At 73.3% G+C, this 229,634-nt stretch carries 206 protein-coding genes (1 of these 206 running past the window's edge); 116 read left to right on the forward strand and 90 right to left on the reverse strand.

All coding sequences use genetic code 11. From position 1 onward, the window contains the following. A partial coding sequence (locus SM418_RS03405) for a non-ribosomal peptide synthetase (RefSeq protein ID WP_371966043.1) occupies positions 1–7,410 on the reverse strand: 7,410 nt, incomplete at its 3' end. A 444-nt stretch (positions 7,411–7,854) separates the two neighbouring features. Continuing rightward, positions 7,855–9,342: an amino acid adenylation domain-containing protein gene (locus tag SM418_RS03410; RefSeq protein ID WP_371939022.1), complete on the reverse strand. Its 1,488-nt coding sequence runs from the start codon at positions 9,340–9,342 to the stop codon at positions 7,855–7,857. 258 nt (positions 9,343–9,600) lie between these two features. On the opposite strand from SM418_RS03410, the gene sbnA reads away from it, so the two are divergent. Both sbnA and sbnB read left to right on the forward strand, forming a co-directional pair. After that, positions 9,601–10,578, forward strand: coding sequence for a 2,3-diaminopropionate biosynthesis protein SbnA (gene sbnA / locus SM418_RS03415; protein ID WP_371939023.1), 978 nt, complete (start codon positions 9,601–9,603; stop codon positions 10,576–10,578). A gap of 28 nt (positions 10,579–10,606) precedes the next feature. Further along, positions 10,607–11,632: a 2,3-diaminopropionate biosynthesis protein SbnB gene (gene sbnB / locus SM418_RS03420; protein ID WP_371939024.1), complete on the forward strand. Its 1,026-nt coding sequence runs from the start codon at positions 10,607–10,609 to the stop codon at positions 11,630–11,632. A 58-nt stretch (positions 11,633–11,690) separates the two neighbouring features. Here the strand turns inward: sbnB and SM418_RS03425 are convergent, their stop codons facing one another. Then, entirely contained in the window at positions 11,691–12,011 is a 321-nt protein-coding gene (locus SM418_RS03425; RefSeq protein WP_371939025.1) for a Uma2 family endonuclease, read from the reverse strand. Between the two features lie 246 nt (positions 12,012–12,257). Between SM418_RS03425 and SM418_RS03430 the strand changes: the two genes are divergently transcribed. Then, positions 12,258–13,367 (forward strand): epoxide hydrolase family protein, encoded by a 1,110-nt coding sequence (locus SM418_RS03430; protein WP_371939026.1) that lies wholly within the window; start codon positions 12,258–12,260, stop codon positions 13,365–13,367. A gap of 71 nt (positions 13,368–13,438) precedes the next feature. Here the strand turns inward: SM418_RS03430 and SM418_RS03435 are convergent, their stop codons facing one another. Continuing rightward, entirely contained in the window at positions 13,439–14,029 is a 591-nt protein-coding gene (locus SM418_RS03435) for a Uma2 family endonuclease (RefSeq protein WP_371939027.1), read from the reverse strand. Between the two features lie 147 nt (positions 14,030–14,176). Here SM418_RS03435 and SM418_RS03440 point away from each other — a divergent pair, with 147 nt between their 5' ends. Both SM418_RS03440 and SM418_RS03445 read left to right on the forward strand, forming a co-directional pair. Continuing rightward, positions 14,177–14,419 carry a hypothetical protein gene (locus SM418_RS03440; RefSeq protein ID WP_371939028.1) on the forward strand — a complete coding sequence of 81 codons (243 nt, stop codon included), beginning with the start codon at positions 14,177–14,179 and terminating at the stop codon, positions 14,417–14,419. A 94-nt stretch (positions 14,420–14,513) separates the two neighbouring features. After that, the gene (locus SM418_RS03445; RefSeq protein ID WP_371939029.1) at positions 14,514–15,611 is read left to right on the forward strand and encodes an acyl-CoA dehydrogenase family protein; all 1,098 of its coding nucleotides are present in this window, start codon (positions 14,514–14,516) and stop codon (positions 15,609–15,611) included. Here SM418_RS03445 and SM418_RS03450 read toward each other — a convergent pair. Further along, positions 15,586–15,996 carry a DUF2000 family protein gene (locus SM418_RS03450; RefSeq protein ID WP_371939030.1) on the reverse strand — a complete coding sequence of 137 codons (411 nt, stop codon included), beginning with the start codon at positions 15,994–15,996 and terminating at the stop codon, positions 15,586–15,588. The two genes, SM418_RS03445 and SM418_RS03450, sit on opposite strands and share 26 nt — an antisense overlap. Positions 15,997–16,060: 64 nt before the next feature. Here SM418_RS03450 and SM418_RS03455 point away from each other — a divergent pair, with 64 nt between their 5' ends. The 3 genes from SM418_RS03455 to SM418_RS03465 all read left to right on the forward strand — a co-directional run bounded on the left by SM418_RS03455 (position 16,061) and on the right by SM418_RS03465 (position 18,774). Then, positions 16,061–16,861 (forward strand): AraC family transcriptional regulator, encoded by an 801-nt coding sequence (locus SM418_RS03455; protein ID WP_371939031.1) that lies wholly within the window; start codon positions 16,061–16,063, stop codon positions 16,859–16,861. Positions 16,862–16,876: 15 nt separating this feature from the next. Then, a complete protein-coding gene (locus SM418_RS03460) occupies positions 16,877–17,875 on the forward strand; it encodes an ADP-ribosylglycohydrolase family protein (RefSeq protein WP_371939032.1) in 999 nt (332 codons plus the stop codon). Positions 17,876–17,976: 101 nt separating this feature from the next. Further along, on the forward strand, positions 17,977–18,774 hold the full coding sequence (locus tag SM418_RS03465) for an alpha/beta fold hydrolase (RefSeq protein ID WP_371939033.1): 798 nt from the start codon (positions 17,977–17,979) through the stop codon (positions 18,772–18,774). A gap of 14 nt (positions 18,775–18,788) precedes the next feature. On the opposite strand, the gene SM418_RS03470 is transcribed toward SM418_RS03465, so the two are convergent. The 3 genes from SM418_RS03470 to SM418_RS03480 are packed head-to-tail and all read right to left on the reverse strand — an operon-like array spanning position 18,789 to position 20,749. After that, entirely contained in the window at positions 18,789–19,208 is a 420-nt protein-coding gene (locus tag SM418_RS03470; RefSeq protein ID WP_371939034.1) for a TIGR03668 family PPOX class F420-dependent oxidoreductase, read from the reverse strand. Between the two features lie 56 nt (positions 19,209–19,264). Beyond that, positions 19,265–20,059, reverse strand: coding sequence for an enoyl-CoA hydratase (locus SM418_RS03475; protein WP_371939649.1), 795 nt, complete (start codon positions 20,057–20,059; stop codon positions 19,265–19,267). A 45-nt stretch (positions 20,060–20,104) separates the two neighbouring features. Continuing rightward, complete coding sequence (locus tag SM418_RS03480; protein ID WP_371939035.1) at positions 20,105–20,749, reverse strand: class II aldolase/adducin family protein; 645 nt, start codon at positions 20,747–20,749, stop codon at positions 20,105–20,107. 71 nt (positions 20,750–20,820) lie between these two features. Here SM418_RS03480 and SM418_RS03485 point away from each other — a divergent pair, with 71 nt between their 5' ends. Next, positions 20,821–21,738 carry a carbohydrate kinase family protein gene (locus SM418_RS03485; RefSeq protein ID WP_371939036.1) on the forward strand — a complete coding sequence of 306 codons (918 nt, stop codon included), beginning with the start codon at positions 20,821–20,823 and terminating at the stop codon, positions 21,736–21,738. Between the two features lie 66 nt (positions 21,739–21,804). On the opposite strand, the gene SM418_RS03490 is transcribed toward SM418_RS03485, so the two are convergent. Further along, positions 21,805–22,449 carry an ACT domain-containing protein gene (locus SM418_RS03490; protein WP_371939037.1) on the reverse strand — a complete coding sequence of 215 codons (645 nt, stop codon included), beginning with the start codon at positions 22,447–22,449 and terminating at the stop codon, positions 21,805–21,807. 239 nt (positions 22,450–22,688) lie between these two features. Between SM418_RS03490 and grpE the strand changes: the two genes are divergently transcribed. The 7 genes from grpE (at position 22,689) to SM418_RS03525 (ending at position 33,801) form a co-directional block, all read left to right on the forward strand. Continuing rightward, positions 22,689–23,357, forward strand: a complete 669-nt coding sequence (gene grpE, locus SM418_RS03495) for a nucleotide exchange factor GrpE (protein WP_371939038.1) — start codon at positions 22,689–22,691, stop codon at positions 23,355–23,357. Between the two features lie 7 nt (positions 23,358–23,364). Continuing rightward, a complete protein-coding gene (locus SM418_RS03500) occupies positions 23,365–24,948 on the forward strand; it encodes an Hsp70 family protein (RefSeq protein ID WP_371939039.1) in 1,584 nt (527 codons plus the stop codon). 24 nt (positions 24,949–24,972) lie between these two features. After that, positions 24,973–27,696 (forward strand): SaeA-related protein, encoded by a 2,724-nt coding sequence (locus SM418_RS03505; protein ID WP_371939040.1) that lies wholly within the window; start codon positions 24,973–24,975, stop codon positions 27,694–27,696. Further along, positions 27,693–28,934 (forward strand): TRAFAC clade GTPase domain-containing protein, encoded by a 1,242-nt coding sequence (locus SM418_RS03510; RefSeq protein WP_371939041.1) that lies wholly within the window; start codon positions 27,693–27,695, stop codon positions 28,932–28,934. Before SM418_RS03505 ends, SM418_RS03510 begins: the two co-directional genes overlap by 4 nt. Then, positions 28,934–30,910 (forward strand): GAP1-N2 domain-containing protein, encoded by a 1,977-nt coding sequence (locus tag SM418_RS03515; protein WP_371939042.1) that lies wholly within the window; start codon positions 28,934–28,936, stop codon positions 30,908–30,910. Before SM418_RS03510 ends, SM418_RS03515 begins: the two co-directional genes overlap by 1 nt. 4 nt (positions 30,911–30,914) lie before the next feature. Then, the gene (locus SM418_RS03520) at positions 30,915–32,651 is read left to right on the forward strand and encodes a TRAFAC clade GTPase domain-containing protein (RefSeq protein ID WP_371939043.1); all 1,737 of its coding nucleotides are present in this window, start codon (positions 30,915–30,917) and stop codon (positions 32,649–32,651) included. A 247-nt stretch (positions 32,652–32,898) separates the two neighbouring features. Beyond that, positions 32,899–33,801, forward strand: a complete 903-nt coding sequence (locus SM418_RS03525; RefSeq protein ID WP_371939044.1) for an LLM class flavin-dependent oxidoreductase — start codon at positions 32,899–32,901, stop codon at positions 33,799–33,801. Here SM418_RS03525 and SM418_RS03530 read toward each other — a convergent pair. Next, a complete protein-coding gene (locus SM418_RS03530; RefSeq protein WP_371939045.1) occupies positions 33,786–34,409 on the reverse strand; it encodes a TetR/AcrR family transcriptional regulator in 624 nt (207 codons plus the stop codon). The two genes, SM418_RS03525 and SM418_RS03530, sit on opposite strands and share 16 nt — an antisense overlap. 113 nt (positions 34,410–34,522) lie before the next feature. Here SM418_RS03530 and SM418_RS03535 point away from each other — a divergent pair, with 113 nt between their 5' ends. From SM418_RS03535 to SM418_RS03550, 4 genes are all read left to right on the forward strand, one after another. Then, positions 34,523–35,503, forward strand: a complete 981-nt coding sequence (locus tag SM418_RS03535; protein WP_371939046.1) for a phosphotriesterase family protein — start codon at positions 34,523–34,525, stop codon at positions 35,501–35,503. Between the two features lie 89 nt (positions 35,504–35,592). Continuing rightward, positions 35,593–36,678 (forward strand): S1C family serine protease, encoded by a 1,086-nt coding sequence (locus tag SM418_RS03540; RefSeq protein WP_371939047.1) that lies wholly within the window; start codon positions 35,593–35,595, stop codon positions 36,676–36,678. Between the two features lie 87 nt (positions 36,679–36,765). Continuing rightward, entirely contained in the window at positions 36,766–39,039 is a 2,274-nt protein-coding gene (locus SM418_RS03545) for an FdhF/YdeP family oxidoreductase (RefSeq protein ID WP_371939048.1), read from the forward strand. A gap of 54 nt (positions 39,040–39,093) precedes the next feature. Continuing rightward, positions 39,094–39,753: a DUF1707 SHOCT-like domain-containing protein gene (locus SM418_RS03550; RefSeq protein ID WP_371939049.1), complete on the forward strand. Its 660-nt coding sequence runs from the start codon at positions 39,094–39,096 to the stop codon at positions 39,751–39,753. Between the two features lie 88 nt (positions 39,754–39,841). On the opposite strand, the gene SM418_RS03555 is transcribed toward SM418_RS03550, so the two are convergent. Beyond that, entirely contained in the window at positions 39,842–41,236 is a 1,395-nt protein-coding gene (locus SM418_RS03555; protein ID WP_371939050.1) for an amidase, read from the reverse strand. A 2-nt stretch (positions 41,237–41,238) separates the two neighbouring features. Beyond that, positions 41,239–42,255: a D-2-hydroxyacid dehydrogenase gene (locus SM418_RS03560; RefSeq protein WP_371939051.1), complete on the reverse strand. Its 1,017-nt coding sequence runs from the start codon at positions 42,253–42,255 to the stop codon at positions 41,239–41,241. Between the two features lie 309 nt (positions 42,256–42,564). Between SM418_RS03560 and SM418_RS03565 the strand changes: the two genes are divergently transcribed. The 5 genes from SM418_RS03565 (at position 42,565) to SM418_RS03585 (ending at position 46,697) form a co-directional block, all read left to right on the forward strand. Next, positions 42,565–43,047 carry a DUF3830 family protein gene (locus SM418_RS03565; RefSeq protein WP_371939650.1) on the forward strand — a complete coding sequence of 161 codons (483 nt, stop codon included), beginning with the start codon at positions 42,565–42,567 and terminating at the stop codon, positions 43,045–43,047. A 16-nt stretch (positions 43,048–43,063) separates the two neighbouring features. After that, a complete protein-coding gene (locus tag SM418_RS03570; protein WP_371939052.1) occupies positions 43,064–43,825 on the forward strand; it encodes a maleate cis-trans isomerase family protein in 762 nt (253 codons plus the stop codon). 56 nt (positions 43,826–43,881) lie between these two features. Beyond that, positions 43,882–44,676, forward strand: a complete 795-nt coding sequence (locus SM418_RS03575) for a maleate cis-trans isomerase family protein (protein ID WP_371939651.1) — start codon at positions 43,882–43,884, stop codon at positions 44,674–44,676. 17 nt (positions 44,677–44,693) lie between these two features. Beyond that, positions 44,694–45,359: a GntR family transcriptional regulator gene (locus SM418_RS03580; protein WP_371939053.1), complete on the forward strand. Its 666-nt coding sequence runs from the start codon at positions 44,694–44,696 to the stop codon at positions 45,357–45,359. An 84-nt stretch (positions 45,360–45,443) separates the two neighbouring features. Beyond that, positions 45,444–46,697 (forward strand): aspartate aminotransferase family protein, encoded by a 1,254-nt coding sequence (locus tag SM418_RS03585; protein WP_371939054.1) that lies wholly within the window; start codon positions 45,444–45,446, stop codon positions 46,695–46,697. A 101-nt stretch (positions 46,698–46,798) separates the two neighbouring features. Here the strand turns inward: SM418_RS03585 and SM418_RS03590 are convergent, their stop codons facing one another. Both SM418_RS03590 and SM418_RS03595 read right to left on the reverse strand, forming a co-directional pair. After that, positions 46,799–47,944, reverse strand: coding sequence for a CaiB/BaiF CoA transferase family protein (locus SM418_RS03590; protein WP_371939055.1), 1,146 nt, complete (start codon positions 47,942–47,944; stop codon positions 46,799–46,801). 75 nt (positions 47,945–48,019) lie between these two features. Continuing rightward, a complete protein-coding gene (locus SM418_RS03595) occupies positions 48,020–49,504 on the reverse strand; it encodes a hypothetical protein (RefSeq protein ID WP_371939056.1) in 1,485 nt (494 codons plus the stop codon). Positions 49,505–49,894: 390 nt separating this feature from the next. On the opposite strand from SM418_RS03595, the gene SM418_RS03600 reads away from it, so the two are divergent. Continuing rightward, entirely contained in the window at positions 49,895–51,454 is a 1,560-nt protein-coding gene (locus tag SM418_RS03600) for a protein kinase domain-containing protein (RefSeq protein WP_371939057.1), read from the forward strand. A 9-nt stretch (positions 51,455–51,463) separates the two neighbouring features. Here SM418_RS03600 and SM418_RS03605 read toward each other — a convergent pair whose 3' ends face one another. The 5 genes from SM418_RS03605 to SM418_RS03625 form a co-directional block, all read right to left on the reverse strand. Further along, a complete protein-coding gene (locus tag SM418_RS03605) occupies positions 51,464–53,548 on the reverse strand; it encodes a fibronectin type III domain-containing protein (RefSeq protein WP_371939058.1) in 2,085 nt (694 codons plus the stop codon). A 73-nt stretch (positions 53,549–53,621) separates the two neighbouring features. Further along, positions 53,622–54,557 carry a pyridoxal-phosphate dependent enzyme gene (locus tag SM418_RS03610; RefSeq protein ID WP_371939059.1) on the reverse strand — a complete coding sequence of 312 codons (936 nt, stop codon included), beginning with the start codon at positions 54,555–54,557 and terminating at the stop codon, positions 53,622–53,624. Positions 54,558–54,620: 63 nt separating this feature from the next. After that, entirely contained in the window at positions 54,621–56,804 is a 2,184-nt protein-coding gene (locus tag SM418_RS03615) for a transglutaminase TgpA family protein (protein WP_371939060.1), read from the reverse strand. Next, positions 56,801–57,931, reverse strand: coding sequence for a DUF58 domain-containing protein (locus tag SM418_RS03620; RefSeq protein WP_371939061.1), 1,131 nt, complete (start codon positions 57,929–57,931; stop codon positions 56,801–56,803). Before SM418_RS03620 ends, SM418_RS03615 begins: the two co-directional genes overlap by 4 nt. 1 nt (position 57,932) lies before the next feature. Next, on the reverse strand, positions 57,933–58,916 hold the full coding sequence (locus SM418_RS03625; RefSeq protein WP_371939062.1) for an AAA family ATPase: 984 nt from the start codon (positions 58,914–58,916) through the stop codon (positions 57,933–57,935). A 130-nt stretch (positions 58,917–59,046) separates the two neighbouring features. Here SM418_RS03625 and SM418_RS03630 point away from each other — a divergent pair, with 130 nt between their 5' ends. The 6 genes from SM418_RS03630 to SM418_RS03655 all read left to right on the forward strand — a co-directional run bounded on the left by SM418_RS03630 (position 59,047) and on the right by SM418_RS03655 (position 67,341). Continuing rightward, positions 59,047–59,832, forward strand: coding sequence for a M50 family metallopeptidase (locus SM418_RS03630; protein WP_371939063.1), 786 nt, complete (start codon positions 59,047–59,049; stop codon positions 59,830–59,832). Between the two features lie 53 nt (positions 59,833–59,885). Next, positions 59,886–61,217 carry an SWIM zinc finger family protein gene (locus tag SM418_RS03635; RefSeq protein ID WP_371939064.1) on the forward strand — a complete coding sequence of 444 codons (1,332 nt, stop codon included), beginning with the start codon at positions 59,886–59,888 and terminating at the stop codon, positions 61,215–61,217. Continuing rightward, complete coding sequence (locus tag SM418_RS03640) at positions 61,214–62,719, forward strand: DUF5691 domain-containing protein (RefSeq protein ID WP_371939065.1); 1,506 nt, start codon at positions 61,214–61,216, stop codon at positions 62,717–62,719. Before SM418_RS03635 ends, SM418_RS03640 begins: the two co-directional genes overlap by 4 nt. Further along, positions 62,716–63,801 (forward strand): ATP-binding protein, encoded by a 1,086-nt coding sequence (locus SM418_RS03645; protein ID WP_371939066.1) that lies wholly within the window; start codon positions 62,716–62,718, stop codon positions 63,799–63,801. Before SM418_RS03640 ends, SM418_RS03645 begins: the two co-directional genes overlap by 4 nt. After that, the gene (locus SM418_RS03650; RefSeq protein WP_371939067.1) at positions 63,798–66,032 is read left to right on the forward strand and encodes a DUF5682 family protein; all 2,235 of its coding nucleotides are present in this window, start codon (positions 63,798–63,800) and stop codon (positions 66,030–66,032) included. Before SM418_RS03645 ends, SM418_RS03650 begins: the two co-directional genes overlap by 4 nt. Before the next feature lie 118 nt (positions 66,033–66,150). Beyond that, positions 66,151–67,341 carry a VWA domain-containing protein gene (locus tag SM418_RS03655; protein WP_371939068.1) on the forward strand — a complete coding sequence of 397 codons (1,191 nt, stop codon included), beginning with the start codon at positions 66,151–66,153 and terminating at the stop codon, positions 67,339–67,341. Here SM418_RS03655 and SM418_RS03660 read toward each other — a convergent pair. Next, positions 67,330–68,991: a serine/threonine-protein kinase gene (locus SM418_RS03660; protein WP_371939069.1), complete on the reverse strand. Its 1,662-nt coding sequence runs from the start codon at positions 68,989–68,991 to the stop codon at positions 67,330–67,332. The genes SM418_RS03655 and SM418_RS03660 overlap by 12 nt on opposite strands. 101 nt (positions 68,992–69,092) lie before the next feature. Here SM418_RS03660 and SM418_RS03665 point away from each other — a divergent pair, with 101 nt between their 5' ends. The 3 genes from SM418_RS03665 to SM418_RS03675 are packed head-to-tail and all read left to right on the forward strand — an operon-like array spanning position 69,093 to position 71,595. After that, positions 69,093–70,157 carry a DUF6777 domain-containing protein gene (locus SM418_RS03665; RefSeq protein WP_371939070.1) on the forward strand — a complete coding sequence of 355 codons (1,065 nt, stop codon included), beginning with the start codon at positions 69,093–69,095 and terminating at the stop codon, positions 70,155–70,157. Between the two features lie 26 nt (positions 70,158–70,183). Continuing rightward, a complete protein-coding gene (locus SM418_RS03670; protein WP_371939071.1) occupies positions 70,184–70,585 on the forward strand; it encodes an ArsR/SmtB family transcription factor in 402 nt (133 codons plus the stop codon). Then, the gene (locus SM418_RS03675; protein WP_371939072.1) at positions 70,582–71,595 is read left to right on the forward strand and encodes a cation diffusion facilitator family transporter; all 1,014 of its coding nucleotides are present in this window, start codon (positions 70,582–70,584) and stop codon (positions 71,593–71,595) included. Before SM418_RS03670 ends, SM418_RS03675 begins: the two co-directional genes overlap by 4 nt. 38 nt (positions 71,596–71,633) lie before the next feature. Here SM418_RS03675 and SM418_RS03680 read toward each other — a convergent pair whose 3' ends face one another. Beyond that, positions 71,634–72,554: an alpha/beta hydrolase gene (locus SM418_RS03680; RefSeq protein WP_371939073.1), complete on the reverse strand. Its 921-nt coding sequence runs from the start codon at positions 72,552–72,554 to the stop codon at positions 71,634–71,636. A 159-nt stretch (positions 72,555–72,713) separates the two neighbouring features. Between SM418_RS03680 and SM418_RS03685 the strand changes: the two genes are divergently transcribed. Beyond that, on the forward strand, positions 72,714–73,715 hold the full coding sequence (locus SM418_RS03685; protein WP_371939074.1) for a diacylglycerol/lipid kinase family protein: 1,002 nt from the start codon (positions 72,714–72,716) through the stop codon (positions 73,713–73,715). A gap of 4 nt (positions 73,716–73,719) precedes the next feature. Here SM418_RS03685 and SM418_RS03690 read toward each other — a convergent pair whose 3' ends face one another. Together SM418_RS03690 and SM418_RS03695 are read right to left on the reverse strand one after the other, a co-directional pair. Next, the gene (locus SM418_RS03690; protein WP_371939075.1) at positions 73,720–74,298 is read right to left on the reverse strand and encodes a PadR family transcriptional regulator; all 579 of its coding nucleotides are present in this window, start codon (positions 74,296–74,298) and stop codon (positions 73,720–73,722) included. Positions 74,299–74,358: 60 nt separating this feature from the next. Further along, positions 74,359–75,219 carry an aldo/keto reductase gene (locus tag SM418_RS03695; protein WP_371939076.1) on the reverse strand — a complete coding sequence of 287 codons (861 nt, stop codon included), beginning with the start codon at positions 75,217–75,219 and terminating at the stop codon, positions 74,359–74,361. 83 nt (positions 75,220–75,302) lie between these two features. On the opposite strand from SM418_RS03695, the gene SM418_RS03700 reads away from it, so the two are divergent. Beyond that, positions 75,303–75,968, forward strand: coding sequence for a helix-turn-helix transcriptional regulator (locus SM418_RS03700; RefSeq protein WP_371939077.1), 666 nt, complete (start codon positions 75,303–75,305; stop codon positions 75,966–75,968). Between the two features lie 42 nt (positions 75,969–76,010). On the opposite strand, the gene SM418_RS03705 is transcribed toward SM418_RS03700, so the two are convergent. Genes SM418_RS03705 through SM418_RS03720 form a run of 4 tightly spaced genes read right to left on the reverse strand, consistent with a single transcriptional unit; the run spans position 76,011 to position 79,505 of the window. After that, the gene (locus SM418_RS03705) at positions 76,011–76,403 is read right to left on the reverse strand and encodes a hypothetical protein (RefSeq protein WP_371939078.1); all 393 of its coding nucleotides are present in this window, start codon (positions 76,401–76,403) and stop codon (positions 76,011–76,013) included. Further along, on the reverse strand, positions 76,403–78,718 hold the full coding sequence (locus SM418_RS03710) for a DUF4132 domain-containing protein (protein WP_371939079.1): 2,316 nt from the start codon (positions 78,716–78,718) through the stop codon (positions 76,403–76,405). The genes SM418_RS03705 and SM418_RS03710 overlap by 1 nt, the downstream gene beginning before the upstream one ends. Further along, entirely contained in the window at positions 78,718–79,233 is a 516-nt protein-coding gene (locus SM418_RS03715) for a DUF7737 domain-containing protein (RefSeq protein WP_371939080.1), read from the reverse strand. The genes SM418_RS03710 and SM418_RS03715 overlap by 1 nt, the downstream gene beginning before the upstream one ends. Next, on the reverse strand, positions 79,212–79,505 hold the full coding sequence (locus tag SM418_RS03720; RefSeq protein ID WP_371939081.1) for a hypothetical protein: 294 nt from the start codon (positions 79,503–79,505) through the stop codon (positions 79,212–79,214). The genes SM418_RS03715 and SM418_RS03720 overlap by 22 nt, the downstream gene beginning before the upstream one ends. Before the next feature lie 163 nt (positions 79,506–79,668). On the opposite strand from SM418_RS03720, the gene SM418_RS03725 reads away from it, so the two are divergent. From SM418_RS03725 to SM418_RS03755, 7 genes are all read left to right on the forward strand, one after another. Beyond that, a complete protein-coding gene (locus SM418_RS03725) occupies positions 79,669–81,120 on the forward strand; it encodes a flavin-containing monooxygenase (protein ID WP_371939082.1) in 1,452 nt (483 codons plus the stop codon). Positions 81,121–81,146: 26 nt separating this feature from the next. Next, positions 81,147–81,914 (forward strand): SDR family NAD(P)-dependent oxidoreductase, encoded by a 768-nt coding sequence (locus SM418_RS03730; protein WP_371939083.1) that lies wholly within the window; start codon positions 81,147–81,149, stop codon positions 81,912–81,914. Between the two features lie 120 nt (positions 81,915–82,034). Then, positions 82,035–82,994 carry a DMT family transporter gene (locus SM418_RS03735; RefSeq protein WP_371939084.1) on the forward strand — a complete coding sequence of 320 codons (960 nt, stop codon included), beginning with the start codon at positions 82,035–82,037 and terminating at the stop codon, positions 82,992–82,994. Next, positions 82,991–83,746 carry a S1 family peptidase gene (locus SM418_RS03740; protein WP_371939085.1) on the forward strand — a complete coding sequence of 252 codons (756 nt, stop codon included), beginning with the start codon at positions 82,991–82,993 and terminating at the stop codon, positions 83,744–83,746. Before SM418_RS03735 ends, SM418_RS03740 begins: the two co-directional genes overlap by 4 nt. A gap of 43 nt (positions 83,747–83,789) precedes the next feature. After that, positions 83,790–84,698 (forward strand): NAD-dependent epimerase/dehydratase family protein, encoded by a 909-nt coding sequence (locus SM418_RS03745; protein ID WP_371939086.1) that lies wholly within the window; start codon positions 83,790–83,792, stop codon positions 84,696–84,698. A gap of 10 nt (positions 84,699–84,708) precedes the next feature. Next, positions 84,709–85,029 (forward strand): GroES family chaperonin, encoded by a 321-nt coding sequence (locus SM418_RS03750; protein ID WP_371939087.1) that lies wholly within the window; start codon positions 84,709–84,711, stop codon positions 85,027–85,029. A gap of 138 nt (positions 85,030–85,167) precedes the next feature. Continuing rightward, positions 85,168–85,533, forward strand: a complete 366-nt coding sequence (locus SM418_RS03755; RefSeq protein ID WP_371939088.1) for a PH domain-containing protein — start codon at positions 85,168–85,170, stop codon at positions 85,531–85,533. A gap of 24 nt (positions 85,534–85,557) precedes the next feature. Here the strand turns inward: SM418_RS03755 and SM418_RS03760 are convergent, their stop codons facing one another. Together SM418_RS03760 and SM418_RS03765 are read right to left on the reverse strand one after the other, a co-directional pair. Further along, a complete protein-coding gene (locus SM418_RS03760; RefSeq protein ID WP_371939089.1) occupies positions 85,558–88,602 on the reverse strand; it encodes an AAA family ATPase in 3,045 nt (1,014 codons plus the stop codon). A 94-nt stretch (positions 88,603–88,696) separates the two neighbouring features. Further along, entirely contained in the window at positions 88,697–89,824 is a 1,128-nt protein-coding gene (locus tag SM418_RS03765) for an exonuclease SbcCD subunit D (RefSeq protein ID WP_371939090.1), read from the reverse strand. A gap of 156 nt (positions 89,825–89,980) precedes the next feature. On the opposite strand from SM418_RS03765, the gene SM418_RS03770 reads away from it, so the two are divergent. Both SM418_RS03770 and SM418_RS03775 read left to right on the forward strand, forming a co-directional pair. Continuing rightward, on the forward strand, positions 89,981–90,631 hold the full coding sequence (locus SM418_RS03770) for a RibD family protein (protein WP_371939652.1): 651 nt from the start codon (positions 89,981–89,983) through the stop codon (positions 90,629–90,631). After that, complete coding sequence (locus SM418_RS03775) at positions 90,624–91,052, forward strand: cytidine/deoxycytidylate deaminase family protein (protein WP_371939091.1); 429 nt, start codon at positions 90,624–90,626, stop codon at positions 91,050–91,052. The genes SM418_RS03770 and SM418_RS03775 overlap by 8 nt, the downstream gene beginning before the upstream one ends. A gap of 52 nt (positions 91,053–91,104) precedes the next feature. Here the strand turns inward: SM418_RS03775 and SM418_RS03780 are convergent, their stop codons facing one another. The 4 genes from SM418_RS03780 to SM418_RS03795 form a co-directional block, all read right to left on the reverse strand. Next, the gene (locus SM418_RS03780; RefSeq protein WP_371939092.1) at positions 91,105–91,422 is read right to left on the reverse strand and encodes a hypothetical protein; all 318 of its coding nucleotides are present in this window, start codon (positions 91,420–91,422) and stop codon (positions 91,105–91,107) included. After that, entirely contained in the window at positions 91,419–91,916 is a 498-nt protein-coding gene (locus tag SM418_RS03785; protein ID WP_371939093.1) for a hypothetical protein, read from the reverse strand. The genes SM418_RS03780 and SM418_RS03785 overlap by 4 nt, the downstream gene beginning before the upstream one ends. Then, positions 91,913–92,146, reverse strand: a complete 234-nt coding sequence (locus SM418_RS03790) for a hypothetical protein (RefSeq protein ID WP_371939094.1) — start codon at positions 92,144–92,146, stop codon at positions 91,913–91,915. The genes SM418_RS03785 and SM418_RS03790 overlap by 4 nt, the downstream gene beginning before the upstream one ends. 131 nt (positions 92,147–92,277) lie before the next feature. Further along, on the reverse strand, positions 92,278–93,480 hold the full coding sequence (locus SM418_RS03795; RefSeq protein ID WP_371939095.1) for a helix-turn-helix domain-containing protein: 1,203 nt from the start codon (positions 93,478–93,480) through the stop codon (positions 92,278–92,280). 88 nt (positions 93,481–93,568) lie between these two features. On the opposite strand from SM418_RS03795, the gene SM418_RS03800 reads away from it, so the two are divergent. The 4 genes from SM418_RS03800 (at position 93,569) to SM418_RS03815 (ending at position 101,166) form a co-directional block, all read left to right on the forward strand. Next, complete coding sequence (locus SM418_RS03800; RefSeq protein WP_371939096.1) at positions 93,569–94,324, forward strand: 2'-5' RNA ligase family protein; 756 nt, start codon at positions 93,569–93,571, stop codon at positions 94,322–94,324. A gap of 130 nt (positions 94,325–94,454) precedes the next feature. Beyond that, entirely contained in the window at positions 94,455–95,897 is a 1,443-nt protein-coding gene (locus SM418_RS03805; RefSeq protein WP_371939097.1) for an aldehyde dehydrogenase, read from the forward strand. A gap of 141 nt (positions 95,898–96,038) precedes the next feature. Then, positions 96,039–99,422 carry a hypothetical protein gene (locus tag SM418_RS03810; RefSeq protein ID WP_371939098.1) on the forward strand — a complete coding sequence of 1,128 codons (3,384 nt, stop codon included), beginning with the start codon at positions 96,039–96,041 and terminating at the stop codon, positions 99,420–99,422. Between the two features lie 70 nt (positions 99,423–99,492). Further along, positions 99,493–101,166 carry a serine/threonine-protein kinase gene (locus SM418_RS03815; protein WP_371939099.1) on the forward strand — a complete coding sequence of 558 codons (1,674 nt, stop codon included), beginning with the start codon at positions 99,493–99,495 and terminating at the stop codon, positions 101,164–101,166. A gap of 74 nt (positions 101,167–101,240) precedes the next feature. Here the strand turns inward: SM418_RS03815 and SM418_RS03820 are convergent, their stop codons facing one another. From SM418_RS03820 to SM418_RS03830, 3 genes are read right to left on the reverse strand one after another with little or no spacing between them, the layout of a single operon-like run. Continuing rightward, positions 101,241–102,596, reverse strand: a complete 1,356-nt coding sequence (locus tag SM418_RS03820; RefSeq protein ID WP_371939100.1) for an MFS transporter — start codon at positions 102,594–102,596, stop codon at positions 101,241–101,243. Further along, on the reverse strand, positions 102,593–103,438 hold the full coding sequence (locus tag SM418_RS03825; RefSeq protein WP_371939101.1) for an SDR family NAD(P)-dependent oxidoreductase: 846 nt from the start codon (positions 103,436–103,438) through the stop codon (positions 102,593–102,595). Before SM418_RS03825 ends, SM418_RS03820 begins: the two co-directional genes overlap by 4 nt. Next, positions 103,435–104,787, reverse strand: a complete 1,353-nt coding sequence (locus SM418_RS03830; RefSeq protein ID WP_371939102.1) for a flavin-containing monooxygenase — start codon at positions 104,785–104,787, stop codon at positions 103,435–103,437. The genes SM418_RS03825 and SM418_RS03830 overlap by 4 nt, the downstream gene beginning before the upstream one ends. A 124-nt stretch (positions 104,788–104,911) precedes the next feature. On the opposite strand from SM418_RS03830, the gene SM418_RS03835 reads away from it, so the two are divergent. Beyond that, positions 104,912–106,033 carry a helix-turn-helix domain-containing protein gene (locus SM418_RS03835; protein ID WP_371939103.1) on the forward strand — a complete coding sequence of 374 codons (1,122 nt, stop codon included), beginning with the start codon at positions 104,912–104,914 and terminating at the stop codon, positions 106,031–106,033. Positions 106,034–106,062: 29 nt separating this feature from the next. On the opposite strand, the gene SM418_RS03840 is transcribed toward SM418_RS03835, so the two are convergent. From SM418_RS03840 to SM418_RS03860, 5 genes are all read right to left on the reverse strand, one after another. After that, positions 106,063–106,860, reverse strand: coding sequence for an ATP-binding cassette domain-containing protein (locus tag SM418_RS03840; RefSeq protein ID WP_371939104.1), 798 nt, complete (start codon positions 106,858–106,860; stop codon positions 106,063–106,065). Next, positions 106,857–107,915 carry an ABC transporter permease gene (locus SM418_RS03845; RefSeq protein ID WP_371939105.1) on the reverse strand — a complete coding sequence of 353 codons (1,059 nt, stop codon included), beginning with the start codon at positions 107,913–107,915 and terminating at the stop codon, positions 106,857–106,859. Before SM418_RS03845 ends, SM418_RS03840 begins: the two co-directional genes overlap by 4 nt. Beyond that, positions 107,912–108,904 carry a sugar ABC transporter substrate-binding protein gene (locus SM418_RS03850; protein WP_371939106.1) on the reverse strand — a complete coding sequence of 331 codons (993 nt, stop codon included), beginning with the start codon at positions 108,902–108,904 and terminating at the stop codon, positions 107,912–107,914. Before SM418_RS03850 ends, SM418_RS03845 begins: the two co-directional genes overlap by 4 nt. A gap of 80 nt (positions 108,905–108,984) precedes the next feature. After that, entirely contained in the window at positions 108,985–109,887 is a 903-nt protein-coding gene (iolB, locus tag SM418_RS03855; protein ID WP_371939107.1) for a 5-deoxy-glucuronate isomerase, read from the reverse strand. Further along, complete coding sequence (locus tag SM418_RS03860) at positions 109,884–110,888, reverse strand: Gfo/Idh/MocA family protein (RefSeq protein WP_371939108.1); 1,005 nt, start codon at positions 110,886–110,888, stop codon at positions 109,884–109,886. The genes iolB and SM418_RS03860 overlap by 4 nt, the downstream gene beginning before the upstream one ends. A 177-nt stretch (positions 110,889–111,065) precedes the next feature. On the opposite strand from SM418_RS03860, the gene SM418_RS03865 reads away from it, so the two are divergent. Then, positions 111,066–112,577 carry a nitroreductase family deazaflavin-dependent oxidoreductase gene (locus SM418_RS03865; protein ID WP_371939109.1) on the forward strand — a complete coding sequence of 504 codons (1,512 nt, stop codon included), beginning with the start codon at positions 111,066–111,068 and terminating at the stop codon, positions 112,575–112,577. Here the strand turns inward: SM418_RS03865 and SM418_RS03870 are convergent. From SM418_RS03870 to SM418_RS03910, 9 genes are all read right to left on the reverse strand, one after another. Then, complete coding sequence (locus tag SM418_RS03870) at positions 112,574–113,092, reverse strand: VanZ family protein (RefSeq protein WP_371939110.1); 519 nt, start codon at positions 113,090–113,092, stop codon at positions 112,574–112,576. The genes SM418_RS03865 and SM418_RS03870 overlap by 4 nt on opposite strands. A 78-nt stretch (positions 113,093–113,170) precedes the next feature. Continuing rightward, complete coding sequence (gene lon / locus SM418_RS03875; RefSeq protein ID WP_371939111.1) at positions 113,171–115,567, reverse strand: endopeptidase La; 2,397 nt, start codon at positions 115,565–115,567, stop codon at positions 113,171–113,173. Positions 115,568–116,095: 528 nt separating this feature from the next. Further along, positions 116,096–116,335, reverse strand: coding sequence for a hypothetical protein (locus SM418_RS03880; protein ID WP_371939112.1), 240 nt, complete (start codon positions 116,333–116,335; stop codon positions 116,096–116,098). Between the two features lie 131 nt (positions 116,336–116,466). After that, a complete protein-coding gene (locus tag SM418_RS03885; RefSeq protein WP_371939113.1) occupies positions 116,467–116,997 on the reverse strand; it encodes a hypothetical protein in 531 nt (176 codons plus the stop codon). Positions 116,998–117,096: 99 nt separating this feature from the next. Next, complete coding sequence (locus tag SM418_RS03890; RefSeq protein WP_371939114.1) at positions 117,097–118,797, reverse strand: sigma-70 region 4 domain-containing protein; 1,701 nt, start codon at positions 118,795–118,797, stop codon at positions 117,097–117,099. A gap of 851 nt (positions 118,798–119,648) precedes the next feature. After that, complete coding sequence (locus SM418_RS03895) at positions 119,649–120,572, reverse strand: bifunctional helix-turn-helix transcriptional regulator/GNAT family N-acetyltransferase (RefSeq protein ID WP_371939115.1); 924 nt, start codon at positions 120,570–120,572, stop codon at positions 119,649–119,651. A gap of 76 nt (positions 120,573–120,648) precedes the next feature. Continuing rightward, positions 120,649–120,978, reverse strand: a complete 330-nt coding sequence (locus tag SM418_RS03900) for a DUF3817 domain-containing protein (protein ID WP_371939116.1) — start codon at positions 120,976–120,978, stop codon at positions 120,649–120,651. A 52-nt stretch (positions 120,979–121,030) separates the two neighbouring features. Next, the gene (locus SM418_RS03905; RefSeq protein ID WP_371939117.1) at positions 121,031–121,378 is read right to left on the reverse strand and encodes a hypothetical protein; all 348 of its coding nucleotides are present in this window, start codon (positions 121,376–121,378) and stop codon (positions 121,031–121,033) included. Between the two features lie 50 nt (positions 121,379–121,428). Beyond that, a complete protein-coding gene (locus SM418_RS03910) occupies positions 121,429–122,676 on the reverse strand; it encodes a citrate/2-methylcitrate synthase (protein ID WP_371939118.1) in 1,248 nt (415 codons plus the stop codon). Positions 122,677–122,744: 68 nt separating this feature from the next. On the opposite strand from SM418_RS03910, the gene SM418_RS03915 reads away from it, so the two are divergent. The 4 genes from SM418_RS03915 (at position 122,745) to SM418_RS03930 (ending at position 126,675) form a co-directional block, all read left to right on the forward strand. Then, positions 122,745–123,986, forward strand: a complete 1,242-nt coding sequence (locus tag SM418_RS03915; RefSeq protein ID WP_371939119.1) for a LeuA family protein — start codon at positions 122,745–122,747, stop codon at positions 123,984–123,986. A gap of 39 nt (positions 123,987–124,025) precedes the next feature. Continuing rightward, positions 124,026–125,444, forward strand: a complete 1,419-nt coding sequence (locus tag SM418_RS03920) for an SWIM zinc finger family protein (RefSeq protein ID WP_371939120.1) — start codon at positions 124,026–124,028, stop codon at positions 125,442–125,444. 74 nt (positions 125,445–125,518) lie between these two features. Then, positions 125,519–126,061, forward strand: a complete 543-nt coding sequence (locus tag SM418_RS03925) for a methylated-DNA--[protein]-cysteine S-methyltransferase (protein ID WP_371939121.1) — start codon at positions 125,519–125,521, stop codon at positions 126,059–126,061. Positions 126,062–126,099: 38 nt separating this feature from the next. Further along, on the forward strand, positions 126,100–126,675 hold the full coding sequence (locus SM418_RS03930; RefSeq protein WP_371939122.1) for a TetR/AcrR family transcriptional regulator: 576 nt from the start codon (positions 126,100–126,102) through the stop codon (positions 126,673–126,675). A 43-nt stretch (positions 126,676–126,718) separates the two neighbouring features. Here the strand turns inward: SM418_RS03930 and SM418_RS03935 are convergent, their stop codons facing one another. From SM418_RS03935 to SM418_RS03960, 6 genes are all read right to left on the reverse strand, one after another. Further along, on the reverse strand, positions 126,719–127,630 hold the full coding sequence (locus SM418_RS03935) for an oxidoreductase (RefSeq protein ID WP_371939123.1): 912 nt from the start codon (positions 127,628–127,630) through the stop codon (positions 126,719–126,721). A 133-nt stretch (positions 127,631–127,763) separates the two neighbouring features. After that, positions 127,764–128,252 carry a glutathione peroxidase gene (locus SM418_RS03940; protein WP_371939124.1) on the reverse strand — a complete coding sequence of 163 codons (489 nt, stop codon included), beginning with the start codon at positions 128,250–128,252 and terminating at the stop codon, positions 127,764–127,766. 126 nt (positions 128,253–128,378) lie between these two features. Then, the gene (locus SM418_RS03945; RefSeq protein WP_371939125.1) at positions 128,379–128,534 is read right to left on the reverse strand and encodes a hypothetical protein; all 156 of its coding nucleotides are present in this window, start codon (positions 128,532–128,534) and stop codon (positions 128,379–128,381) included. A 180-nt stretch (positions 128,535–128,714) separates the two neighbouring features. Continuing rightward, the gene (locus tag SM418_RS03950) at positions 128,715–128,873 is read right to left on the reverse strand and encodes a hypothetical protein (protein ID WP_371939126.1); all 159 of its coding nucleotides are present in this window, start codon (positions 128,871–128,873) and stop codon (positions 128,715–128,717) included. A gap of 85 nt (positions 128,874–128,958) precedes the next feature. Further along, positions 128,959–129,252 carry a hypothetical protein gene (locus SM418_RS03955; RefSeq protein WP_371939127.1) on the reverse strand — a complete coding sequence of 98 codons (294 nt, stop codon included), beginning with the start codon at positions 129,250–129,252 and terminating at the stop codon, positions 128,959–128,961. A 22-nt stretch (positions 129,253–129,274) separates the two neighbouring features. Then, entirely contained in the window at positions 129,275–130,366 is a 1,092-nt protein-coding gene (locus SM418_RS03960; RefSeq protein WP_371939128.1) for an LCP family protein, read from the reverse strand. Positions 130,367–130,601: 235 nt separating this feature from the next. Here SM418_RS03960 and SM418_RS03965 point away from each other — a divergent pair, with 235 nt between their 5' ends. Continuing rightward, on the forward strand, positions 130,602–132,554 hold the full coding sequence (locus SM418_RS03965; RefSeq protein ID WP_371939129.1) for an ABC transporter ATP-binding protein: 1,953 nt from the start codon (positions 130,602–130,604) through the stop codon (positions 132,552–132,554). Here SM418_RS03965 and SM418_RS03970 read toward each other — a convergent pair. Continuing rightward, positions 132,551–136,105 (reverse strand): AAA family ATPase, encoded by a 3,555-nt coding sequence (locus tag SM418_RS03970; protein ID WP_371939130.1) that lies wholly within the window; start codon positions 136,103–136,105, stop codon positions 132,551–132,553. The two genes, SM418_RS03965 and SM418_RS03970, sit on opposite strands and share 4 nt — an antisense overlap. A gap of 189 nt (positions 136,106–136,294) precedes the next feature. Between SM418_RS03970 and SM418_RS03975 the strand changes: the two genes are divergently transcribed. Continuing rightward, positions 136,295–136,630 (forward strand): STAS domain-containing protein, encoded by a 336-nt coding sequence (locus SM418_RS03975; RefSeq protein WP_371939131.1) that lies wholly within the window; start codon positions 136,295–136,297, stop codon positions 136,628–136,630. 13 nt (positions 136,631–136,643) lie between these two features. On the opposite strand, the gene SM418_RS03980 is transcribed toward SM418_RS03975, so the two are convergent. The 5 genes from SM418_RS03980 to SM418_RS04000 form a co-directional block, all read right to left on the reverse strand. Beyond that, positions 136,644–137,444, reverse strand: coding sequence for an SGNH/GDSL hydrolase family protein (locus tag SM418_RS03980; protein ID WP_371939653.1), 801 nt, complete (start codon positions 137,442–137,444; stop codon positions 136,644–136,646). 88 nt (positions 137,445–137,532) lie between these two features. Next, positions 137,533–138,132 (reverse strand): GTP-binding protein, encoded by a 600-nt coding sequence (locus SM418_RS03985; RefSeq protein ID WP_371939655.1) that lies wholly within the window; start codon positions 138,130–138,132, stop codon positions 137,533–137,535. A 40-nt stretch (positions 138,133–138,172) separates the two neighbouring features. Next, positions 138,173–138,637 (reverse strand): DUF742 domain-containing protein, encoded by a 465-nt coding sequence (locus SM418_RS03990; protein WP_371939132.1) that lies wholly within the window; start codon positions 138,635–138,637, stop codon positions 138,173–138,175. A 30-nt stretch (positions 138,638–138,667) separates the two neighbouring features. After that, positions 138,668–139,114, reverse strand: coding sequence for a roadblock/LC7 domain-containing protein (locus SM418_RS03995; RefSeq protein WP_371939133.1), 447 nt, complete (start codon positions 139,112–139,114; stop codon positions 138,668–138,670). Then, a complete protein-coding gene (locus SM418_RS04000) occupies positions 139,111–142,260 on the reverse strand; it encodes a sensor histidine kinase (protein ID WP_371939134.1) in 3,150 nt (1,049 codons plus the stop codon). The genes SM418_RS03995 and SM418_RS04000 overlap by 4 nt, the downstream gene beginning before the upstream one ends. An 842-nt stretch (positions 142,261–143,102) precedes the next feature. On the opposite strand from SM418_RS04000, the gene SM418_RS04005 reads away from it, so the two are divergent. From SM418_RS04005 to SM418_RS04045, 9 genes are read left to right on the forward strand one after another with little or no spacing between them, the layout of a single operon-like run. Continuing rightward, the gene (locus tag SM418_RS04005; RefSeq protein ID WP_371939135.1) at positions 143,103–144,083 is read left to right on the forward strand and encodes an ABC transporter substrate-binding protein; all 981 of its coding nucleotides are present in this window, start codon (positions 143,103–143,105) and stop codon (positions 144,081–144,083) included. Positions 144,084–144,103: 20 nt separating this feature from the next. Next, the gene (locus SM418_RS04010) at positions 144,104–144,913 is read left to right on the forward strand and encodes an ABC transporter permease (protein WP_371939136.1); all 810 of its coding nucleotides are present in this window, start codon (positions 144,104–144,106) and stop codon (positions 144,911–144,913) included. Continuing rightward, the gene (locus tag SM418_RS04015) at positions 144,910–145,758 is read left to right on the forward strand and encodes an ABC transporter permease (protein ID WP_371939138.1); all 849 of its coding nucleotides are present in this window, start codon (positions 144,910–144,912) and stop codon (positions 145,756–145,758) included. The genes SM418_RS04010 and SM418_RS04015 overlap by 4 nt, the downstream gene beginning before the upstream one ends. Further along, the gene (gene mdlC, locus SM418_RS04020; protein ID WP_371939140.1) at positions 145,755–147,356 is read left to right on the forward strand and encodes a benzoylformate decarboxylase; all 1,602 of its coding nucleotides are present in this window, start codon (positions 145,755–145,757) and stop codon (positions 147,354–147,356) included. Before SM418_RS04015 ends, mdlC begins: the two co-directional genes overlap by 4 nt. A gap of 38 nt (positions 147,357–147,394) precedes the next feature. Continuing rightward, positions 147,395–148,378, forward strand: a complete 984-nt coding sequence (locus SM418_RS04025) for an ABC transporter substrate-binding protein (RefSeq protein WP_371939142.1) — start codon at positions 147,395–147,397, stop codon at positions 148,376–148,378. Further along, a complete protein-coding gene (locus SM418_RS04030; RefSeq protein WP_371939143.1) occupies positions 148,375–149,151 on the forward strand; it encodes an ABC transporter permease in 777 nt (258 codons plus the stop codon). Before SM418_RS04025 ends, SM418_RS04030 begins: the two co-directional genes overlap by 4 nt. After that, on the forward strand, positions 149,148–150,008 hold the full coding sequence (locus SM418_RS04035) for an ABC transporter permease (RefSeq protein WP_371939145.1): 861 nt from the start codon (positions 149,148–149,150) through the stop codon (positions 150,006–150,008). The genes SM418_RS04030 and SM418_RS04035 overlap by 4 nt, the downstream gene beginning before the upstream one ends. Positions 150,009–150,063: 55 nt before the next feature. After that, positions 150,064–150,918 carry an ABC transporter ATP-binding protein gene (locus tag SM418_RS04040; protein ID WP_371939147.1) on the forward strand — a complete coding sequence of 285 codons (855 nt, stop codon included), beginning with the start codon at positions 150,064–150,066 and terminating at the stop codon, positions 150,916–150,918. Positions 150,919–150,935: 17 nt separating this feature from the next. After that, positions 150,936–152,198 carry a flavin-dependent oxidoreductase gene (locus SM418_RS04045; protein ID WP_371939148.1) on the forward strand — a complete coding sequence of 421 codons (1,263 nt, stop codon included), beginning with the start codon at positions 150,936–150,938 and terminating at the stop codon, positions 152,196–152,198. Positions 152,199–152,214: 16 nt separating this feature from the next. Here the strand turns inward: SM418_RS04045 and SM418_RS04050 are convergent, their stop codons facing one another. Beyond that, the gene (locus SM418_RS04050; protein WP_371939150.1) at positions 152,215–152,835 is read right to left on the reverse strand and encodes a TetR/AcrR family transcriptional regulator; all 621 of its coding nucleotides are present in this window, start codon (positions 152,833–152,835) and stop codon (positions 152,215–152,217) included. A 117-nt stretch (positions 152,836–152,952) separates the two neighbouring features. Here SM418_RS04050 and SM418_RS04055 point away from each other — a divergent pair, with 117 nt between their 5' ends. Continuing rightward, positions 152,953–154,347 (forward strand): MFS transporter, encoded by a 1,395-nt coding sequence (locus tag SM418_RS04055; protein WP_371939152.1) that lies wholly within the window; start codon positions 152,953–152,955, stop codon positions 154,345–154,347. After that, on the forward strand, positions 154,344–155,030 hold the full coding sequence (locus tag SM418_RS04060) for an SGNH/GDSL hydrolase family protein (RefSeq protein WP_371939154.1): 687 nt from the start codon (positions 154,344–154,346) through the stop codon (positions 155,028–155,030). Before SM418_RS04055 ends, SM418_RS04060 begins: the two co-directional genes overlap by 4 nt. Here SM418_RS04060 and SM418_RS04065 read toward each other — a convergent pair. The 5 genes from SM418_RS04065 to SM418_RS04085 form a co-directional block, all read right to left on the reverse strand. Further along, entirely contained in the window at positions 155,012–156,805 is a 1,794-nt protein-coding gene (locus SM418_RS04065) for a bifunctional 3'-5' exonuclease/DNA polymerase (protein ID WP_371939156.1), read from the reverse strand. The two genes, SM418_RS04060 and SM418_RS04065, sit on opposite strands and share 19 nt — an antisense overlap. A 123-nt stretch (positions 156,806–156,928) precedes the next feature. After that, the gene (locus SM418_RS04070) at positions 156,929–157,432 is read right to left on the reverse strand and encodes a DUF4234 domain-containing protein (protein WP_371939158.1); all 504 of its coding nucleotides are present in this window, start codon (positions 157,430–157,432) and stop codon (positions 156,929–156,931) included. A gap of 157 nt (positions 157,433–157,589) precedes the next feature. After that, complete coding sequence (locus SM418_RS04075; protein WP_371939160.1) at positions 157,590–159,110, reverse strand: metallophosphoesterase family protein; 1,521 nt, start codon at positions 159,108–159,110, stop codon at positions 157,590–157,592. A gap of 294 nt (positions 159,111–159,404) precedes the next feature. Continuing rightward, positions 159,405–160,286 (reverse strand): diacylglycerol/lipid kinase family protein, encoded by an 882-nt coding sequence (locus SM418_RS04080; RefSeq protein WP_371939162.1) that lies wholly within the window; start codon positions 160,284–160,286, stop codon positions 159,405–159,407. Positions 160,287–160,291: 5 nt separating this feature from the next. Then, a complete protein-coding gene (locus SM418_RS04085) occupies positions 160,292–161,911 on the reverse strand; it encodes an FAD-binding oxidoreductase (RefSeq protein WP_371939656.1) in 1,620 nt (539 codons plus the stop codon). A 63-nt stretch (positions 161,912–161,974) separates the two neighbouring features. Between SM418_RS04085 and SM418_RS04090 the strand changes: the two genes are divergently transcribed. The 4 genes from SM418_RS04090 to SM418_RS04105 all read left to right on the forward strand — a co-directional run bounded on the left by SM418_RS04090 (position 161,975) and on the right by SM418_RS04105 (position 165,626). Then, a complete protein-coding gene (locus tag SM418_RS04090; protein ID WP_371939164.1) occupies positions 161,975–162,583 on the forward strand; it encodes a TetR/AcrR family transcriptional regulator in 609 nt (202 codons plus the stop codon). Then, positions 162,580–164,133: a glycerol-3-phosphate dehydrogenase/oxidase gene (locus tag SM418_RS04095; RefSeq protein ID WP_371939166.1), complete on the forward strand. Its 1,554-nt coding sequence runs from the start codon at positions 162,580–162,582 to the stop codon at positions 164,131–164,133. Before SM418_RS04090 ends, SM418_RS04095 begins: the two co-directional genes overlap by 4 nt. A 102-nt stretch (positions 164,134–164,235) precedes the next feature. Continuing rightward, entirely contained in the window at positions 164,236–165,144 is a 909-nt protein-coding gene (locus SM418_RS04100; RefSeq protein ID WP_371939167.1) for a ferredoxin family protein, read from the forward strand. A gap of 185 nt (positions 165,145–165,329) precedes the next feature. Further along, positions 165,330–165,626: a WhiB family transcriptional regulator gene (locus tag SM418_RS04105; RefSeq protein ID WP_021600082.1), complete on the forward strand. Its 297-nt coding sequence runs from the start codon at positions 165,330–165,332 to the stop codon at positions 165,624–165,626. A 260-nt stretch (positions 165,627–165,886) separates the two neighbouring features. On the opposite strand, the gene SM418_RS04110 is transcribed toward SM418_RS04105, so the two are convergent. From SM418_RS04110 to SM418_RS04120, 3 genes are all read right to left on the reverse strand, one after another. Then, the gene (locus SM418_RS04110) at positions 165,887–166,597 is read right to left on the reverse strand and encodes a phosphoribosyltransferase (RefSeq protein WP_371939168.1); all 711 of its coding nucleotides are present in this window, start codon (positions 166,595–166,597) and stop codon (positions 165,887–165,889) included. 81 nt (positions 166,598–166,678) lie between these two features. Continuing rightward, a complete protein-coding gene (locus SM418_RS04115) occupies positions 166,679–167,665 on the reverse strand; it encodes a phosphotriesterase family protein (RefSeq protein WP_371939170.1) in 987 nt (328 codons plus the stop codon). Between the two features lie 39 nt (positions 167,666–167,704). Further along, on the reverse strand, positions 167,705–168,883 hold the full coding sequence (locus SM418_RS04120; RefSeq protein WP_371939171.1) for a YihY/virulence factor BrkB family protein: 1,179 nt from the start codon (positions 168,881–168,883) through the stop codon (positions 167,705–167,707). 283 nt (positions 168,884–169,166) lie between these two features. On the opposite strand from SM418_RS04120, the gene SM418_RS04125 reads away from it, so the two are divergent. From SM418_RS04125 to SM418_RS04140, 4 genes are all read left to right on the forward strand, one after another. Then, a complete protein-coding gene (locus tag SM418_RS04125; protein ID WP_371939172.1) occupies positions 169,167–169,352 on the forward strand; it encodes a hypothetical protein in 186 nt (61 codons plus the stop codon). Between the two features lie 274 nt (positions 169,353–169,626). Then, positions 169,627–171,297 (forward strand): nitrite/sulfite reductase, encoded by a 1,671-nt coding sequence (locus SM418_RS04130; RefSeq protein ID WP_371939174.1) that lies wholly within the window; start codon positions 169,627–169,629, stop codon positions 171,295–171,297. A gap of 208 nt (positions 171,298–171,505) precedes the next feature. After that, positions 171,506–172,216 carry a phosphoadenylyl-sulfate reductase gene (locus SM418_RS04135; RefSeq protein ID WP_371939176.1) on the forward strand — a complete coding sequence of 237 codons (711 nt, stop codon included), beginning with the start codon at positions 171,506–171,508 and terminating at the stop codon, positions 172,214–172,216. 35 nt (positions 172,217–172,251) lie between these two features. Beyond that, positions 172,252–172,986 carry a sirohydrochlorin chelatase gene (locus SM418_RS04140; protein WP_371939658.1) on the forward strand — a complete coding sequence of 245 codons (735 nt, stop codon included), beginning with the start codon at positions 172,252–172,254 and terminating at the stop codon, positions 172,984–172,986. Positions 172,987–172,996: 10 nt separating this feature from the next. Here SM418_RS04140 and SM418_RS04145 read toward each other — a convergent pair whose 3' ends face one another. Next, complete coding sequence (locus SM418_RS04145; RefSeq protein ID WP_371939177.1) at positions 172,997–173,704, reverse strand: DUF1707 domain-containing protein; 708 nt, start codon at positions 173,702–173,704, stop codon at positions 172,997–172,999. A gap of 174 nt (positions 173,705–173,878) precedes the next feature. On the opposite strand from SM418_RS04145, the gene SM418_RS04150 reads away from it, so the two are divergent. Beyond that, positions 173,879–175,504: an acyl-CoA dehydrogenase family protein gene (locus SM418_RS04150; RefSeq protein WP_371939179.1), complete on the forward strand. Its 1,626-nt coding sequence runs from the start codon at positions 173,879–173,881 to the stop codon at positions 175,502–175,504. Between the two features lie 183 nt (positions 175,505–175,687). Here the strand turns inward: SM418_RS04150 and SM418_RS04155 are convergent, their stop codons facing one another. Beyond that, entirely contained in the window at positions 175,688–176,371 is a 684-nt protein-coding gene (locus SM418_RS04155) for a TetR/AcrR family transcriptional regulator (protein WP_371939181.1), read from the reverse strand. Between the two features lie 35 nt (positions 176,372–176,406). Between SM418_RS04155 and SM418_RS04160 the strand changes: the two genes are divergently transcribed. Then, positions 176,407–176,844: a nuclear transport factor 2 family protein gene (locus SM418_RS04160; protein WP_371939182.1), complete on the forward strand. Its 438-nt coding sequence runs from the start codon at positions 176,407–176,409 to the stop codon at positions 176,842–176,844. Between the two features lie 446 nt (positions 176,845–177,290). On the opposite strand, the gene SM418_RS04165 is transcribed toward SM418_RS04160, so the two are convergent. Both SM418_RS04165 and SM418_RS04170 read right to left on the reverse strand, forming a co-directional pair. After that, positions 177,291–178,025 (reverse strand): class I SAM-dependent methyltransferase, encoded by a 735-nt coding sequence (locus SM418_RS04165; protein ID WP_371939183.1) that lies wholly within the window; start codon positions 178,023–178,025, stop codon positions 177,291–177,293. A gap of 195 nt (positions 178,026–178,220) precedes the next feature. Continuing rightward, the gene (locus SM418_RS04170; protein ID WP_371939184.1) at positions 178,221–178,808 is read right to left on the reverse strand and encodes a TetR/AcrR family transcriptional regulator; all 588 of its coding nucleotides are present in this window, start codon (positions 178,806–178,808) and stop codon (positions 178,221–178,223) included. Positions 178,809–178,908: 100 nt separating this feature from the next. On the opposite strand from SM418_RS04170, the gene SM418_RS04175 reads away from it, so the two are divergent. The 7 genes from SM418_RS04175 (at position 178,909) to glgX (ending at position 186,811) form a co-directional block, all read left to right on the forward strand. Then, positions 178,909–180,042 carry a hypothetical protein gene (locus SM418_RS04175; RefSeq protein ID WP_371939185.1) on the forward strand — a complete coding sequence of 378 codons (1,134 nt, stop codon included), beginning with the start codon at positions 178,909–178,911 and terminating at the stop codon, positions 180,040–180,042. 122 nt (positions 180,043–180,164) lie between these two features. Beyond that, the gene (locus SM418_RS04180; RefSeq protein ID WP_371939186.1) at positions 180,165–181,229 is read left to right on the forward strand and encodes a DUF1214 domain-containing protein; all 1,065 of its coding nucleotides are present in this window, start codon (positions 180,165–180,167) and stop codon (positions 181,227–181,229) included. Continuing rightward, positions 181,226–182,443 (forward strand): sulfotransferase family protein, encoded by a 1,218-nt coding sequence (locus SM418_RS04185; protein ID WP_371939188.1) that lies wholly within the window; start codon positions 181,226–181,228, stop codon positions 182,441–182,443. The genes SM418_RS04180 and SM418_RS04185 overlap by 4 nt, the downstream gene beginning before the upstream one ends. Positions 182,444–182,537: 94 nt before the next feature. Further along, on the forward strand, positions 182,538–183,395 hold the full coding sequence (locus tag SM418_RS04190; RefSeq protein WP_371939190.1) for a hypothetical protein: 858 nt from the start codon (positions 182,538–182,540) through the stop codon (positions 183,393–183,395). A gap of 58 nt (positions 183,396–183,453) precedes the next feature. Continuing rightward, complete coding sequence (locus SM418_RS04195; protein WP_371939191.1) at positions 183,454–184,002, forward strand: DUF4262 domain-containing protein; 549 nt, start codon at positions 183,454–183,456, stop codon at positions 184,000–184,002. A gap of 39 nt (positions 184,003–184,041) precedes the next feature. Continuing rightward, complete coding sequence (locus SM418_RS04200; RefSeq protein ID WP_371939192.1) at positions 184,042–184,629, forward strand: GNAT family N-acetyltransferase; 588 nt, start codon at positions 184,042–184,044, stop codon at positions 184,627–184,629. A gap of 88 nt (positions 184,630–184,717) precedes the next feature. Beyond that, positions 184,718–186,811: a glycogen debranching protein GlgX gene (glgX, locus tag SM418_RS04205; RefSeq protein ID WP_371939193.1), complete on the forward strand. Its 2,094-nt coding sequence runs from the start codon at positions 184,718–184,720 to the stop codon at positions 186,809–186,811. On the opposite strand, the gene SM418_RS04210 is transcribed toward glgX, so the two are convergent. Then, positions 186,808–187,209: a hypothetical protein gene (locus tag SM418_RS04210; protein ID WP_371939194.1), complete on the reverse strand. Its 402-nt coding sequence runs from the start codon at positions 187,207–187,209 to the stop codon at positions 186,808–186,810. The two genes, glgX and SM418_RS04210, sit on opposite strands and share 4 nt — an antisense overlap. Before the next feature lie 147 nt (positions 187,210–187,356). Between SM418_RS04210 and SM418_RS04215 the strand changes: the two genes are divergently transcribed. After that, positions 187,357–188,076: a pyrimidine reductase family protein gene (locus SM418_RS04215; protein ID WP_371939196.1), complete on the forward strand. Its 720-nt coding sequence runs from the start codon at positions 187,357–187,359 to the stop codon at positions 188,074–188,076. On the opposite strand, the gene SM418_RS04220 is transcribed toward SM418_RS04215, so the two are convergent. Beyond that, positions 188,058–188,756 carry a dihydrofolate reductase family protein gene (locus tag SM418_RS04220; protein ID WP_371939197.1) on the reverse strand — a complete coding sequence of 233 codons (699 nt, stop codon included), beginning with the start codon at positions 188,754–188,756 and terminating at the stop codon, positions 188,058–188,060. The genes SM418_RS04215 and SM418_RS04220 overlap by 19 nt on opposite strands. A gap of 66 nt (positions 188,757–188,822) precedes the next feature. Here SM418_RS04220 and SM418_RS04225 point away from each other — a divergent pair, with 66 nt between their 5' ends. Beyond that, positions 188,823–189,914 carry an ATP-dependent DNA ligase gene (locus SM418_RS04225; RefSeq protein WP_371939198.1) on the forward strand — a complete coding sequence of 364 codons (1,092 nt, stop codon included), beginning with the start codon at positions 188,823–188,825 and terminating at the stop codon, positions 189,912–189,914. A 93-nt stretch (positions 189,915–190,007) separates the two neighbouring features. Here the strand turns inward: SM418_RS04225 and SM418_RS04230 are convergent, their stop codons facing one another. Further along, complete coding sequence (locus SM418_RS04230) at positions 190,008–191,708, reverse strand: alkaline phosphatase D family protein (protein WP_371939199.1); 1,701 nt, start codon at positions 191,706–191,708, stop codon at positions 190,008–190,010. A gap of 232 nt (positions 191,709–191,940) precedes the next feature. On the opposite strand from SM418_RS04230, the gene SM418_RS04235 reads away from it, so the two are divergent. Further along, positions 191,941–194,322 carry a HelD family protein gene (locus SM418_RS04235; protein ID WP_371939201.1) on the forward strand — a complete coding sequence of 794 codons (2,382 nt, stop codon included), beginning with the start codon at positions 191,941–191,943 and terminating at the stop codon, positions 194,320–194,322. A gap of 63 nt (positions 194,323–194,385) precedes the next feature. Here SM418_RS04235 and SM418_RS04240 read toward each other — a convergent pair whose 3' ends face one another. Further along, complete coding sequence (locus tag SM418_RS04240; RefSeq protein ID WP_163056101.1) at positions 194,386–194,577, reverse strand: DUF4236 domain-containing protein; 192 nt, start codon at positions 194,575–194,577, stop codon at positions 194,386–194,388. Between the two features lie 212 nt (positions 194,578–194,789). On the opposite strand from SM418_RS04240, the gene SM418_RS04245 reads away from it, so the two are divergent. Next, positions 194,790–196,778 carry a Xaa-Pro dipeptidyl-peptidase gene (locus tag SM418_RS04245; protein ID WP_371939203.1) on the forward strand — a complete coding sequence of 663 codons (1,989 nt, stop codon included), beginning with the start codon at positions 194,790–194,792 and terminating at the stop codon, positions 196,776–196,778. A gap of 63 nt (positions 196,779–196,841) precedes the next feature. Here the strand turns inward: SM418_RS04245 and SM418_RS04250 are convergent, their stop codons facing one another. After that, positions 196,842–197,927: a DNA polymerase domain-containing protein gene (locus tag SM418_RS04250; RefSeq protein WP_371939205.1), complete on the reverse strand. Its 1,086-nt coding sequence runs from the start codon at positions 197,925–197,927 to the stop codon at positions 196,842–196,844. A gap of 65 nt (positions 197,928–197,992) precedes the next feature. Here SM418_RS04250 and msrB point away from each other — a divergent pair, with 65 nt between their 5' ends. Further along, positions 197,993–198,394 carry a peptide-methionine (R)-S-oxide reductase MsrB gene (gene msrB / locus SM418_RS04255; protein WP_371939206.1) on the forward strand — a complete coding sequence of 134 codons (402 nt, stop codon included), beginning with the start codon at positions 197,993–197,995 and terminating at the stop codon, positions 198,392–198,394. A gap of 118 nt (positions 198,395–198,512) precedes the next feature. On the opposite strand, the gene hemQ is transcribed toward msrB, so the two are convergent. Together hemQ and hemG are read right to left on the reverse strand one after the other, a co-directional pair. Next, the gene (gene hemQ / locus SM418_RS04260; RefSeq protein ID WP_371939208.1) at positions 198,513–199,211 is read right to left on the reverse strand and encodes a hydrogen peroxide-dependent heme synthase; all 699 of its coding nucleotides are present in this window, start codon (positions 199,209–199,211) and stop codon (positions 198,513–198,515) included. Then, positions 199,168–200,640, reverse strand: coding sequence for a protoporphyrinogen oxidase (gene hemG / locus SM418_RS04265; RefSeq protein ID WP_371939210.1), 1,473 nt, complete (start codon positions 200,638–200,640; stop codon positions 199,168–199,170). The genes hemQ and hemG overlap by 44 nt, the downstream gene beginning before the upstream one ends. Positions 200,641–200,791: 151 nt before the next feature. Between hemG and SM418_RS04270 the strand changes: the two genes are divergently transcribed. After that, a complete protein-coding gene (locus tag SM418_RS04270) occupies positions 200,792–201,895 on the forward strand; it encodes a ligand-binding sensor domain-containing protein (RefSeq protein ID WP_371939211.1) in 1,104 nt (367 codons plus the stop codon). 119 nt (positions 201,896–202,014) lie between these two features. After that, positions 202,015–202,998 carry a DUF4349 domain-containing protein gene (locus tag SM418_RS04275; protein WP_371939212.1) on the forward strand — a complete coding sequence of 328 codons (984 nt, stop codon included), beginning with the start codon at positions 202,015–202,017 and terminating at the stop codon, positions 202,996–202,998. Here SM418_RS04275 and hemE read toward each other — a convergent pair. Then, positions 202,995–204,011, reverse strand: coding sequence for a uroporphyrinogen decarboxylase (gene hemE, locus SM418_RS04280; protein WP_371939659.1), 1,017 nt, complete (start codon positions 204,009–204,011; stop codon positions 202,995–202,997). The two genes, SM418_RS04275 and hemE, sit on opposite strands and share 4 nt — an antisense overlap. Before the next feature lie 268 nt (positions 204,012–204,279). Between hemE and SM418_RS04285 the strand changes: the two genes are divergently transcribed. The 3 genes from SM418_RS04285 to SM418_RS04295 all read left to right on the forward strand — a co-directional run bounded on the left by SM418_RS04285 (position 204,280) and on the right by SM418_RS04295 (position 206,639). Next, entirely contained in the window at positions 204,280–204,495 is a 216-nt protein-coding gene (locus SM418_RS04285; protein ID WP_371939213.1) for a hypothetical protein, read from the forward strand. A 154-nt stretch (positions 204,496–204,649) separates the two neighbouring features. Further along, positions 204,650–205,216: a DUF3000 domain-containing protein gene (locus SM418_RS04290; RefSeq protein ID WP_371939214.1), complete on the forward strand. Its 567-nt coding sequence runs from the start codon at positions 204,650–204,652 to the stop codon at positions 205,214–205,216. A gap of 223 nt (positions 205,217–205,439) precedes the next feature. After that, positions 205,440–206,639, forward strand: a complete 1,200-nt coding sequence (locus tag SM418_RS04295; protein ID WP_371939660.1) for an HRDC domain-containing protein — start codon at positions 205,440–205,442, stop codon at positions 206,637–206,639. Between the two features lie 43 nt (positions 206,640–206,682). Here SM418_RS04295 and SM418_RS04300 read toward each other — a convergent pair whose 3' ends face one another. Continuing rightward, complete coding sequence (locus SM418_RS04300) at positions 206,683–208,338, reverse strand: long-chain-fatty-acid--CoA ligase (protein ID WP_371939215.1); 1,656 nt, start codon at positions 208,336–208,338, stop codon at positions 206,683–206,685. Positions 208,339–208,489: 151 nt separating this feature from the next. Between SM418_RS04300 and SM418_RS04305 the strand changes: the two genes are divergently transcribed. From SM418_RS04305 to SM418_RS04385, 17 genes are all read left to right on the forward strand, one after another. After that, positions 208,490–209,872: an aromatic ring-hydroxylating dioxygenase subunit alpha gene (locus SM418_RS04305; protein WP_371939216.1), complete on the forward strand. Its 1,383-nt coding sequence runs from the start codon at positions 208,490–208,492 to the stop codon at positions 209,870–209,872. Further along, complete coding sequence (locus SM418_RS04310) at positions 209,869–210,456, forward strand: 3-phenylpropionate/cinnamic acid dioxygenase subunit beta (protein WP_371939217.1); 588 nt, start codon at positions 209,869–209,871, stop codon at positions 210,454–210,456. Before SM418_RS04305 ends, SM418_RS04310 begins: the two co-directional genes overlap by 4 nt. Continuing rightward, positions 210,453–210,854, forward strand: a complete 402-nt coding sequence (locus SM418_RS04315) for a hypothetical protein (RefSeq protein ID WP_371939218.1) — start codon at positions 210,453–210,455, stop codon at positions 210,852–210,854. The genes SM418_RS04310 and SM418_RS04315 overlap by 4 nt, the downstream gene beginning before the upstream one ends. Continuing rightward, complete coding sequence (locus SM418_RS04320) at positions 210,851–211,636, forward strand: SDR family oxidoreductase (RefSeq protein ID WP_371939219.1); 786 nt, start codon at positions 210,851–210,853, stop codon at positions 211,634–211,636. The genes SM418_RS04315 and SM418_RS04320 overlap by 4 nt, the downstream gene beginning before the upstream one ends. A 26-nt stretch (positions 211,637–211,662) precedes the next feature. After that, entirely contained in the window at positions 211,663–211,860 is a 198-nt protein-coding gene (locus tag SM418_RS04325) for a ferredoxin (RefSeq protein ID WP_371939220.1), read from the forward strand. Continuing rightward, positions 211,857–213,095, forward strand: a complete 1,239-nt coding sequence (locus SM418_RS04330) for an NAD(P)/FAD-dependent oxidoreductase (RefSeq protein WP_371939221.1) — start codon at positions 211,857–211,859, stop codon at positions 213,093–213,095. The genes SM418_RS04325 and SM418_RS04330 overlap by 4 nt, the downstream gene beginning before the upstream one ends. Next, positions 213,092–213,841 (forward strand): 3,4-dihydroxyphthalate decarboxylase, encoded by a 750-nt coding sequence (gene phtC, locus SM418_RS04335; RefSeq protein WP_371939222.1) that lies wholly within the window; start codon positions 213,092–213,094, stop codon positions 213,839–213,841. The genes SM418_RS04330 and phtC overlap by 4 nt, the downstream gene beginning before the upstream one ends. 37 nt (positions 213,842–213,878) lie before the next feature. Further along, the gene (locus tag SM418_RS04340; RefSeq protein ID WP_371939223.1) at positions 213,879–214,256 is read left to right on the forward strand and encodes a nuclear transport factor 2 family protein; all 378 of its coding nucleotides are present in this window, start codon (positions 213,879–213,881) and stop codon (positions 214,254–214,256) included. A 274-nt stretch (positions 214,257–214,530) separates the two neighbouring features. Continuing rightward, positions 214,531–215,784 carry an ABC transporter substrate-binding protein gene (locus SM418_RS04345; protein ID WP_371939225.1) on the forward strand — a complete coding sequence of 418 codons (1,254 nt, stop codon included), beginning with the start codon at positions 214,531–214,533 and terminating at the stop codon, positions 215,782–215,784. 72 nt (positions 215,785–215,856) lie between these two features. Next, positions 215,857–216,738 (forward strand): branched-chain amino acid ABC transporter permease, encoded by an 882-nt coding sequence (locus tag SM418_RS04350; protein ID WP_371939227.1) that lies wholly within the window; start codon positions 215,857–215,859, stop codon positions 216,736–216,738. A gap of 3 nt (positions 216,739–216,741) precedes the next feature. Beyond that, the gene (locus tag SM418_RS04355) at positions 216,742–217,872 is read left to right on the forward strand and encodes a branched-chain amino acid ABC transporter permease (RefSeq protein ID WP_371939229.1); all 1,131 of its coding nucleotides are present in this window, start codon (positions 216,742–216,744) and stop codon (positions 217,870–217,872) included. Continuing rightward, entirely contained in the window at positions 217,869–218,690 is an 822-nt protein-coding gene (locus SM418_RS04360) for an ABC transporter ATP-binding protein (protein WP_371939231.1), read from the forward strand. Before SM418_RS04355 ends, SM418_RS04360 begins: the two co-directional genes overlap by 4 nt. Next, entirely contained in the window at positions 218,687–219,457 is a 771-nt protein-coding gene (locus SM418_RS04365) for an ABC transporter ATP-binding protein (RefSeq protein ID WP_371939233.1), read from the forward strand. Before SM418_RS04360 ends, SM418_RS04365 begins: the two co-directional genes overlap by 4 nt. Continuing rightward, complete coding sequence (locus SM418_RS04370; RefSeq protein ID WP_371939234.1) at positions 219,454–220,032, forward strand: NADPH-dependent FMN reductase; 579 nt, start codon at positions 219,454–219,456, stop codon at positions 220,030–220,032. The genes SM418_RS04365 and SM418_RS04370 overlap by 4 nt, the downstream gene beginning before the upstream one ends. Continuing rightward, entirely contained in the window at positions 220,029–221,156 is a 1,128-nt protein-coding gene (locus SM418_RS04375; RefSeq protein ID WP_371939235.1) for an alpha/beta hydrolase, read from the forward strand. The genes SM418_RS04370 and SM418_RS04375 overlap by 4 nt, the downstream gene beginning before the upstream one ends. Positions 221,157–221,226: 70 nt before the next feature. Beyond that, positions 221,227–221,889, forward strand: a complete 663-nt coding sequence (locus SM418_RS04380) for an AMP-binding enzyme (RefSeq protein ID WP_371939236.1) — start codon at positions 221,227–221,229, stop codon at positions 221,887–221,889. Then, entirely contained in the window at positions 221,870–222,679 is an 810-nt protein-coding gene (locus SM418_RS04385) for an IclR family transcriptional regulator (protein ID WP_371939237.1), read from the forward strand. The genes SM418_RS04380 and SM418_RS04385 overlap by 20 nt, the downstream gene beginning before the upstream one ends. Before the next feature lie 129 nt (positions 222,680–222,808). Here the strand turns inward: SM418_RS04385 and SM418_RS04390 are convergent, their stop codons facing one another. The 3 genes from SM418_RS04390 to SM418_RS04400 form a co-directional block, all read right to left on the reverse strand. Further along, on the reverse strand, positions 222,809–223,189 hold the full coding sequence (locus tag SM418_RS04390) for a nuclear transport factor 2 family protein (RefSeq protein WP_371939238.1): 381 nt from the start codon (positions 223,187–223,189) through the stop codon (positions 222,809–222,811). Continuing rightward, entirely contained in the window at positions 223,186–223,752 is a 567-nt protein-coding gene (locus SM418_RS04395) for a VOC family protein (RefSeq protein ID WP_371939239.1), read from the reverse strand. Before SM418_RS04395 ends, SM418_RS04390 begins: the two co-directional genes overlap by 4 nt. A gap of 129 nt (positions 223,753–223,881) precedes the next feature. Next, the gene (locus SM418_RS04400) at positions 223,882–224,607 is read right to left on the reverse strand and encodes a GntR family transcriptional regulator (RefSeq protein WP_371939240.1); all 726 of its coding nucleotides are present in this window, start codon (positions 224,605–224,607) and stop codon (positions 223,882–223,884) included. A gap of 108 nt (positions 224,608–224,715) precedes the next feature. Between SM418_RS04400 and SM418_RS04405 the strand changes: the two genes are divergently transcribed. The 3 genes from SM418_RS04405 (at position 224,716) to efeU (ending at position 227,822) form a co-directional block, all read left to right on the forward strand. After that, on the forward strand, positions 224,716–225,894 hold the full coding sequence (locus tag SM418_RS04405) for an enolase C-terminal domain-like protein (protein WP_371939241.1): 1,179 nt from the start codon (positions 224,716–224,718) through the stop codon (positions 225,892–225,894). Then, positions 225,891–226,811, forward strand: a complete 921-nt coding sequence (locus SM418_RS04410) for a ketopantoate reductase family protein (RefSeq protein ID WP_371939242.1) — start codon at positions 225,891–225,893, stop codon at positions 226,809–226,811. Before SM418_RS04405 ends, SM418_RS04410 begins: the two co-directional genes overlap by 4 nt. A gap of 147 nt (positions 226,812–226,958) precedes the next feature. Further along, positions 226,959–227,822, forward strand: a complete 864-nt coding sequence (gene efeU / locus SM418_RS04415; protein WP_371939243.1) for an iron uptake transporter permease EfeU — start codon at positions 226,959–226,961, stop codon at positions 227,820–227,822. A gap of 29 nt (positions 227,823–227,851) precedes the next feature. Here efeU and SM418_RS04420 read toward each other — a convergent pair whose 3' ends face one another. The 3 genes from SM418_RS04420 to SM418_RS04430 form a co-directional block, all read right to left on the reverse strand. Further along, a complete protein-coding gene (locus tag SM418_RS04420; RefSeq protein WP_371939244.1) occupies positions 227,852–228,214 on the reverse strand; it encodes a hypothetical protein in 363 nt (120 codons plus the stop codon). Between the two features lie 79 nt (positions 228,215–228,293). After that, the gene (locus SM418_RS04425; RefSeq protein WP_371939245.1) at positions 228,294–229,487 is read right to left on the reverse strand and encodes an ABC transporter permease; all 1,194 of its coding nucleotides are present in this window, start codon (positions 229,485–229,487) and stop codon (positions 228,294–228,296) included. Then, positions 229,484–229,634, reverse strand: the end of a protein-coding gene (locus tag SM418_RS04430; protein ID WP_371939246.1) for an ABC transporter ATP-binding protein. Its footprint extends 536 nt past the window's final position; the window shows 151 of its 687 coding nt (coding positions 537–687); its start codon lies beyond the right edge, outside the window; it ends in the stop codon at positions 229,484–229,486. Before SM418_RS04430 ends, SM418_RS04425 begins: the two co-directional genes overlap by 4 nt.

The raw sequence follows: 229,634 nt of genomic DNA on the forward strand, positions 1-229,634 counted from the left end.
CTCCCGGAACGACGGATCCCCCGACGTGTCGGTGCGCAGGACGAGCATGTTCACGAACATGCCGACGAGATCGTCCAGCGCCTCGTCCATGCGGCCCGCGATGGGCGACCCGATCGGCACGTCCGTCCCGGCGCCGAGCCGCGTCAGCAGCGCGGCGAAGGCGGCCTGCATGACCATGAACGGGCTGGCGCCGGTCTCCCTGGTGAGCCTCAGCACGTCCGCGCGGACGCCGGCGCCGAGCCGGAAGCGCTCCGTGCCGCCCCGGTAGGACGCCTCCGCCGGGCGCGGCCGGTCGGCCGGAAGCCGCAACTCCTCCGGCAACCCGGCGAGCGCGTCCCGCCAGTACGCGAGCTGCCGCGACACCAGGCTCTCCGGATCGTCCTCGGAGCCCAGCAGTTCCTGCTGCCAGAGTATGTAGTCCCCGTACTGGACGGGCAGCGGCGCCCACTGCGGCTCGCGTCCCTCCGCGCGGGCCGCGTAGGCGGTGACGAAGTCGCGGGCGAGCGGCGCCATCGACCAGCCGTCGCCGCCGACGTGGTGCATGAGCAGCAGCACGACGTGTTCGTCCGGGCACAGCCGGAACAGGTGGGTCCGCAGCGGCGGCTCGGCGGTGATGTCGAACGCGTACCCGGCGGCCATGGCGAGCCGCGCCGGCAGCTCCGCCTCGGCCGTGTCGGCGACCTCCAGCTCGGGGCGGGCGGCGGCGGGGTCCAGGACGAGCCGGCGCGGCACTCCCCCGGCGTCCGGCAAGATCGTGCGAAGCGTCTCGTGCCGTTCCACCAGGTCGCCGACGGCGGAGCGGAGCGCGGCCGCGTCCAGGGGCCCGCGGATGCGCAGCGCGACCGGCATGTTGTAGGTCGCCGAGGGCCCCTCGAACCGGTTCAGGAACCACAGCCGCTGCTGCGCATAGGAGGGCGGGACCACGCCCGGACGCTCGCGAGGCTCCAGCGGCGGGCGGCCGGACGCCGCCCCGTCCAGGTCGGCCGCCCGCGCGGCGAGGCCGGCGATGGTCGGCGCCTCGAACAGGGCCCGGACGGGCAACTCGACCCCGAGGACCCGGCGGATCCGGGTCGCCACCCGCATCGCGACGAGCGAGTCGCCGCCGAGTTCGAAGAAGTCGTCGTCGATGCCGGGCGCCTCGATCCCGAGCAGGTCGCCGACGATGTCGGCCACCGCGGCCTCCCGGGCGTCGCGCGGCGCCCGGTAGACGGCCCCGGGGCCGGCGAGCTCCGGCTTGGGCAGCGCCTTGGTGTCGACCTTCCCGTTGGGCGTGAGCGGCAGCTCGTCCATGACGACCACTACGGCGGGCACCATCGACTCGGGGAGGTTCTCGCGCACGTGGGCGCGCAGCTCCTCGGGGTCCACGGTTTCGCCCGGGGCGGCGACGACGTAGGCGACCAGGCGGCTGCCGCCGGGCGCGGCACCCCGGCGGGGCGCGGCGGGGGCCGCGGCGCCGAGCCCGGCCAGCACGGCCTGCACCTCACCCGCGCCGGACAGCGCGATGTCGCCGACCGGACGCTCCGGCTCGGCGACGAGGGTATCGACGAGACCGTGCAACAACGCGGTCAGCCGCTCCGCGGTGGCGCGGTCGAACACGTCTGGCCGGTACTCCAGCCGCAGCCGGAGCCGTTCGCCCGGCACGGCGAGCAGGGTCAGCGGGTAGTGGGTGGCGTCGATCAGGTCCGCGTCCGCCAGCCGGACCCCGTCGAACGCCGCGTCGAGCAGCGCCGCGTCGAAGGGGTAGTTCTCGAACACCGTCATGGTGTCGAAGAGCGGGCCGGTCCCCGCCGCCCGCTGGACCTCGCCCAGTCCGAGGTGGTGGTGCGCGAACAGCGCCGACTGCTCGTCCTGGAGGCGGCCGAGGCTCTGCATGAGGGTCTCGGCGTCGCGCAGCCGGACCCGGACCGGCAGCGTGTTGATGAACAGCCCGACCATCTGCTCGGCCCCGGCAAGCTCGGGTGGCCGGCCGGAGACGGTGGCGCCGAACACCACGTCGTCGCGGCCGGTGAGGCGCGCCAGCAGCAGCCCCCACAGCCCCTGCACGACGGTGTTGAGGGTCAGGCCGTACCGCCGCGCCTGGGACGCCAGCCCGTCCGACAGGTCGCGACGCAGGTCGAGAACGACGTGCTCGGGGAGCACTGGCGCGCGGTCCGCGGCGGCCGGGGTCAGCAGCGTCGGCCCGGCGATCCCCTCGAGGGAGGCCCGCCACGCCTCCCTGGCGGCATCGCGGTCCTGGGCGTCCAGCCAGGCCAGATGCTTCTTGTACGGCGCGGTGCCCGCCGGCCGCCCACCGGAGTAAAGGGTCAGGAGCTCACCGGCCAGCACCGGGATGGACCAGCCGTCGAGCAGGATGTGGTGGGCGGTGAGCAGGAGGCGGTGGCGGTCGGGGCCGAGCCTGAGCAGCGCGAAGCGCAGCAGCGGCGGACGTTCAAGATCGAAGGGGCGGGCCCGCTCGTCCGTCATGACCCGCCGGACCTCATCGGCGCGGGCGCCGTCGAGGTCGATCTCTCGCCAGGGCGCTTCGGCCTCGCCGTACACGATCTGCACGGGGGTGCCGTCGCCGGTCTGCGCGAAGGCGGCCCGCAGGCCCGGGTGCAGGCCGGTCAGCCCCTGCCCGGCCGCGCGCAGGGCGGCGGCGTCCAGTGGCCCCTCGAAGTCCAGAACGAGCTGGGCGGTGTAGACGTCGGAGCCCGAGTCGAGCAGGGCGTGGAAGAAGAAACCCTGCTGGAGCGGGGAGAGCGGCCAGATGTCCACCAGTCGCGGATGGGCGGCCTCCGTCTCGGCGACCTCCGGCCGGGTCAGCGGGACGAGCGGGAAGTCTGACGGCGTGTGCCCGCCCCCGCCCGCCGCGACGTGCGCGACGATGCCCTGCAGGGCCTCGAACCACGCGGCGGCCAGCTCTGCGACGTCCGCGCCGTCCAGGATGCGGGCCGCCCACGTCCAGGTGGCCGACAGGCGGGGACCGGCGGCCGAGTCCCGGGCGATCGCGTCGATCTCCACGGTGTGGGCGAGCGGCATGGCGGCGTCCCCGCCGCCGTCCAGCGCTCCCGCCTCGGCGGCGATGCTCCAGTCGCCGTCCCCGGCCTCGACCCGCCCGAGGTAGTTGACGACCATCTGCGGCGCCGGCCGCGCGGCCAGCTCCGCCCCGGTCGCGGCGTTCAGGTAGCGCAGCAGGCCGTAGCCGATGCCGTTGTCCGGGAGCGCCCTGAGCCGCTCCTTGACGCTGCGGACGGCATCGCCGGCCGCCGGGCCGCCGGAGCGGACCTCGTTCCATTCCGCGGCGCCCGCGTCGAGCCGGACGGGGAACATGCTGGTGAACCAGCCGACCGTGCGCGACAGGTCGAAATCGGCGCCGTGGCCCCCGCCGGGGGCGGCGGTCAGGTCCTCGCGCCCGTGGCCCTCCAGGTCCACCAGCACGGCGGAGTCCCGGGTGCGGACTCCCCGGCGGCGGCGCCATTCGGTCACGGCGAGGGCGAGCCCGGCGAGCAGGACGTCGTTCACCCGGCCGTGGAACGCCGCGGGCACGCTGGTCAGCAGCGCCGACGTGGTGGCCTCGTCCAGTTCCATGGTCAGGCTCCCGGCCGTGCCGCGGGTGTCCTCGGCGGGATCCAGCCGGCGTTCGCCGAGCAGCGGGTCCTCGGTCCGCAGCATCTCGGTCCACAGGCCGAGTTCGGCGGTCCGCCGGTCGCCGACGGCCTCCTCGGCCAGCCGCCGCGCCCAGCGGCGGAAGGACGTGCCGACCGGGTCCAGCCGGACGGGCGCGCCGGTGGAGCTCGCCGCCCAGGCGGCGACCAGGTCGGGCAGGAGGATCCGCCAGGACACACCGTCGACGACCAGGTGGTGCAGCACGACCAGCAGCCGGCCCTGCGAACGCGGGCCGGCGTCCAGCCATACGAGCTGCGTCATCGTCCCGGAGGCGGGGTCCAGGCGCCCGCGCGCGAGTGCCGCCTGCGCCGTGACGGTCTCGGCCAGGGCGGCTTCGTCCGCTCCGGCGACGTCGACCCGGTGGACGCACGCGGCGGCGTCGACGGTCCCCGGCGCGGCGATGCGCGGGTCGCCGCCGGCGGGCAGGCTCGTCCGGAGGGCGTCGTGATGGTCCAGCACGGCCCGCAGCGCACGGGTCAGATGGTCGACGCCCAGTCCGGGCGGGGTGCGCAGCAGGACGCTCTGGCTGAACCCGTCGGCCGGTCCGCCGAGGTCCCGCAGCCACCGCATGATCGGAGTCGCCGGGAACTCGCCCACGCCCGCGCCGGACTCCTCGGCCGCGCCGTCCGCCGCGACTCCTTCCGCGGGACGGGCGACCTGGGCGAGAGCCTCCACCGTCGGATGCAGGAACACCTCCCGCGGCGATAGCAGCAGACCGGACCGCCGGGCCCGCGACACCAGCCGCATGGCGATGATCGAGTCGCCGCCGAGGTCGAAGAAGCCGTCGTCGACCCCGACCCGCGCGACGCCCAGCACCTCGGCGAAAAGGTCCGCCAGCAGCTTCTCCGCGGGGGTGCGCGGCTCGCGGCCCGACGCCCGCGCCGCGAAGTCGGGAGCGGGCAGCGCCGCACGGTCGAGCTTGCCGCTGGGATTCAGCGGCAGCGCCTCCAGCGGCACCACCGCCGCCGGGACCATGTACGCCGGCAGCGTCTGGCCGGCGAAGCGCCGCAGTTCGCCGGGGTCGGCGTCGGCGTCGGCTTCCGGGACCACGTACGCGACCAGCCGCGGGTTCCCCGGCTGGTCCTCCCGATGCACCACCACCGCGTGGCTCACCGCGGGGTGCCGGGCGAGCGCGGTCTCGATCTCGCCCGGCTCGATCCGGAAGCCGCGGATCTTTACCTGGTGGTCCAGGCGGCCCAGGTACTCGATCTGCCCGGCGCCGTTCCAGCGGGCGAGGTCGCCCGTGCGGTACATGCGTTCACCGGGCGCCCCGAACGGGCAGGCGACGAACCGCTCGGCGGTGAGCGCGGGCCGGTCCAGGTAACCGCGGGCCAGGCCCGCGCCCGCCAGGTAGAGCTCCCCGGGCACGCCCACCGGGACGGGCCTGAGGGTCGCGTCCAGCACGTAGGCGCGGGTGTTGGCGATCGGGCCGCCGATCGGCGCGTGGCCGGCGAGGTTGCCGTCGTCGAACCAGGCCGTCGCGTAGACGGTCGCCTCGGTGGGGCCGTAGATGTTGGCGATGCGGGCCTTCGGCACGAGGGCCCGCAGGTCGTGGACGAGCTTCGCGGGCAGCGCCTCCCCGGCGAGGACGATGTCGCCCGCCTCCAGCGCCGGGGCTCCCGCCGCGAGCAGGGCGGACATCGCCGAAGGCACGCCGCTGATCAGCGTCCCGGCCCAGCCGCCGCGCTCGGCGACCTCCAGCAGGTCCCGGACGACCTCGATGTGGCCGCCCATCGTGAGCGGCGTCAGCCACTCGAACACCGACACGTCGAAGTTCAGCGACGTGGAGAACAGCACGCGGGCGAGGCGATCGGGCCCGAAGTCCCTCCTCGCCCACGCGCACAGGTCGACGGCGCTGGCGTGGGAGACGACGACGCCCTTCGGACGTCCCGTCGAACCCGAGGTGTAGATGACGTAGGCGGCGTCGCCGCGGCGGAGCGGGCGGACCCTGTCCGCATCGGTCACGACGGCGCCCGCCACGGCAGCGTCCGCCACGGCGGGGCCGCTCGCGGCACCGCCGGGCGTGCCGTCGAGGGAGGACGCCTCCAACTCGATGCGGGGCGTAGCGCCGGGCAGTTCGGCGTTCGAGGTCGTGACGACGCAGACCGGGGACGCGTCGTCCAGCATGAACGCGATGCGGTCCGCCGGGTAGGCGAGGTCGATCGGCAGGTAGGCCGCGCCCGCCTTCAGCACGGCGAGCGCGGCGACGACCAGTTTCTCGTCGCGCGGGAGGGCCAGGGCGACGAAGTCCCCGCCGCCGACGCCGCGGCCGATCAGGCGGCGGGCGAGCCGGCCGGCGCGCTCGTCCAGTTCCCGGTAGGTGAGGGTCGTCCCGGCGTGCGTGACGGCGGGCGCGTCCGGAGTGCGGGCGGCCTGGGCCTCGAACAGCTCCGGAACGACGGCGGGCTCGACGGTCAGCGCCGTGTCGTTCCACTCCTCCAGCACACGGGACCGTTCGGCGCCGTCCAGCAGTTCCACGTCGCGGAGCGGCGTGGTGGGGTCCGCCGCCCCCAGCCCGCGCATGAACCGGACGTAGCGGTCCAGATGCGCGGAGACCTGGTCCTCGGTGTACAGGTCCGGGTGCGCCTCGAAGTCGACGCGCATTCCGGCGCCGTCGAAGTTGTCGTAGATGTTGATCGACAGGTCGTCGACCGGCCCGGTGGTGATGGGGTGCATCCGCGCCGGGAGGCCCGCGAAGTCCAGCCGGTAGTCGAAGGCCATGATGTTGATGACCGGTCCGTGCAGCCGGTGCCGCTCGCCCACCAGCTTCAGGTCGCGCAGCAGGTCGTCGCGCCGGTAGCGCTGGTGCCGCAGCGCCCGCGCGGTCGCCCGCGTCGCGTCGCGGACCAGCTCCTCCACCGTCGCGTCCGGGCGGACCCGGACCCGCAACGGCAGGATCGTGGACAGCATCGCCGGCGTCTCCAGCGCCAGCCGGGACGTACGGCCGCTGACGGCGAGCCCGAGGATGACATCCTCGGCGCCGGTCATCCGCGCCACGTACGCGGCGGTCGCGGCGATCGCGAGACCCGGCGTCGCCGTGCGCAGGCGACGCGCTCCGGCCACGAGCGCGGCGGTCTCGTCCGGCGAGACGACGCCGACCAGGCTCCGGTAGTCGGCGGTGGGCTCGGCCATCTCGTCCGACAGCGACACCGCCACCGGACGGTCGGCGAACCGCTCGGTCCAGTAGGCGCGGTCCCGCTCGAACTTCGCCGATGCCCGGTACTCCTCCTCCGCCGCGAGGACCGCCCGGTAGTCGCCGAGCTCCCCCGGGACGTACTCGCCCCCGTTCGCCAGCGACGTGTAGATCTCGGCGGCGCGGCGGCTGATCAGCGAGCCGCAGTAGCCGTCCTGGATGATGTGGTGGGCGCGGATGAACCAGCGGTGCAGGTCGGGCGCCAGCCGCAGCAGGGCCGTGGTGAAGAGCCGCTCGCCCTCCAGCGGCAGCGGCTCGGCCATCCGCTCCCTCATCCACTCCCGCGCGGCGGCGTCCGGGTCGGGCTCGCCGGAGAGATCCACCAGCGGGATCGACACGGCGGCGTCCGGGTCCAGGATCTGGTGGGCGACTCCGTCCGCCTCCGCCAGCCGCGCGTTCATCCCGATCGCCTCGTGCGCGCCGATCCGTGCGACTCGGTCGAACAGTTCGTGGTCGAGCGGCCCCTCGATCTCGATGTACTGCGCGATGTGAATCGGCGTTTCCGGCGCCAGCTGCTGCGCGTACCAGACGCTCTGCTGAGCGGCCGAAAGAGGAACGAACTCGATGGACATCAAGCGGCACTTTCCCGGTCGAGGGGGGGTTTCTTTACGCCCGGCATCGGAGCCACGGCCCCGGCGGGCGGAGAATCAACGAGAATGACCACAGAACTGATCGGACTTTCCCCGTCCCCTTTCACCCCGAGCCACCGCCGGGAACGCCATCCCGCGTTATCCCGGAGTCAACGCCCTGTGGTCCCGCCAATACAGAGCGCCGCCACTTTCCGCTCTCGGCCGGAACCGCCTTCGACCCACGTTCTACTCAGGAGTAGCGGGGTCACAGTCAACCAGCCTGTCACATGCCTCGCAATCCCCTCAAAAGTAGAACTTGGCCGGTCCCATTGCTAACAGGAGTGACAAAACGGCCGACCCGCACCCTGGGCCGACCCGGCCGCGACGCTCATCGGATGACAAGGGTTGACAACCGAATCGGCCCACTCCGATCACCCACCGTGATCATCAGCGGGACGGGTACTCGTGCACGACCACCGCGGCGGCGCCCACCCCGGGGTGCCGCTGCAGGACCGCCTCGATCTCGCCCAGCTCCATCCGCACCCCGGCGATCTTGACCTGCCGGTCGACGCGGCCGAGGTACTGCAGGGTGGGCCGGTCCTCGCCGCCCGCGCCGGCCGGCAGCAGCTTCACCGCGTCGCCCGTCCGGTAGAGGCGGCCGCTGGGAGACGACGCGTCGAACGGGTCGCGGTAGAAGGCCTCGCGGGTCCGCTCGTCGTCGCCGAGGTAGCCGCGGCCGACGACCACGCCGCCGACGAACAGCTCGCCGGTCTCGCCGACGTCGCAGGCCGCCCACGTGCCCTCGGCCTCCTCGCGCAGCACGTAGAGGCGCGCGTTGACGATCGGGCCGCCGATCGGCAGGCGGAGAAGTTCCAGGTCACCGGCCGTCACGGTGTGGTGGGTGACGTCGTCGGAGCACTCGGTCGGGCCGTAGGCGTTGAGCAGCCGGGCGTGCGGCATCGCCTCCAGCCAGCGGCGGGACAGCTCGGCGGGCAGTTCCTCGCCGGTCGCGATCATCCAGCGCAGGCCGGTCAGCGAGCCGGGGGTCAGGTCGTCCAGCAGGTGCCTGACCATGGTGGGGACGAGCTCGACGATCGTGATGCCCTGGCCGTCCACCGCGCGGGCGAACGCCTCCGGGTCGTGCCCGACGCCGTCGCCGATCACGTCGACGCGGCCGCCGAGCAGCAGCGGGCACAGCATCTGCCAGATCGAGATGTCGAAGCCGAGCGGGGCGGTGAACGCCACGACGTCCGCGCCGGTCAGCTCGAGGTCGACGATCTTCGCCCAGAGGTGGTTGAGCATCCCCTGGTGCTCGACGACCGCCCCCTTGGGACGCCCCGTCGAACCCGAGGTGAACAGGACGTAGCGCGGCTGGTCGAGGGAGTTCAGGCGGGGCTCCCCCGCCCAGGGCGCGAGAGCGTCCGCGGCCGCCGCGTCGACGACCCGGCAGCCGGCCTCCCGCGCGCCCTCCAGCAGGGCCGGGGCGGTCCGCGGCGCGTCCACCGTGACCAGCACGGACGCGCCCGCCTGGTCGAGGACGTCGCGGACGCGCCCGGCGGGCCAGGTCTCGTCGGCCGGCACGTACAGGGCGCCGATCAGCTCGATCGCGAGGAACGCGGCGATGACCGCGGCGCGGCGCTCGCCGCCGACGCCGACGACCGTGCCCGGCTCGACGCCCTCCGCCTCCAGCAGCGCGGCGAGGCGGCGGGCCTCCGCGGCCAGTTCGGCGTAGGAGAGCGAGCGGCGCTCGTCGGTGACCGCGGGACGGTCGCGCTCGGCGGCGAACCGCTCCACCCGGGTGATGACCGGATCGGCGAGGTCGATCTCCTGCTCGCGGAGCATCCCGTGCCGGGCGACCAGTTCGCGGGCCCGCTCGACCTCCGCCGCGGGCACCTCCAGTGCGGGCAGCCCGGCCAGGGGGAGCAGCCGGTCCACAACGGGTCCGCGAGCAGTCATCATTACACTCCGTGATGTAGAACCACTCCGCTGTAACAGCATTACAAGCAGCGGCCATAGCTTATGTCCGGCGCCGGTCAGAAGCACCTCGCAATGCAACCTACCAATGAGTAAGTAGGGGGTTGCGACGGCAACTTGCTCGCGGGTACGGTGATGCTCCGCATGGCTCTGGCGTGAGGCCCGGCGGCGAACTCGGGGGACGATGAGGGAATTGTTTCTTCATTTGAGGGTGGACGCGTGCCGATAATCACCTCGCCGCAGGATTTCAATGTCGACGACCTTTACGTCGATCTGCGGCATGTCATAAACCGGCCGCTCTACCTCAAATGCGAGGGCTTCAATTTCGCCGGGTCGGTCAAGCTGAAGGCGGCCGCCGCGATGGTGGAGGCGGCCGGGCGCGAGGGCGCGCTCACCCCCGACTCGATCATCGTCGAGTCGTCGTCGGGCAACCTCGGGATCGCGCTCAGCCTCATCGCCGCGAGCCGGGGCCTGAAGTTCGTGTGCGTCACCGACCCGCGGTGCAACCCGGCCTCGATGCGGGTCATGCGGGCGCTCGGCGCCGAGGTCCGCGTCGTGTCCGACAAGGACGCCAACGGCGGCTACCTCGGCGGCCGCATCGACTACGTCCGGAAGCTGTGCGAGTCGGACGAGCGGTACGTGTGGCTGAACCAGTACGCCAACCGCAACAACTGGATGGCCCACTACCGCGGAACCGCTCCGGCGATCGACCGCGAGTTCCCTGACCTGGAGGTTCTCTTCGTCGGCGCCGGGACGACGGGGACGCTGATGGGCTGCGCCCGCTACTTCCGCGAGCACCGGCGCCCCGTCACGATCGTGGCGGTCGACGCGGTCGGCTCGGTCACGTTCGGCGGCATGCCGGAGCGGCGGATGGTGCCGGGGCTCGGTACGAGCAGCATGCCGGCACTGGTGGACGAGTCGTTCATCGACGACGTCGTCCACGTCGCCGAGCCGGACACGATCCGGACCGTCCACGCCCTCGCGTCCCGCGGGTTCCTGTTCGGCGGCTCCACGGGCACCGTCGTGTCCGGCGCGTCCCGCTGGCTGGACGCCAAGTACCCCGGCGAGGACCCCGTCGCGGTGGCCATCGCCCCCGACTTCGGCGAGCGATACCTGGACTCGATCTACGAGGAGAGTTGGTTGCGCGAGCACTTCGGCGACCTGCTCTCCGACCCCGCCGCTATCCTCGACGACTGATCATCGAGAAAACACGGAGTTTCCCACCATGACGCAGGCCCCAGCATTCGCCGTGATCTCCGGCGCCCAGGTCCACGAGGCGGTCGCCGGGCGCGAGGAGCAGGTCACCCGGATGGTCGAGGCGGCCTACCGGCTGCACGGCGAGGGGCTGACCGTCAACCCGGACTCCTACTTCCTGCGCTTCCCCGACCGGCCGTCCGACCGGATCATCGCGCTGCCGGCCTCGGTCAAGGGCGACGTCGGCGTGCACGGCATCAAGTGGATCTCCAGCTTCCCCGGCAACGTCGCGAACGGCATCCCGCGCGCGTCGGCCGTGCTGATCCTGAACGACGCGGACACCGGCTACCCGTTCGCGTGCCTGGAGAGCTCCATCATTTCCGCGGCCCGCACCGCCGCGTCCGCCGCCCTGGCCGCCGCCACCCTCGCCGACGCCCGCGGCTCCCGCCCGCGCCGGGTCGGCTTCATCGGGGTCGGGCTCATCGCGCGCTACATCCACACGTACCTGGCGGGCAACGGATTCACGTTCGACGAGTTGGGCGTTCACGACCTCTCTCGGGAGCACGCCGAGGGGTTCGAGGAGTACCTGGGGCGTTCGGAGAAGGGCGAGATCACGATCCACGAGTCGGCGGAGTCGCTGATCCGCTCGTCCGACCTGGTCGTCTTCGCGACCGTCGCCGGCGAGCCGCACGTGACCGACCCGGCCTGGTTCGCGCACAACCCCCTCGTGCTGCACGTGTCGCTGCGGGACCTCTCCCCCGAGATCATCCTGTCGGCGTACAACGTCGTGGACGACGTCGAGCACTGCATGAAGGCCAACACGTCCCCGCACCTGGCCGAGCAGAAGGTCGGCGACCGCGACTTCGTCGCCGGGACGCTGTACGACGTCCTCACCGGGGCGACCAGGCCACCGGCCGACAAGCCGGTGATCTTCTCTCCGTTCGGCCTCGGCGTCCTGGACCTGGCGGTGGCGAAGTACGTCTACGACCAGGTCTCCTCGTCGGGCGCGCTGCACACCGTCCCCGACTTCTTCCACGAACTGAAGCGCTACGGCTGAGACGCACACGAGACGCCGCTGACCACCGGGACACCGGACCCACCCGGGCTACCACCCGCTAGGCGAACGTAGCGTTGTCCAACTCGAACCCGAACGGCTCCGTGAGCGCCAACCCCTTCCCGAAGGGCACCTGATCGGTGCGCGCGTAGTCCTTACCGTCAGGCTGGCTGAACAGCATCACCCGCACCTCGTCCCGCTCCACCAGAAGGTAGAGCGGGATCCCGGCACGCGCGTACCCGTACCGCTTGGCCTCTCGGCCAGGGCCCGGCCGCGAGGAGGTCACCTCCACCACCATGGCGATGCCGTCCGGCGCCGACCACGAGTCGCCGTTGTCGTAGACGTCGAGGTCCCGAGGAGCGAAAGTGCCGTCCGGGATCACGAAGCAGGGCCATCTCCCACACCTCGGCAGCGTCGTCGGCCAACCCGATCATCGCGGCCCTCGCCGTCGGGTGCGGTCACACCCCCGACCCGTCCGGCCGCACGTGGCTCTGGGCCCGCCTCAAGCCCTGACCGCACACGCAGGCCCCTTGATCGTTGGTTGCGCCAATGATCGTGGTAACGTTGGCGCCGCCAACGTTGGTTGCCCACACATTCGGGCGACGGGTGAATCCGCTGGAGTCAAACCATGATCAAGCCGTTTCGCATCGACATCCCCCAGGCAGACCTCGACGACCTGGCCGACCGGCTCTCCCGCACCCGCTGGCCCAACGAGGTCGCAGGCGCCGGGTGGGACTACGGCTTCCCGCTGGCCCGGCTCAAGGAACTGGCCGAATACTGGCGCACCGGCTACGACTGGCGCGAGCACGAAGCCGAGCTCAACGAGCTACCGCACTTCACCACCGAGATCGACGGGCAGAACATCCACTTCGTCCACGTCCGGTCTCCGAAGCCGGACGCGCTCGCGCTGGTCCTCACCCACGGCTGGCCGCGTTCGTTCCTGGAGTTCCTCGACGTGATCGAGCCGCTGTCGCGCGACTTCCACCTGGTGATCCCGTCCATCCCCGGTTTCGGCTTCTCCGGGCCGACCCACGAGCGCGGCTGGGACATCGTCCGGGTCGCGCGGGCCTGGGCCGAGCTGATGCGCCGTCTCGGGTACGAGCGCTATGGCGCGCAGGGCGGCGACTTCGGCTCGGGCATCTCGACGGCGCTCGGCGCGGTGGCGCCCGAGCAGGTCGTCGGAGTGCACGTCAACTACCTGCCCACCCGGCCGGTCCCGGACGCGGGCGTCGAACTGTCCGAAGCGGACGAGGCCCGGCTGGACAAGGTCAGGGAGCTGATGGCGAACCGTCCGCCTTACCAGGCTCTGCAGGCCACCACCCCGCAGACCATCGGCTACGCACTGACCGACTCACCGGTCGGCCAGCTGGCCTGGATCGCCGAACGCTTCGCCCAGTGGACGGACCCTCGCTCGCAGATCAGTGACGACCGGATGCTCACCGACATCTCGCTGTACTGGCTGACCGCCACCGCGGCCTCCTCGGCGCGGCTGACCCGCGAGACACCACGGGGGACCGAGCCGTGCCCGGTGCCGGTGGGCGTGGCGGTGTTCGCGCACGACATCACGCAGTCGGTGCGGCCGCTGGCCGAGCGGCTGTACGACATCAGGCACTGGTCGGAGTTCGAGCGCGGCGGCCACTTCGCCGCGATGGAGGTGCCGGAGCTGCTCGCCGAGGACGTCCGGCACTTCTTCCTTTCCCTGGCCGAGAACGACCACCAGGCCGCCGGCCGGTCTTAGGTGTCACGCGGTACACCCGGGAACCGGGGCCATGGCCGACTCCGGTTCCCGACGGCCGTCCGCTGACAGGGTCAGGCGAATCCCGAGGTGTCCAGCTCGATCTCGAACGGCTCCGGCAGGGGCAGCGTCTTCCCGAAGACCACCTGGTCCGTGTGCCTGTAGTCGACACCGTCCGTCCCGGTGAACAGCGTCACCGTTTCCTCCTCCCGATCCACCAGCAGGTAGAACGGGATGCCCGAGCGCGCGTACCCGGTCCGTTTGCCGCTTCGGTCCCGTTCCGGCCTGGAGGACGTGACCTCCACGACCATCGCGATCCCCCCGGACTCGGCCCGCATCCATTCGGCAGCACCCCGGAAGAGACGCAGCTCGGCGGGTGCGATGACCATGTCCGGGATCACGCGGCTGTCCTGCTGTCCGGCGCCGCCAGGAATGATCAGCCCCTTCTGGCCGGCCCAATGGAAGCGCCGAGGGGAGTCCCGGACGATCTGCAGGGAGATTTCAGCGATCCAATCCTCATGGTCGCCCAGGGGGGGTGGGGTCACGACGATCTCTCCGTCGATCAGTTCGGCTCGGAAGCCCTCCGGGGTGTCGAGGGCGAGGAAACCTTCCAGGAGAACGTCGTCGTCTTCGTACGACAGGGGCTCATGAACCATCACACTCATGCCCTGCTCCTTCCCTCGCGAACGAGCCTATGAGCAGAGCGCCACCCTTCGCATACAGAACGTAGCAACCGGACCTTGCGCTCCCAGCCTACGGCTCACGCCTCGTGCAGGGCAGATAGAACGGGTCGGAGTGGGCACGGTTCGTATATGGATGAGCGAGATGTCAGGCGTGGGGACGTCCAGGAGCTGTCGGACTTCGAGCTGATCGTGTACGAGACCGTGGCGGAGATCGACAAGGAGCAGGGCGCGGCCGACTTCGAGACCATCGGGGCGCTCGTCGAGGCGCCCGACGAGGATCTGTGGGCCGCGCTCGGCCACCTCGTGTCGATCAACCACCTGCACTCGACCAGCAAGGGGTACGTGCTCGGGCCGCACGACTGGGCTCCCTGACCGTCCCGCTGGATGGGAACGCCGGTGAGAAGGGCGGCCGGCGCGCGGCACGATGGCCCGGTAAGCCTGGGACACGTGTGGGAGGCCGCCGGAAATGAAGCTCGTCGTCACCGAGGAACAGCGGGAGCTGCGGGACGCGCTGCGGCGGTTCTTCGCCGACCGGTCCCCCGCCGCCGAGGTGCGGCGGCTGATGGAGACCGCCGAGGGCTACGACCCCAAGGTCTGGGCGCAGATGGCCGAGCAGCTCGGGCTGCAGGGCCTCGCGATCGGCGAGGAGCACGGCGGCGCCGGGTTCGGGGTGCGGGAGCTGGCCGTGGTGTTCGAGGAGATGGGACGGGCGGTCGTGTGCGCGCCGTTCCTCGCGACGATCACGGCCGCGGCGGCGCTGGAGGCCGGTGAGGGCGGGCACGACCTGCTCGCGGGCATCGCGGACGGGTCCACCATCGCGACGCTGGCCGTAGCCGAGGACGCCGGGTCCTGGGATCCCGACGCGGTCGAGGCAACGTTCGCCGGCGGGGCGCTCCGGGGGACGAAGAGCTTCGTCCTGGACGGGCATGTCGCCGATCTGGTCCTCGTCGCGGCCCGTGGGCAGGACGGGGTCGGGGTCTATGCCGTGGAAGACGTGTCGCCGCTCACCCGGACCCTCATGCCGACTCTCGATCAGACGCGGAAGCTCGCGCGGATCGAGTTCGACGGCGTCCCGGCCAGGAAGGTCGGCGGGCCGGACGCGCTGCGGCGGGCGCTCGACATCGCGGCCGTGGCGCTGGCCGCCGAGCAGCTCGGGGGCGCCCAGCAGACCCTCGACATGACCGTCGAGTACGCGAAGGTGCGGCACCAGTTCGGGCGTCCGATCGGGTCGTTCCAGGCGATCAAGCACCGGTGCGCGGACATGTTCGTGCTGGTGGAGTCGGCGCGCTCGGCGGTGCTGAACGCGGCCGGCGCCGCGGACGAGAGCCCGGGGGAGCTGCCGGCCGCCGCCGCGCTGGCGAAGGCGTACTGCTCGGACGCCTACTTCCACACGGCGGGCGAGGCCATCCAGCTCCACGGCGGCATCGGGTTCACGTGGGAGCACGACGCGCACCTGTACTTCAAGCGCGCCCAGGGGTCGCGGCAGCTTTTCGGCGCGCCCGACCGGCATCTCCAGCGGCTGGCCGCGCTCGCCGGGCTCACGGGTGAAGCCTCAACCCCTTGAGGACCTTGTCCACGCCGTTCTTCGGGCCGTGGACGGCGAACCCGACCAGGGGCATCTCCTCTGCGGTGACCGCGCGGACGGTCTCGCGGTTGGCCTCATCGTGTCCGGTCTTGAACATGTCCTCGATGTAGACGGCGATGTCCATCTCGCGGGCGAGAGCGCGGGCGTGGGCCTTCAGGACGTCTCCGGCGCCGCCCTCGTAGACCAGGACGGGCTGCCGGAACATCGCCAGGTACCGGTTCCCGGACGCGTCCTCGTACGGTTCGCCGATGATGCCGGGCACGCCGCCCGCCACGGCGCCGGCGAGGAACGCGGTCACGTTGAGCCGCTGCCACGCGGCCAGGTCGTCCCGGACCACGATCCCGATCTTGGTGTCGAAGCGCATGCGGACCAGGGTGCCGGGGACGGCGGCGGCCCGTCTTGAACGCTCGTGCGCCAGACTGGGGCACGTGGACTGGAGCCGGTACTGGCGGTCGTCCGACCGTCCCCTGGAGGCGATGCACGCCCACTTCGTGCGGCACGTCTACCACCGGCACAGCCACGAGACGTACTCGTTCGGCGTGACCGAGGACGGCTACCAGGCGTTCCGCTGCCGGGGCGGCGCCCACACGAGCGCGGCCGGGATGGTCATCGCCTTCAACCCCGACGATCCGCACGACGGACACGCCGCCGACGAGCTGGGCTTCACCTACCGGATGGTCCACATCGGGCCGGATCTGGTGTCGGAGGTGCTGGCCGACATGGCGGGCCGGACGGCCGGGCTGCCGCTGTTCGGCTCTCCCGTCGTCGACGATCCCGTCCTGGCGCGGAACCTGCGCGGGCTGCACGCGGCGCTGCTCGGCGGCGCGCCCGCCCTGCGGCGGGACGAGCTGCTGACCGCGACGGTCGGGGCGATGGTCGACCGGGCCGCCACGCGGCGTCCGGGCGCCTCGGAAGCGGGCGGCTTCGTCGAGCGGGCCAGGCGGCGTCTCGCGGAGGCCTACCTGGACGACATCGGCGCCGACGAACTGGCCGAGGCGGCCGGGTGCAGCCGGTTCGCGCTCTACCGGGGGTTCCGGCGGGCGTACGGGATGGGGCCGAGCGACTACCAGCGCCAGCTCCGCCTCCGCGCGGCCCGGCGCCGGCTCGCCCGGGGCGAGGCGATCGGGGACGTCGCGGCCGCCACGGGTTTCGCTGACCAGAGCCATCTGACGCGCTGGTTCGTCCGCTGCTACGGCCTGACGCCGGGCCGCTTCCAGCGTGCCGTTTGAGGAAGAATGCCCGCTATGAAACGGGCTAGCGGGGCGATGTTCGGGCTGGCGTACGGGGATTCCCTGGGCGCGCCGACCGAGTTCCTCTCCATGAAGCAGATCCGGCGGCGTTTCGGCGACCACGGGCCCGCGCGGCCCGACGGCGATCCGGCGCTCGTCACCGACGACACGCAGATGGCGATCGCGGTCGGCCTCGCGATCCTGGACGCCCTGGCGAACCCGCCGTTCACGCCCGACCTGATCACCCCGATGTGGCGGCGGCGGTTCGTCGACTGGCTCGACAGCCCCGACAACGACCGCGCGCCCGGCAACACGTGCCTGCGGGCATGCCGGGGCCTGGCCGCCGGGAAGCCGTGGGTGGAGGCCACCGTGACGGGTTCCAAGGGCTGCGGCGCGAACATGCGGGTGGCGCCGGTCGGGCTGGCCCCCGGCCTGTCGGACGAGACCCGGGCGGGCGCGTCCCAGCTCCAGGCCGCCCTCACCCACGGCCATCCGACCGGGCTGGCGGCCAGCGAGCTGACGGCGTTCGCCGTCCGGCTGCTGGCCGACGGCACGGACCCGTCCGACCTGCCCGGATCGCTCCGCGCCCGCTGCCACGACCAGCGCACCACCTACCACGAGCGCTGGCTCGGCGACCTGTGGCGGCGGCCCGGCGTGGACGCCGCGGAGACGTTCATCGCGCGCGGCTGGGACGAGTGCCTGGCCGTCCTCGACCGCCTGGACGAGGCCGTCGCGCGCGGCGACCGCACGTCCGACCCCTGCGGGGCCACCGGCGCGGGCTGGGTGGCCGAGGAGGCCCTCGCCACGGGGCTGCTCTGCTTCCTGCTCTTCCCGGACGATCCGGTCGGGGCGATCCGCCGCGGCGCTGCCAGCTCCGGCGACTCCGACTCGATCGCCTGCCTGGCCGGGGCCTTCGCCGGCGCCCACCTCGGCATGGACGCCTGGCCGCGGGAGTGGTCCGCCCGCATCGAGTACGCCGGCGACCTGGCGAGGATCGGCGAAGCCTGGGACTGAGTTCCGAGAGCACCGCTTTCCGAGAGCACCGCTCTTGACTCACTCCATCGCTATGGCTAAGTTCATTAGCCATAGAGCTACAAACATTCAAGGAGTGCGCGATGAGCGAGACCCGGTACCTCGGCCTTCCCGACGGGCGGCTCGCCTACGACGACAGCGGCGACGGCCCGCTGATCGTGTGCCTGCCGTCGATGCTCGACCTCCGGTCGCAGTACCGGTTCCTGCGGCCCCTGCTGCTCGAGGCCGGCTACCGGGTCGTCACCGTCGACCAGCGCGGCATGGGCGAGACCAGCGCGCGGTGGCCCGAGTACGGCAGTACGCCCCTCGCCCACGACCTCCTGGCGCTGCTGCGGCACCTGGACGCCGGGCCCGCCCTGGTCTACGGCTGCTCGAACGGCGCGGCGGCCGCCGTCTGGGTCGCGGCCGAGGCGCCCGAACTGATCAAGGGCCTCGTGCTGGCGGCGCCGTTCGTCCGGGACGGCGACGGCGGGTTCGCGCTGAAGCTCACCGCGGCCCTCATGCGGATCCCCGGCCTGGCGGTGCCGCTCTACATGTCGTACTACCCGAAGTGGGAGCCCAAGCCCCCGGCCGACTTCGCCGAGCACAAGGCGAAGCTGAAGGCCAACTTCAAGGAGCCGGGCCGCGGCAAGGTCATCGCCGACTACCTCAGCATGTCGCACGCCGAGGCCGAGGTGCGGCTCGACCGGGTGCAGGCGCCCGTGCTCGTCATCATGGGGACGGGCGACATCGACTGGCCCGACCCGGCCGCCGAGGCCGACTGGGTCGCGCGGAAGCTGAACGGGCAGGTCGTCCTCCTGGACGGGGCCGGGCACCACCCGCACGTCGAGTTCCCCGAGGAGATCGCCGAGGCGGTCACGGCCTTCCAGCGGTCCCTCTGAGACCAGGCCCCTGGCTAGGACGCCGACCAGCCCGTCCAGGCTTGGATCGTGATCGCGATGACCGGGCCCTCGGGCGGGCGGTCGCGGTACTGGACGTAGCGCTCCGCGAGGAGCGCGACTGGTTCGGCCATCTGCGCTGGATCGTCGACGACGTGGGCGTGACCGTCGACGCGGACCCACCAGAGGCGGTCCCAGTCGTCCTCATAGTGGTCGGCCAGCAGCGCGACGCGGGGGTTGGCGCGGATGTTGGCCAGTCGCCGCAGATCCCGCGTGCTCTTCGGCTTGTGATCCACGGCCGTGTAGACACTGCCCCGGTGGACGGCGAACGTCACGGGGACGAGATGCGGCCGCTCGTCCTCCCCCACGGTCGCCAGGCGCACGACCGGGACGGTCGCCAGCAGCCGGCGCGCGTCGTCCGGCGAGAGCTTCGGCACGTTCTCACCCTGCCACGGTTCAGCCCCGGGCAGCGGTCTCGGCCCCGGGCCACGGCTCAGTCCTGGAAGTCCGGGGGGCGGTGCTCCTTGCGGGCCTTGATGGCCTCTTCGAAGTTGTGGGTGGTGAGGCGGACGTAGAGCTGGGCGAGGCCCTCCTGGCCCATGTGCGCGTCGAGGCTCGCGGCGTCCAGGCTGGACCACAGCATCCGCTTGGTCAGCTCGACGCCGGGACGGCTGAACGCCGCGATCCGCTCGGCCAGCTCGTAACCGGCGTCGAGCAGCTTGTCGGCCGGGACGACGCGGGAGAGCAGCCCGATGCGCTCGGCCTCGACGGCGTCCACGTCCCGCCCGGACAGCATCATCTCGAAGGCGCGGGACGCGCCGATCGCGCGCGGCAGCAGGTAGCTGAGGCCGAGCTCGCTCGCCGTCAGGCCGTTGTTGATCCCGGCGGCGCGGAACAGCGCGCTCTCCGCGCCGATCCGGATGTCGGCGGCCAGCGACAGGCAGAGGCCGCCGCCGATCGCCGGGCCGTTGACCGCCGCGATGACCGGCTGGTGGACGCGGCGCATCGCGCGGATCACGTCGTCGAGCAGTTCCATCGAGCGGAGGGCGATGGTGGGGAGCGTCAGCCCGTCGATGCCGGGGAGGTGGCCGGGGTTCTCCAGGTCGGCGCCGGAGCAGAAGCCGCGCCCGGCGCCGGTGATGACGACGGCGCGGGTGTCGTTGTCGCGGCTCACCTCTTCGAGGGCCTCGCGGAACGGGACCATCACGTCGAACGCCATCGCGTTCATGCGCTCGGGCCGGTTCAGCGTGATGAGGGTGATGTGCGGGCGCGGCTTGTCGATCAGCACGAAGGGCAAAGCGGGCCTCCCGGAGTGAACCTAACAAGCGCTAGGTTACATGCGCGGGAACTCCGGGGGCGCGAGGCCGCGCTCGACCACCTTCGCCAGCTCGGCCTCCGTCAGGACGCGCGGCTCGCCGATCGCCTTGGCCCGCACGTAGACGCCGCACAGCCACTCCAGGAGGCGGGCGTTCTCGAACGCCTCGTCCAGGTCGCGCCCGATCGCGACCCCGCCGTGGTTGGCCATCAGCGCGGCGCGCTTCCCGCCCGCCATGGCTTCCCGGACGTTCTCCGCCAGCTCGGGCGTCCCGTAGGTGGCGTACTCGGCGACCTTCACCACGCCGCCCAGCAGCAGGGTGTTGTAGTGGATCGGCGGCAGCTCGGACATGGTCGTCGCCACGACGGCGCCGTACGTCGAGTGCGTGTGCACGATCGCCGCCGCCGGGGTCGCTTCGTAGAGCGCGAGGTGCATGGGCGTCTCGGACGACGGCGCCCGCTCTCCCTCCACGAGCCGGGCGGACATGTTCACCACCGGGCAGTCGGCGGGCTCCATCCGGTCCAGCATCATGCCGCCGGGCGTGACCGCGACGAGGTCCCCCGACCGTACGCTGATGTTGCCCGACGCTCCGGTCACGAGCCCGGCGCCGGCCAGCCGCCGGCCGATGGCGCACAACTCCTGCCGTTCACCCTTCAGCAACATGCGAATACCTCTCACGTTCCACGGTCTCCACCGCGTACGCTACGGCCCTGACGATCATTAAGGGGCCTGTCATGACCGTTGTCACTCTCGGTACGCACATCCTGGACGTGCTCGCCCGCCCCGTGGAGGGCATCCCGGACGGCCAGGACACCGTCGTCGTGGAGGAGATCCGGGTGACCGCCGCGGGCGCCGCCGCCGGGACCGCGGTCGTGCTCGCCAGGCTCGGCAACGACGTCATCTCGGTCGGCGCGATCGGGGACGACGACCTCGGCGACCTGCTCGTCAGGATCATGGTGCGGAACGGCGTGGACGCGACCGGCCTCGTCCGGCGGACCGCCGACCAGACGAGCGCGTCGATCCTGCCGATCCGGCCGGACGGCGGGCGGCCGAGCTTCCACGTCCCCGGCGCGAACCTGACCCTCACCCCGGGCGCGGTCGGGCCGGGCCTGATCGCCGCCGCGAGCGTGCTGCACCTCGGCGGGCCGGACGTCACGTTCGGGCTCAACGACCCGGCGTTCTTCGACATGCTCGCCGCCGCCCGCCGGTCCGGCACCGTCGTGACGATGGATCCGCTGTCCAACCTGCCCGACCTGCTGACCGGCGCCGCCGCCTTCCTCCCGTACGTCGACCACTTCCTGCCGAACGAGGAGCAGGCCGCCGCGATGACCGGGGAGACCGATCCGGAGAAGGCCGCCCGGGCACTGCTGGGACGGGGGCCGAGCACCGTGATCGTCACGCTCGGCGCGGAGGGCAGCCTCGTCGCGACCGCCGGGGACGTCCACCGGCTGCCCGCCCTGCCGGTCGACGTGGTCGACACGACCGGCTGCGGCGACGCGTACTGCGCCGGGTTCATCACCGGGCTCGCGCACGGGCGGGACGTCCTGGAGGCGGCGCGCTGGGGCACCGCGGCGGCGGCGACCGTCGCCCAGGGGCTCGGCTCCGACGCGTGCCTCACCGACCTGGACGCGGTCCTCGCCCTGCTGGACTGAGCCAGATACTCTGCTTGTGGCCTTCCGGCAGGGGCCGCGCAGGAGTCGTCCAGCCGGAAGGCCAGGTCAGAAGGTGGGCTGCCCGGCCGGGACGCCGTAGAGGACGGCGTCCGCGGCGGCGGCGAGCTGCTCCAGGCGGAAGACCTCCGTGCGGTGGAACGGCGGCGCGCCCGTCCGGGCGGCGACGAGGGTGACGGCCCCCATCGCGAGCGGGCAGAGCGCGTACTGCGTGCCGTCCGGCGCGGTGAACGCGCGCGGGCGGAGCGGCTGCAGGTTCGGCAGGTCCGCGCCCGACACGCCGCCGACGCTGGCGTGCACGAGGAACGCGCCCTCCTCCCCCATCGGCTCGGCGAGGCCCGCCCAGTCGGCGCTCAGCAGGGCCGGCACGGCGTCGGCGAGGATCTCCATGCCGCGCTCCGGGACGGCCCCGACCTGCCCGATCACGGCCGCGTCCGGGAACGCACCCTGCGGTTCGGCGGTCGGCCAGATCCCGACGACGTCCACGCCCTGGACCGAACCCAGGCCGTCCATCAGCCGCTCGATGCCCGTGCCGGCGGGCCACGCGACGGTGAAGTCGTCCAGCGCACGCCCGTTCCCGCGTTCCAGCACCGCCATCTGCACGACGTCGGCGCCCGCCGCGCCCAGGGTGCGGGCCACCTGCCCGAGAGATCCGGGACGATCCGGCAGCCGTACGCGTATCCGCAGCAACATCGGCACCTCCAGTGTCCGTGCGAGACCTCCAGCCTCCGCGACGCCCGTTTCCAAGGCGTTACCCACAGGTGTCTTCCTGAGAAAACGATGCCGCAAGTCGGTGCTGGAATGACGGGTACCGGTCAAACTAGAGTCCAGACAAGGTCATCATCGGACCTGACGTACGCACGCCGTCCAGCATTGAGGTACCGCACGTGTCGAGGGACGGGGAACCCCCAGTCAACGAGGACTCAGGAGCCGTGCCGGAGCCGGCCTCCGCCGGCGACGAGGCGAATACCGGGGAGGGCGGCGAGACCGGCGGCGCGGCGTTCCGCGCGGACGTCCGGGACGCCCTCGCCGGGCTGGCCGCGCGGCTCGACCGCGAGCACGAGCGGGCGGCCCACCGCGAGGCCGTCATCGACCGCTTGCACGAGGAGAACCAGCGGCTGCGGCGCGGCGAGCTGCAGGGCATGCTGGAGCCCGTCCGCACCGCGCTGTACCGGCTGCACGACCAGGCGCGCCGCGAGTCCGACCGGCTCGCCGCGCCCGACCTCGCCGAGCCGCCGGGCCCCCGGCAGACCGCGATGCTGCTGGCGGCGCTGGCCGACGACGTCGCCGACGCGCTGGCGCGGCTCGGCGTGGAGCGGTTCACGGTCGAGCCCGGTTCGCCCTACGACGCGTCCCGGCACCGCCCGGTCGCGGTCACGCCCGTCGCGGACCCGCTGCGGGACGGCACCGTCACCGCCGTCCAGTCCGACGGGTTCGAGCAGGGCGGGAGGGTGCTGCGCAAGGCGACGGTCAGCGTCGGGAAGTTCGACGAGAACGCGCGCGCGAACGGATCGGAGCCGGGCGTCAAGGCCGGCTCACGTGGCCACGGCGGGGCGGGACGTGGCGAGACGATGAACTCAGGACTCGGGACCGACAGGTGAGAGGGACATGGCTGTCTACGGGATCGACCTCGGAACCACGTACTCCTGCATTGCCTCCATCGACGATGTAGGGCGGCCCGCGGTCCTGCGGAACCTGGAGGGCACCGACACAACGCCGTCCGTCGTCTTCTTCGAGAGCGGCGAGAACGTCGTCGTGGGCGCCACCGCGAAGGACACCGCGGTCCTGGAGCCCGACAACGTCGTCAGCCTCGTCAAGCGGGACATGGGCCGGGACGTGACGCGCCCCATCCACGGCATCGACTTCACGCCGGAGGAGGTCTCGGCCTTCATCCTGCTGAAGCTGGCGACGGACGCGCGCACCACGACCGGCGAGGACGCCCGGGACGTCGTCATCACCGTCCCGGCGTACTTCGGCGCGGCCGAACGCGACGCGACGCGCAAGGCCGGGCGGATCGCCGGGCTGAACGTCATCGACATCGTGTCCGAGCCGATCGCCGCCGCGATCACCTACGGCGTCCTCAACCCCGAGGCGAACCGCACGATCCTGGTGTACGACCTCGGCGGCGGGACGTTCGACACCACGGTCATCGCGCTGCGCGACGGCCACATCGAGGTCGTGTGCACCGACGGCGACCACGAGCTCGGCGGCGCCGACTGGGACGCGCGGCTCGTGGAGTACCTGGCCGAGCGGTTCCGGGAGGAGCATCCCGACGCGGGCGACCCGCTCGACGACAAGCAGACCGAGCAGCAGCTCCGCCGCGACGCCGAGGACGCCAAGAAGGCGCTCACCACGCGCACGACGCAGACGGTCCGGGTGATGCACGGCGGGCGGGTCGCGGCGGTCGAGGTGACGCGGGAGAAGCTGGAGGAGCTGACCAAGGACCTCCTCGACCGCACCGTGGAGATCACCGGCCGGACGCTGTCGACCGCCGCCGACAAGGGCGTGGACGACTACGACGACCTCGTCCTCGTCGGCGGGTCCACGAAGATGCCGGTGGTCGCGGCGCGGCTGGAGACCGAGCTGGGCCTCGCCCCCCGCCTGCAGGACCCCGACCTCGCGGTGGCGAAGGGCGCGGCGCTGTACGCGTTCGAGGAGACCTACCGGCGGCTCGTCCGGGAGGGCGCCGCCGAACGCGCCGAGGAGATGGCGAACCGGGCCGGCCTGTCCGCCGAGCAGCAGAAGCAGATCGCCGGGCGGCAGATCAAGACGGTCGCCTCGCACGCCTTCGGGATCGTCGTGGTCGACCGGGAGACCGGCGCCGAGAACGTCGCGCACCTCGTGCACGCGAACGACGAGCTGCCCGCCGCCAAGACCGAGGAGTTCTTCACCGTCTACGACGACCAGGCGTCCGCCGACATCCGGGTGATGGAGCAGGCCGGGGTCGTCGAGTCCGCCGACCTGATCGACAATACCGAGATCGCGACCGGGGAGATCCGCGTCCCGCCGGGCAAGAAGGCGGGCTGGCCGATCGGCGTGACGTTCGCGCTCGACGCGTCCGGGCTGCTGAACGTCACCGCCGTGGAGAAGGAGACCGGCGAGCGGCTGGAGCTGAAGGTGGACGTCGGCGGGATGTCGGAGGAGGAGGTCGAGCGCTCCCGCAAGGCCCTCTCCCGGGTCCAGGTGAGCTGAGCGAAGGACTGCCTGGAGGCGCCCGTGGCGTTCGACGACGACTACCGGCGGGAGGTGCTGGAGCCCGCGCGTGCGGCGGGCGACCAGCCTCCCGAGGACCTGCGCGTCCGGTACGCGCTGGCCGGTCCACCGTCCTCCGGCCCCCACCCGCCACCGCTCGACGGACTCACCGGGCCCGCCGTCGCGGCGCGGGTGAAGCAGGTCCGGCAGTGCTGGCGGCGGGCGCGCGGGCAGCTGAAGTACCGCAAGCTGATCGACCGGCTGGAGGCCGAGCACCGCGAGCTGGCCCCGCTGTTCTCCGCCGCCGAGCGCGGCGACCTGCGCCCGCTGGAGCACCGGCTGCGCGGCGGCCGGGAGCGCAGCGAGCGGCGCCGCGGCCAGGCCCGCGCCCGCCTCGCCGACGCGGCCGGGACGCTGCGGATGGCGGCGCCCGCCGAGGTGGAGGGCATCGCCCGCGCCGCCGGCGTGACCCGTGCCGAGCTGGCCGAGCTGGCCGCCGCCGACGGCATCGAGATCCGCGAGCCGGACCCGCTGCCGTCCGCCGCGCCCTACCCCGCCTACCGGAAGGTGCGCGAGTCGCTGGACGTCCTCGGCAAGCGGCACCTCGCCGACTTCCTGTTCGGCTCGCTGCCGACCGGCCCGATCCGCCTGCTGGACGGCTTCGCCGCGCCCGGCGGCGACCTGCGCCTCGACGGCGCCGCCGTGGCGGCGGCCGGCGCCGAGTGGGCGCGCCGCAGCCGCGACACCAGCACCACGCACGCCGCCACGATCCTCGCCGCGCTCCGCTCCGGCACCGACCCCGACGCGCTGCTGCTGTTCGACGTGGTCGACCGGCTCCGCGAGCGGCTCCGGCAGCGGGCGTCCGAACGCGCCCTGCTCCGGCACGCCGTCGAGGACCTCGGCGTCGAGCAGGGCGACGCGCGCCGCCTGGTGTTCGCGGTCGTCCGCGAGACGGGCCCGGGCGGCGGCCTCGCGGGCCGCCTCCGCGCCCTCCTCGACGCGGGCGACGTGTACGCCGCCGCCGAACTCGCCGACGCCGCGCAGATCCCGCACCCGTCCCCGCGCGGGGAACCGCCCGAGGACGAGGTCCTCGCCGCGGAGGCCCGGCACCGTCTCGACACGGCCCTCCGCCTCCGCGAGACCGCCACCGCCGAGCCCGACCCGGACCGCGCCTTCCGCCTCCTCGCCGACGCCCTCCGCCTCGTCCGCGACCTTCCCGGCGCGGAACGGCACCAGCGCCGCCTCCCGCCTCGCCCCGTCCCCTCACTCCGCGCGGACGTCGACCTCGCACCGGCCGTTCGACCGGGTCGCGGCGTTGGAGGCGCGACGGGGCAGGGCGACCACGCCGCGGGCGACGCCGGCGGCGCCGGGGCGGGCCACGCGGCCGACGGGGCGGCGGTGCGGCTGTCGTGGGAGGGCTCGCCCTCCACGGCGGGTGAGATCGGCTATCACGTCGTGCGCCGGATCGGGCGGGCTCCGCGGGACGTGCGGGACGGGGAGACCGTCGGCGGGGAGCTGGACGAGCGGCCGCCGGTGAACGTCCCCCTGTACTACGGCGTGTTCGCGGTCCGGGGGGAGGGCGTGGCGGCGCCCGCCGTGGTGGGGCCCGTCGTGGTGCGGCCCGAGCCCGGGGACGTCGAGCTGATCGCCGGGGACGGGCAGGTCACGGGCCGGTGGCGGTGCCCGGCGGAGGCGGCGCGGGTCGTCGTCCTGCGGGACGGGCGGGCCGTACAGGCGGGACGGGACGGGTTCCGGGAGCGGGTGCCCAACGGCCGGACCCACCACTACCTGATCCGCGCCGTCTATCTCGACGAGTCCGGGCGGGAGCTCGCGACGGACGGGGTGCGGGCGTCCGCCACGCCCAGCGCGCCGCCCGAGCCCGTGTACGAGCTGAGCGCCGAGACCGACGCGTCCGATCCCGGGCTCGTGCGGGTCCGCTTCGACCGGCCCGGGACCGGGGCGGTCGAGCTGGTCCTGTCGGACGGGCCGCCGCCGTGGCCGCGCAGCGCGGTCGTCCCGCTGGAGGAGGTGCGGCGGGAGACGCGGCGGCTGGCGTGCGCCCCGGCCCCGGGCGGACTGGAGGTGCGGCCCGGGTCCAGCGGGTGGCTGCTCGCGGTGACGGTCGCGGAGGGCTCCGCCGCCGTCGGCGCCTACCACCGGCACGTGAACCTGCCGCCGCCGCGCCGGCTGGTCGCCGAGCGGCGCGGCGACTACGTGCACGTCGGGTTCGACTGGCCGGCGGACGTCACCGAGGTCGACCTCGGCTACCGGGTCGCCGGCGTGCCGCGCGCCGAGGTCGTGACCCGCGCGTCCTACGACACGCAGGGCGGGGTGCGGCTGCCGGTGCCCGAGGACGCGCCCGTCGTGCTGTCGGTCGCGGCGGCCGGGACCGTGGGCGGCGCCCGGGTGACCGGGCCGCCGGTGACCGCGGAGGTCGCGGCGCGCGCGATCGTCCGCTACGACGTGCTGCGGTCGGGGCCGCCGTGGCGCCGGTCGCTGACGATCCGGCTCACCTCGTCCCGCCCGCTGCGGGTGGCGCGGCTGTCGCTGGTGCTGCGCTCCGGGCGGGTCATGCCGCACCGTCCGGGCGACGGTGACACGCTCGGCGCGTGGGACCAGGTGCCCGTGCCGGGCGAGCTGTCCCTGGCGGCGCCGGACGCGTCCGGGCCGTACTGGCTCCGCTGTTTCGCCGAGGACGACGGCGTCGAGCTGAGCGACCCTCCCGTCCGCCGACTCCAGGTCACATGATGACGCGACCACTGGCCCGGGTGGGGATCCCCGGGGTGCCGTCCAGGCAGGGCATCACCTGCCCCTACTGCTTCGCGTCGGTGGCGCCGCAGCGGGTGCTGTTCCGGTGCCGTGGGCAGGCGGGGCGGCGGCGGGGCTGCGCTCCGGTGCTCGACAAGGAGCTGGCCGAGTACACGGGGTCCACCGCGGGCGCGTCGCTGCCGCCGGTGTTCGCCGCGTCCGGGCGCAAGGGGCGGGCCGACTGCCCCGGCTGCGGGCTGCCGACCGGGAACCGGGCCTGTCCGGAGTGCCACAATCCGCTGCCGTCCGCGTACTGCGACTCGCCGGGGCGCATCGTCGCCCTCGTGGGGGCCAAGAACGCCGGGAAGAGCACCTACATCGCCGTCCTCCTGCACGAGCTGATGAACCGGGTCGGGACGGAGCTGGACGCGTCGCTCGTGGCGTGCGACGACCGGACGATCGAGCGGTACAAGCGCGACTTCGCGCGGCCGCTGCTGGAGGAGCGGCGGCTGCTGCCGACGACGGCGAGCGCCGCGACCGGACCGCGCGAGCCGCTGGTGTACCTGCTGACGCGAACGCGGCGGGGGCGTTTCTCGCGTCCCCGCAACGACTCGCTGGCGCTGGTGCTGTTCGACACGGCGGGCGAGGACCTGCGGAGCAGGGAGGTCACCGACCTGCATCTGCGCTACCTGGAGGCCGCCGACGCGATCATCTTCCTGGTCGACCCGCTGGAGCTGCCGGGCGCGCGGACGGGCGTGCGCGACGCCGTCCCGGGGCCGCGCGCGGCCGGGGACGACCCGGGCAGCGAGCCGCTGAACGTCATCGCCCGGGTGACCGAGACGCTGCGGCAGCGGCACGGGACCCGGCCGGGCGAGCCGCTGCCGGTGCCGGTCGCGGTCGCGCTCACCAAGATCGACGTGCTGCGGCCGGGGCTGCTGGAGCAGTCGGCGCTGCACCGGTCGCGGTCCGGGCAGGGCGTGCTGGACCTGGACGACAGGGACGCGGTGGACGAGCAGGTCCGGGCGCTGCTGCACGACTGGCAGGCGGGGCAGCTCGACACCTACCTCGGCCAGCAGTACGCGGGCCACGCGCTGTTCGGGCTGTCGGCGCTCGGCGGCGTCCCCGACGAGGGACGCGTCGGCGCGGGCGGCGTCCGCCCGTACCGGGCCGAGGATCCGCTGCTGTGGCTGCTGTACCGGTTCGGGATGCTCGACGGCGTCCGCCCCGGGGGTGGGTAGTGGCCTGGCAGCTGCACTACACGTCGGCGCGGCGGGGGCCCACCGGCCGGGCCGGGTTCCAGTTCGTCGCGGAGACCCCCGGTCTGCCGGACGGGGTCCGGGCGGGCGTGACGCCGTACCTGTCGTACCGCCCGCCGCCGGACGCGCCGCTGTCCCCCGACGACTCCGAGCTCGGCCTGTTCCCGGTGTCGCTGCTGTACGACCGGGTGGGCGGGCGTCCGCTGCTGCTCCGCTGCCGCTACCTCGGCCGCGACTATTCAGGGCGTTACGGCAACTTCTTCGCGCACGCGGTGGTGGCGGAGCCGGACGAGCTGGAGGGGCTGCGGCCCGCTGAGCTGTGGCACGCCGCGCACTGGACGCAGTCGCCGGCGCCGGAGAACGTCCTCGACCCGCTGGACGAGCTGACCCCGGGCGCCGCCCTCGATCCCGAGGCCCTCGCGGCCTGGCTCCCGGTCTCCGGCACCGCCGATCCGTACGCGCTGCTCGCCCGTCTCGTCGACGCCGTCGCGGGCGTCCTGAGCCGCGGCCACGGGCGCATCGTGCTGGTCGCCGACGACGTCGAGGCGATCGCGCGCTGGATCGCGGTCGTGTCGTACTCGCTGCCGGTCGCGGCGGCGGCGCGGCTGTCGTTCGTCACCTACACCGCCGACCCGGACGGCGCGGCGCAGCGCCTGGTCGGCACGACGCCGGCGATCTGGGGCGCCGTGCGGCACCACGCCTCGCACGCGTCCGCGTTCGACCTGCGCGAGGGCGGCGCGGACGGGCCGGCGAGCCGCTTCGCGCGGACCGTCGCGGACTGCTGGCGCGCCGCCGACCTCGGCGGCCTCGACGCCCTCGGCGAGCTTGCGCCGCTGGAGGATCCCGCGCGGGAGGGGGCCGCCGCGCTGCTGGCGCTGTGCCGGCGCGACCCGGCCGTCACGGCCGAGGAGGAGCGGGCGGCGGCGGAGCTGCTGGAGCGGCGCGGCGCCGCGATCCCCGAATGGGTGTGGCGCGACCTCGTGCCCGGCGTCCCGTCCATGGGTCTCGACCTGGCGCTCACCGTGCACGAGCACGCCCCGGCCGGGCTGCGGGACGCGGTGCTGGACGGGCTGGTCGCCGGCCTCGCCGGCGGGCGGGCGGCACTGCTCACGCCGGAGAACTGCGATCTGCTCTACCGGCACGCCGGCCGGCTGCGAGCCGTGCCGTCCGTCGCCGTCCCGGTGCTGACGTCGGTCGCCCGGCGGCACCCGGGGCGCCGGATCGCGGTCACCGGCGAGCTGCTGCGGCTGGACGGCGCCGATCTCGACGCGGCGATCCGCGAGGTGTGGGAGACGCCGCCGTCCGCCGGGGAGTGCACCGACCTCCTGGACGCGCACGGAGCGCATCCCGCGCTGGCCGGGTTGCCGTCCCGCACGTTCACGCGGCTGGCCTTCCCCGGCGGGGAGCGCCTCGGCGACACGACGACGCTGCGGCTCGCCGAGCGGGTCCGCGACGTCATGCCGGACGGGCACGCCGGACGCGACGCCGCCGTCGTCCGGGCGTACTGGGCGGCGATCACCGGCGACCCGGCACGCACGGCGCGCGCCCTGGAGGAGATCGCGGCAGCGGAGGGCGCGACCCGGCAGCTTGCCGACGAGGCGTTCGTCGGCGCGGCGCGGCGGCTGTCCCGGCGCCCGCCGAGGTTCCGGGCGGAGCTGCTGGCGGCCGTGCCCGCTCCCGTCCGCGCCCGGGTCGCCGGACGGTGGACCGCCGAGCTGGCCGGGCGTGCCCGCGCCGGCCGCGCCCCGCTGCTCGGACGCGAGATCGAGCGGCGCAACGACCTGGTCGAGGTCGTGCTGCGGCTGCGCAAGCGCGGCGTGGCCGAGCCGTCCCTGGAGGAGTGGGCGCGGGCGGCGGCCGGGCGCTGGCTCGCCGCCAGGCAGCTCGACGCGCACCTGGCGCGCAGCCCGGAGCTGCGCGCCGTGCTCCGCGACCTGCTCGGGGAAGGCGGGGGCTGAGCGCGTGCATCCCATCATCGTGCTGCTGCTGATCGCCGTGTGGCTGGGCGCCATGTGGCTCGGGTTCATGTACGTGTTCCCGGTGCTGTTCGCCGGGACGCTGGTGGTCGCCGGTGCCGCCGCGCTCGGCGTGTACTACCTGCACGCGTGCCGGACGCTCGCGCCGTCCAGCCTGGAGGGCCCGTCGCCGGTCGCCGCGCCGGACGTCGCCTACCGGCACTACCTGCTCGGCCAGGTGTGGCGCGACTGGTGGACGATCAGCCGCACGGTCGTCCCGCAGGTGTACCGGACGGCGCGGAGCATCGTGGTGAACCTGACCCGGACGCTCCTCGGCGGCCCGTGGGGGTTCTTCGTCTTCCCGGTCTGGCTGGCGCTGTGCGCGGGCATCGTCGCCGCCGCCGTCCCCGCCTCGGTGTTCGTGCTGGCGCTGACCGTCCTGTACGGGCTGGTCGCGGCGGTCGGGCTCGCGGTGTGGCTGGCGTGCGTGCTCGTCCTGGCCGCGGTGGAGCGCGGCTTCATGATGTACGGGCGGATCCTCCAGACATGCCCGCACCCGTTCTGTTACGAGCGGATCGGCCTGCCAGAGTACGAATGCCCCGGATGCGGGGCACGGCACCGGCATCTCGCGCCCGGCGCGGGGGGCGCGTTCCGGAACGTGTGCCGCTGCGGGGCGCGGCTGCCCACGACCGTCCCGCTCGGCCGTTTCCGGCTCGCCGCGTACTGCCCGCACTGCGGCGGACGGCTCCCGGAGCGGATCGGGCGCGTCCGCGTGGAGCCGCTGCCGTTCGTCGGCGGCCCGGCCGCCGGCAAGACCACGTTCATGGTTCTCGGCATACGGGCGCTGCACGCGCAGGCCCGCGCCGTCCACGGACGGCTGTCGTTCGTCGAGCAGCGGCACGCGCAGGCGTACGCGGGCGCGATACGCGAATTCCAGCGCGGCGGACGTCTTGCCAAGACCGGCCCGGAACTCCCTCTGGCGACCATGGTGGACGTCGAGCTTCCAGGGGGTGCGCGCCGCATCCTCTACCTGTTCGACCCCGCCGGTGAGCACTACACGGGCGCGACGGAGGTCGAGTCACTGCGCTATCTCGACCACAGTGAGGCGCTGCTGTTCATCGTGGACCCGTTCGCCCTCCCCCACCTGCGCCGCACCCTCACCGGGGACGAGCGGGAGTTCGTCGACCACGCGGCGGTGTCGTCGGAGGAGGACCCCGCCGACACCTTGCAGCGGGTCCTGAACGATCTGCGGTCGCGTCCCGACCAGGGCCGGCAGAAGCGGGTCGCCGTCGTCGTCACCAAGACCGACCTGCTGGCCCGCACGGAGATCGGCCGCTGCCTGACCGAGGACGGCCTGAGCGAGGACGCCGACCTGCGCGAGTGGCTCGGGCACGTCGGCCTCGGCAACACCGTCCGCACCCTGGACCAGGTGGCCGCGGAGGTGCGGTACTTCGCCTCCGGCCTCGCGACCGATCCGGCGGATGTCGCCGGACTGCTCGGCTGGGTGGTCGGGCTCGGCCCCGCCGGGACGGCCGGCGGCGACGCGCCCCTCGCCGACGCCGCTCAGGAGCCGCCGGGCACCGCGCCGCTGCGGGCCCCCTGGCCGGTCCGGGGACGGGGCTCGGGCCGCGTCCCCATCGGCTACCAGGTCGGACGCTGGGCCGTGCTGTCCGGGGTGTCGGCGCTGACCGTCGCCACCGTCACCGGGGCCGTCCTCGCCGCCGCCGAGCGGTTCCCGTTCTGAGGCCGCTGCGAGGGAACCCACTTCCTGACATGGAAGATAACGGACCGTCATCGTATTGAATCCTCTCGAACGCAGACCCCGCTCGAGAGGCCCGATATGGCGTGCTCGGCGCGCTGACGCCCGGACACCGCCGTCCCGATGGCGCTGTCGATCGCCCTCCTCGCGGTCCTGGCCGTCGCCGTCACCGCGGCCGCCACCCGGCATCCGAAGGTTGCGTCACAGAACTGACGCCGCGTACGGTCGACGAGTGATCATTCGTATCGGCATGGCCCCGGCGGCTGCCGCCCTCGGCCCCGAAGCGCTGACCGCGCTCGCACTCGGCCTGGAACGCGAGGGGTTCGACTCCCTGTGGGTCTCCGAGCGGGTCACCGGACCCGCGCTCGACCCCGTGGTGCTCCTCACCTACGCGGCGGCGCTGACGTCCCGGATCAAGTTCGGCACCGCCGTGATGACGCTCCCCGGGCGCTCCCCCGCCGTCCTCGCCAAGGAGCTGGCCTCGCTGGACGTGCTGTCGGGCGGGCGGCTGCTGCCCGCGTTCGGGCTCGGGCAGCGGCACGCGGGCGAGCAGCAGGCGTTCGGGGTCCGGCGAGAGGAACGGGCCGCGATCTTCGAGGAGGCGCTGCCGCTGCTGCGCCGGTTCTGGGCCGAGGACGAGGTCACCCATGACGGCCCCCGGTTCCGCTACGAGGCGCTGCGCGTCCTGCCGAAACCGGCCGCGCGGGGGTTCGACGTGTGGATGGGCGGGACGTCCGAGCCTGAGCTGCGCCGCACCGGCCGGCTGTCGGACGGCTGGCTGGCCGCCTTCACCACCCCGGCCGAGGGCGAGCGGGGGCGGCTGATCGTCCAGGAGGCGGCGGCGGGCGCGGGGCGCGAGATCGAGGACGAGCACTTCGGCGCCGTCGTGCCCTACCGGCGCGGGCCGCTGTCCGACGACGCGGAGGCCCGGTTCGCCCGTGTGCGGCGGATCAGCGGGCCCGCTCCGCTCAAGGACGTCGTGCCCGACCTCGACGGCCTGGAGGCGCATCTCGGCCGGCTCGTCGAGGCGGGGCTGTCGAAGTTCGTCCTGGCGCCGCTGTCCCCGCCGGGCGACTGGGACGCCGAACTGGCCGACGTGCGCGACGCCGCCCTGCGCCTTCAGACGCGGCGCTGATCCAGGGCGTCCAGGATGAAGCCCGCGACCTCGTCCGCCAGTTGCGCCGCGGTCTTCGGGCCGTCCGGGCGGTACCAGGACGGCATCTGGTTGACCATGCCGAGCGCGACGATGGTCACGGTCTCGGCGGGCGTGGCGGCGCCGAACACGCCCTCCCGCTGGCCCTGCTCGACGAGGCCGCGGAACGTCGTGTGGTAGCGGCGGCGGTCGGCGCGGACGGCGCGCATCCGGGCGTCGTCCAGCCGGTCCTTGTCGCGGGAGAACACCTTCGCCTCGTCGATGTGCTCCGCCGTGCTGCGGATCAGCCCGGTCAGCACCGCGCGGACGGCCTCGCGCGGCGGCAGGCCGCGGGCCAGCACGGCGCCGAGGTCGGCGAGCTGCCGGGCGATCAGCGAGTGGTAGATCTCGTAGAGAAGATCGTCCTTTGAGTCGAAGTAGTGGTAGAGGGCGCCCTTGGTGACCTCGGCCGCCGCGACGATGCCCTGCACGGACGTGCCGTCGAAGCCGTGCTCGGCGAAGAGCCGGAGCGCGGCGTCCAGGATCCGCCGCTCGACCTCGCTGCGCCGGACGGGCGCCGTCGACTCCGGCACCGGTGGCGTGTCCGCCAACCTCGGCACCTCCCTTCGGAGCGGAGCATTGACGCGGGTGCGTCCCGCGTCTTAGCTTGCCAGAAACCGACCAGTCGGTATGCACCGGCGGCGGGGAGCCCCGAGGAGAGCCGATGCCCGTAGTGGAGACCGTCCGCGGCCCCATCGACGTCACCGCCCTCGGACGCACGCTCATGCACGAGCACGTCTTCGTCCTCGGCACCGAGAACGTCGAGAACTACGGCGCGGGCGACTGGTGGGACGAGGAGGAGAAGGTCGCCGACGCCGTCGGCAAGCTCCGCGAGCTGGCCGGCCGCGGCATCACCACGATCGCCGACCCGACCGTGTGGGGGCTCGGCCGCTACATCCCGCGCATCCAGCGGATCGCCGAGCAGGTCCCCGAGCTCAACATCATCGTCGCGACGGGGATCTACACCTACCACGACATCCCGTTCCAGTTCCGCTTCCGGGGGCCCGGCACGATGCTGGACCGGGGCCCGGACCCGATGATCGCCGACTTCGTCCGCGACCTGACCGAGGGCATCGCCGGCACCGGGGTGAAGGCCGCGTTCCTCAAGTGCGCCGTGGACGCGCCGGGCCTCACCCCGGCGGTCGAGCGCATCCTGCGGGCCGTCGCCGGGACGCACCGGGAGACGGGCGCGCCGGTCACCGTGCACACCGACAGCTCGATCCACGCGGGCCGGACGGTCGTGGGCGTGCTCGGCGAGGAGGGCGTGGACCTCGCCAAGGTCGTCATCGGGCACGCGGGCGACAGCAACGACCTCGACTACCTGATGGAACTGGCCGACACCGGGGCGATCCTCGGCATGGACCGGTTCGGCCTCGACCTCCTCAACCCGACCGAGAACCGGGTCGCCACCATCGCGGCGCTGTGCGAGCGCGGGTACGCCGACCGGATCGTCCTCAGCCACGACGCGAGCTGCTTCATCGACTGGTTCGGCCCCGATCCGGCGACGGTCCCGGCGATGCAGCCGAACTGGCACTACCGGCACATCAGCGACGAGGTCCTGCCCGCGCTGCGCGCCGCGGGGGTCTCCGAGGCGCAGCTCGACCAGATGCTGGTCGGCAACCCCAGGCGCCACTTCACCCGCTGACCGGCACCGCGGCGGCACCTCCTCCACATTCCGGACTAATTCCCCTGAATCGGGAATCATGGAGAGAATCAGCGGGAGGAGGCACCGAGGTGAGCGAGTACCGCGTGAGCCGCGGCGTCCGTGCCGCGATACCGATGCTGCTGGTCGCACTGCTGGCCCTCCTCGTCCCGGGCTGCCGCGTGACCGAGACCGGCGGGCCCGAGGGGGCCCCGCCGGTCGTCGAGCCCACCGCGACCAAGCAGGCCAAGCCCAGCGGGCGCCGGCCGGGCGTGGTCAACATCGAGACCGAGCAGGAGCTGAGCGGCACCCGCGCCGCCGGGACGGGCATCGTGCTCACCGCGGGCGGCCTGGTGCTGACCAACAACCACGTGATCAAGGGCGCCACCGCGATCAAGGGGACGAACACCGACAACCGCCGCAGCTACCCGGCGGAGGTCGTCGGCTACGACCAGGCGAGCGACATCGCGGTGATCCGGCTGACCGGCGCGGCCCGGCTGAAGGCGGCCGCGTTCGCCTCCGCGTCCGCGGTGAACGTCGGCGACGTGGTGACCGCCGTCGGCAACGCGGGCGGCAAGGGCGGGGCTCCCGCCGTCGTCACCGGCAAGGTCACCGCGCTGGATCAGTCCGTCACCGCCCGTGACGACAGCAGCGGCACCTCCGAGCGGCTCACCGGGCTGATCGAGACCAACGCGCCGATCAAGCCGGGCGACTCCGGCGGCCCCCTCCTCAACACCGGCGGGAAGGTCATCGGCATCAACACCGCGGCGTCCCTCGGGTTCTCGACGCGGGGGACCAAGCCGAAGAAGGACCACCGCGGCTACGCCGTCCCGTCCGACCGGGCGCTGGAGATCGTCCGCCAGATCCAGCGCGGCGAGGCGTCCTCGACCGTGCACATCGGCCGGACGGCCATGCTCGGCGTCAGGGTCCGCCCCAACGGCCGCTCCCCCGGCGCGCTCGTCGCCGAGGTCGTCCCCGGCTCGCCCGCCGAGACCGCCGGTATCCCGGTCGGCGCCGTCATCGTCGCCCTCGGCGACAAGATCGTGGACTCCCCGTCCACCCTCACGTCCGTGATGCTCTCCCACCACCCCGGCGACGTCGTCCGCATCGAATGGACGAACCGCCAGGGCACTCGCACGGGAACCACTCTCCGTCTGGAGGAAGGCCCGCCACAGTAGAGGCTCGCCCCAGATAGACCCGCCCTCGAAAAAGGCGTCCCGCGTGCGAAAGTGGAGGGAGCCGCCGACCACGAGGATGTGTTCCCTATGCCGCGCAAGGCGCCCACCGGTGACTTCGACGATTCGGGGCTCGAAGTCACGAAGCCGAAGACGTGGGCGGCGGGCGTACCGGGGGTCACCGCCGCGCTGCGCCAGGCGCAGGCGCAGATGGGCGTCCGGCGGACGGCGCTGACGCTGCTGCGCGTCAACCAGAAGGAGGGCTTCGACTGCCCGGGGTGCGCGTGGCCGGAAGGCGACCGCCGGCACGTCGCCGAGTTCTGCGAGAACGGCGCCAAGGCCGTCGCGGAGGAGGCGACGCGGCGGCGCGTCACGCGCGAGTTCTTCGCCCGGCACACGCTCGCCGAGCTCGCCGAGCGGTCCGACCACTGGCTCGGGCAGCAGGGGCGGCTCTCCGAGCCGATGGTGAAGCGCGCCGGGTCCGAGCACTACGAGCCGATCGGGTGGGACGACGCGTTCGGGCTGCTGGCGTCCGAGCTGAACGCCCTCGGCTCGCCGGACGAGGCCGTCTTCTACACCTCGGGCCGGACCAGCAACGAGGCCGCGTTCGCCTACCAGCTGTTCGCGCGAGCGTTCGGCACCAACAACATGCCGGACTGCAGCAACATGTGCCACGAGTCGTCCGGGTCGGCGCTGAGCGAGACGATCGGCATCGGGAAGGGCTCGGTCCTGCTGGAGGACCTCGGCCGGGCAGACCTGATCTTCGTCGTCGGCCAGAACCCGGGCACGAACCATCCGCGGATGCTGTCGGCGCTGGAGGAGGCCAAGCGGCACGGCGCCCGGATCGTCGCGGTGAACCCGCTGCCCGAGGCGGGGCTGATGCGGTTCAAGAACCCGCAGCGCCCGTCCGGAGTGACGGGCCAGGGCACGGTTCTCGCCGACCGGTTCCTGCAGATCCGGCTGAACGGCGACCTCGCGCTGTTCCAGGCGCTCAACCGGATGCTGCTCGAAACCGACGATCCCGGCGCCCTCGACCGCGAGTTCCTCGCCGCGCACGCGCACGGGTTCGACGCCTTCCGCGAGCACGTCCTCGACCTGGACTGGGACGACGTGCTGGAGGCGACCGGGCTGACCCGCGGCGAGATCGCCGCGACGCTCGGCGACGTCCTCGCCGCGAAGCGGATCATCGTCTGCTGGGCGATGGGCCTCACCCAGCACCGCAACTCGGTGCCGACGATCCGGGAGATCGTCAACTTCCTGCTGCTGCGCGGCAACATCGGCCGCCCCGGCGCGGGCGTCTGCCCGGTCCGCGGCCACTCCAACGTGCAGGGCGACCGGACGATGGGCATCTGGGAGAGGCCGAAGCCCGCGTTCCTGGACGCGCTCGCCGCCGAGTTCGGCTTCGAGCCGCCGCGCGAGCACGGGCTGGACACCGTGGAGGCGATCCGCGCCATGCGCGACGGCCGGGCCCGTGTGTTCCTCGGCATGGGCGGCAACTTCGTCCGCGCCACCCCCGACTCGGCGGTCACCGAGGCGGCGCTGCGGCGCTGCCGGCTGACCGCGCAGGTGTCCACGAAGCTGAACCGCTCGCACGCGGTGACCGGCGAGCTGGCGCTGATCCTGCCGGCGCTCGGCCGCACCGAACGCGACGAGCAGGAGTCCGGGGCGCAGTTCGTGTCCGTCGAGGACTCCATGGGCATGGTGCACGCGTCGCGGGGCCGGCTCGCCCCGGCATCGCGCCACCTGCTGTCGGAGGTCTCGATCGTGTGCCGCCTCGCGAGAGCGGCGCTCCCCGGCTCGCGCATCGGCTGGGAGGCGATGGAGCGCGACTACGACGTGATCCGCGACCACGTCTCCCGCGTCGTCCCCGGTTTCACCGACTACAACGCGCGGATCCGGGAGGGCGGCTTCACGCTCCCCCACGCGCCCCGCGACGAGCGCAGGTTCCCGACCGCGACCGGCAAGGCCAACCTGACGGTGAACGAGCTGGAGGTGCTGCGGGTCCCGGAGGGGCGGCTGCTGCTGCAGACCGTCCGCAGCCACGACCAGTACAACACCACCATCTACGGCCTCGACGACCGCTACCGGGGCGTCAAGGCGGGGCGGCGCGTCGTGTTCGTCAACCCGGCCGACCTGTCCGGCCTCGGGATCGCCGACGGCGCCACGGTCGACCTCGTCTCCGAGTGGTCGGACGGCACCGAGCGCCGAGCCGCCGGCTTCCGCGTCATCTCCTACCCGACGGCGCCCGGCTGCACGGCGGCCTACTTCCCGGAGACGAACGTCCTCGTCCCTCTCGACAGCACCGCCGAGGTGAGCAACACGCCCACGTCCAAGTCCGTCGTCGTCCGCCTCGAACCGGCCTGATCTTCTGGCTCGGGCCGGTCGCCGGACCGGGCGGGGGCGGTTTAGGCTGCGTCCATGACGAACCTCCCCGAGCCGTCCGGAACGCCCTCGGCGCCGGAGATGCGGGCCGGTGACGCCGACCGGGAACGGGTCGCGCAGGTGCTGCGCGACGCGGCCGGCGACGGGCGGCTGACGCTGGACGAGCTGGACGAGCGGCTGGACGCGGTCTTCGCGGCGAAGACCTACGGGGAGCTCGCGCCGCTCACCCGCGACCTGCCCGCACCGGGCGCGTCCGCGCCGGCCGCGCCGCTCACCGGGGCGGACTGGCGGCCGGTGAGGGGCGCGCCGTCCTGGCGGATCGGCGTCGGGATCATGAGCGGGTTCAGCCGGACCGGCGTGTGGAACGTGCCGCGCAAGTTCACCGCGTTCGCGTTCTGGGGCGGCGGGAAGATCGACCTGCGCGAGGCCCGGTTCGACGAGGAGACCGTGACGATCCGCGCCTTCGCGATCATGGGCGGGTTCGACATCATCGTGCCGGACGACATCACCGTGCACGTCAAGGGCCTCGGCATCATGGGCGGCTTCGACCAGCGGGCGAGCGGTCCCGGCGCGCCGGGCTCGCCCACCGTCGTGGTGAAGGGGCTCGCGTTCTGGGGCGGCGTCGGGGTGAAGCGGCGCAAGCGCCGCGCCGACAAGCGCCGGCGCGCGGAGCTGGAGCAGACCGAGACCGAGTAGGTCGGGACGGCGCGCGGTCATCACCTTCCCGTAGAGCGGATCGCCTAGAGCGGATCGCCTAGGGCGGATCACCTAGGACGAATCACCGTCACGGCCGCCGCCCGCGCCAGGGACGCGCCCGCTCGTAAGCCGCGCATGCGGTCATGACCAGGGCGTCGGCGTGCCGGGCGCCGACCACCTGGAGGCCGATGGGCAGCCCGTCCGCGGTGAAGCCGCACGGCAGGTTCGCGGCCGGCTGCTGGGTCATGTTGAACGGATAGGTGAACGGGGTCCAGCTCGTCCAGCGCGGGGACGGCGAGCCCTCCGGGACCTCCCGGCCCGCCTCGAACGCGGCGATCGGCATCGTCGGGGTGAGCAGCAGGTCGTACCGCTCGTGGAAGACGCCCATGATGCGGCCGAGCTCCATCCGGCGGGCGGTCGCGGTGAGGTACTCGACGGCCGAGTACAGCGCGCCCTGCTCGCAGATCTCCCGGAGGCCCGGGTCGAGCCGTGCCCGGGCCGCCGGGGACAGATGCTCGATCACCTTGGCGGCGCCCGCGAACCAGAGGACCTCGAACTCCTCGACCGGGTCGCCGCCGAGCCCCGGATCGGCCTGCTCGACCTTCGCGCCGAGCTCGGTGAAGAACTCGGCGGCGGCGGCCACGGACGCCGCGATCTCCGGGTCGACCTCGGCGAACCCGAGGTCGGGGCTGAACGCGACGCGCAGGCCGGTCAGGTCGTCCGGGCCGCCGTCGGCGAACGGAACGTCCGGCGGCGGCAGCGCCGACCAGTCGCGGCCGTCGGGGCCGCACACCGCGTCCAGCAGCAGCGCCGCGTCCGCGACAGTGTTCGTCATGGGGCCGGTGTGCGCGAGCGTCCCGAACGGGCTCGCCGGGTAGTGCGGGATGCGGCCGTACGTCGGCTTGATCGTGAACGTGCCGGTGAAGGCGGCGGGAATGCGCACCGAGCCGCCGCCGTCGGTGCCGAGCGCGAGCGGCGCCATGCCCGCCGCGACGGCCGCCGCCGCGCCGCCGGACGACCCGCCCGGCGTGCGGGAGGTGTCCCACGGGTTGCGGGTGACGCCGGTGAGCGGGTTGTCGGTGACGCCCTTCCACGCGAACTCCGGCGTGGTGGTCTTGCCGGCGAACACCGCGCCCTGCTCGCGGAGCCGCGCGACGGCCGGGGAGTCCTCGTCCCACGGGCCCGCCGGGTCGATCGTCGTGGAGCCGCGCAGCGTGGGCCAGCCGCGGGTGAGGAAGACGTCCTTGATGGAGACGGGCACGCCGTCCAGCGGGCCGAGCGTCGCGCCGCGCCGCCGGCGGTCGGCGGCGGCGCGCGCCATGTCGAGCGTGGTCTCCTCGTCGACGAGGCAGAACGCGTTGAGCTTCGGGTCCTCGCGTGCGATCCGGGCGAGGACGGCCTCGGCCGCCTCGACCGGGGAGAGCGTCCCGGCCTCGTACTCCGCCAGCAGTTCGGTCGCGGTCAGGTCGGCCGCGTCGGCCATGGCTACCCCCTCTGGTCTGAACCGGCTCGGCGATGTGGGCCCACGTACCCGAGCCGCTTGTCCACGATGTTGCGCAGCGGGCGGCCGGACGCGTAGCGGCCGAGGTTGTCGACGAACAGCCGGACGAGCTCGTCGCGCCAGCCCGCCACGTCGCCGGACATGTGCGGGGAGACGACGACGTTCGGCATCTCCCAGAACGGGGAGGACGGCGGCAGCGGCTCGTCCTCGAAGACGTCCAGCGCGGCGCCCGCGATCCGGCCGTCGCGCAGCACCTTGACGAGGTCGGGTTCGGCGACCAGCGCGCCGCGGCCCACGTTGACCAGCCGCGCGGACGGGCGCATCCGGTCCAGCGCCCGCGCGTCGATCATGCCGCGGGTCTGCGGGGTGAGCGGCGCCGCGAGCACCACGTAGTCGGCCTCGGCGAGCGCCTCGTCCAGCCGCTCCATCGGGACGACGGTGCCGAGGTCGGGATCGGCGTCGCGGGCGGTGCGGCCGGCGCCGGTGACGGCCAGCCCGGCGGCGGCGAGGCGGCGGCCGATGGCGCGGCCGATCGGCCCCGTGCCGACGACGAGCGCGCGGGCGCCGGTGATCCGCTCGGTCTCGCGGTGCCGCCAGCGGCGCTCGGCCTGCAGCCGGAACGTGGTGTGCAGGTCCTTGGCGAAGGCGAGCACGAGGCCGAGGACGTACTCGGCGATCGGCTCGTCGAAGACGCCTCGCGAATTGGTGACAACTGTGTCGCCGTCGACGAGGGCGGGGAAGAGCAGCCGGTCGACGCCGGCGCTCGCGACGTGCACCCAGCCGGGCCCGCCCTCGGACGGCCACGCGGCCGCGAGCGCGTCCGACAGGAAGTCCCACATGAAGAGCGCGTCGGAACCCGGAAGGGCCTCTGCCAGCTCCGATTCCCGCACGTACCGGACGCGCGCGAGGCGTTCGGCCTCGGCCATACCGCGCGGCTCGACGTCCCCCACGAGCACCACCACGCGGGGCGGCCCACCGGGCGCGTGCTGACCAGGCTCCATCGGCGTCACTTCCGGGGTGTGCGGAGTTTACAAGAAGGCAACTCAGGGAGGCATTGACACGCTAGGAAGCGTTCGTAGGATTGTCAACAATCAGCGCGGTGTACTGTTTGCCAGCTCACCGCACTGGGACGTGTGCTGCAAGACCGTCGCAACCATTGCCCAAGCACAGGCCAGGACGGATCCCAGAGCGCTCTAACACAACCCCTTCCGGGGGGTGTGTGGGGGTTGCCCCACAAACATGGAGAGTCCTTCGGGTGGCGACGCTCTCGCCCACCCCTGTTCACGGGGAGGTCCAGCATGCCCAAGCTCATGACCATCACCCTGGAGCGTCGCGGCGTGTCATGCGTCGCGGAGCTGCTGGAGAAGGACGCGCCGCGGACCTGCGAGGCGGTATGGCGCGCCCTGCCCCTCGGAGGCGACGCGTACCACGCCAAGTACGCCCGCAACGAGGTGTACACGATGGTCGAACGGTTCTCCGAGGACGAGGTCGGCCTTGAGAACCCCACCGTCACCCCGATCCCCGGCGACGTCGTCTACTTCTCCTTCCAGGGCGGCATGCTCGACCGGAAGTTCAAGGAGGAGAAGAACATCCACGCGCTGCCCGGCGTCATCGACCTCGCCATCTTCTACGGCCGCAACAACCTGCTGCTCAACGGTGACGTCGGGTGGGTGCCCGGCAACGTGTACGCGACGATCGTCGACGGGCTCGACCGGATGGCGGAGGCGTGCAACGACGTCTGGCGATCCGGCGGGGTCGGCGAACGCCTCGTCTACAGCCGCGCCGAGTCCTAGAGCGGTGGCCTCGCAGATGGCATTCGACCCCACGCTGGTCGTCGGCCCCGAGCTGCTCGCCCAGCACGGCATCGGAGTGGTCGCGCCGTTCGACTTCGCCCTCGACCGCGAGCTGTGGCGGTGGACGCCCGATGACGTGTCGTTGTTCATGACCCGGCTCCCCTACGTCCCGGTCCCCGTCACCGTGGAGATGGCGTCCGCGCTGTCGGACCAGTCGATCGTCCGGCAGGCGACCCGGGACGTCCTCGCCCCCGAGCCGCTCGCGGTCGCCTACGCCTGCGCGTCCGGCAGCTTCATCCGCGGCAAGGCGGGCGAGCTGGAACTGCACCAGTCGATGATGTCGGCCGGCGCTCCCGTGTCCACGACGACCTCGGGCGCGCTGGTGGAGTCGCTGCGGCTGCTCAACGTCTCGCGGATCGCGGTCGTCACCCCGTACATAGACGCGGTCACCGACCGGCTCGTGTCCTTCCTCGGCGAGTACGGGATCGAGGTCGTGTCGTCGGTCGGGATGGGACTGCTCAGCCACATCTGGAAGGTCGGCTACGGCGAGATCGTGTCGGCGGTGTCGACGGTGGACGTCCCCGAGGCCGAGGCCGTCTTCATCAGCTGCACGAACGTGCCGACGTACGACATCATCGCGCCGCTGGAGCGGATGATCGCCAAGCCGGTGCTGACCGCCAACCAGGTGACGATGTGCTCGGCGCTGCGCGCGATGGGCCGCAGCGCGGCCGGTCCCGGGCAGTCGCTGGCGCAGCTCGCCCCGTCCACGGCGGCCTGACGGGAATGGGGTCCATGATCAGCGAAGGTAGGGTTGGCGGTGACATGCCGCAGAACGTGGTGAGCGCCGGGTTCCTGTATCCGGGGTACAGCGCCGAGGCCGACTACCCCGCCATCGAACGCGCCCTGCGAGGTTCCGGGCCGGGTGAGGTCAGCCTCCCGGTCGTGCACACCCTGATGCGCGAGGACGCCCACCGCGTGGACGCGCTGCTCGACATCGGGGGCGCCGACGTCCTCGGCGAGGGCGCGCGCGCACTGCGCCGTATGGGCGTCCGGTCCGCCGTCTGGGCCTGCACCAGCGGCAGCTTCGTGTTCGGCTGGGAGGGCGCCGCGGAGCAGGTCGCGGGCGTCCGCGAGGCCGCGGGCGTGCCCGCGTCCAGCACGTCGTTCGCGTTCGTGCACGCGGCGCGGGCGCTCGGCCTGACCAGGGTCGCGGTCGCCGCGACCTACCCGGCCGACGTCGCCGAGCGGTTCGTCGCGTTCCTCGCCCACGCCGGCATCGAGGTGGTGGCGCTGTCCTGCCGGGGCATCGTGACCGCCGCCGAGGTCGGCACCCTCGGGCGCGACGAGGTGCTCGCCTTCGTCGCGGCCAACGACCATCCGGACGCCGAGGCCGTGCTGGTGCCCGACACCGCGCTGCACACCGTGTCCTGGCTGGACGAACTGGAGGCACGGGTCGGCAAGCCGGTCCTGACCGCCAACCAGGTGAGCGTGTGGGAGGGGCTGCGGCTCGCGTCCGGTCCCGGGGGGCTCACGCCGCGCACCGGGCTGGGCCGGCTGTTCGCCGTCCCCGCCGACGTCTCCGCCGGCCCCGCCGGGGCCGGGCAGGGACGACATACCTGGCAGCTATGACGAAAGGGGCCCGCGACATGGGCCGATTGGGTGAGCTGGAACCCGTCCCCCGCAAGTCGACCGTCGAGATCGTGTCGGACGAGCTGCGCTCGGCGATCATGTACGGGTCGCTGGAGCCCGGCGCGCAGCTCGGCGAGGCCGAGCTCGCCGGGCGCCTCGGCATCAGCCGCGGCCCGCTGCGCGAGGCGATGCAGCGGCTCGTCCAGGAGGGGCTCCTGGTCAGCGAGCCGCACCGCGGGCTGTTCGTGATCACGCTGGACGAGGGGGACGTCGAGGACGTCTACCTCGCCCGGCTGGCGATCGAGCGGGAGGCGTGCCGGCTGATCATGGCGCGGAACCGGGGCGAGGCGGTGGCCCGGCTGACCGAGGCCCTCGAAGCGCTCGTGGACGCCGCGCGGCAGCGCGACCGGGTCGCGATGAGCGACGCCGACCAGGCGTTCCACGAGGTGCTGGTCAGCTCGTCCGGGAGCCCCCGGCTGGAGCGGATGGCGCACACCCTGCTGGTGGAGACCCGGATGTGCCTGAACGCCCTGCAGGACACCTACCCCGAGCCGTCCGACCTCGTCGAGGAGCACCGCCGGCTCGTCGACGCGATCGGCGACGGCGAGGAGGAGCGGCTGCTCGTGCTCATCGAGGAGCACATGACCGACTCCATCCACCGGCTCCGCGCCACCCGGCCGTAACGGCCGGCGGAGCGGCGACGCCCCTGGACATCGGTGCCGGGGGCACTTAGATTGCAAATTGTCGACAATCTACAGGAGGGACGCATGGCTACGCTGTCACCCCTGCTCAAGCAGGCCACCCCCGTCCTGGCCGAACGCGGCGAGGGCGTGTACCTCTACGACACCGCCGGCCGCAGGCACCTGGACTTCACCGCCGGGATCGGCGTGACCAACACGGGCCACTGCCACCCGCGCGTGGTCGAGGCGGCGCAGAAGCAGGTCGGCACGCTGATCCACGGGCAGTACACGACGGTCATGCACGAACCCCTGCTGCGGCTCGTCGACGCGCTCGGCGAGGTGCTGCCGGACGGCCTGGACTCGCTGTTCTTCCTCAACAGCGGCAGCGAGGCCGTCGAGGCGTCCATCCGGCTGGCGCGGCACGCCACCGGGCGGCAGAACATCGTCGTCTTCCACGGCTCGTTCCACGGCCGGACGATGGGGGCCGCCGCGCTCACCACGGCCGGCACGAAGTTCCGCGCGGGCATCGGCCCGCTGATGCCGGGCGCCGCCATCGCGCCGTTCCCACAGGCGTACCGGTACGGGTGGGACGAGGAGGAGGCGACACGGTTCGCGCTGCGCGAGCTGGACTACCTGCTCGTCACCGCGAGCCCGGCGTCCGACACGGCCGCGTTCGTCGTCGAGCCGGTGCTCGGCGAGGGCGGCTACATCCCGGCGCCGCCGGGGTTCCTGGAGGGGCTGCGCGAGCGGGCCGACCGGCACGGCATCCTCCTCATCATGGACGAGGTGCAGACCGGGTTCGGGCGGACCGGCCGGTTCTGGGGGCACGAGCACTCGGCCGCGCGTCCCGACGTCCTGATCACGGCGAAGGGCCTGGCCAGCGGGTTCCCGCTGTCGGCGATCGCGGCGCCCACGGCGCTGATGGAGAAGGCCCGCCCGGGATCGCAGGGCGGGACGTACGGCGGCAACGCGGTCGCGTGCGCCGCCGCGCTCGCCACCCTCCAGGTCATCGCCGACGAGGACCTCGTGGGCAACGCGGCCCGGCAGGGGGCGCGGCTGAACGACGGGCTCCGCAAGGTCGCCGCCGACCACCCGGAGATCGGCGACGTGCGGGGGCTCGGCCTGATGCAGGCCAGCGAGTTCACCGCGCCGGACGGCGAGCCCGACGCCGCCGCGGCGGCGCGGGCGCACAAGGCCGCCACCGACCACGGCCTCCTGCTGCTGACCTGCGGCGCGTACGGCAACGTCGTCCGGATGATCCCGCCACTGATCGTCACCGAGGCGCAGATCGACGACGCTCTCGGCCTCTGGGCGCGGGCCGTGGCCGAAGCGGTCGCCTGAGCCCGGAAGGCGGCGCCCGGCGAGCCGCCGGGCGCCGCTGACCGCGGTTCAGCCGCCGTACCGCCTGGCCTGCGGGGACTTGCCGCAGACCGGGCGGGGTCTCATGCCTGGGCGACGGCGCCTTCCTTCAGGAGGGTCTCGGTGTCGTCGAAGCCCAGGTCGTCCAGGACGGCACGGGTCTGGCCGCCGGGGAGGGCCGGCACGCCGTCGGTCTCGGTGACGGTGCGGGAGAAGCGCGGCGCCGGGGCGGGCTGGCGGTGGCCGGCGAGTTCGGGGAAGACGTCGCGGGCGGTGTTGTAGGGGTGCTCGGCGGCCTCGGTCATCGACAGGACGGGAGCCACGCACGCGTCGCTGGGAACGAAGATCTCCGCCCATTCGTCGCGGGTCTTCGTCTTGAAGGCGGCGGCGAACCGCTCGCGGAGGGCCGGCCAGGCGTCGCGGTCGTTCTGGTCGGGGAGGTCCTCGCCGTCGACGCCGAGGCGGCGCAGGAACTCGGCGTAGAACTGGGACTCGATGGCGCCGACGGCCATGTGGCGGCCGTCCGCGGTCTCGTACACGTCGTACCAGGGCGCGCCGGTGTCGAGCATGTTGACGCCGCGGCGGTCCTGCCAGAGGCCCGTCGCGAGGAAGGCGTGGATGAACGTGGACAGGTGCGCGGTGCCGTCCACGATCGCGGCGTCGACGACCTGGCCGCGCCCGCTCGTCCGCGACTCCAGGAGGGCGGCGAGGACGCCGACGATCAGGTACATGCTGCCGCCGGCGAAGTCGCCGAGGAGGTTCATCGGGACCTGCGGCGGGCCGCCCGCGCGGCCGATCGCGTGCAGGGCGCCGGTGATGGCGATGTAGCCGACGTCGTGGCCGGCGGTGTGCGAGAGCGGGCCCTGCTGGCCCCAGCCGGTCATCCGGCCGTACACGAGCTTCGGGTTGCGGGCGAGGCAGTCGTCCGGGCCGATGCCGAGGCGCTCGGTCACGCCGGGCCGGAACCCTTCGAGGAGCACGTCGGACTTCTCGACCAGGCGGAGCACGACCTCGCGGCCGCGCTCGCTCTTCAGGTCGATGGCGATCGACCGCTTGCCGCGGTTGCTGAAGTCGGTGCCGCCGCTGGTCGCGCCCTCCCGGACGGCGGAGGCGCGGTCGACGCGGATCACCTCGGCGCCGAGGTCGGCCAGCAGCATCGCGGCGAACGGCCCCGGCCCGATCCCGGCCAGCTCGATCACCCGTACTCCGGACAGCGGCCCCTTGCCCATCTGCGACTCCCTGAATCTGGTTCGGTCTCCCTAGTGTGCACCATTCAGGTAAGCGCTCGCTGACGCGGGTTCGGTTCAGCGGGCGGTCAGGGCGACCGGCGTCCGCGGGGCGCCGGTGGCGACGAGCAGGCGCCCCCGCGTCGCCGGGCGGCGGACGCCGCCGGCGTGCGGGACGAGGCCGCGCCCGGCTGCGGCCACGTAGTACCAGCGGTCCGAGGGGGCCTGCCACCAGGTTCCGCCGACCGGACGGCGGGCGTCGCAGGCGCCCGTGGGCCGGACGTCCGCGCCGAGGAGCGTCGCCTGGGCGGTGGCTCCGCCCGACGCGTACGCCAGCCGGGTGCACACCCAGTCGGCGGTCTTCCCGCCGTCCGGCAGTCTCCCCGACCAGAAGTTGAACGCGGTCGCGTCCGACACCGGCCGTGCGGGACGGGGCGCCGCGCAGGCCAGCCGGTTCCAGACCGTGCGGCCCTTCCGGCCGAGGCGCGCCGGGCGGTCGGCCGCGCCGGGGCGCCACGCGGGCGAGTGGTAGGCGAGGACGGCGGCGCGCGGGCCGCCGAGGTCGCCGAGCGTCCGGGAGCCGAGGTGGAACAGCGGGCCGCGCCCGCAGCCGGTGCCCGCGCGGACGGGCGCCGTCACCCCGGCGGAGGCGGCCAGCCGGTCCCCGCCGAGGGTCTCGGGCCGGGCGTCCCAGGGGGCGAGGAGGTAGCGTCCGCCGCCGAGGGCGATCGGCGCGGACGGGCCGGCGCCCGCGGGCACGACCTCCAGCCGGCCGGGCGTGTAGCGGGCCAGCCGGTCGCCCTGCCGCATGACCGCGAGGGGCGTGCCGCCGAGGCGACCGGCGTAGAGGAGCTGTGCGGCGCCGGCGGCGCGCCGGTCGCCGGGCGCGCCCGTCCACGCGGCGGCGGCGCTCCGCAGGAACGCCCGGTCGCCGGCGAGGCCGCCGCGCGCGGGCCAGGCGTCGAGGGTGCGGGCGCCGCGCGTCCAGGCGTCCGGCGCGGCGGACCCGAGCCGCAGGGCGTGCGCGGGCTCCGCGCTGGGCTCGCCCCGCTCGGTCACGACGAGGGCGGCGACGAGCCCGGCGGTGAGGATGGCGGCGGTCGCGAGCGGCAGCACCGACCGGTTGCGGACGGGACGCAGCGTCTCGGTGTCGAACCGGCCGGCGCCGCGCGGCGCGGCCACCCGGACGACCTCGGCGGCGCGGATCGCCGGCCAGGGGTCGCGCACCCCGAGCTCGATCAGCTGGTCGCGGATCTCGTACCGGGGCAGCCCCTCGATGTGCCGGAGCACGTACGCGGCGCGGACGTGCGGCCCGAGCCCGGAGAGCGCCGCGGTCAGCGCGGGGTCGGGCAGCCGCGCGGGCAGTGCGCGCAGCCAGGGGCCGAGGCCGATCTGGAGGCGGCGGGAGGGCCGCAGCGCCCGGCGGAGCACCCGGGTGCGGCGCCGGGCGTACCCGGCGGCGGAGCGGTCGCGGGCGCCGCGCGCGGTGCCGTCCACGATCCGGCGGGCGATCGCCAGCCGGTAGACGCGCTTGCCTCCGCCCGGCAGAACGAAATACGCCATCCGGACAAGGTCCCCATAAGCCGATCCGGTCGGCCGCGCTTCCGGCCGCGGATTCGTCATGACATCTTCCGTCACGGCGGGCCACTCCCTCTGGGCCGTTCCTGCGTCGCGAAATCCGAGGTTAGAGCGATGCCGGCGGCGGGCGGCGCGGAGTTGGGACAACGATTAACCGGGCGATTGGAAATGTCATCTCATGTCCGTACGCGGCGCGTGCCGGGGCGGGACGGCCGGGGTGTTCGCGCGAGGCGCCGCGCCGGATTCGTCCCCGTACTAGGCTGTTGACCTCCCGGGAAGCGCCCCGGGCCCCATGACGCCGGACGTTCGCGCCCCGCCGCGGTCTGGACGAGACGAGCGACGGAGAGGGATCCCCCGACCCATGACCCCCCAGCCATGACCGAGGACGTCCCGGGCTACCGGGTGCTGGAGCAGGTCGGCGAGGGCGGCTTCAGCGTCGTCTACCGCGCGCACCAGGAGCGCCTCGACCGGATGGTCGCGCTGAAGGTCCTGTCGGTCGCCGCGGTGGACACCGCGGCGATGCGGCGTTTCCAGCGCGAATGCAAGATCACCGGACGGCTGTCCGGGCACCCGAACATCGTGACCGTGCTGGACACCGGCACCACCGGCGCCGGCCGCCCCTACATCGCGATGGAGTACTTCGAGCACGGCGCGCTCACCGACCGGCTCGCCAAGGAGGGGCCGCTGCCGGTCGCGGACGTGCTGCGCATCGGCGTGAAGATGGCGGGCGCGCTCGCCGCGACCCACGAGACCGACGTGCTGCACCGCGACGTCAAGCCGCAGAACGTGCTGCTGTCGCGGTACGGGGAGCCCGCGCTCGCCGACTTCGGCATCGCCCGCCTGGTCGACTCCTTCGACGCCACGCACACCCAGGCGTTCACCCCGCACCACGCGGCGCCCGAGGTGCTGGAGGGTCGCCCGCCCGGCGTCGGCGCCGACCTCTACTCGCTCGCCTCGACGCTGTACCAGCTGCTCGCGGGGCAGCCGGCGTTCAAGGGCCCGCCCAGCGAGGGCATCGCGCTGCTCATGCTGCGGATCCTGCACGACCCGCCCCCGCCGATCCCCCGGCCGGACGTCCCGCGGCAGGTCGCGGAGGTCATCGGGCGCGCGATGGCGAAGACGCCCGAGCAGCGTTTCGCGACCGCCGTGGAGTTCGCGCAGGCGCTCCAGCGGACCCAGGCCGAACTGGGGCTCCCCGTCACGGACGTTCCGCACAGCGGCGGCGCCCAGCCCGGCCCGGCGCCCGGCCTGCCCGGGCCGCCGCTCGTCCCGGAGTGGGCACCGACGGCGAGCGACCCGCATGCGCGGGACCCCCGCGCGAGCGGATCCCACCCGGCCGGCCCGCACGGCAGGACGGGACCGACGGCGCCGCACACGACCCCGCCCGCCCTCCCGCCCGACGGGCCACAGGACCGGCCGCAGGACGGGCCGCGCCGCGGGCTGATCGTCGCCGCCGGGGTCGCGCTCGTGGGCGGGCTGGCGCTCGGCGTCGGCGCCCTCGCACTGGCGAGCGGCGGTGACGGACAGGAGGGGAAGCGGGCCGCGCCACCGGAACCGTCCCAGACCGTCCCGCAGGCGGGGGCGCAGCAGGAGCCCGTGCCGGCCGCGCAGCTCGCGGCGGCGCGCCCGCGCAACCTCGCCGCCCGGCAGGCGGGCCGGACGGCCGCGCTCGTCTGGACGCTGCCGGCCGCCGCGCGGGGGCTTCCGCTGCTCGTCCAGCGGCGCCCCGCCGGCTCGCAGCCGATCACCACGGTCCCGGCCGGGTCGCGCTCGGCGACAGTGCCGGGCCTGCGGCCGAAGACCGCCTACTGCTTCAAGGTCGGCGCGGTGCTGCGCCTCAACCAGGGCCGCGCGCCGGACGTGGCGTGGTCGGCGCCCGCCTGCGTCCACCCGGCGAAGGCGGGCAAGCCCGAAAAGCCCGGGAAGCCCGGCTGACCGGCCCGGCTAGCCGGCGCACTTCCAGACGGCCGGGCCCGCGAAGCTCCGCCAGTCACCGGGCGTGTCGACCAGGTAGCCGAGGACGTAGCCGGTCTTGCCCTGCCAGGTGATCTTGACGTACATGTCCCCGGCGAGGTTGGAGTCGTTCGGGTGCGTGTAGTACGCGCCCTTCTGCTGGTAATGGACGGTGACCGTCTCGCCGTTGTTGTCGTGCATGGTGGCGACGACGCTGCCGTTCGTGCCGTCGGGCGTCGCCCGGATGTAGGCGTCCGAATTGCCGTTGCGCTCCACCGGATAACCGGCCGTGGGGCCGTTCAGCGTGGCGTCGAGGGTCGCGGCGGCGCCGGTTCCGGCGCCGTTCGCGGCAGTGACGGTGAAGTTGTAGTTCCCGTTCGTGTACACGTCGCCGAGCGTCGCGGACGTGTTCGGGCCCGTCGCGGAGCCGCTGACCGGGCCGGTGTAGGCGAGCCGGTACGTGACGTCCGCCGCGCCCTGCGGAGGCGCCCACGAAACCTTGGCGCCGGACGAGGTCGCCTTCGCCGCGAGGCCCGTCGGCGCCCCCGGCGTCACGCACGGCCGGACGGGGTCGCTGGCGGCCGAGACCTGCTCGCGCGTCCGGCCGCCGGCGTCCCGGTAGCGGACGGCGACGCGGAAGCGGTACTCGCGTCCGCAGTCGCCGCCCCTGACCGTGAACGTGAACGGCCCCGCGCCCTGCGGGATCGCGGACGGGCTCGCGGTCATGCCGGACTGGACGTCCTTCAGCACGTAGCCGATGACGCCGTCGCCCTGCGAGGGCTGGAAGTCGATCCGCATCGTGCCGGCGCCGGGGGCGACGGACACGTTGGACGGTGCGCTCGGCGGCTGTCCCCGGCCCGGCTGCTGCGGCCGCCGGGACGGCGGCGTCCGGGTCGGGGGCGGGGCCTCACTGGCCCCGGGCAGCGGGATGGGGCGGCGGTTCGAGCCGCCCGGAACCCGGTCCTTGTACTTGTCGATGCCCTTCCCGCCACTCTGCCGGTCGATCACCACGGCGCGCGGCCCGGACGGGTCGTTGGCCCAGAGCAACCCGTCGCGGACGAAGACGTCCAGCCGGGACGGGCGTCCGGTCACCGGGACCGGGGTCTCGAACCGGTTGCCCGCGGAGTCGTACACGAGCAGCGCACCGGCCGTCTCGTCCGGGATGTAGACCTTCGCGCCGAGCATCTGCGGCGGCCGGTAGCGGTGCTTCGGCATCGCGAGCCGCGTGCTGGTGAACCGGCCGGTGTCGGTGTCGACGGTGACCAGCGACCCGGCGCCCCGCGCCAGCAGCGGGACGATCTTGCCGTCGGTGGCGGCGGGCGCGAGCACGCCGCCGCGCCCCGCCTGCCGGACGGTCGTCGGCAGGCTCACGGTGAGCTTCGCCCCGGACGACCTGACGACGGTCGCGGTGGCGGCGGTGGAGTTGGTGACCACCGGGTCCCCGGCGGCCATGGTCAGCGCGAGGGCGTCGCCGGACTTCCCGACGCGGACGGGCGGCTGGAGCCGGCCGCCGGAGAAGGCCGCGACCTCCCCGTTCCGCGACACCGGCACCCAGAGCGCGCCGCGCGCGTCGATGCCGGCCTGCCCGAGGATCGGCGGCAGCGTGGCGGACGCGCCGACCGGGGCCAGCCCGACCGGGTCGATCTCCTGGACGACGCCCTTGACCGAGTCGACCGTGTACGCCTTCCCGGCCCCGGCGAGGATCTGGATGCCCCTGCCGAGCGGCCGGCTCGTCCCGACGTCCAGCTGGGACGGGTCGAGGCGGCTGACGACGCCGGTGTCCAGGTCGACGATCAGCACCGTGGCGCCGTCCTGGACGATCTTGATGTTGTGGCCGCGCATCTGCGGGATGACGCCGGTCTTGCCGTCGACCTTGCCGGCCGGCCCGTTGACGTGCACGACCAGGCCCCGGCCGGCCGCGGTCAGCCAGGCGCCGACGTCGGCGAGCCGGTACTTCGCGCTCGCGACGCCCACCCCGTAGACGGCGGCGGCGATGACGAGCACGCCGACGAGCCCGATCGCGACCTGCCCCGTCAGCCGGTCACGCCGGAACAAAGATCCCAGAAACGCCTGCACGCGCGCTCACCCGCCCCGTCTGGACGGAAACCGTACTGGTCCCGCCGCATGCCCGCCCGAGTTTCCCGAAAGATCAGTTTTCGCGAATCGCGTCGATGAACGTCGGGATGGTTATGTTCCGTCCGGAAATGACCACCACGGGGCGGCCGGTGACCTCGACCTGACCGGCGAGGACGGCCGCGACGCCCGCGGCGCCCGCCCCCTCGGCGACGAGGCCGTGCTCGCGGAACAGCCAGCGCAGCGCCGTCCGGATCTGGCCATCGGTCACCGAGGTCAGCGCGGCGGCGCCGCCGATGATCCCGGGGGTCACCGAGCCGGGTTCGAGGTTGCCGGGCAGGCCGTCGGCGAACGTCTCGCCGACCTCCACCTCGACGACGCCCCCGGCCGCCACCGAGGCGGACACGCCGCGCGACACCGCCGACTCGACGCCCACGACCCGCACGTCCCCGCGCTCGCGCGCCCACAGGCAGAGGCCGGCGAGCAGCCCGCCGCCGCCGACCGGCGCGACCACCGTGAGCGGGCCGGCCGCCTGGTCGTCGAGTTCGCGGCCGATGGTGCCCTGGCCCGCGATGACCGCCGGGTCGTTGTAGGGCGAGACGTAATGGCCGGGCATCGTCATCGCGTGCGCCTCGGCCTCGTCGTAGGTCAGGCCGTGCTGGACGAGCCGCACCGGGTACGTGCCGATCCTGTCGACCTTCGCCCGGGACGCCCGCGTCGAGACGACCACGGTCACGTCCGCGCCGGACTTCGCGGCGGCGTACCCCATGCCGAGCCCGTGGTTGCCCGCGCTCGCCGTGACGGCCGGCACGCCGTCCGGCAGCGCGGCGACGGCCGCGAGCGCGCCGCGGACCTTGAACGCGCCGGTCGGCTGGAACGTCTCCAGCTTCAGCAGCGCGCCCGGCGCCAGGCCGGACGGGACGAGCGGCGTGGGTTCCAGTTCGGCGGACACGGCCCGCCAGGCGCGGTCCAGATCGTCAGGCCCGGGGGCGCGGACGGCTCGCGCCGTCACCGCCGTTCCCCGCCCTTCCACCTTCGCATACGGCTACGGTAGCGATCATTCTGCGCGACGCCGTCATCGCGGGCGCGACCGGACGGCCGGGCGGTCCCTGAACGATCTCGGGTGGAGGCGGCGCCGGAGCCGGCGGAGGCGCCCGGCCCTGGCGGTGACGAGACGTCCCAGCTCGTCGGTGTGCCGCCAGGCCCGGTCGGCGGCGCCCGGGTCCGGGTGGGACGCGGCGAAGCGGCTCTGGTTCACCAGGTCGGCGAGGGGTCCCAGATGGCCGTGCGCGCTCTCCCCGATGCTGGACGTCCCGAAGCGCGCGACCTCGTGCGCGGTCAGCGTGCGGGCCGTGGAGAGGCCGACGTCCGCGAGATGGTCGAGGGCCTGGTGCCAGGCGCCGATGATCCGTGCGGCGGGGGTTCCCGCGCGCCGGCGTCGTCTTCGCAGGGCAGGCGCGAGGAGAACGGCGCACAGGTAGCCGATGATGAGCGCGCCCACCGCGATTGAGGCGAACACCCACCACGGTGTGGGCGAGTCATCGACGGGAGCCGCTTTCTGCTGTTCCTGCTGGGTGGTCTTGCCCTGGTCAGGGTCGCGCTGCTGGGAGGCCGCGCTCTTCTGCGCCTGCTCTAGCTTCTGCTCGGTCTCCCCCGCCGCGACGCCCTCGTCCTTCCTGGCGGGACGTCCGCTGTCCGGGATCGGGTTGAAGCGGATCCAGCCGAGCCGGTCGAACTTGATCTCGGGCCAGACCGTCACGTCCCCGGAGCGGACCTGGAGCGTGCCGCCCTCGCGTCGACCTCCCTCGAACCCCACGACGACACGGGACGGGAGCCCGAGCGTCCGGGCGAGCAGGGCGTAGGCGGTGGCGAAGTGCTCGGGCGTCCCGCGCCTGCCCTCGCCGAGGAAGTAGTCGACCTGCCGGTAGCCGTGCCCCGGCGCCGCGGTCACGTCGTACTTCGCGTGGACCTTGAGGTAGTCGGCGAGCATCGTCGCCTTCTGGAGGGGCGTCGCCGCGCCCCGGGTCGCGGCCTGGGCGAACGCGCGGAACTCCGCCAGCTGCACGGGGGGCTTCCTCGCGCCCGGCCCCCAGGGCAGCCGCCGCGCGGCCTCCGCCTCGGCGCCGGTGGCGGCGCCCGCGCCCGCCAGGTCGTCGGCCGTCCACTCGGGCACGACCGATTCGACGCGGTACGTCTGGCCGGGGCGGAGCGGCTGCGCGGCGGCGAGCGCCCCGCTGCCGGGGTCGACGACGACGGGGAGCCCGTCCACCCGGCGGGGACGGTCCGGCGCCGGCACCCACACCCCCGACAGCTCGCGGATCGTGATGCGCTGGACGACCTCGTGCCGCCCGCCCGGCTTCGGCCCCTCCGGCACGCGGCTCCCGCTCGGGACGAACCGGGCCGTGGACGACCAGGTCACGCCGTCGAACCTGTCCAGGACGGCGAGCCGCTCGATCTCGGCCCGCGTCGACCCGACGGTGAACATCACCTGGCCGGGGCTGAGCAGCCAGCCGCCGACGCGGTCGAGCGGGCTGACGCCGTCGCGCCGCTGCGGCGGCGGCGCCCCCACCTGCTCGCGCGGGTCGTAGGGCGCGGCGCTGACCGGCACGAGCGGGCCGGCGGCGAACGCCAGCGCCCCGAGGGCCGCGGCGATGGGCGCCCCGGCCGCGAGCGGCCGCCAGGCGACGCCCGCGTCCGGGCCGTCCGCGCGGACGAGGACGAGCACGGCGACGAGCACGGCGGTCGCGGCGGCGAGCGGCAGGTTCGATCCGGGGCCGTCCACGCCGAGCAGCAGCGCGACCGCCCACGCGCCGAGGGAGGGGAGGGCCGGGGCCGCGCGCAGCGACGTCCGGAGCGCCAGTTCGGCGGACGCGAACGCCGCGAGCCACACGACCACGCTGACCAGGACGAGGAACTTCGGCTCGGCGGGTGCGGGCAGCAGCGTGGTCAGGATCGCCTTCCACGAGCTGAGCACGCCCTCGCGGAGGGTCTGCGGCAGCGTGCCGTCGCCGAGGGCCGGGCGCAGGACGGTGAGCGACACCGTCGCGACCCAGGCGAGCACGGTCAGGACGAGCGAGATCCACAGCGGCCATGGGGCCTTCTTGCGCGGGCCCGACAGCAGGCCGCACAGCAGGGTGGGGACGACCGCCGCGACGGCGGCGACCGGGACGACCGGTCCGAGCCCGAAGACGCGCTGGAACGACAGGCCCGCGACGGCGGCGAGGCAGGCCGTCACGGCGAGCGGGACGTAGCGGGTCACCGGGCGCTCCCGAGCCGCCGCCACGACTCCGCCAGGCCGTCCAGCTCCGCGAGGTCGATCAGCTGGACGCCGGGCGGCACCGTTGCGGGCTCCGCCGGCCGGACGCGCAGCACCACGACCCTGTCGAAGCGGGACCTGACCGACGCGATCCGCCCCATCTCGGCGTCACCGGCCGTGACGACGACGAGGGAGCCGCCCGCGCGCACACCGCGCACGGCGTCCACGGCCGACCGCGCTCCCTCCTCCGTCCCGACCGAGGTGAGCGCGTCGAGCAGGACCTCCAGGTCGCCCGGCCCGCCGCGCGTCCCGGCGAGCGGGCCGCCGCCGGTGAGGACGCGGACGGGGAAGCCCGCCGACGCCGCCCCGGCGGCCACGGACGCCGCCGCGTCCACGGCGAGCTCGAAGTCGTCGGGCTCGGGCCACGCCCCCGCCCGCGCCTCCAGCACGACCGTCGTCGTCGGCAGGCTCGCGTCCACGAGCCGGCGGACCATCAGCGTCCCGGTGCGGGCGGACGACTTCCAGTGGATGTGGCGCAGCTCGTCCCCGACCACGTACTCGCGGAGCGCGTGGAACGTCGCCGTCCCCGCCGGCGACCGGTCGCTCGTCGGCCCCTCCAGGTGGTGGGCGCGCCCGGACGGCAGCACCGGCAGCGGCACCGTCCGCGGGCGGACGAGCAGCACCCGCGACCCGCCGTACTCCCGGACGCGGCGGGCCAGCCGCAGCGGGTCGGCCCGCACGAGCCGCAGCGGCCCGACCGGGATCTCCCCGCGCCGCGCGGTCGGCAGCCGGTAGGTCACCGTGCGCCCGCCGCCCGCGCGCAGGCGCGGGATGCCGACGGCGACGTCGGTGGCCCCGGCCGCGTCCCGCGCGCTCAGGCCCCGGACGGCGCGTCCCCTGTTGGCCACGTGCAGGACGCCGACGGCCGGCTCCCCGCGCTGGACCTTCGCCGGCGCGATCTCGCGGCGGACGTCCAGCCTCGGCCTCGGCAGCGTCCACAGCAGCGCGCCCGCGACCGCCGCGAGCCCGGCGACCGCGAGCGCCGCGGGCTCGGGGTAGCCGAGCCACCAGCCCGCCGCGTACAGCGGAACCGAGACGGCCGCCGTCCCCCACCCGAGCGGCGTCAGCACGTCACACCCCGGCTGCCTGCGGGGTCGGCACGTTCTGGAGCACCTCGCCGACCACGTCGGCGCCGGAGCGCCCGCGCAGCTCGGCGTCCGGCGTCACGATCAGCCGGTGCGCGATGACCGGCTCGGCGAGCGCCTTGACGTCCTCGGGGACGAGGTAGGACCGCCCGGCCGCCGCCGCCCGCACCCGGGCCGCGCGCAGCAGCGCGATCCCCGCCCGCGGGCTCGCGCCGAGCCGCAGGTCGGGATGGTCGCGGGTCGCGGCGACGACGCGCACCAGGTAGTCGTGCAGCGGCGCCGCGACGTGCAGCCGCTGCGCGAAGCCGATCGCGCGGGCGAGGTCCTCGCCGGCCAGCACCGGCGGCAGCCGGTCGAGCGCCGGGCCGGACGGCGCGCCCGCGAGCAGCGCCACCTCGGCCCGGTGGTCGGGGTAGCCCATCGAGATCCGCATCAGGAACCGGTCGAGCTGCGCCTCCGGCAGCGGATACGTGCCGTCCATGTCGACCGGGTTCTGGGTTGCGATGACCATGAACGGGCGCGGCACCGGATGCGGGACGCCCTCCACGGTGACCCGGCGCTCCTCCATGACCTCCAGCAGCGCCGACTGCGTCTTCGGCGAGCCGCGGTTGATCTCGTCGGCGACGGCGAGGTTCGCGAAGATCGGGCCGGGGTGGAACTCGAACGCGTTCGTCCCCTGGTTGAAGATCGAGACGCCGGTGATGTCGCTCGGCAGCAGGTCGGGGGTGAACTGGATCCGCGTCCACTTCGCCTCCACGGACGCCGCCATCGCCCGCGCCAGGGTCGTCTTGCCGACGCCCGGGACGTCCTCGACGAGCAGGTGCCCCTCGGCGAACAGGCAGATCAGCGCCAGCTCGACCTTGTCCCGCTTGCCGTGCACGACCCGCTCGACGTTCCCCGCCAGCGCCGCGAAAAGCTGCGCGAACCGCCCGGCCAGCGCGTCCGCGCCCATCCCCGTGCTCTCGCTCATCCGCCCCGGCCCCCGTCCCCCTGCCGACGCGAAGGCACACTAACGGCAAAACGGCCCGCAGGCAGCAAGATCGCCGAACATCGCCCCGATCCATGACGAACCGAACGCGGACGTTATCCGCGGCGTCCTAATGTTGGGCATCGCGACGACGGACTCCGAGGTGGACGTGGACAACGCAAGCATCGCCGACATGTGGAACCGGCTGACGGGCTCGCAGCCGGACCCGCCGCTGTGGCTGGTGGGCCTCGTCGGCCTCCTCGCGCTCGGCGCGGTGCTCCACGGCCCCACCTGGCGGGTCGCGCGCAACACCGTCACGATCGCGCACGAGGGCGGGCACGCGCTGATCGCGCTGCTCACCGGCCGCAAGCTGGACGGCATCAAGCTGCACTCCGACACCTCCGGCGTGACCGTCTCGCGCGGCAGGCCGCACGGCCCCGGCATGATCTTCACGGCGCTGGCCGGGTACGTCACGCCGCCGCTGCTCGGCCTGCTGTTCGCCGTGCTCCTCGCGGCCGGCCGGATCACGCTGATGCTGTGGTTCTCGCTCGCGCTGCTCGCCGCGATGCTCGTGATGATCCGCAACGCCTACGGCGCCCTCTCGGTGATCGCCACCGGCGCGACCATCTTCGCCGTGTCCTGGCTGGGCAGCTCGACCGTCCAGGCCGGGTTCGCCTACCTGGCCGCCTGGTTCCTGCTGCTCGCCGCCACCCGCCCGGTGATCGAACTGCAGCGGATGCGCGCCCGGCACATGGCGCCGAGTTCGGACGCCGACCAGCTGGCCCACCTCACCGGGGTCCCCGGCCTCGCCTGGGTGAGCCTGTTCGGCGCCACCGCCCTGCTCGCCCTCCTCGCCGGCGGCGCCCTCCTCGTCCCCGACGTCTCCGTCCCCGACCTGCCCGTCCCACCCGGCTTCTGACCGGGTGCGCGGGGGTGCTCGCAATGTCGTAGGCCGCCGATAGTTTCGGTGGTGTGAGGGATCGATGGGCTCGGGAGCAGGTGCTCGGCCTCGCGCCGGACGGGTCGTCCGCGAAGGCCGCCGGCGGGGTCGCCAAGCCCGCCGGATGGGGCGGGACGGGGTGTGACGACGAGGCCGTCTGGGGCGAGTGCCAGGGCAGCGGCAAGTCCGTGTACCGGACGTGCGCCGATCTGACCGGGCCCGCGTTCCGGTGCTCGTGCCCGAGCCGCAAGTTCCCGTGCAAGCATGCGCTGGCGCTGCTGCTCCTGTGGTCGGACGCGGCGGTGGAGGCGGGGCCCCGGCCCGCGTGGGTCGCCGAGTGGGTCGACGACCGGCGCGAACGCGCCGGCCGGGCGGCGGAGCAGCGGGCCTCGGCGGCGGGCGGGGCGACCCCCGCCACGGAGGCTCCGGCGGGCCGGGCGCGCGACCCGAAGACGGTCGAGCGGCGGGAGCGGCGCGTCGACGACGGGCTCGCCGAGCTCGACCAGTGGCTCCGCGACCAGGTCGCGCACGGCCTCGCGCAGGCGGAGAAGGCGCCCTACCGGCTGTGGGACGACGCCGCCCGGCGGCTCGTCGACGCGCAGGCCGGCGCGCTCGCCGGGCAGGTCAGGGCGCTCGCCGCGATCCCGCGCCGCCCCGGCTGGCCGGGCCGGCTGCTGGCGGAGTACGCGCTGCTGCGGCTGCTCGTCCGGGCGCACCGGCGGCGGGACGAACTGCCCGCGGGGCTGCGCGACACCGTCCGCTCGCGGGTCGGGTTCACCGTCCCGCAGGAGGAGGTGCTCTCGGGCGGCGAGCGCGTCCGCGACCTGTGGTGGGTGACCGGGTCGCATGACACCGCTCAGGATCAGCTGACCACGCGGCGGGTGTGGCTGCGCGGGCGCAGGACGGGGCGTCCGGCGCTGGTGCTGTCCTTCGCGGCGCCGGGCACGTCCCTGGACGCCTCGCTCCTGGTGGGTACGGAGGTCGACGCGGAGCTGGCGTTCTATCCGGGGTCGCAGCCGCTGCGGGCGCTGGTCGCCGAGCGGTACGGGGCCGCCGACCAGGCCGTGCCTGACGGGACGCCGGTGCAGGGGCTCCTCGACGAGCACGCCGCCGCGCTCGCGCGGGACCCCTGGCTGGATCGCTGGCCCGCGACGCTGCAGAACGTCCGCCTGGCCCGCGCCGAAGGAGGCGACCTGTACGTGGTCGACGAGGCCGGAGACGCCCTCCCGCTCCGGGCGGGCGATCCGTGGCGGCTGCTCGCGCTGTCGGGCGGCGGGCCGGTCACGCTGTCCGGGGAGTGGGGCCCGCGCGGCCTGCGCCCGCTGGCGGCCTGGCACGAGGACGAGGGGACGGTGGTCCTGTGAGCGCGTGGAACGAGCACGTCACCGCGGCGCTGCTCGGCACCGAGCGGCGGGATCCGCCCGTCCTGCCGGAGGCCCCGGCCGAGACCGGCGACCGGGCGGGCCGGCTGCTCGACCAGGCCGCGCTGCTGGCCGTCCGGCGGCGGGCGGGCCGGGCCCCCTCGGGGGTGGCGCCCGAGCCGGTGGCACTGGCCCCGGTGGAGGACGCCCCGGTGGTGCCGCGTGCGGCGGCGGCGCGGTTGCGGCGGATCCTGAGCGGGGAGCAGATCCGGGTGCTGCCCGAGTGGCTGGACGCGGCGGCGGCGCACGGCTTCCGGGTGCCCGCGCAGACGCTGCCCGACCTGCTGGAACGCGGTCGCGGCGACCGGATGCTGCGGCCGTCGATCGCGCGGGCGTCCGGGCGCCGCGGCGTGTGGCTGGCCCTGCAGAACACCGACTGGGCCTACTTGGTCGGCGCCGGGGACGATCCGGGCGGCGGCCCCGAGGTGTGGGAGACCGGGACGCGCAACCGGCGGGTGGCCTATCTGACGAGGCTGCGCGGCACCGACCCAGGGCGCGCGCGGGAGCTGCTCAGTGAGACGTGGAGCAAGGAGCCCGCGCCCGATCGTGCGGCCTTCGTCGCCACCTTCGAGCACGGGCTCTCGCCAGGCGACGAGGAGTTCCTTGAAGCGGCCCTGGAGGATCGGGGCAAGGACGTCCGGCAGCTCGCGTCCGACCTGCTCGCCCGCATGCCCGGGTCCGCCTACGGGGCGCGGATGGCGGCGCGGGCGCGGGGCTGCCTCACCCCGGCGACCCGCACCGTGCGGGGCCGGCGGCAGACGTGGATCCAGGTCGATCCGCCGCAGGCGCACGACGAGGACATGGCCCGCGACGGCATCCCCTTCCATCCGAGCGGCTCGTTCGCGCCGCGAGGCGGGGGCGGGCCGGTGGGGACGCGGGCCGCGTGGCTGCGCGAGATCCTCGCCCGCACCCCCCTGTCCACCTGGACGGAGTTGTTCGGGCTGCCGCCCATGGAGATCGTGTGCCTGCCCGTCTCCGACTCCGACGGGCGGGACGTCCACATCGGGTGGGCGAAGGCCGCGCTCGGCCAGCGCGACGGCGAGTGGGCGCGGGCGCTGCTCAAGGGCGGCGTCATGGTGGACGAGCCGGAGGCGCTCGCCGACCTGCTGTCCGTGCTGCCCGCCGGCGAGCGGGACTCGGCGGCGGCCGACCTGATCCGCTGGGTGGAGGGGCAGCCCGACCTGCTGCGCGTCCTCGAACGGGTCCCCGGGCCGTGGACGGGTCCGCTCGCGGAGGCGGTGGTCTCGACGCTGGCCGCGTCCGCCGAACCGTCCTCGCGGCGCGACGAGCACCTGGTCAACCAGCTGTGCCGGCTCGCCGACCAGCGGCTCGACCCGGCCGCCGCGGCCCGCCTCGATCTCGGCGACGCCGCCCCGCGCGCCGTCGCCGACCTGGTCGCCACCCTGCTTTTCCGCAACGAGATGCTGAAGGAGCTCACGCCTTGACCGAGACAACGGTGCTGCGCCCGCACGCCGAGCAGGAGTACGCGGGCGAGCTGGCGCGGCTGGCCGAGCACGACGACCGGCCCCGGCCGCCCGGCTGGCGGCTGTCGCCGTGGGCCGTCACCACCTACCTGCTCGGCGGCGAGCTGCCCGGCGGCACGGCGATCAGCCCGAAGTACGTGGGCCCGCGCCGGCTGATGGAGGTCGCGGTGGCGACGCTGGCGACCGACCGGGCACTGCTGCTGCTCGGCGTCCCGGGGACGGCGAAGACGTGGGTGTCGGAGCATCTCGCCGCCGCCGTCAGCGGCGACTCGACGCTGCTCGTGCAGGGGACGGCGGGCACGGCGGAGGAGGCCATCCGCTACGGGTGGAACTACGCGCGGCTGCTCGCCGAGGGGCCGTCGGAGAAGGCGCTGGTGGAGAGCCCGCTCATGCGGGCGATGCGGCGCGGCCAGGTCGCCCGCATCGAGGAGCTGACCCGGATGCCGTCCGACGTCCAGGACACGCTCATCACGGTGCTGTCGGAGAAGACGCTGCCCGTCCCCGAGCTGAACACCGAGGTGCAGGCCCGCAAGGGCTTCACGGTCATCGCCACGGCGAACGACCGCGACCGGGGCGTGAACGAGCTGTCCAGCGCGCTGCGCCGCCGGTTCAACACGGTCGTGCTGCCGCTGCCGGAGAGCGTCGAGGACGAGGTCGGCATCGTGGCCCGCCGCGTCGAGCAGATCGGCGCCGGCCTGGAGCTGCCCGAGTCCCCGGCGGGGCTGGAGGAGATCCGCCGCGTCGTCACGGTGTTCCGCGAGCTGCGCTCCGGCGCCACCGCCGACGGGCGCACCAAGCTGAAGTCCCCCAGCGGGACGCTCAGCACCGCCGAGGCCATCTCGGTGGTCACCAGCGGGCTGGCGCTCGCCGCGCACTTCGGCGACGGGGTGCTGCGCGCCGCCGACGTCGCGGGCGGCATCGTCGGCGCCGTCGTCCAGGACCCGGTGTCCGACCGCGTCGTGTGGCAGGAGTACCTGGAGGCCGTCGTCCGCGACCGCCCGGAGTGGCGGGACTTCTACCGCGCCTGCCGGGAGGTGTCTTGAGCCACGTCGAGGTCTACGGGATCCGCCACCACGGGCCCGGCTCGGCGCGGGCGCTGCGCGGCGCCCTGGAGGAGTTCAAGCCGGACGCGGTCCTGATCGAGGGCCCGCCCGAGGCCGACCCGATCGTGGAGCTCGCCGGCGACCCCGGGATGGTGCCGCCGGTCGCGCTGCTCGCCTACTCCCCCGCCCCCGGCGACGGCGACCGCAGGGCGGCGTTCTGGCCGTTCGCCGAGTTCAGCCCCGAATGGCAGGCGATCCGGTACGGCCTGGCCGCCCGCGTGCCCGTCCGGTTCTGCGACCTCCCGGCGGCGAACCAGCTCGTCCCGGCCCCGGCCGGCGAGGAGCCGCCGGTCGAGGCGATCCGGGCCGACCCGCTGGGCTGGCTCGCGAAGGCCGCCGGCTACGACGACGCCGAACGCTGGTGGGACGACGTGGTCGAGCATCGCGGCGGCGGCCCGTCCCCGTTCCCGGCGATCGCGGAGGCGATGGCGGAGCTGCGCGCGCGGCTCGCGGACGAGCCCGTGCCCGCCGCGCCGCCGGGCGACCCGCTGCGCGAGGAGCAGCGCGAGGCCCACATGCGCCGGACGCTGCGCCGCACGCTCAGGGAGGGCCACGAGCGGGTCGCGGTGGTCTGCGGCGCGTGGCACGTGCCGGCCCTCCGGGCGAAGGTCCCGGCGGCCCACGACGACCGGACGCTGCGCGGGCTGCCGAAGACGAAGGTGGCCATGACCTGGGTCCCCTGGACGCACGGGCGCCTCGCCGGGCACTCCGGCTACGGCGCGGGCGTCCGCTCCCCCGGCTGGTACCACCACCTGTTCGCGGCCCGCGACCGTCCGATCGAGCGCTGGCTGACCGCCGCCGCCCGCGTCCTGCGCGAGGAGGACCTGCACGTCTCGTCCGCGCACGTGATCGAGGCCGTCCGGCTCGCCGAGGCCCTCGCCGCGCTGCGCGGGCGTCCCCTCGCCGGGCTGGACGAGGTGACCGAGGCGACCCGGGCCGTCCTGTGCGAGGGCGCCGACCTGCCCGTCGAACTGATCCAGAAGCGCATGGTCGTCGGCGAGCGGCTCGGCGCCGTCCCCGAACGCACCCCCATGGTGCCGCTGCAGCGCGACCTGCAGGCCGAGCAGAGACGGCTGCGGCTCAAGCCGTCCGCGCTCGGCAAGGAACAGGACCTCGACCTCCGCAAGCCCACCGACCTCGAACGCAGCCGCCTCCTGCACCGCCTCCGCCTCCTGGACGTCGACTGGGGCGTCCCCGCCGACACCGGCCGCTCGAAGGGCACGTTCCGCGAGACCTGGACCCTCGCCTGGCGGCCGGAGTTCGACGTCGAGCTGATCGAGGCCAGCGCGTGGGGCACCACGGTCCGCGGCGCGGCGACCGCCCGCGCCGACGCGCTGGCCACGCACGCCGACGCGCTCGCCGACCTGACGTCCGTGGCCGAACGCTGCCTTCTCGCCGACCTCGGCGACGCGCTCCCGACCGTCATGCGCGCCCTCGCCGACCGCGCCGCCGTCGACACCGACGTCGCACAGCTGATGTCGGCGATGCCGGCGCTCGTCCGCGCGCTCCGCTACGGCGACGTCCGCGGCACCGCGACCGGTCCGCTCCGCACGGTCGTCGACGGCCTCGTCGTCCGGGTCTGCGTCGGCCTCCCGCCCGCGATCACGGGCCTGGACGACGACGCCGCCCGCGAGTTCCTCGCCCACGTCGACGCCGTCCACGGCGCGCTGTCCCTGCTCGCCGACGAGGGCCACCTCGAACGCTGGCGCCGCACGCTGGAGGGCCTGCTCACCCGCCCGGACGCCCTGCACGGCCTCATCGAGGGCCGCCTCACCCGCCTCCTGCTCGACGCGGGCCGGCTCCACGACGTCCCCGACCGCATGGCGCGGGCCGTGTCCGCCGGCGCCGCCCACGACCGCGCCGCCGCGTGGGTCGAGGGCTTCCTGTCCGGCGGCGCGCTCCTGCTCCTGCACGACGAGGCCCTCCTCCGCCTCGTCGACGGCTGGATCGCCGGCCTGCCCGCCGACTCGTTCACCGACGTCCTCCCCCTGCTCCGGCGCACCTTCGGCGCCTACCCCGCCGCCGAACGCCGGGCCATCGGCGACCGGCTCCGCCGCGGAACCGAGCCTCGCGAAGGCTCGTCCCACCGGCCTGAAGAGGAGGTGGACGAAACCCGTGCCGCCCCGGCCGCCGCGACCGCCCTCCAGATTCTCGGCTGGCCGCAGCCATGACGGCACACCTCGCACGAGCGGGCCGGACCACGGCTCCCGCGACGCCTTCGTCTTGTGAACGCCTTTGTCTTGTAACGCCTTTGTCTTGTAAACGCCTTCGTCTTGGACGGGAGTCGGCATGAGCGCTGAGAACGCGGATCGGTTGCGGCGGTGGCGGCTCGTGCTCGGCGGTGAGCGGGCCGACGGCACCGGGGTGTCGCTGGCCGGCGACGACGCCCGCATGGACGGGGCGCTGGAGAAGCTCTACGGCGCCGGCGGCGACGAGGGGCGGCCGCGGCCGGGGCGGCGCAGTGCCGGGCTCGGGGACTCGGCGCCCTCGGTGGCGCGGTGGCTCGGCGACATCCGCGAGTACTTCCCGTCCAGCGTCGTGCAGGTGATGCAGAAGGACGCCATCGAGCGGCTCGACCTCACCCGGCTGCTGCTCGAGCCGGAGATGCTGGACGCCGTCGAGCCCGACGTGCACCTCGTGGGGACGCTGCTCTCGCTGAACAAGGTCATGCCGGACCGGGCCCGGGAGTCGGCGCGGGCGGTGGTGCGCAAGGTCGTCGGCGATCTGGAGCGGCGGCTCGCGCAGAAGACGCGGTCGGCGGTCGGCGGGGCGCTGGACCGGTCGGCGCGGGTGCTGCGGCCGCGGCGGCTCGCCGACGTCGACTGGGAGCGGACGATCCGCGCGAACCTGCGGCACTACCTGCCGGAGCACGGCACGCTCGTGCCGGAGCGGCTGATCGGGTACGGGCGGCGGCAGCAGGCCGTCAAGCGGGACGTCGTCCTCGCCATCGACCAGAGCGGGTCGATGGCGGCGTCGGTGGTGTACGCGAGCGTGTTCGGGGCGGTGCTCGCCTCGATGCGGTCGCTGCGGACGTCGCTGATCGTGTTCGACACCGCCGTGGTCGACCTGACCGATCAGCTGCACGACCCGGTGGAGGTGCTGTTCGGCACGCAGCTCGGCGGCGGCACCGACATCAACCGGGCGATCGCCTACTGCCAGGGCCTCGTGACCCGGCCGAACGACACGATCGTGGTGCTGATCAGCGACCTGTACGAGGGCGGGATCCGGGAGGAGATGCTGCGCCGGGTCGGGACGCTGACGGCGGCGGGCGTGCAGGTCGTGGTGCTGCTCGCCCTCTCGGACGAGGGCGCGCCCGCCTACGACCACGAGAACGCGGCGGCGCTCGCGGGGATGGGCGTCCCCGCGTTCGCGTGCACGCCGGACGCGTTCCCCGAGCTGATGGCCGCGGCGATCGAGCGCCGCGACCTCAGGGAGTGGTCCGAGCGGCGGCGACCGGCGGGGCCCGCGTCAGCGGGGTGACCGGGTCAGGGCCCCGGCCAGGAGGAGCACGACGACGGCGGTCAGGACGGCATGCCCGGCGAGCGCGGACGCCTGGATCTGCACGAGGGCGCCCCAGGCGCCCCACATCGCGACGCGGACGACGCGCGCGGCCATCACCGTCCACGCGGCGGCCCGTGAGCCGCGCCACGCGAGGATCACCGCGACCAGGGTGACGACGGCGACGACGGCGAACGAGGACGCCACCACGGGCAGCAGGCCGCCGCGATGCCCCTCCGACAGCGCCGGGCGGGCGATCAGGATCGCGAGCGCGGCGACGTCCATGGCGGCGAGCAGCCCGGCGAGCAGCAGCCCGGTGATCAGGGCGGGTCCGCGGCGCAACCGCCGCACGGCGGCCGGGCCCCACGTCCCCGCCGGTGTTCCCCCGTCGGAACCGTGCGGCCCGCCGGCCGGCTGCGGGACGGGGCCGGGACCGGCGCCCCAGCCCGGCCCGAGCGTCGTGCGCGCGTGCGGAACCCCGGCAGGCGCGCCCTGGCCCCGGGGAAGGGCCGGCGACATGCCCGGGCCCGCGGACGTGGCGGGGTCTGCCGGCGGGCCGGGCTTGCGCGGCGTGCCGAGGTCGGTCGCCGGGCCGGGGCCGAACGCCGCGCCGGAGTAGGGCGCCGTGCCCGCGTTGAGGGCCGCACCGGAATCGAGCGCCCGGTTGCGTGCCGTGCCGGAGTCGAACGCCGCGCCCGCGTCGAACGCCGTGCCGGAGTTGGCCGGCGTGCCTGGACCGGGCACCGTACCGGGGCCCGGCGCTCCGCCGGGACGGGGCGGCGGGCTGGAGAGGCGTTTCGTCGGGGTCTGCGCGTTGCGGTGGCCCAGGAGCCACAGGAGGACGTCTTCGGAGGTGGGACGGTCGTCCGGGTCCTTGGCGAGGCAGGCGGCGGCGACCTCGGCGAGCTGGTCCGGCAGGACCCGCAGGTCGGGGGTCTCGTGCATGATCTTGTACATGACGGCGGGCAGCGGGCCGCCGGCGAACGGGTCGCGGCCGGTGGCGGCGAACAGCAGGGTGCCCGCCCACGCGAACAGGTCGGCGGCGGGGCCGGCCCGGCCGGCGAACTGCTCGGGCGCCATGTAGGCGGGGGTGCCGACGACCTGGCTGGTCAGGGTCGCGCCGGCGTCGAACGCGCGGGCGATGCCGAAGTCGATCACGCGCGGGCCGTCCGGGCCCATCAGGACGTTCTGCGGCTTGAAGTCGCGGTGCGCGACGTTCGCGCGGTGGATCGCCGACAGCGCCGTCACCGAGCTGATCGCGAGCCGGTCGAGGTCGGCGCCGGTGCGCGGCCCGTCGTCCAGGACGAGGGCGCGCAGCGACGGCCCGGGCACGTATTCGCTGACGATGTAGGGGCGGTCGCCCGCCGTGTCGGCGGCGAGCATCTGCGCGGTGCAGAACCCGGCGACCCGCTGGAGGAGGGCCAGCTCGCGGACGAACCGCTCCCGCGCGTTCGCGTCGCCGAGCAGCTGGGCGTGCAGCAGCTTGACGGCGACGCGCGGCGGCCCGGAGGCGGGGTCGACGGGCCGGCCGAGATAGACCACGCCCTGACCGCCGACGCCGAGCCGGCCGAGCAGCTCCCAGCCGCCGAGCCGGGTCGGATCGGCGGTGTCGAGCGGAACCGGGCCGGCCATTTCGTACCCCCGCGAAAACTCGAGCATTCCACCGCGCACAAATCCGCTTCGCCCGGCATCAAAGAGTATAGGTTCGGTGAGCCCGGAGCGGGAGTAGACGCATGCTTGAGATCCATTCGCCAATTGCCCGGAACCGGGCGGCCGCGGGGGCGGTCGCGGTCCTGGCGCTGACGGCGGGCGCGCTGGCCGGCTGCGGGGACGCCGGCGCGACCATCACCCGGCTGACCGTGGGGTCGCCGGGCCCCGACCCGTACACGCTGGTGGCGGGCACCGACAAGATGGACGTCAAGGAGCGGCCGCGGGCGGGCGGGACGAAGGACGGCGACTCCCCCGGACTGTACGGCGGGACGCGCCGGGCGTCGACCTGCGACCAGCAGAAGCTCATCGCGTTCCTGCAGGCCAACCCGGCCAAGGCGCGGGCGTGGGCGGCCGTCCAGGGCATCCCGGTGAGCGACGTCCCGCGCTATGTGTCGCGGCTGACGCCGGTGCTGCTGCGCACCGACACGCTGGTGACCAACCACGGCTACCACGACGGGAGGGCGACGAGCGCGCCCGCCGTCCTGCAGGCCGGAATGGGCGTTCTCGTCAATGGTTACGGTGTGCCCGTGGTGAAGTGCAATTGTGGTAATCCGCTGACCCGGCCGGAGAAAAAGATCTCTACCGGGAACGCGACCTACACTGGCCGATCCTGGCCGGGATTCGAGAAGCGGAATGTGACCAGGATCCGGCCGCGAGATTCCCGGAAGGGGACGATCGTCACCTTCGTCCTCGTCGATCCGGGGGCGACGATGGGGTTCGAGCGGCCCCGCGCGACCGAGGGCGAGTCCGACGGGCCGCCGACCGCGCTGCCGCCCACGGAGACCGAGGTCCCCACGAGCGACTCGCCGGCGCCGTCCGACTCCGGCCTGGAGTCACCCGGGACCGAGTCGCCCGGCCTGGAGTCACCCGGTACGGGATCGCCCGGCCCGGAGTCGCCGGGCCCGGAAGTGCCCGGCACCGGCCAGGGGTCTCCGGGAGCGGAGTCCCCGGGGCCCGGAACCTCCCCCGGATCATCGGGAGTGACGACCGGCGACCCGGGTACGGGCACCGGCGGGATGGAACCGCCGGAAGGGCAGAGCCCGGTCTCGCTGCCCCCGTCGGAGGACCCGGCCCCGCAGGTCTCCTGACCCGGCGGTGCGATACATTTGCTCATATGAGCAGCCAGTCAGACGTCGTATCCGCCGGCGCGCCCGCCGAGGCGTGCGCCGTCCGGGTGGTCGATCCCGAGAAGGTCGCCCTCGTCTCCGCCGCGCTGCCGGGCGCGGAGACGATCGCTGACCTGGCGCAGGTGTTCGGGCTGCTGTCCGACCCCGGGCGGCTGCGGGTCATCACCGCGCTGCTCGAAGGGGGAGAGATGTGCGTGTGCGACATCGCGGCGTCCTGCGGGCACTCGGAGTCGGCGGTCTCGCACTCGCTGCGCCTGCTGCGCGCCAACCGCGTCGTCCGGTCCCGGCGGGACGGCCGGATGGCCTACTACCGGCTGGACGACTCGCACGTGCGGATGCTGCTCGATCTCGCCCTCACCCACGTCGGCCACGGGGAGGAAGGCACATGACCGGGGACGCCCCGGACCAGCACGGCCACGGGCATGGGCATGGGCATGGGCACGGGATCACGGCGGGGGCCGACCGGCGGCTGCTCGCCGGCGCGCTGGCGCTGATCCTCGCCTTCATGGCCGGGGAGGTCGTCATCGGCCTGGTCTCCGGGTCGCTGGCGCTGATCTCCGACGCCGCCCACATGATGACCGACGCGTTCGCGATCGCGCTGGCGCTGGTCGCCATGCGCATCGCCGCGCGCCCGCCGAAAGGCGGGTACACCTTCGGCCTGCGCCGCGCCGAGATCCTGTCCGCGCAGCTGAACGGGGTGACGCTGCTCCTGCTCGCGGCCTTCTTCGTCTACGAGGGCGTCCGGCGGCTGATCGAACCGCCGACCGTCGAGGGCCAGTTCGTGTTCTGGACGGCCCTCGCCGGCATCGCCGTCAACGTCGCGGCGACCTACCTGATCAGCCGGGCCGACCGGCGCAGCCTGAACGTCGAGGGCGCGTTCCAGCACATCCTGAACGACCTGTTCGCGTTCGTCGCGACGGCGGTCGCGGGCCTCGTCGTCTGGACCACCGGCCTGTCCCGCGCCGACGCGGTCGCCTCGCTGGTGGTGGCCGCGCTGATGCTCAAGGCGGGGTACGGGCTGCTGCGGGACGCGGGCCGGGTGCTCATGGAGGCGGCGCCGGCGGGCATCGACCCGTCCGAGCTCGGCGGCCGGCTGGCCCGGCGCCCCTGCGTGGAGGAGGTCCACGACCTGCACGTATGGGAGGTGAGCTCCGGCTACCCGGCGCTGTCGGCGCACGTTCTCGTCGACACGCAGGGCGACTGCCACGCCGTCCGCCGCGATCTCCAGGAGCTGCTGCGCGAGGCGTACGGGATCACGCACACGACGCTGGAGGTCGACCACGTCGACGAGCCGGCCGGCGGCGCGCACGTCCACTGCGAGGACGCGCACGGCCCCCGCCATGTGGCCGAGGCCGGCGAGCCCCACGACCACGCGGGCAACGCGCCCTGCGATCACTGAGGGCCGAGGTTCGGCCACCCCTCGCCCCTGGCCCCGGATCAGCTGATCTCGGCCAGCAGGACGGGCAGCGTCGCGCGCAGCTCGCGCCGCCAGTAGGGCCAGGTGTGGGTACCCGGATAGAAGTGCGTCGTCACCGGGATGCCGAGTTTCCCGAGCTTGCCGGCGAACTCCCGGGAGACGGTGCAGGCGAGGCTCTCCAGGACGTCCGTCCCGGGAACCGCGTCATGCGGGCCCTGCCTTCCGTCGCCGGCGCTGACGTGCAGCCGGACCCCGGCGAGCCGGCCGGCCAGGTCGTAGGGGTTGTGCTGGCGCCACACGACGCGCTGCTCCTCGGGGTCGCCCCACACGTCCGTCCAGTCGAGTGACGGGGCGCCGATCGCGACGCCCAGTTCGACGAGGTCGGGGACGTCGAGCCCGGACGGGTCGCGGTACAGGGTGTGCACCGGCCCGCTGAACGAGGCCGCCGCGCGGAAGAGGCCGCGGTGCCTGGCCGCGTACGCCAGCGCGCCGAGGCCGCCCATCGCGTTGCCGGCGATGGCGCGGTCCGGTCCGGCGCGGTATCCGCGTTCCAGGATCTGCCGGAGTTCGGCGAGATGGAACGTCTCCCACTTCGGCGCTCCGCCGCCGCCGCGATTCCACCAGTCGGTGTAATTGCCGCACGGGCCGCCGTCCGGCATGACGACGATCACACCGGCGTCCTCGGTCAGCTCCTCGATGTCGGTGTGGTCGCTCCAGGCGGTGTGCCGGTCCCCGTCCCGGCAGGCCCCGGCGCCGTGCAGGAGCCAGAGCACCGGCCAGGTACGGGCGGACTCCCGTGACCACCCGGAGGGCAGTAGGAGGCGGACATGCGCGACCTCCTCCAGGACGGGGGAACGGACGGCGAGGTCGAGCACCCGGCGGCGGGGCCGGCACTCGCCGACCACGGCCGCGCCGCTCCCCGCCACGTCGCGCAGCCGCATGATTTTCGCCCCGGGTCGTTCAGAAGTGCGTCACCTGTCAGGATCCCCGCTCGGCGCCAGGTTTCAACGCCGGGTATTCGGTTTATAAAATGTCGGGCCGGGAGTTCCGGTCCCTGCGCCTCGCGAGGCGCCGTGGACGAGGGAGGGCGACCGGTCGAGATGCGGAGCGTCGAGATGCGGACCAAGGCGGAGCTTGAGTCGGCCATCGCGGACGGCGGGCGCGCGGTGCTGGTGATCAACTCCCGGTCGCGGCGGGGCCGCCGGCTCTACGGCACGGCCCGCCGGCTGCTGCGCGAGTCCGGCCTGCAGTTCCTGCACGTGTTCCCGGTGACCGACCCCACCCGGCTGCGCGAGCTGTTCGCCGACGTCCTCGCCCTGGAGCCCGACCTCGTGGTCGTCGGCGGCGGGGACGGCACGGTCGCCGAGGCGGTCGGGCATCTGGCGCACCGCGACATCGCGCTCGGCGTGCTGCCGCTCGGCACCACCAACAACTTCGCCCGCAGCCTGGAGCTTCCGCTCGACCTGCCCGGCGCGATCCGCACCGTGGCGGTCGGCGCGCCCGGCTCCGGGAAGGTCGCGGACGTGGACGTCGGCTGGTTCGAGTCGACCGGCGACCCGCAGGGCGACGGGCCCGGCGGCGACCGCGAGCACATCTTCGCGAACATGGTCAGCCTCGGGCTGTCGGTCCATGTCGCCGGGAAGGTCCCGCACGCGCTCAAGCGGTTCGTGGGACGTCCCGCGTACGCGCTGACGGCGGCGGGGCTGCTGCCCCGGCACAAGCCGTTCACGGCCCGCGTCACGATCGACGGCGAGACGCACGAGCTGGTGACGCACCAGCTGAACATCGCCAACGGCGCGCACCACAGCGGGCAGCGCATCGCCCGCGACGCCAGCCCCGACGACCGGCTGCTCGCCGTCTACCGGCTCGGCGACGAGCGCCGGCTGCGGCTGGCCTCGGCGACGGCGCGGCACGTCCTCACCGGCCAGTGGCGGTCGCTGGAGGAGGACGCCTTCCTCACCACCGCCCAGGTCGAGATCGAGACCGACCCGCCGATGCGGGTCGACGTGGACGGCGAGATCCGCGGCCGCACCCCGGTGTCGATCAGGCTGCACGGCAACGCGCTGCGGGTGATCGTCCCGCAGACGTTCGTCGACACCTGACGGGTCACCCCGGCGTCCCGTCCGGTGGCGGCGCCTCGCCCGCCATGACGTAGGCGCCGGCCTCCAGCCGCCCGATCAGCCCGCGCGTCCACGTCGTGGCCGACTCTGCGGAGTGCACCCAGTAGCCGAGCAGCTCGCGCAGGTGGTCGGACGGGTCCTGCTCGTCGAGGTGGGGGCTGACGGAGGCGCGCCATCCCGCCAGCCCGTCCAGCCGTTCGCGCAGCAGCGTGATCGCCTCGGCGCGCGGCAGCTCGGTGAGGAACCCGAGCCCCGCCGTGAGCATCTCCGGGTGCCGGATGTCGACGGTGGAGATGGCGAAGCGCAGCAGCCGCAGGAACTCCTCCCGGCCCGCCTCGGTGATCTCGTAGTCGGTGTGCGGCGGCCCGGCCTCGCTCTCCTCGACCTCGTGGGCGCGCAGCAGGCCCTCCTTGGCGAGCTGCTTCAGCGCGTGGTAGATCGAGCCCGGGTTCACGTGGGCCCACTCGTCCGAACCCCACGACATCAGCTCTCGGCGCACCTCGTAACCGTGCGCCCGCCCGAACCGCCGCACCCCGCCGAGCACCAGCAGCCGCGTCGTCGACATCGTCTCCCCCTGATCGTGAAAAACCTGTCCAGGGTAGACGGGTGCGGGCGGGGACGGCGCCTAGCCGCGCAACACGGAGAGATCTTCGCCGGTGAGGGCCAGGCGGGCGGCGGCCGTGTTCTCCTCCAGATGGCCCGGGGAGCCGGTGCCGGGGATCGCCAGCATCACGGGTGAGAGGGCCAGCAGGCCCGCGAGGAGCACCTGCGGGACGGTGGCGCCGTGCCGCGCGGCGATCGCTTTGACGCGGGCGTCGTCGGGGATGCCGAAGCCGCCGAGCGGGAAGTACGGCGCGTAGGCGATGTGGTCGCGTTCGCAGGTCTCCAGGAGTCCGGCGTCCCGGGGCAGGGTGACGTCGAACCGGTTCTGGACGGCGACCACCGGCGCGATCTTCCGCGCCTCGGCGAGCTGCGCCGCGCTGACGTGGCTCAGCCCGAGATGCCGGATGAGGCCCTCGTCGCGGAGGGCGGCGAGGACCTCGAACCGCTCCCCGATCGTCTCGCCGCCCGGCGCCTCCAGCCCGCCTGGGCGCAGGTAGACGAGATCGAGACGGTCGCGTCCGAGCTCGCGCAGGTTCCTTTCCACCTCGGCGCGCAGCCCGGACGCGGGGAGCTGCCCGGACGGGAACGGGTCGTCCGGCCCCCGGTACGGCCCGACCTTCGTGGCGATGACCAGGCCGGGCGGGTAGGGGCTCAGCGCCGCGCGGATCATCTCGTTCGCGGCCGGCCCGTCCTGGTGGTAGTAGAACGCGGCGGTGTCGATGTGGTCCACGCCCAGCTCGACGGCCCTGCGCAGGATCTTCAGCCCGGTGCCGCGGTCGCCCGCCGGGCCGCCCCGGCGGCTGCCGGGCAGCCGCATCGCGCCGAAGCCCATCCTGGTCACGCGCAGGTCGCCGCCGAGATCGAAGGTGTCGTGTGTCGTCATGGCGTCCACAGTGCTGCGCCGCCCGGCCCGGCACGAACCGCTGGCATCTTGCTGCCATCTTTCTCGTGGCAGACTCGCTACCGATGAGCGTGGATCTGGACCGGAACGTCGTGCTGCGCGGTGAGGCGGAGCTGGTCGAGCGCGCCGGGCGGCTGTTCTTCGCGTGCGAGGAGTTCGCCTGCGCCGCGGCCGACATGAACACGTGGGCGCTGCCCGGGCTCCGGGAGCGGATCGTCGCCGAGCGGCGCCGCGTCCGGCCCGCACCGTCCGTCCGCAAGCTGTACACCCCGGCGGCGCTCGCCGACGAGGAGTCCGAGCGGCGGCTCGTGGAGATCGCCGCGGCCGGGGCGCGGGTGCGGATCTGCCCCGCGCCGCTCCCGCACGAGACGATCATCGTGGACCGGCGGGTCGCGATCCTGGCGGGCCCGGCGGAGGGCGGCGTGCGCGAGTACACCGTCGTCCGGTCGCCGGGCGTGGTGCGGGGCCTCGTCTCGCTGTACCGCGCGACCTGGGACACGGCGGTCGAGCTGGCCGACCACCGCCGCGGCCGGCCGCCCGCGCTGAGCGAGGAGAGCCGGCGCATCCTGCGGCTGCTCGGCGGTGGGCTGAAGGACGAGGCGGCGGCGCGGCGGCTCGGCATGTCGCTGCGCACCTACCGGCGCCGCGTCGCGGAGATCCTCACGCTGCTGGAGGCCGACACCCGGTTCCAGGCGGGCATCCGGGCCCGCGAGCACGGCCTGATCGGGTAGCCGCCCCGCCAGCCGCGTCGCCCACCTCTCAGGGCGGTACGGCTAGCCGCCGACGAGCGGGACGAGCTTGATGAACACCAGGTCGGGGCAGGCGGCGAGGTCGATCTCCTCGTCGAGGTCCTCGACCTGGCGGTCACCGGCCAGCACGAAGAACCCGTTGCCGAGGAACGCGCGCTCGGCGATCTCGGCCTGCCGCTCCCAGTCCAGCCGGCGCGGCTCGCGCAGCCGGTAGCAGTTCAGCTCCGCCTCGGCGCCGTCCGGGCGGACCAGGCCGTTGAACCGTTCGGCCGGCCGCGCGTTGTGCCGGGCGACCTCCTCCCGGACCCGGAGCCGGACCAGCTCCCGGACGGTCATCCGCTCCGGCAGCACGGCGATCTGGACCTCGGCGACGGGCCTGCCGGTCGCGGTCTCGTCCCGGAAGGTCACGGCGGGCATCAGGCACCTCGCTTGATCTGGGTGAGGATCGACTCGTCGGTGATCCTGTGATCGGCGGCCAGCAGGAACGCCTTGCTGAGGATGAGGGCGAGCCGCTCGTCCTCGAACGGCAGGAACACCTTGGCGCCGAGGGCGCGGCGTTCGGGGACGATGCACAGGTACGCGTCGTCCGGCTCCATCGCGATGTTGGCCGACCCCAGATGGATCTTGTAGGTGCGCAGCTCCCCCCGGACCACGAGGTGGCGCCCGTCGAGCGAGCAGCAGTCGGCGATCTTCGTGCGGGGCAGGATCCGCTCCAGGGCGTCCCTGCGGGTCCGCGAGGACTCGGTCAGATCGGCGGACCACTCGCGGACCCAGTAGTCGCGGCCCTCGCCGTCCTCCCACATCGGGTCGGCGGCGATGGAGGTGACGCCGACGAAGAGGTCGACGTCGCGCATCGCCTCGCTGAACACCAGCGGCGGGACGCCGGCGAGCGGCGCGGTCCGCCAGGCGCCGTCGACGCGGCGGTCGAAGCAGACCCGGTTCGTGCCGGCGATCTCCTGGCCGTCCGCCCAGTCGGCCAGGACGTGCGAGAACCGGACCCGCCACTCCCCCGCCGCGAGGATCCGCTCGGCCTCGTCCTCGCCGCCGCCGTCCCACGGGCCGAGCAGGGCGCTCGTCCAGCCGCGCGCCCGGAAGAGCGCGAACATCCGCCGGTAGTGGACGAGGTGCGCGGCGAACCGGTTGGAGTACGTCCCGGTCTCCTCCTCGGCCGGGGTGAGCAGGTAGATCTCGCGGAACGCCTGCTTGAACGGCTGCCGGATCCGCCGGTCGATGAGCAGGTCGCGCCAGGCCCGCACCTCGTCCGGCTCCGACCGCATCGGGTGCCACAGCCTGACCGGCGCGTCGTCCGGAACGTCCGGGAGCTCGCCGGTCGCGGGCAGGACGGCCCGCCACTCGCCGGGGGCGACCCCGATCTCCCAGATGAGAGCGCGGACGGTCGGCCCCGCGATCGAGTGGTGGACGAGCGTGTCCCGCCAGCGGCCGAAGGGGTGGGGCGCGTCGACGGTGAAACCGCCCTCCAGGGCGCGCGCGAGCGTGACGATCTGCGCGCCGATGCGCTTGGCGAGGTCGCGGAGCTCCTTGAGTTCGTCCTTGTGGTCGCGGCGGACGGGCGCGGGGACGCCTTTCAGCGCCTTGCCGTCCTTCTCGAAGGACAGCTCGGTCTTGTCGGTGACGGCGACGACGGCCGTGTAACCGCCGACCTCCCTGCGCAGGACGCCGGGGTCGGGAATGCGGAGGGCGACCTCGGTGCGCTCGGCGAGCGCCGCGTCGGCCTTCTTGAGCATCCGGTCGAGCTGCTTGGTCGCGCCCGCGTGCCGGACGTTCCGGCGGACCGCCCGGATCGCGGTGACCAGCTCGGGCGTCGGGAAGTCCAGCGCGGCCCGGACGATCTCGTACAGCAGCGCCTGCGACGGCAGCGTCTTCGCCTCGGTGGGCGCGATCGCGATGCCGGGAAGGAGGCGGTCGAAGAAGGCGGGGAGCCACGGCTCGTCCTGGAGCAGCACGAGCCGCGCGGCGCGGCCGAGGGCCCCGACCTCGTCGGAGGTGAACGCCTTGTCCGCCCGGTACGGGATCTCCCCGTCCTGGATCGCGCGTGCGCGGACGGCCGCGGTCTCCAGGGCCCGCCGGGCGAACCGGGCGTAGGCGGGGACGGCGGCGACGCGCTCCCACGCGTCCGGGCGGGGCGGCGGGCACACATACGTGCGGTCACGGCGCAGCTCGGTCAGCAGCACCCGCTCCTCGGGGGCCAGCCGGAGGACGACGTCGAGCTCGGCCAGCGCGATCTCGCCGGCCGTGCGGCGGCGGAGACGCTTCGCGCTGACGCGCAGGACGTCCTCACCCGCGAGCCCGCCGATCGCGAGGAGCGCGAAGGAGCATTCGTCGCGATCGTGGGCGAGGAGGTACTCGACCAGGGTGCGGGCCTGGCGGGAAAGGTCCGGCCACTGATCCTGGCACCGGACCAGCGTCGCCGCGCCGAGTTCGAGGTCCGCCCATTTGCGCGCCCGCAGCCCGTCGACGAGCGCCGCGAACATCCGCTCGCACGCTTGCGGCGTGAAGCGCGGCTGGCGCTCCCTGATTTCGGTTTCCACCATGAACCGGACGGACGTCGATACGGGAACCTCCTTACGGCCCAGTCCGTAGGCGACCGGCAGGAGGTCGCCGAGCTGCAGGTCGGAGATCCGCCACAGCTCGGGATACCAGGTGCGGGACTCCTCCTCGTCCTCCGGCGCCGGGTCGGTCATGGCGCGCAGCAGCCGCGCGGCGAGATCCATCAGGCGCCTCCCCTGATCTGCCTGAGGGTCGACTCGTCGGTGATCTTGTGATCGGCGGCGAGCAGGAACGCCGTGCCGAGGATCCGGGTGAGCAGCTCGTCCTCGAACGGGAGGAAGAGCCCCCGCTGCCCCGGCCTGCGGGACGGCTCGACGCGCAGCCGGGCGTCGCCGGGCTCCAGCAGCACGCCCGCCGAACCCAGGTGGATCTTGTAGGTGCGCAGCTCGCCCCGGACGACGAGGAACCGCCCGTCGACCGAGCAGCGGCCGGCGATCCTGGTGCCGGACAGGACGCGGCGCAGCGCGTCCCCGCGGATCTCGGCGCTCGCGGACAGCTCGCCGAACGGCTCCTCGCCCGCGACCGAGGGGGCGCGGGGCGCCAGATCGACCTCCCGCGTCCCCTCGCTGAACACGAGCAGCGCGTGCGGGCCGGCGAACTCGCCGAGCGCGTTGACCGCGCCGCCCGCCAGCTTCGCCGACGGCTCGAACTCGCGGGTCACCCCGGCGGCCCGGCGCACGATGACGTCCAGAAGGGGATCACGCCGGGGTCGCCCGCGAGCGCCGCGGCCCACACCCGTCCGCGGGCGCCCTGCTCGGCGCGCAGCGAGGGGTCGGAGAACGGCCGGCCGCCGACGAGGACCGGCTCCTTCGTCGCGTACCAGCGCACCCTGCGCAGCACCTCGTCGCGCGCGGCGGGGTCGGCGAGGAGTTCCAGCGTGCGGTGGCGCCACATGCGCGGCGGCCGTGGCGCGTTGAGCGCGTCCAGATGCGCCCCCAGGTCGTCGGACATGAGGTGATCTTTCCAGAAGCCGCCGGCACTTCCCGGTGTTCCGGGCGATCGGCGGCCGAGCCGCCGCCGGCGGGCCCGAAAGGATTACCCGCGCCTCCCTGGCCAGTGACCTCATGGTCACCTAGGCTCGGGATACCGCGGTAGAACAAGGTTCGGGACGGCCATGACGCACAGCGTGGTGATCATCGGAAGCGGTTTCGGCGGGATCGGGATGGCCATCGGCCTCCGGAAGGCCGGCGTCCACGACGTGGTGATCCTGGAGCGGGCCGAGGGGCTCGGCGGCACCTGGCGGGACAACACCTATCCGGGGGCGGCGTGCGACGTCCCGTCCCCCCTGTACTCGTTCTCGTTCGAGCGCAAGACCGACTGGTCGCGCCGGTTCCCGCCGCAGGCCGAGATCCTCGACTACCTGTGGCACTGCGCCCGCAAGTACCGGGTGCTGGAGAAGGTGCGGTTCGGCACCGAGGTCACCGAGGCGCGGTTCGACGAGGACGCCGCCCTCTGGCGGATCTCCACGAGCGGCGGCGACCTCGAGGCGCGGGTGCTGGTCTCGGCGTGCGGGCAGCTGAACCGGCCCGTCCTGCCCGAGATCGAGGGACGCGACTCGTTCGCCGGGACGAGCTTCCACTCCGCCCGCTGGGACCACGGCGCCGACCTGCGCGGCAAGCGGGTCGCGGTGATCGGGACGGGCGCGAGCGCGGTCCAGTTCGTCCCGGAGATCGCGAAGGAGGCGGCGGAGGTGCGGCTGTTCCAGCGGTCCGCGCCCTACGTGATCGACAAGCCCGACCGGGTGTACCGGGCGTGGCAGCAGGCCGTCATGAAGAACGTGCCTGGGCTGTGGGAGCTGAACCGCGCCTACACGTACGCGGCGTACGAGGCGCGGGCGCTGGGGTTCATCAAGTACCCGAGGCTGATGGCGATGCTGGAGAAGCGGTTCAAGAACGCGCTGCACGACGGCGTCGACGACCCCGTCCTGCGGGACGCGCTCGTCCCCGGCTACCCGATGGGCTGCAAGCGGATCCTGATCTCCAACGACTACTATCCGGCGCTCGCCCGGCCGAACGTCGACCTCGTCACCGACCCGATCGAGCGGATCACCCCGTCCGGGGTGGCGACCGCGGGCCGCGCGTACGACGTGGACGTCATCGTGTACGGGACCGGGTTCCGGACCACCGAATTCCTCTCCCCCATGAAGATCGCCGGACGGGGCGGCCGGGAGCTGAACGAGGCGTGGCGCGACGGCGCGCAGGCGCACCTCGGCATCACCGTCAGCGGCTTCCCGAACCTGTTCCTGCTGTACGGCCCGTACACCAACCTCGGGCACAACTCGATCATCTACATGCTGGAGTCGCAGTCCCGCTACATCCTCGGCTGCGTGGAGGCGCTGCGCGGGGCGGGCCTCGCCTGGATCGACGTCCGGCCGGACGTGCAGGACGCGTTCACCCGCGAGATGCGCGAGCGGATGCGCACGACCGTGTGGGAGGCGGGCTGCCAGAGCTGGTACATGACCGCCGACGGCACGGTCGTCAACAACTGGCCGGGGTTCACGTTGGCCTACCGCCGCGCGACACGGCGCCCCGACCCGCGCCACTTCACCGCCCGGCGCGCCTTCTAGGCCGCGCGCGGCCTAGGCTCGGTACCATGCCGACCGCCTTCATCACCGGCGCGACCGCGGGCATCGGCGCCGCGTTCGCCCGCCGCCTCGCCTCCGACGGGTTCGACCTCGTCCTGCTGGCCCGCGACGCCGAGCGCCTCGAACGCACCGCCGCGGAGCTGCGCGAGAAGTACGCCGTCCGCGCCGAGGCCCTGCCCGCCGACCTGTCCGCCGAGGAGGGGCTGGGGGCGGCCGAGGAACGCGCCCGCCGGGACGTCGACCTGCTGGTCAACAACGCCGGGTTCGGCAACAGGGGCGTGTTCCTGGACGTCCCCGTGTCGGACGAGGTGACCATGCTGAGGGTGCACTGCGAGGCCGTCCTGCGGCTCACGCACGCCGCGGTGCCGGGGATGCTGGAGCGCGGCCGGGGCGCGGTGGTCAACGTTTCCTCGATGGCGGCGTTCGCGACGCGCGGCACCTATGGGGCGTCCAAGGCGTGGGTGGTGAGCTTCAGCCGGGGCATCGCGGCCGACCTGAGGCAGCGCTCGCGCGGCGGCGTCCGGGTGATGGCGCTGTGCCCCGGCTTCGTGCGCACCGAGTTCCACGAGCGCGCCCAGATGGACATGTCGGGCCTGCCGGAGTTCATGTGGCTCGACAAGGACGACGTCGTGGACGCCGCGCTGCGCGACCTGCGCCGCGGCGTGGAGGTCAGCATCCCGGGCGCGCAGTACAAGGCGCTCGCCGGCGCCGCGCGGCTCGTCCCGCGCGGGCTGGTGACGCGCCTGTCGTCGACCACCGGGCGGAGATACGACTGACCCTCCAGTAAGCGATCACTTGCACCAGCGGGTTCGACAGGGCAGTCTGGGAGGACAGGTCGATTCGATGGCGCGCCGAACGACATGCCCTGTCCCCCGTCCACCGAGAGGTTCCTCCCGATGGGTTCCGACCTGGGTTATGCCGCCCTCGCTCTGATCGCGACGACCGTCTACTACATCGCGTTCCTCGTCTTCCGGGTGTCCGCGCGCCGGATGGAGCCGCTGCGCGGCAGCCGCCCGTTCCGCGTCGCCCGGCTCATGCTCACCGACCCGGTGTGGCTCGGCGGCGGGCTGCTGCTGTTCCTCGGCCTCGGCTACGAGGTCGTCGCGTTCTCCGCGATGCCGCTCGCGGTCGCGCAGCCGATCTTCGCGGTGGCGCTGGTGCTCCTGGTCGCGTACGCGGCGCTGTTCCTGGACGAGCGGCTCAGCGTCCGGGAGTGGACGAGCGTCGCGCTGTTCGTCCTCGCGACGATGCTGATCGGGCTCTCCGCGACCGAGGACGGCGACCTGCACGCCGACGCCACGCTGGTCGGCACGCTCGCCCGGCCCTGGATGATGATCGCCGTCACCGCCCCCGCGATGATCGTCGCGGCGCTGGTGTGGCTGGTCGGCGACCGCCGCGCGAGCGGACGGCACGCCCGCAAGCTCGCCGGCGTCGCCTACGGGATCGGCGCCGGGGCGTGCGCCGGGCTGGCCGAGGCCGGCATCCGCGGCATCGCGATCGTGTACCAGGAGACGGGCAGCCTCCAGGCCGTGATGCAGTCGGCCTACCCGTACCTGACGATCGGCCTCGCCGCGGTCGCGCTCGGGCAGCTCCAGGTCGCGCTGCAGCGCTGCCGGGTCGCGATCGTCGCGGTGGTGCTCACCGTCATCGGCCGGACGTACCTGCTCCTCGCCAGCTCCGTCATGTTCGGCGAGGACTGGCCGCGCGACGCGGGACCGTTCCTGCTGCGGGCGGGCGGCTTCGTGCTGGCGCTGATCGCGCTCGTGCTGTTCCCCCGCTACGAGGAGAAGGCGCCGGCACCGGCCGTCCGGAACACCGTGCACCCCGCACTCGATACCCGTACATTGCCGAGGTGACCTCCCTGTCCCCCAGGTCCCTCCTGACGGCGGTGCTCGGCGCCGCCCTCGCGCTCCCGCTGACGGCCGTGCCCGCCTCCGCCGTCCTGGGCGGCGCGCCGGCGTCCACCGCGACGTATCCGTGGCTGGCCGCGGTCGGGTCGCCGGTCTTCTTCGTCCGGCCGTCCGGCCAGTTCTGCGGCGGCGCGCTGATCGAGCCGGACCGGGTCCTCACCGCGGCGCACTGCGTCACGCTGTTCCGCTCGGTGCCGGGCCTCCTCACGGCCACCTTCGGCCGGGACGACCTGACCGGCACGGGCGGCGAGACGGTCGCGGTGAAGTCCGTGCGGATCCACCCGGAGTACCGGGAGACGTCGTTCAAGGACGAGACGGTCGGCCACCACGATCTCGCCGTGCTCACGCTGGCCCGGCCCGTGAATCGCCGCACGGCCGCGCTCGGCACGCCCGGTCCGGCCCGGACGGGATGGATCGCCGGCTGGGGCTTCACGTCGGAGAACGACCTGTTCAACACGCGTCTGCGGGCGGCCCGCGCGCCCCTTCCCGGGAACGCGGCGTGCGAGCGCGCCTACGGTGACTCGTTCGACCCGTCCGACATGGTGTGCGCCGGGTCCGCCGCCGCGGACTCCTGCCAGTTCGACAGCGGCGGCCCGCTGATCGCGCGCGGCCGCGTCGTCGGGCTGGTCTCCTGGGGCTACGGCTGCGGCAGGCCCGGCTACCCCGGTGTCTACGCGAGGCTCGACTCCCTGCCGTGAACCGGCGTTGCCGGACGCCGCCCGCGGCTGGAGGCTGGATTCCATGCGGGTGCTGGTGACGGGGGCGGCGGGATACATCGGGTACGCGGTCGGGCGGCGGCTCGCCGCGGCCGGGCACGACGTCGACGGGCTGGTGCGGCGCGACGGCCGGCTGCCGGACGGCGTCCGCCCGGTCCGCGGCGACCTGCTCGCCCCGGACGGGCTGCCGCGCGGACCGTACGACGGGGTGTGCCACCTCGCCGCGCTCACCCGCGTCCGCGAGTCGTTCGACCGGCCGCTGCGGTACTTCACCGCGAACGTCCAGGGCACGGTGAACCTGCTGGAGGCCGTGGAGACGGAACGTCTGGTGTTCGGGTCCACCGCGGCCGTGTACGGAACGCCGGAGCGGCAGCCGATCCCGGAGAGCGAGGGGACGGCGCCGTCCAGCCCGTACGGGGCGTCGAAACTGGCCGCCGAGCAGGCCGTCCGCTACCACGCCCGCACGGGCGCGGCCGGCGCGGTCGTCCTGCGCACGTTCAACGTCGCCGGCTCGGTGGACGGGCGGGTCGACCCGGACGAGACCCGGCTGATCCCGAAGGCCCTCGCCGTGGCCGCCGGGCGCGCCGCGCACCTGGACGTCAACGGCGACGGGCTGGCCGTCCGCGAGTACCTGCACGTGGACGACCTCGCCGCCGCCTACGTCCTGGCGCTGGAGGCCGCCCGCCCCGGCGAGGACCGCGTCTACAACGTCGGCAGCGGCAGCGGCGCCGCCGTCCACGAGGTCGTCGCCGCCGTGGAGGAGGCGACCGGCCGCCCGGTGCCCGTCCGGCGCCGCCCGGCCCGGCCCGAGGCCCCGGTGCTGCTCTGCGACGCCGCCGCGATCCGCGCCGACCTCGGCTGGCGGCCCGAGCGCTCCGCCCTCCCGGAGATCATCGCCGGCTCGTGGTCCGCCCTGACTTGCGCGGACGGATAAACTCGCCCGCGTGCCCGAGCCCAAGTTCGAAGTCCAGATGCTCCACGACCGCGTCATGATCAAGGTCGAGAAGGACAGCGGCGAGCGCCGCAGCACCGGCGGGATCGTCATCCCCGCGACCGTGGAGGAGGGGAACCGCCTCGTGTGGGGCGAGGTCTGCGGGGTCGGCCACCACGTCCGCATCGTCAAGCCCGGCGACCGCGTGCTGTTCCACCCCGGCGACCAGTACGAGGTCGAGATCCAGGGCGAGAACTACCTGGTCATGCGCGAACGCGACCTGCACGCCATCGCCAGCGAACGCCCCGAGCACGGCACCGGCCTCTACCTCTGACGGTGACGACGGCCGGGCGGTCCCGGCCGGGGGACGCCGCGACGCTCTGGAGACTCGGCCCGGCGGCTGCGACACTTCCGTGCGGAACGGGACGGGCCGGGCGTCCGTCGAACCGGCGTACCCAACACGGGAGGACCCATGGGCGACGAGATCCAGCACGACAGGTCGAGCCAGCTCAAGCAGATCGAGAGCGGGCTGATCCCCGGCGAGCAGATCATCGCCGTCTACGACGCGGTCGGGACGGGCACCGGGTTCGTCGGCCTCACCGACCGGCGGGTGATCATCCAGGACAAGAGCTTCGCCGGCAAGAAGTACGCGATCACCAGCGTCCCCTACGCCAAGATCACCTCGGTGAGCGTGGTCAGCAACAAGTCGTGGGCCGGGTCCTACTTCTCCACCGGGTCCATCGCGATCAACGTCGGCACGCACACCTACGAGATCGAGTTCCGCGGCAGCGACAAGAGCCACCACGTCCACAACGTGATCCTGCAGTACATCTCGTGACGCCCGGCCGGCGAGCCGGCCCGGTCAGACGATGATCTCAGCGGTGGAGCCGGCCCGGTCCTTGGCGACGCGGAGCTGGGCGGGGATGCGGGCGCGCAGCTCCGCGACGTGGCTGACGATGCCGACCGCCCGGCCGCCGTCGCGCAGACCGTCGAGGACGTCCATGACCTCGTCGAGCGTCTCCTCGTCGAGGGTGCCGAAACCCTCGTCGACGAACAGCGTGCCGATCTCGGTGCCGCCGGCCTCGGCGGTGACGACGTCGGCGAGGCCGAGCGCCAGGGACAGCGACGTGATGAACGATTCGCCGCCCGAGAGCGTGACCGGGTCGCGCTCCTGGCCCGTCCAGGCGTCGGCGACGCGCAGGCCGAGGCCGCCGGCGCCCTTCGTGCGGTCGCCGGCCGACTTGGCGGTCGTATGGACGAGGGCGTAGCGGCCCCCGGACATGCGGGACAGTCGCTCGTTCGCGGCGGCGACGACCTGCATGAGGCGGGCCCCCAGAACGTACGCCGACAGCGACACGGCGTGCCGGTTCGCGGCGTGCTTGCCCGAGGTCAGACCGGCGAGCCGCTCGGCGACCTCGTGGCGCTCGGCCGCCGGAAGCCACGCGCGGACGGCCGCGAGGAGTTCCCCGCGCAACTCGGCGAGGCGGTCGCAGCGGTACCGGGCGCGGTCCGCGGCGCCGGCCGCCTCGGTGTGCGCCGCCTCCGCCGCCCGCAGCGCCGTCTCGAGGGCGGGCAGGTCGGGGGGTGGCGCGGCGGCGGCCTCGATGAGCGCCGGGTCCTTGAGCAGGCCGCGGACCTGGGCCTCCTCGTCGTCCAGGTGGCGGATCCTGTCGCGCAGGACGCCCTGGTCCTCGTCGGGCATCGCCGCTTCGAGGACCTCGTCGAGAGTCCCGAAACCCTGCTCCGCCGCCTCCTGCGCGGCCTTCGCGCGGGCGGCGGACAGCTCCTCCTCGGCGCGGCCGGACGCGCGGAGCGCCTCGGCGGCCTCGCCCAGCGCGCCCGCCTCCCCGGTCAGGCGGGCGATGCGCGCCTCCAGGGTCGGGTCGTCGCCGCGCGCCCGGTCCAGGTCGGAGGCCAGGCGGGCCCGCTCGGCGGCCAGCTCCTCCGCCCGGATGCGGCTCTCGGTGAGCCGGCGCGTCACCCTGTCGCGCTCGTCCCGGGCCCGGTCGAGTTCCTGCTCGTGCCGGCGGAGGGCGGCCTCCAGCCGTTCGGCCTCCGCCGCCCGCGCCGCGGCGGCCTTGAACGCCTCCTCGGCCTCGGCGAGTTCCGCCGCGAGGGCGGCGGCGGGCACGTCGCCGGCCGTCTCCAGGAGCTGGTCGCGCTCGGACCGCCGCGACTCCACCTCGCCGGTCTGCCTCTCGCGCCGTTCCTGTGCCCGTTCGTAGGCGGCCTGGGCGCGTTCGATCTCGTCCTCGGACGGGACGGCGGCGAGCGAGGCGACGGGCGCGGGATGCTCCGTGGAACCGCAGACCCGGCAGGGCTCGCCGTCCTCCAGTTCCCCGGCGAGGACGGCGGCCATCCCGTCCAGGCGGGCCTGCCGGAGTTCCTGGGCGCGGTCGCGGGCCTCCTGCGCGGTGTCGACCGCGTCGCGCTGCGCCTGCTCGGCACGGGCGAGCAGGTCTTCGACCTGGTCGCGGCGGTGCGCGGCGGCCAGCCTGCGCCGGACGTCCTCGACGGCGGCCTCGGCTCCCCGGCGTCCCGCGGCCGCGGCCTTGGCCTCGTCCAGTTCGGTGCGGTGGGCGGCCACGATCCCGGGGAGTTCGTCCAGTGCCGCGGCGGTCCGCGCGTCGTGCGGCTCCAGGCGGCGCAGCTCGCCGGCCAGCTCCTCCCGCTGCCGCTCGACGTCGCGGAGCCGCGCGGCCGTGCCGCGCATACCCTCCAGCGCCGCGGCCTCGTCGCGGCGGTCGCGCTCGGCCTTGGCGAGGACGTCCTCGGACGCCTTCGGCGGCAGCAGCGCGGTGACCCTCGCGCGGGTCTCCTCGGCCCAGCGGCGCGCCTGCACCGCCCGGCCGTGCCGTTCGCGCACGTCCTTCACCAGGGGCACGACCCGGTCGGCGCGGGCCGCGGCGTCGAGCCGCGACGCCGTCCGGGACTTCTCCTCCGCCCGTCCGGCCAGGACGTCGCGGCGGGCGACGGCCTCCGCGTGGCTCCGCTGCCGGGCGGCGAGCGCCTTCGCGTCGTCGAGGGCCGCGCGGGCCGCGCGCAGCGCCGCCGTGACGCCCGCGCCCAGTTCCTCGACGGCGGCGCGGACGTCCTGCTGCCCGGCCGCCAGCTCGGTCGCCCACGCGGGCAGCGCCGCGACCTCGGCGAACGGCTCCGCCGCCGGCTCGCCGCGGCGCGGCTGCGGGACGGCCAACCCCTCCCCGGCGCGCGGCGGCATGGACGAACGGGGCGGCGCAGCGCCCGTCGTCTCGGCGATCCGCTCGGCGACCGAGGCCGCGGCGGCGCCGAGCTCGGCGGCCTCCCGGCCGGTCGCGGCGCGCCGGTCGGCCAGCCACTTCTCGACCTGCGTGAACACCTCGGTCGCGAACAGCCGCTCCAGGACCTTGCGGCGCTCGTCCGCGCCGGCGCGCAGGAACCCGGCGAACTCCCCCTGCGGCAGCAGCGCCACCTGGCAGAACTGCACGGCGTTCATCCCGAGCATGCGGGACACGAGGTCGCCCGCCTCGTCCAGCCGCGTGGTGAGGCCGGTCCACCCGCCGTGCTCGAACTCCTCCAGGACGACCTTGGCGTGCTCGGTCGTCGTCCCGGACCCGCGCAGCTTCGGCCGCTCCCACGCGGGCGACCGGGTGATCCGCAGCCGGCGGCCCCGGATCGTCGTCTCCAGCACGACGCGCGGCCCGGCGCCGGGCGGCGCGTGGTCGCTCCTCAGGCCCTTCACGTTGTTGCGGACGCCCGGCACCTGCCCGTACAGGGCGAAGCACACCGCGTCCAGGATGGAGGTCTTGCCCGCGCCCGTCCGGCCGTGGATGAGGAACAGCCCGGCGTCGGACAGGGCATCGAAGTCGATGACCTCCGACCCGGAGAAGGGCCCGAACGCCGCGACCTCAAGCCGATGCAGCCTCACGTGCCCCCCGCTCCCCCGCCGCCCCGCGGATCATGCCCTCGCCCGGACACCGGCCCGGAGGGCGAGCGCCCGGCCCGGCCGTCGGCGCCGCGGGTCACGTCAGGGCCTCCTTCCGGCGGCAGGCCTCGAAGGCGTCGTGGAGGAGGGCGCGTTCGGCTTCGGTGGCGGGGGCGTCGGTCACCTCGGCGACGAAGTCTCCCGCGACGTCGAGGGCGGAGCGCTCGCGGACGCGTTCGGACCAGGTGCGGACGCCGTCCGCCGCGCCGCCCTCGGGGTCGAAGCCGAGGACGAGCGTGTGCGGGAAGCGGCGGCGCAGCCGTTCCATCGCGGCGGACGGGCGGCGCGCGTCGGTCAGCGTGACCTGGAGCCAGCGGTCCTCGAACTCGTCGTAGGCGGCGTCGGTCAGCAGATCGTCGATGCGTCCGCGCACCCGCGCCAGGCGGCGCGGGACGGGCGCCTGCACGAACTCGCCCGCTACGGCTTCGCCGGTGAGGTCGATCAGCCACGAGCCCTTGACGTGCTTCTCCTCCGAGAAGGAGTACGCGAGCGGCGAACCCGAGTACCGGACGCGGTCGGTGATGCGCCAGGCGCCGTGCAGGTGGCCGAGCGCCGCGTAGTCGACGCCCTCGAACACCGACGCCGACACCTGCGACGACCCGCCGACCGAGATGTCGCGTTCGCTCTCGCTCGACTCGCCGCCGGTGACGAACGCGTGCGCCAGCACGACCGAGCGCTCCGCGCGGCCCGCGGCGTCGTCGCGGACGCGGCGCATGGCCTCGGCCAGCGCGGCGGCATGGGTGCGCTCGTCCAGGCTCCAGGGGTGCCGGACGAGTTCGGGCTCCAGGTAGGGGATGCCGTAGATCGCGGCGTCCCCGACGATGACGGGCTCCCCCACGGTCGCGAAGTCGGTGCGGACGTGCACGCCGGCGGCGTCCATCAGCGCCGACCCGAACCCGAGCCTGCGCGCCGAGTCGTGGTTGCCGGCGATGAGCACCACGCGCGCTCGTTCGGCGAGCCGCTCCAGCGCCTCGTTGCACAGCTTCACGGCGTCGACGGCGGGCAGCGCGCGATCGTAGACGTCGCCGGAGATCAGCACGCACTCGACCCGCTCCGCCGTGACGGTCTCGACCAGGTGGTCGACGAACGCGGCCTGCGCGGCCAGCAGGTCCTCGCGGTGGAACGATCTGCCGAGATGCCAGTCGGAGGTGTGCAGGATTCGCATGTCGCAGCAACCATAGGCACCCCCTCCGACACATCCGGCGCAGAAACGCCGAGCCACCCCAAAGGATCTTCGAATACCGCATCGGCGCGGCTCCCGTAGGGTTGCCGCGTGAGTGATCGTCCCAGTGATCGTCCCTATGTGCTGCTGAGTTGCGCGATGTCCGCCGACGGCTACATCGACGACGCGAGCCCGGAGCGGCTGCGGCTGTCCAGCCCGGCTGACTTCGACCGGGTCGACGAGGTGCGCGCCGGCTGCGACGCGATCCTCGTCGGCGCCGGGACCGTGCGGGCCGACGACCCGAAGCTGCTGATCCGCTCCGCCGCCCGCCGCGAGCGGCGCGCCGCCCGCGGGCTGCCCGCCGACCTGACCAAGGTGACGCTGACCTGGGGCGGAGACCTCGACCCCGGCGCCCGGTTCTTCACCACGGGCGAGGCGCCGAAGCTGGTGTACGCCCCGTCCGGCACGGCCGCCGGCCTCGCGCCCCGCCTGGACGGCCTGGCCGACGTGATCGACGCCGGGGACCCGCTCGCGCTGACGACCGTGCTGGGCGATCTCGCGGCCCGGGGCGTCCGGCGGCTGATGGTCGAGGGGGGCGGCGGCGTGCACACGCTGTTCCTGACGTCCGGCCTGGTGGACGAGTTGCAGCTCGTCGTGGCGCCGTTCTTCATCGGCGACCCGTCGGCGCCGCGGTTCGTCCGGTCGGGGGTGTTCCCGCAGTCGCCGGACCGTCCGATGCGCCTGGCGGAGGTCACCCGCATCGGCGACCTCGTCCTCCTGCGCTACCTGATCGGAGCGGCGCGTGGATGACCTCGGCTGGCTGGGGCTGGCCTGCGACCTGGCGAAGCTGTGCCCGCCGTCCGCCACCGCCTTCTCCGTCGGCGCGGTCATCGTCGGCCCGGACGGACGGGAGATCGCGCGCGGCTTCTCCCGCGAGCACGACCCGCACGACCACGCCGAGGAGTCCGCGCTGGCCAAGGCGCACGGGAAGGCGACCGGCGCGACCGTCTACAGCTCGCTGGAGCCGTGCGGGCACCGCGCGTCCCGTCCCCGCCCGTGCGCCGAGCTGATCGTCGCCTCCGGCGCCCGCCGCGTCGTCTTCGCCTGGCGCGAACCGCAGCTGTTCGCCGAGGGCGCCGGCGCGGAGCGCCTCGAGGCGGCGGGCGTGGAACTCCTGGAACTCCCCGAGCTGGCCGGCCGCGCCCGCGAACCCAACGCCCACCTCCTCTAGGGCCAAAGCCGAGAAGTCAAGGGTGATGCCCGGGGTGGATCGAGGGTAGCGGTCACGTGCACCTCCGGCGCGCTTCTTCGGTTGGTACCGCGGCTCCAGACGCGCGCAAGCTGGTCCGGAGCCGCGGGGTCAGGGTGCGGGTGAGCCGCTCGGCCGCGCGGGCGGCGTCGGCGCCTACCTGGGCGCCTGCGTCCGGGCCGTCCACCCACAGGTAGGCGGCGGCGCCGTGGTCCCACCGGATGTGCGCGCCGGGCTCGGCGCGGCGACGCACATGCAGGATCTGCTCGCCGGGTGTGAGGAACACCGCGACATCGGGGGCCTGGCGGCGGATCCGCTCCCGCAGATCGTCGAGGCGTTCGTAGCAGGTCACGGTCCGACCCTCCGGAGCGTCCCGCCGAGGTGCACCACAGCGTCGGTGACGTTGTCGGCCTCGGCGATCGGCTCGCCCCGGTGGTCGAAGAACCACAGCCGCCCGTCGTCCTCCAGCCGCGGCCGGCACGTGACCACGTCGGAGAGGCGGGGCCCGTCGCTGACCGGTGCGATGACGGTCAGCTCACCCGCTGCAAGTTCCGCTCCGAACCCGACGGCCAGGAGCCGAACTCTGAGCGCGTCGAGGCGGGCGCGGGCGGCGGTCTCGACGGCGAGCTGCGCCTCGACCTGCAGAGCGCCGCCGATCAGTTCCGCGAGCCGGTCGGCGGTGTCTGCGTGGATCCAGCCGTACCCGCCCGTGGGCGGCATCCGGAACGGCTTGCGACGGGCCTCCCAAGGCAGGTTCGCTGCGGGCATGTGCTGGATGACCCAGTCCGGGTGGTCGGCGCGCAGCCGCTCGTGCTGCCCGGCGGCGGTGTCGTGGTCGCGGCTCACCGGTCGGCGTCCTCACGCCAGTCGGCGGTGCGGATCCGGCCGCGGAGCGCGGCCGGTGTCGCGGCCCGCACCATGGCGGTGGCGTCGTCGCGGGTCGCGTGCCAGGGGTGGGTGTCGCCGGGCGTGTAGCCGATGGTCCAGGCGGCGTACTCCGACCGCAGTTGCGTAAGGGTCTGCTGCGTCGCCGCGCTCATCTGGGTGGCGGGTGTCGGGCAAGGTAGGTTGGCCATCAGCCGGACCTCGTTTCCGGTCAGGCCCGGGAACTGCGGTGTTCGCGCACCGGCCCGGGCCGCTCTGTGTTGTAGGCCACAGACCGTAAGATCGGACACACCCGCTGTTGTTTCTGAACGGAAACCCGCCGTCAGACCAAGTTCATCCTCCACGCCAGACCGCGCAGATCACGGCCGGTGGCGTGGTCGTACAGATCGGCGACCAGCTCCCGCACCAGCGGGTTGCGGTGCACTCGGGCGGCCGACAGCTTCTCGGCCTGCCGGATCGCGCGGACCGCGCCGGCGTCGTCCCCGAGCATCGCCAACGCTCGGCCGGTCTCGATCGACAGCGCTGCCTTGCGTCCGCGGGAGGGCAGCGCGCGGGCGTCGACGGACCTGGCAGCGGCCAGCGCCGCCTCTGGCTCCTCGGCCTCCACGGCGAGCATCGCCTTCCACACACCTACGTTCGCGGGTCCGAAACTCTGCCACGCCCCAGCGCGCTCGCCGAGCCGGTCAGCGACCTGCGCGGCTTCGGCCACGCGTTCACCGGCGCCCTTGTGGTCGCCCTGGATCTGGCGTGCGAGCGCGGCTGAGAGTTGCAGCATCCCGTACACCTCGTGCGCGAACGGGTCGCCGTCCCGGTGCGCCTCCATGGAGGCGGCGGCGTGCTCGGCCTCCCGGAGCGCACGCGACAGCGCGGCCGACGAACGGGAGTGGGCCTGCGAGAACGCCGCAGCGCCCGCCATCACCGGGTCGTCCAGGTGGCGTGCTGCGCCCTTGGCACGGTCGGCTGCGATCCAAGCCAGGTCGATCTGCCCCAGGTGCCGAAGGACGAACGTCGCCGCCGTACACGCGTCGACCAGGGACCGCAGCGCGGTGACCTGCTCGCCTTCGTCGCCGCTGGCCGCGTGGACATGGAGTTCGGCCAGCACCGACGGCAGGCACGACGCGAGCGCCGCGTAGTCGGCCTCGCGGCGCTTGACCTGGATGTCGCCAGCCACTAGTTCGGCGAGCGCGCCGACGGGGCGGGTGGGGACGTCGAGGGGGTTGTCGAGGGAGGAGTCGAGAAACACCTCGCGCAGGTGCACGATGTCGCCGTGCGCGCGGTCGCGAGGCCGGATCGCGGGGGTGGGTTCGCCTAGGAGGTCGGCGGCGGACACCTCCAGCGCCTCGGCGAGCGCGCGTATGTCGCCGCGTCGTTCGAGGCGGGTCTTGCCGTTCTCGACTTTGGACAGCCATCCCTTGGAGCGGCCGACCAGACCGGCGAGCGCTTCAAGGGGCAGGCCGCGGAAGAGCCGTGCCGCTCGTACGTTCTCACCGATACGCCGCGCGCCGTCGTCAACCGGTCCAGCCATGGCTACCCTCGTCGTAGTTCCGAGACCCACTGCCCACCGTACGCGCGTATGTGGCCGGCGGGCAGGGAACTCCGGCGGGCGCCCCACCTTGGCTCGGCTCCTGCTCGGTGTTTCCGCCGAGCTGTTCGCCCTGATCAACCTCCTTGCCGGGGACGTCGACCGGTACCACCTCGCCGATGCCTATGGGTGCACCGGAGGCCACGTGAGCCCGATGCCCGACCGCATGTCCGACCACTGGTGGTGGCGGCCGGGGGTTCGTCCCGGCCGCCGGCTGCTCGTCTGGCACATCCTGCCCGATGACCAGCCAGAGGTGCGCGATCTCGTCCACCGTCTCCAGGGCAGGCTCACGGGCTTGGACGGCCTGGACATCATCCCGGCTGAGTGGCTGCACATGACCACTCAGATCGTGGGTTTCGACGACGAGATCCCCGCTGATGAAGCCGCCGCGATGGTCGCCCGGGCGGCGGCCCGCCTCGCGGCCATCCCGCCGGTCGAGGTCCAGCTCGGCAAGGTGTGGATGCACAGCGAGGCTGTGATGCTCGGCGTTCGTCCGCCGGATGGGCTGCATCCCATCCGGCAGGCGATCCGGGAAGCCGTCGCCGGGACCGTCAGCGTGCACCAGCTCGCGGACGAGCTGGCCTGGACCCCGCATGTCTCCGTCGCCTACAGCAACGCTGACCGTCCCGCGCAACCCGTCATAGAGGCGCTCGACCCGCGTCCGGAGGCAGTGCCGATGAGGGTCGCGCAAATCCATCTGGTGGCGCAGCAGAGGGTAGGGCGGATCTACCGCTGGGAGCGGCGTGCGGTGGCCAAGTTGGGGAGATCCTCAGCGGTGCGAGCCTAGTCTCCCTCAAGTGCGGGCGCCTGGACACCCGGTGAGACGCGAGTCTCATTCCTCTTGCCAATGCCCAGGGACCTCATGCGATGCTGTGCCAAGCAAGCATTCGGTTAACCGCCAGGGAGGCATCGGCAGCATGCGCGAGCACGATCGGCTGTTCATCGGCGGCGAGTGGACCGCCCCGGCCGGCACCGGCACGATCGACGTCATCTCCCCGCACACCGAGGAGGTCATCGGGCGGGTACCCGACGGCACCGAGGCCGACGTCGACGCGGCGGTCGCGGCGGCGCGGCGCGCGTTCGACGAGGGGCCCTGGCCCCGGATGACGCCCGCCGAGCGCGCCGAGATCGTCGGGCGCCTCTCGGCGATCTACGCCGAACGGCAGCAGGAGATGGCCGACCTCTGCACCGCCCAGATGGGCTCGCCCATCATGTTCTCGGTGTTCGGGCAGGCCGCCATCCCGCAGATGGTCCTGCAGTACTACGTGGACCTCGCCGCCACCTACGCGTGGGAGGAGGACCGGCAGGGCATGCTGGGGCCGGTCACCGTCACCCAGGAGCCGGTCGGCGTCGTCGCGGCGATCGTCCCGTGGAACGTCCCGCAGTTCACGCTGATGCTGAAACTGGCGCCCGCCCTCATCGCGGGCTGCACCGTGGTGGCCAAGCCGTCCCCGGAGACGCCGCTCGACAGCTACCTGCTCGCCGAGTGGATCCGCGAGGCCGGGATCCCCGAGGGCGTCGTCAACGTCGTCCCGGCCGGGCGCGAGGTCGGCGCCTACCTCGTCGCGCACCCGGACGTCGACAAGGTCTCCTTCACCGGCTCCACCGCCGCCGGACGCAAGATCGGCGCCGTCTGCGGGGAGCAGCTCAAGCGCGTCACGCTGGAGCTCGGCGGCAAGTCCGCCGCCATCGTCCTGGACGACGCCGACCTGCCGTCCACCATCGAGGGCTTCAAGCTGGCCTCGCTGATGAACAACGGCGAGGCGTGCGCCGCGCAGACCCGCATCCTCGCCTCCCGCCGCCGCTACGACGAGGTCGCCGACGCCCTCGCCACCATGGTCGGCGGGCTCTCCGTCGGCGACCCCGCCGACTACGCCACGGAGATCGGCCCGCTCGTCGCCAAGCGGCAGCAGGAACGCGTGGAGAACTACATCCGGATCGGCCAGGACGAGGGCGCCAAGCTGATCACCGGCGGCCTCAACCGCCCCCACGACCGCGGCTGGTACGTCGCCCCGACCGTGTTCGGCGACGTCGGCAACGACATGCGCATCGCCCGGGAGGAGATCTTCGGCCCGGTGCTCGTCCTCATCCCCTACGAGGACGAGGACGACGCCGTCAGGATCGCCAACGACAGCGACTACGGCCTCGGCGGCTCTGTCTGGACGTCCGACGTCGGCCACGGCGTCGACGTCGCCCGCCGCATCCGCACCGGAAGCTGCGGCGTCAACATGTACACCCTCGACCCGAACACCCCGTTCGGCGGCTACAAGAACAGCGGCATGGGCCGCGAACTGGGCCCCGAGGGCCTGCGCGCCTACCTGGAGCACAAGTCCATCCCCCACCCCGCTCCCTCCGCCTGACCCACCCCGCCTGACCCACCCCGCCTGACCCACCCCGAGGACGCAGCCCGCCGAGGCCCCGATCAGCCGATCGGGGCCTCGGGTCCGGAAGAACCATAAAAGCGGGTGAATCCGGACGGGTGATCCGGCACGATGCGCGTCATGCGCGCCGATGATCTGCTCGCCGAGATCGAGCCCCTCCCGTACCCCGCCCGCGTCCGCCGCCTGGCGGAGCTGCGGCGGTCCGCGGGCCGGCCGGAACTCGCCGCGCTGCTGGCCGAGCTCGGCGGGCGCGGCCACTACGAGCGGTCGACCGCGCTGTTCGTCGCGTCCGTCGTGCGGGACGAGGCGTCCGTGGCGCACATCCTGGCGGCGACCCGCGACCCGGACGCGTCGCTGGCGCTGCGGGCCACCCGGCTGGCGGTGCGGTACGCCCCCGAACCGGAGCCGCTCGCGGAGACCCTGACGGACGCCCCGTCGGCGATCCGGGCGGCGACCTACCGGGCGATCCGCCGGCACTGCCGCGCCGATCTCGCCGACGCGCTCATCGGGCCGGTCGCGGAGCGGTGGGGCGCCGACGAGGCGGCCGCGCTGCTGCCCGCCTGCACCCCCGGGCACGCGGCCGAGCGCCTCGGCCCGCTCGCGCACGCCGTCCCGAACCGCCACACCCTGGGAGGCGCCCACCCGGAGACGTTCCTGGACCACGCCGAACGGGAACTCGGCGCGCTCGCCCCCGGCGCGCGGACGTCCTGGTGGCACTGGAATGGGCCGGGCGTCGCGGCGGCGTCGCGGCACGCCCCAGGGCGCGTCCTCGGCCTCCTGGAGAACCGCTGGCACGTCGCCGGCCTTCCGCGGGCGATCGAGCCCCGGCTCGGCGCGCTGCTGGACGCCGAGCCGGAGCGGACGCTGCGGCTGCTGCTGTCGGACGGGTGCCGGTCGATGCTGCCGTCGCTGATCCGCCGCCGCTCCATGCGCGACCGGCTCGCCCGCGCCGGCGGGGACGCTCTCGACTCCGCCGCCCGCGCCGTCCGCGAGGACGCGTACACGCTGCGGCTGCTGCTGAAGGCGCTGCCGCCGAGCCGGCGCGGCGCGCTGTTCGACGCGGCGTTCGACGGCGTCGACCTGGCGACCGCCGAGTTCGGGGAGGCGCTGCTGGACGTCCTTCCGCGCGCCGTGCGGGTCCGGGAGGCGCGCCGGATGCTCACCCTGCGCACGATCGCCGAACGACCGCAGCGGGTCCAGGCCCTCTCGTCGTTCCTGCCGTTCGAGGAGGCCCGGCCCGGCCTGGAGGAGCTGATCCGCCGTCCGGACGCCGACGAGCGCGCGGCCGGGTACGCGCTGCTGGTCCAGTGCGCCGGACGCGAGCGCGACCCGGCCGTCCTGACCGCGGTGCTGGAGTCCCTCGGGCGCCTGCGCAACGAGCAGGACCCGGTGCGGGCCGCCGCGCTTCGGGCGCTGGCGTCCGTCCCGGACGCGGTGCTGCGGTTCGAGCACGCGGCGGCCGTCGAGCGGCTCACCGGGGACGCGCTGAACGCCCGCGACTGCTCCGCCGAGACGCGCCTGTCGCTCGTCCAGATCGCCCGCGCGTTCTTCCAGCAGGGCGCGGTCCGCGACGACGCCGAGCTGACGGTCTTCGGGATCGGGCTGATGAAGCGCCTCATCGGCAGCGCCTCTCACGTGCCGCTCGGCCGGCTCGACCGCGTCCTGCGGCGCGGGCAGGAGCACCGGCTCGCCGGGTGGCTCGCCCCGCTGCTCGACGAGGGCGCGCGCCGCGACGACCACATGCTCGCGCTGATGCTCGTCCAGGCGCTCGGGCGACGCGCCCACGGCGTCCCGGTGCTCCAGGACGCGCTGGAGAAGGCCCTGGACGCCCGAGCGGACGGGGTGATCCGCCAGGCGATCGCGTTGTGGCTGGAGCCACCGGGGACGCGCGGCGAGCGGGTCGAGCGCGTGGTCGCGAAGGACCCGTCGACGGTCGCTGTGCCCGCGGTGCTCGCCGCGATCGCCGCCGAGCGCACCGATCTGTTGCACCTCGTCCTGTCCGAGGCCACACCCGCCGGACGGTTCCAGCGGGGCGACGTCACCTACGTCCGGTGGCTGGACCCGAACTGGACGCGGCGCTGGACGGCCGCGCAGCACGCCGCCTACCTGCGCCTCCTCGAACGGGTCGCGGACGACGGACGGCTCCCGGACGCCGACCGGGCCCGCGCGGTCGCCTCGATCGCGGCGGTCCCGGGCCTGGACGCCGCCCGGCTCCGCCCCTACCTGGAATCGGACGACGCGCGCCTGCGCCGCGCCGCGCTGACCGCCGCGCCCTGGACCGCCCGCCCGCAGGACGTCCTGCCCGGCCTGCTCGCGCACGCCGCGTCCGACGACGCGCACGTGGCCGTCCACGCGGCGGGACGCGCGGCGCGGTTCGTGCGGCCGTCGGCGCTGGCGGCGCAGCTCCGCCCGGTCCTCGCCGGCGGCAGGATCACCGCGCGCAAGGAGGCGCTGCGGATCCTCCTGCGGACCCGCGCGCCGGAGGCGATGGACGTCGTCGCCGGGGCCTGGGACGACACGGGCCAGCACCGGGACGTGCGCGCGGCGATCGTGTCGGCCGTCCGCCCGCACATGGCCGACCCGGTGGCGCGGCGGATCCTGGCCGAGGCCGCGGACGGGCCGCGCGACCTCGCCCGCCAGGTGCTCGGCGCCCGGCCGCACGAGATCGACGACGCGTTCCGCGCCCGGTACGCCGACCTGGTCGTGCGGGTGGCGCGCTCCCGCGACCCGGAGGCGGCCGATCCCGCGCTGCCGGCGCTCGGCCGGTGGGCGCAGTGGGCGCCGGAGATCCCGGCGGTGCTGGCGGGCGTCCTCACCGACCTCGGCGAGACGCGCCGGTGGCGCACCGCGCTGTCCACGCTGGTCACCTGCGCCGTGGGCGGCACCGGCGCGGGCGAGCTGGCGGGCGCCGCCGCGGCACTCGCCGCGGGCGACGGAGGCGCCGACGCCGAGGCCGAACGGGATCTGCCGGCGGCGCAGCGGCTGACCGCGCTGGCGGACGCGGTCCGCGCCGCCGCCGCGAACCGCCGCGAAGCCGCCGAACCCGTCCTGCGGGCCGTCACCGAGCGGCTTCCGGCGCAGCTCGCGCGGGAGCTGACGGCCGCGACGCTGCGCTGGGACTCCCCGGACGCGTCCGCCGCCGTGGGCGCGCTGGCCGACGCCTGCGCGGATTCACCCGCCCTGGCCGTCCAGCCGGTGGCCGAGGCCCTCGCGGAGGGCCCGCACGGTGCGGACCAGTACGGCGCGGGCCAGTACGGTGCGGACCGGTACGGCGGCGTCTTCCGGCCTGGCCTCCCGGACGCGGCGGACGTGCTCCCCCACGCCGAACGCCTGGCCCGGCGCGGCGACCGCGCCGGGGGCCTGTTCGCCGCCGCGCTCACCGGAGGGCACGCGCCGCGCGCGGGCTGGCCCGCCCCCTGGCGTTCCGTGCTGCGCGCCCTGCGCGTCCATCCCGACCCGGACGTGGCGTTCACCGCGCGAGGCGTCCTCACCTCGCGGGAATGAGCAAAACCATTCCCGGGACGCCCGCGTCCCATTGGTGGATCATTCGGAGCGAGCCTGTGAGGAGTGGCCGGTGACGCAGTGGCGGGTTTCTGAGTTCGACGAGGTGCGCGAGCTGGGCCGCGGAGCGCAGGGCCGGGTGGCGCTGGCGCGGCACTCCGGGTCCGGCACACCGGTCGCGATCAAGTACCTGCCCGCCGGCGCCGACCCCGGGGCCAAGGACGCCTTCCGCAACGAGGCCCGGATGCTCGGCCGGGTCGACGACCCGCACGTGGCGCGGCTCTACCGGCTCGTGGAGCACGAGCAGGGCACCGCACTGATCATGGAAGCGGTCGAGGGCGTCTCGCTGAAGCGGGTCCTGGCCGAGCACGGCGCCCTCGGCCCGGAGGCGGCGCTCCTGGTGCTGAAAGGGTCGCTGCGGGGGCTGGCCGCCGCGCACGCCGCCGGGGTCGTCCACCGCGACTTCAAGCCCGCCAACGTCGTCGTCCGGCCGGACGGCCTCAGCAAGCTCATCGACTTCGGCATCGCCGTCTGGACGGGCGAGGGCGACCGGTCGGGCACCCCCGTGTACATGGCGCCCGAGCAGTGGCGCGGCGAGCCCGCCACCCCGGCCACCGACGTCTACGCCGCCACCTGCGTCTTCTACGAATGCGTGACCGGTGAGCGGCCCTACCGCGCGGACGACCAGATCGCGCTGATGGGGCTGCACGCCACCGCCCCCGTCCCGGCGGAGAACGTCCCCGAACCGCTGCGCACGCTGGTGCTCCAGGGGATGGCCAAGGACCCCTCCTACCGCCCGCCGAGCGCCGCGCAGTTCGTGAGCGAGCTCGATCGGATCGCCGTCCAGTCCTACGGCGCGGACTGGGAGCGGCGCGGACTGCGCGCCCTGGCCGTCACGGCGGCCGCCTTCGCCGCGCTGTTCCCCCTCGCCGCCGCGGGCCTGGCCCCCGTCGGCGCCGGAGCCGGGGCGGCGGGCGCGGGCACGGCGGGAGCCGCCGCGGCCGCGGGTTCCAGCGGCGCGGCGGCGGGTTCGGGCGGGGTCATCTCCGCCGTCGGCACCAAGGCGGGCGTGGCGATCGCGGCCGCCGCCGTCGCCGGCAGTGCCGCCGCCGGCGTCGGCGTCTACGCCGCGACGCGTCCCGACCACGAGCACGTCGCCGCCGCGGCCACGCCCTCCGGGCAGCGGATGTCGTTCGGCACGTTCTCGGTGACGGTTCCGGAGAGCTGGAAGGTCACCCGGCTGACCGACCTGCCGGGCCGCGCCCAGGGCGACTACTGGGTGGACACCCCAGGCGAGTGCTACCCGTCCGCGCTGCTCCCGGCGGACCAACGGCAGAAGGACCGCAAGGCCTACAACAACAACTGCCCGGGGTTCCTGGTGATCGGCCAGCCGTGGCGCAACGACGGGTCCACCGGCTGGCGGGACTTCACCCTCTCCAGCACCTGGGGTCCCGAGACCGAGGCGTTCCGGACCTGCCCGCACCGAGCCGACCTCAACGGCATCGGCACCGAGGACGACCGGCGCAAGCCCCTGCGCGCGGGAGTCAACCCGGTCGGGCAGCGGCAGGCCCAGTACCGCGAATGGCGCCTGCACTGCGTCCTTCTGAACGGTCCCGAGCAGTTCCAGCCCTCCAGCGTGACCTACGTCCAGCGGTACTGGTACCTGACGGAGCCGAGGCTTCTCATCGTGGACGAGTGGAACACCCCGGACCTCGACACGATTCTCGCGAAGGCGACCTGGGCCTGACGGACGGTCGGCACGGGTCCACCCGGACACGCGGTCTACACGGCGGGTCTACACGGGGCTCTGACAGCGCGAGGTCACCCGGTCGGTGAGTGGGTCCGGTCGAGGGAGAACCGGCTCTGGAACGCCACGGCGACCGCCATCAGCGCGGCGGGGACGACGGTGACGCCGACGAGGATCGCCAGCAGCGCGGAGTCCGACTGGGCGATGTCGTGGCCGTCGGTGGTGGACACGAAACCGCCGAGGGCGAGGGCCGCGGAGTACACGTATGGGCCGATGGCGGTGCCGGTCGCGTCGGTCGCCGTCCACACGCCGGTGTAGGCGCCCGCGCGGGCCGTCCCGCGCGATTCGGCGGCGTCCACGACGTCGGGCAGCAGCGAGAACGCGAAGAGCTGGAGACCGGCGAAGGCGGTGCCGAGAACCGCGATCACCGCGACGGTCGCGGGGACGCCGATCGAGTCGCCGGGCCACAGGGCCAGCGGGCCGACGACGAACGTGCCCTGGCACATCAGCAGCGCACGGTGCTTGCCGGTCCGCCGCGACACCTTCTTCCAGACGGGCCCGGCGATCGCGGCGGGCACGAGGAAGGCGCCCATGAACACCGCCGTCAGGCCGTCGTCGTCCAGCATGTACTCGGTGTAGAAGGGCACCGCGGCGAGGAACAGGTGCGTCGTGGTGCTGGTGAACAGGAAGGACAGCACGAGCGTCCGGAAGTCGCGGTCCGCCCAGGCGATCCGGACGTCGCCGAGGACGGAGTGGCCCTGCCCGTCCGGGATCCGGAAACCGCAGCGGTCGGTCAGCCGCCGGGTGAACACGACGGCGACCGCGCCGGTGGCGACCAGGACGCCGGCGAGCAGGACGGCCATCCGCGCGTAGTCGGCGCGTTCGCCCGACGAGACCAGCGCCGGGGCCGCGACCCCGGCGCCGAGCAGGCCCACGGTCAGCAGCAGCATCCGGTACATGAACACCCGGGTGCGCTCGTGGTAGCCGATCCGCAGGTCGGACGGCGTCGTCAGGTAGGGCACCTGGAAGCACGCGAAGAGCATGTTCCCGGCGATGTAGAAGGCGCCGACCCACAGCGCCGCCGACCATCCCGACACCCCGGACGGCACCGAGAACAGCCCGATCCAGGCGAGCGCCAGCAGCAGCCCCCAGCGCAGCATGCCGCGCCGGTGCCCGTCGCGGCGCGCCTGCCGGTCCGACAGCGTCCCGAACAGGGGATGCGCGATCGCGTCGAGGATCTTCGGCAGCAGCAGCGTGAGCCCGGCGACGCCGGGCGGCACGCCGAGCGTGTGCGTCATGAAGTACAGGAGCAGCAGGCCGGGCACGGTGACCCACACGCCCATGCCGAGCGAGCCCGCGGCGTAACCGGTGAGGTCGCGCGCGCGTGGCCGGGCGCCGGCGCCGAGCCGCGTCGACTCGGCGGTGCTCACGGGCGGCCCGCGTGGCGGCGTACGACGCCGGCGGCCAGCTCGGAGCCCGCGAACACGCCGGAGCGGACGCGTTCGCCGAACGTGCGGGCGACGATCCGGTCGGTCAGCGCGGGCAGGTGCCGGGCGAGGAAGAACTCGACGGCGCCGCGCCGGGTCGTCGTCACGTCCCGGCGGGGGCGGCGGGACAGGGCGGCGCGCAGCACCGCGTCCACCACGCCGTCGAGCGGCTCGTAGCGGCTCACCCCGTCGAGGGAGAGGCCCGCCGCGGCGGTCGAGTCGTGGATCGGGCTCCGCACCGCTGACGGGTACACGCACGTCACGCCGACGTGGGTGCCGATCTCCATGCGCAGCGCGTCCGCGTAGGCCACGAGCGCGCGCTTGGACGCGCCGTAGGCGGCCGCCAGAGGGAGCTGCATGACGGCCATGCGGGACGACAGCATGACGACCCGTCCCCGGGACTCGACCAGGGCGTCCACGCACGCCGACGTCACCCGCCAGGCGCCGAGGAGGTTGATGTCGAGCTGGCGGCGGACCTCCTCGCCGGGCGGCAGCTCGGCCGGGGCGGGGCCGCCGATCCCCGCGTTGTTGATCAGCAGGTCGAGGCCGCCGAGCCGCTCGACCGCCTCCGCGACGGCCGCGGGCACGGCGTCGTCGTCGGTGATGTCGCAGGCGATGACGTCGATCGGGTCGTCCGGCCGGGGCGCCACGTCGAGGCCGACGACGCGGGCGCCGAGACCGGTCAGCCGGGCGCCGATCGCCCGGCCGAACGTGCCGGACGCGCCGGTGACGACGACCCGGAGGCCGCGCGGGTCCCGGCCACCGGCCGGGCGGGATGTGCTCATGCGGGTGTCTCCTCGCGGTGCGTCGGGGTGAACGGCCGGGCGGCGCCCCGGGCGAGCCGGTCCCGGCCCGCCTTCATCTCGCGGGGCAGGTCCGCTACATACTGGTCGAAATCGACGCGCATCATGGGACGCCGGTCGCCCCATCGCGCGGTCGCGGCGCGCAGCGCGCGGGCGACGGCACGCCGCCGTTCCGCCGGGGACGGCAGCCCGTACGCGCCGGAGAAGTAGGCCGCGGCCAGCTTGGCCTGGGCCTCCACGATCGGCAGCGCCGCGCCCGTGGACTGCATCAGCCCCACGAAGGCCAGGCTGGAGTCGTCCATGTGGAACACGCGCTTGAACAGCGGAAGCCGCTCCGGGTCGTCGCCCGTCAAGTCGCGGGACAGGAACGGGATGCTGACGCGGTAGCCGGTCGCCCAGACGATGACGTCGACGGGATCGGCGGTGCCGTCGCCGAAGACGACCGTGTCCCCGTCGAGGCGGTCGATGCCGGGCCGCGCCTCCACCTCGCCGTGGGTCAGGCGGTGCAGGATCGTGTCGCTGATCGTCGGGTGGTTCTGGAACAGGCCGCCCGCCGGAGCCGGGAGGCCGTAGTCCTGCGGGCGGCCGGCGGCGAGCCGCAGCATCGTCTCGGCGAGGCGCTGCCTGACCCGCCACGGCAGCACGGCGAGGGCGCCGCCGGTCGCGTCGGACGGCCGTCCGAACAGGTACTTCGGGACGATGTGGACGCCGCGCCGCGCCGACAGCAGCACCGGGCCGCGCGCGACGTGCGAGGCGTCCACGGCGATGTCCATGGCGGAGTTCCCCATGCCGACGACGAGGACCCGCTTGCCGCGGAACTCCTCGGCGTCCCGGTAGCCGTGGGCGTGCATCTGGGCGCCGGCGAAGTCGCCGGGCGGCGCGGGGTCGGGCCACCGGGGGTCCCAGTTGTGGCCGTTGGCGACCACGACGGCGTCGTACCGGGCGGCGTCGCCGGACTCGGTCCTCACCACCCACGGGCCGTCCGTCCCGTCCCGCTCCACGGACGCGACCGGGCTCTGGAAGCGGATGTGCGGGACGAGACCGAAGCGCTCGGCGTAGTCGGCCAGGTATCCGGCGATCATGTCGGCGGACGGGTAGTCCGGCCAGTGCCGCGGCATCGGGAAGTCGGCGAACTCGGTGCGCCCCTTGCTGGTGTTGAGGTGCAGGGAGGCGTAGGCGGGCGACAGGCCGGCGCCGCGCACCCACAGCCCGCCGGGACGGTCGCCCCGCTCGTACAGCACGAACTCCACGCCCGCGTCGCGCAGGGCCTTGCCGGCGGCGAGGCCGGCCGGCCCGGCGCCGATCACGGCGACACGGCGGGCAGAGGTCATGAGGGCACTCCCGGGAAGACGAATCCTTGTGGTGATCTCCAACCCTAAGCACCGGAATCGGTCGCGAACATGGAGAACAGCACGCGTTTGGCGGCAGGGGTTGTGGTCCAGCACAATCGGAGTCATGAAACAGAGCGACATCGACTGGACGCCGGTGATCGACCTCATCGAGCGGATCTCCCGCGAGGAGGACCTGCTGCCGTCCGTGGTCGCCGGGGTGGCCTCCCTGGTGCGGGACGTCTCCGTCCTGCCGCCCGCCGACATCGCCGGCCACACCCGCGCGCTGCTCGCCGCCGCGACCCGCGCGATCGCCGCCCGGCGCGGGCCGACCGAGGGAGAGCTGGCGTTCGTCGCCGAGCTCGGCGTCACCCGCGCCCGGCAGGGCGTGCCCGTCGAGGCGGTGCTGAGCGCCATCCACGTCGCCGAGCGCGCGATCTGGTCGCGGGCCCGGGAGCTCGCCGCCGCCGAGGGCATCGGGGCCGGGCTGCTGCTGGACGCGCGGGAACTGTACGACGACTGGGCCGAGGCCGTCCGGTCCCGGCTGATCAAGGCGCACCGCGAGGCCAGTGCGGGCGGCGGGCCCGGCCGGCCGGACGAGCGGGACGCGGCGCTCCTGCGGCGCCTCCTGGACGGCGGCTCGGCCGCCGCGCTCGCCGCCGCCGAGGCGGGCCTCCCGGACGGCGGCGCCCTGTGGGTGCTGGCCGCCCGGCCGGCCGCTCGCACCGACCGGGGACACCCGCAACCCGTCCGGCCGCCGGCGCTGTCGGCGCTGCTGGACGGCCTGCTGTTCGCGGTGACCGCCCGCCCGCCGGTGTCGCCCGGCGGCGCGGCGGCGGGGCTCGCCGGGCCGGCCGAGGCGGAGAACCTGGCCGCCGCGCGCCGCCTCGCCGCCTCCGCGCTCACCGCCGCCGAGGCGACCGGGCGGACCGGCGTGGTGCACGTCGCCGACGTGGCGGTCGTCGCGGCGGCCGCCGACCGCACCGACCTCGCCGCGATCCTGCTCGACCGGTACCGGGCGGCACGCGCCGAACTCGGCGCGAACGCCGAGCCGGTCGCCCGCGCGGTCTGCGCGTGGCTGGAGACGGGACGCGACGTCGCGGCGGCCGCCGGGCGCCTGTTCGTGCACCCCAACACGGTGCGGAACAGGGTGCAGCGGTTCACCGAGGTCACCGGCATCGACGCGGCCGACACCTTCGGCGGCGTCAACGCCTGGTGGCTCTGCCGCACCTGGCTCACCCCCGCCTGACCTGGCCAGGTGTCGCTCGGCGCCCTGACCTAGGTGTCGCTCGGCGACGTCGCCGCGTCCAGCTCGTGGGCCAGCTCCTCCAGTTCGCCGCCGCCCGCCATGAGACCGGTCAGCTCCTCGCGGGTGATCTCGCCCTTGGGGTGGTAGCCGATGCTCCGGCCCCGGTTGAGGATCAGGAAGCGGTCCCCCACCGGGTAGGCGTGGTGCGGATTGTGGGTGATGAAGACGACGGCGAGGCCGCGCTCCCGCGCCCGGACGACATAGCGGAGCACCACCCCGGCCTGCTTCACGCCGAGGGCGGCGGTGGGCTCGTCCAGGACGAGGGCCTTGGCTCCGAAATGGACGGCGCGGGCGATCGCCACGCACTGGCGTTCGCCGCCCGACAGCGTCCCGATGGGCTGGTCGACGTCCCGCAGGTCGATGCCCATCGCGGCCATCTCCTCGTGGGTGGTCCTGCGCATGTGGCCGATGTCCATGCGGCCGAAGCCCCTGCGCTTCTCCGAGCCGAGGAAGAAGTTCCGCCAGACCGGCATCAGCGGGACGACCGCGAGGTCCTGGTAGACGGTCGCGATGCCCCGGTCGAGCGCTTCGCGGGGCGAGCCGAAGGCGACCTCCTCGCCCTGGACCTCGTACGTGCCGGTGTCGTGCCGGTGCAGACCCGCGACGATCTTGATGAGCGTGGACTTGCCCGCCCCGTTGTCGCCCAGCACGCAGGTGACCTCGCCGGCCGACGCCTCCAGGTCCACGTCCCGCAGCGCGATGACGTTGCCGTAGCTCTTGCCGACGCCCGTCAGGCGGATCAGCGGCGCCTCCTTCACGTCCGTCATGGCGACCGCTCCACTCTGCGCCGCACGACCAGGTTCACCACGGTCGCGATGAGCAGCATCGCGCCGAGGAAGAACCGGAACCAGTCGGGGTTCCACTCCGCGTACACGATGCCCTTGTTCGTCATGCCGAAGATGAACGCGCCGATGGCCGCGCCGATGGCCGACCCGTAGCCGCCGGTCAGCAGGCAGCCGCCGATGACCGCGCAGATGATGTACAGGAACTCGTTGCCGACGCCCTCGCCCGACTGGATGGTCGCGAACGCGAACACCAGGTGCATCCCGGAGAACCAGGCGCAGAACGCGACGCCCATGAACAGGCCGATCTTGACGCGGTCGACGGGGACGCCGACCGCGCGGGCGCTGCCGGCGGAGCCGCCCGCCGCGAAGATCCAGTTGCCGGCGCGGGTGCGCAGCAGGATCCAGGTCGCGACCGCCACGAACAGCAGCCACCAGAACACGGTGACCTTCACGTTGACGCCGAGGACGTCGACGTCGGAGGCGAAGATCGCGCGGGCGGTGTCGAAGCCGTCCATGTCCCGGACGGAGTCGCTCGCGACGTTGCCGGTGAGCGCCTTCGTCACGCCGAGGTTCAGCCCGGCGAGCATGAAGAACGTGGCGAGCGTGATGATGAAGCTCGGCAGCCTCGTCCGGACGTAGAGGACGCCGTTGACCATGCCGAGCGCCAGCGTCAGCACCAGCGAGACCGCCACGCCCGCCCACACGTTCAGCGTGAACTGGTAGGCGGTCAGCGCGGCGATCAGCGCCGAGGACGTCACCATCACCCCGGCGGACAGGTCGAACTCGCCGCCGATCATCAGCAGCGACACGCCGACCGCCATGATCCCGAACGTGGAGCTCGCGTACAGGACGGTCGAGAACGACCCGGCGCGCAGGAACGCGTCCGCGATGATCGAGAAGAACGCGAACAGCGCGACGGCGCCGAGCAGGGCGCCGAGCTCCGGGCGGCCCAGCACCCGCCGCAGCGGCGACTGCCGGGCCAGGCGCTCGTCGGAGCCGGGACCGGCCACCGGCGGCTGCGCCACCGCGTGGGTCATCGCGTCCCCCGGTTCGCGAACGCCTCCAGCTCACCCGCGTTCCGCCCGGTCACGATCGCCGGTCCGGTCAGCACCGGGCGGCCGCCGCCGAGCACGTTGCCGTTGTTCTTCAGCAGCCACAGCTGGTCGACGGCCCCGTAGCCCTGCAGGTAGGGCTGCTGGTCGACGGCGAACTCGATCGAGCCCTCCTTGAGCGAGGCGATCAGGTCCTTGTTCAGGTCGAACGTGCCGATCTTGGCCTTGGCGCCGGTCTCCTTGACCGAGTCGACGGCGGTCGCGGCGAACGGCGCGCCGAGCGTCAGGATCCCGTCGATGCTCTTGTCCGACTGGAGCTTGGCCGTGATGGACGACTTGACGTCCGGCATGTTCGTGCCCTGGACGAACAGGTTCTCCAGGTCGCCGCCGAACGTCTTCTTCGCCCCGGCGCAGCGGGCCTCGAGGCCGACGTTGCCCTGCTCGTGGATGACGCACAGCGCCTTCTTCGCGCCGATCTCGCCCAGTTCGGCGCCGGCCGCCTCGCCGGCGATGGACTCGTCCTGCCCGAAGTGCGCGATCGCGCCGAGCTTGGCCGAGTCCTCCGCGCCGGAGTTGATCGACACCACCGGGATCTTCGCCGCGGCCGCGCGGGCGAGGACGTCCTTCATCGCGTCCGGCTTGGCGAGCGTGACGATGATCCCGTCGACCTTCTTGTCGATCGCCGCCTGGACGAGCTGGGCCTGCTTGCCGCCGTCCGGGTCCGCCGAGTACAGGAACTCGACGTTGTCCTTGGCGGCGGCGGCCTTGGCGCCCTTCTGCACGATGTCCCAGAACGTGTCGCCGGCGCCCGAGTGGGTCACCATCGCGATCTTGAGCCGGGGGCCGGCGCCCTCGGGGGTCTCCTCGGACTTCTTCCCGCCCGAGCTGCTGCAGGCGCTCAGCGCCAGCAGCCCCGCGGCGGTCAGGACCGCGAGCCTCCGCAGCGGCCCGCGCGCGACGACAACGCCTCTCATCGGCTGCTCCAATTCTCCCCCGAATCGGTCGGTGTGAGGAGTTGATCACAGATCAGGGCGGTTGTGCGCGCCGTTCCCCCTCACAATTGCGCACCGGCCGGCGGGCGGCCGCGCGAGGGGCGTCCGTCCGCCGACGTCAGCGGCAGCCGCGGATCGACCTCCTGGCCCGTCCAGGTGTCGCGGATCCACGCGTGCGCCGGGTCGTCGCAGATCCGCCAGGCCCGCTCCGGCGCGGGCCCGGCCATCACGTTCAGGTAGTAGAGATCATGGCCGGGCAGCGCCATCGACGGGCCGTGCCAGCCGTGCGGGATCAGCACGGCGTCCCCGCTGCGGACCTCCGCGAGCACGTCGATGGGACGTCCCGGCGAACCGTAGACGCGCTGGTAGGCCATGCCGTCCCGGGCGACCTCGAAGTAGTAGATCTCCTCCAGGACCGATTCGCCGGGCCGGTCCTCGTCGTGCTTGTGCGGCGGGAAGGACGACCAGCAGCCGCCCGGCGTGAGCACCTCGCAGGCGATCAGCTTCTCGGCGAACGGGAACCCCTCGGGCGTCCCGAAGTTGTTGACCTGCCGGCTCGCCGGGCCCGCGCCGCGCAGCTCCACCGGCACCTTCCCGGCCGGGCCGTAGCGCGGCTCCAGGCGTGTCTCGCAGCGGGCGCCGGCCAGCGCGAACCGGCCCCGCCCCCGCACGGTGACCCGCGCGTCGCGCGGGACGTAGGCGAAGTCGCTGACCCGGCTGAACACGTCGTCGCGGCCGTCCAGCTCGAACCGGGACCCGTCGCACTCGACGACGCACGACCCGGCCAGCGGCAGCACGATCGTCTCGAAGTCGCCGGTGCCGAAGCCGTGCTCGCCGCCGTCCGGCAGGTCGAGGACGCGCAGCGCCGAGTGCGCCCATCCCGCCGATTCGGGGGTGACGACGAGCCCGTACGGGCCTTCCGCAGTGCTGCCGGCGGGCAGGTGGTACTTCACGCCGAGGCTCATCGCCGTACCTCGTCGGTGCCGACGGCCCGGCCCTCGCGCATGGACAGCTCGCACGCCTCGGCGAGGTAGAACGCCTCCAGTGCCTCCGCAGGCGGGCAGGGGTTGGCGCGGCGGCCCGCGACCACGTCCAGGAAGGCCTGGAGTTCGGCGTCGTAGGCGTCGGAGAAGCGGTCCATGAAGCCGCTGTAGGCGGTCCTCGGTTCCGCGTCCTGCTCGGGCAGCGGGGTCGCGGGCGTCCGGTCGTCCATGCCGGTGACGACGCTGTCCTTGGAGCCGAACAGTTCCAGTCGCGCGTCGTAGCCCGCGGCGTTGTAGCGGGTCGCGGAGACGACGCCGAGCGTGCCGTCGTCCAGGACGAGCAGCGCGGACCCGGTGTCGATGTCGCCGCACTCGCGGAAGAAGTCGTCGCCGCGGTTGGCGCCCGCGGCCATCACCCGGACGACCTCGCGTCCGGTGACGAACCGGATGAGGTCCAGATCGTGGATGACGCAGTCGCGGAAGAGCCCGCCGGACGACGGGACGTACGCGGCGGGCGGCGGCGAAGGGTCGAAGCTGCAGGACCGGACGGTGTGCAGCCAGCCGAGCCGCCCGGACGCGAGGGCCTCGCGGGCCGCCGCGTTCCCGGCGTCGAACCGGCGCTGGAAGCCGACCTGCACCGGGACGTCGGCGGCGGCCGCCGCCCGAACTGTTTGGAACGTTCCATCAAGGTCCGAGGCGAGCGGTTTCTCGCAGAAGACGGGAGTTCGCGCGGTCATCGCCCGCTCCACCAGGGCCGCGTGCGCGTCGGTGGCCGCCGCGACGACCAGCCCGTCCAGGCCGGCGGCGAAGAGTTCCCCGACGGTGTCCAGCGCCCGGACGCCGGACGGGAGGCGGGCGGCGAGATCGCGCGCGCGGGCCGCGTCCGCGTCGGCGATGACCAGGGCGTCCACCTCGGGCAGTGCACTGAGAGCTTCGGCGTGGCGCGCACCGATGCGCCCCGCGCCGGCCAGTCCGATCCTCATCGATCCCTCCCGGTCGGCGGTCAGGTGAGTCACGAGTGTGCTGGACCGTTCCAGGGTCGTCAATGACGAGCCATCCGGCTTCCGGGTATGAAGGTGTCCGAAATTGCCGGGGTTAGGCTGGGCCGGCGACGCCGCCCGGACTGTCGCCCCGCCATGACCAAGCGCTAGTTTTGCTCCATGCGGATCTTCGTCACCGGCGCCTCGGGGTTCGTCGGGTCCCACACCGTCCGCGCCCTCGTGACCGCCGGGCACCGGCCGCGCGCGCTCGTCCGCGACCCGGGCAAGGCCGAAAGGATCCTGCGGACGGTCGGCGTCGCGGTAGAGGACGTGGAACTCGTCCAAGGCGACATGCTGGACGAGGACGCCGTGTCCGAGGCGCTCGCCGGCTGCGACGCCGCCGTCCACACCGCCGCCGCGATCGACGTGACCGGCGGCGACCGCGACCTGGTCGAGGTGAACGTCCAGGGCACCCGGAACGTCGTCGGCGGCGCCGTCGCGCACGGCCTGGCCCCGGTGATCCACGTTTCGACGATCGCGGTGTTCGTGCCGCCGTCCGGCCCCGTCATCACCGCGAACAACGCGCTGGCGAGCCCCCGCACCGACTACGGCAGGTCGAAGCTGGCGGCCGAGCGCTACGTCCGCGACCTCCAGGCCGACGGCGCGCCGGTCACGATCGTCTACCCGGGCGGCGTGTGCGGACCGAACCAGCCCACGCTGGACGCGCTCATGGAAGGTCTCGCCGCCGCGCTCGGCAAGGTGTGGCCCCTGCCCGGCGGCGGCGTTTCGGTCATCGACGTCCGCGACCTCGGCGAGGCGTTGGCACGTTCCGTCGAGGCCCGCCAGGGGCCCAGCCGGTGGGTGCTCGGCGGCCACTACCTGACCTGGCGCCAGTACGCCGACCTGTGCGACCGCGTCACCGGGGTGAAGTGCCGCCGCGTCCCCGTCCCGTCCCGCGTCATGCTGGGGCTGGGGTCGGCGCTGGACGCGGCCAAGCGCGTCCGGCACTTCGACTACCCGCTCACCCGCGACGCCGCCGAGTTCATGGTCACGCTGGTCCCCACCGACGACCGTCCCATCCTGGACGCGCTCGACCTCACCCTGCGCCCCGTCGAGGAGACCGTCGCCGACGGGCTGCGGTGGCTGGCCCGAAGCGGCCACCTGAACCCACGACGGGCCGGACGGCTCGCCACCGAGGAGAAACCGATGCCGACTCTCATCCAGCGCACGTTCGGGCCCGTCTTCCACCGGGTCTCCAGCGCCGAATGGTTCTCCAGGGTGGGCCCCAAGGTCGTCCCGCCGATCGACCGGACGCTGCACAAGGTCAGCGGCGGCCGGCTCATGCTCGGCCAGCTCCTCGTCCCGAGCCTCGTTCTCACCACGACCGGCGCGGTGAGCGGTCTCCCCCGCCCGACCCCCCTCGCGTGCCTGCCCGATCCGGACGGCGGCTGGTACGTCGTCGGCTCCAACTTCGGCCGCGAGAAGCACCCCGCCTGGACGGGCAACCTCATCAAGAACCCCGACGCGGAGGTGAGCTTCCAGGGCCGCGCCGTCCCGGTGACCGCCCACCTCCTGGACGACTCGGAACGCAAGGAAGTCTGGCCCCGCCTGATCGCGGTCTGGCCCGTCTACGACAACTACGTGGAGCGTGCGGAGCGCCAACTGAGAGTCTTCCGCCTGACCCCTCGCTAGCCGCCCCGAAGGGTTTTGGACAGGCGGCGGCCCAGGAACAGGTAGGCGATGACTACGCCTGCCACATTGAGGATCACGTCGTCTATGTCGAAGGCTCGTCCCATCACCAGGAGCCCCTGGACCGTTTCGATGGTCAGGGAGAGCACTCCGGTCAGGAGGGCCAGGCGGACGGGGCCGCGCAGGGACGTCCAGACGAGAGGGAACAGCACGCCCAACGGCGCAAAGAGCGCCAGGTTGCCGCCTATCTGGAAGAAGGTCTCCTTGGCGGGGCGGTCAAGATAGAAGCGCAGTGAGCGGCCCGGTTCGGTGTTGCCGCCCGCTTGGCCGTTATCGCGGACGGGCGTCAGCGTGAGCCTGAACGCGAAATAGAAGAAGACGCCGAGAAGTCCCAGCGCGATCGTCACGACGACGACGCGCAGGGCGACGACGTACCACCGGACCCTTTCGCCCGGCGCTGCGGGCTGCCACATCTCCACCAACACCCGGCGGCTCGTCCCCGGCCAGTCGCCGTCCATGCACGGGTGGGGGTTGCGGCGGGACCGAATCCCCGGCATGCGAACGCCCGCGCCGGATCGGCGCGGGCGTTCGCCTGGTCAGGCCGCCACCGCGGTGGTGGCGGACTCCAGCGCCAGGTCCAGCACCTCGCGGACGTCGCTGACGGTGAAGACCGTCATGTTCTCCAGCACCTCGGCCGGGACGTCCTCAAGGTCGGGCTCGTTGCGCTTCGGCACGATCGCCGTGGTGATGCCGAGCCGGGACGCGGCCAGCAGCTTCTGCTTCAGGCCGCCGATCGGCAGCACCCGCCCGGTCAGCGACACCTCGCCGGTCATCGCCACGTCCGCGCGGACCGGCCGTCCCGACAGCAGCGAGGCCAGCGCCGTCGTCATCGTGATGCCGGCGCTCGGGCCGTCCTTCGGGATCGCTCCGGCGGGCACGTGGACGTGCACGCCGCGGTCCTTCAGGTCACCGACCGGCAGCTCCAGCTCCGCGCCGCGCGAGCGCAGGTAGGACAGCGCGATCCGGGCCGACTCCTTCATGACGTCGCCGAGCTGCCCGGTGAGCGTCACGCCGGTGTCGCCGGTCTCCTTGTCGGCGAGCGACGCCTCGATGTAGAGGACGTCGCCGCCCGCGCCGGTGACCGCCAGGCCCGTCGCCACGCCCGGCACGCCGGTCCGGCGCTCGCTCCGGCCCAGCTCGACCTCGGGGGTGAACCTCGGCCTGCCCAGGTAGTCCTTGAGGTCGCCCGCGCCGATGTGGACGGGCAGGGTCGCCTTCTCCAGCGCCACGTTCGCGGCGACCTTCCGCAGGACGCGCGCGATCGAGCGGTCCAGGGACCGGACGCCGGCCTCGCGGGTGTACTCGGCCGCCAGCAGGCGCAGCGCGTCGTCGCCGATGCCCACCTCCGCGGCCTCCAGCCCGGCCTTGTCGAGCTGGCGCGGCAGCAGGTGGTCCCGGGCGATCGTGACCTTCTCGTGCTCGGTGTAGCCGTCCAGCTCCACCAGCTCCATCCGGTCGAGCAGCGGCCCGGGGATGGCCTCCACCACGTTCGCCGTGGCGAGGAACAGCACGTCGCTCAGGTCGAGCTCCACCTCCAGGTAGTGGTCCCGGAAGGTGTGGTTCTGCTCGGGGTCGAGGACCTCCAGCAGCGCCGCCGTCGGGTCGCCCCGGTAGTCGGCGCCGACCTTGTCGACCTCGTCGAGCAGGACGACCGGGTTCATCGAACCGGCCTCGCGGATGGCCCGGACGATGCGCCCCGGAAGCGCGCCCACGTAGGTACGGCGGTGGCCACGAATCTCGGCCTCGTCCCGGACGCCGCCCAAGGCGACACGGACGAACTTGCGTCCCATGGCCCGCGCGACCGACTCGCCGAGCGAGGTCTTACCCACGCCAGGAGGACCGGTCAGGGCCAGGACGGCGCCGCTCCGGCGTCCGCCGACGACGCCGAGGCCACGGTCCTCACGCCGCTTGCGCACGGCCAGGTACTCGACGATGCGCTCCTTCACGTCGTCCAGTCCGGCGTGGTCGGCGTCCAGGATCTCCCTGGCGCCCGCGATGTCGTAGGCGTCCTCGGTGCGCTCGTTCCACGGGATGTCGAGCACCGTGTCCAGCCAGGTGCGGATCCAGCCGCCCTCCGGCGAGGCGTCGGACGACCGCTCCAGCTTGTCGACCTCCTTGAGCGCCGCCTCGCGCACCTTCTCGGGAAGGTTCGCGGCCTCGATCCGGGCCCGGTAGTCGTCCTCCTCGTCGGCGGGGTCGCCGTTCAGCTCGGCCAGCTCCTTGCGGATGGCCTCCTGCTGCTGCCGCAGCAGGAACTCCCGCTGCGTCTTCTCCATCCCCTCCTGGACGTCCTTGCGGATCGTCTCCGCCACGTCCAGCTCGGCGAGGTGGTCCCGCGTCCACCCGATCAGCAGCTCCAGCCGCTCGACCACGTCGACGGTCTCCAGGACCTCGATCTTCTGCTCGTCCGTCAGGTACGGCGCGTACCCGGCGTTGTCGGCCAGCGTGGACGGGTCGTCGATCTGCTGGACGACGTCCACGACCTGCCAGGCGCCGCGCTTCTGCAGGATCGCGCTGACCAGGCCCTTGTACTCCTTGGCCAGTTCCCGGGCCCGCCCGGACGCCGGCGGCGCCTCGATCGCGGTCCCCTCGACCCACAGCGCCGCGCCGGGCCCGGTCGTCCCGGTCCCGATCCGCACCCGCGACACACCGCGGACGACCGCCCCCGGCTCACCGCCGGGCAGCCGCCCCTCCTGCTCGATCACGCCGAGCGTGCCGACGCCGGCGTACCGCCCGTTCAGCCTGGGCACCAGCAGCACCCGCGGCTTGCCCGCCGACCGGATGCCCGGCCCCGCGGGCTGCGCCGCCGCCCGCGCGGCCTCGATGGCCGCCCGCACCTCACCGTTCTCGGACAGGTCCAGGGGGACCACCATGCCGGGCAGAACGACCCCGTCCTCGAGGGGCAGCACCGGCAGCGTCAGGGTTTCGCTCATGCTCAGCTCCAAGTCCGTTGACGACCCAACCCCAAGATTGAGTCATACACACTCAAGAAAACGGAGCAGGATTTTGTTTCCGCAGCAACGTTCGCTCTCAGCGATCACGCCTGGCCGTCCCCGTTCCCCGTCCTTGCCGTGTGAAGGTCGCCCCTGGGACGAGGTTGGGCTGCCGGTCATCTACGTCACTGTTCCGCCCGCGGCCACCCCGCGGATGCTGGCGGTCGAGTTCGCCCGCTTCCTCGGCCTGGAATCGGCTCGCGCGCCAACCTCATCGACGTCACCAACGCCGTCTGCTCGGTCGCCGCGCACACGCACGTCGACCTGGTGGTGGTCGATGAGATACACAACATCTCGCTGGCAACCTGCACCGTCCAGCGCGACGCCTGGCACGCCTAATCGCCACACTAGAAAGCCCTGCGGCCGCACGACCACCCGCCCGGAACCGGCGCGGACTCGGGACCAGCCACCCGGCCCGGACCGCGTCCGCTGGATTTCACCGATGGAGATCGCTTCTCGAACACCCACTCAGAGATGGCTCGACGGAAGGTAGGCGGTCAGTTCGGCCTCAAGACGCGGATCATGGACGGCGGCCTGCCGGAGTGGGCGTGCGATGTGCAGGGACCGAAACTCACTTTCGTTCTCACAGGCCAGCCCGATACAGAGCGCCGCCTCGGCCGCTTCGGGGACCAGGCCGAGGCCCAGTCCGTAGCAGGTCTCTCCCCTCCCCCGGTAAGGACCGGCGTTCATCTCGTCGATTCTGTCCACGCTCCAGCCGTACTCTTCGTCCCACGTCACCCCCACACTGATGTCGCAGGGGGGGTCTCCATGTGCGAGACTCATTCGCCCGAACCCGGCCTCCAGCGCCTCCGCATGCCTGCGGCGTTCGCGACGCCCGGTCAGCGGGCGTCCCACCAGCGTGGAGCCAGGTCATCGGGTGCATCGGGACTCGCAAAATGGAACGGGACGCCCAGCCGCTCCGCCAGAGCTCTGCCGATCCTGCTCACCTCTTCCGCCTCCGGCCAGGGGGGCACCTCGCCGTTGAACGCACGGATGTCGGTCCCGTGCTGGACTGTGGCGAGATGATGTTCGGTCTTCGGGTCGAGCACGACACCGACCAGCACCACGAACCACCCCTCGGTATCACCATCCCAAAGGGCCTCCACTGCAGCCGGAGGCTGCGGCAGCGCCCGGACCTTCGCGACCAGATCTTCAAGCTCCAAAGGAGCGGTCGGTGATCGATGGAAACGCCGCCCCAGAGCCGCATACCGTTCGGCGACCAGCCGATAACACTCATGCAGAGCGGGCCGTGGCTCCCCGGAGCCATCGAGAATCGCCATGATCGCAAGGATTTTTTGATCGTCCACGACAAGCGCGTCGACCTGATCTCGCACCTCTACCGGCAGCCTGTCCCACAGCGGATTCTCCATGACCCACATTCAAGCGCGATGACGGGAAGATGATCCACAGGGACCACGCGACGTCCCAATCGGGTCACCTGAACGCCGCACGGCGGCGGTCCGCTTCCGTCAGGGAGGGCTGACGACCGTCCGGCCTCCGTCCCGCTCGTACGACACGACCTGGACGACGGGGAGGCGGGCGGTCCGCGGAGGCGTGCCGACGCGCGGGCCCGGCACCACCAGCAAAGGAGGCCCGCCCGGGCGGTCCGCCTTCGTTTCGTGCGAGCCCAGCTCACCGACCGCCTTCAGCCGCGCGACGCCCGGGCCCGCCGCCGCCACCAGATGCCAACGCCGGGGCGACCGCCACCACAGGGCGGCGGCCAGCGCCCCGGCGGTGGCGGTGGTGCCGCTGTTCGTCCCGCCCCGCTCCGACAGCGCCCGCCCATCGTCGGAGATCAGCATCGAGGTCCCAGGAGCGGCCCCCGGCGAGGACGCGTCGACCGTCAGCAGCGTCGCCCGGCCGCCGCCGTCGGGCAGCTCGCCGCTCCACAGGCGGCCCAGCCGCAGGTCACCCGACTCGCTCAGCGTCGTCGCCGCCTCGCAGGCGACCGCGTGCAGCGCCGCCCAGCGGAACCGCTCCCGCCGGTCCGGCGGGTCGCGGAACCTCACCCTCGGCGCCGCGGAGCGCGGGTCGTTCGAGGCGAGCTGCGTGACCGTCTGCGGCGTCCCGCCGACGGCCGGCCTGAACGCCATCTGGAACACCATGTAGTTCTGGCAGCGCCGCGTGAACCACGACCACGGCAGCGGGTCGCTCAGCCCGTCCCGGACCGCCACCGGCGCCCACTCCGGAGACCGCCCGGACGGCACCGCCGCCCGCACGTCCCGCAGCCACGGCGGGACGAGGTAACGCCACGTCATGCCCAGCATGATCAGCTGGCCCTCGGCCGTCCCGAGCCTGCGGACCGACTCCACGCCGCGCGACAGGCGCCGCTCGAAGTACTGCGCCACGCTGGGCATATCCCCCGGGCCGGGCGAGTCGCGCAGCACGACGAGGGACGCGCCGTCCACCGTCCCGGCGTACAGAAGGACGACGCGACCGACCGGCGGCTGCCCGCGGTCGGCCCGCCAGGCGTCGGCGGCCCGGCGCAGCAGCCCGGCGTCGCGCCGCAGCCCGCCCTGCGCGGGCCACTCCTCGACAGTCGGCGTCCCGGTCGCCCGCCACGCGCGCGGGTCGATCACCGCGGGCCCGCCGGGCCCCTCACCCGGCCGGGCCAGGACGGACCCCGCCACCGCCAGGAGCGCCGCCGCCAGCGCGGCCGCCGCGGCGGCGCGCCAGGCGGTCGGGACGGCGGGCGGCGGGCGGAGCCGGACGAGGCCGGGGTCGAACGCCTCGATCTCGGCCCGCTGCGCCGCCTCGTCCAGCCCCGTCCGGTCGTCCACGGCGGCGGTGGCCCGGTCCACGTCCCGGAAGTCCGCCTGGATGTGGACGCCCAGCTCGGCGGCGACCTCGGGGGCGGTGAGGCCGTCGCGGCGCAGCAGGTAGGCGAGCCGATCGTGCGGCGACAGGCGCAGCAGCGCCGCCCGGACCGGCCCCGGCGGGATCCGCGCGGGCTCGAAGAAGAGGCGGTGCAGCCGGTCCCTCCCGGCCGGCGGGTCGGTGAGCAGGATCGCGACGAGCCGCGTCCGCATGGCCGGGTGACCGCCGCGCCGCGCCCGGGCCGCGCCGGCGGCGGCTCGGCGGGCGCGCATGAGCGGGGCGTCGCCGTCGTCCAGCACCAGGTACGCCAGCCGCAGCAGGCCGGCGTGGTGCGCGCGGTCCGCCCTTCGCACCGGGACACCTCCGGCCCGCATTGTGCGCAGCGATCGGTAACGACACGGTTGAGACGACCCACTCCGCCCCAGCGGATGGCCGTCCGGGGCGACGGTTCCGCCGCAGGTGACGCAGGGGGCATGGCGCCAGGATGCCGGAAAGGGGGACGTGGCGGTCGGTCCCGGGACATTCGCGGGCAACGCGCGGGCAAAGTCCCGTTCGTGATCTTGATTCTTTGCGCGGAGCGCGTTTACGTGCGCATGACGTGCGGGTACTTAACGCAACGAGATCGTGACACACGGTTAGCAAAAGATCCTCGGGGCGGCAAAGTCCCAGGTCGGGAGCGAAAGGAGGGGCCGGATGCGACGCTCCGAGCATGAGATCCGGCCCGTCCGCGCCTCCCTCTCCCCGCGCGGCCCGGTCCGTACGGCCGAGGGCGTTCGCGGCGCGCTCCCCCGCCACCCGTCCCCCAACGGGTGCCGGGGCGGGGCCGCGCCGCGACACACCTCGGGTCCTCGGCCGTACCGGACCGGCCCGGCGTCGCGACCGCTCCCCCGCCCCCGCGCCGCCCGCCTCCACGGCACCGGCCTCCCCCGGCGGCCGGGCCGGCGACCCCGTCCCACCGTGCCGCCGGCCCGGTCTCAGGCTTGCGGGCGCCACGCGGCTCCCTTCCCTCACCGCAGGACGGGCCGTCACGCCCCCGTCCTGCGCGATCGGAGAGGAGGTGAGAATCGGTCCTCAGACGAACCGGCATCACGCCGGTAGGCACAGGCGGCCGGAACTCCGTCCGACCCCCGTCCCGGCCGCCGTCGCAGTTAGGGATCGCTGCGAGATCGGGCCCGTGGAGGTGCGACACCCTCTACGGGCCCCTTCACAGCTTCTTGCGCCAGACCTGCCCGTGGATGACGTCTCCGAAGCGCTCCACCGGGGGCTCCTCCTCGTCCAGGACGAAGCCGACCCGCCCGTAGACGCGGTGCGCGGGACGCTGCAGCGCCGTCGTCCACAGCATGATCTCCGCATAGCCGGCCTCGGCCGCGAAGCGGACGCACTCGCTGACCAGGGCCGCGCCGACGCCGAGGCCGCGGGCGTCCGGCTCGACGTGCAGCAGCCGGAGCTGCGCCACGTCCTCCTCGCGCCGCACGCAGAACACGGCGCCCACGCGCACCCCGTCGGACTCGGCGATCCACGCGTTCTCCCGCTCCGGGTCGTGGTCGCGCACGTAGTCGGCCACGACGGAGGCGACCAGGGCCTCGTAGGTGCGATCCCACCCGCATTCCACGTCGTAGAGGGCGCCGTTGCGCTCGACCACCCAGCCGAGGTCGCCCGGACCCAGCGGTCGCAGGACGGGGGCGTCCGGGCGCGGGCGGTCGCCGAGGACGCCGTGGACGGTGCGCATCGCGGCGAGCAGGCGGCGGCGGTCGTCGGCGGACAGGCCGTCCAGCAGCGCGCGTATCTCGGCGGCGGTCCGCTCGTCCAGCATGGCGAACACCTCGCGGCCCCGGGGCGTGAGCTGGACGATCTGACGCCGGGCGTCGCCGGCGGCGCGCTCGCGCAGCACGAGGCCGTCGGTCTCGAAGCGGGCCAGCATCCGGCTGAGGTAGCCGGCGTCGAGGTCGAGCGCGCGGCGCAGGGCGAGGACCTCGGCGTGCTCCCGCTGGGCCAGCTCGAATATCACCCGCGCCTCGGTCAGCGAGTAGGGCGACCGGAGGAGTCCCTCGCCGAGCACCCCGATGACGCCGGTGTAGAAGCGGTTGAACGCGCGGACCGTGCCGACGTCCTCCTCGGTCACCTCCATGGCGCGACCCTCCATATGTTTGACTCAGTCAAACATAACGCCAGAGGGCGCCGCGGGCACCAGCCCCGGAGGCGGATCAGACGCTCGCCTCGGCCTCGGCCTTGCCGGCCGGCAGCGCGCGCGCCTCGCGGACGATCCGGCGCTCGACGAAGAAGGTCATCAGCGGCACGACGCCGCCGAGCACGATCAGCACCATCTTGCCGATCGGCCAGCCCGTGCGCCGCCACAGGTCGAAGGCCAGCGCGACGTAGACCATGTAGAAGAGACCGTGGATGGGCGACACGATGCCCACCATCTCCGGCATGTCGGTCGGCCCGTACTTGAGGACCATTCCGATCGCCAGCAGCACCAGCAGCGTGCCGACGATCAGCGCAAGGATCCGGTACCTGGTGACCGCGCCTTCCACAGGGAACACACCTTTCGTTGAGCGGGGCCGTGCGGTGCCCCGCACGGGAGGTTCAGCGGCCCTGCGAGTTGAGCCGGGCGAGGTAGCGGTTGTAGGCCGCGAGGGCGGGGTCCTCGTCCTCGTGCTGCTTGATGATCTCCCGCTTGACCGCGGCTTCGGCGGGCTCCTCGATCACCTTGGGCGCGGGCGTCGCGCCGGCCCGCTCGTCCCGGATCATCTTGACCCACATCACGATCACGAAGATCGCGAAGATCGGCCACTCGAACGTGTAGGCCCAGCTGCGGTCGTTGCCGGACTGGGCGCGATCGAACTGCCACCAGCCGAACCCGATGAACGCGCCGCACAGCGCGATCGCGAGCGCGTGCAGCCCGAGCCAGCCTGGGGTGAGGAACCGTCGCACGTCACCGAGCCTACCCTCGGTTCCGCGCGGTGCCGCCCCGACCCCGTCCCTCACGAGGGCGGATCGGCGTGCGGCGGTCCGGCATGGGGCGGTCCGACATAGACGGCGCGGGGACGCAGGGGGCCGCGCCGGCCGTACTCCTCCAGCGCGTGCGCGAGCCAGCCGGCGGTGCGCGCGACGGCGAAGACGGCCTCTCCGGCTCCCGGCACCAGACCGGCGACCGCGCCGAGCGCCGCCAGCGCGAAGTCGATGTTGGGCGCGGGCAGGCGGCGGCGCGCGGCCTCCGTCAGGACGGCGTCGGCGGCGGCGAGCCGCTCGTCCCCCGGCGCGGCGGAGCGGATCATGTCCATCAGCAGGGTGAAGCGCGCGTCGCCCGACTTGTAGACGCCGTGCCCGAACCCGGGGACGCGCTCGCCGGCGCGCAGCCGCTCCCCGATCGTCCGCGCCGCCGACGCAGGGTCGGCGACCTCGGCGATCAGCCGCTCCGCACCGTAGGATGCGCCGCCGTGCAGCGGGCCGCTCAGCACCCCGAGCCCGGACGCGACGACCGCGTACGGATCGGCGCGCACGGACGCCGCGACCCGCGCCGCGACCGTGGACGCGGCTAGCTCGTGGTCGGCCAGCAGGATCATGGCGGCCTCGAAGGCGCGCAGCAGGCCGCCGCCGTGCTCGGGTGGGCGGTGGCACAGCCGGCTCCAGAGCCGCTCGGCGATCCGGTCCGCGGCGGGTCGACCGGCGGGCTGCGGCAGCGCCTCGACGAGGCCGGCGACCAGCGCCCGGCCGGTCGCGGTGACGCCCTCCGGGTCGAGGTGGTGGCGCAGCGGATCGGTGACGGCGAGCGCCGTGACGATCAGCTGGAGCCGGTCCAGCGGGAGGAGCCCGGCGGGCAGGCCCGACTGGGCGGCGACGGCCGCGGCGACGCCGTCCTCCCTCGCCCGCCAGGGTTCACCGCCGGCTCCGTCGTCGCCCGTCCACAGCCAGGCGGCGACGTCCTCGAACGTGCGGGACTCCGCCATGGCCAGGACGTCGCGCCCCCGGTAGAAGTGGCGGTCGGCGCCGAGCTCGGTGATCGCCGACTCGATCGCCGGCTCCCCGGGGCCGGGCGGGCGGCGCGGCTTCCCGCGCCGGGCCAGTTCCTCCACCTGCGCGGCGTCGAAGAGGCTGCGGCGCCCGTCCCGCGCGCGCCTGCGGCGCAGGACGCCGCGGCTCACGTACGCGTACAGCGTGGCGGGCTTCACACCGAGCCTCTCGGCGGCGGCCTTCGCGTCGATCCATCCGCCGACCTGCTCGTTCTCCATGACCCTCGTCCCTGATGTTGATTATCGTCAATATTGATACATGTAGATGACAGTGTCAATCTGAGCGCATGCCTCAGATTCATTTCCTGGACGTCACCAACCGCGACGGCGTCCAGACGGCCCGGACCGGGCTGTCCAAGTTCGGCAAGACGATGGTCAACTTCTACCTGGGACGGCTCGGCGCGGCGCAGTCGGAGATCGGCTTCCCCTTCCTGTTCCACGAGGTCCCCTACGTGCGGGCGCAGATCGCGCTGGCGGAGGCGGGCGCGTTCGGCGACCTGCGGCTCTCCGGCTGGTGCCGGGGCGTCGCACAGGACGTGGAGAAGGCCGTGCGAGTGCGGGCCGGGGACACGGGCCTCGCGCACTACAACCTGTCGATCTCGACGTCCGACTACATGATCGCGAACAAGTTCCGGGGCCGGCTGGACCGCGACGCGATCATCCGCGAGATGGCCGCGGCCGTCCGCGCGGCCAAGGCGGGCGGGGCGCGGACCGTCGGGGTCAACGCCGAGGACGGCTCCCGCACCGACGACGGCTTCCTCAAGGAGTTCGCCTCGGCCGCGAAGGAGGCCGGCGCCGACCGCGTCCGGTACTGCGACACCATCGGGGGCGACACGCCCGACCGGATCAGGAAGCGCTTCGCCGAACTGGCGGCCGCCGTAGAGATGCCTGTCGAAACCCACTGCCACAACGACCTCGGCTTGGCCGTGGCCAACTCCATCAGCGGCGCGCTCGGCGACCTGGAGGCCGGCCAGGACGCGTGGATCAACACGTGTGTGAACGGCATCGGCGAGCGGTCGGGCAACGCCGACCTGCTGTCGACGATCCTCGCCTTCCGGCACGGGTTCGGGCTGGAGGAGCGCGGCATCGAGATCGGCGACCCGATCGACCTGTCGTGGGCGCGGCGGTTCGCGCTGTGGGCCAGCTACGCGTTCGGCCAGCCGCTCCCCTACAACCAGGTCGGTGTCGGACGTAACGCGTTCGCGCACGAGTCCGGCATCCATGCGGACGGCGCCCTCAAAGACCACGGCAACTACGAGCTGTACGACGAGGAGACCCTCGGCCCGTTCCCGGACGACTGGCACACCCGTCCCGGACGCGTCGTCCTCACCGGCGAGTACGGCGGCAAGGCGGGCTTCAGGCACGTCATGGACGGACTGGGCATCGACCCCGCCGACGAGGACCTCGCCTTCAAGCTCGTCCAGCTGTGCAACGCCCAGACGGGACGGCCGCTGACCGACGACGAACTCCGCCTGATCGCCGGTTACCCGCGCGAACTGGCCCTGCTGTTCCCAAATCAGATCGACTGATCTCAGGATCTGTCCGAGGCGGGCTCTACGTTGTCGGGCATGGCGAGCAGCACGGTGGCGGCCGGGGCCGCGCAGTCCTACACGTACACGCGACCGTCCGGGCTGGACGCGGGGCTTCTCGGCCTGTCCACGTCCGGCGGGACGACGAGCAGCGGGCCGAAGGCGCATCCGCACTTCTTCAGCGGCGTGCTCACCCAGGCGGCGCCCGCCGCGGCGGGCCTGCTCGCCCTGGCCGACGTCGCGCAGACCCGGTACTTCCAGCCGCGGCCGACGTCCTTCCGCGATCCGGTCGTCACGTGCAACGGCGACCGGATCCGGATGGAGTCGTTCTCCGCCTGCGGCGGCGTGTACGCCAGGCTGGACGTGCTGGAGCCCGCGCTGGACGGCGACGTCCACGAGCGCGGCACGACGAACGTGGACGTCAACGGCCCCCTGCGGGAGGCCCTCGCCCGCGTGGGCGGGTCCGATCCGCTGCATCTGGCGGTCGGCGCCGAGGAACTGGCCGTGACCACGATGGACGGCGCGGTCGTGGAGAAGAAGGTGCCGCTGCCCGACCGGTGGCTCCGGGGCTTCGCCGAGGTCCAGGTCATCACGGCCCGCTTCGATCTGCGCGGTGAAGTGAAGGGTGCCGACGCGGTGCGGTTCCTGCGGTCCTTGCCCAAGCGCGCGAGGGAGGCGCTCTGGGCGGTGCCCGCCGGGCGCACGCTGCGGGTCACGTCCAGTCCGGCGCCCGGCGCGGTGTGCCTCGCCGGACCCGACCGCCTGCGGACGATGCTGCCGCTTCTCCGCTTCGCCCGTGCCATGCGCGTGTACGGGCCGTCCGTCGCCGACGGCAGCGGCCCGGTTTCGAGCGTGTGGGAACTGGAACTGCCCGGCATGCGGTACGTCCTCACCCTGTCTCCCCAGCATTCGCGCGGTTTCTCCGGCGAGGGCGCCGTACTGGAGGACATCTCCACCGACGAGGCCGCGGGAGACGCCGACCTGCTCGGCGCGCTGCTGTCGTTCGAGCCGCGCGTGGAACCCGACCTGCTCGCCGAGCGCTCCGGCCTCGGCCTCGCCCGGACGAAGGCGGCGCTGACCCAGCTCGGGACGTCCGGCCGCGTGGGGTTCGACACCGCCGAGGCCGCGTTCTTCCACCGGGAACTGCCGTACGACCCGGCACGCGTTGCCGCCCTCAACCCGCGGCTGCGCTCGGCGCGCGCCCTCGTCGAGGACGACGCCGTGCGGTTCACGGCCGACGGCAGGGCGATCGTGCTGAGCAACGGCGGCGAACGGGAGGTCCGTTTCGACGGCGACCGTGTCACCTGCACCTGTCCATGGTGGTTCGACCACCGGGGTGAGCGCGGGCCGTGCAAGCACGTCCTCGCCGTCCGCATCGCCCGCCGCGACACCGAACAAAGGGCCGGGCAGACCACCGGGCAGACCGACGAGGCCGGTTCGCGCGCCCCCGCAACCTGAGTGCGCTCCCCGGTGTTGACGAAGATGTCGGTCCCGCATGGGAGGCTGAAACCCCCGGGAAGGAGCGCTGCACGATGACGGAGACACTCGCGTTCGGCACGGTCGACACCGTGCTCGGCCGGCTGCTCGTCGCCGAGACCGAGACGGGCGTGGTCGCGCTGCACTTCCGCGACACCCCCGCCGCCCGCGCCCGCACCGCCAAGGCGACCGGCCTGCCCGTCGTGGACGCGCCCGCCCGCCTCGCCCCGGCCCTGTCGGCGCTGCGCGACTACTTCGCCGGCGACCTGAAGGGCTTCGAGGTCCCGATCGACTGGCGGCTCACGTCCGACGCCCAGCGGCAGGTCCTCACGACGCTGCACGAATCCGTCCCGTACGGGAGGGTCGTCACCTATGGCGAGCTGGGCGACCGCAGCGGTACCGGCGTCCACGCCCAGGTCATCGGCCAGGTCATGGGGAGCAACCCTATCCCGCTGATCGTCCCCTGCCATCGCGTCGTGGCCTCCAACGGCCTGGGCGGCTACAGCGGCGGCTCCGGCGTCGAGATCAAACGCTGGCTCCTCACGCTGGAGGGCTCCCTCCCCGCGACCCTCGACTGGGACATCGCCCGGGCCCCGTGAACTTACCGACGATCAGTCGGAAACCCTAGAATGGGCGGGTGCCGAAGATCAGTGAGGCGACCGTCGCCGAGCACCGGGCCCGGCAGCTGCGGAACCTGCTGGACGGGGCGCGGTCACTCGTGGCCGAGGAGGGCATCGAGGCGCTGTCGCTGGCGGCGCTGGCGCGGCGGGTCGGGCTGTCGCGGCCGAGCCTCTACGAGTACTTCCGGTCGAAGGACGATCTCGTCGCCGCGATCGTCGAGGCGGAGCTGCCCCGGTGGGCGTCCCTCGTCGAGGACGCGCTGGCCGGGGCCTCCGGGCTGGACGGCAAGGTCGCCGCCTATGTCCGGTGCCAGCTGGAGGTCATGACGGACGGCCGGCACGCCGCCGCCGTCGCGCTGGTCGAGCACGCGCTCGCCGAACCCGCGGTCGACCGCATCCGGGCGGGGCACGCTCAGCTGCTCCGCCCGCTCGTGGCCGCGCTGGAGGCGGGCGGCGTCGCCGAGGCCGAGCTGCGGGCGGAGCTGATCCAGGGGCTGGTCGACGTCGCCGCCAGGCTCGCGCAGCGCGGGCCGTCCGATGCCGAGACCGTCATCGAGGCGACGCTGGCCCAGGCGATCCGGGGGCTGGGCTAGAGGCGGTCCGAAGCCAAGCTTGAGGGGCCGGGGCCGGGGCCGGCTAGGCCGGGGCGGGTGCGTAGGTGACGCCCGTGAGGGTTTCGGAGACGTCCCAGAGGCGCTCGCCCAGGCCGGGACGGGCGGCCTGCGGGGGCGTGACCACCTTGCCGGGCGCGCCCCGGTACTGGAGCAGCCGGGGGCCGTAGCAGGCGCCGCCCTCGACGTCGGCCGTCGCGGCGTAGAGGGACGGCAGCGCGCCCGCGGCGGCGGACTGGGCGATCACCGCGTTGCCGATGCCGGTGACCTTCTCCATGAGCGTGTTGCCCTGCATCTTCGGCCCGGCCTGCTGGAGGTTCGTCGCGGCGTAGCCGGGGTGCGCGGCGACGCTGGTCAGCTCGGGGACGCGGCGGTCCAGCTCCTTGGTGAAGATCAGGTTCGCGAGCTTGGCCTGCCCGTAGGCGGTCCACTTGCGGTACCGGCGCTCGCCCTGCAGGTCGTCGAAGTCCAGCCGACCCGCCCAGGCGAAGCCGGAGGTCACCGTCACGACACGGGCCGACGGGGCGGCGCGCAGCGCGGGCAGCAGCAGGCCGGTGAGCGCGAAGTGGCCGAGATGGTTGGTGCCGAACTGCATCTCGAAGCCGTCGGCGGTGGAGCGCCGCGGCAGCGCCATGACGCCCGCGTTGTTGACCAGGATGGCGAGGGGAGCGTCGCCGTGCCGGGCCGCGAAGGTCCGGACGGACGACAGGTCGGCGAGGTCAAGCGAGCCGAGCGCGATGTCGGAGTCGGGCGCGGCCGCCTTCATGCGGTCGAAGGCGGCCTGCCCGCGTTCGGCGCTGCGGCAGGCGAGCACGACGGACGCGCCGTGCCGCGCGAGCTGGAGCGCGGTGTGGTAGCCGATGCCGCTGTTGGCGCCGGTGACGATCGCCCGCCGGCCGCGCAGGCCGGGGATGTCGTTCGCGGTCCATCCGCGCACGGGAACCTCCACGTCATGTCGCGGACCTCAAAAGTTAGACGTGTCCTTGAATAGAGGGCAACGGCTTCGCGATGTGGCGCAATTCACAGCAGGCCGGGCGCGCCCTCCGGGACGCCGGAGGGCGCGTCCGCGCTCAGGAGGGGAGGTTCTGCTCGATGGCGGCTGTCACCTCGGCGGCCTCCGGTTCGGTCTGGGGCGCGAACCGCGCCGCGACCGAGCCGTCCGGGGCGATCAGGAACTTCTCGAAGTTCCACCGGATGTCGCCCGTGTAGCCCTCGGCGTCCGGGGCGCCGACGAGGTCCTGGTACAGCGGATGGCGCTGGTCGCCGTTGACCTCGATCTTCTCGGTCAGCGGGAAGGTGACGCCGTACGTCGTCGAGCAGAACTCGGCGATCTCGTCGGCGGTGCCGGGTTCCTGGCCCATGAACTGGTTGCAGGGAACGCCGAGGACGGTGAAGCCGCGCCCCGCGAACCGCTCCTGCAGCCGCTCCAGGCCGGAGTACTGCGGGGTGAGGCCGCACTTGGAGGCGACGTTGACGACGAGCACGGTGGTGCCCCGGTACTGCGCGAGGTCCGCGGAGCCGCCCCGCAGACCGTCGATCTCTACGTCGAAGACAGACATGAGGCCGATCCTAGGAGATCACTCCCGCGATCGGCCCCGTCCGCTCCGATCAGACCCGCCGGCGCCGGACGGGGGACCCGCGCCGCCGACCCTGTTCACCCGCCCGGGTTCGTCACCCCGGGCGGGTCACTTGCCCAAGGCGTTCACGAAGGAGGCCAGCTGGTTGCCCGCGTTGCCCAGCTGGTCGAACGCGTTGTTGACCACTCCAGCCGCATCCGTCGGTGAGCTCAGCAAGTAGAAGATGACGAAGGCGATCGCCACATAGCGGATGTTCTTCTTCATCGGTACGCCGTCCCTGGTTGTAGCGCGCGACACAATCGACCCGATGCAATTGTGCCCAGCCGCGTCTGCCCGCAAAGCGCGATTTTACTGTGACTTGGGGGCCACCGCTTGGTGGCCCCGCCCGCCGGGAACGCGTAGAAGCCCCGCACCACCGGGGGTACGGGGCCGGGGTGCCGTCCGTCAGTTCGGGATCGCGCTCATGAACTGCGACAACGACTCCGCCGCGTTCCCGAGCCCGCTCAGGGCGTTGTTGACCAGACTCGCCGCCCCCTCGGGCCTGCTGATGACGTACCACGCCAGGAAGGCCATGGCGGCGATCTTCATGTGCTTCTTGTTCACTTCAACCACCCTCTGCGGTCGCTTACTCACCCAGAGTAGTGCCCAGGGGTGGCCGGACGGAGATCAAGAGGGGGTAAAGAGACCGTCAGGTCCCGTTGGCGTGCGCGGCGAGGTACTCGATGTACAGGGGCCTGAGCGCCTCACCCACCTCGCCCTCCCCCGCGTGCGTGAACTCCTCCAGCAGCGACAGCCCGTGGAACAGGTCGAACTCGGCGCGGTCGACCTCACCGGTGGCCGCCGCCGCGGCCGGGATCGCGCGCAGCAGCTTCCACAGGAAGCCGACGTCCCGCCGCTCCCTGGCGAGGTCCATCGCCCGCTCGTGCAGCTCCTTGGAGGTCAGCTCCTCCAGCTTCGTGCCGTTCGGCGTCACATCGGACATGGTCCGACCTTAACCGGACGGGTCACTTGGTGATGACATCCTGCGGGATCGGCTGGTCCTGCTTCAGCGCGCCGAAGAGCTCGGACGCCTTCGCCCTGTCCCACGTGATGTAGGACCCGACGGCGGAGCTTCCGCTGCCCCCGATCGGGACGGTCGTCGTCACGCCGCCGCCACCGCTCACGCCCTTCATCGCCCACATCATGCGGACCAGGTCGTACAGGTGGTCGTTCTCGTCCACCAGGAAGTTGCTGGTGGCGTTCATCGCCAGCGGGATGCTCCGGAACGGGTTGAGCATCGTCCCCGGGCTCGACGCCTTCTTCATCAGTGCGGCGAAGAACTGGCGCTGGTGCTCCACGCGTTCGAGGTCGGCGCGGGCGTAGGCGCGGGTCCGCACGTAGCCGAGCGCCTGGCCGCCGTCCAGGGTCTGGCAGCCGGCCTTGAGGTTGAGCCCCGCCTTGCGGTCCTTGATGTCGTCCTTGACGCAGATGTCCACGCCGCCGACGGCGTCCACCACGCCCACGAAGCCGCCGAAGCCGATCTCGGCGTAGTGGTCGATGTGGACCCCGGTGGCCTTCTCCACGGTCTGCACGAGCAGCTTGGGGCCGCCGAAGGCGAACGCGGCGTTCAGCTTGTTCGACCCGCGGCCCGGGATCGGGACGTAGGAGTCGCGCGGCAGGCTGATGAGGGACGTCCCGCCGGAGCCGTAGTGCAGCAGCATCATCGAGTCGGTGCGGCGTCCGCTCGCGAACCCGGTGGCGAGCCGCTTCTGGTCGGCCTTCGACAGGCCCTCGCGGCTGTCGGACCCGACGACCAGCCAGTTGGTCCCTGGCGTGTCGGCGATGCGGCCCGGATAGTCCACGAGGACCGACTCCCGCTTCAGCCGTGAGTCCAGGTAGAAGTAGCCGCCCACCATGACCAGCAGAAGCACGACCACGATCGCGCCGAGCACCCGCGGCCAGCGGCGCCCGCGTCGGCGCCGGACCGCCGCCCCGCCGCGGGGGCCGCCCTGGTCGAGCCGCCGCCCGGCGAGCTGGTCGCCTGCGTAGGGGTCCGCGTACGGATCGTACGGATCCCGCCCGTAGGCGGCGTGCTGGTGCGCCCGGCCGTCGTTCATGCGTAGACCTTAGACAACCCGGAGGGTGCCGTGCGTCCATCCCGCGCATGATTCTCCATCGGAACAAATCACCGCGCTATGTGACAGATGAAGCGGACACCGTCCCCCTTACGGCGCACACTGCCCCTGGCGGGAGTACGAGAGCAGGACACGCGAAGGGCGGCGCATGGGTGCGGGACGGCGTTTTTCCAGGTCATTCAGGCCACGAGGGACGGACCGGCGCCGCCGTCGCCGCGTGGGGCCGCCGCCCGATCCGGGCCTGCCGGAAGTGATCCTCTCCTGGCACGCGCGGGACAGGGAACTCACCGAGACGAGTCTTGGCACGATCGCGCGGCGGTTCCCGGCGACGATCCTCCAGGCGGCGCGGCTCGCGTGGCGGGCGAGCCGCGCCGACACGATCACGACGGTCTCCCTCAACGTGGCCGCCGGGTTCTTCACGGCGTTCTGGCTGCTGGCCACGACCGGGGTGCTGACCGCGCTGTTCAGCGCGGCGCCGACACCGTCCCGGGTCCGCGACGCGCTGCCGTCGCTGGCGCTCGTCGCGGGCGCGGTGACGCTGCGGGCCGGGCTGCAGGCGGGCGCCGGGTGGGCGCAGGCGCGGCTGGAGCCGCAGGTCGAGCGGCTGGTCGAGCTGCGGCTCTACGAGGCGACGACCGCGGTGGACATGACCGCGCTGGACGACTCCGACTTCCTGGACGAGCTGAAGCGCGCCCAGGGGCGCGGCATGGCGTCGGCGCCCATGGTCGTCCAGCAGGCCGTGGACGTGCTCACCGGCGCGATCGGCATGATCGCCGCCGCCGGGACGCTCGGCGTGCTGCATCCGCTGCTGCTGCCGCTGCTGCTGCTGACCGCCGTCCCGGAGGGCTGGGCGTCGCTGCGCAGCGCGCGGATGCGGTACCTGATGATGCTCTCCCTGATCGGGGTGACGCGGCGCAAATGGATCCTGTCCGAGCTGATGGTCGACCGGGTGCACGCGGCCGAGGTGCGGTCGTTCACGATGCGCCGGTTCCTGCTGAACCAGTACGACCGGTCCGCCTCCTACCAGCGGCGCGTCGAACTGGACGTCGCGCGCCGCCAGCTGGTCGTGAAGGTCACCGGCGACATGCTGAAGGGCGTCGCCACCGCCCTCGTCTACGTCGCGCTGGGGATCATGCTGTGGCGGGGGTCGGTTCCGCTGGCGGTCGCGGGCACGGCGGTGCTCGCGATCCGGTCTGGCCAGTCCTCCCTGGCCAACCTCGTGTTCGCGGTGAACCGGTGCTACGAGGAGGGCCTGTACTTCGGCGACTACGTCCGCTTCTGTGACGCCGCCGAGAAGCGGATCCCGCACCGTGCCCTCGCACCCGCCCCCGCCGGGGAGGAGCGCAGGCGGCTGCCGGACGACTTCGCGCACATCCGCGTCCGCGACGTCGCGTTCACCTATCCGGGCGCGGACGCACCGTCCCTCAGCGGCGTCTCGCTGGACCTGCGCAAGGGCGAGGTGGTGGCGCTCGTCGGCGAGAACGGCTCCGGCAAGACCACCCTCGCCAAGATCATGGCGGGCCTGTACGACCCGGACGCCGGCGAGGTCCGGTGGGACGACGTGCCGCTGACCACCGTCCCGCCGCAGGACGTGTGGGAGCGCATCGCCGTCATCGCGCAGGACTACACGCACTGGCCGATGACCGCGCGGCAGAACATCACGATGGGGCGCGGGCGCGACCACGCCGACGGCGACGCCGAGGATCCGGCGATGCTCGCCGCCGCCCGCGCCTCCGGCGCCGAGGAGGTCGTCGCCGAGCTCTCCCACGGCTACGGGACGCTGCTGGACCGCCGGTTCAAGGGCGGCGCCGACCTGTCGGGCGGCCAGTGGCAGCGGCTCGCGGTCGCGCGCGGCTTCTTCCGGGACGCGCCGCTGCTGATCTGCGACGAGCCGACCGCCGCGCTGGACGCGCGGGCCGAGCACCAGCTGTTCGAGCGGATCCGCACGCACGCCGACGGCCGGACCGTGCTGCTGATCACGCACCGGCTCGCCAGCGTCCGCCACGCCGACCGGATCTACGTCCTGGAGCGCGGCAAGGTGATCGAGGAGGGCGACCACGCGGCGCTGATGGCGCGCGGCGGCCTCTACGCCGACCTCTACTCTCTCCAGGCCGCCGCCTACGGGGCCGGCGGCCCCCGGGCGCAGGCGGGCCAGACGTCGGCGGGCTAGATGTAGAGGCCGTACCCGCCGTCCTCCGCGCGGGGCGGGGCGTCGGGCAGGTCCTCGGGGCGCAGCAGCCCCACCTCCGCCGGGGCGACCTCGCGGCCCTCGTCGTCCTTGGCGGTGATGCGCTGCGCCTGCCGGGAGATCGCCGCCTCCAGCATGTTGCGGGCGAGCCGGGCGTTGCCGAACGACGCGCCGCGCGGCTGGGCGGCCACGCGGTCGCGCAGCGCGTCCAGCACGCCGGCCGCGAGCGCGAACCCGGCCTCCGCCGCCATGAACTCGAAGATCGTGACGAGCTCGTCGTCGGTGTAGTCGGGGAACCGCAGCGTCTTCGGGAACCGGGACTTCAGCCCCGGGTTGGCGGCGAGGAACCGCTCCATCTCGGCGTCGTATCCGGCGACGATGACCACCAGGTCGCCGCGGTGCTCCTCCATCAGCCGCAGCAGCTCGGCGATCGCCTCGCGGCCGAAGTCGCGCCGGTCGCCGCCCTCGGACGACAGCGCGTACGCCTCGTCCACGAACAGGACGCCGCCGAGGGCGCGCTCGACCGCGCCCCGCACCCGCGGCGCGGTCTGCCCCACGAACTCGGCGACGAGGTCGGCGCGGGTGACCTCCACCAGGTGCCCGGACGACAGCAGGCCGAGCCGGGCGTAGACGGCCGCGATCAGCCGCGCGATGGTCGTCTTGGCCGTGCCCGGGTTGCCGCTGAACACCATGTGCCGGGCCGGGGACGCCGGCGACACCTTGGCGTCGCGCCGCAGCTGCTCGGCGCGGACCTCGGCGACCAGGGCGGCCACCTCCCGCTTGATGTCGGCGAGCCCGATCAGCCGCTCGACCTCGGCGAGCGGGTCGCCGGGAACGTCGTCGCGGCCGCGGGTCAGCGTGTCGGGGACGTCCTCCAGCAGGATCACGTCGAGGGACTCGTCCTCGTCCACGATCCCGTCGGCGAGGACGCGGCGGCCCTGCATCGCGACCGCCCGGTCCAGCAGGTTGGTCATGATGCGGACGTTGCCGAGCCCGCGCTCGCGCGGCGCCGCCTCGACCAGCGCGCGGACCTTGTCCAGCACGCCGGGCGCCAGCTCGAACCCGGAGTCGGCGGCCTTGGCCTCGAACACCTCCACCAGCTCGGCGTCGGTGAGGTCGGGGAAACCGATCGTGCGAGGGAAGAACGCGGCCAGGTCGGGGTGGCCCTTCAGCAGCCCGTTCATCTCCGCGCGCGGGCCGGTCAGCACGACGACGAGGTCCTCGGTGTGCGCCTGGACGCTGGTCAGCAGGACGTCCAGCACCTCCCGGCCGCGCGCCGCGTCGGCCGACACCGACACCAGCGCGTGCGCGTCGCGCACCAGCAGGACGCCGCCGTGCGCCTGCTCCACCGCGCGCCGCACCCGCAGCACGCTCTCGCTGGCGTACTCGCCGAGCAGGTCGGCGCGTTCCACCTCGACCAGGTGGCCGGACGACAGCACGCCGAGGTCGGCGTAGATCCGGCCGAGGATCCGCGCGACCTTGCCCTTGCCCGTGCCGGTGTTGCCGGTGAAGACCAGGTGCCGGGGGCGCGCCCGCGACGTCATGCCCGCCTCCTGGCGCAGCCGCGCGGCCTTGGCCTCGGCGATCAGCGCGTCGACCTCGCGCTTGACGGGCCCGATGCCGACGCAGGCGGCCAGTTCGGCGAGCGGGTCGGTCTCGGCGGGACGGCCGGCGATGAGGCGCTGCGGCAGGTCCGCGACGGTGACCTCGACCGGGTCGTCCCCTCGCGCGCGGGCGGCGGCGACGGCCTGGCCCGCCATGTGCTCGGCCAGCCGGGCGCCGCGCAGGTTCAGCAGCGGCGGGGTGCGGCGCAGCAGCCCCCCGGCGGTCGCCGCGGCCTCCGCGTCGACCCGGGCGCCGCGCCGCGCGACCGCCAGCGTGAACAGCTCGGCGAAGTCGTCCTCGGCGAAGTCGCGGGTGCGGGCGACGTCGAACGCCCGCACGAGGGCGGGGTTGGCGTCGAACAGCCGCCGGTCGCCGCCGGGCCGGCACAGCGCGATGACGTTGAGCGACGGCGCGCGGGCCATGAGCCGCCGCAGCTCCTCGACGGCGGCGGCCCCGCAGCGCTCGCTCGCGGCGAGCTTCTCCAGGTCGTCCACGACGAGGAGCATCCGCCCCTCCAGGCAGTCGCGGACGCGGGCCTGCAGCCACAGGACGGCGTCGCTCACACCCAGCGAGGCGAACACCTGGTCGGAGATCCACAGCGCCTCCCGGACGGCGCCGCGCTCGGCCAGCAGTTCCTCCGCGATCTCGGCGGCGGTGCCCTTCCCGGTGCCCTCCGGGCCGGTGACGAGCAGCCGGACGGCCCGCTCCCCCGCCAGCCGCGCCGTCACCGCGTCCCGCAGTGCCCGGGACAGCTCCGGCTGCCCGACGAGACCCGGCTCCGGCACCTCCGTCCGTTCGGGACGCTCCGCACCGGCATCCTCCTCCGGCCGGCCCGCGCCGAACGACAGCGTGTTGAGGACCCGCCGGGCGCTGAACAGCCGCCGCAGGTCGGCCTGGAACGGGCGCACCGGCACGCGGGCCTTCGGGCTGGCCGCCGCGTCGGGCAGCCCCTGGACCGCGCCGGTGACGCGCACGGCCATGTCCAGCCAGGCGCGGGCCGCGTCCGCCTCCCCCGCGACCAGGCCCCGCGCCAGCCACGCGCGGACGTCCTGCTGCCACGCCTCCGCCGAGAACCCCTCGCGCGCCGCGCGGAACCGTTCCTCCACGTTCTCGTAACGGGTGGTGCCCAGCACGACCGCAAGCTCCGCCGGGACGACCGGCGCCTCCGCCGCCAGCAGCAGCCGGGCCAGCGCCACGTCTGGTCCGTCCCCGTCGGCGACCGCCCCTGCCAGCCGCTCGTGCGCGGCGTCCAGCCCCTGGCAGCTCCACCCCAGGTACCCGACCGGACCCGCCAGCTCCGGCAGGACGGCCAGTTCCTCCTCGGTCAGCGCGGAAGCCCAGGCGTCCTCCAGCCGCCGGTTCGGGACGGTCATGTCGACCTCGCGCAGCACCGGGTCGGCGGCGCGCCGGTCGAACAGCCCCATGAGCGCCTTCCGGCGCCGCTCGACCGGCTCCAGCCCCTCGAACACCTCCAGCCCCGCGCGGGCCAGATCGAACATGACCGCGCGCCGCTCCGGGTCGTCGCCCGCCGGCTCGGGCAGCCACAACCCGGGCGGGCGCCACCGCCCGCCCTGCGTGAACCACGCGGCCGGATCCCGGACCGCCGACTCCGGCGTCGCGAGGAAGTCCGACAGCAGCTCGTAGTCGACGTCGCCGCGCGACCCGCCGCGGACCGCCGACGCCCCCAGCAGGAACGTCAGCAGCGACCACTGCTCGGCTCCCGCCGCGCTGGTGCCGTCCCCGTAGAAGTCACTGAGCTGCCGGGTCAGCACGACCGCGCGCTTGTCGGTGTTGTAGGCGACCGCTCGCTCGCGGATCTCCTCGTAGAGACCGTCCGGCACGCGCCAGGGACCGTGCGCGTACACGTCCAGCACGGGCTCCTCGGTGAGCAGCACTTCGAGATGATCCGGCAGCCGGGGGGCACTCACGTGAGTCCTTCTCCTACGCAGCGACGGGGCGTACTCGTCCGACAGCACCCTATGACCCGGCAGGAACGGGCACACCCCCGTCGCGCGGCGGCTTGGCAGGCGGGCCGCCGTCGGCGATAGTTGTCACATGGAAAACAACGGTCGGACGACCCTCCGGCCGGTGCTGTGCTCACAGGAGGGGAGCCCCCCGTGCCACCTTTGGAAGTGACCACGCGGTCGGACGGCGGGCGCACCGTCGTCCGACTGAGCGGAGAACTCGATATCGCCTGCTCGGAAGACCTCCGCAGGGATCTGAACGCCGCGCGCAGGGAGCACGGCGAGCACCTCGTCCTCGACCTGGCCGGGCTCGAGTTCATGGACTCCAACGGCCTGTCCGTGATCGTGGACTGCTACAAGGCCGCGACCGCCGCGGGCGGGAGCCTCACCCTCGCCGGCCCGCGCCCCATCGTCCGCCGCGCCCTGGAGATCACCGGCCTGCACCGCCGCATTCCGGTCACCGAAACCCTTCAAGAGGCGCTGCTCTAGCCCGGGGGCACCCTCAATGACGCGGGCACTCGCGGTCGATGGACAGGAGATCCGGCGTGGGGCGCTTGGGGGCCCGGCCGTCGCCGGAGGAGCGGCCGGTGGCGCGGCGTCCTATCCACGGGACGAGGTAGGTCCGCGCCCAGTGGACGTCCTCGCGGCGCATGGTGAGCCAGTCGGCGCGGTCCAGCGGCGGCCACGGCTCCCGCCAGTCCCCCTCGACGGGGACGCCGATGACCCCGGCGACCAGCAGCGCCATGCGGCGGTGGCCCTCCGGCGAGAGGTGGAGCCGGTCCTCGTGCCAGGCGCGCGGGTCGTTGAAGGCGCGCAGCGGCCACAGGTCCACGACGTCGCAGCCGCGGTGGTCGGCGATGGCGCGCAGGTGCATGTTGTAGGTCGCCGCCTTGCCCCGGATGCGCGAGCCGGAGCGCAGCCCGCGGGTGTCGAAGCCCGTGAAGAGCACGACCCGGGCGCCGGTGCCGCGCAGCCTGCGGACCGCGTCGTCGAACACGACCGCGAGCGCGTCCGGGTCGGCGCCCGGACGGATCATGTCGTTGCCTCCGGCGCACAGCGTGACGAGGTCCGGGGCGAGGTCGACGGCGCGCGGCACCTGGTCGTCCACGATCTGGCGGACGAGCTTGCCGCGGACCGCGAGGTTCGCATAGCGCAGGCCGGGGTTCCGCACGGCGATGTGCTCCGCGAGCCGGTCCGCCCAGCCGCGGAACACCTCGTCCTCGCCCGGGTAGGGGTCGTTGAGGCCCTCGGTGAAGCTGTCACCGAGGGCCAGATACGTCCGGATTTGCTCCATTTCGCGCATCGCGACCCCCAACACGGATTCATGGTCGATCACGTGGATTGACCATGCATGGTACACACGACCTACGCGACCGTGACCATCGCTCCGGCTAGGTCCAGCTCGGGGACGTGGTCCCGGGCCGCTGCGCCGGCGCGGCGGCCTGCGACCCGCCCGCGTGCACCGTCATCGCGTGCTTCACCAGCGTGATCAGCACCTGCTTCGTGGACTCGCGGCTGCGCGCGTCGCACTGGACGATCGGCACGTGCGCGCTGATCGACAGCGCGTCGCGGATGTCCTCGACGGCGTACTGGAACTCGCCGTGGAACCCGTTGACGCCCACCACGAACGGCAGGCCGAGCTCCTCGAAGTAGTCCACCGCGGCGAAGCAGTCCTCCAGCCGGCGGGTGTCGACCAGCACGACGGCGCCGATCGCGCCGCGGACCAGGTCGTCCCACATGAACCAGAACCGGTGCTGCCCGGGCGTGCCGAACAGGTACAGGATCAGCTCGCTGTCGAGCGACACGCGCCCGAAGTCCATCGCGACCGTGGTGGTCGTCTTGTCCGGCACGGCCGACAGGTCGTCCACGTCGGCGCTGGCCGCCGTCATCACCGCCTCGGTGGTGAGCGGCATGATCTCCGAGACGGAGCCGACGAAGGTGGTCTTGCCGACGCCGAAGCCGCCACCAACGACGATCTTGACCGAGGTCAGCTCGGCCTCTCCGCCGTGCGGCCCTGGGGCCGGGACCTGGTCAGAGCTTCCGAAGGCCACTGAGCACCCTTTCTAGCAAGCGGAGGTCCGGCTGTCCGCCGGCGGTGGTTGCGGGCTGCGACTGGTGCAGGCGCAGCAGGCCCTCGACGGCCATGTCGGCGACGAGCACGCGCGCCACCCCGAGCGGGAGGCGCAGCAGCGCGGACACCTCGGCCACCGAGCGGGCGGACCGGCACAGATCCATGATCGCCCGGTACTCCGGGGTCAGCACGGCCACGTCCCTGGGCGGATACGGCGCCGCGGTGACCAGCGCCTCGATGGCCAGGTCGTAGCGCGGCTTCGTCCGGCCCCCGGTCACCGCGTAGGGGCGCACCAGCGAGCTGGTGTCGCTCTCCTCCCGCTCGGGGGGCCGCCCCTGCGCCGGTGCACGACCGTGATCACCGGGCCAGCGTCCGGAGCCGCCCGGAATCCCGGGACCGCCTCCGTAGTGACTGCCTCGATCCATGTCGCCGACCTCCGTCAGAGTCAGTCACGGTCAATAGCGGGCGGGGCCGGCGCCCATCTCGGTCACGGACGGCCCCGAGTACGGGGGCTGCTCCTGGGCGCGCAGCGCGGGGGTCAGCACCCGGCCCACCCGGTCCACGAGCAGCGTCATCTCGTACGCGACCAGCCCGAGGTCGCAGTCCGGCGCCGCGAGCACGGCGAACACCGACCCGTTCGTGATGGACATCACGAACAGGAGCCCGCGGTCCATCTCGACGACGGTCTGGTTCACCCCGCCCGCGTCGAAGATCTTCGCCGCGCCCTGCGTCAGGCTCATCAACCCCGAGGCGATCGCCGACAGCTGGTCGGCGCGCTCGGGCGGGAAGCCCGACGAGTACGCCATCGGGAGCCCGTCCGAGGAGACCACGACGGCGTGTGCGACCTTCGCGACACGGTCCGCGAAGTTCGTCACCAACCAGTTGAGATCTTGCCCGCTCACCGCGTGCCTCCTGTCTCGCCGTCACCCTGTGACGGAGTCTCACCTGACGTGCTCGCGTCGCGTGCCTCGTTGCGTCCCCTGTGGACGCCGCGCTGCAGGCTCGCGAAGCGGTTGCGTACGACATCGGCCGTCTGGCCGTAACCCTGCTGGCCCTGCGCCGGCTGTCCGGGCATCTGCTGCCCCTGCGGCGCGGGCGGCGCCTGGCCGGGCCCGCCCGGCGGCGGCCCCGCGGGCGCCTGCTGCGCGCGGCCGACGGCTCCGGGGACGCGGTTCTTGCCGGGCACCCGCTTGGGCAGGCCCACGGTCGTGCGCGACGTCGCCACGGGCTGGCGTGCGGCCTCGGCGGCGCGGAACCCGGCGTCCGCCGGCGACTCCCAACCCTTCACCGGATCCTCCCCGGACGTGCTCCCCGACCTGCGCTGGAACCATTCGGACTGCATCGCGTCGAAGATCGGGGAGCGCTCGGGCACCCGCGGAGCCTTCGGCTCCGAACGCGCGGGCGGCGGAGGCGCGGGGGCGGGCGGTTCCGGGAGGTACTCCTCCGGCGCGTTCGGCGCGGGCATCGGCGGCGCCGCCTCGGCATAGCCGCCGACAGGGCCGCCGACAGGGCCGCCGCCGACCGGGAGAGGCCCGGTCTCCCACGGGATCTGCCGCGCGGCGCCGGGCTCCGGCACCATCGGCTGGGCCTCCGGGACGACGGGCTGCGGCCCGGTGCGGCCGCCCGGCCGGAAGCCGCCGTTGCTCGCGTTGGGGCCGCGGTCGGCGGGCTCCTGGGGGCGCTCGTTGCGCGGCTGGAACAGGCCGTTGGAGGCGCCGTCGTCGGACGGGCGGTCCGGCAGGTGCCGGCCCGGCTCGCGGACGGGCAGCTCGCCCGGCCGGCGCGGCGGCTGCCGGTCGCCCTGCTGGTAGGGGTCGTCCGCCGGGCGGTGGCGGTCGCGCGGCGGGCGCCGCTCGATGGGCGGCGGCGCGACCGGCTCGGCACCGGAGAACGCGCCGCCGACCGGGATCGGCCCCGTCTCGTTGATGATCGGCTGGGCGTCGGTGCCGCCCCGGACGGACCGCAGCGGCCCGGTGCCGCCGATCATGGGGCGCGGGCCGGTCCCGCCCGTCGGCGCGCCGTAGCCGTCCTGCGGGAACGCGCCGCTCGCTCCGGCGGGCGGCTCGGCGGCCGTCGTGGTGAGCGCGGCGAGCTGGCCGTGCGAGCCGGACTCGCGCGGCCCGAGGCCGGCGCGGGCGCCGATGCCGCCGGACTCGCCGGGCGAGACGGCCGCGTCCGGCAGCACCACGAACGCGGTGAGGCCGCCGCCCTGCGCGGCGCGCAGCTCGACGCGGATGCCGTGCCGGACGGCCAGGCGGCCGACCACGAACAGGCCCATGCGGCGGGCCGCGGAGAAGTCGATGACGGGCGGGTTCGCGAGCCGCCAGTTGGCCTGCTCCAGCTCCTCGGGCGACATGCCCACGCCGTTGTCGGTGATCTGCAGCATGCAGCCGCCGCCGCTGAGCATCTGGCCGGAGACGGTGACCTTGGTGTGCTCGGAGGAGAACGCGGTGGCGTTCTCCACCAGCTCGGCCAGCAGGTGGACGAGGTCGTTGACGACGGGTCCGGCGACCGCCATGTCGCCCTGAACCCGCAGCGCGACCCGCTCGTACTGCTCGACCTCGGACAGCGACGCGCGGACGACGTCGATGAGCGGGACGGGCTTGTTCCAGCGCCGCACCTGCTCCTGGCCGCCGAGCACGAGGAGGTTCTCGGAGTTGCGCCGCATGCGGGTGGCCAGGTGGTCCAGCCGGAACAGGTTGGCGAGCTGCTCCTCGTCGCGCTCGCTCTGCTCCAGCTCCTCGATCAGCCGCAGCTGGCGCTCGATGAGCGACTGGCTGCGCCGGGAGAGGTTGACGAACATCGCGTTGATGTTGCCGCGCAGGACGGCCTCGTCGGCCGCCAGCCGGACCGCCTCGCGGTGGACCTCGTCGAAGGCCCGCGCGACCTGGCCGATCTCGTCGGTGGAGTCGATCTCGATCGGCTCCACCTCGATGCCGCCGGCCGCGGCCTCGGGGTCGCGCAGCCGGTCGACCAGCCCCGGGAGCCGGGTGCTGGCGACGTCGAGCGCGCCGGCCTGCAGCCGGCGCAGCGGCCGCACCAGCGACCGGGCCATGACGACCGTGACCAGCAGGACGACGGCCAGCAGCACGGCGATGATGATCGCGTCGGTGATGGAGGACGTCCGGGCCGCCGCGCCGCGCTCGTCGCTCTGCGCCCGGATGTCGCTCGCCAGCTGCAGCTCGACCTGGCGCATCTTGTCGATCATGCTGGTCATCGAGTCCCGGATGACCCTGGTCGAGCGGGCGGTGCCGAGCGAGGGGAGCAGCGGGCCGCCGGACGTGCCGGCCCCCGAGATCACTCGCTGCCGCACCTGGCGGGCCTGGTCGATCTTGGTGCCGACCACGGTGTCCTCGTACAGCTGGGTCTGCTCCAGGGTCGCCGAGTCGCGGAAGGCCGCGAGCTCGCTGTCCTCCTGCGCGCGCGCCGCCCGGAGCTCGTCCAGCTCGTCCGCGGCGAGGCGCTTGGACCGCGCGCCGGTGAGGAGCAGGGCCCGCTCGCGCGAGACCGCCTCCTTGGCCCGGGCCAGGGCGCCGAGCGCACGGCTCGACTCGGCGAGGGCGCCGTCGGCCGCGCTCTGCGAGATACCGTCGAGGATCGCGATCAGCTCGTTGGTCGCCTCGGTGTACTTCTGCAGCACGATGAAGGCGGGGACCTTGGTGCCGACCACGAGCGAGCGCAGTGCCTTGACGCCGTCCAGGCGGCTCAGCACCGTGCGGGCGTCGCGGACCGCCTCCGAGCCGTAGGCCGCGTTGACCGCGGACGCGGCGGCCCGCACCGGCTCGATCTGGGCGTCGGTCCGGCGTTCCTGGGCCTGCAGCTCCGGCAGGAGCGCCGCGGCGCGGTTGGCCGCGCTGTACTCGACCGCCAGGTCGCGTTCCGTCGTGAAGTCCTGGACGAACCGGGTGATTCCCTCCCCGAGCTCGGCCATGTGCTTGACGCGTCCGTACGTCTCCGCCTCGCTGACGGAACTGGAGATGCGCACCCCGGCGAGCACGACGGCGGCGACCGTCGGCACCAGGATCAGCACGATGAGCCGCTGTGGCACACGCCAGTTCCGCAGGCTCAACCTACTGCCTGACCGTGTCGAACGGTCCGACTGAACCTTGACCTTACCTGGTCGAGGACCGTCGCGACCTTCGTCGCTTGGTTGCATCCGCCGCTAACACCCTCTCCACACGATGTCGCACTCTCCGTGGCCTCACAGTCGCGCAGGGTTAAAGCGACATCACCTCCACCCTCGGCGCACGACATTGCAGCACATTCCCGGATAGGCCGCAAAGGACCATAGGACAGCGGATAAAGAGCAATGCGGTGATCGTGAGTTTATGCCCGTATGTCCGTTTTCCTGAGCATGGACGATCACGGAGCGTACCGGTGCGGACCGTCACAGGATGGCCACATCACGTCACAGGCGCTGCTGACTCCACTCCTTCGGCCCGCCGGGCACGAAGAGCGCATCGCGACCGAACCGTGATCCATCACGCTCCGAATTGGAATGGCAATGGATTGTCACCATAACCCGGCAATCCCTGGCCGGCGGGAATGGCGGCCGGCTTTGCGGGCCTATTGGACACTTTATTCGATAGTGCTGGAACCCCGGCGCCACGGGGCCTCCCGCGCCCCCGGGCGGTCCCGCCCGGGACACGCCGGTGACCTGGCCGGGCAAGTCGCGCCGCCGCGGCGGCCGCGGTGCCGGACCGGCCGGTAGGACACAAGAGAGTCACGCAATTCGGAGCTAAACCACGCAAGTCGCACACTTCGCGATACTCTCCCTCGAACGTGATCTTCAGGCGTGGCGGTGTGGTGGCTACAGTCGTTCCCCTGGCTCGCATGGCCCCGGCCTACAGCCCTGCCGAAGCAACTTCCCCCGCGAGTTAAGGAGTGCCGATGCGGCAATCCCTACGTCTTTCAGCACTGGTCAGCGCTCTCGCCCTCGTCCTGTCCGCCGCCGTGGGGTGCGGCGACTCGGACGACTCCGGCGGCGGTAAGGGCCTGGAGAAGAGCACCGTGACGGTGGCTGCGCTCCCGCTCGCCGACAACGTGGCCGTCTACATCGCGCAGAAGCAGAAGCTGTTCGAGGAGGAGGGGCTGAAGGTCGAGATCAAGCCCGTCCAGCAGAGCACCCAGGCCATCCCCGCCCTGATCAAGGGCGACGTGAACGTCATCGCCGGCGCCAACTACGTGTCGTTCCTGCAGGCCAACGAGAAGGGCACGCTCAAGCTCAGTGTCCTCGCCGAGGGCGCCACGCTGGCCTCGCACACGTTCGACCTGCTGGTCATGCCCGACTCCAAGATCCGTGGCCCCAAGGACCTCGAGGGCAAGAAGGTCGCGGTCAACATCCTGAACAACATCCAGTCGCTGACGCTGGACGCGATCCTCAAGGCCAACAACGTCGACCCGTCGAAGGTCGAGTACGTCCAGGTGCCGTTCCCGCAGATGCCGACCGCGCTGCAGAAGAAGCAGGTCGACGCGATCCACGCCGTGGAGCCCTTCATCTCCGACACCGAGAAGAAGCTCGGCGCCCGGGTGGCCGTCGACGGCGGCACCGAGCCGGTGACCGACCTCCCGATCAGCGGCTACGTCAGCACGCAGGACTTCGCGAAGAAGAACCCGAAGACGGCCGCGGCGTTCCAGCGCGCCATCATCAAGGCGCAGAAGCTCGCCACCGGCGACCGCAAGATCGTCGAGCAGGCCCTGCCCACCTACACCAAGATCGACGCGAAGGTCGCCGGCGTGATCACGCTGCCGGGCTACCCCACCTCGCTGAACTCCACCCGCATGCAGCGGACCGTGGACCTCATGGTGGCGGCCGGCCTGCTCAAGCAGAAGCCCGACATGAAGTCGATCCTCTTCCAGCCGACGGCCTGACGGCGAGCACTGATTCACCCATGGCACACCAGACGACGCCACCCCGTGGCCTCTCGCGTCCCGGCAAGTGGGCGCGGGGGGCCGCCGGGGTGGCGGTCCTGTTCCTGGCGAGCGAGGTGCTGGGCAGGGCCGGGATCGTGGACCGTTCCTACCTTCCGCCCGCGTCCAGCATCACCGCGCGCGCGTTCGAGTTGTTCGGCGACCCGGACTTCCTGTTCAACGTGCGGGTCACGCTCACCGCGTGGGCGCTCGGCATGCTCATCGCCATCGCCATCGCGGTGCCGCTCGGGCTGCTGCTCGGCAGCGTCCCCGCGGTGAACACCGCGGTCCGCGCCATCGTGGAGTTCCTGCGGCCGATCCCGTCGGTCGCGCTCATCCCGCTGGCCGGGCTGCTGCTCGGCTCCGGCCTCAGCATGGAGGTGCCGCTCATCGTCTACGCCTCCAGCTGGCCCATCCTGTTCAACACGATGTACGGGCTGCACGACGTCGACCCCACGGCCAAGGAGACGCTGCGCACCTTCGGCTTCAGCCGTCTGCAGGTCCTGCTCAAGGTCTCGCTCCCGAGCGCCGCCCCCTTCATCGCGACCGGCATACGGCTCGCCGCCGCGATCGCCCTGATCCTCGCCGTCAGCACCGAGATCCTGTCCGGCTTCGGCGACGGCCTCGGCATGTTCATCGCGCAGGCGGGCACCGGCCCCGACGGGAACCGCGACGTGCTCGCCGGCACCATCTGGGCCGGCTGCATCGGGCTGATCATCAACATGGTGCTGGTGCAGGCCGAGAACCGGGCGTTCCGGTGGCACAAGGCGCAGAGGAGTGGTGCATCGTGACGGCGGCCGCCCTTACCGTGCGGGCCGCGCGCCCGGGCGGCTTCGCGGGACGGCTGGTCCGCGGCCTGCTGCACCGCGCGCTCCCGCTGGTGATCCTCGTCGCCGGCTGGGAGGCGGCGACCCGGATCGCCGACAGCCCGTTCTTCCCGCCCCCGTCCGACATCGTGGGCCGGATGCGGGAGATGTGGTTCTCCGGCCCCGCCGCCCACCTGTACTTCGGCGGCGACGCCGGTGACTCCATCGCGCCGAGCCTCACCCGGATGGCCGTCGCGCTGCTGCTGTCGATCGTGGCCGGCGTCGTGCTCGGCATCATGATCGGCCGCTCCGAGCGCGTGCTCGCCTACCTCGACCCGATCCTGCAGTTCGCGCGCGCGATCCCGCCGCCCACCGTGGTGCCGGTCTTCATCGTGCTGTTCGACCTCGGCACGCAGATGCAGATCGCCTCGATCGTTTTCGGCGCCGTGTGGCCCATCCTGCTCAACACCGTGGACGGGGTGCGCAGCGTCGACCAGACGCAGATGGCCACCGCCGAGGTGTTCCGGCTCTCCGGCCTGGAGCGGATCCGGTTCATCATCATCCCCTCGGCGCTGCCGAAGATCTTCGCGGGCCTGCGGCTGGCGCTGTCGCTCGCCCTCATCCTGATGGTCTTCGCCGAGCTGCTCCCCGGTACCTCCGACGGGCTCGGCTTCGAGCTGACGAACGCGCAGAGCCAGTCCGATCTCCCCACCATCTGGTCGGTGATCGTGCTGCTCGGCATCCTCGGCTACCTGTTCAACACGATTCTCCTCGCGGTGGAGCGGCGGACGCTGCGCTGGCACCGCGGGGCACGAAAGGCAGATGAATGACGACGGAGTTCACGGTCCGGGACGCGGTGTTCGACTTCTGCCGACGGGTCGGGATGACCACCGTCTTCGGCAATCCGGGCTCCACCGAGCTGCGCATGCTCCGTGACTTCCCCGAGGACTTCTCCTACGTGCTCGGGCTCCAGGAGATCGTGGCGGTGGGCGCGGCGGCGGGCCACGCCATCGGCACCGGCAACGCCGCCCTGGTCAACCTGCACTCGGCCGGCGGCGTCGGGAACGCGCTCGGCGCGGTCTTCACCGCCCACCGCGACCGCGTGCCGATGGTCATCGTCGCCGGGCAGCAGACCCGCGCGATGCTGCCGACCCGGCCGTTCCTCGGCGCCGACGAGCCGGAGCAGTTCCCGCGCCCGTACGTGAAGTGGAGCCGGCAGCCCGCCCGCGCCGAGGACGTCCCGGCCGCGCTCGCCGAGGCCTACCGGATGGCGATGACGCCGCCCCGCGGCCCGGTCTTCCTCTCGGTGCCCGAGGACGACTGGGACCGCCCGGCCGAACCCGTCCCGCACCGCGAGATCCGGGTCGCGTTCTCCGCCGACCCGGCGGCGCTGCGCGAGACGGCCGACGCGCTGAACGGCGCCGGGAACCCCGTCATCGTCGTCGGCTCCGGCGTCGAGGACGAGGACGCGTCCGCCCTCGTCGTCGACCTCGCCGAGCGCATTGGCGCGCCTGTGTGGATCAGCCCGCTGTCCGGACGGTCCGGGTTCCCCGAGGACCACGCGCTGTTCCAGGGCTTCCTGCCGCCCGTCCGGGAGCAGCTCGCCCGGCGCCTCGCGGAACACGATGTCGTCCTGGTGCTCGGCGCGCCGGTCTTCAACTACCACGTGCACAGCGAGGGGCCCTACATCGCCGAGGGCACGCGGCTGTTCCACCTCGACTGCGACCCGGTCCAGACCTCGTGGGCGCCGGTCGGGACGAGCGTCCTCACCACCATCCGGGCCGGGGTGACCGGCCTGCTCGACCTCGTCGAGAAGGCCGGCAGGCCCGCCCCGGAACCGCGTCCCCGGCTCGCCAAGCCGCAGGCCGCGGACCCGATGGACGCGGCGCTGGTCGTCGAGACACTGCGCGAGCGGTTGCCCGAGGACGCGATCATCGTGGAGGAGTGCCCGAGCCACCGGGACATGTTCCACGCGCGGCTCCCCATCACGAGGCCCGGCGCGTTCCTCACCATGGGCAGCGGCTCGCTCGGCTGGAGCCTGCCCATGGCGGTCGGGCGCGCCATGGCCGGATCCGGCGAGCGGATCGTCTGCGTCCTCGGCGACGGCGCGATCATGTACTCGGTCCAGGCGCTCTGGACGGCCGCCCAGTACCGGCTGCCGATGACCGTGATCGTCCTCAACAACGGCGGTTACGGCGCCGTCCGGGCGCTCGGCCGCAGGATCGGCATCGAGGACGTCCCCGGCGCGGACGTCACCGGCGTCGACTTCACCGCAGTGGCCCGGGGGCACGGCTGCGCGGGTCGGGCCGTCACCACCGCCGCGGACCTGGACGCCGCGTTGGCCGAGGGGCTCGCCCATGACGGGCCGTTCCTTCTCGATGTCAGCGTTATGGCGGACAATTCGGCCATGTACGGCTCCACCCCCTAGCGATCTCCATCAACCCCCCGGCACATTGGAGAATCCTCATGTCCGTTCCCCACCCCCGTGCGGTGCTCGGCGGCGCGCTGGCCGTCGTGCTGGCGCTCTCCGCGGCCGCCTGCGGCGACTCAGGTGACGGCAAGTCCGCGAACGGCCTGGAGAAGTCCGAGATCACCCTCGGCACCATGACCGTGGCCGACACGGCGCCCGTCCAGCTCGCCATCGCCAAGGGCCTGTTCAAGGCCGAGGGCCTGACCGTGAAGACGCAGGTCATCCAGGGGGGTGCGGCCGGCGTCCCGCTGCTGAAGAGCGGCCGGCTCGACTTCAGCTTCGGCAACTACGTCTCGCTGTTCACCGCCGGGACCAAGGACCCCGGCTTCAAGCCGAGGATCGTCGCGGAGGGGTTCCGGAGCGCGTCCAAGACCCACGCGGTGATGGTGCGCGGCGACTCCCCCTACCGGACGATCAAGGACCTGGCCGGCAAGAAGATCGCCGTCAACACCAAGCGGAACATCAGCACGCTGCTGGTCCGCGCCGCCGGCACCCCGCAGGGCGTGCAGTTCGACGAGGACAAGAACTTCGTCGAGGTCGCGCCGCCTGCCATGGAGCAGGCCCTGAAGTCGAGCAGCGTGGACGCCGTCCAGGCGATCGAGCCGTTCGGCACCCAGATGGCGGCGTCGATGGGCGCGCGGATGGTCGCCGACCTCGCCGCCGGCAAGACCGCCGACCTCCCGATCGCCGGGTACGCCGCCACCGAGAAGTTCGTCAAGAAGAACCCGAAGACGGTCGCCGCGTTCCAGCGCGCGCTCCGGAAGGCGCAGGGCATGGCCGCCGACCGGAAGGTGGTCGAGGGCGTCCTGCCGACCTACGCCAAGGGCATCGACGCCAAGGTGGCCGCCTCCATGAGCATGGGGACCTACCCGACGACGCTGGACTCCGCCGCCCTCCAGCGGGTGGCCGACCTCATGAGCGAGTTCAAGTACGTGGACAAGCCCATCGACGTCAAGTCGTTCATCGCCTCGACTCCATGAACCCCCGCCGCGTCCTTCTCGGCGCCGCCGGGGTGGCCGGCGTGGCCGCCGCCGTCGAGACCCTGAGCCGTACGGGCCTCGTCGACGCGACCGCGCTGCCCCCGGCGTCCACCATCCTGCGGGAGGCGGGCCGCCTGGCGGTGGACCGGGAGTTCCTCGTGGACGTCGGGGCCACGCTCCAGGCGTGGTTCGGCGGGCTCGCGCTGGCGGTGCTGGTCGCGGTCCCGCTGGGCGTGCTGCTCGGTTCGGTACCGCTGCTCGGCACCGCGGCGCGGGCCCTGGTCGAGCTGATGCGCCCGATCCCCTCGGTCGCGCTGATCCCCCTCGCCATCATCCTGTTCGCGGATCCCACGCGGATGAAGATGTCGCTGATCTTCTACGCGTGCCTGTGGCCGATCCTCATCAACACCCTGTACGCGCTCCGGGACGTCGACCCGGTGGCCAAGGACAGCCTGCGCGCCTTCGGGTTCGGGACTCCGGCGGTGCTCTGGCGGGTGTCGCTGCCGAGTGCCGCGCCGTTCATCGCCACCGGCGTGCGGATCGCGGCCTCCGTCGCCCTCATCGTCGTGATCAGCACCGAGCTGTTCGCCGGCGGGGTCGACGGGGTGGGCATCTACCTGAGCGACACCCAGTCCGGCGGGGGCCGCCCCGACCTGCTGCTGGCCGGCGCGTGCTGGGCGGGCGTGCTCGGCCTGCTCGCCAACGTCGGCCTGCTCGGCGTGGAGCGGATCGCGTTTCGCTGGCACACCGCACGCGCGGAGGGAGTCGCATGAGCGAGGCGAGCACGCGGGCGCCGGCGGTCCTGCCCGCGCGGCGCCCGCGCGGCGGGGTCCTGCGGGGGGCGGCGCGCGGGTTCGCCGAGCGCGCCTGGCTGGTCGCCGCCGCCGCCGTGCTGTGGGAACTGGTCACGCGGGCGGTGGACGAGACCTACTTCCCGCCGCCCACGACGATCTTCAGGGCGCTGCACGAGCTGTGGTTCGGCGGCCCCGCGGCGCACCTGTTCCTCACCGACAAGGCGATGGACGACTTCTCCACGAGCCTCGGCCACCTGTTCGTCGGGTGGGCCGCCGCGGGCGCCGCCGGCATCGCGGCCGGCGCGGCGATCGGGCGCTCGGCGGTCCTGCGCGACCTGCTGAGCCCGGTGCTGGAGTTCCTGCGCGCGGTGCCGCCGCCGACCCTCGTGCCGTTCTTCATCATGGTGTTCCAGCTCGGCGCGACCATGCAGGTCGTCACGATCGCGTTCGGCGTGGTGTGGCCGGTGCTGCTCAACACCGCCGACGGCGTGCGCACCGTCGAACCGCTGCAGCTGGACACCGCCCGCGTGTTCGGCGTCGGCCCGGTCCGCCGGATCGTGACGATCATCCTCCCGGCCGCCGCGCCCAAGATCTTCGCGGGGCTGCGGGTGGCGCTGTCGTTCGCGCTGATCCTCATGGTGCTGTCGGAGCTGGTCGGCAGCACCGCCGGGATCGGCTCGGAGCTCATCGGCGCGCAGCGCTCCTTCGAACTGCCCCGGATGTGGGCGGGCATCGTGATGCTCGGCATCCTCGGCCTCCTCTTCAACGCCGTCTTCATGCTGCTGGAACGGCGCCTGCTGGCCTGGCACACCGGTGCCCGGCGGCTGGAGAGCTGACGATGACCCCCATGCCTACGAATCTCAGGACACGAACACAGAAAAGGCCCCAGTGATGCTTCAGATATCCGGCCTCACCCATTCCTACGCCGACGGGCACCTCGCGCTCGACGGCCTCGACCTGACCGTCCCGGACGGCGAGCTGCTCAGCATCGTCGGGCCGTCCGGCTGCGGCAAGTCGACCCTGCTGCGCTGCATCGCCGGGCTGATCCGGCCCACCGGCGGGACGCTCTCCCTGGACGGCGCGCCCGTCAACGGGGTGCCCGACGACCTCGCCGTGGTCTTCCAGGACTACAGCCGGTCGCTGTTCCCGTGGCTGACCGTCCGCGACAACGTGGCGCTGCCGCTGCGCCGGCGCGGGATGGCGCGGGCGGAGCGGCGCGCCGCCGCGGAGAAGGCGCTGGAGTCGGTGGGGCTGCCGGACGCGGGACGCAAGTACCCCTGGCAGCTGTCCGGCGGCATGCAGCAGCGCGTGTCGATCGCGCGGGCCCTGGCCTACCGCCCGTCGCTGATGCTGATGGACGAGCCGTTCGGGTCCGTGGACGCGCAGACCCGGGAGGACCTGGAGGACCTCGTCCTGCAGGTGCACCGGACCGAGAAGATGACGATCCTGCTCGTCACCCACGACATCGACGAGAGCGTCTACGTCGGCGACCGGGTCGTGGTGCTGAACCGGGCGCCCGCCCGGGTGCACGCCGACCTGCCCGTCGAGCTGCCGGCCGCCCGCGACCAGATCGAGACGCGGGGGCTCCCCGAGTTCGTCCGGCTGCGCGCCGAGGTGGGGCGGCTGGTCCGCGGCGGCGCCAAGGTGCCGGGCGCGGCGCCCGCGGCCGGACGGGGCGCACCGGAACCGGCGGCGGAGGCCGAACCGGCGGCGGAGGCCGAGGCGGGCTCCAAGCCGGCGCGGTGACGGGCGGGGGACGATCGATGCGCGTACTCGTCGTGGGGGCCGGGATCGGCGGGCTCACCACCGCGCTGAGCCTGCACGAGGCGGGCATCGAGGCGCTCGTCGTCGACTCCGCCGTCCGGCTCCGGCCGCTCGGCGTCGGCATCAACCTGCTCCCGCACGCCGTCCGCGAGCTCACCGAACTGGGCCTCGGCGGCGCACTGGCCGAGCTCGGCGTCCCCACCGCCGAGATGGTGCACTTCGACCGGTTCGGCGGCCGTATCTGGGGCGAGCCGCGCGGACGCGCGCTCGGCTACCACTGGCCGCAGTACTCGATCCACCGCGGCGAGCTGCAGATGGCGCTGCTCGACGCCGTGCTCGCGCGGCTCGGCGAGGAGTCCGTGCGCACCGGCACCGTCTTCGAGGGGGTGGAGCAGGACGGCGACGGCGTGCGGGCGCGGCTGCTCGACCGCGCGTCCGGCACCGCCGGGACCGTCGCGGCGGACGTGCTGGTCGGCGCGGACGGCCTGTACTCCGCCGTCCGCCGCGGGCTGCACCCGGGCGAGCCGCCGCCGCTGTGGAACGGCGTCCGGATGTGGCGCGGGCTCACCGAGGGCGAGCCGGTGCTGACCGGGCGGACCCTGGCCGTCGCGGGCAGCAACACCGCCGCCAAGCTGGTCGTCTACCCGATCTCCATGCGCGCCGAGCGGCGCGGCCGGGCCCTGCTGAACTGGGTCGCCGAGGTCAGGATCCCGGGCGACCGGTGGGATCGCACCGCCGACTGGAACCGGACGGGGCGGCTCGGCGACGTCCTCCCCCACTTCGCGGACTGGACGTTCGACTGGCTGGACGTCCCGGCGCTGCTGTCCGGCGCGGCGGAGATCCTGGAGTACCCGATGGTCGACCGGGACCCGCTCGCCCGCTGGACGTCCGGCCGCGTCACGCTGCTCGGGGACGCCGCCCACCCGATGTACCCGATCGGGTCCAACGGCGGTTCCCAGGCCGTCATCGACGCCCGCGTCCTGGCGCGCGAGCTGGCCCGGGCCGCCGACCCCGCCCGGGGTCTGCTCGCCTACGAGGAGGAACGCCGCGAAGCGGTCAACGCGATCGTCCTGGCGTGCCGCGACATGCCCGCCGACCGCATCCTGCACACCGTGAGCGAGCGCGCGCCGCGGGGGTTCGAGCGCATCGAGGACGTCCTTTCTCCGGAGGAGCTGGCCGCCATCAGCGGCGCCTACCGCAGGACGTCGTTCTCCGACGTCGAGACCCTCAACACCCGCCCGTCGTACACGACCGCGAGCTGACGCACCGGGCCAGGGGCTACGCGCCCTCGGGGCGGGTGGCGGCGGCCAGGCGGGCGTTCACGGCGCGGGTGGCGCGGTCGAAGAAGGCCGGGTCGTCGTGGAGCAGGGCGTGGGCGGCGCCCGTCCGGCAGAGGGCGTCGAGTTCGAAGGCCAGCTGGGGGACGTCGGCGGACGCTTCGATCTCCCCGCCGTCCCGCGCCTCGCGGAGGCAGCGTTCCAGGAAGGCGCGCCAGTCGCGCTGCGAGGCGGCGATGGCGTCCCGGACGCGGCCGGGCCGGGCGTCGAACTCGGCCATCGTGGAGTGGAAGAAGCAGCCGCCGGGGAAGACGGGTTCGCGCTGGTAGAGCCGCCAGGCGTCCAGGAGCGCGCGGACGCGGCCGAGGCCCGCGGGGACGGCGAGGGCCGGCTCGACCACGTGCTCGCGGAACACCCCGGCCGCCTTGCGGACGGTCGCGAGCTGCAGTTCCTCCTTGGAGCCGAAGTGCGTGAACACGCCGCTCTTGCTGATCCGCAGCTCGGTGGCCAGCCGGCCGATCGACAGCCCCTCCAGGCCCTCCGCGGAGGCGATGTCGGCGGCCCGGCAGAGGATGACGTTGCGGGTCTGCTCCCCCTTGAGGAGCCGTCCGTCGGTGCTCACGCCAACTAATCTGCACGACCGTTCGTGCAAAGTCAACGCGTCCAGCCCCTTGACGGCGGGGCCGCGCGGAGAAGAAAGTACGACCGTTCGTTTATTTTTCTCCCGAGAGGCTCGTCCATGACCGCCGAGACCACCACGGCTCCCGCCGCCGCGGCCCGTGCGCGACGGGACGTGCCCTGGCTGGCCGCCGGGGCGACGTTCCTGGCCATGCTGGACGCCACCGTGGCGAACCTGGCCGTACCCGACCTGCGCGCCGACTTCCCGGGCAGCTCGCTGTCCGGCCTGACCTGGGTGATCACCCTGTACGCGGTGCCGTTCGCGGCGCTGCTCGCCCCCGCCGGACGGCTCGCCGACCTGGTCGGCCGGCGGGCGCTCTACCTGTGCGGCGCCGGGCTGTTCACGCTGGCCTCGCTCGCCTGCGCGCTGGCGCCGAACGTGCCCGTCCTGCTCGCGACGCGCGGCGTGCAGGGCGCCGCGGCCGCCGCGCTGATCCCCGCCTCGCTGGCCCTGCTGCTGCACGACACGCCCGCCGAGCGCCGCGCGAGCGCCATCGGGCTGTGGAGCGCCGCGGGCGCCTTCGCCGCCGCGATCGGCCCCGGCGTGGGCGGGGTGCTGGTGGACCAGTTCGGCTGGCGGTCGCTGTTCGTCATCAACGTGCCGGTCTGCCTGGCGATGCTGGCCGGGGGTCTGCGGCTGCCGCGCGCCCGGGGCGACGCCGGACGGCTGCCCGACCTCGTCGGGACGGTCCTGCTCGGCACGGGCGTCGGCGGCCTCGCGCTCGGCGTCACCCAGACCCGGGACTGGGCCTGGACGGACGCCCGCACGCTCGCCCTGCTGCTCGGCGGCGCCGTGCTCGTCGCGCTGGCCCTCCGGCGGTCGGCGCGGCACCCGGTCCCCGCGCTGGAGATCTCGCTCTGGCGCGAGCGCGGGTTCGCCGCCGCGAACGCCGCCTCGTTCCTGTACGGGACGGCGCTGTACTCGTGGCTGCTGCTCGGGGTCCTGTACCTGACCGCCGAATGGGACTACTCGATCCTCAGGGCGGGCCTCGCCTCCACCCCCGGCGCGTTCACCGCGACGGCGGCGGCGATCGTGATGGGGCGGCTCACCGGGCGCTTCGGCGTCCGCCCCGCCGTGACCGGAGGAGCGTCGCTCATGGCCGCCGCCGGGGTCTGGGCGACCGTCTCGCTGCCCGCCGACCCGCACTTCCTCACGTTCCTGCTCCCGGTCGGCCTCCTCGCCGGGACCGGCATGGGGATGGTCACCACCGGCACCGCGTCGGCCGCCGCGCTGTCGGCCGGCCCGCTGCGGTTCGCCGGCGCCACCGGCCTCAACACCACGGCCCGCCAGCTCGGCGGCGCGCTCGGCATCGCCGTCCTCGCCGCGATGCTTCCGGCCGGCGCCGCGCACGACGACTACACCGCCGTCTACCTGTTCTGCACGCTCGCCGCCGCCGGCGCCGCCCTCGCGGGCCTGCTGACGACGGTCCCGCGTGCCCGAGAGGAGAGATCATGACCGAGTCGACACTGTCGGAGCTGACGGACCCGGCCGTCCTGCCCGCCGCCGAGGCCGCCGCGCTGCTGGCGGACGCGCCCTGGACGAGGATGGTGACGATCGGGGACAGCATCGCCGAGGGCGTCCGCGAGCCCGTGCCCGGGTACCGCGACCTGTCCTGGACCGACCGCGTCGAGGAGGCGCTCGCCGCGGTGACGCCCGGATTCACGACGCTGAACCTCGGCCGGCGCGGGCTCCTCGCCGCGGAGGTCGCCGCCGGCCAGCTCGGTCCCGCGCTGGAGTTCCGGCCGGACCTGGCGTTCGTGGTGGCCGGCGGCAACGACATGCTGCGCCCGGAGTTCGACGCGGCGGGGGTGCGGCGCGAGCTGGCCTCGATGATCTCCGCGTTCCGCGCCGCCGGGGCCGACGTCGTCACGATCGGGCTGCTGGACATCACCGTCGCCGGGCTCGGCCCGTCCCGCCACCGGGCGGAGCTGTCGGCCCGGTCGCGCCGGCTGGCCGCCCTGACCGCCGACGCCGCCGCCGAGTTCGGCGCCTGCCACGTCCACAATCCGCCGGACCATCCGGTCGCCGCCGACCCCGGCATCTACAGCGCCGACCTGCTGCATCTGAACGCGCGGGGGCACGCGTTCGCCGCGGCCAACACGGTCCGCGCGCTCGCGGCTCACTTGGCGTCGGCGTAGCGGTCGACCACCGCGATCTCCATGGGGAAGACGACGGGCGTGTCGCCGAACAGGAGGCGGCACGCCTCGTCGGCGGAGGCGTGCACGGCGGCGGTGACGTCCGCGGCGAGGCCGGCCGGGGTGTGCACGATGACCTCGTCGTGCTGGAAGAACACCAGCCGGGGGCTGGAGGACGGGGCGCCGAGCGGAGCTCGTCGACTGATTGGTGGCGGGTGGGGGCTGGAGGACGGGGCGCCGAGCGCGGTGAGGCGGCGGCGCAGGGAGCCGAGGAGGGCGAGGGCCCAGTCGGCGGCCGTGGCCTGGACGACGAAGTTGCGGGTGAAGCGGCCCCGGCTGCGCAGCGCCTGGGCCGCCGTGCCCTGGCCGGAGTCGTCGCCCGCGGCGGTCAGCTCGCGCCACCCGGCCGACGGGGGCGGGCAGGTGCGGCCGAGCCGGGACCGGACGAGCAGGCCCCGCTCCCCCGCCCGCGCGGCGGCCTCCACGTACTCGAACGCGTCCGGGAACCGGCGCTTCAGGACGGCGAGCAGCTGCACCGCCTCGCCCGTCCCGCCCCCGTACATGGCGGAGAGCAGGGCGAGTTTGGCCTTGTCGCGCGCGCTGAGGCCGCCGCCGGCGTCATCGTGGAAGGCGTCGGCGAGGGCCGCGTAGAGGTCGCCGTGCGCGGCGGCCTCGGTGAACGCGCGGTCGCCGGCGAGGGCGGCGAGCACGCGGGGTTCGAGCTGGGCGGCGTCCGCGACGACCAGCGACCAGCCGGGGTCGGCGACGACCGCCCGGCGCAGGACGCGCGGGATCTGCAGCGCCCCGCCGCCGCTCGTCGCCCAGCGTCCCGACACCACGCCGCCGACCACGTACTCGGGACGGAACCGGCCGCCGCTCACCCACGTGTCGAGCCACGCCCAGCCGTGCGCGGTGTGCAGCCGCGACAGCTCCTTGTACTCCAGCAGCAGCGGCACGGCCGGATGGTCGAGCCGCTTGAGGACGTGCGCGCGGGTGGACGGGATCGGCAGCCCCGCGGACGCGAACGCCTTGAGGATCTGCGCCGGGGAGTCGGGGTTGACGTGCGCACGAGGACGGAGCGTAGATGCGCCCTCCATTGGTGGCGGGTGGGGGCTGGAGGACGGGGCGAACGCGGCGCTGATGCGGTCGGCGAGGTCCTGCAGCCTGCGGGGCCGCAGCCCGCCGCTCGGGCGCGGGCCGAGCAGTTCGGTGAGCAGCGCGTCGTGCTCGGCGGCCGACCAGGGCAGCCCGTCGTGCCGCATCTCGGCCGCCACCAGCGCGCCCGCCGACTCGGCCGCGGCGAGCAGCGGGAAGCCGTCCAGCCCGGCGATGGCGCGCTGCTGCGCGGCGTGCACCGCGACGATCTGCCCGATGTCGTCGGCGGGCTCGGCGGGCCCCGTGTCGTCGTCGAACAGGGAGGCCTGGCCGGGCGGCGCGCCGGGCGGCGGACGGTCCGGCGGCACCGGCTCGCCGCGCATCCTCGCCCACGCCGCCGCCACCGAGCGCGGCTCGCCGTACCGTCCGGCGTGGCCGAGCAGCAGGCTCTCCACCAACTCCAGGTCGTGGCAGCGGGCCACCCGCACGCCCGCGTCGAGCAGTCGCGGGTAGAGCCGCGCCGTGGACGGCCAGACCCAGCGCGGCGCGCCGGCCCGCTCCTGGTCGGCGATCGCCGCGACCAGGTCGGGGACGATGCGTGCAGGTGCGGCGGGCGTGCCGTCCTCGGCGAGCGTGCGCAGCGTCCCCCCGTCACCGCGCCCGACGCCCACCGCGATCCTCACGCGTCCATTGTGGCCGCACCCGCCGACAGAACCCCGACACGCGAAAACCCCTCCGCGACGGGTGACGCGCGGAGGGGTTCGGCGTGATCTCAGCGGGGGCCAGGGCCGTAGCCCCAGGATCGATCAGGCGACGAGCGAGACCTGCTGGCCTGCGGGGGTGTCGCCGTAGCGGTCGGCGACCTTGTTCAGCTGGATCTGGTAGTACAGCACCCCGAAGCCGAGGATGCCGAGCAGGAAGCCCATGCCGCCGCTGCAGCTCGGCTGGAGGCCGGCGGCGCGCTGGGCCTGGGCGATGCGGCCGCCGAGCTTGACCCACATGACCAGGGGCCAGATGCCGAGGGTGATGCCGCCGAAGAGCATGGACAGCAGCGCGTTGGTGGCGGCGTTGTCGATCCGGCGGTCGTACTGGTACAGCTCGTCGTGGACCTTGAAGAACCAGACCAGGCCGTAGATGCCGAAGGTGATGATGGGGAGGCCGAGCCACGCTCCGGCCGGGTTGCGGCGCTTCATGTTGTGGCCCGCGCCGACGGCCGCGGGGGCGGCCTGCTGCTGCGCGGGGGCGGGCGCGTAGCCGCCCTGGTAGGCCTGCTGCTGTGCCTGGCCCTGACCCTGCTGGGGGTAACTCATCGAATTGCTCTTCCTTTGGGACGCGGTCGTTTTCCGGCCGACCGTCCGTTACCGTTCACCCGTGTGATGAGCCACGACTGTAACGGGATTGGGCCACGTCGGACGTGCGAATTGCCGACTATGGTCAGATTCCTGGCCGTTTCCGCGGCTTGTCGGGTCACCGCAGCGAGATCGTCACCTCGTCCTCGCACGGCGGCGCGGTCTCGTGGTCGCCGCAACCCGTCGCCGCGAAGCAGCGGATCCGGAGCTGCGACTCCGTCACGTCCAGGCGCAGGAAGCTCTTGAAGAACGGCGGCCGGTCCCAGTCGGCCAGCTCCGAGCGGAAGCGCTGCGGGAGCCGGTGCACCGGAAGCCGCAGGAACCGGGAGCCGCGCCTGCCCTCGCGCGGGACGCCGAGGACGGCGGCGACGAAGCGCGCGCGGCGCGACGGCGGGTTCTCGTGGATCGCCTTGTAGCCGCGCCCCGGCCGGATGCCGAGCCTGTGCCGGACGGCGGCGGTCGCCTCCTCCGGGGTCAGCTCGAACAGTTTCGGCAGCCGCAGCCACCGCCCGTACAGCTTGCTGTAGCGGGACAGGGAGTCGCCGCGCAGCGGGTAGCAGCGGAACTCGTTCTCTTCCACCGCCCGCGTCCGGGGGATCGTGTGGGTCGCGTGCATGAACGCGCCGCCGCCCCCCGAGACGATGTACTGGATCGTCCGGCCCTCGCCGGTCCGCACCGGGTAGCGCTGGTAGTTGTGGATGTCGCCGCCGATCGCGGCCACGTAGTGGTGCGCCGGGTCGCGGACGATCTCGTCGACCGTCCCGCCGCCCTCGGTCCGCCCCGGACGGTGCTCATCGTCCACGTACAGCGGCTTTCCGGTCACCAGCAGCTTGGGCTTGGGGCCGCCGGACACCTCGCGCAGCCAGCGGCCCTGGTCGCGGTCGAGGGTGCCGGTGATCCCGGTGTCGATGCCGATGATGCGCAGCGACGGCGTGTCGATCGCCCAGTACGGACCCGGCTGGACGGCCTGCTGCCCGGACGCGCCCCGGAACGTGCGGCGCGCCTCGGCGAGCGCCGCCGGGTCGACCGTTCCCGAGGCGCGCCAGAGCTTGCGGGGGACGAACGCGAGGGCTCCGCGCCAGGGCGGCGGCGAGCAGTCGGCGTCCAGGGCGCAGAAGACGTGCAGGAAGCCGCGCAGCCCGTCGTACCAGTCGTGGTTGCCGGGGACGGCGTAGATGGGCGCCGGGTAGTCCTGGTAGGGGCGGAAGAACTTCTCCGGGTACTGGCCGCCGTCCCCGGTCGGGTAGATCACGTCACTCGCGACGATCATGAAGTCGGTGCCGGCGGCCGCCTTCAGCAGCGGCGGCACCACCGCGTACTGCGACCGGTCGCCCTCCCCCGTGTCGCCGAGCAGCGCGAACGAGAACTCCGCGGACGAGCGGTGCACGGTGAACGCCGCCGGCGTCCCCCGTTCGCGCAGCGCGGCGACGCAGCGCCGGCGGATCGCGTTGGACGGGTCGCCGAACAGCCGCGCGAGCACGTCGTTGCGGGACCGCCACAAGACCGTGGGGCGCCGCCACGAGAAGTCGGGGATGCGCGACGGCAGCAGGTCGTTGAACGTGCCGGGTCTTCCGCAGACCCACCCGGCGCCCGCCTCGGAGGTGCGCGAGTTGTCGGGCGGGTGGGGAACCTCGGACACAGATCGCCTCCGGCAGCCGTAAGGGAATCCTCACAGACTGTCCGGAGGCGATCTCGGCGTCAAGCGAGTACGCCAAAGGGCGTGGTGGACGCCGGCGCCACCCCCAAGGACACCGGCGCCACCACGTCGAGGGCGCCTGCGGTCATCATGAGTCCCCCCAGAACGGCGAGCGTGCAGTCGCCTCTCATGATGCCTCCACAGACGGCCCCACAGGTCCCGAAAGCGGGACGTAACTGACGCTATACGGAGGGCCGTAATGCAGACGTAAACCGCCCCAAATGAGGGGCCAAAACATCAGGGGGCGATGACGCGGAGCGCGCCCGGCAGCACCCTGGCGGTGACCGGCAGCACCCCGGGCAGCTCGCCGTCCGCGCCGTAGGGGAGGGTCCGGCCGGGCGGACCGGCCAGCTCGATCCGCACCTCCCGGCCGCGCATGACCTCCACCTCGGGCCGCCGCACGTGCGTCCCCTTCTCCAGCTCCCGCATCACGGAGAAGAACAGGGTCCGCGGCGCCCGCCGGATGAGGACGACGTCGAGCAGGCCGTCGTCCACCCGCGCGTCCGGCGCGATGTGCTTGCCGAACCCGTAGTAGCCCGAGTTCGCCGCGACGGCGGTGTAGCCCTCGCGGCGGTGCCGCTCGCCGTCCACGGTGATCAGGTAGTCGGCGTGCCGCCAGGAGACGATCGCCCGCAGCGCGCCGACGTAGTAGGCGGCGGAGCCGCGCAGCAGCCGCGTCCTGTTGGCGTTGTCGTTGGCGACGGCGTCGACGCCCGCGTAGACGCTGCCGAGAACGGGCGTCCCGTTGGCCTCGATGGCGTCCACCGCGCGGGGCTCGCCCTCCAGCAGCAGCGGAGCGAGCTCCGCCGCTCCGGACGGAACGCCGAGCTGCCGCGCGAAGTCGTTGCCGCGCCCGGCCGGGACGATGCCGAAGACCGCGTCCGTCCCGGCGAGGGCGCCGCCGACGCAGCCGATCATGCCGTCGCCGCCGACGCCGAGCACGACGCGTCCCGTCCCGGCGGCGGCGCGGGCGAGGTCGGCGGCGTGCTCCATGCCGCGGCTGTACTCGACGTCGAGTTCGGCCCCCGCCTCGCGCAGCAGCCGGCCGAGCGGCATCAGGCGGGAGGCGGACGCGGAGCCGCCCGCCGCCGGGTTCACGATCGCGGTGAACGCGCGCATGGCGGTCACCGCGCCGGGGCCGGCGGGACGAGGACGCCCGGGTTGAGGATCCCCGCGGGATCGACCCGGTCCTTGACGGCGCGCAGGACGGCGGCGCCGAGCGGCCCGATCTCCTTCCCGTACCAGTCGCGGTGGTCGGTGCCGACGCCGTGGTGGTGGCTGATCGTCCCGCCCGCCGCGAGGATCGCGTCGCAGGCCGCTCTCTTCGCCCTGTCCCAGTGCTCGACCGGGTCCTTGCCTTGCGCCGACACGACGGTGAAGTACAGGGACGCGCCGGACGGGTAGACGTGCGAGACATGGCACATGACGAGCGGCGGCGTCCCCGCCCCCGAGAGAGTGCCGATCAGGGCGTGCCGCACGGCCTCGTACAGGTCCGGGACGCCCGACCAGAACGCGGCGGTCTCCAGCGTCTCGACGAACGCGCCCACGTCCAGCAGGGAGTCGCGCAGGTAGGGGGCGTCGAAGCGGCGGCGCTCCCACTTCTCGCCCGGCCCGCCGCCGAGCGGTTCGCCGCCGGCGGCGCGCAGCACGTCCGCCGCCCCGGCGCGCCCGGCGGCGACGTTCTCCGGGGTGCCCTCGAACCCGAGCACGGCGAGGCACCCGGCCGCCGACGACCCCCCGCCATCCAGCGGACGAGCTCCGCCCGGCGTCCCGATGGCGGACGGGTCGGCGAGCCCGACCATGGTCTCGGCCTCGTCCGACAGCCGCAGCACCGCGGGAAGCGGGCCGTCCTGGGCGAGCCGGCGGAGCGCGGCGGCGCCCTGGTCGAACGACGCGAACCGCCAGCCCTCGTACTCCCGGGCCGGCGGGACGGGCCGGATCCGCACGGTCACCGACGTGATCACGCCGAACGCGCCCTCCGAGCCGAGGACGAGCTGCCGCAGGTCGGGCCCGGCGGCCGACTTCGGCGCGCGGCCGAGGTCGAGCGCGCCCTCCGGGGTCGCCACGGTCAGGCCGACCACCATGTCGTCGAACCGCCCGTACCCGGCCGACGCCTGCCCGCTCGACCGCGCCGCCGCGAACCCGCCGATGGACGCCCACTCGAACGACTGGGGGAAGTGCCCGAGGGTGAAGCCGTGCTCGGCGAGCAGCGCCTCCGCCGCCGGGGCGCGCAGGCCCGGCTGGAGGACGGCGGTGCGGGAGACCTCGTCGACCGCGACGAGGCGGTCCATCCGCCGCAAATCGAGGGCGATGAAGGCGTCCACGCCGCGCGGCGCCAGCCCGCCGACGACGGACGTCCCGCCGCCGAACGGCACCACCGCGATCCGCTTCGCGGCGCAGAGCCTCAGCACCGCGAGGACCTCCTCGTGCGAGCCGGGCAGGACGACGGCGTCCGGCGCGTCGGAGGTCTCCCCCGCGCGCATGAGCAGCAGGTCGGGCGTCGACTTGCCGCGCGTGTGCCGGACCCGCGTCTCGGCGTCGACGCGGACGTTCCCGTCGCCGACGATCCCGGCGAGCGCGGTGAGGGCCTCGCCCGGCAGCCGCGGCGCGGCGACCTCGATCTCCGCGAGCGCGACGGGCGGCGCCTCGGCCGGCCGCACGCCGAGCATGTCGCGCAGCAGCCCGATCATCGGCTCGGGCAGCGGCGCGGCCTTGGCCGGATCGCCCCAGCCGCTCCACAGCATGTCCCGCGTCTCCACGCAGCCTCCCGTGACGGTCCCCGGTTTCCTCAGCTTACACTGTGACACATGACGTCGAATCGTCACAACAGTACGGCGGCCCGGACCGCCGACGACACCGTGCTCGACGCCGCGCGCGACTGCGTGCTGGCCGTCGGCGTGCGCCGGACGACGCTGACCGACATCGCCCGCCGCGCGGGCGTCTCCCGGATGACGCTGTACCGCCGCTGGCCGGACGTCCGCACGATCGTCGCCGACCTGATGACCCGGGAGTGGACCGGCATCGGCGCGGCGCTGCAGCCGCCCGACGACGGCCGTCCCGTCCGGCCCCGGATGGTGGAGGGCCTGGTCACCGGCGTCCGGACGTTCCGCGACCACCCGCTGCTCCGCAAGATCATCGAGGTCGACCCCGAACTGCTGCTGCCCTACGTCCTGGACCGCTGCGGGGCCAGCCAACTCGCGTTCCTGGCGCTGTTCGAGGAGGCGCTCGCGGCCGGGCACGCCGACGGGACCATCCGCCGGGACCATGCCGGCCGGCAGGCGCGGGCCCTGCTGCTGATCGTCCAGTCCTACGCGCTGTCGGTTCCGACGATGCTCGACGCGGCCGACCCCGACCTCGGCTCCGACGCCTTCGACGCCGAACTGCGCCACGTCCTGGAAAGGATGCTCGCCCCATGAACGACTCCGGACCGGAACCGCGGACGTCGCTCAACGCGGCGCGCCGGGCACGCGAGCTCGCCGCCCTGCCGGACGAGGTAGTGGACGTCCTGGTCGTCGGGCTCGGCGCGACCGGCGCGGGCGCCGCGCTGGACGCCGCGTCGCGGGGGCTGTCGGTCGCCGCGATCGACGCCCACGACCTGGCGTTCGGCACGTCCCGGTGGAGTTCCAAGCTGATCCACGGCGGGCTGCGCTACCTCGCGTCCGGGCAGGTGGACGTGGCGCAGGAGAGCGCGGTCGAGCGCGGCGTGCTGATGCGGCACACCGCCCCGCACCTGGTGCGCGCTCTCCCGTTCGTCCTGCCGCTGACCCCGCTCGTGTCGCGCCGGGAGGCGGCCGTCGCCAGCGCCGGGATGCGCGCCGGGGACCTGCTGCGGCTCGCCGCGCGCACCCCGCGCTCGGTGCTGCCCGGCCCGCGCCGGCTCTCGGCGGTCGAGACGCTGCGGCTCGCTCCCGCGCTGCGCCCCCACGGGCTGCGCGGCGGGCTGCTGTCGTGGGACGGGCAGCTCTGCGACGACGCGCGCCTCGTCACCGCGCTCGCCCGCACCGCCGCCCGGCACGGCGCCCACGTCCTCACCCGCTGCCGCGCCGTGCGGCTCACCGGCGACGGCGCCCTCGTCCGGGACGAGCTGACCGGCCGGGAGATCACCGTCCGGGCGCGCTCGGTCGTTAACGCCGCGGGGGTCTGGGCGGGCGGGCTCGTGGACGGGGTGCGGCTGCGCCCCTCGCGGGGTACCCACCTCGTGCTCCGGGCGGACGCGCTGCGCGGCCTCTCGGCCGGCATGCACGTGCCGATCCCGGGCGCGGGCGCCCGGTTCGTGCTGGTGCTCCCGCAGGGCGACGGCCGCGTCTACGTCGGGCTCACCGACGAGCCCGCGGACGGGCCGATCCCCGACGTGCCGGAGCCGACGGAGGGCGAGATCGGGTTCCTGCTCGACGTGCTCGGCTCCGCGGTGGACGTCCCGGTGCGTCGCACGGACGTGGTGGGCGCGTACGCCGGCCTGCGCCCGCTGCTGGACCTCGGGCACGGGCGCGACACGGCCGACATCTCCCGCCGCCATGCCGTGCTGACCTCGAAGGACGGCGTCGTCACGATCGTCGGCGGCAAGCTCACCACCTACCGGCGGATGGCGCAGGACGCCGTTGACGCCGTCGTGCGGGCTCGCGGCCTCGACGCCGGGCCGAGCCGGACCGCGCGCCTCCCGCTCGTCGGCGCGGCTCCGCGGGCCCGGCTGGACGCCCTGGACGCGCCGTCCCGCCTCGTCCGGCGGTACGGGACCGAGGCGCCGCTGCTGGCCGCCCTGGGCGGGGAGGACCCGGCCCTGCTGGAGCCGGTGGCCCCTGGCCTGCCGGTGACCGGGGCGGAACTGGCCTGGGCCGTGCTGCACGAGGGAGCCCTCGACGTCAGTGACCTGCTGGATCGCCGCACCCGGATCGGGCTCGTCGCCGCCGACCGGGAGGCCGCGCTTCCCGCGGCGGAGGCCCTGCTCCCGCGCGCCGCGCTGCACTGAACTGAGACCTCTGTCACCTCTGCCGCCCCGGCCCTCCTGGTTTGACGAGGATTCATTAGGTTACCCTTACCTAATCGACCTGAGATCGGCCGGGGGGACCAGGTGACACGGGGAAAGGGCTGCGGGCACTGCCCGGGGAGCCACACGGGCGAGCGGCCCTGCCTGGCGAGCGCGACCACGAAGGCGCGCGCCTGGCTGCTCGTCGAGCACCCCGGCCCCTGGCCCGAGAACGTCACCGACCTGCCGGGCCCGGACCCGGTCGCGGAGGCGATGCGGGCGGCGAAGAAGGCGGGCGTCCGGCCGCAGCTGATCCGCCGGCCGGGACGCCGGCGCGCCAGCCCGCCGGTCCAGGTCTACGCCGCGTTCTCGCGCGGCGCCGAGGTCTGGATGGAGGGGCGCGAGCTGGCCGACCCGGCGGAACTCGCCGCGCTCGACCTGGCCGCGCTCGCCGCGGGCCGCTCGCCGGGCCTCGGCGAGCGGGTGACCGGGCCGGTGCTGCTGGCCTGCACGCACGGGCGGCACAACGCCTGCTGCGCGCGGACCGGGGCTCCGCTGGCCCGCGCCCTCGCCACGCGTTTCGACGGCCGCGTATGGGAAACCACCCATGTCGGCGGTGACCGATTTGCGGCGAATTTGGTATGTCTTCCACACGGGCTCTACTACGGCGACCTCGGCGAGAGCGAGGCGGTGACGGCGGTGAACGCCTATCTGCGGGGCGAGGTCGCCCTCGACCGGTTCCGCGGACGGGCGGGGACGCCCGAGCCGGCGCAGGCGGCCGAGCACTTCGTCCGCGCCCACACGGGCGTCCTCGGGGTGGACGAAGTGTCTGTGGAGTCGGTCACCGGGACATCTCGGTACGAAGCAATCGTTGTCGCCCGGCGGCAGAGCCGTTACCGGGTGACCTTCGAGGCCGTCCAGCAGTCCGATCCGTGCGGGCCGGACTGCGGGGAGAACTTGCGAACCCATGTTGTTAGGGAACTCACCCTTCTCAACGAGGCGGCCCTCGTGTAATCTCCTTGAGGCCCCATTCGAGGGTCTCCCTGTCGCACGTCCCCAGGTTTCCGGAGTAACCGGACGGGGAACAGAGCGGCAACTCCAGACGTTGGAACATTCGGCGCTTCTGACTCATGTCACTTGAAGCACGTCGAGCGTCCATGTCCCGTTTTTGTTCGAAAACCAATCAAGGTGGGTGTTCCATGGCTCAGGTACGTCGGCAGGCAAACCTCCCTCGTCCCAGCTGGGGCTGGCAGGACGCCGCGGCGTGCCGGGGGGAAGACCTCGTCCTCTTCTTCGGTCCCGACGGCGAACGTCAGCCCGAGCGCGAGATCCGCGAGCGCAAGGCCAAGCAGATCTGCATGGGCTGCCCGGTGCGCACGGAGTGCCTGGACTACGCGGTGTCCCGGCCCGAGAAGTACGGCACGTGGGGCGGTCTGAACGAGGACGAGCGCGCGTCCGAGCGCCGTCGCCGGATGCGTCGCGCCAACGCCGCCTGAACGAGCGCGCAGGCCGCCGAACGCTCCCAGCGCGATCCCCGGCACGCCACCTGAAAACGACACGGCCCCGCACTCGCGGGGCCGTTTGCGTTGCCCGGGCCAGGCCGCTCCAGGACGGGCCCGGCGCAACGTCACATCTGCATCACAACCGAGCTACATCGTGCCACGACATTCCATCGGGGACGTGCTTTTACCGCAACCCACTCGGCGACGTGCCCCATTCACCGAAATTCGCCGCCCACCATTTCGCGTGCGGCGGCTCACACCGCACCGCCGCCCGCGGCGTGCCCGGCGCGCTCCAGCCACGCCGTCACGTCGTCGTCGGTGAGCTGGCCGAAGTCGCGGTACCACTGGCCCACGGCGCGGAACTCCCACGGCGCCGCCGGGACGACGATCTCGTCCACCTCGGCCTCCAGCGCGCGGACCGTCTCCGCGGCGCCCACCGGCACCGCCAGCACCAGCCGGGACGGCCCGCGCTCGCGCATCGCCCGCACGGCGGCGCGGGCGGTGCCGCCCGTCGCGAACCCGTCGTCCACCACGATCACCGGGCGCCCGGCGATCTCCGGCAGCGCGCGGCCGTGCCGGTAGGCGGTCACCCGGCGGTCCAGCTCGGCGCGTTCGGCCGCCACCGTGGCGGCCAGGTCGTCCTCGCGGAGCCCGAGCCGGGCCAGCAGCTCGCCGTCGAACACCGGCGAACCGCCCTCGGCGATCGCCCCGACGCCGAGCTCCGGCTGCGGCGGGTAACCGATCTTGCGGGTCACCAGGACGTCGAGCCGGGACCCGAGCCGCCTCGCGACCTCGTATCCGACGGGAACGCCGCCGCGCGGCAGGGCGAGGACGACCGCACCCTCCAGCCCCAGGGGGACGAGGCGCTCGGCGAGCACGCGGCCCGCCTCGGTGCGGTCGGCGTAGGGGAGCCGGACGGTCTCCGCACGCTGGGCGTCCTCCCGTGCGGAACTGTTCCAGGACATGGGGACACCCCCTTCCTGGGTTCCCCCTACCCACTCACGAACCGGTGAGCCGCCCGCTCACGAACCGGTGAGCCGCCCCGCTCACGAACCGGTGAGCCACCTCAGGGGGTTGTCGCGCAGGATCCCGGCCAGGGTGGCGTCGTCGGCGCCCGCGGCGCGCAGCGCGGGCAGGAACGTCTCGAAGAGGTAGCCGAAACCCGTGCCGCCGTAGCGGGCGATCTGCGCCATCCGGGAGACACCGGTGCTCAGCAGCACCCGGTCGGCGTGCCCGGCCTCCAGCAGGTCCATCACGCAGCGGACGCGGGCGCCGACCGCGGCGCGGTCCCCGCCGGCGAGACCGAGCGTGCCGAACGAGACGTAGCCGCCCGTCTCGGCGATCTTGCGGTGCTGGCCGGGGTCGTCCACCCGGTCCTGCTGGCCGACCGCGACCCGCTCCGGGGACAGCCCGCCGGCGGTGAGGATCTCCAGCTGGGCGAGCCCCGCCCGGCCGTAGGTCGCGACGGACAGCCCGGAGTAGCGGGCCGCCCGCGCGGCGGCGCGCAGGCACAGCTCCTCGGTCTCGGTCGGCGCCTCGCCCCAGGTGCCGATCTCGCCGATGACGCCCGGCAGGGAGTTGGTGCCGTCCATGCCGAAGCCGACCTCGGCGAGCAGCCGCTCGGCGAGCCGCTCGACGCCGGTCGAGCCCTGCGGGCCGGTCTCGGCGGCGAGGGTCTCGCGGACGAACGCGGGATGGAACGGCTCGGTGAACACGCCCGTCCCGGCGACCACGGCCACCCGGGACCCGGCGCTGATCCGGGCGAGCGCGGCGGCGTTGCGGCCCATCCCCGAGGAGGTCAGGTCGACGACGAGGCCGAGGCCGTGCTCCTTGCGCAGCTCCGACAGCTCACGCTGGACGGACTTCTCCTCCTCCAGCCAGCGTCCCGGGTCGGACTCGACCAGCTGGGGACGCGCCGGCCAGCGCAGATCCATCTGCAGGTGCTCGTGGGAGAGCACCGGCCCGGTGATGTCGGACGTCGCGATCGTGCCGGTCACGGTCCGCAGCCGGCCGGGCTCCTCACGAGGGGTCATGACAGGCGAGGTTACGACATGTTTGACCTATTCAAAGCCCTATTCGTGGTTGTTTTTACCCTCGCTCCGGCCGTCGCGGGGCACCTGCCCATCACGCTCGCCCCGCCCGTCCCGCTCACCTCGCTGGTCCCGCTGGTCCTGGGCGCCCCGCTCGGCCCGCTCACCTTGCTCGGCCCGCTCGACTTGCTCGGCCCGCTCGGCGCGCTCGGCCTGCTCGCCCTGCGCTTCACGCACGGCGCGCGCCCGGGCGGTGTCGCCGCTCGGCCACAACCGGTCGATCTCGGCGTTCAGCGCGGCCCCGATCAGCACCGCGAGCGCCGCCACGTACAGCCAGGCGAGCACCGCGATCGCGGCGGCGAGCGACCCGTACACCGACACACCGCTCAGCGACCCGGCCAGGTAGAGCCGGAGGCTGACGCTGCCGACGATCCAGATCAGCAGGGCCAGCACGGCGCCCGGCACCTCGCGGTACCAGGACGTCCGCACCGGGACGCTCATGTGGTACAGCAGCGCGAGGAAGACCACCGACAGCGTCACCACGACCGGCCAGTACAGGCCCTGGACGACCTCGGCGCTCTCCGGCAGCGCCTGCCGCACCAGCGCGGGCCCGGCCACCAGCAGCGGGATGACGACCAGGAAGACCAGCAGCCCGATGAGGTAGAGGACGAACGCGCGCGTCCGGGTGCGGATCACCCCGCGGATGCCGGACAGCCCGTAGGAGATGGTGATCGTGTCGACGTAGACGTTCGTCGCCCGCGACCCGGCCCACAGCGAGATCAGGAAGCTGACGGACACGATGTCGGGGCTGCCGCCCCGGATCACGTCGTCGATCAGCGGGATGACGACCGAGTCGACCGCCGGGCCCGTCAGCACGGTCTGCGCCTGCTGGATCACCCAGGAGCGGACCTCGGCGACGCTGTCCGCGCCGAACAGGCCGCGCAGGTGCCCCATCGTGCCGATCAGCCCGATGACCAGGGGCGGCAGCGACAGCAGCGCGAAGAACGCGGCCTCGGCCGCGAGGCCGGTCACCCGGTAGCGGAAACCGCCGACCGCAGTGCCCTTGACCAGGAGCCAGCCGACGCGGCCCGCCGTGCGCGCGGCCGAACGGGCGCGCGGGATCAGATCGCGGGGCACGCGCGGGCGGGGGCCGCGCGGGCCCCGTCCGGAGTCGGAGTCCCCGGCCGAGGGGACGCTCTCGGCGTCGGAGACGGTCGTCACACCGCCCAACCGTAGAGCGTCACGCGCCCGGAACATGCCGCACCGCCCATTTCAGTGGTCCGCCCCGCGTTTCGCGTGCCGATTCGCGTGCCGATCGCTTTCCCCGTCCGATCGTCTCGCGACGGGCCCACTCCCCCGCACATGCCACTGCCCATACCCGGTTCGACGGATCGGAACGTCGCCCGGACCATGATCGTCCGCGTCCGGCCACCCGGGGCGAGCCACCGTCCGGAACCGCCGCTCGGGACGCGTCCGGCCACCCGCGAACCGGGCATCGGACTCCATGAGTGACAATGAAGACATGATCTGCCAGTCCTGCCGGGAGCGCCGCCACGAGGAGTGCCGCGGCGGATCCTGGTGCGACTGCCAGCACGCCGCCGCGCCCGCGAAGCCGGACGGCGGGCGGCGCGCGGACGCCCGTACCGGCGACGACGCCGAGCCCCGGGTGAACTGGAGGCGGCAGGGATGACACATCTCACGTGTCCGCATCCCGAGCGTGACTGGACAGCCCGTGAGACGCCATGTCACAGTTCAAGCATGACTGCTGCGGACCCGTTGCTGGCCAAGCGCCGGCACGTGGACTTCCTGCGCGTCCGCAGCGCGATCTGTCGGTGACGCCCCGACCACGCCCCCCTGCTCAGCGGGCGCGTGGTGCATCGGCGTCTCCTTCGACCTGATCCTGCTCAGCGTTGAGCCGGCTGTCCGAAACTGCCGGTGCGCTACGCGTCCCTCACGACCAACAGATGAGGACGCGCGCCGTGCCACCCGCGACCAAGCGCAGCAAGAAGGGCGAGGGCCAGTGGGCCCTCGGCTACCGCGAACCGCTCAACAAGAACGAAGAGAACAAGAAGAACGACGACGGCCTGAACGTCCGGCGCCGCATCATCGACATCTACTCCAAGACCGGGTTCGACTCGATCGACCCCGCCGACCTCCGCGGCCGGTTCCGCTGGATGGGCCTCTACACCCAGCGCAAGCCCGGCATCGACGGCGGCAAGACCGGCGCGCTTGAGGACGAGGAGCTCGAGGACCGCTACTTCATGATGCGGGTGCGGATCGACGGCGGGCAGCTGAGCGGCCCGCAGCTCCGCACGATCGCCGACATCTCGACCCGGTACGCGCGCGGCACCGCCGACATCACCGACCGGCAGAACGTCCAGCTGCACTGGGTGCGGATCGAGGACGTCCCGGCGATCTGGGACGCGCTCGAAGCGGTCGGCCTGCACACCATGGAGGCGTGCGGGGACGTCCCGCGCACGATCATCGGCTGCCCGCTGGCCGGGATCGCGGCCGACGAGGTGATCGACGCGACCCGCGACCTGCGCGAGATCCACGACCGCTACATCGGCTCCCCCGAGTTCTCCAACCTTCCGCGCAAGTTCAAGACGGCGATGTCGGGCTGCACGTCGCACTGCACCGTCCACGAGATCAACGACATCGCGTACGTGGGCGTGGTGAACGAGGAGGGCGAGACCGGGTACCAGCTGTACGTCGGCGGCGGGCTGTCCACCAACCCGATGTTCGCGCAGAGCCTCGGCGTGTTCGTCAAGCCCGAGCAGACCAGCGAGGTCTGGCACGGCGTCACCTCGATCTTCCGCGACTACGGGTACCGGCGGCTGCGCAGCCGCGCCCGGCTGAAGTTCCTGATGAAGGACTGGGGCCCGGAGAAGTTCCGCGAGGTGCTGGAGAAGGAGTACCTCGGCTACGCGCTGCCGGACGGCCCCGAACCGGCCGCGCCGCTCGCCCGCCGCGACCACGTCGGGATCCACCGGCAGCAGGACGGCCGCTTCTACGTCGGGTTCGCGCCGCGCGTCGGACGGGTGAACGGCGAGCTGCTCGGCGTCATCGGCGAGCTGGCCGACCGCTACGGCTCGGGCCGGGTGCGGACGACCGTCGAGCAGAAGATGGTCGTCCTGGACGTCCCGGAGGAGAACACCGAGGCGCTCGCCGACGAGCTGGCGAAGCACGACCTGCAGGTCCGTCCGTCCACGTTCCGCCGCCAGACGATGGCGTGCACGGGCATCGAGTACTGCAAGCTCGCGATCGTCGACACCAAGCAGCGCGCGATGGACCTCATCGACGAGCTGGAGAAGCGCCTGCCGGACTTCGACCAGCCGCTGACGATCAACGTCAACGGCTGCCCGAACGCCTGCGCCCGCATCCAGGTCGCCGACATCGGTCTCAAGGGCCAGCTCGTCGTGGACGAGAACGGCGACCAGGTCGAGGGGTTCCAGATCCATCTGGGCGGGCAGCTCGGCGCGTCGTTCGGCAAGAAGGTCCGCGGGCTGAAGACCACCTCGGCCGGGCTGACCGACTACGTCGAGCGGGTCGTCCGCAACTTCGACGCGCAGCGCACCGGCGGCGAGACCTTCGCCGACTGGGTGCACCGCGCCGACGAGGCCGATCTCAAGTGAGCGAGCGCATGGCGCCGTTCTACTGCCCCTACTGCGGCGAGGAGAACCTGGAACCGCGCGCCCCCTCCGACTTTCCCGGAGAGGGCGGGGGGTCCTCCCCCCGCGCCGAGGCGCACGGTGCCTGGTTCTGCCCCGACTGCCTCCGTTCCTTCACGTTGAAGTTTCTCGGTGTCGGAGCTCCCCGACCCGCGAGCAAGGAGATCCCCCGGTGACCCTCCTGGAGACCGACAGACCTACCCTCGACCTCGAAGACATCGTCGAATCGGCCGCCGCCGCGCTGGAGGGCGCGCCCACGCTGGAGGTCATCCGCTGGGCCGTCGCCACGTTCGGCGACCGGATCTGCCTGACCTCGTCCATGTCGGACGCGGCGCTCCTGCACCTGGTATCGAAGGTGAAGCCCGGCATCGACGTCCTGTTCGTCGACACCGGCTACCACTTCGCCGAGACGATCGGCACCCGGGACGCCGTCGAGGCCGTCTACCCGGTGAACGTCATCAACGTCACCCCGTCCCGGACGGTCGAGGAGCAGGAGGCCGCGCTCGGCCCCCGGCTGTTCGGCCGCAACCCGGACCTGTGCTGCCACCTGCGCAAGGTGGAGCCGCTCGGCCGTGCGCTGGAGGGCTACATGGCCTGGTTCAGCGGCATCCGCCGGGACGAGACCGCGAGCCGCCGCGACCGGAAGGTCGTCGAGTGGGACCGCAAGCGCGGCATGGTCAAGGTCAACCCGATCCTGGACTGGACCCAGAAGCAGATGGACGACTACATCGAGGACAACGGTGTGCTCGTCAACCCGCTCCACTACGACGGCTATCCCTCGATCGGGTGCGCGCCGTGCACCCGTCCGGTCGAGCCCGGCGAGGACCCGCGCAGCGGCCGCTGGGCCGGAATGGGCAAGACCGAGTGCGGCATCCACCTGTGAGCGTGCCCCCCGCGGCGCCCAGGGTGGCGGCGCCCATGGTGGCGGTGGCGCACGGGAGCAGGGATCCCCGCGCCGCCGCGACCGTCGCGGCGCTGCTCGACGCCGTCCGGGCGCGCCGCCCGGACGTGCCCGTGCACGCCTCGTTCCTCGACCACGCGCCGCCGGCGCCCGACCGGGTGCTGGACGGCCTGGCCCGGGACGGCGCGGGCGAGGCGGTCGTGCTGCCGCTGCTGCTCACCGCCGCCTACCACAGCAAGACCGACGTCCCGGGCGTCCTGGACCGGGTCCGCGCGCTGCACCCCCGGCTGCGCCTGCGCACGGCCGAGACGCTGGGCCCGCACCCGCTCCTCATGGACGCCCTGGAACGCCGCCTGTCCGACGCGGGCGTGGCGCCCGGCGACCCGGACACGGCGGTCGTCCTCGTGTCGGCGGGCTCCAGCGACGCGTCCGCCAACGCCACCATCGCGCAGCTGGCACGCGAGTGGCGCTCCCGAGGATGGCGGGACGCCGTCGCGGCGTACGCGTCGGCGGCCGGCCCGAAACCGGGCGAGGCCGTGGCGGCGCTGCTCGACGCGGGCGCGCCGCGGGTGGCCGTCGCGTCCTACTTCCTGGCGCCCGGGTACTTCGCCGACAAGGTCCGCGCCGAGACGCTGGCCGCCGGTGCGGCCGCGGTCTCGCCGGTGCTGGGCGCCGCCCCGGAGGTCGCGGACCTGGTCGTCCGCCGCTACGACGAGGCGCTGGAAAACGCGCGCCGGGCCACCGCCGTCTAGCCCGCCCGCGCTACTTGCGGTCGCTCCACCAGTCGGCGACGGCACGGCGGCCGCGCGCGTGGTGCTCATCGTCGACGATCTTGACGTCGCCCATCACGACGGTCGCGGTGACGCGGACCACGGGGACGCGGGCGCCGGGCAGCGGGTCGCGGACGCTGACCTTCCGGTCGCCGAGGAAGTTGTGGCCGGACAGCTCGACGCTGACGCCGTCCGGGACGATGATCTTGACGTCGCCCATCACGGCGGTCGCGGAGATGCGCACCTCGCCGGTCGGCACCTGCGCGCCACGCAGGTCGAGCTCGACGTCGCCCATGACCGACACCGCCTCCAGCGGCCCGTCGATGCGGCCGACGATGCGCTCCTTGCAGTCGCCCATGACGGCGCTGAACCTGCGCTTGACCTGGCTGGGCGCCGGGTTCGCGCCGGGGGCGCCGAGGCCCGGCAGGTCGGCGGTGATGCGCTCCAGCTCGCCGCGGCTCACGGCCGCGTAGGCGGCCTCGGTGCGCTCGGTCAGCTCCTCGAAGGTGAGCCGGCCCTCCACGGACGCGATCCGCAGCCGCTCGACGACGGCCTCCCGCTCGGCGTCGGACGCCCGGATCGCGCCCGGCGCGGCGGTGTGGTCGAGGGCGGGGTCTGGCCGGTCGGGGTGGACGTCCTGCCGCCGGGCCGACGTGCGGCCGGAGCAGGGCCGCTCAGGCTGCGGACTGGACTGACTCATGCTTCCGAAGGTATTCCCCCGCCGGCGCGCGACAATCCGCCGGGGGGACGAGATCGCCCCACCACTTGAGGAGGATGGCCCCCTGCCGCGGTCCGATCGTGGTCTCACCTGGCCCCGAACGGGCTTCTGTATCCTGCGGGGCAACGGCGGGAACGGCATGTGGAGGGCGGCAGGGTGACGCACGAGGTGGTCAATCAGGTTCCCCCGCTCACCGGGCACGACGTGGCCGACGAGGCCGTCCTGCTGGACGGGCTGGCACGCGAGGGCGCGGGCTGGGCCGAGGCGGAGGTGCGCGAGCTGGGCCGGCTGGCGGGCACGGAACGCGCCCAGGAGTGGGGCCGCCTCGCCAACGAGAACCCGCCCGTCCTGCGCACCCACGACCGCTACGGGCACCGGATCGACGAGGTCGAGTTCCACCCGGCCTGGCACGAGCTGATGAGCGTCGCGGTGACGCACGGCCTGCACGGCTCGCCGTGGGCCGACTCCCGCGATGGCGCCCACGTCGCACGCGCCGCGAAGTTCTACGCCTGGCGCGTCGACGCCGGCCACGGCTGCCCGATCTCGATGACGTACGCCGCCGTCCCCGCGCTGCGGCAGTCCCCCGAACTCGCCGCGCGGTACGAGCCGCTGCTCGCCAGGCCGGAGTACGACTTCGGCCTGCGCGCCCCGCTCACCAAGAAGGCGCTGCTCGCCGGCATGTCCATGACGGAGAAGCAGGGCGGCTCGGACGTCCGCGCCAACACCACGCAGGCCACCGCCCAGCAGGACGGGACGTACCGGCTCACCGGCCACAAGTGGTTCACCAGCGCCCCGATGTGCGACGTGTTCCTCACCCTGGCCCAGGCGCCGGGCGGCCTGACCTGCTTCCTCGTCCCGCGCGTCCTGCCGGACGGGACCCTCAACCGGCTCCGCCTGATGCGGCTGAAGGACAAGCTCGGCAACAGGTCCAACGCGTCCTCCGAGGTGGAGTACGAGGACGCGGCCGCCTGGCGGGTCGGGGACGAGGGCCGCGGGGTCCGCACCATCATCGAGATGGTCAACATGACCCGGCTCGACTGCGTGATCGGCGCGGCGTCCGGGATGCGGCACGGCGTCACGACCGCCGCGCACCACGCCGCGCACCGCAAGGCGTTCGGGAAGTACCTGATCGACCAGCCGCTGATGCGCAACGTCCTCACCGACCTCGCGATCGAGTCGGAGGCGGCCACGATCACGATGCTGCGCCTGGCGGGCGCCACCGACCGCTCGGTGCGCGGGGACGCGTCCGAGACGGCGTTCAAGCGCCTCGGGCTCGCGGTCAGCAAGTACTGGATCTGCAAGCGCTGGCCCGCGCACGCCGCCGAGGCCCTGGAATGCCTGGGCGGCAACGGCTACGTCGAAGAGTCCGGCATGCCCCGCCTGTTCCGCGAGTCGCCGCTCAACTCCATCTGGGAGGGCTCCGGCAACGTCGCGGCGCTCGATCTCCTACGCGCAACGCTACGCGAGCCGCAGACCCTAGAGGCGTTCTTCGAAGAAGTAGCCCTCTCCCAGGGCGCCGACAAGCGCCTAGACGCGGCCATCAAGGACGTCAAGGAAAGCTTCACCGACACCGCCACGATCGAGTTCCGCGCCCGCCGGGTCGCCGAGCTCCTGGCGCTAGTCCTACAGGCATCACTGCTGGTCAGACACGGCCACCCGGCTGTAGCCGACGCCTTCTGCGCAACCCGCCTCGCAGGCGACTGGGGCGGCGCCTTCGGCACCCTTCCGCCGGGCTCGGACGTCGCCCCGATCATCGACCGCGCCACCCCAAAGGTCGGCTGACTCCTCAACTCCTGGCGTTGCCGAGCCACCGCATCCGCCTGCCCGCAACCGATCCGAGCAAGACGCTCGTGCCGGGTACGGCTCAGGACGCCGAGCGTGTCCGGACGGCCCCGATAGCCGTTCGACGCATGGATGGCAGAGGAGACCGATCCTGCAGGGACGTCCGCGAGCCTGCGCTTCGAGTCATGACGTCGAGGTGGCGAGTCCGGTCAGTACGCAGGCCAGGCCACGCTCAAACCGTTCGTCGGCGTCCAGGTCCGTGGCCTCGTGCACCATTCGATTCAGGTGCGGGTAGCTGCCGCTGTCCAGAACCTGCTGCAGGTACGGGGCGACGGCGGCGCGCCATTGCTCCTCGGTGAACCCCGAACGCCGCTGGATTCGCGCCTCGGCCAACTCTCTGGCCGCTGCCCCCAGGACGTACGCCAAGACGGTCTCTACGGCACCGCTAGCGGTGGTCGCGTCGTCGGCATAGCCGGCCGCCGCTGCAAGGGCCCGTTCGTGGTGGATCAAGGCGTTGGGGCCGATGGCCGGGCGTCCAGCCAGTTCAGTGCCCAGCCACGGATGGGCTTTGAGCATGGCGCGCCGGTTGCGGGCCACGGCGGCCAGGTCCGCGCGCCAATCGCCCGACGCTTCCGGCGGCAGGTGCCGGCCGAGGACCGCGTCGACCATGCGCTCGAGCAGCTCGTCACGGCTGCCGAGCACGCGGTAGAAGGAGGCCGTGCCCGACCGGAGCGCGGTGGCCACGCGGCGCAGGGAGACCGCGTCGAGCCCCTCCTGATCGGCCAGAGAGAGCGCGGTCGCGACGATCTCCGCCAAGTCGGGCGCGCTGCCTCGCCGCGGCGGGCGCTCCTGGCTCCAGATGACCATGGCTACAGTGTAGCTAGTCTGGCTACACTGTAGCCATGGAGATCCCGACGCTACTCAGCGCCTACTTCGCGGCCATTGACGACAAGTGCCTCGATGCCGACGTGATCGCGGCGACCTTCCTGCCCGACGGCCGGGTGGTACGGCCCGACGGGGTCGCGCTGACCGGCCGGGCCGACATCCTCGCCAAGCAGAACGAGAGCTTCGCCCGCTTCCGAGCCACCCACCACATGCTCACCGACCACGTCGTCACCCGGTCCGGCGACACCGCCCAGGTCCGGGCGAACATGCAGGCCATGCACCTATGGAACGACGCCGGCAACTCGGCCGAGCTGCAGACCCACTTCGTGGCCGGAGGCGTCCTGCGGGGCCGCGCCGAACTCACCCCGGACGGCTGGCGGCTCAGCGAACTGACCATGCGCCCCACCTGGCGTACCGGCGCCACCACTCGCATGTTCCTGCCCGCCAACCGGTGACGGGGCGGTCCTTGGAAGATCGGCCAGAACTCGTCGAAACGTCATCGCGCGCCTCTGCGTCGGCGTCATCTCCCCCAGGACGCCGCCCTCGCGTCTGTTCTGCCCCGGCGGGCCGCGGCCAGTGCCTCTAGTTCGTCGTCGTAGGTGCCGGCCGACCGGGGTGTCCCGGTCGTGTCGTAGTACATCCCCGTAAACCGGGTCGCCCCGGTGCGTTTGCTGACCTTCCTGGCTACGTGCGGTTGCCGCACTGACTCCTCCTCTCGACCGGAGGACGAGTTAGCGAACCGGCTAGCGGACTGCCTGTCACAGCCCCGCACCAGCCACCACCACACATGATCAACATGCATGCTGACCTGCGATTTTACGCCTCTGGCCGCTCACTGCAATCGATGGTGCTCGTCGGACGCCAGGTGACCACGGGGCCTGGATCGTGCTGGTAGGTGTGTTCAGGGGGTGGCTGGTTTGCGGGCGGTGAGCAGGCGGGTCGGGACCCACGGACTGCCCCACCACGCGCGCCAGCCGAGGCCGCGCACGCGGATGTCCTGGGCGTTCAGCCTGTCCAGCACCGCAGCGTACTCGCGGGGGGTCCGCGCCAGGTCGGCGATCAGCAGGCGGCCGCCCGGCCGCAGCACCCGGTACGCCTCGGCGATCGCTTGGGCGCGGGCGTCCGCGCCGAAGATGGTGTGCACCGTCAGGCTGGACACGACCAGGTCGAAGCTTGCCTCCGCGTACGGAAGTCTGCGCAGGTCACCCCCTTGCACGTGGACGCGGTCGGCGACGCCTTCGGCGCGGGCGTTGCGCAGGGTCGCCGCCGGGGAGTTGCCGGACTGGTCCCGTCCGCGCCACAGGTCCACGCCGACCGCCCGGCCCTCCGGTAGGTGCCGGGCGGCGGCCAACAAGACGGCGCCGCGTCCGCAGCCGAGGTCGAGCAGCCGTTCGTCGCCACGCAGGTCCAGCTCGTCCAGCACGTCCCGCCAGACCAGGAACTTGCCGCGCAGCGAGACGTGCAGGCTCAGGGCCAGGCATCCCGCCAGCAGGGTGCCGGAGACCAGCGCGGGCAGCGCGGCGGCCAGATCGGCGGTGACCGCCATCACCAGCCCGGTCACCCAGAACCCCAGCACGACCAAGCCCACGAAGCCGAACCCGTAGGGCGCATCCACCCCGTACCGCGCGCTAGGCATCCCGCTACTCTGCCACGAACCGGCCGCTCGGGGGCTAGCTACGACGCACTGGCCAACCGGCGACCTGTTCGCCGCCGAGTACCCGACACCGTGGTGACGCCGACCCGGTCTTCGCGCCACCCCCGAAGGTCGGCTGAACCGTCCCCAGAGATCAGCCTTCGCCGTGTCCCGGGCCGCCGCATCGGCCTGGGAACCTCAGTCGTGGGCGGGGGCCGGGGCGAGGCAGGCACGGGCGATGCGGCGGGACTGGGCCAGGAGCCGGTCGACCGGGTGTTCGTCCGGATCGGTGAGGCGGAGGCGGACGAGCTCGTCGGCGAGCGCGTGAAGGACGCGGATGCTCAGGTCGGGGTCGTCCTGATGGCCGGTGATCTTGTGCAGGTGGGAGCGGGTCACGGCGCGGGCCCGGGCCAGGCGCCGGTGCAGTTCGGGCGGGCCGCCCTCGGCGGGCAGCATGAACATCCGCCAGGTGGCGGGGGCGGCGTCCACGGCCTCCAGGACACCGGCCAGACCCGCCGTGAAGGGGTCCTCGCCCGGCGGGACGGGCCGGGCGACGGCCTGGCGGAATCCGGCGAAGGCGTGCTCGACCTCACGGTCGATCAGTGCGATGAGGAGCTGGGGCAGCGTGTCGAACTGCTGGTAGAGGACGGTACGGGTGACGCCGCACTCCGCGGCGACCCGCTCGAAGGTGGCCGCGTGGTAGCCCTCCTCGACCACGATCCGGCGGGTGACGTCCAGGATCTGGGCGCGTCGCCGCGGGCCGCTCAGCCGTCGCCGTGTGGCCATGTGCCGGATGCTCCCCGCCTCTTGCCCCACTAACTTACGGTCTGTAAGTTAACGGCTCGTCCGGGCGGCCGTCCAGCCCGGAGGGAAGCGAGGGCGAGCGATGGGCACGACGCACCGGGTGATCATCTGGGGTCCTGGGGAGGTCGGCGGCGCCTTCGCCAGGGCCGCGCACCGCAGGCCCGACATCGAACTGGCCGGCGCCAAGGTGTTCAGCGAACGCAAGCACGGCGCCGACCTCGGTGAGCTGCTCGGCATCGGCCCGATCGGGGTCGCGGCGACCACGTCGGCGGAGGAGATCCTCGCACTGGACGCCGACTGCGTGATCGTCACACCCCGGCCCGACGTGCTCGGGGCGAAGCTGGACGCCGACGTGATCGCCCTGCTGGAGTCCGGCAAGAACGTCATCTCCACGGCCGCCTACCACAACGCGGCGATGCCGAACTGGCTGACGGCTTCCCGTCCGCCGGCCTCCCGGCTGGCGGAGGCGTGCCGGACGGGCGGTGCCACCTTGCACGGCACCGGCGTGCACCCGACCTTCATGGTCGAACGGGTCGCGATGACGATGGCCCGGGGCGTGTCGGGCGTCTCGCACGTGCGGTGCGTGGAGGCGGTCGACTTCGCGGCCGCGGCGGGCACGATGTGGGGCGGGCTCCGCCGGATCGGGTTCGGTTCCGACCCGGTGGAACTGGGCGCCGGCAAGCCGTTGGCGCTCTTCGGCGACCTGTACTACGGCGACCTCACGGGCAACGTCGCCCACCACCTGTTCGGCGCCTCGATGGACGACGTCCGGGTCGTCCACGACCTGCGGGGCATCCCGGCGACCGAGCGATTCCAGACCCGGTCGGGCTTCATCGTCGAACCCGGCCAGGCCGCGGCGCTGCACCTCACCCACAAGGGCTACCTGGGCGACCACTGCTTCTTCACCAATGAGGAGTGCTGGTACCTCGGAGCCCCGAACGCGTTCCGCGGCGACGACCTCCCCTACCCCGACCGCGAAGGCCACAGCCCGATCGACTACACCATCGAGATCACCGGCGACCCGTCGATCCTGCGGACCCGGCTCACCTTCGACCTCAATCCCGCCTCCTCCGGCATCGACCGCACCAACCCCGTCACCGGCGCCTCGGTCCGCGCGATCCTCGACGCGCTCCCGGCCGTGTGCGCCGCCGAACCGGGAATCCTCATCGACGATCCGACGCCGCACTACGTCCACGACGACCGAGTCCGTCTCTGACACCGCGGCCCCGGAGTGACCATGACGCATCACAGTGTCCAATACATGCACGCCACCGGCGGGCTGCTCTTCCTCGGACGGATGTTCCGCGACTCGCGCGCCGCACGCACCGACGGTGTGGCATGACCCCCGAAGCACGGGCCTGGGCCGAGCTGGTCGACGCGCTGGCGGCCGCGGGACGGCACCTCGACGACGCCGGCCTTTCCGAGGACGAGCGCGCCGACGGCTACCGGGCGCTGCTGCGCGGCCTGCACCACCAGCTCGCCCGGTTCGAGGCCGACCGGGAGCGGCCCGAACTCGTCCCGTTCAACGGCTGGCGGCAGAAGTTCTTCATGGACAACCCCGACACCCGCTACTGGGTCGCCGACGTGCGCGGCGACCGGCAGTACCGGGTCACCGGCCACGCGGGCGACGCCGTCTACACCTCGATCACCGCCTACACCGGCTCCTCCGGCGAGACGGCGGCCGCGGCCCGCATCGACGGCGACCAGCTCTCCACCGACTCCTCCGGCGAGTTCTCCCTGCTCGTCGGCGGGGAACGGCCGCGGACGGGGTCCTGGCTGCCGCTGCCGGAGGGCAACGGGCAGCTGTGGGTCCGCCACTTCCACGACGACGTCACCGCCGACCGGCACGGCTGGTGCGCCATCGAGCCGATCACCCCGCCTCAGGCTCCGCCGCCGATCGAGGCGGCGCGGTTCCGGCACCGGCTGCAGCGGCTCGGCAAGACCGTCCAGATGATGCCGGCCGTGTTCGCGGCGGTCGACGGCCAGGTCGAACCCAACACCGTGCACCACTGGGCGGAGATGACCGGCGGCGCCGCCTACACCGAGCCCGGCATCCACTACCAGCGCGGCGCCTGGCGGCTCGACCCCGACCAGGCGCTCGTCATCGAGGGCGAGACCGTCCCCTGCCGCCACTGGAACGCCCTGCTCTACAGCAGGTACCTCAACTCCCTCGACTACCGGCACCGGACGGTGTCGCGGACCGGCGGCAACGCCACGCTCCGCGACGGCCGCTACCGCCTCGTCCTGGCCGCCCGGCGACCGGACGTCCCCGGCTGCGACTGGCTGGACACCGAGGGCCGCCCCTCCGGGCTGATCGTGCTGCGGTGGCTGCAGCCCGAACACCCGCCGCCGCTGCCGCGCGTCCGCACCTGCCGGATCGACCAGTTGGACAACGACTCGTGACGCCCTGGCGCGCTCCTCGACGCACCCCGCAGGCCGACGCGGTCCACGCCGCGGCCGAAGCCGACCGCACCGCCCGCCCCGACGCCTACGCCCTGGAACCCGGCCCCGTCATCACCGCCGCGCTGCGCGGCGCCGACCCCGCCGGGCTCGGCGACCCCGGGCACTGGCGCGGAGGGCTGGAACGCTATCTGGCCTCGGCACGCGATGACGGACGCCTCAACGCCGTCGGCACACGCATGGTCCGCGGCACCGCCGTCGCCGGCCTGCGCGCCCGCCTGGCGATGGACCGCCTCCCACGCGCCGACCGGCCCCTCGACCGGCCGCCCATCGTCATCACGGGGGGCTGGCGCACCGGGACGACCTTCCTGTACCGGCTCCTGGCCACCGATCCCCGCCTGCGCGCCCCGCTCTCCGCCGAGCTCGCCCGGCCCTGGAAGTTCGCCGGGGCCTCCCCGCAGCGGCGCGAAGAGCTCATCCAGGCCGGCTCGGCGGCCAACGACCTGCTGGACCTGCTCAACCCCGCCCTCGCGACCGTCCACGACCACGGTCCGCGCCTGCCCGAGGAATGCGTCGTCGCGATGAACGCCGGGTTCCGCAACTGGGGCTTCAGCGCCACCGTCCGCCTGGACGGCTACAGCCGATGGCTCGCCGAACAGGATTTCACCGGGACCTACCTGGACTACCGGAACGTCCTCTCCACTCTCGACGCCGCCGACGGCCGCCGCTGGCTCCTCAAGGCCCCCGCCCACACCGCCGAGCTCCCCAGCCTCGCCGCCGCCTTCCCCGGCGCCACCGTGATCTTTCTGCACCGCGACATCGTCCAGACCGTCGCCTCGGGCGCCAGCCTCTTCTCCGTCTTCCGCTCCACCTACAGCGACCATGTGGACCCCGCCGACGTCGGCCGCTTCCTGACCGACCAGACCGAACTGTGGCTCCGCCGCGCCCACACTTTCCGCCGCACCCCGCAGGCCGACTCGGTCACCCTCCTCGACATCGCCTACGACGACCTCGTCCACGACACTCCGGCCGTCCTCCACCTCATCTACACCGCTGCGGGCCTGTCCCCCGGCGACCCCGCCGCCCTCACCGACCGGTACCACGCCGCCCACCCCCGCACCGCCAAGGGCACCCACGTCTACACCGCCGCCGACTTCGCCCTCGACGAAGCGGACGTCCGCACTCGCCTCGCCCCCTGGACCCGGCCGGATCGCTGAACGCCCCACCCCGCATGTATGGACGTGACCGACATTCCGCCGCATAAAATAGGGCTTTCATTTTTTCCGTGATGATCGACAAAACGGAGACCCGGTGTCCATACGGCGGCTCGCCGCGACCGCGGTGGCGCTGCTCGCGCTCGCCGTCCTCGCGGGGTGCGGGGGCGGCGCCCCACCGCCCCAGCGGGCCCGGGTGGACGTCACCCTCCTCGACGACGGGGGCGCCGAGGTCGATCTCCGCGCGGCGGGGCGGCTCTCGTCGGACGCCGAGGCGCGCGCGCTGACCCGGCGCATCGCCCAGGAATTGTTCCCGAAAACCGAGAAAATTCGTGTTAGCACCAGAAAAGGGCGTGGAGTTCCGTTCAATCGGGCGGAGGTCGACCGCGCGTACCGGACGGGCCGGAAAGCGTCCCTGCGGATCGACGCGTCCGGCGCGCTGCGGCGGCTCAGCGCGAAGGGCTTCGAGGACACGGCCATGAGGCTGCGCGTCCCGCCGGTGCCGACCACGGTGCGGGCGCACGGCGACCCGACCGGGCGGCGCGCCTGGCGGCTGCGCGAGGACGTTCCGGCGCCCGTCCTGGCGGTCGAGATGAGGCCGCGGCCCGCGCGCTGGTACGGGGCCATGGCGCTGCCCGCACTCGGCGCGCTCGGCGTCGCGCTGGGGTTCTTCGCGCGGCGCCGCGTCCTGGCGCTCCCGGCGGCCGTGCTCGCCGTCGCCGCCGCGGTCCTCGCGGTCGTCCTCGCGGCGGGACGGCAGGGCGCCAACCTCGGCGTCGCGGGCCTGCTGTCCGGGACGGCGCTGAAGCTGGCGTCCGTCGCGCCGCTGACGGCCTTGCCGCTCGGCCTGCCGGCCGCGATGCTGCTGGGGACGGTGCTGTTCCGGCGGCTGGCCGGCCCGCGCCCCCTCGCCGAGCACGAGGCACGGCCGAGGGACACCGGCGTGTTCTGGTGACATCACGGTCCGGGGACGCCCGCCCGGCCGTGGTCCGATTGATCGTAAACTGAGGGTCATGTCCGGCGACCGCCCCTCGTGCACCTGCGTGATCTGCCGTGACTACGGCGACCGCGACCGCCTGGACAACTTCCAGCTCCGCACCATCGTGCACATCACCCAGTACGGGTGGAGCGTCGTCCTCGTCCAGCCGGACGCGGGCGGGCCCGGCTGGGCTTACACGGTCGGCCTGTGGCACAGCCATCACGCACCCGAGCTGGCGATGTTCGGCGGCGACGTGTACGAGACCGAGGAGGTCCTCAACGCGCTCGGCCGGCAGACCGCCGGCGGGGACGTCCCGGCGGACGGCGAGCGCCGCGACGGCGTCGTCCGGGGGCAGCAGGCCGCGTTCCGGGACGTCGACCCGCACTGGTACGACGGGCTGTTCCCCGGCGCCGTGGCGTTCTACCGGCGCCCGCCGCTGCCGATCCTCCAGGTCGTGTGGCCCAACCAGGAGGGCCTTTTCCCTTGGCAGCCAGGCACCGACCTCCCGTTCCGGCACGCCCAGCCGTGGCTGTGGCTCGACCCGAAGCAGCACCCGATCGGCGTCTGGACGCGGCGCCTCTGAGCACGCCGCCGCCGGGCGGGCAGGGCATACGATCGGCGGGTGTACGGGCCGATCGCCGAGACCATCCGTACCCAGCGCCTCGTCCTGGAGCCGCTGGCGGTCCACCATGCGGACGAGATGGCCCCGGTCCTGGACGACCCGCGCCTGCACCGCTACATCGGCGGCGAGCCCGCCGACCTGCGCGAACTGCGCGCCCGGTACGCGCGTCTCGTCGCGGGCCCCGCGCCGTTCCACCAGGAGGGCTGGCTGAACTGGATCGTCCGCCGCGCACGGGACGGCCAGGCCGTCGGCTACGTCCAGGCGACCGTCGCGCCCGCGGCGCCCGGCTTCACCGTGACTCCCCCGTCCGCCGGGTCGACGGTCACGCCGGGGCCGCCGCGGCACACCGCGTCCGTCGCCTGGGTCATCGGCATGCCCTACCAGGGCTTCGGGTTCGCCACCGAGGCCGCCCGCGCCCTGCTGGACTGGCTCCGCGCGCACGGGATCGAGGGCGTCGTGGCGACGATCCACCCCGGCAACCGCGCGTCCGCCGCCGTCGCGTTCAAGATCGGCCTGGTCGCGACCGGGGAGACCAGCGGCGAGGAGATCGTGTGGCGGCTTCCGTCCGGGGCGCCGCCGCCGGCGTGACACTCTGATGTCGGGGCCGTGGCGCGCGGCAGGCGCGCGGGTAGGCCACAATCGACGGGCCAGGACGAACCGGCCGGGAGGGGAGAGCATGCGGGAGGTTTGGCCCGGGGACCCCTATCCGCTGGGCGCCACCTGGGACGGCACGGGCACGAACTTCGCGCTGTTCTCCGAGGTGGCGCGGCGGGTCGAGCTGTGCCTGTTCGACGCCGACGGCAACGAGACCCGCCGGGAGCTGCCGGAGGTCGACGGGTTCGTCTGGCACGGCTACCTGCCCGGCGTCGGCCCCGGCCAGCGCTACGGATACCGGGTGCACGGGCCGTTCAGCCCGCGCGACGGCAACCGCTGCAACCCGTCCAAGCTGCTGCTCGACCCGTACGGCAAGGCCGTGGAGGGCGGCGTCCGCTGGCACGAGTCGCTGTTCTCCTACCGGTTCGAGGACCCCGACGCGCTGAACGAGGACGACAGCGCCCCGCACATGCCGAAGAACGTCGTCATCAACCCGTTCTTCGACTGGGCGGACGACCGGGCGCCGCGGGTGCCCTACCACGAGAGCGTCATCTACGAGGCGCACGTGAAGGGCCTGACGAAGCTGCACCCCGGCATCCCGGAGGAGCAGCGCGGCACCTACGCGGGCCTCGCGCACCCGGTGATGATCGACCATCTGCTCGACCTCGGCGTGACCGCCGTGGAGCTGATGCCGGTGCACCAGTCGATCCCCGAGCACGCGCTGGTGGCGCGGGGCCTCGGCAACTACTGGGGCTACAACACGATCGGGTTCTTCGCGCCGCACAACTCCTACAGCTCGTCCGGGCAGGCCGGGGAGCAGGTGCTGGAGTTCAAGGCGATGGTCCGCGCCCTGCACGCGGCGGGCATCGAGGTCATCCTGGACGTCGTCTACAACCACACCGCCGAGGGCGACCACCTGGGCCCGACGCTGTCGTTCCGCGGGATCGACAACAACTCCTACTACCGGCTGCGGGACGACGACAAGCGCTACCACCTCGACTACACCGGGTGCGGGAACTCGCTGAACGTCCGGAGCCCGCACGCGCTTCAGCTCATCATGGACTCGCTGCGCTACTGGATCCTGGAGATGCACGTCGACGGGTTCCGCTTCGACCTCGCCTCGGCGCTGGCCCGCGAGCTGCACGACGTCGACCGGCTCGCCGCGTTCTTCGACCTCGTCCAGCAGGACCCGGTCGTCTCCCAGGTGAAGCTGATCGCCGAGCCGTGGGACGTCGGCGAGGGCGGCTACCAGGTCGGCAACTTCCCGCCGCTGTGGACGGAGTGGAACGGCAAGTACCGCGACACCGTCCGCGACTTCTGGCGCGGCTCCTACGCGACCATGCCGGAGTTCGCGTCCCGGCTGACCGGGTCGTCGGACCTGTACGAGCACAGCGCGCGGCGGCCGTTCGCGTCGATCAACTTCGTCACCTGCCACGACGGGTTCACGCTGACCGACCTCGTCTCCTACGACCACAAGCACAACGAGGCCAACGGCGAGAACAACCGGGACGGCACCGACGACAACCGCTCCTGGAACTGCGGCGCGGAGGGCCCCGCCCGCGACCCCGGCGTCCTCGACCTGCGCGCCCGGCAGCGCCGCAACTTCCTCGCCACGCTGTTCCTGTCGCAGGGCGTGCCGATGCTCTCCCACGGCGACGAGCTGGGCCGCACGCAGCGGGGCAACAACAACGCCTACTGCCAGGACAACGAGATCGCCTGGGTCCACTGGGACGACACGGGCGACATGGAGTTCGTCCGGATCCTGTCCCGGCTGCGGCACGACCACCCGGTCTTCCGGCGCCGCCGCTTCTTCACCGGGCGGGGCGCCGGCGCCGCCGCCGACATCGCCTGGCTCACCCCCGCCGGCGACAGCATGACCGACCATGACTGGAACGTCGGGTTCGCCAAGTCCCTCGGCGTGTTCCTTAACGGCGACGCCATCACCGAACCGGACCCGCGCGGGCGCCGCGTCCGCGACGACTCGTTCCTCCTGCTGGTCAACGCGGGGTCGGAGCCGGTCGAGTTCACCCTCCCCGGCGCCGAGTACGGCGAACGCTGGGAGTTCGCCCTCGACACCGCCGCCCCCGGCACGGTCGGCGAACGCCCCCGCGTCAAGGCGCGCGACGTCGTCCCCGTGACCGACCGGGCCCTCCTCGTCCTGCGGCGCCTGCCCTAGGCGCGGGTCACCTGGAGGGCGGTCAGGAAGACCAGGACGACCGTCGTGACCGCCACCCCGCCGTGGATGGCGACCGCGGCGGCGGGGAACGCCTGTTCCGCGCCGCGGGCGTGGCGGCCGCCGCCTCCGACGAGCCAGCGCGTGAACAGCATGAAGCCCTGCAGGACGACGACCAGCAGGGCCGCGAAGGCGACCCACGTGTAACCGGCGTGCCCGGTGATCAGGTAGGCGATCCAGACGGCGAGGCCGCCGACGGCCGCCAGCGGATGACCGACCACGACCAGGATCGGAAACCGCGTCACCTTCGTGGAACGCCCCCCGTTGAGCATCCAGATGACCAGCAGGTAGCCGCCCGCTCCGGCGGCCAGAATCCACGCGCCCAATGCAGCGAACTCCACCCCCCGCTCCCTCCTCCGAAAGGTTTCCTCCCCGTCCCCCGAGGCAAGTGTCGCTTCCGGACGCCTCCGTCATGACGGATTCGTACAGATTGGTGCACAGGTTGTCATCCGCCCGGTTCGAGGGACCGTGAAGTAGCTTGGGGATCCATGCGGACTCTCTCTCCAGAGCCCGGCGAGGTCGACCTCGTCGAGCGCTACGCGTATCCGCCCGGCGTCACCTGGATGCGGGCCAACATGGTCGCCAGCCTGGACGGGGCGGCGCAGCGCGACGAGCGCAGCGGCGGCCTCGGCAACGCCGCCGACCGGCACCTGTTCCTGCTGCTGCGCGGGCTCGCCGACGTGGTCGTCATCGGCGCGGGCACGGTCCGGGCCGAGGGGTACGGGCCGGTCAGGCCCAGCGAGGGCTGGGACGGCGTCCGGGAGGGGCGGCCGCCCGTGCCGCCGCTCGCGATCGTCTCCCGCTCGCTCGACCTGGACTTCGACGCGCCGGTCTTCACCGAGGCGCAGGTCCCGACGATCGTGCTGGCGACGGCGACCGCCGACCCGGTCCGGCTGAAGGCCGCGCGGGAGCACGCCGACGTCATCATCGCCGGGCGCGACTCGCTCGACTTCCCCGCCGCCGTCCGGGAACTCGCCACCCGCGGCCACCGGCGCCTGCTGTGCGAGGGCGGTCCGACCGTCCTCGGGCAGGTGGTGGCCGCCGGGCTGCTGGACGAGCTGTGCCTCACGCTGAGCCCGATGATGCTCGGCGGGAACCCGACCCGGATCCTGAACGGGCCGCCGGTGGACGTCCCGCCGGACATGGCGCTCGCCCACGCCCTTCAGGACAAGGAGTTCCTCTTCCTGCGCTACACCCGCAACCGGTAGCGGACGAACAGCACGCCCTCATCGATGTAGAGGGCCGTGGGGTAGAGCGGCACCTCGGCGTCCAGTTCGTCAAGGAGGCGGGTGTGGCGAGGGCCTCCGAGAAGGGTCGGGGCGATGTTGAGGCACAGTTCATCGACGAGGGACGCCCGGATCAGCGCGGTCGCCAGGCCGGGGCCGCCTTCGCAGAGGAGATGCTCGTAACCGAGGTCTTCGCGGAGCGTCTTGATGGCGGCGGGGAGGTCGACGTCATCTTCGCCTTCGGCGACCACCTGGATGTGGCCCGGAACGTTCTGACGGTTGTTCTTTGACGTCACCACGATGGTGGGCGTCTCGGCCTCGGTGAACAGCGGGAGCGTCCAGTCAAGGTCGAGGGAACGGCTCACCGCGACGATGGGGGCGGGTGGGCCCCCGCGGCGCGCGCGCAGGTCCTGACGTAGGCGGGCGGGGCCGAGACGTCCCGTGCGGACCGTGCCCGCGCCCACGAGGATGGCGTCGGTCAGCGCGCGCAGGGCCCGCAGGACGCGGAAGTCGGCGGCGCCGCCGAGCCCGTCCGTCCAGCCCTCGGCGTCGGTCACGGATCCGTCCACGCTCATGACCATGCCGAGCCGCAGCGCGGGCAGATCTCCGTAAGCCTCGTACGGGTCGACGCCGAAGGCGGGCTCGGGCAGCAGACGGCGCATGACCTGCACGTTATCGGACACCCCCCGGGATGTCGTTCTGTCGGTGCCGGGGCGCAAGATGGGGGGATGGACCTGCCGATCAGCCCGCCGCTGCCGCCGATGCTGGCCAAGGCGGTCAAGACCATGCCCAAGGGCGACCTGCTGTACGAGCCGAAATGGGACGGCTTCCGCTGCATCGTGTTCCGCGACGGCGACGAGGTGGAGCTGTCCAGCCGCGGCGAGAAGCCGCTCACCCGCTACTTCCCCGAGCTGGTCGAGGCGGTGAAGCGCGAACTGCCCGAGCGGTGCGTGGTCGACGGCGAGATCGTGCTGCCGAAGGGGACGCGCCTCGACTTCGACGGCCTCCAGCAGCGCATCCACCCCGCCGCGTCGCGGATCAAGCTGCTGTCGGAGGAGACGCCCGCGTCGTTCGTGGCGTTCGACCTCCTCGCCGTCGGCGACGAGTCGCTGATGGAGGCGCCGCTCGGCGAGCGCCGGCGGCGCCTCGTCGACACCCTGGCCGGGGTGGGCGCCCCGATCCACGTCACGCCGGCGTCCGACTCCTACGAGCTGGCGCTGCGCTGGTTCGACGAGTTCGAGGGCGCCGGGCTGGACGGCGTGATCGCCAAACCGCGCGACGTCCCCTACACGCCCGACAAGCGGGTCCTGTTCAAGGTCAAGCACGAGCGGACCGCCGACTGCGTGGTGGCGGGCTTCCGCTGGCACAAGTCGGGCCCCATCGTGGGGTCGCTGCTGCTCGGGCTCTACAACTCCGCGGGCAAGCTCCAGCACGTGGGCGTCGCGGCCTCGTTCACGATGAAGCGCCGCGCCGAGCTGGTCGAGGAGCTGCAGCCGCACCGGCTGGAGAACCTCGCCGAGCATCCGTGGTCGGAATGGGCGGCCCAGACCGAGGCGACCGCCGACCGGATGCCGGGCGCCGTCTCCCGCTGGACGGGCAAGAAGGACCTCAGCTGGGTCCCGCTGCGTCCCGACCTGGTGGTGGAGGTCGCGTACGAGGCGATGGAGGGCGACCGCTTCCGGCACACCGCCCGCTTCCGCAACTGGCGCCCCGACCGGACGCCGGAGTCCTGCACCTACGAGCAGCTGGAGGTGCCCGTGGCCTACAACCTCGACGACATCTTCAGCGGCCCCGCGACGAGCCCGCGCGTCGACCGCTGAGCCGGGCGCCGGGCGCGGCGCCGTGCCGCGCCCGGCGTTCGACAGTGGCAGGTCCGTGCAGGTCCGTGCAGGTCAGTACGGGTCAGGGGCTGGTCAGGGCTGGGTCTCGTTGGCGATGGTCTCCCGGATCAGCTCGCTGTCGGACGGGGCGGACATCTTCGCCGCCGCGAACGGGCGCAGGTAGGTCTGGTTGACGCCGGGGACGCGGTCCTCGATGACGTAGGTCGCCTTGGTGGAGATGCCGGCGCCCGGCGTCCGGACTGTCGGCAGCGTCTTGAAGTCGGCCTTCATCTCCTCCTTGCTGATCGTCGTCATGACGTAGCCGCGCTGGTTGTTGTAGAAGCGCAGGTGCGGGTTGATCTTGAGGTAGGGGTGGTCGGCGGGGTTGGAGTCCTTGCCGTCGCCGGTGCTGGTGATGGACGTGCACACGAGCTCGGAGCCGACCGTCTTCGAGCCGGGGTCGTCGTAGTCGGTCTTCAGGTCGCTCGCCCAGTGGGCGTGGACGTCGCCCGTGAGCACGACCGGGTTGCGGACCTTCGCGTCCACCCAGCCCTTGGTGATCCGGTCACGGGACGCGACGTAGCCGTCCCACCCGTCCATCGAGGTCTTCTTGACGGGCCCGTCAGTGTTGTCGCGCTGCGCGAAGAACACCTGCTGGCCGAGGACGTCCCAGCGGGCGCGGGAGCGGCGGAAGCCGTCCAGCAGCCACGCCTCCTGGCGGTCGCCGGTGATGGAGCGCTTCGGGTCAGTGGCCTCGGGGCAGTCCTTGTAGCCGTCGCCGCAGCCCTGGTCGTCGCGGAACTGGCGGGTGTCGAGCATGTGGAAGTTCGCGAGCCGGCCCCAGCCGACGCGCCGGTAGAGCTGCATGTCCGGCCCGCGCGGGACGGACCGGCGGCGCAGCGGCATGTTCTCGTAGTACGCCCGGAACGCGGCGGCGCGGCGGGCGCGGAACGCCTCGTAGGTCGGGGTGTCGGAGCCCTCCTCGGGGATGTCGTCCGCCCAGTTGTTCTCGACCTCGTGGTCGTCGAACACGACGAGCCAGGGCGCGGCCTCGTGGGCGGCCTGCAGGTCGCGGTCGGACTTGTACTGCGCGTGCCGGAGCCGGTAGTCGGCCAGCGTCACCGTCTCGGGGCCCTCGTGGTCGCGCACGTTGCCGCCGGCGATCGTGTAGACGCCCTTCTTGTACTCGTACTGGTAGTCGCCGAGGTGCAGGACGAGGTCGGGGTGCTCCTCGGCGAGCCGCCGGTAGGCGGTGAAGTACCCGTGCTCGAACTGGCTGCAGGAGACGAAGGCCATCGCGAGGGCGGGGCCGAAGGTGGCCGGGTGCGGGGCGGTGCGCGTCCGCCCGACCGGGGAGACGTGCGTGCCGGTGCGGAACCGGTACCAGTAGTCGCGTCCGGGGCGCAGGCCGTTCAGCTCGACGTGCACGGAGTGGGCGCTCTGCGGGCGCGCGGCGGCGGTGCCGCGCCGTTCGATGCTGCGGAAGCGCTCGTCGGACGAGACCTCCCAGCTGACGGGGACGGTGCGGGCCGGCATCCCGCCGAGGCCGTCCTCGGCGAGGGGGTCGAGGGCCAGCCGGGTCCACAGGACGAACCCGTCCGGTTCGGGGTCGCCGGACGCGACGCCGAGCGTGAACGGGTCGGCGGGCAGGGCGCTGGAGCGGAGGTCGGCGGCGCGGGCGGCGCCGGGGGCGAGGGCGCCGCCGGCGACCGTGGTGGCGGCGACGGTGGTGGCGGCGAGCCCGCTGGTGACCAGGAACGAGCGCCGGTTCAGCGGGCGTGCGGAGTCGGCCATGGAGGAGCGACCTTTCGGAGGAATCCGGCATTGATCGCCGGACAGCCTCACGAAGATCGGTGACCGCCGGGCACCGCGCGGATGACGCCCACCACAACAAAAACGATCTTTTGGGCGGGGCCGGAGGATCACACCTACAAGATCATGCGGCGTGGAGGAAGGGATGCTAAGGTAGCGACTTACAACTTGCGCACAAAAAACCGCATCCTATAAATAGGAGTGTAGTCGAGGTATGGGACTCCGTCAAGCGGACGCTGTCAACCCAGATCGCGATAATTCCGCGCCGCTGCGTACCGAGCAGGAGTACGTCACCCGCGTGTACGCGCGGCTCGACGTCGAGCGCGCGAAGGCCGAGGCGGCGCTGCGCGAAGGGCCGGCGACGGGCGGCGGCGCCGCGTTCCAGGCACGGGTGGAGAGCGCCGTCGCGACCGACGAGGCGGCCCGCCGCCTCGCCCGGCTCGGCGGCGTCGAGCACGCGCTGTGCTTCGGCCGGCTCGACCACCGCGCGGGCGCCGACGGCCCCGGCGACACCTTCTACATCGGCCGCATCGGCCTCCGCGACGAGGACCACGAGCCCGTCCTGATCGACTGGCGCGCCGGCGCCGCCCGGCCCTTCTACACCGCGACGCCCGGCGCGCCCGGCACCCTCGCGCGCCGCCGCCATCTGCACCTGCGGCACCGCGAGGTCGTCCGGCTGGACGACGAGGTCTTCGACCTGGACGGCCTGGACGAGTCGGAGCGGGGCGGCATCGTCGGCGAGGCCGCCCTGCTCGCCACCCTCCGCCGCGGCCGGACGGGCCGGATGAGCGACGTGGTCGCGACCATCCAGGAGGAGCAGGACCAGGTCATCCGCTCGGGCCTGCAGGGTGTGCTCGTCGTCCAGGGCGGCCCCGGCACCGGCAAGACCGTCGCGGCCCTCCACCGGGCCGCGTACCTCCTCTACACGCACCGGGACGTCCTGGAACGGCGCGGAGTGCTCGTCGTCGGCCCGAACGCCACGTTCCTGCGTTACATCGAGCAGGTCCTGCCCGGCCTGGGCGAGACCGACGTCGCCTTGGCCACGGTCGGCGAGCTCTACCCCGGCCTCAGGGCGACCGCGCGGGAAACCGCCGCGGTAGCCGTCATCAAGGGCGACCTCCGCATGGCCGACCTCGTGCAGGCGGCCGTCCACGACCGGCAGCGCGTGCCCTCTGACGGCCTCCACATCGACGCAGACGGCCTCACCCTCAACGTGGACGCCGAGAAATGCGCGGAGATCCGCGACCGTGCGCGTGCTCTGCGTCTCCCCTCCAACGTTCAGCGGCGCCGCTTCGTCCACGACATGCTGGAAGCCCTCGCCGTCAACCGGGCCGAGCAGTACGACCGCATCATGGACGAGCCCCTGGAGGAGATGGCCCGATCAGGCGGGCTCCCTTCATGGCTTCAGGAACTCATCGACGAGGCCGAAGACGAACCCCTCCTGGACGAAGCAGAACTCCGTCTGGTCAAGGAAGCCCTCTGGCAGGACCCGGCCGTCCACAAGGCCCTCAACGAACTCTGGCCCGAACTGACGCCGGAGCAACTCCTGACCGACCTCTACGCCTCCCCAGACACCCTTGCCCGCCTCGGCGCCCAGATCGGCCTTCCCGACTGCACGCTGCTGCACCGTCCGCCCAACTCCCCGTGGACGATCTCGGACGTCCCCCTCCTGGACGAGGCCGCCGAACATCTGGGCGAGGACGACTCCGCCGGAAGGGCCCGGCAGCGCGCCGCCGACGCCGCCCGCGCCGAGGAGGAGCGCTACGCCCGCGAGGTCATCGAGTCGGCCGGCACCACGAACCTGCTCTCCGCGCGCGACGTGATCTCCGCGGGCGAACTGGCCGACCGCCACCACGACGACGGCCCGCCCCTCACCACCGCCCAGCGCGCCATGGCCGACCGCGAATGGACGTACGGCCACGTGATCGTGGACGAGGCGCAGGAACTCTCCGAGATGGCCTGGCGCACCGTCATGAAGCGGGTCCCGACCCGCTCCCTGACCGTCGTCGGCGACATCGCGCAGACCGGCAGCGCCGCCGGCGCCGCCACCTGGGGCCAGATGCTCGACCGCTACGTCCCCGGCCGCTGGCGCGAGCAGCGCCTCCTCGTCAACTACCGCACCCCGGCCGCCATCATGCGGGTCGCCGCCGACGTCCTCGCGGCCGTCGACCCGGGCCAGACACCGCCCGAGCCCGTCCGCGACGACGGCCCGCCGCCCGTCGCGCTCGCGCTGCCGGTCGCCGAACTGCCGTCCCTCGTGCGCGCCGAACTGGCCGAGGTCGCCGGCGACACGCTGGCCGAGGGCCGGCTCGCCGTGATCAGCTCGGGCGCCCGCCACGGGGCCGTGCTGGCGGCCCTCCCGGACGCCGCCGCCGGCGCCACCCCGGAGGCCCTCGACTCCCCCGTCGTCGTCCTGACCGCCGAGGAGGCCAAGGGCCTGGAATTCGACTCCGTCATCGTCGTGGACCCGGCCGGCATCCTGGCCGAATCCCCCAAGGGCGGCCAGGACCTCTACGTCGCCCTGACCCGCCCCACCCGCCGCCTGACGATCGTGCACGACGACGACCTCCCGCCGCTCCTGGCGTCCTTGGAGTGAGGACCTGGCGCGGCAGGACTTCACCGGCGTCCTCCGTGGACGGCGGCGGGCGCCCGCGCGCCGCTAGTCGCGGCGGCCGAGCGAGCGCCGCCAGGACAGGCCCGTTCCGGGAATGCGGAACGTGACCTGGCGGCGCCCGTCGGCCGAGCGGGTGTAGCGGGCGCCGCGGGCGCCGACGCTGTGCCCGACCCCCTTCTTCGACAGATTGATTCGGAACGGTCCCATCCTGATCGCTTTGCGATAGCTCCAACCCATGCCGACGGGGATGCCCGGTGAACGCGCCGAGCATCCCCGACGCCGTTCCCGGACAGACCGAGATCGGGGTTTCGGTCGGACCGGCGACCGCAAGGGCAGGACGTGACCAAATCCGGTCCGAGTTCGTCGTGCGCCGCCCTTTACCGGGCGTCCGGGGGCGAGGAGCGTGTGCCCCCGTAGAGAGATCATTTCTCGGCCCCTGGAGGTGCGGGTTGACCAGGCGATCCGTGGAACGGACCCGGCGGACGATGACGCTGCCGATGACGGTGGCCGCGCTGACCGGCGCGGTGCTCGCGGGCGCGAGTGGCGGTGCGACCGCGCTGGCCCAGCCGTCCCCGGAGATCGTGGTGGAGGACGGCGCGACCCAGCCCGTCTTCTCCTACAAGGACGCGATCCGCGAGCACGTCTACGTCGAGTCGAGCGTGGACAGCGACCGGGACGGCAGGAAGGACCGCGTCAACGTGGACATCATCCGGCCCGCGGAGACCGAGCACGGCCTCAAGGTGCCGGTGATCATGGACGAGAGCCCGTACTACGACAACGCGGGGCGCGGCAACGAGAGCGAGCGCAAGACCTACGACTCCGCCGGGAACCCGGTCAAGTTCCCCCTGTTCTACGACAACTACTTCGTCCCGCGCGGGTACGCCTTCCTCGCCGTGGACATGGTCGGGACGACCCGCTCCGACGGCTGCCCGGTCAGCGGCGGGCCCAGCGACGTCCTCGGCGGCAAGGCCGTGGTCGACTGGCTCAATGGCCGAGCGAAGGCTTACAGACCGGACGGCACGCCCGCGCGGGCGGCATGGACGACCGGCCGCACCGGCATGATCGGCAAGTCCTACGACGGGACGCTCGCCAACGGCGTCGCCGCGACCGGCGTCGAGGGACTGGAGACCATCGTCCCGATCTCGGCGATCAGCAGCTGGTACGGCTACAGCCGCATGAACGGCGTGAAGTACTGGACGGACGAGCAGCCGTGGCTCGCGAGCTACGTCGACACCGACCCGCCGGAGAAGTGCGCGCCCGTCAACGCCGGCCTGGACGAGGGCGAGGACGACGCGACCGGCGACTACAACGCCTACTGGAGGACCGCCGACTACCGGAACGGGACGATCGCCCGCGCGTCCCGCGTCCGCGCGAGCGTCTTCGCCGCGCACGGCGTCAACGACCTGAACGTCAAGGACGACCAGTTCGCCGAGTGGTGGCGGGCGCTCGCGCGGCGCGGCGTCGAGCGCAAGGTATGGCTGACGCAGCGCGGCCACGTCGACCCGTTCGACACCCGCCGGGACGCGTGGGTGGACACCCTGCACCGCTGGTTCGACCACGAGCTGCAGCAGATCCCCAACGGCATCATGCGGGAGCCGCGCGCCGACATCGAGATCGGCCCCGACCGGTGGATCAGCCAGCGCGACTGGCCGTCCCGCGACGCCCGGAACGTCGTCCTGCGCCCCGGTGCCGGCGGCGCCCTCGGCGCGGAACGCGCCGCGGAGGGCACGACGGCCGCGTTCACCGACGCGCCCGGCCCGCGCGGCGACGGCCACGCCGAGAGCGCGATGGTCTCCGACCCGGCGGCGGACCGGCCGTACCGGACGGCGTTCGTCTCCGGCCCGCTCCCCCGGACCGGACGCCTGTCCGGCACCCCCGAGGCCCATCTGAAGATCAAGCTCGACCGGCCCACCGCCAACCTCACCGCACTGCTCGTCGACTACGGCGAGGACACCCGCGTGAACTACCTCGGCTCCGGCTCGGGCATCCGCACCCTCGGCACCGAGGACTGCCACGGCGAGAGCACGCCCGCCGACGACGCCTGCTACCGGCAGACCGAGGTCACGACGGTCACGTCCCCGGTGAACGTGGTCGCCCGCGGCTGGCTCGACGCCCAGAACGACCGCTCCCTGAGCCGCCCGAGGCCCCTGGAGCCGGGCCGGTACTACAACGTGCAATGGGAGACGCTCAGCCAGGAGTACCTCCTGAAGAAGGGCCACCGTCTGGCCCTCGTCCTGGCCGGCACCGACGCCGACTACAACACCGAGACCCCGACCGGCGCACAGGTCACCCTGGACCTGCGCGGCTCCTCGATCACCGTCCCGGTGGCCGCCGCCGGGGACGACCCGACCGCCCTGGTCGCCCCGCCGCAGCCGGCCACGACCTGGCGCGGCCCGGCGACGGTCACCCTTCCCGTCCAGGAGCGCGAGCTCTACTGACCCGGGACGGCCTGCCGCCCGCCCCGGGCGGCGGGCCGGGACCGGGCGGGCGCTCGGTGCCGGTCAGGCGTGGTTATCGGTGTCCTTGCTGGGCTGGACGCGCTTCGGCTCGCCCGGCATCTTCGGATAGTTGGGCGGATAGGGCATGTCGCCCAGTCCGTGGTCCTTCTCGTCGCGGTCGGCCATGTCGAGGAGGGTGTCCAGCGAGAACGACTCGTCATCGATGGACGCGTGGAGGTCGCCCAGTTCGGCGAAACGGGCCGGCATGGTGGCGATGGTGAAGTCGCGAGGGTCGACGCCGGGCAGCTCGTCCCAGGTGACGGGGGCCGAGACGGGGGCGTGCGGGGCCGGGCGGACGCTGTAGGCCGACGCGATCGTGCGGTCACGGGCGTTCTGGTTGAAGTCGATGAAGATCTGCTCGCCGCGCTCCTCCTTCCACCACTTGGTCGTGACTTCGGCGGGAGCACGGCGCTCCACCTCACGGCCGAAGGCCAGGGCGGCCCGGCGGACCTCGGTGAAGGTCCAGCGGGGCTCGATGCGGACGTAGATGTGCACGCCGCCCTTGCCGGACGTCTTGACGTACCCCGTGTAGCCCAGCTCCGACAGCAGGTCGCGGGCCGGGCCGAGGGCCACGCGGACGGCGTCGGAGAAGTCGGTGCCGGGCTGCGGGTCGAGGTCGATGCGCAACTCGTCCGGGTGATCGACGTCGCCCTCGCGGACGGGCCACGGATGGAAGGTGAGGGTGCCGAGGTTCGCGGCCCAGGCGATCACGGCGGGCTCGGTCGGGCAGACCTCGTCGGCGAAGCGGCCGCTGGGGAAGGCGATGCGGGCGGTGCGCACCCAGTCGGGCGCGCCCTTCGGGACGCGCTTCTGGTAGAACGCGTCGGACTTGCCGGCGCCCATGCCGGCCTGGCCGCGCGCGTAGTCCTCGCGGGTGGCCATCCGGGCGCCCTCGAACACCCCGGCGGGCCAGCGCTCCAGGGTCGTCGGACGGTCGCGGGTCGCGCGCAGGATGCCGTCGGCGACGGCCAGGTAGTACTCCACCAGTTGCCGCTTGGTGTAGCCGTGCTCCGGAAAGTAGACCTTGTCGGGATTGGTCACCTTGACGAGCCGATCCCCGACCGGGATCTCGATGTAGGGCGAGGCCATGACTGCACGTTAACCCACGGGCACGACAGTCCCCGGGCACGGCCTCGCCGGGTATTTTCGGAGGCATGGAGAAGATCCGCAAGAGCGAGGACGAGTGGCGGGCGCGGCTCAGCCCCGAGGAGTTCCACGTGCTGCGCGAGGCGGGCACGGAGAAGCCGTTCACCGGCGAGTACACCGACACGAAGACGGTAGGCGTGTACCGTTGCCGCGCCTGCGGGACGGAGCTGTTCCGGTCGGACGCCAAGTTCGAGAGCCACTGCGGCTGGCCGTCGTTCTACGAGCCGTCGGAGTCCGACAAGGTCGTGCTGATCGAGGACCGCTCGCTCGGCATGGTCCGCACGGAGGTCCGGTGCGCGGTCTGCGACTCGCACCTCGGGCACGTGTTCCACGGTGAGGGCTACGGCACCCCGACCGACGACCGCTACTGCATCAACTCGATCTCGCTGACCCTCGAACCCGCCGAGTAGCCGACCCGGCCGGGCCTCAGCGGGGACGGCGGTCTCGCGATGCCGTCCCCGGGCTGTCGGCCGGGGGCTTCGTCACGGACTGGGGCCCTGCCCCCGGCCCGGCCCGTCATCGGCCGTGTCAGGCCAGGTTGGCGACCAGTTCGGCGACCGGCTTGCGGCGGCCGGTGTAGAACGGGATCTCCTCGCGGGTGTGCAGCCGCGCCTTCGCGCCGCGCAGGTGGCGCATCAGGTCGACGATGCGGTGCAGCTCGTCCGCCTCGAACGCCAGCATCCACTCGTAGTCGCCGAGCGCGAACGCCGACACGGTGTTGGCCCGGACGTCGGGGTAGTCGCGCGCCATCTTGCCGTGCTCGGCGAGCATCGCGCGGCGCTCCTCGTCCGGCAGCAGGTACCACTCGAGCGACCGGACGAACGGGTACACGCACACGTAGTCGCGCGGCTGCTCGTCGGCGAGGAACGCGGGGATGTGGCTCTTGTTGAACTCGGCCGGGCGGTGCAGCGCCATCTGCGACCACACCGGCTCGCTCGCGCGGCCCAGCGCCGTCCTGCGGAACCGGCTGTAGACCTCCTGCAGGTCGTCGGACGTGGGCGCGTGCCACCAGAACATGTAGTCGGCGTCCGCGCGCAGGCCGGCGACGTCGTAGGCGCCGCGGGTGGTGACGTCCTTCTGGGCGGCCTGGTCGAGGAGGTCCTGCACCTCGGCGGCGTCCTGCTCGCCGACCGTGCCGGGCTTCGCGACGCGGAAGACCGACCACATCGTGTAGCGGATGACGTTATTGAGTTCGCGTGCCTTCGGCTTGCCCGCCGGCTCGGTCATGATCCACTCCTTCTCGACTGCGCAGATGGTCCAGCACCCGGGTCGCCGCCGCGCGCGCCGAGGCGATGCACGCGGGGATGCCGAGGCCGTCGTAGGCGGCGCCGGCGACGGCGAGGCCCGGCGTCCCGGCGACCGCGGCCCGGACCTTGGCCACGCGGTCGGCGTGGCCCACGTTGTACTGCGGGAGGCCGCCGCCCCACCGGGTCACCCGCGTCTCGGCGGGCAGCTCGGTGACGCCGCACGTCGCGGCGAGCTCGGCCATGGCGGTGGCGACCAGTTCCTCGTCGGCCCGCTGGAGCAGCTGCTCCTCCCCGAACCGCCCGATGGAGCAGCGCACCGCGATGAGGCCGCGGTCGCGGTCGCGCAGGTGCGGCCATTTCACCGAGCTGAACGTGACGGCCTTGACCCCCCGGCCGCCGCGCCCGGGGTCGCTCTCCACGCCGGGGACGAGGTAGCCGCTGCCCTTCGGCAGCCGCGGGAACGCGGTGGCCCGGTAGGCGAGCGTGATGATCGCCATGCTCGCGTACTCGATGCCGGCCAGCTCCCGGGCGGCGGCGGGGACGTCCGGCTGGAGCAGCCGGGACGCGGGGGCCGCCGGCACCGCGACCACCACGGCGTCGGCGTCCAGGTACTCGGGGTCGCGGGTCGGGCCGACGGTGAGCCGCCAGCCGTCCTCGCGGCGGCGCAGCTCGCGGACCGTCGCGCCGGTGCGGACCGTCCCGCCGGCGGCGACGACGTCGGCGGCGACCAGGTGCGGGAGCGTGCCGAGCCCGTCCGGGAGCGTGGCGAACACGGGGCCGGGGTCCTTGGGCGCGGCCTCCCGGATACCCCGGACGGCGCTGATCAGCGAGCGGTGGCCGCGCGCGGCGGCGGCGACCGCGGGCAGCGTCGAGTCGAACGACAGCAGCTCGACCCGGCCCGCGTACACCCCGCCGAGCAGCGGCTCGACGAGCCGGTCGACGACCTCGCGGCCGACGCGGGCGCCGACGAGGTCGGCGACGGACACGTCCGCGCCGCGCGGCGTCTCCGGCAGGACGAGGTCGAGCGGGACGCGCGCGAGGCCGGCCGGCGACAGCACCTGGGAGGCGGCGAGGGCCTTCAGGTCGGAGGGGACGCCCATCACCTGGCCGGACGGGATCGCGCGGAGCGCGCCGCGGCTGAGGATCGCCGAGGAGGTGGTGCCGGGGTTCACCAGGTCGGCGGTACGGCCGAGGTCGCGCACGAGGTCCATGCCCTCGGGGCGGCGGGCGAGCATCGACTCGGCGCCCTCGTCCACGGGGATTCCGGCGATCTCGCTCACGCGCAGCTTGCCGCCGATCTCGGGGGAGCCCTCGAGCACGGTCACCCGCACGCCGGCCCGGGCGAGCGTGCGGGCGGCGGCGAGGCCCGCGATGCCGCCCCCGACGACGACGGCATGGGAGGTGGTCATGCCCTCCAGCCTTCCAGACGCTCCCCAGGATCGCGCACCGGGGCGGCCGGAGCGGCGAGCATCACATCGGGTCCGCGCTGTCTCGCCGGCACCGTTTTTTGTCGCCGGAATGACAAGACCTGGAGCACTGTGCCAGTAGATACTGGCGTGCATGACCTCTTGGAAGGCTTCGCTGGCCGCCGCCGCGGCGCTCCTGCTGGCCGCCGGGCTCGCGTCCCCGGCCTCGGCCGCGACCCGGGGCGACTTCAGGCCGGTGTCCCTGCCGTTCTTCTGGCCGAACAACTACCTCTACGATGTCGAGGCCGCCTCGTCCGACAGCGTCTGGATCTCCGGTCTCCAGGGAGAGCTGATCGTCCCCGGCCCCATCCCGGGGACCGGGCAGACGATCCCGGGCAACCCGGTCGTGCGGCGCTGGAAGAACGGCGGCTGGGTCGAGTACGCCCTCCAGGGCCTGCCGAGCCGGGGCTCGATCGTCGACGTCGACGCCGCCGGCCCCGAGGACGTGTGGATCACCGGCCCCAGGTTCGGCGACGGCGCGTCCGTGTCGGGCCCCTACCTCGGGCACTTCACCGGCTCGCAGTTCGAGCAGGTCGCCCTGCCGTCCGCGTCGAGGAGCCTGAGCCTCCAGGCGAGCGCGGCCGGGGTGTGGGTGACCGTGGACGACGGCGTCTACCGCCGGACGGGCGACACCTGGACGCACATCACCACCTTCCCGAGCGTCTACCTGCAGGAGAGCTACATCCGGGCCGACGATGACATATGGGTCCTCGGCTCCCCCTCCCAGTACGACCAGACGCTCGTGGCGCACCACTGGGACGGGCAGTCCTGGACGAGCGTCCCCGTGCACGAGCCGTCCTTCGGGGGAACCGGCATCACCGACATGATCGCCCTGTCCCCGTCCGACGCCTGGGCCACCGGCATCAGCTACAAGACGTCCCCGGCCTCGCCGGTCCTGATGCACTGGGACGGCACCGCCTGGACGAGCGTCACCCCGCCGTCCGGCCTCAACGCGCTCACCCGCATCGTCAAGGGCGAGCACGGCACGCTCTGGGCTCTCGGCCACTCCCTCGACGAGCCCGCCAAGCCCGGCCTGCTCCGCTTCAGCGGCGGGACGTGGGAGCGCGTCCCGACCACCGCCGTGCCGAACCGGAGCAACATCTACGCGACCGCGCTGGCCGTCGTGCCGGAAACCGGCGCCCTGTGGACGCTCGGAACCGTGAACATCGGCGGTCCCGTCGTGCTCACCGACGGCTGAGGCCATCGCCTGATCACGGTCCGAACGGGGGCCGGGCCGTGATCAGGCGATGCCCGCCTCGTGGCCCGATCGTGATTCATGCCGCGGAACGGTGACCTGTGTCACCTCGTCCAAGCGCCATGCGGATCGTCAGGAACGTCACATGTGCGTTGGTCGTCCTGCTGCTGGCCGGGGTCCTGGCCGCGTGCGGCGGCGGTGACCATTCGTCGAGCTCGGCAACGGACGCGCAGGGAGGCGTCGCGGGCGCCCCCGCCCAGCGAGCCCCCGCCCAGGGCGGGCTCGCCACGGGCGGTAACACCGAGGCCGGCGGGAAGACCGGGCAGGCGTCGCGGGCGCCGCTGCCGAGCGAGTTCCAGGTCGTCCACACCGCGAGCCTCCGGGTCCGGGCCGGGGACGTGGAGGCCGCCGCCGCCAAGGCCAAGCAGATGGTCGCCTCGGCGGGCGGCTACGTCGAGCAGGAGTCGAGTTCGAGCGACCCGGCCCGGTCGGAGATCGCGCTGAAGATCCCCGCCGACCGCTACACCGACGTGCTGAACGCGCTCGGCACGCAGCTCGGCACCAAGCTCTCGCTCTCCCAGGACGCCGAGAACGTCACCGGCGAGGTCGCCGACGTCGACGCCCGCGTCCGGTCGGCGAAGGCGACGCTGGAGTCGTTCCGCAAGCTCCTCGGTCGCGCGAACTCCGTCGGCGAGGTCATCCAGGTCGAGCAGGAGATCGCCCAGCGGGAGGCCGACCTCGAGTCGCTGCAGGCGCGGCAGAACTCCCTCAAGCACCGCACGCAGTACGCGACCGTGACCGTGACGCTGCTGACGAAGGCCCCGGCGCCTGAGAAGAAGGACGAGGAGCGCGGCGGGTTCATCGGCGGGCTCCAGAACGGCTGGGACGCCTTCACCGCGTTCGTCGGCGCCCTCGCCGCCCTGCTGGGGTGGCTGCTGCCATTCCTCGTCACCGCCGCGGTGATCGGCTACCCGCTGTTCGCCTTCCGCCGCCGGCTCCGGCTCCGCGAGCGGTTCGGCGGCCGCCGCAAGCCCGCGCCGGCGGCCTCGCCCGAGCCGCAGAAGGCCGCCGCGGGCTCGGGACCGGCGCAGCAGCCGCCCGCCTAGCCCTCGTTCTCGCTGCTCGCCTCGTGGACGAGGTCCGCGAGGCGGGCGAGGACGTCCGGGTCGGTGGAGGGCAGGACACCGTGGCCCAGGTTGAAGATGTGCCCCTCGGCGGTGCGCCCCCTGGCCAGCACGTCGCGGGCGCGGCGCTCCACGGTCTCCCACGGAGCGAACAGGACGGCCGGGTCGAGGTTGCCCTGCAGCGCCTTGCCCGGCTCGACGCGGCCGACGGCGGCGTCCAGCGGGACCCTCCAGTCGACGCCGACGACGTCCGCCCCGGCCTCGCCCATCAGGCCGAGCAGTTCGCCCGTCCCCACGCCGAAGTGGATGCGCGGCACGCCCAGCGGCTCGATCTCGGCGAAGATGCGGCGGGTGTGCGGCAGCACCGACTCGCGGTAGTCCTCCGCGGCGACCGCGCCCACCCACGAGTCGAACACCTGCACGGCGCTCGCCCCGGCCGCGACCTGCAGCTTCAGGAACGCGATCGTGAGGTCGCCGAGCCGGTCCATGAGGCTCGCCCACAGCTCGGGCTCGCCGTACATCATGGCCTTGGTGCGCTCGTGGTTCTTGGACGGGCCGCCCTCGATCAGGTAGGAGGCGAGCGTGAACGGGCCGCCCGCGAAACCGATCAGCGGCGTCGCGCCCAGTTCCCCGACCAGCCCCTCGACGGCCTCGGTCACGTAGGGGACGTCGTCGGGCACGAGGGGGCGGATCGCGTCGAGGTCGCCCGCCGACCGGACCGGGTCGGCGATCACCGGCCCCACGCCCGGCTTGATGTCGAGGTCGACGCCGATGGCCCTGAGCGGCACCATGATGTCGCTGAAGAAGATCGCCGCGTCCACCGCGTACCGGCGCACCGGCTGCATCGTGATCTCCACGATCATGTCGGGGCGGGTGCACGACTCCAGCATCGGGACGCCCTCGCGGATCCGCAGGTACTCGGGCAGCGAGCGCCCGGCCTGCCGCATGAACCAGACGGGGGTGTGCGGCACCGGCCGCCGGCGGCAGGCCAGCAGGAAGGGGCTCTCGGCGAGCGCGGCCTTTGCGGGCGCCTTCGCGGGCGGCTTCGCGGAGTCGTCGTTCGAACGGGCGGCGTCAGCGGTCACGTTGCGATGGTCCCATGAAACCCCCGCGGGACCGCACCGGGGTGACGGCCGAGCCGAAACGAACTTCCGGACACGCCGAGCGAAGTCCCGCATTCTGTCACCGGCGCGTGCGAACGTGATGCGTGTCATAGCCGAGGGAGGTTCCCCCTTGTACTGCTCCACCTGCGGTGATGAACGTATGTTCGAGCAGCCGCCGTGTCCGGACGGGCACGGTGCGGAGTGCCCCGAGCGGGCCTGCGTCGAGTGCGGCACGGCCATCCTGGTCGGTCTGCCGCCGGTGACCGCCCCGGACCGCGAGGCCGGGCCAGGGAGCAGCCCCCGGACCGGCTCCGCGACCGTCCCGGCGCCCGGCCGAACCGCCGGTCGCGCCGTCACCGTGCGGGCCGTGGCCTGAGCGGCCCGGCCCCCGAAACGAAACCACCTGTGCCGTGCCTGTTTCCCCTCCGCATCCCCCCGTCGCCGCGCGCGGCGGGCCCCCGTCCCGGCAGCACCGACCCGACCCACTCCCCGGCGCCCAGCCACTCCCCCGCGACCAGGCCGGTCCACCCATGAACCCACCTGCCTTCCAGCGGGCCGTCGACACGTTGCGCGCGTTCCTCGACGGCCCCGCCGTCCGGCCGGAACTCGACCTGGAGGACATGCCCGCCCCGCAGCGCCTCGCGCCGCACGCGGCGGCCATGTCCGGCAGCGTCTACCGCGACGACGACACCGAGGTCGCCACCGGGCGCCTCATCGTCCTGTACGACCCGGAGGGCAGACCCGGCTGGACGAACGGGTTCCGCGTCGTCGCCTACATCCGCGCCGACCTGGAGCCCGACATCGCCGCCGACGAGCTGATCGGCTCCGTCGCCTGGGACTGGCTCCTGGAGGTCCTCGAACCCGCCGGGTACGCGGGCGTGTCCGGGACGATCACCCGCGCCGTGTCGGAGAGCTTCGGCGACAAGCGCGACGAGCCGTCCACCACCGAGCTGGAGCTGCGCGCGTCCTGGTCGCCGACCGGCGACGACCTCACCGGCCACGTCGCGGCCTGGTGCGAGCTGATGTGCACCACGGCGGGGCTGCCGCCGTCCGGCGTCGCCGCGCTGCCGGATCGGCCTGACGGCGCGGGCGGTTGAACGACGTACGGTAGGGGGCGTGAGCACAGCGTCCAAGACCGAGGCGGCGGGGGAGAACACGGAAGCAGTGGGAGTGTCCGAAACGCGCGCTACCGGCCCCAAAGGGGAGACCGGTGCGGAGGAGACGGCCGTCGAGCAGCAGCCTGGGACCGTTCCCGCCAGACCGGGGACGGGTCCGGGCCCGGAGGGTGCGGAGGCCGACACCGGTCCCCCGGCCGTCCCGCTGCTGGAGCCGCGCGGCGGGGTCCCGCCCGTGGTCATCGACGCCGCCGAGCTGGACCGTGTCATCGCGGCGTTCGCCGCGGGCACCGGCCCGGTCGCGGTCGACGCCGAGCGCGCCTCCGGCTACCGGTACGGGCAGCGCGCGTACCTCATCCAGCTGCGCCGCGCGGGCGCCGGCACCGCGCTGATCGACCCGATCGCCTGCCCCGACCTGTCCGGCCTCGACGCCGCGCTCGCCGGCGCCGAGATGGTGCTGCACGCCGCCAACCAGGACCTGCCCTGCCTGGCGGAGGTCGGGCTCGTCCCGCGCCGGCTGTTCGACACCGAGCTGGCCGGGCGGCTGCTCGGCTACCCGCGGGTCGGGCTCGGCTCCATGGTCGAGAACGTGCTCGGCTTCGTGCTGGAGAAGGGGCACTCGGCGGCCGACTGGTCGACCCGTCCCCTCCCCGAGGACTGGCTCCGCTACGCCGCGCTGGACGTCGAGCTGCTCGTCGAGCTCCGCGACGCCCTGTGCGAGGAGCTGGAGGACGCGGGCAAGCTCGGGTGGGCGCTGGAGGAGTTCGCCGCGATCCTGTCCACGCCGCCGAAGGCGCCGCGCCCCGACCCGTGGCGCCGCACGTCCGGCATCCACCGGGTGCGCAACCGGCGGGCGCTCGCCACCGTCCGCGAGGTGTGGGCGGCGCGCGACAAGATCGCCCGCGAGCGGGACCTGTCCCCCGGCCGGGTGCTGCAGGACGCCGCCATCATCGAGCTGGCGCAGAAGGCCCCGAAGACGCCCGCCGAGTTGCAGGCCCTGCCCACCATGCGGGGGCGGGGCGCCCGCCGGCACCAGTCGGCGTGGCTGCGCGCCGTCGCCCGCGCCCGCGACCTGTCCGACCGGGCGCTGCCGGAGTCCAACCTCCCCGGCGACGGGCCGCCGCCCGCGCACCGCTGGGCCGACCGCGACCCGGAGGCCGCCAAGCGGCTCACCGCCGCCCGCGCCGTCATCGCCTCGCTCGCCGACGAGCACTCCATGCCGTCGGAGAACCTCGTCCAGCCCGACTACGTCCGCCGGCTGGCCTGGACGCCGCCGGCGGAGGCCTCGGCGTCGGCGGTCGGGGCGGCCCTGCACGACCTCGGTGCCCGCACCTGGCAGGTCGAACTCACCGCCAAGCCGATCGCCAAGGCCTTCCTCCGCCTTGAGGCCAAAGGAGACCTGTGACCCGCGGGCGGCGAGCCCCGGCCGATTTCCCGGCGCCCGCGGGTCAGCGCTCGCTGTAGAAGTCGGCGTACTCCTCGCGCAGAGCCTTCTTGTCGAGCTTGCCGACGCTGGTCCTGGGCAGGTCGTCGACGACGATGATCTCGTCGGGCAGCTGCCACTTGGCGAAGGTGGTGGCCAGGTGGGTCCTGAGCCCGCCGAGGTCCACGTCGTGGCCGGGTTCGGGCACGACCAGGGCCACCGGGCGCTCCTGCCAGCGGGGGTGCGGAGCGCCCACCACCGCGGCCTGGCGGACCGCTGGGTGGCCCGCCAGGGCGTTCTCCAGGTCGATGGAGGAGATCCACTCCCCGCCGGACTTGATCACGTCCTTGAGCCGGTCGGTGATCTTCAGATACCCGTCGGAGGTGATCACGCCCATGTCGCCGCTGCGCCAGTAGCCGCGGTGGAACTTGTCCGTGTCGTCCGACTTCCAGTAGCTCTCGGTGATCCACGGACCCCGGACGCAGATCTCCCCGACCGATGTCCCGTCGTGCGGCAGGAAGGAGCCGCCGGCGCCCAGCAGCCGGATGTCCACCCCGGCCACGGGCAGCCCTTGGGAGCGCTTGAGGTCCCAGAACTCGTGCTCGTCCAGCCGCCCCTCCAGGGACGGCTTGGGCCGGTTCGACGTGACCAGCGGCGTGGTCTCGGTGGCGCCGTACCCGTGGACGATCGAGGCGCCGGTCAGGTCGTGGTAGCCCTTGATCAGGCTCAGCGGCGGCTCGGTGGAACCTGAGATCATCCGTGCCCGGGACAGGTCCGGCGGCTCGGGCAGGGAGCGCAGGTACTCCAGCATCGGCGCGAAGATCGCCGGCGCCCCGTTGGTGACCGTGACCTCGTAGTCCACCATCGCCTGGGCGAGCACGCCGATCTCCTCGGCGGAGAAGCGCCCCGGCAGGACCACCCGCGCCCGCGCGTACACCGCCACCTGCGGCAGCCCCCAGCACTGGGCGTGGAACATCGGCGTCGTCAGCAGCACGTTGTCGTGGTCGCCCACCGCCTGGTCGGCCGCCCACATCATCGTGTGCAGCACGATCCCCCGGTGGGAGTAGAACACCCCCTTGGGACGTCCCGTGGTGCCGGTGGTGTAGCACGCGCTGTAGGCCGAGGTCTCGTCGATCACCGGCCAGTCGAACTCCTCGTCCCGGCGGGCCAGCAGCGCCTCGTGGTCCAGGGGGTCCGGCAGCGAGGTCTCGATCTCCGGCAGCGGCCTGTCGCTCATCACCACCCAGTGCCGCACCTGCGGGCACCGCGCCGCCAGCTCCTCGGCCTGCCCCAGCAGCGACTCGTCGACGCACACCACCGTGGCGCCCGCGTGCTCCACCACGTACGCGAGGTCGTCGGCGGCCAGCCGCAGGTTCATCTGCAGCATCACGGCGCCGATCCCGGGGATCGCCCAGTACAGCTCGAAATGCCGCAGGTGGTTCCAGTCCAGGACCCCCACCACGTCGCCCGGACCCACGCCGATGCCGGCCAGCGCGTGCGCCGTGCGCGCCACCCGGCGCCATGTCGCCGCGTACGACGTCGTGCGCCACTCACCGGCCGCGTCCCGGAAGACGATCTCCTGCTCCGGATGGGTCGCCACCGCCTGGCGGAACAGGTTGGTGGTGTTCAGCTGGTAGCTGTCCCCGTGCGTCGACGGATGACCGGTCACGAAATCGGACAAGGTGCCACCTTTCCGCCCGACGCACGTCGGGGCTGGAGCATGGATCGACTGCCTCACCGGCAGCGAGTTCTCTTGATATCAGAAACGTACTCCTTGACAAGGGAAGGCCCTGTAGCCAGAATTTGTTTCTGGACTACAGAAAGAGGTCTCCGTGTTCGACCTGTCCGACGTCGTCGGCCACGTGCGCGACGGGATGCTGCCGGCGCACATCTACAACGACTCCGAGGTCTTCGCCGCCGAGCGGGAGACGGTCTTCGCGCGCTCCTGGGTCTTCCTGGCGCACGAGTCGGAGATCCCCCAGGCCGGCGACTACGTGGTCCGCCGCGTCATGGAGAACTCCTTCATCGTCAGCCGCGCCAACGACGGGACGGTGCACGCCATGTTCAACATGTGCCTGCACCGGGGCATGCAGGTCTGCCGGGCCGAGCAGGGCAACGCCTCGCACTTCCGCTGCCCGTACCACGGGTGGTCCTACCGCAACGACGGCCGCATCGTGGGCCTGCCCTTCCACCGGGAGGCGTACGGCGGAGAGGCCGGCTTCAACAAGCGCGGGCAGCGGCTCCTCCCCGCACCGGCGATGGACACCGTCAACGGCCTGATCTTCGTCTCCCTGGACCCCGACGCCCCGCCGCTGCGCGAGTTCCTCGGCGACTTCGCGTTCTACCTGGACTACTACACCCGGCAGAGCCCGAGCGGGGTCGAGGTGCTCGGACCCCAGCGGTGGCGGATCAAGGCCAACTGGAAGATCGGCGCGGAGAACTTCGCCGGGGACATGTACCACACCCCGCAGACCCACGCGAGCGTCGTGGAGATCGGGCTGTTCCGCGAGCCGAAGGCCGAGAAGCGCAAGGACGGGACGACCTACTGGGCCACCGGCGGCGGGGGCACCACCTACAAGCTCCCGCCGGGGACGCTCGAGGAGCGGCTGCGCTACGTCGGCTACCCCGACGAGATGATCGACCGGATGAAGCAGGTCTGGTCGGCCGAACAACTCGACCTGATCGGGCGCGACGGCTTCATGGTCTCCGCGGCGTCGATCGTGCCGAACCTCAGCCTCGTCCACAACTGGCCCAGAGTAGCCGACTCCGACGACGTGCTCCCGTTCGTGTCGCTGCGCCAGTGGCAGCCGATCAGCGAGAACGAGACCGAGGTGCTCTCCTGGTTCCTGGTCGATAAGGAGGCCCCGGAGGACTTCAAGGCGCTGTCCTACAAGGCCTACCTGATGTGCTTCGGCAGCAGCGGGATGTTCGAGCAGGACGACGTGGAGAACTGGGTCTCGCTGACCGCCACCGCCGGCGGCACCATGGCGCAGCGGCTCCTCCTCAACGGCCGGATGGGCCTGCTGCCCGACGGCTCGACCATCGTCCCGCCCCTGGGCCGCGACCGATGGGCGGGCCCCGGCGAGTCCCGGGTCGGGTACGGCGAGTACAACCAGCGCCACCTGATGAACCGCTGGGCCGACTTCATCGAGGCGGGGCCCCTGCGGCCGGCCGGCGTCAGTGTCGGCGCCCCGGGACGGGACGGTGCCCGGTGACCGCGCGCAACCCCGTCTCCTCGGCCGACAGCCCCCTCGGCGCCCGGGCCACCAAGGCCGCCCCGGTCGGCGATCCGCTCCCGTTCTCTGATCCCCTGCACCTGGCCGCCCACCAGTGGCTGGTCGAGGAGACGTACCTGCTGGACCGGCAGGACCTCGAGGAATGGCTCGCCCGGATGACCGAGGACGTCCACTACTTCATGCCGATCCGGGTCACGACCTCCCAGGGCGCCGGCTACGACACCGCCCGGCGGATGGCGCACTTCGACGAGGACCTCTACTCCCTGGAGCGCCGGGTCGCCCGGCTGCGTACCGAGCACGCCTGGACCGAGGACCCGCCGTCGCGGCTGCGCCACCACCTGTCCAACGTGCGCACCTTCGCCACCGACGTGCCCGGCGAGATCCTCGTGGAGTCGGCGGTCCTGCTCTTCCGCAGCCGCGGCGACGTCAACGAGCCGTCCCTGGTGTCGGCCGGGCGCAGCGACGTGCTGCGGAGCGCCGGCGGCGCCTGGCGGCTCGCCCGCCGTCACATCACGGTCGACGAGTCGGTGCTCCGCACCCAGAACCTGGCGGTCTTCCTGTGAGCCTGCACTGGGAGTGCGAACTCGAGGACCGGGGCCGCGCCCGGGAGGCCGCGCAGGAGCTGGCGGCCCTGCGGGCGGGGACGGTCGGCGAGCCCCTGACCCTCGGCAACGAGTTCGCCGAGGCCCGGGTGAGCCTCGTCCGGACCCGCAACGGCGTGCGCCTCCTGATCGAGGCGACGCGATCCGGGCAGTGGGTCACCCTGGACCCGCTGGAGCTGGAGGCCCTCACCTGGCAGGGGACGGCGACGTTCTCCGCGATGGTCGGCCGTCCGTTCACCTCCCTGTTCCCCGAGCAGGACGACACGGCGCAGGATGACACGGCGCGGGCCGACACGGGGCAGGACGACACGGGGCAGGACGACACGGGGCAGGACGACACGGGCGAGTCGACCTCATGACCGCCCCCGTGCTGGAGGGCCGGCGAGCGCTGGTGGTCGGCGCCGGATCGGGCATCGGCCGCGCGGTGGTGGAGCGGTTCACCGCCGAGGGAGCGGCGGTGGTGGCCGTGGAGCGCGATGAGGCCAAGTGCGCGGACCTGCGCGCGGCACTCCCCGGCGTCGACGTCGTCCAGGGGGACGCCTGCGAGGCCGCGGTCAACCACGACGCGGTGGACCGCTGCCGGGAACTCCACGGCGGGCTGGACGTGCTGGTCCACTGCGTCGGCATCTTCGACTTCTACCGCCCCCTCGACGCCGTCGCCGAGGATGCCTTCGACGACGCCTTCGACGAGATGTTCTCGGTCAACGTCCGAGCGGCCATGCACGGCGTCCGCGCCGCCCTGCCGGAGCTGAGGCGCAGCCGCGGCTGCATCGTGCTGACGGAGTCCACCTCGGCCTACCGGCCGGGCCGCGGCGGCGCGCTGTACATCTCCACCAAGTTCGCGGTCCGCGGACTGCGCATCGCGCTGGCCCACGACCTCGCCCCCGAGGTCCGCGTCAACAGCGTCGCCCCCGGGGGCACCGTCGGCACCCGGCTGACCGGCGCGCAGTCCCTGGGGCTGGACCGTCAGCACCTCGACGGTCCCGACCGCGCCGCGAGCATCGCCGCCCGCGTCCCCCTTCAGGTGGCCCTCTCCGGCGAGGACCACGCCTGGAGCTACCTGTTCCTGGCGTCGCCGATGTCCCGGGGAATGACCGGCACCGTGCTGCACAGCGACGGCGGCGCCGGCGTCAAGAGCTGACAACGACACGAGAACCAGGAGCCCGAGTGCCCGCCCTGACAGTGAACACCGGAGTCTGCCAAGGCTACGCCAGCTGCGTCATCGCGGCCGACGACTACTTCGACATCGACGACGACGGCCTCGTCGTGCTGCTGGCCGCCGAGGTTCCGGAGGCCGACCGCGAACGCGTCGACCGCGCCGTCCGCAGCTGCCCCGCCGCGGCTCTCCGGCTCGAGGGAGCATGACCGGCGACCTGGTGATCGTCGGCGCGTCGGTGGCGGGCGTCGCGGTGGCCCGGACCCTGCGCTCCGGCGGCTTCACCGGCCGCATCCGCCTGATCGACCGGGAGGCGGAGGAGCCCTACGACAAGCCGCCCCTGTCCAAGGGACGGCTCGCGGAGCCCGTCCGGCTGCTCACCCGCCCGGAGGCGGAACGGCTCGGCCTGCAACTGCTGCTCGGCGTCGAGGCCACGGGCCTGGACACCGCGTCCCGCCGCCTCGCCCTGTCCGACGGAAGCCGGTGCGGCTACGGCGCGCTGGTGATCGCCACCGGGGTCCGGGCGAGGCCGTCGCCCTGGACCGGACCCGGTGTCCACACGCTGCGGACGCTCGCCGACGCGCGCGGCCTCCATGCCGCCCTCGCCCGCGGCGGCGACCTCGTGGTGATCGGCGCCGGCTTCATCGGCTCGGAGGTCGCCGGCACCGCGACCGCCCTGGGATGCCGGGTCACGCTGGTGGACCCGCTGCCCAATCCCCCGGCCCGCGTCGTCGGCCGCAGCGTTGGCGACCGGATCCTCGCGTGGCACGAGGAGGCAGGGGTGAGCCTGAGGCTGGGCAGGGGCGTTCGGGCCCTGGACCACCGCACGGACCGGATCGAGGTTCGGCTCGACGACGGGGAGGTGCTCCGCGCCGACCACGTCCTGGTGGGCATCGGAGCGGAGACCGACGTGAAATGGCTGGCCGGGTCGGGCCTTCACCTCGAAGACGGCATCGCCTGTGACCGGTACGGCCGCGCCCTCGGGGCCGAGCGCGTCTTCGCCGCCGGCGACGTCGCCGCCTGGGCAACCGCGGACGGCGCCGCCGGCCGGCGGGTCGAGCACTGGGCCTCCGCCCAGGAGCAGGCCAGGTGCATCGCCGCGACCCTGCTCGACCCCGCGGACCCCCGGGCTCCCGGTGAGGTGCCCATGGTGTGGAGCGACCAGCACGGCCGCACCATCCAGGTGCTCGGTGCCGTGGACCCCGATGTCGAACCCCGGATCGTGGAGGACGAGGACCGGCTGCTCGCCCTGTGGGGCGGCGGACGCGTGGCCGGCGCGGTGTCGCTGGGGTGGCCGCGCGCCTCCCTGGCCGCACGCCGGGCCATCGCCGGCGGCACGCCGTTGGCCGCGGTGCTCGACGCGGTGACCCGTCCGAGGCCGGCGCCCCGCCGCGAGCCGGCACCCCTCAAGGAGACAGCACCCCTCAAGGAGGCCACCCGATGACAGTGGACGTCCACGACGACGACCTCCGGGAGCTCCGGCACCAGCTGGCGCTGGGGTGCCGCGTGCTGGCGGCCCGGAAACTCTCGCCGGGGTTCCTCGGCCACATCAGCCTCCGCCTCGACGACGAGCGGATCCTGGTGCGGTGCCGCGGCCCGCAGGAGTCGGGCCTCGCCTCCACCACCGCGCGGGACGTGCGCGTGGTCACCCTCGACGGCGGACCCGGCCTCGCCGGGGAACTGGACGGCTGGACCGTCCCGCACGAACTCCCCCTGCATGCCCGGATCCTGCGCCGGCGCCCCGACGTCCGGTGCGTCGTGCACGCGCACCCTCGCCGCACGGTCGCCGCCGACCTGGCCGGCCTGGTGCTGGAGCCGCTCGTCGGCGCCTACGACATTCCGGGCTCCGCCCTGGTGGCCGGCGGCATCCCGGTGTACCCCCGATCGGTGCTGGTGAGCAGCGACGCGCTGGGGGACGAGGTGGCCGCGCACCTTGGCGACCACGCCGCCGCACTGCTCCGCGGGCACGGGGTGGTGGTCACCGGCGGCTCGGTCCCGGAGGCGGTGCTCCGCGCCGTCTCCATCGACGAGATCGCGCACCTCTGCCTGCTCGTCGCCTCCGCGGGAGGTCGCCCCCGCGCCATCGACGAGGCCGACCGGGCCGCACTCCCCGACCTCGGAGGAAGCCTCAACCTGGACGTCGCCTGGCGCCACGAGCTCTCCCGCCTGCCCGCGGCCCCCCGCTCCTGATCCGACCTAACCGTCCACCCTTCGACGAGGAGCCCCGTTGTCCGACCACATCACCGACATCACCCAGCTCTACGCGCGCTACAGCCTCTCCATCGACGCCCGCGACCTGGAGTCCTTCCGCGACTGCTTCACCGCCGGCGGCGGCATGGAGATCACCGGGGGGCCCGCCTTCGCCGGCGCCGAGGGTCTCGCCAAGGTGATCGCCGGTCGTACGGCGGAGTCGCCGCGCCACGAGAACAGCAACGTGCTCATCGACCTGGCCGACGACGAGCGGGCGACGGGGCGGGCCTACTTCGTGCTCCGGGGCACGGACGGGCAGCCGGCCGCCGCGGGCGACTACCTGGACCGGCTGGTCCGCACCGAGGCGGGATGGCGCTTCGCGCACCGCCAGATCACCTTCGCCTGGCGAGGCTGACACGAGTCCCGCTCAGGCCGGCACAGGCTCCAGCCGAGACGGGCCCCAGCTGACACGGGCCCCAGCTGACACGGGCGGCCCCGCTCCAGCACCCCCCGGCTCCGGCGCTCCTCCAGCTGGAACGTTCCAGCTCCGTGACGGCCGGACAAAGCGCTGTTCACGACCACTTCTCCAACTTGCAGAGCTTCTCTCTTCTCTTTCCGTATAGTCTGGTCTAATCTTTGTGACCCGTGTCACCTGCGCGGATCCATCGACCGAGAAAGACGAACCCCCCATGCTCAGAAAGTCACTGACCGCGCTGGCGGTCGCCCCGCTGCTGACTCTGGCCGCATGCGGCGGCTCGGGCTCCGGCAAGTCCGGGACCGGCGCCGACGGCGTCGCCATGGGCCCCGGGGTCACCGACGACGAGATCAGCGTGACCGTGATCAGCGACTTCTCCGGGCCCATCGCCCAGGGCGGCATCGCCGGCTCGCTCGGTGTCGAAGCCAAGATCGACCAGGTGAACCGCGAGGAGGGCGGCGTCTGCGGGCGCAAGGTCGTGGTCGACAAGCGCGACACCAAGTACGACCCGCAGATCACCACCCAGCAGTACCGGGCCGCGGCGCCCAAGAACCTGATGGTTGCCCAGTTCGTGGGCACCGCCGGGCTGAACGCCGTCCGGACCAGCATCGAGCGGGACGACATGCCCACGCTCTCGGCGTCCATCAACACCCAGACCCTCGACCTCCCGAACGTCTACGTCGCCATGCCGCCCTTCGAGGTCGAGCTCATCAACGGCCTGGTCTGGGCCGCCGAGAAGGCCGGCGCCGCCGCCTCCAAGACCGTCAAGGTCGGGTTCGTGACGTCGGCCGACGAGACCGGCAAGGTCTACCTCGGCGCCCTCAACCACGCGGCGAAGGCCACGCCGGGCGTGCAGGTCGTCGCCGAGCCGACCTACACCAACGCCGACAAGGACTTCACGGCCCAGATCAACAGCCTCAAGAGCGCCGGCGCCGAGATCGTCATGCTGGGCGTCACACCCGCCCAGACCGCCGGCATCATCGGCCAGTCGGCCCAGTTCGGCTACAAGCCGACCTTCGTGTCCAGCTCCGGCGCCTGGTCGTCCAGCCTCGGGAAGCCCCTGAAGGGCCTGCTGGACAACTACTACGTCTCCGGCGGCTACGGCACCCTCAACGACGACAACGCCGGCATCCGGGCGCTGAACAAGGCCCGCGAGGCCTACGCCCCCGACGCGAAGCCGGACAACTTCGAGGTCGGCGGCTGGATCAACGGGACCGTGGTCGTGGAGGCGCTGCGCAAGGCGTGCGAGGCCAAGACGCTGACCCGTGAGGGCGTCAAGAAGGCGATGGTCGACCTCAAGGTCTCCTTCGACGACATCCTTCCTCCGATCGACCTCGGCGACGGCAACTCGATCGTGAGCTACCAGTCCCGCATCAACAAGATCGGGAAGGACGGCGTGCAGGAGCCGGTCGCGACGTTCTTCGAGTCCCCGGCCGCGAAGTCCTGGGGCGCGTCCAGGGGCAACTGACGACCTGGGGGCGGGGGCCCGGCCGGGCCCCGCCCCGGGCTCCACTCCCACACCCCGACCGAGGTTTTCCAGATGACCCTCTTCCTCCAGCTCGGCTTCCAGGGCGTCGCCCTGGGGCTGGCCTACGGGCTGATCGCGCTCGGTTTCGTGATCATGTTCAAGGGCTCCCACACCTTCAACTTCGCCCACGGCCAGTTCGTGGCCGTCGGCGCCTACGCCGTGCTGATCCTGCTGCCCCGGATGCCCTACGTGCCGGCCTTCCTCGGGGCCGTGGCGCTCACCGTCGGCCTCGCGCTGGTGGTCGAGCGGCTGCTGATCCGCGGTCTGATCGGACGGTCGGTGACCGTCGTGGTGCTCGCCACCCTCGGCATCTCGACCATGCTGCACAACGTCATCCTGATGGTGTGGGGGGTCGGCAGCCATGACTCGGTGGGGCCGATCGGCGCCGGCACCACCTCGGTGGGCTCGGTCGTGCTGCCCAACAGCGCCCTCGCCACCGTGGCCGTCTCGGTCGTCGTCCTGGTCGCCGTCGCCCTGTTCTTCCAGCGGACGCGCTACGGGCTGGCGCTGCGCGCGACCGCGAGCAGCCAGGAGGCGGCGATGGCCCAGGGCATCGACGTGGGGCGGATGTTCGCGCTCTCCTGGGCGCTGGCGGCGTTCCTCGCGGTGACCGCGGCGGTCTTCCTCGCCTCGTTCCCCCGCGTGGTCTCCCCCGACCTCGGCGACCTCGCGCTCATCGCGATCCCGGCGATCGTCATCGGAGGCATGGACTCACTGGTCGGGGCCGTCGTGGGCGGCCTGGTCGTCGGGCTCGCCCAGGTCCTCGGCTCCGGCTACCTCAGCGACGTCGGCGGCGGGCGCCTGCACGACGTGCTGCCCTACGTCCTCATGCTCCTGGTCCTCCTGGTCCGGCCCTATGGCCTCTTCGGCAGCCGCAGCATCGAAAGGGTCTGAGCCGTGTCACTCCTCACCAGCCCGCCGGCCCCCCGCGACGCCGCGGCGCCCCGGCCGCGCCCGCACGGCCTCCTCACCCGCGGGCGCGCCGGCGTCTGCCTCGGGATCGCCGCCATGCTCGTGCTGCCGCTGGTGGTCCGCTCCGAACTGTGGCTCGGCATCGGCATCCTCACCCTGATCGCCGGCATCGGCGCCCTCGGCATGCAGGTGATCACCGGGCTGGCCGGCCAGATCTCGCTGGGCCACGCCTTCTTCATGGCCATCGGCGCCTACACTTCCGCCTGGCTCGGCGCCGACCAGGGCCTGCCCTGGTGGCTCTGGCTGCCGGCGTCCGGCCTCGTGGCCGCCGCCGCGGGCGCCCTGGTCGCGCCCGTCGCCGTCCGCATCCGCGGGCTCTACCTGGCCGTCGCCACCCTCGCCCTGGTCTTCATCGGCCTCTACGCATGGGAGACGTGGACGAGCCTCAGCGGCGGTGTGAACGGCCGTCCCGCCGCACCCGTCCTGTTCGGCGACCAGGACCTCAGCCTGGGCGTCATGGCCGGGGACCGGATGATCCTCGACGCCTTCCAGGCCTGGTGGTACTTCGCGCTGGCGATCCTGCTGGTGGTCATGGTCCTCACCCACAACCTCAAGCACTCGCGGCTCGGCCGCGCCTTCATGGCCGTCCGGGACAAGGACGTGGCGGCCGCGGTGGTGGGCGTCCCGGTGGCCCGGACCAAGACGACCGCCTTCGTCATCTCCTCCTTCTTCGCCGGCGTCTCCGGGGCGCTGCTGGTCTCCTACATGGGCTACTTCACCCCGGGCCAGTGGCACCTGATGCTCTCGGTCGACTTCATCGCCATGATCGTGATCGGCGGTATGGGCACGGTCTCCGGCGCCCTGCTCGGGGCCCTCTTCGTGCGGGCGATGCCCGAGGTCGTGAACCAGGCCTCGGTCTTCCTGCCCTTCGTCCGCAAGAGCGCCAGCACCGACGGCGGCATCACGGGACCGCTCCTGTCCGGATTCCTCTACGGATTGGTGATCGTGTTGATCCTGCTCTTCGAGCCCAACGGGATCCGGGCGCTCGCGCTCCGGGGCGGGCAACGCCTGCGCCGGTTGCTGGGCCGCCCACGCGGAACGCGGAGGACGTCATGAGCGGCAGCGCCCCGAGCACGAGCGGCAGCGCCTCCAGCGCGTCCGCCGGTCCGCCGGCTCTGCGGACCACGGCGCTCGGCGCCGCGTACGGCGCCGCCGAGGACGCCGTGACCGACCTGACACTGCGCGTGCCCCAGGGGCAGATCGTCAGCCTGCTCGGCCCCAACGGGGCGGGCAAGAGCACCACGATGCGGGCCGTGTCCGGCATGCTCGGGCTGCACCGCGGACGCCTCACCGGCGGGCGGGTGGAGCTCTTCGGCAAGGACATGACCGGATCGCGCGCGTCACAGCGCGTCCGCGCCGGGCTCGCGCAGTGCCTTGAGGGCCGGATGGTCTTCCCGGGACTCAGCGTCGCCGAGAACCTCGCGGGCGGAGCGCACGTCCGCCGCTACCGCGGCGCCGCGCTCATCGCGGCCCGCGACGAGGTGCTCGCACTGCTGCCACGCCTGCGCGACCTGCTGGACCGCAAGGCGGGCTACCTGTCCGGGGGCGAGCAGCAGATGCTGGCGATCGCGCGCGCCCTGATGTCACGGCCGAAGCTGCTGCTCATGGACGAGCCGAGCCTGGGCCTCGCACCCCGGATCGTCGAGCAGGTCCGGGACATCATCGTGTCCATCAACGAGCAGGGCACCTCGATCCTGCTCGTCGAGCAGAACGCGCGCATGGCCCTGTCGATCTCCGGCTACGCCTACCTCCTGGAGGGCGGACGGGTCCACGCGGAGGGCACCCCCGCGCAACTGGAGCGGGAGACCGACATCGCGGCCGCCTACCTCGGCGCCGGCACGGTCCCCGCCGCACCGGAAGGAGCCGGCTCGTGAGCACCGCGCTGCTCGAGATCGAGGACCTCGCCCTGTCGTTCGCGGGCGTCCGCGCGCTGGACGGGGTCACCTTCAGCATCGACGAGGGCGAGCTCTTCGCCGTGATCGGGCCCAACGGCGCCGGCAAGTCCACGCTGTTCAACTGCATCTCCGGCATCTACCGCCCGGGGTCGGGGAGCATCAGGTTCGAGGGCAGGGAGATCCTCGGCACCGCTCCGCACCGGATCGCCAAGGCCGGAATCGCCCGCACGTTCCAGAACGTCGACGTCTTCCCGGCCATGACCGTCCGGGAATGCCTGCTCCTCGCCCGGCATCAGCACCTCCGCTCCGGGCCGCTGGCCGGCATGATCCGGTGGGGGCGCAGTGCCCGCGAGGAGCGTGCGGCACTGCGGCGGGTCACCGAGGTGGCCGACCGCCTCGGGCTCGGCGACCTGCTGGGGCGCGAGGTCGGCCCGCTGCCCCACGGCGTGCAGAAGCGGGTCGAGCTCGCGCGCTCGCTGTGCATGGAGCCCCGGCTGCTGCTGCTCGACGAGCCGGTCGCCGGGATGAACCACGAGGAGACCGCCGAGATGGCGGCGACGCTGAGCGAGGTGAACTCCGACCTGGGCATCACCATGCTCCTGGTCGAGCACGACATGTCGATGGTGATGGGCATCTCGGACCGGGTCTGCGTGCTCGACTTCGGGCGCCGCATCGCCCTCGACACCCCGGCCGGCGTCGTCCGCGACGCGGCCGTCATCGACGCCTACCTGGGAGGAGCACTGTGAGCACAGCGGACGTCACGGTCTACGGAATCGTCGGGAGCCTGCGCGAGCGTTCGTGGAACCGGATGCTGCTGGAGTCGGCGGCACGTCTGGCGCCGGAGGGGGTCACCGTCACCATCAGCGAGCTGGTGGGACAGCTCCCGCTGTTCAACGAGGACCTGGTCGGCCGGGAGCCGGAGGCGGTCAGCCGGATGCGCGCCGAGGTCGCCGCCGCGGACGCGCTGATGATCGCCACGCCGGAGTACAACGGCGGCGTCCCGGGCGTGCTCAAGAACGCCTTCGACTGGATCTCCCTCCCGCTGGGCGCCTCGGTGCTCCAGGGCAAGCCGGTCGCTCTGATCGGCACCTCGCCGGGAAGGCTGGGCACCGCCCGGTGCCAGTTCGAGCTGCGGAACATGTTCGTCTTCTCCCAATCCCCGGTGATGCCGGGACCGGAGGTGGTCATGCCCTTCGCCCACGAGTGCTTCGACGAGAGCGGGCACCTCAAGGACCCGGTGGCCACCGAGCGCCTCGGGGTCCTCTTCGGCAAGCTGCGCGCCCACGTGGCCGCGAGCCGGCTGGAGGCGGCGGTCCGATGATCACCCGAACCTTCGTGTCCCGTCCCTCCGCCGGCGCCCCGCGGGCGGGCGCCGGCGGGCACCCCTGCCAGGGCCTCTACCACGCGCCGGAGGGCGCCCGGCCGAAGGTGGCGATGATCGCCACCCACTACCAGATCGACTTCGCCGAGCACTACCTCGCCGAGCTGATGGCCGAGCGCGGCATCGGCTTCCTGGGCTGGAACACCCGGTTCCGCGGCTACGAGTGGAACTTCCGGCTCGACCAGGCACTGGTGGACATCGGCGTCGGCGTCCGCTGGCTGCGCGAGGAGGCCGGGGCCGACTCGGTCGTCCTGCTGGGCAACTCGGGCGGCGGCTCCCTGATGGCCGCCTACCAGGCCCAGGCCGTCGACCCCTCCCTGCGGCCCCCGGTCGGCCACGAGCCCGTCCCGGGCGTGGACGAGCTGCCCGCCGCGGACGGCTACGTGTCGCTGGCCGCGCACCTGGGCCGTCCCGACGTCCTCACCGCCTGGATGGACGCCGCGGTGGTCGACGAGTTCGACCCGGTGGCGACCGACCCCTCGCTCGACCTGTTCGACCCCCGCAACGGCCCGCCGTACAGCGCCGAGTTCATCGAGCGCTACCGGCGCGCACAGGTCGACCGCAATCACCGGATCACCGCGTGGGCCAAGGCGGAGCTGGCCCGGCTCACCGAGGCCGGCTACTACGACCGCCACTTCACCGTGCCCCGGACCTGGGCGGATCCGAGGATGGTCGACCCGTCCCTGGAGCCCACCGACCGAAAGCCGAACAGCTGCTACCGCGGCTCCGTCGAGGCCGCCAACCGGGGCGACCGCGGGATCGCCGGGGAGACGACCGTGCGCAACTGGCTCAACATGTGGAGCCTGAGCGAGTCGCCCTGCCGCGGTGAGGGCAACCTGGCCAAGATCACGGTCCCGGCGCTGGTCGTCAACGCGACCGGGGACACCGGCGTCTTCCCGAGCGACGCCGACCGGATCGCCGACGCGCTGGCCGCCTCGGACAAGACCCGCCACGACCACGCCGGAGACCACTACTTCCTGGAGCCCGCGGGCGCCCGGGACGCGGTCGCCGACACGATCGCCGGCTGGATCGCCGAGCGCTTCGCAAGCGGGAGCGCGCGATGACGGCGCCCGCGGCGGCTGCGCGTCGCCGCGTGGGGGGGCCGCCCCGGCCACCGACACGCTGCTGCGGGACATGGCCGAGGTCTTCGGCGACGCCGCCATGCTCGCCCTCTTCGGCCAGACCGAGATGTCACCGGTCACCTGCGTCCTGGAGGGCAAGGACGCCCGCCGGAAACTGGATTCGGTGGGACGGCCGGCGCCGGGTGTGTGGGCGCGCGTGGTCGACTCCGGGATGAACGACGTCCCCGCCGGCGAGACCGGCGAGACCGTCTACCGGGGGCCGGGCCTGACATCGGGCTACTGGAACCTGCCCGAGGCGACCGCCGAGGCCTTCGCCGGCGGCTGGTTCCACTCCGGTGACCTGGTCCGGGTCGACGACGAGGGGTTCGTCTACGTGGTCGACCGGCTCAAGGACATGATCATCACCGGCGGCGAGAACGTCTACTGCGCCGAGGTGGAGAACGTGCTCGCCGCGCACCCGGACATCGCGGAGGTGGCGGTGGTGGGCCGGCCGCATCTAAAATGGGGGGAGACTCCGGTCGCGGTGCCGGTGCCGGTTCCCGGACGGCGGGCGCCGTCGCTGGAGGAACTGCGCGAGCACGCCCGGCGCAGGCTTGCCCCGTACAAGCTGCCGACCGGCATCGAGGTGGTCGAGCGGCTCCCCCGCAACGCATCGGGGAAGGTGCTCAAGTTCGAGCTGCGAGATGGAAGGACCGATGACCGCGTCCCCGGATAAGGTCCGCTGGGTGAACAACCCCTCTCCGGCCCAGCCTCGCAAGCCGCAGTACCCGATCGAGTCGGTCGACAACGCGCTGCGCATCCTGCTGCTGCTGGGCGAGCGCAAGAGCCTCCGCCTCACCGAGGTGAGCGAGTACCTCTCCGTCGCCTCGTCCACCGCCCACCGGGTGCTGGCCATGCTGCAGTACCGGGGGTTCGTCCGCCAGTCGAACAGCTCGCGGGCCTACGAGCCGGGTCCCGCGCTCACCGAGATCGCCTTCTCGGTGCTGCGGCAGATCGACGTCCGCGAACAGGTCCGCCCGCTGCTGGACGACCTCGCCGAGCACTACGGCGAGACCGTCCACCTCACCCGCCTCGACGGCTCGCTGGTGTCCTTCGTCGACGCCGTGGAGAGCAGCCGCGCCGTGCGGGTCGGCTCGCGGATGGGCAAGACCCTCCCGGCGCACGCCTCGGCGTCCGGCAAGGTGCTGCTGTCGCTGCTGTCGGACGAGGCCGTGGTCGCGCTCTATCCGCGGGAGGAACTGGAGCCGCTCACCCCGCACACCCTCTCCACCCGGACCGCGCTCCTGGAGGAGCTGGACCGCATCCGGAAGCGGGGCTACGCCACCGGGGTGCAGGAGAGCGAGGACGGGGTCATCGCCGTGGCCGTGCCACTCGGCACCTACGCCGGCTCCCGCTACGCGGTGAGCATCTCGGCGCCCAGCCACCGCAAGAAGGACTTCACCGAGGTGACCGTGGCCGAAGACCTGCTGCGCTTCGCCGAGCAGGCCCGCGCCTTCTTCTCCTGAGCCGCCCGCGCGCGTTGCTCCTGAGGCGCGCGCTGTTTCTGAAACGCGCCTTCTTCTCGGGTGCCGGTCATGCGTCGGCCCGGTGCCGGTCGGGGGTCTCCCCGAGCGGCACCGGGCCGGACCGACCGCTCAGCCCGCGAGCACGGTTTCGAGTTTGCTGCGATCGAAGTACTCCTCGATACGCCTGATCCTGCCTTCTTCGACATACACGCGGAGGATCGCCGGGATGGAGGCCGACCGCCCGTCGCGCTCGACCTCGATCACGTGCTGGCGGAGGAAGCCGTCCTCGAGCGCGGTGTGCCGCGGCCGGGCGTAGCCGAACTTGTCGTAGCGGTCGGCGATGCTGCCCAGCGTGGCGAGGTTCTCTTCCTTCGACTGGTCGACGTCGTCGTAGTTGTGCCAGACGGTGACGTCGTCGTGGTAGAGCGCGGAGACGGCCTCGATGTCGCCGGCCTCCACCATCTCGAAGAACCGCGCGGCGTACTCCAGCATGGACTCCGTGCCGCTCATGCGGACGCGCCCTGGCCGGCCGGGACGCCCGCGGCGGTCATCGGCGCCAGGTTGACGTCGTCGTCGGTCAGCTCACGCGTCCAGGCGGCGAACTCCAGCAGGACCCCGTCCGGGTCGAAGAAGTACATCGAACGGACGTAGACGCCCTCGTGGAACGTCTCCGCCACACCGCGCGGGCTGTCGTCGTGCTCGAGGACGGGACCGGTCTCGACGCCCTTGGCATCGAGCTTGGCCTTGTACTCGTCGAACTTGTCGAGCGGGATCTTGAACGCGACGTGGTTCATCGAGGCGTGGGCCGTGGCGATGTCTCCGAGGCCGGGCAGCACCGCGGAGGAGGCGATGCCGGGGGCCCGCTTCGGCGCGTCCGGGAACCAGAAGAAGGCCAGGAACTGGTCGCCGCCCATGTCGAAGAAGAAGTGCTGCCCGCCGTTGGGCATGTTGATCGTCTTCTTCAGCTTCATGCCGAGGACGTTGGTGTAGAAGTCGACGGTGCGTTCCATGTCCTCGCAGACGAGCGCGAGGTGACAGAGCCCCTGGAGCTCGAACTCGGGGGTGGCCTCCATGGTGTCCCTCCTGTCAGGTGATCCGCCGCCACGCTACCGGAAGTAGTTTCTGTACACCAGACTTTTTCCTGAAAGGTCTGAACAATTAGCTCGGGGCCGCGCGCCCGCCCGCCGTCCCCGCCGGTTCCCTCAACCGCGCCCGCGCTCCAGGTCAACGGCGTACTCGAACCGTTCGGCGGGGTGCACCGAGACAGTGATCTCGAAGGGGTCGCCAGCGCGGTCCAGGTAGCGCCGCGTCATTCGCAGCACCGGCGAACCGGCCGCCGTGTGCAGCAGGTCGACCATGGAGTCCGGGACCGTCGCCGCACGCATCCGCTGCTCGATGGTGTGCACGGTGCGGCCGGTCACCTGCTCGACCATGTCCGAGATCAACCGCTTGGGGTCGAGCACCTGGTCGCCCACGGCCGCGGCGATGCCGGGCTCGAGGTAGACGTCGGTGCAGCACAGCGGCCAGCCGTCGTCGGCCGGGTCGATGCGCAGCATCCGGATCTTGGTCCAGCGCTCCCCCGGCCGGCAGCCCATGACCCGGGCGTCCACCTCGTCGACCACCACGTCGGCGATCGACAGCACCTGGCGGTCGGTCTCCACGGAGTACTCGGTCAGCTCGTCCAACGAGTGCAGCGACCGGACGAAGACCGACTGCGGCTTCAGACGCTCCACGCGGGTACCGCGCCGGGGCCGGCGCGAGACCAGTCCCAGCTCCTCCACGATGTCGAGCGCGGCCCGCATCGTGCCCCGGCTCACGTCGAACTCCGCCGCCAGGTCCACCTCGGGCGCTAACCGCCCGCCGACCGGCCAGCGCCCCGACTGGATCTGCCGGACCAGGTTCTCGGCGACTGCCTCGTAACGCCTCACGGCCCTCTCCCGTCCTCCGGTCCCGGTTGCTCCTCGCACGCGTGCCGTGGAGGCGCCGCTTCCATTAGTCTAGACAATTCGATCGGTCCGGATCAGAGGGTTGGGGTCATGCGCATCACCGACATCCGCGAGGTCTCGGTCCCCCTCCACGGGGACGTCAGGAACTCCGTGGTGAACTTCGCCGCGCACACCGTCTCCCTGGTGGCCGTGCAGAGCGACGTACGCCGGAACGGGCGCCCGCTCACCGGCATCGCGTTCAACTCGATCGGGCGCCATGCCCAAGGGGGGATCCTCCGCGACCGGATGATCCCGCGGCTGCTGGCCGCCGCCCCCGACACCCTGCTCGACCCGTCGACCGGGCTGCTGTCGCCCGCGCGCGTGCTCCAGTGCGCCATGCGGGACGAGAAGCCCGGCGGCCACGGCGACCGCGCCGCGGCGGCCGGCGCCGTCGAACTCGCGGTGTGGGACCTGCTGGCCAAGTACCACGACGAGCCGGCCCACGCTGTCATCGCCCGCGCCTTCGGCCGCCGGCCCGTGCTCACCGGCACGCCGGTCTACGCCGCGGGCGGCTACTACCATCCCGACGACTCCCTGGACCGGCTCCGCGGCGAGCTCACCGGCTACGCGGACCGGGGCTACCGCATGGTCAAGATCAAGATCGGCGGCGCGGCGCTCGCCGACGACCTGGCCCGGGTCGAGACCGCCATCGAGGTGATCGGCGGCGGGGACGGGGTCGCAGTCGACGCGAACGGACGCTTCGACCGGGACCGGGCCCTGGCCTACGCCACGGCTCTGGCCGGGCTCGGCCTGCGCTGGTACGAGGAGGCGGCCGACCCGCTCGACTACGCCCTGAACCGGGAACTGGCGGAGGTCTATCCGGGGGCCATCGCCACGGGCGAGAACCTCTTCTCCGTCCAGGACGTGCGCAACCTGCTCGCCTACGGCGGAGTGCGGCCCGACCGGGACGTCTTCCAGATGGACGCCGGCCTCAGCTACGGGCTGACCGAGTACGCCCGCATGATCGAGGCCATGGAGGCGTGCGGCGTCCCCCGGTCCCAGGCGTTCCCGCACGGCGGGCACCTGATCAACCTGCACATCGTGGCCGGGCTGGGGCTGGGCGGCTGCGAGGCGTACCCCGGGGTCTTCGAGCCCTTCGGCGGCTACAGTCCGGACTGCCGGCTCTCCGGCGGCCTCATAAGCCCCGGCGAGGCGCCCGGGTTCGGTCTCGAGGCCAAGCCAGGTCTCGGTGACGAGATCGCCAACCTCCTCAAGGACCTGGAGCGATGAAGATCTGCGTCGTCGGCTGCGGAGCCATGGGCTCGGTGTACGCCGCGCGCCTGGCGCGGGCGGGCCACGAGGTGTCGGTGGTCGACGCCTGGCAGGCCCACGTCGAGGCCATCGCCCGGGACGGGCTGCACATCAGCGGGCCCGACGGGGAGTTCCGCACCGCGGTCGCGGCCCACACCACCGCTCCCGCCGATCCCGTCGACCTCGTGGTGCTCGCCGTCAAGGCCGCCGACGTGCCCGCCGCCGCGGCCGGGCTCGCCCCCCTGCTGGGGCCGGAGACCACGGTGCTGACCATTCAGAACGGCCTCGGCTCGGCCGGCGCCGTGGCCGGCGCCGTGGGCGCCGGGCGCCTGGCCGTCGGCATCGCCAGCGGCTTCGGCGCCGGCCTGCGCGGGCCGGGCCGGGTGCACCACAACGCGATGCGCGCGCTGCGGTTCGGCGCCCACGGCTCACTGGCCCCCGAACGGGTCGAGGAGGTGGCCGCGGCCTGGCGCACGGCCGGGTTCGACGCGGCGGCCGTGGACGACGTCCTCGCGATGCAATGGGAGAAGCTCATCTGCAACGTGGCCTACAGCGCTCCGTGCGCCCTGACCGGGCTGACGGTCGGCGAGATCCGTGACCACCCCGAGCTCGGCCGGACGAGCCGGGCCGCGGCGACCGAGGCCTGGGAGACGGCGCTCGCGCTCGGGGTGGCCATCGACGTGCCGGACCCCGTGGAACTGGTGCGCGCGTTCGCCGCCCGGATGCCCGGCGCCAAGCCGTCGGCGCTGCTGGACCACGAGGCCCGCCGGACCAGCGAGATCGATGTGATCAACGGTGCCGTCCCGCGGGAGGCGGCCAAGGCGGGCCGCACGGCACCGGTCAACCAGGCGCTGACCGCCCTCGCCCGCCACCGCGAGGCCGCCTGGCGGCGATGACCCGCTCCCGCGGCCGGGCGCCCGCCCCGGCCGAGGACATCCGCGGCGCCGCCTCTTGCCGGGGGGCCGACGCCGGGCGCAGACTTGCTTAGGTTAGCTTTGCCTAAACGGCTTGCCTAAGAGGTGTTCTTCCGGAGGAGTACGGCGATGCTACTGGGCAACTTCCTCATCGGACTGCGGGAGGGGCTTGAGGCCGCCCTGGTCGTGAGCATCCTGATCGCCTACCTGGTGAAGACCGGCAACCGCCGGGCCCTCGTCCCCGTCTGGACGGGGATCGGCGTCGCCGTCGCCCTCGCGTTCGCGTTCGGCATCGCGCTGAGCGCCGCGTCCTCGGAGATGCAGTTCAAGACGCAGGAGCTGTTCGGCGGCATCCTGTCGATCATCGCGGTGGGGCTGGTCACCTGGATGGTCTTCTGGATGCGCAAGACCGCCCGGTTCATGAAGGCGGAGCTGGAGGGCAAGCTGGAGGGCGCGCTGAGCGTCGGGCCGCTCGCCCTCGCCGCCGTCGCGTTCCTCGCCGTCGGGCGCGAGGGCCTGGAGACCGCGCTGTTCCTGTGGACGAACATGTCCAACTCGTCCGGCGGCTCCACCGAGCCGATCATCGGCGCGCTGCTCGGCCTCGCCGTCGCCGTCGCGCTCGGCTACCTGCTCTACCGCGGCGGCCTCAAGATCAATCTGAAGCGGTTCTTCACCTGGACGGGCGCCGCGCTCATCGTCGTCGCCGCGGGCGTGTTCGGCTACGGCTTCCACGACCTGCAGGAGGCCGAGGTCTTCCCGGGGCTGAACGCCGTCGCGCTGGAGCCGCACGAGTTCTTCGCCAAGTTCGGCGGCGCGGGCGACTGGATGCAGACGGTGTTCCAGGGCGTCCTGAACGTCACCCCGCAGATCACCTGGCTGCAGCTGATCATGTGGGCGGCCTACCTGGTGCCGGTGATGTTCCTGTTCCTGCGTCCCCCGTCGTCGTCCACGCCGACCCCGGTCAAGGCGGCCGAGCCCGCCGCGACGTCCTGACTCGCGGGGCACCCGCCCGGCGGCCGCCCTCAGAGATCGGGGAGCGGGTCGCGGGGCAGGCTGTCGCGGGCGAAGATCTCGGCGTCGGCGGCGTTGACGACCGGGACGTACTCGTCGTCCAGCTCGAACACCGCGCCCGCGAACTCCAGCGACGCGCCGGCGCCCGTCTCCACCGGCCCGATCCGGGTGCCGCGCGGGTAGCTGCCCCAGATCGTCTTCGGGGTGCTGCGGCTCAGCGGGCCGGTGGAGATCACCGCGACCCGGTCGTCGGTCACGACGAAGATGAAACCGGCGCCGCCGCCGTAGGCCATCGCCGGAAAGATGTAGCGGATCTCCCCGTCGATCCCGAGGAACTCCCGGCAGCGCTCACGAAGCGGGCGTGGCACGGGCATGGCTGTTGAGGCACCTCCCCCGGGGGCGGACACGGCGGCCGTCACAATCATGCACTGTCCCGGCGGAGCGTGACCAGAGTCAGGCCGACGCCAGCGCCGCCGTCGGCGGCAGCCGCGCCGCCCGCACCGCCGGGTACAGCCCGGCGGCCGTCCCGATCGCCAGCGTCGCGGCGAGCGCGCCGCCGAGCGCCCACACCGGCACGACCGGCGGCCACCCCTTCCACAGCGCGAACCCGGCGGTCACCGCCGCGCCGAGGACGACCCCGGCCGCGCCGCCGAACGCCGACAGCAGCAGCGACTCGGCGAGGAACTGCGTGCGCACCTGGCCGCGGGTCGCGCCGAGCGAGCGGCGCAGCCCGATCTCGCGGCGCCGCTCCAGCACCGAGATCACCATCGTGTTGGCGACGCCGACCCCGCCGACCAGCAGCGCGACCGCGCCGAGCCCGAGCAGCAGCCCGGTGAACGCGCCGGTCGCCGCGGCCTTCGCCTCCAGCGCGTCCGAGGGGCGGCTTACCCCGACCTCCTCGGGATGCTCGGGGCTGACCGTCCTCGCGAGGACGTCGCGGACATCGTTCACCGACGCGTCCGTGGACCGCTCGTAGACCGTGGCCGGATGCCCGTCGAAGCCGAGGTAGCGGCGTGCCGCGTCCCAGCCGACGAGGGCGGACCGGTCGATCTCGGGCGCCAGCTCGGCGGGCCGCAGGACGCCGAGGACGACGAACCACCGCCCGCCGATCCACACCTGGCCGCCCGCCCTGTCCAGGCCCAGCCGCCGCGCCGCCTCCGAGCCGAGGACGACGCCCGGGTAGCGTCCCGTGCCCGCGTTGAGCCCGCCGCCGCTCGCGGTCTCCACGCCGAGCGTGCCGAGCACCCCGTCCGTGGCGGCCTGCACCGCGATGCCCTGCGTGACCTCCCGCGGGATCTTGTCGGTCCTGCGGACCGTCGCGTCCACCGCCCCCGTCGCGCCGACCGCGGTGACCGGCCCGATCCGCCGCGCCATCTCCGGCGCCGACTCCGGCAGCTCTGCCTTCTCCCCGAACAGCGTGTCCCCCGGCTTCGCGGTCAGCAGGTTGGTGCCGAGCCGGTCGAGCCGCCGCAGCAGGTCCGCCTTGCCGGACGAGGAGATCCCGATGACCGCGACCATCGTGGCGATCCCTATCGCGATGCCGAGCGCCGACAACACGACCCTGGTGGGACGGGCCTTGAGCCCTCCCAGGCCGACGCGCAGGACATCGCCCGCGCCGAGCCGCGCGGGCACGAGTGCCGCCTTCACCGGCTGCCCACCTCCGCCCGCTCGCCCGTGACGATCAGCCCGTCCCGCACCCTGACCCGGCGCTGCGCCCTTGCCGCGACCTCCAGGTCGTGCGTGATGATCGCGACGGTGGTGCCGGCGCGGTTCAGCTCGTCCAGCAGGGCGAGC

Origin of the sequence: Actinomadura chokoriensis (genome assembly GCF_041463665.1) — a bacterium.
GTDB classification, from domain to species: Bacteria; Actinomycetota; Actinomycetes; order Streptosporangiales; family Streptosporangiaceae; genus Spirillospora; species Spirillospora chokoriensis_A.

Bases quoted from the DNA above. Each gene is read 5' to 3' on its own strand.
- sbnB (WP_371939024.1), top strand. From the start codon at position 10,607: ATGACGCAGGCCCCAGCATTCGCCGTGATCTCCGGCGCCCAGGTCCAC.
- SM418_RS03430 (WP_371939026.1), top strand. From the start codon at position 12,258: ATGATCAAGCCGTTTCGCATCGACATCCCCCAGGCAGACCTCGACGAC.
- SM418_RS03435 (WP_371939027.1), bottom strand. From the start codon at position 14,029: ATGAGTGTGATGGTTCATGAGCCCCTGTCGTACGAAGACGACGACGTT.
- SM418_RS03440 (WP_371939028.1), top strand. From the start codon at position 14,177: ATGGATGAGCGAGATGTCAGGCGTGGGGACGTCCAGGAGCTGTCGGAC.
- SM418_RS03445 (WP_371939029.1), top strand. From the start codon at position 14,514: ATGAAGCTCGTCGTCACCGAGGAACAGCGGGAGCTGCGGGACGCGCTG.
- SM418_RS03450 (WP_371939030.1), bottom strand. From the start codon at position 15,996: ATGCGCTTCGACACCAAGATCGGGATCGTGGTCCGGGACGACCTGGCC.
- SM418_RS03460 (WP_371939032.1), top strand. From the start codon at position 16,877: ATGAAACGGGCTAGCGGGGCGATGTTCGGGCTGGCGTACGGGGATTCC.
- SM418_RS03465 (WP_371939033.1), top strand. From the start codon at position 17,977: ATGAGCGAGACCCGGTACCTCGGCCTTCCCGACGGGCGGCTCGCCTAC.
- SM418_RS03480 (WP_371939035.1), bottom strand. From the start codon at position 20,749: ATGTTGCTGAAGGGTGAACGGCAGGAGTTGTGCGCCATCGGCCGGCGG.
- SM418_RS03485 (WP_371939036.1), top strand. From the start codon at position 20,821: ATGACCGTTGTCACTCTCGGTACGCACATCCTGGACGTGCTCGCCCGC.
- SM418_RS03490 (WP_371939037.1), bottom strand. From the start codon at position 22,449: ATGTTGCTGCGGATACGCGTACGGCTGCCGGATCGTCCCGGATCTCTC.
- SM418_RS03500 (WP_371939039.1), top strand. From the start codon at position 23,365: ATGGCTGTCTACGGGATCGACCTCGGAACCACGTACTCCTGCATTGCC.
- SM418_RS03510 (WP_371939041.1), top strand. From the start codon at position 27,693: ATGATGACGCGACCACTGGCCCGGGTGGGGATCCCCGGGGTGCCGTCC.
- SM418_RS03535 (WP_371939046.1), top strand. From the start codon at position 34,523: ATGCCCGTAGTGGAGACCGTCCGCGGCCCCATCGACGTCACCGCCCTC.
- SM418_RS03545 (WP_371939048.1), top strand. From the start codon at position 36,766: ATGCCGCGCAAGGCGCCCACCGGTGACTTCGACGATTCGGGGCTCGAA.
- SM418_RS03550 (WP_371939049.1), top strand. From the start codon at position 39,094: ATGACGAACCTCCCCGAGCCGTCCGGAACGCCCTCGGCGCCGGAGATG.
- SM418_RS03555 (WP_371939050.1), bottom strand. From the start codon at position 41,236: ATGGCCGACGCGGCCGACCTGACCGCGACCGAACTGCTGGCGGAGTAC.
- SM418_RS03560 (WP_371939051.1), bottom strand. From the start codon at position 42,255: ATGGAGCCTGGTCAGCACGCGCCCGGTGGGCCGCCCCGCGTGGTGGTG.
- SM418_RS03565 (WP_371939650.1), top strand. From the start codon at position 42,565: ATGACCATCACCCTGGAGCGTCGCGGCGTGTCATGCGTCGCGGAGCTG.
- SM418_RS03570 (WP_371939052.1), top strand. From the start codon at position 43,064: ATGGCATTCGACCCCACGCTGGTCGTCGGCCCCGAGCTGCTCGCCCAG.
- SM418_RS03580 (WP_371939053.1), top strand. From the start codon at position 44,694: ATGGGCCGATTGGGTGAGCTGGAACCCGTCCCCCGCAAGTCGACCGTC.
- SM418_RS03585 (WP_371939054.1), top strand. From the start codon at position 45,444: ATGGCTACGCTGTCACCCCTGCTCAAGCAGGCCACCCCCGTCCTGGCC.
- SM418_RS03590 (WP_371939055.1), bottom strand. From the start codon at position 47,944: ATGGGCAAGGGGCCGCTGTCCGGAGTACGGGTGATCGAGCTGGCCGGG.
- SM418_RS03595 (WP_371939056.1), bottom strand. From the start codon at position 49,504: ATGGCGTATTTCGTTCTGCCGGGCGGAGGCAAGCGCGTCTACCGGCTG.
- SM418_RS03600 (WP_371939057.1), top strand. From the start codon at position 49,895: ATGACCGAGGACGTCCCGGGCTACCGGGTGCTGGAGCAGGTCGGCGAG.
- SM418_RS03625 (WP_371939062.1), bottom strand. From the start codon at position 58,916: ATGAGCGAGAGCACGGGGATGGGCGCGGACGCGCTGGCCGGGCGGTTC.
- SM418_RS03630 (WP_371939063.1), top strand. From the start codon at position 59,047: ATGTTGGGCATCGCGACGACGGACTCCGAGGTGGACGTGGACAACGCA.
- SM418_RS03655 (WP_371939068.1), top strand. From the start codon at position 66,151: ATGAGCGCTGAGAACGCGGATCGGTTGCGGCGGTGGCGGCTCGTGCTC.
- SM418_RS03660 (WP_371939069.1), bottom strand. From the start codon at position 68,991: ATGGCCGGCCCGGTTCCGCTCGACACCGCCGATCCGACCCGGCTCGGC.
- SM418_RS03665 (WP_371939070.1), top strand. From the start codon at position 69,093: ATGCTTGAGATCCATTCGCCAATTGCCCGGAACCGGGCGGCCGCGGGG.
- SM418_RS03670 (WP_371939071.1), top strand. From the start codon at position 70,184: ATGAGCAGCCAGTCAGACGTCGTATCCGCCGGCGCGCCCGCCGAGGCG.
- SM418_RS03675 (WP_371939072.1), top strand. From the start codon at position 70,582: ATGACCGGGGACGCCCCGGACCAGCACGGCCACGGGCATGGGCATGGG.
- SM418_RS03680 (WP_371939073.1), bottom strand. From the start codon at position 72,554: ATGCGGCTGCGCGACGTGGCGGGGAGCGGCGCGGCCGTGGTCGGCGAG.
- SM418_RS03685 (WP_371939074.1), top strand. From the start codon at position 72,714: ATGCGGAGCGTCGAGATGCGGACCAAGGCGGAGCTTGAGTCGGCCATC.
- SM418_RS03690 (WP_371939075.1), bottom strand. From the start codon at position 74,298: ATGTCGACGACGCGGCTGCTGGTGCTCGGCGGGGTGCGGCGGTTCGGG.
- SM418_RS03695 (WP_371939076.1), bottom strand. From the start codon at position 75,219: ATGACGACACACGACACCTTCGATCTCGGCGGCGACCTGCGCGTGACC.
- SM418_RS03700 (WP_371939077.1), top strand. From the start codon at position 75,303: ATGAGCGTGGATCTGGACCGGAACGTCGTGCTGCGCGGTGAGGCGGAG.
- SM418_RS03705 (WP_371939078.1), bottom strand. From the start codon at position 76,403: ATGCCCGCCGTGACCTTCCGGGACGAGACCGCGACCGGCAGGCCCGTC.
- SM418_RS03710 (WP_371939079.1), bottom strand. From the start codon at position 78,718: ATGGATCTCGCCGCGCGGCTGCTGCGCGCCATGACCGACCCGGCGCCG.
- SM418_RS03720 (WP_371939081.1), bottom strand. From the start codon at position 79,505: ATGTCCGACGACCTGGGGGCGCATCTGGACGCGCTCAACGCGCCACGG.
- SM418_RS03725 (WP_371939082.1), top strand. From the start codon at position 79,669: ATGACGCACAGCGTGGTGATCATCGGAAGCGGTTTCGGCGGGATCGGG.
- SM418_RS03730 (WP_371939083.1), top strand. From the start codon at position 81,147: ATGCCGACCGCCTTCATCACCGGCGCGACCGCGGGCATCGGCGCCGCG.
- SM418_RS03735 (WP_371939084.1), top strand. From the start codon at position 82,035: ATGGGTTCCGACCTGGGTTATGCCGCCCTCGCTCTGATCGCGACGACC.
- SM418_RS03745 (WP_371939086.1), top strand. From the start codon at position 83,790: ATGCGGGTGCTGGTGACGGGGGCGGCGGGATACATCGGGTACGCGGTC.
- SM418_RS03755 (WP_371939088.1), top strand. From the start codon at position 85,168: ATGGGCGACGAGATCCAGCACGACAGGTCGAGCCAGCTCAAGCAGATC.
- SM418_RS03765 (WP_371939090.1), bottom strand. From the start codon at position 89,824: ATGCGAATCCTGCACACCTCCGACTGGCATCTCGGCAGATCGTTCCAC.
- SM418_RS03770 (WP_371939652.1), top strand. From the start codon at position 89,981: ATGTCCGCCGACGGCTACATCGACGACGCGAGCCCGGAGCGGCTGCGG.
- SM418_RS03790 (WP_371939094.1), bottom strand. From the start codon at position 92,146: ATGGCCAACCTACCTTGCCCGACACCCGCCACCCAGATGAGCGCGGCG.
- SM418_RS03795 (WP_371939095.1), bottom strand. From the start codon at position 93,480: ATGGCTGGACCGGTTGACGACGGCGCGCGGCGTATCGGTGAGAACGTA.
- SM418_RS03805 (WP_371939097.1), top strand. From the start codon at position 94,455: ATGCGCGAGCACGATCGGCTGTTCATCGGCGGCGAGTGGACCGCCCCG.
- SM418_RS03810 (WP_371939098.1), top strand. From the start codon at position 96,039: ATGCGCGCCGATGATCTGCTCGCCGAGATCGAGCCCCTCCCGTACCCC.
- SM418_RS03825 (WP_371939101.1), bottom strand. From the start codon at position 103,438: ATGAGCACATCCCGCCCGGCCGGTGGCCGGGACCCGCGCGGCCTCCGG.
- SM418_RS03830 (WP_371939102.1), bottom strand. From the start codon at position 104,787: ATGACCTCTGCCCGCCGTGTCGCCGTGATCGGCGCCGGGCCGGCCGGC.
- SM418_RS03835 (WP_371939103.1), top strand. From the start codon at position 104,912: ATGAAACAGAGCGACATCGACTGGACGCCGGTGATCGACCTCATCGAG.
- SM418_RS03840 (WP_371939104.1), bottom strand. From the start codon at position 106,860: ATGACGGACGTGAAGGAGGCGCCGCTGATCCGCCTGACGGGCGTCGGC.
- SM418_RS03845 (WP_371939105.1), bottom strand. From the start codon at position 107,915: ATGACCCACGCGGTGGCGCAGCCGCCGGTGGCCGGTCCCGGCTCCGAC.
- SM418_RS03850 (WP_371939106.1), bottom strand. From the start codon at position 108,904: ATGAGAGGCGTTGTCGTCGCGCGCGGGCCGCTGCGGAGGCTCGCGGTC.
- iolB (WP_371939107.1), bottom strand. From the start codon at position 109,887: ATGAGCCTCGGCGTGAAGTACCACCTGCCCGCCGGCAGCACTGCGGAA.
- SM418_RS03860 (WP_371939108.1), bottom strand. From the start codon at position 110,888: ATGAGGATCGGACTGGCCGGCGCGGGGCGCATCGGTGCGCGCCACGCC.
- SM418_RS03865 (WP_371939109.1), top strand. From the start codon at position 111,066: ATGCGGATCTTCGTCACCGGCGCCTCGGGGTTCGTCGGGTCCCACACC.
- SM418_RS03870 (WP_371939110.1), bottom strand. From the start codon at position 113,092: ATGGACGGCGACTGGCCGGGGACGAGCCGCCGGGTGTTGGTGGAGATG.
- lon (WP_371939111.1), bottom strand. From the start codon at position 115,567: ATGAGCGAAACCCTGACGCTGCCGGTGCTGCCCCTCGAGGACGGGGTC.
- SM418_RS03885 (WP_371939113.1), bottom strand. From the start codon at position 116,997: ATGGAGAATCCGCTGTGGGACAGGCTGCCGGTAGAGGTGCGAGATCAG.
- SM418_RS03895 (WP_371939115.1), bottom strand. From the start codon at position 120,572: ATGGAGGTGACCGAGGAGGACGTCGGCACGGTCCGCGCGTTCAACCGC.
- SM418_RS03910 (WP_371939118.1), bottom strand. From the start codon at position 122,676: ATGGAGAACGAGCAGGTCGGCGGATGGATCGACGCGAAGGCCGCCGCC.
- SM418_RS03915 (WP_371939119.1), top strand. From the start codon at position 122,745: ATGCCTCAGATTCATTTCCTGGACGTCACCAACCGCGACGGCGTCCAG.
- SM418_RS03920 (WP_371939120.1), top strand. From the start codon at position 124,026: ATGGCGAGCAGCACGGTGGCGGCCGGGGCCGCGCAGTCCTACACGTAC.
- SM418_RS03925 (WP_371939121.1), top strand. From the start codon at position 125,519: ATGACGGAGACACTCGCGTTCGGCACGGTCGACACCGTGCTCGGCCGG.
- SM418_RS03940 (WP_371939124.1), bottom strand. From the start codon at position 128,252: ATGTCTGTCTTCGACGTAGAGATCGACGGTCTGCGGGGCGGCTCCGCG.
- SM418_RS03945 (WP_371939125.1), bottom strand. From the start codon at position 128,534: ATGAAGAAGAACATCCGCTATGTGGCGATCGCCTTCGTCATCTTCTAC.
- SM418_RS03955 (WP_371939127.1), bottom strand. From the start codon at position 129,252: ATGTCCGATGTGACGCCGAACGGCACGAAGCTGGAGGAGCTGACCTCC.
- SM418_RS03960 (WP_371939128.1), bottom strand. From the start codon at position 130,366: ATGAACGACGGCCGGGCGCACCAGCACGCCGCCTACGGGCGGGATCCG.
- SM418_RS03980 (WP_371939653.1), bottom strand. From the start codon at position 137,444: ATGCGCGAAATGGAGCAAATCCGGACGTATCTGGCCCTCGGTGACAGC.
- SM418_RS03990 (WP_371939132.1), bottom strand. From the start codon at position 138,637: ATGGATCGAGGCAGTCACTACGGAGGCGGTCCCGGGATTCCGGGCGGC.
- SM418_RS04005 (WP_371939135.1), top strand. From the start codon at position 143,103: ATGCGGCAATCCCTACGTCTTTCAGCACTGGTCAGCGCTCTCGCCCTC.
- SM418_RS04010 (WP_371939136.1), top strand. From the start codon at position 144,104: ATGGCACACCAGACGACGCCACCCCGTGGCCTCTCGCGTCCCGGCAAG.
- mdlC (WP_371939140.1), top strand. From the start codon at position 145,755: ATGACGACGGAGTTCACGGTCCGGGACGCGGTGTTCGACTTCTGCCGA.
- SM418_RS04025 (WP_371939142.1), top strand. From the start codon at position 147,395: ATGTCCGTTCCCCACCCCCGTGCGGTGCTCGGCGGCGCGCTGGCCGTC.
- SM418_RS04030 (WP_371939143.1), top strand. From the start codon at position 148,375: ATGAACCCCCGCCGCGTCCTTCTCGGCGCCGCCGGGGTGGCCGGCGTG.
- SM418_RS04035 (WP_371939145.1), top strand. From the start codon at position 149,148: ATGAGCGAGGCGAGCACGCGGGCGCCGGCGGTCCTGCCCGCGCGGCGC.
- SM418_RS04040 (WP_371939147.1), top strand. From the start codon at position 150,064: ATGCTTCAGATATCCGGCCTCACCCATTCCTACGCCGACGGGCACCTC.
- SM418_RS04045 (WP_371939148.1), top strand. From the start codon at position 150,936: ATGCGCGTACTCGTCGTGGGGGCCGGGATCGGCGGGCTCACCACCGCG.
- SM418_RS04055 (WP_371939152.1), top strand. From the start codon at position 152,953: ATGACCGCCGAGACCACCACGGCTCCCGCCGCCGCGGCCCGTGCGCGA.
- SM418_RS04060 (WP_371939154.1), top strand. From the start codon at position 154,344: ATGACCGAGTCGACACTGTCGGAGCTGACGGACCCGGCCGTCCTGCCC.
- SM418_RS04070 (WP_371939158.1), bottom strand. From the start codon at position 157,432: ATGAGTTACCCCCAGCAGGGTCAGGGCCAGGCACAGCAGCAGGCCTAC.
- SM418_RS04080 (WP_371939162.1), bottom strand. From the start codon at position 160,286: ATGCGCGCGTTCACCGCGATCGTGAACCCGGCGGCGGGCGGCTCCGCG.
- SM418_RS04085 (WP_371939656.1), bottom strand. From the start codon at position 161,911: ATGCTGTGGAGCGGCTGGGGCGATCCGGCCAAGGCCGCGCCGCTGCCC.
- SM418_RS04090 (WP_371939164.1), top strand. From the start codon at position 161,975: ATGACGTCGAATCGTCACAACAGTACGGCGGCCCGGACCGCCGACGAC.
- SM418_RS04095 (WP_371939166.1), top strand. From the start codon at position 162,580: ATGAACGACTCCGGACCGGAACCGCGGACGTCGCTCAACGCGGCGCGC.
- SM418_RS04105 (WP_021600082.1), top strand. From the start codon at position 165,330: ATGGCTCAGGTACGTCGGCAGGCAAACCTCCCTCGTCCCAGCTGGGGC.
- SM418_RS04110 (WP_371939168.1), bottom strand. From the start codon at position 166,597: ATGTCCTGGAACAGTTCCGCACGGGAGGACGCCCAGCGTGCGGAGACC.
- SM418_RS04115 (WP_371939170.1), bottom strand. From the start codon at position 167,665: ATGACCCCTCGTGAGGAGCCCGGCCGGCTGCGGACCGTGACCGGCACG.
- SM418_RS04125 (WP_371939172.1), top strand. From the start codon at position 169,167: ATGAGTGACAATGAAGACATGATCTGCCAGTCCTGCCGGGAGCGCCGC.
- SM418_RS04130 (WP_371939174.1), top strand. From the start codon at position 169,627: ATGAGGACGCGCGCCGTGCCACCCGCGACCAAGCGCAGCAAGAAGGGC.
- SM418_RS04140 (WP_371939658.1), top strand. From the start codon at position 172,252: ATGGTGGCGGTGGCGCACGGGAGCAGGGATCCCCGCGCCGCCGCGACC.
- SM418_RS04145 (WP_371939177.1), bottom strand. From the start codon at position 173,704: ATGAGTCAGTCCAGTCCGCAGCCTGAGCGGCCCTGCTCCGGCCGCACG.
- SM418_RS04155 (WP_371939181.1), bottom strand. From the start codon at position 176,371: ATGGTCATCTGGAGCCAGGAGCGCCCGCCGCGGCGAGGCAGCGCGCCC.
- SM418_RS04160 (WP_371939182.1), top strand. From the start codon at position 176,407: ATGGAGATCCCGACGCTACTCAGCGCCTACTTCGCGGCCATTGACGAC.
- SM418_RS04165 (WP_371939183.1), bottom strand. From the start codon at position 178,025: ATGCCTAGCGCGCGGTACGGGGTGGATGCGCCCTACGGGTTCGGCTTC.
- SM418_RS04170 (WP_371939184.1), bottom strand. From the start codon at position 178,808: ATGGCCACACGGCGACGGCTGAGCGGCCCGCGGCGACGCGCCCAGATC.
- SM418_RS04175 (WP_371939185.1), top strand. From the start codon at position 178,909: ATGGGCACGACGCACCGGGTGATCATCTGGGGTCCTGGGGAGGTCGGC.
- SM418_RS04180 (WP_371939186.1), top strand. From the start codon at position 180,165: ATGACCCCCGAAGCACGGGCCTGGGCCGAGCTGGTCGACGCGCTGGCG.
- SM418_RS04195 (WP_371939191.1), top strand. From the start codon at position 183,454: ATGTCCGGCGACCGCCCCTCGTGCACCTGCGTGATCTGCCGTGACTAC.
- glgX (WP_371939193.1), top strand. From the start codon at position 184,718: ATGCGGGAGGTTTGGCCCGGGGACCCCTATCCGCTGGGCGCCACCTGG.
- SM418_RS04215 (WP_371939196.1), top strand. From the start codon at position 187,357: ATGCGGACTCTCTCTCCAGAGCCCGGCGAGGTCGACCTCGTCGAGCGC.
- SM418_RS04220 (WP_371939197.1), bottom strand. From the start codon at position 188,756: ATGCGCCGTCTGCTGCCCGAGCCCGCCTTCGGCGTCGACCCGTACGAG.
- SM418_RS04225 (WP_371939198.1), top strand. From the start codon at position 188,823: ATGGACCTGCCGATCAGCCCGCCGCTGCCGCCGATGCTGGCCAAGGCG.
- SM418_RS04230 (WP_371939199.1), bottom strand. From the start codon at position 191,708: ATGGCCGACTCCGCACGCCCGCTGAACCGGCGCTCGTTCCTGGTCACC.
- SM418_RS04235 (WP_371939201.1), top strand. From the start codon at position 191,941: ATGGGACTCCGTCAAGCGGACGCTGTCAACCCAGATCGCGATAATTCC.
- SM418_RS04240 (WP_163056101.1), bottom strand. From the start codon at position 194,577: ATGGGTTGGAGCTATCGCAAAGCGATCAGGATGGGACCGTTCCGAATC.
- SM418_RS04250 (WP_371939205.1), bottom strand. From the start codon at position 197,927: ATGGCCTCGCCCTACATCGAGATCCCGGTCGGGGATCGGCTCGTCAAG.
- msrB (WP_371939206.1), top strand. From the start codon at position 197,993: ATGGAGAAGATCCGCAAGAGCGAGGACGAGTGGCGGGCGCGGCTCAGC.
- hemQ (WP_371939208.1), bottom strand. From the start codon at position 199,211: ATGACCGAGCCGGCGGGCAAGCCGAAGGCACGCGAACTCAATAACGTC.
- hemG (WP_371939210.1), bottom strand. From the start codon at position 200,640: ATGACCACCTCCCATGCCGTCGTCGTCGGGGGCGGCATCGCGGGCCTC.
- SM418_RS04270 (WP_371939211.1), top strand. From the start codon at position 200,792: ATGACCTCTTGGAAGGCTTCGCTGGCCGCCGCCGCGGCGCTCCTGCTG.
- SM418_RS04275 (WP_371939212.1), top strand. From the start codon at position 202,015: ATGCGGATCGTCAGGAACGTCACATGTGCGTTGGTCGTCCTGCTGCTG.
- SM418_RS04285 (WP_371939213.1), top strand. From the start codon at position 204,280: ATGTTCGAGCAGCCGCCGTGTCCGGACGGGCACGGTGCGGAGTGCCCC.
- SM418_RS04290 (WP_371939214.1), top strand. From the start codon at position 204,650: ATGAACCCACCTGCCTTCCAGCGGGCCGTCGACACGTTGCGCGCGTTC.
- SM418_RS04320 (WP_371939219.1), top strand. From the start codon at position 210,851: ATGACCGCCCCCGTGCTGGAGGGCCGGCGAGCGCTGGTGGTCGGCGCC.
- SM418_RS04330 (WP_371939221.1), top strand. From the start codon at position 211,857: ATGACCGGCGACCTGGTGATCGTCGGCGCGTCGGTGGCGGGCGTCGCG.
- phtC (WP_371939222.1), top strand. From the start codon at position 213,092: ATGACAGTGGACGTCCACGACGACGACCTCCGGGAGCTCCGGCACCAG.
- SM418_RS04345 (WP_371939225.1), top strand. From the start codon at position 214,531: ATGCTCAGAAAGTCACTGACCGCGCTGGCGGTCGCCCCGCTGCTGACT.
- SM418_RS04350 (WP_371939227.1), top strand. From the start codon at position 215,857: ATGACCCTCTTCCTCCAGCTCGGCTTCCAGGGCGTCGCCCTGGGGCTG.
- SM418_RS04360 (WP_371939231.1), top strand. From the start codon at position 217,869: ATGAGCGGCAGCGCCCCGAGCACGAGCGGCAGCGCCTCCAGCGCGTCC.
- SM418_RS04375 (WP_371939235.1), top strand. From the start codon at position 220,029: ATGATCACCCGAACCTTCGTGTCCCGTCCCTCCGCCGGCGCCCCGCGG.
- SM418_RS04380 (WP_371939236.1), top strand. From the start codon at position 221,227: ATGGCCGAGGTCTTCGGCGACGCCGCCATGCTCGCCCTCTTCGGCCAG.
- SM418_RS04385 (WP_371939237.1), top strand. From the start codon at position 221,870: ATGACCGCGTCCCCGGATAAGGTCCGCTGGGTGAACAACCCCTCTCCG.
- SM418_RS04390 (WP_371939238.1), bottom strand. From the start codon at position 223,189: ATGAGCGGCACGGAGTCCATGCTGGAGTACGCCGCGCGGTTCTTCGAG.
- SM418_RS04395 (WP_371939239.1), bottom strand. From the start codon at position 223,752: ATGGAGGCCACCCCCGAGTTCGAGCTCCAGGGGCTCTGTCACCTCGCG.
- SM418_RS04405 (WP_371939241.1), top strand. From the start codon at position 224,716: ATGCGCATCACCGACATCCGCGAGGTCTCGGTCCCCCTCCACGGGGAC.
- SM418_RS04410 (WP_371939242.1), top strand. From the start codon at position 225,891: ATGAAGATCTGCGTCGTCGGCTGCGGAGCCATGGGCTCGGTGTACGCC.
- efeU (WP_371939243.1), top strand. From the start codon at position 226,959: ATGCTACTGGGCAACTTCCTCATCGGACTGCGGGAGGGGCTTGAGGCC.
- SM418_RS04420 (WP_371939244.1), bottom strand. From the start codon at position 228,214: ATGCCCGTGCCACGCCCGCTTCGTGAGCGCTGCCGGGAGTTCCTCGGG.